Annotated in this window: 208 protein-coding genes, 3 tRNA genes, 1 pseudogene and 1 riboswitch (1 of these 213 only partly in view); of the genes and pseudogenes, 113 read left to right on the plus strand and 99 right to left on the minus strand. The window is 68.3% G+C overall.

Translation table 11 applies throughout. From position 1 onward, the window contains the following. The first annotated feature begins 482 nt into the window (after positions 1-482). The 3 genes from ACIBG5_RS09040 (at position 483) to ACIBG5_RS09050 (ending at position 3,360) form a co-directional block, all read left to right on the plus strand. Positions 483-941, plus strand: coding sequence for a hypothetical protein (locus ACIBG5_RS09040; protein ID WP_396390991.1), 459 nt, complete (start codon positions 483-485; stop codon positions 939-941). Between the two features lie 60 nt (positions 942-1,001). Beyond that, complete coding sequence (gene asnB, locus ACIBG5_RS09045) at positions 1,002-2,873, plus strand: asparagine synthase (glutamine-hydrolyzing) (RefSeq protein ID WP_396390992.1); 1,872 nt, start codon at positions 1,002-1,004, stop codon at positions 2,871-2,873. A 70-nt stretch (positions 2,874-2,943) separates the two neighbouring features. Further along, complete coding sequence (locus tag ACIBG5_RS09050; protein ID WP_396390993.1) at positions 2,944-3,360, plus strand: MarR family winged helix-turn-helix transcriptional regulator; 417 nt, start codon at positions 2,944-2,946, stop codon at positions 3,358-3,360. A gap of 14 nt (positions 3,361-3,374) precedes the next feature. On the opposite strand, the pseudogene ACIBG5_RS09055 reads toward ACIBG5_RS09050, so the two are convergent. Both ACIBG5_RS09055 and ACIBG5_RS09060 read right to left on the minus strand, forming a co-directional pair. Then, positions 3,375-6,965: pseudogene (locus ACIBG5_RS09055) on the minus strand (discoidin domain-containing protein). A gap of 211 nt (positions 6,966-7,176) precedes the next feature. Further along, the gene (locus tag ACIBG5_RS09060) at positions 7,177-7,614 is read right to left on the minus strand and encodes a pyridoxamine 5'-phosphate oxidase (protein ID WP_396390994.1); all 438 of its coding nucleotides are present in this window, start codon (positions 7,612-7,614) and stop codon (positions 7,177-7,179) included. 49 nt (positions 7,615-7,663) lie between these two features. Here ACIBG5_RS09060 and ACIBG5_RS09065 point away from each other — a divergent pair, with 49 nt between their 5' ends. Continuing rightward, the gene (locus tag ACIBG5_RS09065; RefSeq protein ID WP_396390995.1) at positions 7,664-8,320 is read left to right on the plus strand and encodes a winged helix-turn-helix transcriptional regulator; all 657 of its coding nucleotides are present in this window, start codon (positions 7,664-7,666) and stop codon (positions 8,318-8,320) included. 28 nt (positions 8,321-8,348) lie between these two features. On the opposite strand, the gene ACIBG5_RS09070 is transcribed toward ACIBG5_RS09065, so the two are convergent. From ACIBG5_RS09070 to pseB, 10 genes are all read right to left on the minus strand, one after another. Next, entirely contained in the window at positions 8,349-8,972 is a 624-nt protein-coding gene (locus ACIBG5_RS09070; RefSeq protein WP_396390996.1) for a class I SAM-dependent methyltransferase, read from the minus strand. A 63-nt stretch (positions 8,973-9,035) separates the two neighbouring features. Further along, positions 9,036-11,279 carry a hypothetical protein gene (locus ACIBG5_RS09075; protein WP_396390997.1) on the minus strand — a complete coding sequence of 748 codons (2,244 nt, stop codon included), beginning with the start codon at positions 11,277-11,279 and terminating at the stop codon, positions 9,036-9,038. A 355-nt stretch (positions 11,280-11,634) separates the two neighbouring features. Next, complete coding sequence (locus ACIBG5_RS09080; protein ID WP_396390998.1) at positions 11,635-13,287, minus strand: cation acetate symporter; 1,653 nt, start codon at positions 13,285-13,287, stop codon at positions 11,635-11,637. Further along, a complete protein-coding gene (locus ACIBG5_RS09085; RefSeq protein WP_360442670.1) occupies positions 13,284-13,625 on the minus strand; it encodes a DUF485 domain-containing protein in 342 nt (113 codons plus the stop codon). Before ACIBG5_RS09085 ends, ACIBG5_RS09080 begins: the two co-directional genes overlap by 4 nt. Positions 13,626-13,730: 105 nt before the next feature. Further along, positions 13,731-14,570: a class I SAM-dependent methyltransferase gene (locus ACIBG5_RS09090; protein WP_396390999.1), complete on the minus strand. Its 840-nt coding sequence runs from the start codon at positions 14,568-14,570 to the stop codon at positions 13,731-13,733. Between the two features lie 38 nt (positions 14,571-14,608). After that, positions 14,609-15,343 carry a cytidylyltransferase domain-containing protein gene (locus tag ACIBG5_RS09095; RefSeq protein ID WP_396391000.1) on the minus strand — a complete coding sequence of 245 codons (735 nt, stop codon included), beginning with the start codon at positions 15,341-15,343 and terminating at the stop codon, positions 14,609-14,611. Next, positions 15,334-16,146 (minus strand): hypothetical protein, encoded by an 813-nt coding sequence (locus ACIBG5_RS09100; RefSeq protein WP_396391002.1) that lies wholly within the window; start codon positions 16,144-16,146, stop codon positions 15,334-15,336. The genes ACIBG5_RS09095 and ACIBG5_RS09100 overlap by 10 nt, the downstream gene beginning before the upstream one ends. Next, positions 16,146-17,648 carry a hypothetical protein gene (locus ACIBG5_RS09105; protein WP_396391003.1) on the minus strand — a complete coding sequence of 501 codons (1,503 nt, stop codon included), beginning with the start codon at positions 17,646-17,648 and terminating at the stop codon, positions 16,146-16,148. Before ACIBG5_RS09105 ends, ACIBG5_RS09100 begins: the two co-directional genes overlap by 1 nt. A gap of 25 nt (positions 17,649-17,673) precedes the next feature. Next, positions 17,674-18,798 (minus strand): aminotransferase class I/II-fold pyridoxal phosphate-dependent enzyme, encoded by a 1,125-nt coding sequence (locus tag ACIBG5_RS09110; RefSeq protein WP_396391005.1) that lies wholly within the window; start codon positions 18,796-18,798, stop codon positions 17,674-17,676. Between the two features lie 12 nt (positions 18,799-18,810). Next, on the minus strand, positions 18,811-19,791 hold the full coding sequence (pseB, locus tag ACIBG5_RS09115; RefSeq protein WP_396391006.1) for a UDP-N-acetylglucosamine 4,6-dehydratase (inverting): 981 nt from the start codon (positions 19,789-19,791) through the stop codon (positions 18,811-18,813). A gap of 185 nt (positions 19,792-19,976) precedes the next feature. Between pseB and ACIBG5_RS09120 the strand changes: the two genes are divergently transcribed. After that, the gene (locus ACIBG5_RS09120) at positions 19,977-21,005 is read left to right on the plus strand and encodes a PseG/SpsG family protein (RefSeq protein WP_396391007.1); all 1,029 of its coding nucleotides are present in this window, start codon (positions 19,977-19,979) and stop codon (positions 21,003-21,005) included. 49 nt (positions 21,006-21,054) lie between these two features. Here ACIBG5_RS09120 and ACIBG5_RS09125 read toward each other — a convergent pair whose 3' ends face one another. Then, a complete protein-coding gene (locus tag ACIBG5_RS09125; RefSeq protein ID WP_396391008.1) occupies positions 21,055-22,113 on the minus strand; it encodes a putative sugar O-methyltransferase in 1,059 nt (352 codons plus the stop codon). Positions 22,114-22,321: 208 nt separating this feature from the next. Here ACIBG5_RS09125 and ACIBG5_RS09130 point away from each other — a divergent pair, with 208 nt between their 5' ends. Then, positions 22,322-23,317 carry a glycosyltransferase family 2 protein gene (locus ACIBG5_RS09130; protein WP_396391009.1) on the plus strand — a complete coding sequence of 332 codons (996 nt, stop codon included), beginning with the start codon at positions 22,322-22,324 and terminating at the stop codon, positions 23,315-23,317. A gap of 12 nt (positions 23,318-23,329) precedes the next feature. After that, positions 23,330-24,082, plus strand: a complete 753-nt coding sequence (locus ACIBG5_RS09135) for an N-acetyltransferase (RefSeq protein ID WP_396391010.1) — start codon at positions 23,330-23,332, stop codon at positions 24,080-24,082. Between the two features lie 56 nt (positions 24,083-24,138). Here ACIBG5_RS09135 and ACIBG5_RS09140 read toward each other — a convergent pair whose 3' ends face one another. After that, positions 24,139-24,882, minus strand: a complete 744-nt coding sequence (locus ACIBG5_RS09140; protein ID WP_396391011.1) for a class I SAM-dependent methyltransferase — start codon at positions 24,880-24,882, stop codon at positions 24,139-24,141. A gap of 256 nt (positions 24,883-25,138) precedes the next feature. Here ACIBG5_RS09140 and ACIBG5_RS09145 point away from each other — a divergent pair, with 256 nt between their 5' ends. Genes ACIBG5_RS09145 through ACIBG5_RS09160 form a run of 4 tightly spaced genes read left to right on the plus strand, consistent with a single transcriptional unit; the run spans position 25,139 to position 32,145 of the window. After that, on the plus strand, positions 25,139-27,421 hold the full coding sequence (locus tag ACIBG5_RS09145; RefSeq protein WP_396391012.1) for a glycosyltransferase: 2,283 nt from the start codon (positions 25,139-25,141) through the stop codon (positions 27,419-27,421). Next, complete coding sequence (locus ACIBG5_RS09150; protein ID WP_396391013.1) at positions 27,421-28,239, plus strand: hypothetical protein; 819 nt, start codon at positions 27,421-27,423, stop codon at positions 28,237-28,239. The genes ACIBG5_RS09145 and ACIBG5_RS09150 overlap by 1 nt, the downstream gene beginning before the upstream one ends. Then, positions 28,232-29,905 (plus strand): hypothetical protein, encoded by a 1,674-nt coding sequence (locus tag ACIBG5_RS09155; protein WP_396391014.1) that lies wholly within the window; start codon positions 28,232-28,234, stop codon positions 29,903-29,905. The genes ACIBG5_RS09150 and ACIBG5_RS09155 overlap by 8 nt, the downstream gene beginning before the upstream one ends. Continuing rightward, positions 29,896-32,145 (plus strand): glycosyltransferase, encoded by a 2,250-nt coding sequence (locus ACIBG5_RS09160; protein ID WP_396391015.1) that lies wholly within the window; start codon positions 29,896-29,898, stop codon positions 32,143-32,145. Before ACIBG5_RS09155 ends, ACIBG5_RS09160 begins: the two co-directional genes overlap by 10 nt. 4 nt (positions 32,146-32,149) lie before the next feature. Here the strand turns inward: ACIBG5_RS09160 and pseI are convergent, their stop codons facing one another. Both pseI and ACIBG5_RS09170 read right to left on the minus strand, forming a co-directional pair. After that, positions 32,150-33,199 (minus strand): pseudaminic acid synthase, encoded by a 1,050-nt coding sequence (gene pseI / locus ACIBG5_RS09165; protein WP_396391017.1) that lies wholly within the window; start codon positions 33,197-33,199, stop codon positions 32,150-32,152. Further along, positions 33,196-33,717, minus strand: a complete 522-nt coding sequence (locus ACIBG5_RS09170) for a GNAT family N-acetyltransferase (RefSeq protein ID WP_396391018.1) — start codon at positions 33,715-33,717, stop codon at positions 33,196-33,198. The genes pseI and ACIBG5_RS09170 overlap by 4 nt, the downstream gene beginning before the upstream one ends. A gap of 83 nt (positions 33,718-33,800) precedes the next feature. On the opposite strand from ACIBG5_RS09170, the gene ACIBG5_RS09175 reads away from it, so the two are divergent. Next, positions 33,801-35,369: a glycoside hydrolase family 10 protein gene (locus ACIBG5_RS09175; protein WP_396391019.1), complete on the plus strand. Its 1,569-nt coding sequence runs from the start codon at positions 33,801-33,803 to the stop codon at positions 35,367-35,369. Between the two features lie 3 nt (positions 35,370-35,372). Here the strand turns inward: ACIBG5_RS09175 and ACIBG5_RS09180 are convergent, their stop codons facing one another. Further along, positions 35,373-37,805 (minus strand): hypothetical protein, encoded by a 2,433-nt coding sequence (locus tag ACIBG5_RS09180; protein WP_396391020.1) that lies wholly within the window; start codon positions 37,803-37,805, stop codon positions 35,373-35,375. Positions 37,806-37,913: 108 nt separating this feature from the next. Here ACIBG5_RS09180 and ACIBG5_RS09185 point away from each other — a divergent pair, with 108 nt between their 5' ends. The 4 genes from ACIBG5_RS09185 to ACIBG5_RS09200 are packed head-to-tail and all read left to right on the plus strand — an operon-like array spanning position 37,914 to position 40,345. Continuing rightward, on the plus strand, positions 37,914-38,105 hold the full coding sequence (locus tag ACIBG5_RS09185; RefSeq protein ID WP_396391021.1) for a hypothetical protein: 192 nt from the start codon (positions 37,914-37,916) through the stop codon (positions 38,103-38,105). Between the two features lie 11 nt (positions 38,106-38,116). Beyond that, positions 38,117-38,368: an acyl carrier protein gene (locus ACIBG5_RS09190; protein WP_396391022.1), complete on the plus strand. Its 252-nt coding sequence runs from the start codon at positions 38,117-38,119 to the stop codon at positions 38,366-38,368. Continuing rightward, entirely contained in the window at positions 38,365-39,606 is a 1,242-nt protein-coding gene (locus ACIBG5_RS09195) for an AMP-binding protein (RefSeq protein WP_396391024.1), read from the plus strand. The genes ACIBG5_RS09190 and ACIBG5_RS09195 overlap by 4 nt, the downstream gene beginning before the upstream one ends. Continuing rightward, complete coding sequence (locus tag ACIBG5_RS09200) at positions 39,596-40,345, plus strand: SDR family NAD(P)-dependent oxidoreductase (RefSeq protein ID WP_396391025.1); 750 nt, start codon at positions 39,596-39,598, stop codon at positions 40,343-40,345. The genes ACIBG5_RS09195 and ACIBG5_RS09200 overlap by 11 nt, the downstream gene beginning before the upstream one ends. 48 nt (positions 40,346-40,393) lie before the next feature. On the opposite strand, the gene ACIBG5_RS09205 is transcribed toward ACIBG5_RS09200, so the two are convergent. Then, a complete protein-coding gene (locus tag ACIBG5_RS09205; RefSeq protein WP_396391026.1) occupies positions 40,394-41,788 on the minus strand; it encodes an FAD-binding oxidoreductase in 1,395 nt (464 codons plus the stop codon). A 177-nt stretch (positions 41,789-41,965) separates the two neighbouring features. On the opposite strand from ACIBG5_RS09205, the gene ACIBG5_RS09210 reads away from it, so the two are divergent. Both ACIBG5_RS09210 and ACIBG5_RS09215 read left to right on the plus strand, forming a co-directional pair. Then, positions 41,966-43,180 carry a DUF2786 domain-containing protein gene (locus ACIBG5_RS09210; RefSeq protein ID WP_396391027.1) on the plus strand — a complete coding sequence of 405 codons (1,215 nt, stop codon included), beginning with the start codon at positions 41,966-41,968 and terminating at the stop codon, positions 43,178-43,180. Between the two features lie 51 nt (positions 43,181-43,231). Next, entirely contained in the window at positions 43,232-43,402 is a 171-nt protein-coding gene (locus ACIBG5_RS09215) for a hypothetical protein (protein ID WP_396391028.1), read from the plus strand. Here the strand turns inward: ACIBG5_RS09215 and ACIBG5_RS09220 are convergent. Further along, positions 43,365-43,961, minus strand: coding sequence for a TetR/AcrR family transcriptional regulator (locus tag ACIBG5_RS09220; protein ID WP_396391029.1), 597 nt, complete (start codon positions 43,959-43,961; stop codon positions 43,365-43,367). The two genes, ACIBG5_RS09215 and ACIBG5_RS09220, sit on opposite strands and share 38 nt — an antisense overlap. Before the next feature lie 136 nt (positions 43,962-44,097). Between ACIBG5_RS09220 and ACIBG5_RS09225 the strand changes: the two genes are divergently transcribed. Beyond that, positions 44,098-45,585, plus strand: a complete 1,488-nt coding sequence (locus ACIBG5_RS09225; RefSeq protein WP_396391030.1) for an MFS transporter — start codon at positions 44,098-44,100, stop codon at positions 45,583-45,585. Here the strand turns inward: ACIBG5_RS09225 and ACIBG5_RS09230 are convergent, their stop codons facing one another. The 4 genes from ACIBG5_RS09230 to ACIBG5_RS09245 all read right to left on the minus strand — a co-directional run bounded on the left by ACIBG5_RS09230 (position 45,586) and on the right by ACIBG5_RS09245 (position 51,687). Further along, positions 45,586-46,563 (minus strand): GNAT family N-acetyltransferase, encoded by a 978-nt coding sequence (locus ACIBG5_RS09230; protein WP_396391031.1) that lies wholly within the window; start codon positions 46,561-46,563, stop codon positions 45,586-45,588. A 40-nt stretch (positions 46,564-46,603) separates the two neighbouring features. Further along, positions 46,604-47,632 (minus strand): alpha/beta hydrolase-fold protein, encoded by a 1,029-nt coding sequence (locus tag ACIBG5_RS09235; protein WP_396391032.1) that lies wholly within the window; start codon positions 47,630-47,632, stop codon positions 46,604-46,606. A gap of 18 nt (positions 47,633-47,650) precedes the next feature. Further along, positions 47,651-49,345 (minus strand): arginine--tRNA ligase, encoded by a 1,695-nt coding sequence (argS, locus tag ACIBG5_RS09240; RefSeq protein WP_396391033.1) that lies wholly within the window; start codon positions 49,343-49,345, stop codon positions 47,651-47,653. 125 nt (positions 49,346-49,470) lie between these two features. Next, entirely contained in the window at positions 49,471-51,687 is a 2,217-nt protein-coding gene (locus ACIBG5_RS09245; RefSeq protein ID WP_396391035.1) for a CDP-glycerol glycerophosphotransferase family protein, read from the minus strand. Positions 51,688-51,711: 24 nt separating this feature from the next. On the opposite strand from ACIBG5_RS09245, the gene ACIBG5_RS09250 reads away from it, so the two are divergent. After that, positions 51,712-52,491: a cell filamentation protein Fic gene (locus ACIBG5_RS09250; protein WP_396391036.1), complete on the plus strand. Its 780-nt coding sequence runs from the start codon at positions 51,712-51,714 to the stop codon at positions 52,489-52,491. A gap of 259 nt (positions 52,492-52,750) precedes the next feature. On the opposite strand, the gene ACIBG5_RS09255 is transcribed toward ACIBG5_RS09250, so the two are convergent. After that, positions 52,751-53,599, minus strand: coding sequence for an HAD family hydrolase (locus tag ACIBG5_RS09255; RefSeq protein WP_396392027.1), 849 nt, complete (start codon positions 53,597-53,599; stop codon positions 52,751-52,753). A 422-nt stretch (positions 53,600-54,021) separates the two neighbouring features. Between ACIBG5_RS09255 and ACIBG5_RS09260 the strand changes: the two genes are divergently transcribed. Together ACIBG5_RS09260 and ACIBG5_RS09265 are read left to right on the plus strand one after the other, a co-directional pair. Then, positions 54,022-55,710, plus strand: a complete 1,689-nt coding sequence (locus ACIBG5_RS09260) for a chitinase (protein WP_396391037.1) — start codon at positions 54,022-54,024, stop codon at positions 55,708-55,710. A 9-nt stretch (positions 55,711-55,719) separates the two neighbouring features. Then, positions 55,720-56,637 carry a helix-turn-helix domain-containing protein gene (locus tag ACIBG5_RS09265; RefSeq protein ID WP_396391038.1) on the plus strand — a complete coding sequence of 306 codons (918 nt, stop codon included), beginning with the start codon at positions 55,720-55,722 and terminating at the stop codon, positions 56,635-56,637. Here the strand turns inward: ACIBG5_RS09265 and ACIBG5_RS09270 are convergent. Together ACIBG5_RS09270 and ACIBG5_RS09275 are read right to left on the minus strand one after the other, a co-directional pair. Continuing rightward, complete coding sequence (locus ACIBG5_RS09270) at positions 56,634-57,083, minus strand: aminoacyl-tRNA deacylase (protein WP_396391039.1); 450 nt, start codon at positions 57,081-57,083, stop codon at positions 56,634-56,636. The two genes, ACIBG5_RS09265 and ACIBG5_RS09270, sit on opposite strands and share 4 nt — an antisense overlap. 4 nt (positions 57,084-57,087) lie before the next feature. After that, entirely contained in the window at positions 57,088-58,314 is a 1,227-nt protein-coding gene (locus ACIBG5_RS09275) for an MFS transporter (protein WP_396391040.1), read from the minus strand. A 71-nt stretch (positions 58,315-58,385) separates the two neighbouring features. On the opposite strand from ACIBG5_RS09275, the gene ACIBG5_RS09280 reads away from it, so the two are divergent. Together ACIBG5_RS09280 and ACIBG5_RS09285 are read left to right on the plus strand one after the other, a co-directional pair. Continuing rightward, a complete protein-coding gene (locus ACIBG5_RS09280) occupies positions 58,386-59,273 on the plus strand; it encodes a LysR family transcriptional regulator (RefSeq protein ID WP_396391041.1) in 888 nt (295 codons plus the stop codon). A 72-nt stretch (positions 59,274-59,345) separates the two neighbouring features. Continuing rightward, positions 59,346-60,101, plus strand: a complete 756-nt coding sequence (locus tag ACIBG5_RS09285; protein ID WP_396391042.1) for a hypothetical protein — start codon at positions 59,346-59,348, stop codon at positions 60,099-60,101. Positions 60,102-60,147: 46 nt separating this feature from the next. Here ACIBG5_RS09285 and ACIBG5_RS09290 read toward each other — a convergent pair whose 3' ends face one another. Further along, a complete protein-coding gene (locus tag ACIBG5_RS09290; RefSeq protein ID WP_396391043.1) occupies positions 60,148-61,689 on the minus strand; it encodes a cellulose binding domain-containing protein in 1,542 nt (513 codons plus the stop codon). 28 nt (positions 61,690-61,717) lie between these two features. Further along, positions 61,718-63,430 carry a glycosyl hydrolase family 18 protein gene (locus ACIBG5_RS09295; protein ID WP_396391044.1) on the minus strand — a complete coding sequence of 571 codons (1,713 nt, stop codon included), beginning with the start codon at positions 63,428-63,430 and terminating at the stop codon, positions 61,718-61,720. Between the two features lie 203 nt (positions 63,431-63,633). Here ACIBG5_RS09295 and ssd point away from each other — a divergent pair, with 203 nt between their 5' ends. The 8 genes from ssd to ACIBG5_RS09335 all read left to right on the plus strand — a co-directional run bounded on the left by ssd (position 63,634) and on the right by ACIBG5_RS09335 (position 69,472). Further along, positions 63,634-64,713 carry a septum site-determining protein Ssd gene (gene ssd / locus ACIBG5_RS09300; protein WP_396391045.1) on the plus strand — a complete coding sequence of 360 codons (1,080 nt, stop codon included), beginning with the start codon at positions 63,634-63,636 and terminating at the stop codon, positions 64,711-64,713. Further along, positions 64,710-65,867: a TadA family conjugal transfer-associated ATPase gene (locus ACIBG5_RS09305; RefSeq protein WP_396391047.1), complete on the plus strand. Its 1,158-nt coding sequence runs from the start codon at positions 64,710-64,712 to the stop codon at positions 65,865-65,867. Before ssd ends, ACIBG5_RS09305 begins: the two co-directional genes overlap by 4 nt. A gap of 43 nt (positions 65,868-65,910) precedes the next feature. After that, positions 65,911-66,696, plus strand: a complete 786-nt coding sequence (locus tag ACIBG5_RS09310; RefSeq protein WP_396391048.1) for a type II secretion system F family protein — start codon at positions 65,911-65,913, stop codon at positions 66,694-66,696. After that, positions 66,693-67,424, plus strand: coding sequence for a type II secretion system F family protein (locus ACIBG5_RS09315; protein ID WP_396391049.1), 732 nt, complete (start codon positions 66,693-66,695; stop codon positions 67,422-67,424). Before ACIBG5_RS09310 ends, ACIBG5_RS09315 begins: the two co-directional genes overlap by 4 nt. 105 nt (positions 67,425-67,529) lie before the next feature. Beyond that, positions 67,530-67,742, plus strand: coding sequence for a DUF4244 domain-containing protein (locus ACIBG5_RS09320; protein WP_131361499.1), 213 nt, complete (start codon positions 67,530-67,532; stop codon positions 67,740-67,742). A gap of 83 nt (positions 67,743-67,825) precedes the next feature. Further along, positions 67,826-68,188 carry a TadE family type IV pilus minor pilin gene (locus ACIBG5_RS09325; RefSeq protein WP_396391050.1) on the plus strand — a complete coding sequence of 121 codons (363 nt, stop codon included), beginning with the start codon at positions 67,826-67,828 and terminating at the stop codon, positions 68,186-68,188. A gap of 23 nt (positions 68,189-68,211) precedes the next feature. Next, positions 68,212-68,613, plus strand: a complete 402-nt coding sequence (locus tag ACIBG5_RS09330; RefSeq protein ID WP_396391051.1) for a flp pilus-assembly TadE/G-like family protein — start codon at positions 68,212-68,214, stop codon at positions 68,611-68,613. 238 nt (positions 68,614-68,851) lie between these two features. Continuing rightward, complete coding sequence (locus tag ACIBG5_RS09335) at positions 68,852-69,472, plus strand: response regulator (RefSeq protein ID WP_396391052.1); 621 nt, start codon at positions 68,852-68,854, stop codon at positions 69,470-69,472. 29 nt (positions 69,473-69,501) lie between these two features. On the opposite strand, the gene ACIBG5_RS09340 is transcribed toward ACIBG5_RS09335, so the two are convergent. From ACIBG5_RS09340 to ACIBG5_RS09385, 10 genes are all read right to left on the minus strand, one after another. After that, on the minus strand, positions 69,502-70,185 hold the full coding sequence (locus ACIBG5_RS09340; protein WP_396392028.1) for a VOC family protein: 684 nt from the start codon (positions 70,183-70,185) through the stop codon (positions 69,502-69,504). A 120-nt stretch (positions 70,186-70,305) separates the two neighbouring features. Then, the gene (locus ACIBG5_RS09345) at positions 70,306-70,704 is read right to left on the minus strand and encodes a hypothetical protein (RefSeq protein ID WP_396391053.1); all 399 of its coding nucleotides are present in this window, start codon (positions 70,702-70,704) and stop codon (positions 70,306-70,308) included. A gap of 51 nt (positions 70,705-70,755) precedes the next feature. Further along, positions 70,756-72,000 (minus strand): CehA/McbA family metallohydrolase, encoded by a 1,245-nt coding sequence (locus ACIBG5_RS09350; RefSeq protein ID WP_396391054.1) that lies wholly within the window; start codon positions 71,998-72,000, stop codon positions 70,756-70,758. Then, positions 72,000-73,121 carry an ABC transporter ATP-binding protein gene (locus ACIBG5_RS09355; protein WP_396391055.1) on the minus strand — a complete coding sequence of 374 codons (1,122 nt, stop codon included), beginning with the start codon at positions 73,119-73,121 and terminating at the stop codon, positions 72,000-72,002. The genes ACIBG5_RS09350 and ACIBG5_RS09355 overlap by 1 nt, the downstream gene beginning before the upstream one ends. After that, positions 73,121-73,942, minus strand: a complete 822-nt coding sequence (locus ACIBG5_RS09360) for a carbohydrate ABC transporter permease (protein WP_360442516.1) — start codon at positions 73,940-73,942, stop codon at positions 73,121-73,123. The genes ACIBG5_RS09355 and ACIBG5_RS09360 overlap by 1 nt, the downstream gene beginning before the upstream one ends. After that, positions 73,939-74,898, minus strand: coding sequence for a carbohydrate ABC transporter permease (locus tag ACIBG5_RS09365; RefSeq protein ID WP_396391056.1), 960 nt, complete (start codon positions 74,896-74,898; stop codon positions 73,939-73,941). Before ACIBG5_RS09365 ends, ACIBG5_RS09360 begins: the two co-directional genes overlap by 4 nt. Next, positions 74,898-76,325 (minus strand): extracellular solute-binding protein, encoded by a 1,428-nt coding sequence (locus ACIBG5_RS09370; RefSeq protein WP_396391057.1) that lies wholly within the window; start codon positions 76,323-76,325, stop codon positions 74,898-74,900. The genes ACIBG5_RS09365 and ACIBG5_RS09370 overlap by 1 nt, the downstream gene beginning before the upstream one ends. Positions 76,326-76,931: 606 nt before the next feature. After that, on the minus strand, positions 76,932-77,702 hold the full coding sequence (locus ACIBG5_RS09375) for a hypothetical protein (RefSeq protein ID WP_396391058.1): 771 nt from the start codon (positions 77,700-77,702) through the stop codon (positions 76,932-76,934). A gap of 413 nt (positions 77,703-78,115) precedes the next feature. Then, a complete protein-coding gene (locus ACIBG5_RS09380; RefSeq protein WP_396391059.1) occupies positions 78,116-78,613 on the minus strand; it encodes a hypothetical protein in 498 nt (165 codons plus the stop codon). Positions 78,614-78,649: 36 nt separating this feature from the next. Next, entirely contained in the window at positions 78,650-80,959 is a 2,310-nt protein-coding gene (locus ACIBG5_RS09385) for a DEAD/DEAH box helicase (protein WP_396391060.1), read from the minus strand. A gap of 191 nt (positions 80,960-81,150) precedes the next feature. Here ACIBG5_RS09385 and ACIBG5_RS09390 point away from each other — a divergent pair, with 191 nt between their 5' ends. The 8 genes from ACIBG5_RS09390 to ACIBG5_RS09425 all read left to right on the plus strand — a co-directional run bounded on the left by ACIBG5_RS09390 (position 81,151) and on the right by ACIBG5_RS09425 (position 90,536). Further along, positions 81,151-81,480 carry an STAS domain-containing protein gene (locus ACIBG5_RS09390; protein ID WP_393395096.1) on the plus strand — a complete coding sequence of 110 codons (330 nt, stop codon included), beginning with the start codon at positions 81,151-81,153 and terminating at the stop codon, positions 81,478-81,480. Between the two features lie 227 nt (positions 81,481-81,707). Then, complete coding sequence (locus ACIBG5_RS09395; protein WP_396391061.1) at positions 81,708-84,008, plus strand: sodium-translocating pyrophosphatase; 2,301 nt, start codon at positions 81,708-81,710, stop codon at positions 84,006-84,008. 132 nt (positions 84,009-84,140) lie between these two features. After that, positions 84,141-85,382 carry a DUF4142 domain-containing protein gene (locus tag ACIBG5_RS09400; RefSeq protein WP_396391062.1) on the plus strand — a complete coding sequence of 414 codons (1,242 nt, stop codon included), beginning with the start codon at positions 84,141-84,143 and terminating at the stop codon, positions 85,380-85,382. Between the two features lie 292 nt (positions 85,383-85,674). Continuing rightward, entirely contained in the window at positions 85,675-86,667 is a 993-nt protein-coding gene (locus ACIBG5_RS09405; protein WP_396391063.1) for an ABC transporter ATP-binding protein, read from the plus strand. Position 86,668: 1 nt separating this feature from the next. Further along, positions 86,669-87,433 (plus strand): ABC transporter permease, encoded by a 765-nt coding sequence (locus ACIBG5_RS09410; RefSeq protein WP_396391064.1) that lies wholly within the window; start codon positions 86,669-86,671, stop codon positions 87,431-87,433. 194 nt (positions 87,434-87,627) lie between these two features. After that, the gene (locus tag ACIBG5_RS09415) at positions 87,628-88,422 is read left to right on the plus strand and encodes a DUF2785 domain-containing protein (RefSeq protein ID WP_396391065.1); all 795 of its coding nucleotides are present in this window, start codon (positions 87,628-87,630) and stop codon (positions 88,420-88,422) included. Between the two features lie 373 nt (positions 88,423-88,795). Continuing rightward, positions 88,796-90,055 carry a cytochrome P450 gene (locus ACIBG5_RS09420; protein WP_396391066.1) on the plus strand — a complete coding sequence of 420 codons (1,260 nt, stop codon included), beginning with the start codon at positions 88,796-88,798 and terminating at the stop codon, positions 90,053-90,055. A gap of 1 nt (position 90,056) precedes the next feature. Then, positions 90,057-90,536: an NUDIX domain-containing protein gene (locus ACIBG5_RS09425; RefSeq protein ID WP_396391068.1), complete on the plus strand. Its 480-nt coding sequence runs from the start codon at positions 90,057-90,059 to the stop codon at positions 90,534-90,536. Positions 90,537-90,540: 4 nt separating this feature from the next. Here ACIBG5_RS09425 and ACIBG5_RS09430 read toward each other — a convergent pair whose 3' ends face one another. Next, complete coding sequence (locus tag ACIBG5_RS09430; RefSeq protein WP_396391069.1) at positions 90,541-91,380, minus strand: TIGR03619 family F420-dependent LLM class oxidoreductase; 840 nt, start codon at positions 91,378-91,380, stop codon at positions 90,541-90,543. Positions 91,381-91,758: 378 nt separating this feature from the next. Here ACIBG5_RS09430 and ACIBG5_RS09435 point away from each other — a divergent pair, with 378 nt between their 5' ends. Continuing rightward, positions 91,759-93,315, plus strand: coding sequence for a diguanylate cyclase (locus ACIBG5_RS09435; RefSeq protein ID WP_396391070.1), 1,557 nt, complete (start codon positions 91,759-91,761; stop codon positions 93,313-93,315). Between the two features lie 23 nt (positions 93,316-93,338). Continuing rightward, positions 93,339-94,904: a diguanylate cyclase gene (locus ACIBG5_RS09440; protein ID WP_396391071.1), complete on the plus strand. Its 1,566-nt coding sequence runs from the start codon at positions 93,339-93,341 to the stop codon at positions 94,902-94,904. On the opposite strand, the gene ACIBG5_RS09445 is transcribed toward ACIBG5_RS09440, so the two are convergent. Further along, positions 94,901-96,346, minus strand: a complete 1,446-nt coding sequence (locus ACIBG5_RS09445) for a methyltransferase (RefSeq protein WP_396391072.1) — start codon at positions 96,344-96,346, stop codon at positions 94,901-94,903. The genes ACIBG5_RS09440 and ACIBG5_RS09445 overlap by 4 nt on opposite strands. A 7-nt stretch (positions 96,347-96,353) precedes the next feature. Continuing rightward, positions 96,354-100,007, minus strand: coding sequence for an NPCBM/NEW2 domain-containing protein (locus ACIBG5_RS09450; protein WP_396391073.1), 3,654 nt, complete (start codon positions 100,005-100,007; stop codon positions 96,354-96,356). Between the two features lie 208 nt (positions 100,008-100,215). Between ACIBG5_RS09450 and ACIBG5_RS09455 the strand changes: the two genes are divergently transcribed. The 4 genes from ACIBG5_RS09455 (at position 100,216) to ACIBG5_RS09470 (ending at position 108,374) form a co-directional block, all read left to right on the plus strand. After that, complete coding sequence (locus ACIBG5_RS09455; RefSeq protein WP_396391074.1) at positions 100,216-101,496, plus strand: alpha/beta hydrolase; 1,281 nt, start codon at positions 100,216-100,218, stop codon at positions 101,494-101,496. A gap of 246 nt (positions 101,497-101,742) precedes the next feature. Beyond that, entirely contained in the window at positions 101,743-104,484 is a 2,742-nt protein-coding gene (gene topA / locus ACIBG5_RS09460; protein WP_396391075.1) for a type I DNA topoisomerase, read from the plus strand. A gap of 33 nt (positions 104,485-104,517) precedes the next feature. After that, entirely contained in the window at positions 104,518-104,949 is a 432-nt protein-coding gene (locus ACIBG5_RS09465) for a Fur family transcriptional regulator (protein ID WP_396391076.1), read from the plus strand. A 626-nt stretch (positions 104,950-105,575) separates the two neighbouring features. Next, a complete protein-coding gene (locus ACIBG5_RS09470; RefSeq protein WP_396391078.1) occupies positions 105,576-108,374 on the plus strand; it encodes a glycoside hydrolase family 2 TIM barrel-domain containing protein in 2,799 nt (932 codons plus the stop codon). 101 nt (positions 108,375-108,475) lie between these two features. Here ACIBG5_RS09470 and ACIBG5_RS09475 read toward each other — a convergent pair whose 3' ends face one another. Continuing rightward, positions 108,476-109,900, minus strand: coding sequence for a PLP-dependent aminotransferase family protein (locus ACIBG5_RS09475; RefSeq protein ID WP_396391079.1), 1,425 nt, complete (start codon positions 109,898-109,900; stop codon positions 108,476-108,478). 63 nt (positions 109,901-109,963) lie between these two features. On the opposite strand from ACIBG5_RS09475, the gene ACIBG5_RS09480 reads away from it, so the two are divergent. From ACIBG5_RS09480 to ACIBG5_RS09510, 7 genes are all read left to right on the plus strand, one after another. Then, positions 109,964-111,076 carry a pyridoxal phosphate-dependent aminotransferase gene (locus ACIBG5_RS09480; protein WP_396391080.1) on the plus strand — a complete coding sequence of 371 codons (1,113 nt, stop codon included), beginning with the start codon at positions 109,964-109,966 and terminating at the stop codon, positions 111,074-111,076. A gap of 9 nt (positions 111,077-111,085) precedes the next feature. After that, positions 111,086-113,071 carry a dTMP kinase gene (gene tmk, locus ACIBG5_RS09485; RefSeq protein WP_396391081.1) on the plus strand — a complete coding sequence of 662 codons (1,986 nt, stop codon included), beginning with the start codon at positions 111,086-111,088 and terminating at the stop codon, positions 113,069-113,071. Then, positions 113,068-114,270, plus strand: a complete 1,203-nt coding sequence (locus tag ACIBG5_RS09490) for a DNA polymerase III subunit delta' (protein ID WP_396391082.1) — start codon at positions 113,068-113,070, stop codon at positions 114,268-114,270. Before tmk ends, ACIBG5_RS09490 begins: the two co-directional genes overlap by 4 nt. 117 nt (positions 114,271-114,387) lie before the next feature. Further along, positions 114,388-115,056, plus strand: coding sequence for a DUF4190 domain-containing protein (locus ACIBG5_RS09495; RefSeq protein WP_396391083.1), 669 nt, complete (start codon positions 114,388-114,390; stop codon positions 115,054-115,056). A 27-nt stretch (positions 115,057-115,083) separates the two neighbouring features. Continuing rightward, complete coding sequence (locus tag ACIBG5_RS09500; RefSeq protein WP_396391084.1) at positions 115,084-116,079, plus strand: DUF4190 domain-containing protein; 996 nt, start codon at positions 115,084-115,086, stop codon at positions 116,077-116,079. Between the two features lie 70 nt (positions 116,080-116,149). Continuing rightward, entirely contained in the window at positions 116,150-117,190 is a 1,041-nt protein-coding gene (locus tag ACIBG5_RS09505) for a stage 0 sporulation family protein (RefSeq protein ID WP_396392029.1), read from the plus strand. Positions 117,191-117,198: 8 nt separating this feature from the next. Next, the gene (locus tag ACIBG5_RS09510; protein ID WP_396391085.1) at positions 117,199-118,725 is read left to right on the plus strand and encodes an alpha/beta hydrolase; all 1,527 of its coding nucleotides are present in this window, start codon (positions 117,199-117,201) and stop codon (positions 118,723-118,725) included. A gap of 2 nt (positions 118,726-118,727) precedes the next feature. Here ACIBG5_RS09510 and ACIBG5_RS09515 read toward each other — a convergent pair whose 3' ends face one another. Beyond that, positions 118,728-119,354 (minus strand): hypothetical protein, encoded by a 627-nt coding sequence (locus ACIBG5_RS09515; RefSeq protein ID WP_396391086.1) that lies wholly within the window; start codon positions 119,352-119,354, stop codon positions 118,728-118,730. 90 nt (positions 119,355-119,444) lie between these two features. On the opposite strand from ACIBG5_RS09515, the gene ACIBG5_RS09520 reads away from it, so the two are divergent. The 3 genes from ACIBG5_RS09520 (at position 119,445) to ACIBG5_RS09530 (ending at position 122,157) form a co-directional block, all read left to right on the plus strand. Continuing rightward, positions 119,445-119,795: a sterol carrier family protein gene (locus tag ACIBG5_RS09520; RefSeq protein ID WP_360442801.1), complete on the plus strand. Its 351-nt coding sequence runs from the start codon at positions 119,445-119,447 to the stop codon at positions 119,793-119,795. Between the two features lie 89 nt (positions 119,796-119,884). Beyond that, positions 119,885-121,171, plus strand: coding sequence for an MFS transporter (locus ACIBG5_RS09525; protein WP_396391087.1), 1,287 nt, complete (start codon positions 119,885-119,887; stop codon positions 121,169-121,171). A gap of 227 nt (positions 121,172-121,398) precedes the next feature. After that, entirely contained in the window at positions 121,399-122,157 is a 759-nt protein-coding gene (locus ACIBG5_RS09530) for a hypothetical protein (RefSeq protein WP_396391088.1), read from the plus strand. Positions 122,158-122,162: 5 nt separating this feature from the next. Here the strand turns inward: ACIBG5_RS09530 and ACIBG5_RS09535 are convergent, their stop codons facing one another. Next, positions 122,163-123,569, minus strand: coding sequence for a PLP-dependent aminotransferase family protein (locus ACIBG5_RS09535; protein WP_396391089.1), 1,407 nt, complete (start codon positions 123,567-123,569; stop codon positions 122,163-122,165). A 100-nt stretch (positions 123,570-123,669) separates the two neighbouring features. On the opposite strand from ACIBG5_RS09535, the gene ACIBG5_RS09540 reads away from it, so the two are divergent. From ACIBG5_RS09540 to ACIBG5_RS09550, 3 genes are read left to right on the plus strand one after another with little or no spacing between them, the layout of a single operon-like run. Next, the gene (locus tag ACIBG5_RS09540) at positions 123,670-124,470 is read left to right on the plus strand and encodes a methyltransferase domain-containing protein (protein WP_396391090.1); all 801 of its coding nucleotides are present in this window, start codon (positions 123,670-123,672) and stop codon (positions 124,468-124,470) included. Further along, on the plus strand, positions 124,467-124,610 hold the full coding sequence (locus ACIBG5_RS09545; protein WP_396391091.1) for a hypothetical protein: 144 nt from the start codon (positions 124,467-124,469) through the stop codon (positions 124,608-124,610). The genes ACIBG5_RS09540 and ACIBG5_RS09545 overlap by 4 nt, the downstream gene beginning before the upstream one ends. A gap of 31 nt (positions 124,611-124,641) precedes the next feature. Further along, positions 124,642-126,132: a CHAD domain-containing protein gene (locus tag ACIBG5_RS09550; protein WP_396391092.1), complete on the plus strand. Its 1,491-nt coding sequence runs from the start codon at positions 124,642-124,644 to the stop codon at positions 126,130-126,132. 115 nt (positions 126,133-126,247) lie between these two features. Here the strand turns inward: ACIBG5_RS09550 and ACIBG5_RS09555 are convergent, their stop codons facing one another. From ACIBG5_RS09555 to ACIBG5_RS09605, 11 genes are all read right to left on the minus strand, one after another. Beyond that, positions 126,248-127,879 (minus strand): cation acetate symporter, encoded by a 1,632-nt coding sequence (locus ACIBG5_RS09555; RefSeq protein WP_396392030.1) that lies wholly within the window; start codon positions 127,877-127,879, stop codon positions 126,248-126,250. A gap of 11 nt (positions 127,880-127,890) precedes the next feature. Continuing rightward, complete coding sequence (locus ACIBG5_RS09560; protein ID WP_396391093.1) at positions 127,891-128,232, minus strand: DUF485 domain-containing protein; 342 nt, start codon at positions 128,230-128,232, stop codon at positions 127,891-127,893. Positions 128,233-128,420: 188 nt separating this feature from the next. Beyond that, a complete protein-coding gene (locus ACIBG5_RS09565; RefSeq protein ID WP_396391094.1) occupies positions 128,421-129,956 on the minus strand; it encodes a cation acetate symporter in 1,536 nt (511 codons plus the stop codon). A gap of 15 nt (positions 129,957-129,971) precedes the next feature. Further along, positions 129,972-130,352 carry a hypothetical protein gene (locus ACIBG5_RS09570; RefSeq protein WP_396391095.1) on the minus strand — a complete coding sequence of 127 codons (381 nt, stop codon included), beginning with the start codon at positions 130,350-130,352 and terminating at the stop codon, positions 129,972-129,974. 1 nt (position 130,353) lies between these two features. Continuing rightward, the gene (locus ACIBG5_RS09575) at positions 130,354-131,103 is read right to left on the minus strand and encodes a LytR/AlgR family response regulator transcription factor (RefSeq protein ID WP_396391096.1); all 750 of its coding nucleotides are present in this window, start codon (positions 131,101-131,103) and stop codon (positions 130,354-130,356) included. Positions 131,104-131,176: 73 nt separating this feature from the next. After that, positions 131,177-131,368: a hypothetical protein gene (locus ACIBG5_RS09580; RefSeq protein ID WP_396391097.1), complete on the minus strand. Its 192-nt coding sequence runs from the start codon at positions 131,366-131,368 to the stop codon at positions 131,177-131,179. A gap of 101 nt (positions 131,369-131,469) precedes the next feature. Next, positions 131,470-132,684 carry a formaldehyde dehydrogenase, glutathione-independent gene (gene fdhA, locus ACIBG5_RS09585; RefSeq protein WP_396391098.1) on the minus strand — a complete coding sequence of 405 codons (1,215 nt, stop codon included), beginning with the start codon at positions 132,682-132,684 and terminating at the stop codon, positions 131,470-131,472. Positions 132,685-132,881: 197 nt separating this feature from the next. Further along, the gene (locus tag ACIBG5_RS09590) at positions 132,882-134,012 is read right to left on the minus strand and encodes a histidine kinase (protein ID WP_396391099.1); all 1,131 of its coding nucleotides are present in this window, start codon (positions 134,010-134,012) and stop codon (positions 132,882-132,884) included. Positions 134,013-134,029: 17 nt separating this feature from the next. Then, positions 134,030-134,767 carry a metallophosphoesterase family protein gene (locus ACIBG5_RS09595; RefSeq protein ID WP_396391100.1) on the minus strand — a complete coding sequence of 246 codons (738 nt, stop codon included), beginning with the start codon at positions 134,765-134,767 and terminating at the stop codon, positions 134,030-134,032. A gap of 55 nt (positions 134,768-134,822) precedes the next feature. After that, a complete protein-coding gene (locus ACIBG5_RS09600; RefSeq protein ID WP_396391101.1) occupies positions 134,823-135,989 on the minus strand; it encodes a hypothetical protein in 1,167 nt (388 codons plus the stop codon). A 31-nt stretch (positions 135,990-136,020) separates the two neighbouring features. Continuing rightward, the gene (locus ACIBG5_RS09605) at positions 136,021-137,160 is read right to left on the minus strand and encodes a hypothetical protein (protein ID WP_396391102.1); all 1,140 of its coding nucleotides are present in this window, start codon (positions 137,158-137,160) and stop codon (positions 136,021-136,023) included. A gap of 80 nt (positions 137,161-137,240) precedes the next feature. On the opposite strand from ACIBG5_RS09605, the gene ACIBG5_RS09610 reads away from it, so the two are divergent. Beyond that, the gene (locus tag ACIBG5_RS09610; RefSeq protein ID WP_396391103.1) at positions 137,241-138,653 is read left to right on the plus strand and encodes a serine/threonine-protein kinase; all 1,413 of its coding nucleotides are present in this window, start codon (positions 137,241-137,243) and stop codon (positions 138,651-138,653) included. Here the strand turns inward: ACIBG5_RS09610 and ACIBG5_RS09615 are convergent. Further along, positions 138,650-139,591 (minus strand): hypothetical protein, encoded by a 942-nt coding sequence (locus ACIBG5_RS09615; RefSeq protein ID WP_396391104.1) that lies wholly within the window; start codon positions 139,589-139,591, stop codon positions 138,650-138,652. The two genes, ACIBG5_RS09610 and ACIBG5_RS09615, sit on opposite strands and share 4 nt — an antisense overlap. Positions 139,592-139,722: 131 nt before the next feature. Here ACIBG5_RS09615 and ACIBG5_RS09620 point away from each other — a divergent pair, with 131 nt between their 5' ends. Genes ACIBG5_RS09620 through ACIBG5_RS09635 form a run of 4 tightly spaced genes read left to right on the plus strand, consistent with a single transcriptional unit; the run spans position 139,723 to position 143,894 of the window. Continuing rightward, entirely contained in the window at positions 139,723-141,057 is a 1,335-nt protein-coding gene (locus ACIBG5_RS09620) for a dipeptidase (RefSeq protein ID WP_396391105.1), read from the plus strand. Between the two features lie 43 nt (positions 141,058-141,100). Beyond that, positions 141,101-142,225, plus strand: a complete 1,125-nt coding sequence (locus ACIBG5_RS09625; protein WP_396391106.1) for an NAD(P) transhydrogenase subunit alpha — start codon at positions 141,101-141,103, stop codon at positions 142,223-142,225. After that, complete coding sequence (locus ACIBG5_RS09630) at positions 142,222-142,527, plus strand: NAD(P) transhydrogenase subunit alpha (RefSeq protein ID WP_131361547.1); 306 nt, start codon at positions 142,222-142,224, stop codon at positions 142,525-142,527. The genes ACIBG5_RS09625 and ACIBG5_RS09630 overlap by 4 nt, the downstream gene beginning before the upstream one ends. After that, a complete protein-coding gene (locus tag ACIBG5_RS09635; protein WP_396391107.1) occupies positions 142,524-143,894 on the plus strand; it encodes an NAD(P)(+) transhydrogenase (Re/Si-specific) subunit beta in 1,371 nt (456 codons plus the stop codon). The genes ACIBG5_RS09630 and ACIBG5_RS09635 overlap by 4 nt, the downstream gene beginning before the upstream one ends. A 10-nt stretch (positions 143,895-143,904) precedes the next feature. Here ACIBG5_RS09635 and ACIBG5_RS09640 read toward each other — a convergent pair whose 3' ends face one another. Further along, positions 143,905-144,888, minus strand: coding sequence for a LuxR C-terminal-related transcriptional regulator (locus tag ACIBG5_RS09640; RefSeq protein WP_396391108.1), 984 nt, complete (start codon positions 144,886-144,888; stop codon positions 143,905-143,907). A 320-nt stretch (positions 144,889-145,208) separates the two neighbouring features. Here ACIBG5_RS09640 and purF point away from each other — a divergent pair, with 320 nt between their 5' ends. Together purF and purM are read left to right on the plus strand one after the other, a co-directional pair. After that, complete coding sequence (gene purF / locus ACIBG5_RS09645; RefSeq protein WP_360442350.1) at positions 145,209-146,771, plus strand: amidophosphoribosyltransferase; 1,563 nt, start codon at positions 145,209-145,211, stop codon at positions 146,769-146,771. A 44-nt stretch (positions 146,772-146,815) separates the two neighbouring features. Next, positions 146,816-147,904, plus strand: a complete 1,089-nt coding sequence (gene purM / locus ACIBG5_RS09650) for a phosphoribosylformylglycinamidine cyclo-ligase (protein ID WP_396391109.1) — start codon at positions 146,816-146,818, stop codon at positions 147,902-147,904. A 176-nt stretch (positions 147,905-148,080) separates the two neighbouring features. On the opposite strand, the gene ACIBG5_RS09655 is transcribed toward purM, so the two are convergent. From ACIBG5_RS09655 to ACIBG5_RS09665, 3 genes are all read right to left on the minus strand, one after another. Further along, positions 148,081-148,266 carry a DUF3073 domain-containing protein gene (locus tag ACIBG5_RS09655; protein WP_393394111.1) on the minus strand — a complete coding sequence of 62 codons (186 nt, stop codon included), beginning with the start codon at positions 148,264-148,266 and terminating at the stop codon, positions 148,081-148,083. 205 nt (positions 148,267-148,471) lie between these two features. Continuing rightward, positions 148,472-149,278, minus strand: coding sequence for an ABC transporter permease (locus ACIBG5_RS09660; protein WP_396391110.1), 807 nt, complete (start codon positions 149,276-149,278; stop codon positions 148,472-148,474). 51 nt (positions 149,279-149,329) lie between these two features. Next, entirely contained in the window at positions 149,330-150,217 is an 888-nt protein-coding gene (locus tag ACIBG5_RS09665; protein WP_396391111.1) for an ABC transporter ATP-binding protein, read from the minus strand. Between the two features lie 143 nt (positions 150,218-150,360). On the opposite strand from ACIBG5_RS09665, the gene ACIBG5_RS09670 reads away from it, so the two are divergent. Together ACIBG5_RS09670 and ACIBG5_RS09675 are read left to right on the plus strand one after the other, a co-directional pair. After that, positions 150,361-151,551: a histidine kinase gene (locus tag ACIBG5_RS09670; RefSeq protein ID WP_396391112.1), complete on the plus strand. Its 1,191-nt coding sequence runs from the start codon at positions 150,361-150,363 to the stop codon at positions 151,549-151,551. Next, entirely contained in the window at positions 151,548-152,204 is a 657-nt protein-coding gene (locus ACIBG5_RS09675) for a response regulator (protein WP_393394099.1), read from the plus strand. Before ACIBG5_RS09670 ends, ACIBG5_RS09675 begins: the two co-directional genes overlap by 4 nt. A gap of 102 nt (positions 152,205-152,306) precedes the next feature. Here the strand turns inward: ACIBG5_RS09675 and ACIBG5_RS09680 are convergent, their stop codons facing one another. Both ACIBG5_RS09680 and ACIBG5_RS09685 read right to left on the minus strand, forming a co-directional pair. Then, positions 152,307-153,164, minus strand: a complete 858-nt coding sequence (locus tag ACIBG5_RS09680; RefSeq protein ID WP_396391113.1) for an NlpC/P60 family protein — start codon at positions 153,162-153,164, stop codon at positions 152,307-152,309. Continuing rightward, positions 153,164-153,355, minus strand: a riboswitch (cyclic di-AMP (ydaO/yuaA leader). It overlaps the preceding gene by 1 nt. Positions 153,356-153,627: 272 nt before the next feature. Next, on the minus strand, positions 153,628-154,590 hold the full coding sequence (locus ACIBG5_RS09685) for a threo-3-hydroxy-L-aspartate ammonia-lyase (RefSeq protein ID WP_396391114.1): 963 nt from the start codon (positions 154,588-154,590) through the stop codon (positions 153,628-153,630). A 94-nt stretch (positions 154,591-154,684) separates the two neighbouring features. Between ACIBG5_RS09685 and ACIBG5_RS09690 the strand changes: the two genes are divergently transcribed. Then, the gene (locus tag ACIBG5_RS09690) at positions 154,685-155,047 is read left to right on the plus strand and encodes a YciI family protein (protein WP_396391115.1); all 363 of its coding nucleotides are present in this window, start codon (positions 154,685-154,687) and stop codon (positions 155,045-155,047) included. Between the two features lie 62 nt (positions 155,048-155,109). Here ACIBG5_RS09690 and ACIBG5_RS09695 read toward each other — a convergent pair whose 3' ends face one another. The 3 genes from ACIBG5_RS09695 to ACIBG5_RS09705 are packed head-to-tail and all read right to left on the minus strand — an operon-like array spanning position 155,110 to position 156,615. Further along, entirely contained in the window at positions 155,110-155,295 is a 186-nt protein-coding gene (locus ACIBG5_RS09695; protein ID WP_396391116.1) for a YegP family protein, read from the minus strand. 54 nt (positions 155,296-155,349) lie between these two features. Continuing rightward, positions 155,350-155,943: a GNAT family N-acetyltransferase gene (locus ACIBG5_RS09700; RefSeq protein WP_396391117.1), complete on the minus strand. Its 594-nt coding sequence runs from the start codon at positions 155,941-155,943 to the stop codon at positions 155,350-155,352. Continuing rightward, complete coding sequence (locus ACIBG5_RS09705; protein ID WP_396391118.1) at positions 155,944-156,615, minus strand: TetR/AcrR family transcriptional regulator; 672 nt, start codon at positions 156,613-156,615, stop codon at positions 155,944-155,946. It lies immediately after the preceding gene. 91 nt (positions 156,616-156,706) lie between these two features. Between ACIBG5_RS09705 and ACIBG5_RS09710 the strand changes: the two genes are divergently transcribed. Beyond that, positions 156,707-158,131, plus strand: coding sequence for an MFS transporter (locus ACIBG5_RS09710; RefSeq protein WP_396391119.1), 1,425 nt, complete (start codon positions 156,707-156,709; stop codon positions 158,129-158,131). 79 nt (positions 158,132-158,210) lie between these two features. Here the strand turns inward: ACIBG5_RS09710 and ACIBG5_RS09715 are convergent, their stop codons facing one another. From ACIBG5_RS09715 to ACIBG5_RS09730, 4 genes are all read right to left on the minus strand, one after another. Continuing rightward, positions 158,211-159,431 (minus strand): hypothetical protein, encoded by a 1,221-nt coding sequence (locus ACIBG5_RS09715; RefSeq protein WP_396391121.1) that lies wholly within the window; start codon positions 159,429-159,431, stop codon positions 158,211-158,213. Then, complete coding sequence (locus ACIBG5_RS09720; protein ID WP_396391122.1) at positions 159,428-160,480, minus strand: hypothetical protein; 1,053 nt, start codon at positions 160,478-160,480, stop codon at positions 159,428-159,430. The genes ACIBG5_RS09715 and ACIBG5_RS09720 overlap by 4 nt, the downstream gene beginning before the upstream one ends. 112 nt (positions 160,481-160,592) lie before the next feature. Next, positions 160,593-161,135, minus strand: coding sequence for a GNAT family N-acetyltransferase (locus ACIBG5_RS09725; protein WP_396391123.1), 543 nt, complete (start codon positions 161,133-161,135; stop codon positions 160,593-160,595). A 139-nt stretch (positions 161,136-161,274) separates the two neighbouring features. Beyond that, positions 161,275-162,405, minus strand: coding sequence for a hypothetical protein (locus tag ACIBG5_RS09730; RefSeq protein WP_396391124.1), 1,131 nt, complete (start codon positions 162,403-162,405; stop codon positions 161,275-161,277). A gap of 476 nt (positions 162,406-162,881) precedes the next feature. Here ACIBG5_RS09730 and ACIBG5_RS09735 point away from each other — a divergent pair, with 476 nt between their 5' ends. The 3 genes from ACIBG5_RS09735 to ACIBG5_RS09745 all read left to right on the plus strand — a co-directional run bounded on the left by ACIBG5_RS09735 (position 162,882) and on the right by ACIBG5_RS09745 (position 165,833). After that, positions 162,882-163,652: a hypothetical protein gene (locus ACIBG5_RS09735; RefSeq protein WP_396391125.1), complete on the plus strand. Its 771-nt coding sequence runs from the start codon at positions 162,882-162,884 to the stop codon at positions 163,650-163,652. 148 nt (positions 163,653-163,800) lie between these two features. After that, entirely contained in the window at positions 163,801-165,237 is a 1,437-nt protein-coding gene (locus tag ACIBG5_RS09740) for a hypothetical protein (protein ID WP_396391126.1), read from the plus strand. 251 nt (positions 165,238-165,488) lie between these two features. Continuing rightward, positions 165,489-165,833 (plus strand): hypothetical protein, encoded by a 345-nt coding sequence (locus tag ACIBG5_RS09745; protein ID WP_396391127.1) that lies wholly within the window; start codon positions 165,489-165,491, stop codon positions 165,831-165,833. A 60-nt stretch (positions 165,834-165,893) separates the two neighbouring features. Here ACIBG5_RS09745 and ACIBG5_RS09750 read toward each other — a convergent pair whose 3' ends face one another. Beyond that, a complete protein-coding gene (locus ACIBG5_RS09750) occupies positions 165,894-166,619 on the minus strand; it encodes an SDR family NAD(P)-dependent oxidoreductase (RefSeq protein ID WP_396391128.1) in 726 nt (241 codons plus the stop codon). 123 nt (positions 166,620-166,742) lie between these two features. Between ACIBG5_RS09750 and ACIBG5_RS09755 the strand changes: the two genes are divergently transcribed. From ACIBG5_RS09755 to ACIBG5_RS09765, 3 genes are read left to right on the plus strand one after another with little or no spacing between them, the layout of a single operon-like run. Continuing rightward, positions 166,743-167,726, plus strand: coding sequence for a sigma-70 family RNA polymerase sigma factor (locus ACIBG5_RS09755; protein ID WP_396391129.1), 984 nt, complete (start codon positions 166,743-166,745; stop codon positions 167,724-167,726). Positions 167,727-167,731: 5 nt separating this feature from the next. Continuing rightward, complete coding sequence (locus tag ACIBG5_RS09760) at positions 167,732-168,391, plus strand: tyrosine-protein phosphatase (RefSeq protein ID WP_396391130.1); 660 nt, start codon at positions 167,732-167,734, stop codon at positions 168,389-168,391. Between the two features lie 9 nt (positions 168,392-168,400). Further along, the gene (locus tag ACIBG5_RS09765; protein ID WP_396391131.1) at positions 168,401-169,132 is read left to right on the plus strand and encodes a dienelactone hydrolase family protein; all 732 of its coding nucleotides are present in this window, start codon (positions 168,401-168,403) and stop codon (positions 169,130-169,132) included. Here the strand turns inward: ACIBG5_RS09765 and ACIBG5_RS09770 are convergent. Further along, the gene (locus ACIBG5_RS09770; protein WP_396391132.1) at positions 169,129-169,944 is read right to left on the minus strand and encodes a helix-turn-helix domain-containing protein; all 816 of its coding nucleotides are present in this window, start codon (positions 169,942-169,944) and stop codon (positions 169,129-169,131) included. The genes ACIBG5_RS09765 and ACIBG5_RS09770 overlap by 4 nt on opposite strands. 68 nt (positions 169,945-170,012) lie before the next feature. Between ACIBG5_RS09770 and ACIBG5_RS09775 the strand changes: the two genes are divergently transcribed. Both ACIBG5_RS09775 and ACIBG5_RS09780 read left to right on the plus strand, forming a co-directional pair. Continuing rightward, positions 170,013-170,441 carry a VOC family protein gene (locus ACIBG5_RS09775; RefSeq protein ID WP_396391133.1) on the plus strand — a complete coding sequence of 143 codons (429 nt, stop codon included), beginning with the start codon at positions 170,013-170,015 and terminating at the stop codon, positions 170,439-170,441. A gap of 663 nt (positions 170,442-171,104) precedes the next feature. Further along, positions 171,105-171,593, plus strand: coding sequence for a hypothetical protein (locus ACIBG5_RS09780; RefSeq protein ID WP_396391134.1), 489 nt, complete (start codon positions 171,105-171,107; stop codon positions 171,591-171,593). Positions 171,594-171,598: 5 nt separating this feature from the next. Here ACIBG5_RS09780 and ACIBG5_RS09785 read toward each other — a convergent pair whose 3' ends face one another. From ACIBG5_RS09785 to ACIBG5_RS09805, 5 genes are all read right to left on the minus strand, one after another. Beyond that, positions 171,599-172,297 carry a class I SAM-dependent methyltransferase gene (locus ACIBG5_RS09785; RefSeq protein ID WP_396392031.1) on the minus strand — a complete coding sequence of 233 codons (699 nt, stop codon included), beginning with the start codon at positions 172,295-172,297 and terminating at the stop codon, positions 171,599-171,601. A gap of 32 nt (positions 172,298-172,329) precedes the next feature. Then, positions 172,330-172,668 (minus strand): hypothetical protein, encoded by a 339-nt coding sequence (locus ACIBG5_RS09790; protein ID WP_396391135.1) that lies wholly within the window; start codon positions 172,666-172,668, stop codon positions 172,330-172,332. Between the two features lie 233 nt (positions 172,669-172,901). Further along, on the minus strand, positions 172,902-173,606 hold the full coding sequence (locus ACIBG5_RS09795) for a hypothetical protein (protein WP_396391136.1): 705 nt from the start codon (positions 173,604-173,606) through the stop codon (positions 172,902-172,904). A gap of 165 nt (positions 173,607-173,771) precedes the next feature. After that, the gene (locus ACIBG5_RS09800; RefSeq protein WP_396391137.1) at positions 173,772-174,203 is read right to left on the minus strand and encodes a hypothetical protein; all 432 of its coding nucleotides are present in this window, start codon (positions 174,201-174,203) and stop codon (positions 173,772-173,774) included. A 472-nt stretch (positions 174,204-174,675) separates the two neighbouring features. Further along, positions 174,676-175,185 carry a hypothetical protein gene (locus ACIBG5_RS09805; RefSeq protein ID WP_396391138.1) on the minus strand — a complete coding sequence of 170 codons (510 nt, stop codon included), beginning with the start codon at positions 175,183-175,185 and terminating at the stop codon, positions 174,676-174,678. A 528-nt stretch (positions 175,186-175,713) separates the two neighbouring features. On the opposite strand from ACIBG5_RS09805, the gene ACIBG5_RS09810 reads away from it, so the two are divergent. Continuing rightward, positions 175,714-176,229: a hypothetical protein gene (locus ACIBG5_RS09810; protein WP_396391139.1), complete on the plus strand. Its 516-nt coding sequence runs from the start codon at positions 175,714-175,716 to the stop codon at positions 176,227-176,229. A 109-nt stretch (positions 176,230-176,338) separates the two neighbouring features. Here the strand turns inward: ACIBG5_RS09810 and ACIBG5_RS09815 are convergent. The 4 genes from ACIBG5_RS09815 to ACIBG5_RS09830 all read right to left on the minus strand — a co-directional run bounded on the left by ACIBG5_RS09815 (position 176,339) and on the right by ACIBG5_RS09830 (position 178,019). Then, positions 176,339-176,414: transfer RNA gene (locus tag ACIBG5_RS09815), tRNA-Phe, on the minus strand. 48 nt (positions 176,415-176,462) lie between these two features. After that, positions 176,463-176,536, minus strand: a tRNA-Asp gene (locus tag ACIBG5_RS09820). Between the two features lie 60 nt (positions 176,537-176,596). Next, positions 176,597-176,669: transfer RNA gene (locus ACIBG5_RS09825), tRNA-Glu, on the minus strand. A gap of 168 nt (positions 176,670-176,837) precedes the next feature. Further along, entirely contained in the window at positions 176,838-178,019 is a 1,182-nt protein-coding gene (locus tag ACIBG5_RS09830) for a hypothetical protein (protein ID WP_396391140.1), read from the minus strand. 125 nt (positions 178,020-178,144) lie between these two features. Between ACIBG5_RS09830 and ACIBG5_RS09835 the strand changes: the two genes are divergently transcribed. Both ACIBG5_RS09835 and ACIBG5_RS09840 read left to right on the plus strand, forming a co-directional pair. Further along, positions 178,145-179,077: a hypothetical protein gene (locus ACIBG5_RS09835; protein WP_396391141.1), complete on the plus strand. Its 933-nt coding sequence runs from the start codon at positions 178,145-178,147 to the stop codon at positions 179,075-179,077. A 26-nt stretch (positions 179,078-179,103) separates the two neighbouring features. Then, positions 179,104-179,445 (plus strand): metallopeptidase family protein, encoded by a 342-nt coding sequence (locus tag ACIBG5_RS09840; protein ID WP_396392032.1) that lies wholly within the window; start codon positions 179,104-179,106, stop codon positions 179,443-179,445. 45 nt (positions 179,446-179,490) lie between these two features. Here ACIBG5_RS09840 and ACIBG5_RS09845 read toward each other — a convergent pair whose 3' ends face one another. Both ACIBG5_RS09845 and ACIBG5_RS09850 read right to left on the minus strand, forming a co-directional pair. Next, positions 179,491-180,222 carry a polyprenol monophosphomannose synthase gene (locus ACIBG5_RS09845; protein ID WP_131361578.1) on the minus strand — a complete coding sequence of 244 codons (732 nt, stop codon included), beginning with the start codon at positions 180,220-180,222 and terminating at the stop codon, positions 179,491-179,493. 108 nt (positions 180,223-180,330) lie between these two features. After that, a complete protein-coding gene (locus ACIBG5_RS09850; RefSeq protein ID WP_396391142.1) occupies positions 180,331-180,681 on the minus strand; it encodes an STAS domain-containing protein in 351 nt (116 codons plus the stop codon). A 311-nt stretch (positions 180,682-180,992) separates the two neighbouring features. Here ACIBG5_RS09850 and ACIBG5_RS09855 point away from each other — a divergent pair, with 311 nt between their 5' ends. The 3 genes from ACIBG5_RS09855 (at position 180,993) to ACIBG5_RS09865 (ending at position 182,812) form a co-directional block, all read left to right on the plus strand. Continuing rightward, complete coding sequence (locus tag ACIBG5_RS09855) at positions 180,993-181,736, plus strand: SDR family oxidoreductase (protein ID WP_396391143.1); 744 nt, start codon at positions 180,993-180,995, stop codon at positions 181,734-181,736. 20 nt (positions 181,737-181,756) lie between these two features. Beyond that, positions 181,757-182,485: a DNA alkylation repair protein gene (locus tag ACIBG5_RS09860; RefSeq protein ID WP_396391144.1), complete on the plus strand. Its 729-nt coding sequence runs from the start codon at positions 181,757-181,759 to the stop codon at positions 182,483-182,485. A gap of 84 nt (positions 182,486-182,569) precedes the next feature. Beyond that, complete coding sequence (locus ACIBG5_RS09865; protein ID WP_396391145.1) at positions 182,570-182,812, plus strand: hypothetical protein; 243 nt, start codon at positions 182,570-182,572, stop codon at positions 182,810-182,812. Between the two features lie 25 nt (positions 182,813-182,837). Here the strand turns inward: ACIBG5_RS09865 and ACIBG5_RS09870 are convergent, their stop codons facing one another. Continuing rightward, positions 182,838-184,307: a DHA2 family efflux MFS transporter permease subunit gene (locus ACIBG5_RS09870; protein ID WP_396391146.1), complete on the minus strand. Its 1,470-nt coding sequence runs from the start codon at positions 184,305-184,307 to the stop codon at positions 182,838-182,840. Positions 184,308-184,338: 31 nt separating this feature from the next. After that, positions 184,339-185,094: a hypothetical protein gene (locus ACIBG5_RS09875; protein ID WP_396391147.1), complete on the minus strand. Its 756-nt coding sequence runs from the start codon at positions 185,092-185,094 to the stop codon at positions 184,339-184,341. A 255-nt stretch (positions 185,095-185,349) separates the two neighbouring features. Here ACIBG5_RS09875 and ACIBG5_RS09880 point away from each other — a divergent pair, with 255 nt between their 5' ends. The 3 genes from ACIBG5_RS09880 to ACIBG5_RS09890 all read left to right on the plus strand — a co-directional run bounded on the left by ACIBG5_RS09880 (position 185,350) and on the right by ACIBG5_RS09890 (position 187,618). Then, positions 185,350-186,168 carry a DUF4397 domain-containing protein gene (locus ACIBG5_RS09880; RefSeq protein ID WP_396391148.1) on the plus strand — a complete coding sequence of 273 codons (819 nt, stop codon included), beginning with the start codon at positions 185,350-185,352 and terminating at the stop codon, positions 186,166-186,168. 29 nt (positions 186,169-186,197) lie between these two features. Continuing rightward, on the plus strand, positions 186,198-186,866 hold the full coding sequence (locus ACIBG5_RS09885; protein WP_396391149.1) for a sortase domain-bontaining protein: 669 nt from the start codon (positions 186,198-186,200) through the stop codon (positions 186,864-186,866). A gap of 134 nt (positions 186,867-187,000) precedes the next feature. Then, on the plus strand, positions 187,001-187,618 hold the full coding sequence (locus ACIBG5_RS09890) for an L-threonylcarbamoyladenylate synthase (protein ID WP_396391150.1): 618 nt from the start codon (positions 187,001-187,003) through the stop codon (positions 187,616-187,618). A 3-nt stretch (positions 187,619-187,621) separates the two neighbouring features. Here ACIBG5_RS09890 and ACIBG5_RS09895 read toward each other — a convergent pair whose 3' ends face one another. Next, complete coding sequence (locus tag ACIBG5_RS09895) at positions 187,622-188,299, minus strand: nitroreductase family protein (protein ID WP_396391151.1); 678 nt, start codon at positions 188,297-188,299, stop codon at positions 187,622-187,624. Positions 188,300-188,556: 257 nt separating this feature from the next. Between ACIBG5_RS09895 and ACIBG5_RS09900 the strand changes: the two genes are divergently transcribed. Continuing rightward, entirely contained in the window at positions 188,557-189,204 is a 648-nt protein-coding gene (locus tag ACIBG5_RS09900; RefSeq protein ID WP_396391152.1) for a nitroreductase family protein, read from the plus strand. Positions 189,205-189,224: 20 nt separating this feature from the next. Here the strand turns inward: ACIBG5_RS09900 and ACIBG5_RS09905 are convergent, their stop codons facing one another. Then, positions 189,225-189,719 carry a DNA polymerase ligase N-terminal domain-containing protein gene (locus ACIBG5_RS09905; RefSeq protein WP_396391153.1) on the minus strand — a complete coding sequence of 165 codons (495 nt, stop codon included), beginning with the start codon at positions 189,717-189,719 and terminating at the stop codon, positions 189,225-189,227. Further along, positions 189,716-190,537, minus strand: a complete 822-nt coding sequence (locus ACIBG5_RS09910) for a SigB/SigF/SigG family RNA polymerase sigma factor (RefSeq protein WP_396391154.1) — start codon at positions 190,535-190,537, stop codon at positions 189,716-189,718. The genes ACIBG5_RS09905 and ACIBG5_RS09910 overlap by 4 nt, the downstream gene beginning before the upstream one ends. 127 nt (positions 190,538-190,664) lie before the next feature. Here ACIBG5_RS09910 and ACIBG5_RS09915 point away from each other — a divergent pair, with 127 nt between their 5' ends. Then, positions 190,665-191,039 carry a glyoxalase superfamily protein gene (locus ACIBG5_RS09915; RefSeq protein WP_131511081.1) on the plus strand — a complete coding sequence of 125 codons (375 nt, stop codon included), beginning with the start codon at positions 190,665-190,667 and terminating at the stop codon, positions 191,037-191,039. A gap of 225 nt (positions 191,040-191,264) precedes the next feature. Then, entirely contained in the window at positions 191,265-191,441 is a 177-nt protein-coding gene (locus ACIBG5_RS09920) for a hypothetical protein (RefSeq protein WP_360455520.1), read from the plus strand. Between the two features lie 22 nt (positions 191,442-191,463). On the opposite strand, the gene ACIBG5_RS09925 is transcribed toward ACIBG5_RS09920, so the two are convergent. After that, a complete protein-coding gene (locus ACIBG5_RS09925; RefSeq protein WP_396391155.1) occupies positions 191,464-192,567 on the minus strand; it encodes a serine hydrolase domain-containing protein in 1,104 nt (367 codons plus the stop codon). Positions 192,568-192,647: 80 nt separating this feature from the next. Between ACIBG5_RS09925 and ACIBG5_RS09930 the strand changes: the two genes are divergently transcribed. From ACIBG5_RS09930 to ACIBG5_RS09945, 4 genes are all read left to right on the plus strand, one after another. Continuing rightward, a complete protein-coding gene (locus ACIBG5_RS09930; RefSeq protein ID WP_396391156.1) occupies positions 192,648-193,580 on the plus strand; it encodes a LysR family transcriptional regulator in 933 nt (310 codons plus the stop codon). 95 nt (positions 193,581-193,675) lie between these two features. Continuing rightward, positions 193,676-194,422: an SDR family oxidoreductase gene (locus ACIBG5_RS09935; RefSeq protein ID WP_360455529.1), complete on the plus strand. Its 747-nt coding sequence runs from the start codon at positions 193,676-193,678 to the stop codon at positions 194,420-194,422. Positions 194,423-194,450: 28 nt separating this feature from the next. Then, entirely contained in the window at positions 194,451-195,341 is an 891-nt protein-coding gene (locus tag ACIBG5_RS09940) for an SDR family oxidoreductase (RefSeq protein ID WP_396391157.1), read from the plus strand. After that, a complete protein-coding gene (locus ACIBG5_RS09945; RefSeq protein ID WP_396391158.1) occupies positions 195,338-196,261 on the plus strand; it encodes an amidohydrolase family protein in 924 nt (307 codons plus the stop codon). Before ACIBG5_RS09940 ends, ACIBG5_RS09945 begins: the two co-directional genes overlap by 4 nt. Here the strand turns inward: ACIBG5_RS09945 and ACIBG5_RS09950 are convergent. Then, entirely contained in the window at positions 196,224-197,135 is a 912-nt protein-coding gene (locus ACIBG5_RS09950; RefSeq protein WP_396391159.1) for a TIGR03564 family F420-dependent LLM class oxidoreductase, read from the minus strand. The two genes, ACIBG5_RS09945 and ACIBG5_RS09950, sit on opposite strands and share 38 nt — an antisense overlap. A gap of 88 nt (positions 197,136-197,223) precedes the next feature. Between ACIBG5_RS09950 and ACIBG5_RS09955 the strand changes: the two genes are divergently transcribed. The 9 genes from ACIBG5_RS09955 to ACIBG5_RS09995 all read left to right on the plus strand — a co-directional run bounded on the left by ACIBG5_RS09955 (position 197,224) and on the right by ACIBG5_RS09995 (position 208,684). Next, complete coding sequence (locus tag ACIBG5_RS09955) at positions 197,224-198,075, plus strand: LysR family transcriptional regulator (protein WP_396391160.1); 852 nt, start codon at positions 197,224-197,226, stop codon at positions 198,073-198,075. A gap of 312 nt (positions 198,076-198,387) precedes the next feature. Beyond that, positions 198,388-200,649, plus strand: coding sequence for an MFS transporter (locus ACIBG5_RS09960; protein ID WP_396391161.1), 2,262 nt, complete (start codon positions 198,388-198,390; stop codon positions 200,647-200,649). Positions 200,650-200,796: 147 nt separating this feature from the next. After that, a complete protein-coding gene (locus ACIBG5_RS09965; RefSeq protein WP_396391162.1) occupies positions 200,797-202,095 on the plus strand; it encodes an SWIM zinc finger family protein in 1,299 nt (432 codons plus the stop codon). Further along, complete coding sequence (locus ACIBG5_RS09970; RefSeq protein WP_396391163.1) at positions 202,092-203,495, plus strand: DUF5691 domain-containing protein; 1,404 nt, start codon at positions 202,092-202,094, stop codon at positions 203,493-203,495. Before ACIBG5_RS09965 ends, ACIBG5_RS09970 begins: the two co-directional genes overlap by 4 nt. After that, positions 203,492-204,574 carry an AAA family ATPase gene (locus ACIBG5_RS09975; protein ID WP_396391164.1) on the plus strand — a complete coding sequence of 361 codons (1,083 nt, stop codon included), beginning with the start codon at positions 203,492-203,494 and terminating at the stop codon, positions 204,572-204,574. The genes ACIBG5_RS09970 and ACIBG5_RS09975 overlap by 4 nt, the downstream gene beginning before the upstream one ends. Next, on the plus strand, positions 204,571-206,751 hold the full coding sequence (locus ACIBG5_RS09980) for a DUF5682 family protein (RefSeq protein WP_396391166.1): 2,181 nt from the start codon (positions 204,571-204,573) through the stop codon (positions 206,749-206,751). The genes ACIBG5_RS09975 and ACIBG5_RS09980 overlap by 4 nt, the downstream gene beginning before the upstream one ends. Next, positions 206,748-207,896 (plus strand): VWA domain-containing protein, encoded by a 1,149-nt coding sequence (locus tag ACIBG5_RS09985; protein WP_360455558.1) that lies wholly within the window; start codon positions 206,748-206,750, stop codon positions 207,894-207,896. Before ACIBG5_RS09980 ends, ACIBG5_RS09985 begins: the two co-directional genes overlap by 4 nt. 12 nt (positions 207,897-207,908) lie before the next feature. Next, positions 207,909-208,205, plus strand: coding sequence for an antibiotic biosynthesis monooxygenase (locus ACIBG5_RS09990; protein ID WP_360455561.1), 297 nt, complete (start codon positions 207,909-207,911; stop codon positions 208,203-208,205). Between the two features lie 41 nt (positions 208,206-208,246). Further along, the gene (locus ACIBG5_RS09995) at positions 208,247-208,684 is read left to right on the plus strand and encodes a GNAT family N-acetyltransferase (RefSeq protein WP_396391168.1); all 438 of its coding nucleotides are present in this window, start codon (positions 208,247-208,249) and stop codon (positions 208,682-208,684) included. Here ACIBG5_RS09995 and ACIBG5_RS10000 read toward each other — a convergent pair. Next, positions 208,673-209,017, minus strand: coding sequence for a YciI family protein (locus tag ACIBG5_RS10000; protein ID WP_131361628.1), 345 nt, complete (start codon positions 209,015-209,017; stop codon positions 208,673-208,675). The two genes, ACIBG5_RS09995 and ACIBG5_RS10000, sit on opposite strands and share 12 nt — an antisense overlap. After that, on the minus strand, positions 209,014-209,967 hold the full coding sequence (locus ACIBG5_RS10005) for an aldo/keto reductase (RefSeq protein ID WP_396391169.1): 954 nt from the start codon (positions 209,965-209,967) through the stop codon (positions 209,014-209,016). The genes ACIBG5_RS10000 and ACIBG5_RS10005 overlap by 4 nt, the downstream gene beginning before the upstream one ends. Before the next feature lie 74 nt (positions 209,968-210,041). Here ACIBG5_RS10005 and ACIBG5_RS10010 point away from each other — a divergent pair, with 74 nt between their 5' ends. Further along, positions 210,042-210,611, plus strand: a complete 570-nt coding sequence (locus tag ACIBG5_RS10010) for a TIGR03086 family metal-binding protein (protein ID WP_396391170.1) — start codon at positions 210,042-210,044, stop codon at positions 210,609-210,611. Here ACIBG5_RS10010 and ACIBG5_RS10015 read toward each other — a convergent pair. Together ACIBG5_RS10015 and ACIBG5_RS10020 are read right to left on the minus strand one after the other, a co-directional pair. Next, positions 210,582-211,748, minus strand: a complete 1,167-nt coding sequence (locus tag ACIBG5_RS10015; RefSeq protein ID WP_396392033.1) for a hypothetical protein — start codon at positions 211,746-211,748, stop codon at positions 210,582-210,584. The genes ACIBG5_RS10010 and ACIBG5_RS10015 overlap by 30 nt on opposite strands. Continuing rightward, a complete protein-coding gene (locus tag ACIBG5_RS10020; protein WP_396391171.1) occupies positions 211,732-212,793 on the minus strand; it encodes a glycosyltransferase family 2 protein in 1,062 nt (353 codons plus the stop codon). The genes ACIBG5_RS10015 and ACIBG5_RS10020 overlap by 17 nt, the downstream gene beginning before the upstream one ends. A 411-nt stretch (positions 212,794-213,204) precedes the next feature. Between ACIBG5_RS10020 and ACIBG5_RS10025 the strand changes: the two genes are divergently transcribed. Beyond that, complete coding sequence (locus tag ACIBG5_RS10025) at positions 213,205-213,768, plus strand: TetR/AcrR family transcriptional regulator (protein ID WP_396391172.1); 564 nt, start codon at positions 213,205-213,207, stop codon at positions 213,766-213,768. Continuing rightward, positions 213,765-214,622, plus strand: a complete 858-nt coding sequence (locus ACIBG5_RS10030; protein WP_396391173.1) for an LLM class F420-dependent oxidoreductase — start codon at positions 213,765-213,767, stop codon at positions 214,620-214,622. Before ACIBG5_RS10025 ends, ACIBG5_RS10030 begins: the two co-directional genes overlap by 4 nt. On the opposite strand, the gene ACIBG5_RS10035 is transcribed toward ACIBG5_RS10030, so the two are convergent. Continuing rightward, positions 214,615-215,628, minus strand: a complete 1,014-nt coding sequence (locus ACIBG5_RS10035) for a LacI family DNA-binding transcriptional regulator (RefSeq protein WP_396391174.1) — start codon at positions 215,626-215,628, stop codon at positions 214,615-214,617. The genes ACIBG5_RS10030 and ACIBG5_RS10035 overlap by 8 nt on opposite strands. Positions 215,629-215,763: 135 nt before the next feature. Here ACIBG5_RS10035 and ACIBG5_RS10040 point away from each other — a divergent pair, with 135 nt between their 5' ends. From ACIBG5_RS10040 to aceB, 6 genes are read left to right on the plus strand one after another with little or no spacing between them, the layout of a single operon-like run. Continuing rightward, on the plus strand, positions 215,764-217,068 hold the full coding sequence (locus ACIBG5_RS10040) for an ABC transporter substrate-binding protein (RefSeq protein ID WP_396391175.1): 1,305 nt from the start codon (positions 215,764-215,766) through the stop codon (positions 217,066-217,068). A gap of 35 nt (positions 217,069-217,103) precedes the next feature. Continuing rightward, positions 217,104-218,021 carry a carbohydrate ABC transporter permease gene (locus ACIBG5_RS10045; RefSeq protein ID WP_396391176.1) on the plus strand — a complete coding sequence of 306 codons (918 nt, stop codon included), beginning with the start codon at positions 217,104-217,106 and terminating at the stop codon, positions 218,019-218,021. Continuing rightward, on the plus strand, positions 218,018-218,833 hold the full coding sequence (locus ACIBG5_RS10050; RefSeq protein ID WP_396391177.1) for a carbohydrate ABC transporter permease: 816 nt from the start codon (positions 218,018-218,020) through the stop codon (positions 218,831-218,833). Before ACIBG5_RS10045 ends, ACIBG5_RS10050 begins: the two co-directional genes overlap by 4 nt. Continuing rightward, positions 218,830-220,293, plus strand: a complete 1,464-nt coding sequence (locus ACIBG5_RS10055; protein WP_396391178.1) for a hypothetical protein — start codon at positions 218,830-218,832, stop codon at positions 220,291-220,293. The genes ACIBG5_RS10050 and ACIBG5_RS10055 overlap by 4 nt, the downstream gene beginning before the upstream one ends. Beyond that, the gene (locus tag ACIBG5_RS10060) at positions 220,290-222,344 is read left to right on the plus strand and encodes an alpha-amylase family protein (protein ID WP_396391179.1); all 2,055 of its coding nucleotides are present in this window, start codon (positions 220,290-220,292) and stop codon (positions 222,342-222,344) included. Before ACIBG5_RS10055 ends, ACIBG5_RS10060 begins: the two co-directional genes overlap by 4 nt. A 4-nt stretch (positions 222,345-222,348) precedes the next feature. After that, positions 222,349-223,914, plus strand: a complete 1,566-nt coding sequence (gene aceB / locus ACIBG5_RS10065; protein ID WP_396391180.1) for a malate synthase A — start codon at positions 222,349-222,351, stop codon at positions 223,912-223,914. A 211-nt stretch (positions 223,915-224,125) separates the two neighbouring features. On the opposite strand, the gene ACIBG5_RS10070 is transcribed toward aceB, so the two are convergent. Further along, positions 224,126-224,500 (minus strand): cupin domain-containing protein, encoded by a 375-nt coding sequence (locus ACIBG5_RS10070; RefSeq protein ID WP_396391181.1) that lies wholly within the window; start codon positions 224,498-224,500, stop codon positions 224,126-224,128. 61 nt (positions 224,501-224,561) lie between these two features. On the opposite strand from ACIBG5_RS10070, the gene ACIBG5_RS10075 reads away from it, so the two are divergent. Then, on the plus strand, positions 224,562-224,786 hold the full coding sequence (locus ACIBG5_RS10075) for a hypothetical protein (RefSeq protein WP_396391182.1): 225 nt from the start codon (positions 224,562-224,564) through the stop codon (positions 224,784-224,786). A 55-nt stretch (positions 224,787-224,841) separates the two neighbouring features. Here the strand turns inward: ACIBG5_RS10075 and ACIBG5_RS10080 are convergent, their stop codons facing one another. From ACIBG5_RS10080 to ACIBG5_RS10095, 4 genes are all read right to left on the minus strand, one after another. Next, positions 224,842-225,498, minus strand: a complete 657-nt coding sequence (locus ACIBG5_RS10080) for a Rid family hydrolase (protein ID WP_396391183.1) — start codon at positions 225,496-225,498, stop codon at positions 224,842-224,844. After that, positions 225,495-227,078: a flavin monoamine oxidase family protein gene (locus ACIBG5_RS10085; protein ID WP_396391184.1), complete on the minus strand. Its 1,584-nt coding sequence runs from the start codon at positions 227,076-227,078 to the stop codon at positions 225,495-225,497. The genes ACIBG5_RS10080 and ACIBG5_RS10085 overlap by 4 nt, the downstream gene beginning before the upstream one ends. Before the next feature lie 115 nt (positions 227,079-227,193). Further along, positions 227,194-227,979, minus strand: a complete 786-nt coding sequence (locus ACIBG5_RS10090) for a S1 family peptidase (protein ID WP_396391185.1) — start codon at positions 227,977-227,979, stop codon at positions 227,194-227,196. 85 nt (positions 227,980-228,064) lie between these two features. After that, on the minus strand, positions 228,065-228,153 hold the final stretch of the coding sequence (locus ACIBG5_RS10095; RefSeq protein ID WP_396391186.1) for a zinc metalloprotease. It continues 856 nt past the right edge of the window; 89 of the gene's 945 nt are visible here — the last part of the coding sequence; its start codon lies off the right edge, out of view; the stop codon is at positions 228,065-228,067.

A 228,153-nucleotide genomic window follows, 5' to 3' on the forward strand; every position in this document is an offset into this window, starting at 1 on the left:
GCGTCGGCCGGGACCTCCTGCGATCCACCGCCGTCCTGCCCAGCCGGTCGAGCACGTACGTTTGCCGCTCGCGCCGCTCACCTGAGGCCGCCCGCGCCGCTCACCTGAGGCCGCCCGCGCCGCTCGCCCCCGTCGCAGCCGGCACGCGGACTGAGAGTCGCAGGTGCTGCCTGGTCGGTCAGTAGTTGCAGTTCCATTTCGTCGACCAGCACGGGCGCAAGCGACTCCATGCCGGCGACTCCCATGCCAGCGACTCCATGTCCTCGACGGCATGCCCCTTCGGCGAGCTTCTCGAGCAGCTCGGCCAGCTCAGGGTTCTCCTTCGTCAGTACGGCGACGAGGCCGCCCCGGCGGAGGAGACTCCGGTCGAGGAGCCCGCGAAGCCGCTCGGGTGCGAGCGTCGTCGGTCAGCGAGGAGTCCGCAGGCCGTGCCCGCGATCTCCAGGCGTCGCTTGCACCGGGATGCGCTTAGGCTGCCGGGCATGACTGCCGTCGTCGCGATCATTCATGCGGGACTCGCGGCGGCTTGGGTCGGGGGGATGGGTTACTCGTTGTTCGTGGTGCAGCCGAAGCTGAAGCGGTACTTCGGGCCCGATCAGGAGGGGCGGGAGACGCTGACCGCGGTGATTGCCTCGGGCAATCGATGGAAGGTGGTCGGGCTGATCGGGGCGATCGCGGTGACCGGCGTCGTACTGCTGCTGCTCGACCACGACCACGACCACGACCACGACCACTGGTGGATCCATGCGATCAAGGCCGTGCTGCTACTCGGTGCCAGTGGCATCTTCTGGTACGTCTCCTGGCGGCACTGGCCCCAGCGGGTTTTCGCGACCGCGGCAGAACTGCCCGCGCTGCAACGACGGCTCGTCGTCCTCGCGACCACGATGCTCGGGCTCACCGGACTCGCGTTCGCGCTCGGAGTACTCGCCGCGAACGTGTGAGAGATCAGTCACGGATCCGCCCGTTGTGATCACACATCGTCAGAAATACATTGGAATTGAATGTATCTCCTGGAGAGGAGCGCGACGACGATGTGTGGCATCACCGGATGGGTGGCCTACCGGCACGATCTGGGCATTGAGCACGACGTGATCGACGCGATGACGGAGACGATGTCGTGTCGCGGACCGGACGCACGAGGCACCTGGTACGCCGCGCACGTCGCCCTCGGGCACCGAAGACTGGCCGTCATCGACCTCCCGGGCGGTGAGCAGCCGATGACCACGCACCTCACCGCGGAAGGCCGCCAGGTCACCCTCGGCATGGTCTACAGCGGTGAGGTCTACAACTACACAGAACTGCGCGACGAGCTCCGCCGCCGCGGGCACCCGTTCAGCACCGACTCCGACACCGAGGTCGTCCTGCGTGCCTATGCCGAGTGGGGTACGGCGTTCGCCGAGCGGCTGAACGGGATGTACGCGCTGGCCATCTGGGACCCGCGGATCGAGACCCTGGTGATGGTCCGCGACCGGATGGGCATCAAGCCGTTCTTCTACTACCCGACCGCCGACGGCGTGCTGTTCGGCTCGGAGCCGAAGGCGATCCTGGCGAACCCCAACGTGACCCCCGCGGTCGAGATCGACGGGCTGCGCGAACTGCTCACGGTGTCGAAGACCCCTGGCGCCTCGCTGTGGGCCGGCATGTCCGAGGTCGAGCCGGGCACTGTCGTCACTGTCGACCGGGCCGGGATCCACGCCAACCACTACTGGCGGCTGCAGACCAAGGCACACACCGACGACCAGGACACGTCCGTCGCGCAGGTGCGTGAACTGCTCGACGACATCACCCGCCGCCAGTTGGTCGCCGACGTACCGCGCTGTGTACTGCTGTCCGGCGGACTCGACTCCAGCGCGATCACCGGGCTCGCGGCCGGTCAGCTGGCCGAGGACGGCCGCAAGGTCCGCAGTTTCGCGGTCGACTTCGCGGGCCACGCGGACAACTTCCGGCCGGACGATCTCCGGAGTACTCCGGACACGCCGTACGTGCATGACGTCGCGGACCTGGTCAAGTCGCAGCACTCCGACATCGTGCTGGACAACTCTGTGCTGACCGATCCGGAGATCCGGCGGAAGGTGATCCGGGCCAACGACGCGCCGTTCGGCGGGGACATCTTCAACTCGCTGTACCTGCTGTTCAAGGCGATCCGCGAGCAGTCCACGGTCGCACTGTCCGGCGAGTCGGCCGACGAAGTGTTCGGCGGCTACCTGTGGTTCCACGACCCGGCAGTGCGAGAGATACCGATCTTCCCGTGGATCGCGTACATGATGACGCGGCGCGGCGACGGGCCGGTGAGCGTACTGCGGCCCGAGCTGCGGAAGGCACTCAACCTCGGAGGGCACCTACGCGATCGGTACGCCGAGGCCGTCGCCGAGGTGGAACGGCTCGACGGGGAGTCCGACGACGAGTGGACGATGCGGAAGATCTGCTACCTGCACCTGACCCGGATGGTGCGGATCCTGCTCGATCGCAAGGACCGGATGAGTATGGCGGTCGGACTGGAGGTGCGGGTGCCGTTCTGCGACCACCGGCTGGTGGAGTACGTGTACAACACCCCGTGGTCGCTGAAGACTTTCGACGGCAAGGAGAAGAGCCTGCTCCGCGCCGCCACCCGGGACGTCCTGCCCGAGTCGGTCGCCGAACGCAAGAAGTCGCCGTACCCGCAGACCCAGGACCCGGCGTACGCCGACGCGCTGGCGGGTCAGGTGCGCGGTCTGCTGGCGGACAAACACGCTGTGTTCGATCTGGTCGACCGGAACGCTCTCGAGCCGTTCACGACGGCCGAGGCGGCAGCCCGGGGACGCCGGCATCTCGAGCAAACGTTGTCACTCGCGACCTGGCTGGACCTCTATCAACCTGACCTCCGTCTGACCTGACCGGACCGATCCTTAGGAGATCCTTATCTAGCTGTGCCACGATTGGCGCCTCTCGTCGGAGGTGATCGCAATGGCACAGGAGACCCTGCAGCTGCTGGTGAGCATGCACCGGATCGTGCGGCACCTGCGCCGGAGCAGGACGACGGCAGTCCTGCATCCGACGCAGTTCCTCGCGCTGATGCTGGTCGCCGATGAGCAACCCATCCGGATCGGTGAGATCGCGACCCGGGTGCCGTGCTCGCAGCCGACCGCGACCACCACGGTCGCCTCCCTCGAGGAGGCCGGGCTCGTCCGTCGCGAGCCCGACCCCGTCGACGGCCGCGCCACCGCCGTCGTCCTGACCGAAGCCGGCGCTGCCACCGTCGAGGCCTCCGGCCAGCAGGCGGCTGCCGAACTCGGCAACCTGCTTCACCGGCTGAACGAAGAAGACCAGGCGCTGGTCCTCAAAGCCGGCGAAGCCCTCGCTCGAATAGCCGACGACCTCTGACCCAACTCTTCGGGTCAGTTGCGGGTGAGGGTGAAGGTTGACGTGGTGTTGCGGATGTCCACTGCGTTGTCGGTGAGGGTCAGATTGGTGAAGGTCGCGGCGCCTCGGGCCGGGCCCTCGCCGGGTTCGGGGAGTTCGTTGGCCCAGATGCCGAAGCCGGATTTGGCGTCAAAGGCGTCGCCGGACTTGTGCGCGCCGGACACCGTGGTGTTGGTGAAGACCGTGTCCGCGACCGGGAACAACGGCGACCCGCCGACGTAGTCGGTCTGGAACATGATCCCGGAGTACGTCGGATCGACCACGTCCAGATCACTGACCCGGATTCCCTGGAAGATCTTCGTCGCCGAGTAGATCCACACCGCCGGGAACGTCTGGTTGCCCCAGAAATGCCCGCCGGACCGTACGACGCTGGCGTTCTCGAACCGCGTCGGCGGCGTCGCACCGAACCCGTTCATCGGGATGCCGAAGTCGAGCGAGCTGATCGTGATCCCCGGGTAGGTGAGCATGTCCGCCGCGTACAGGTTGCGGAAGACGTTGTTCGTCCCGCCGTACACCGCGAACCCGGCGGCCCGCCAGGTCAGCGACGCGGACAGGTTCTCGAAGACATTGTCCCGGACCTCACCACCACCGCTGTCGGTGGCGTTGAAGAGCGCGAAACTGTCGTCCCCGGTGGACCGGGCGTCGTTGTTGCTGACGGTGTTGCCCGCCGACCCGTTGGTCATGTTGATGCCGTCGGCAAAGGAATCCCGGATGCGCGAGTTCTTGATCACCGAGTTGTCGGTGTTCGCGCCTCAGTACAGGCACATCTGGTGTTCCGCCCAGATGTTGTCGATGGTCATGTCCGACGTACCGGCGAAGTTGAACACCTTGCCTGGTCCGTCGTTGCGGCTGTCGTAGTTCCCGAAGTACGAGAATCCGCTGAACGTCGACCCGTTCGCCGACGACTGCGCGTCGAAGCCGACGTCGGTGTTCGCCTGGCTCTGCGGCGCAACGAAGCGGGTGTACCAGGGACCGGCGCCGGAAACGCGAACAGCCTTGCCGTACACGGTGAATTTCGACGATGTCTGGTACTCACCCGGCGGCAGATAGACACCCTGCAGCGCGCTGTCCTGCCGCACCCGGTCGAGCGCGTTCTGCACGTCCTGCTGGGTGAACCCGTTTGGCGTCACGAACCCGGCGCCCGGGTTCGCCAGCGGTGCCACGGCCTCGGTGTCGACGAAGTCGATCGAGTACGTCGTACTGTTCGCCGGATCCTTCTGCAACCGGATCTTCGTCCCGGCCGGGAACGTCGAGTCCAGCATGACGTTCGCCTCGTCGTAGATGTGCCGCGCGGGACCCGAGCCTGGTGAGTTGTTCGGCGAGGCCTCGGCGCCGTACAGCCAGGAGTACTTCGAGGTCAGCGGCAACGTCTTGTGGAAGCTGCCGTTCACGTACACGTTGATCGACGAGGTGATGCCGCCACCACCGGCCGAGTCCGGGATGGAGAACCGGGTGACGAGCGTGTTCGTGCTGGCCCGGGTGGTGAACTCGACGTACGAACCGTTCGAGTTCAGCGTCACCGCGCGTCGCCCGGACGCCTCGCCGGCCAGGTCGCCGATGGTGCGGTTCGGCCCGATCACGGTGGCGCCGCCGCCGACCGAGGCATCCTCGGCCTCGAGGTGGTCGTACGGCATGTTCGCGCCGCGACCGACGAAGAACGGACGCTCGCTGGTGTTGTTGGTCCGCTTCACCGGCAGTTCGTTGGCGTCGTCGGCGAGTATGACGCGCACGGTGTATCGCCCGTTCGCGGCCGTCCAATTGCCTAGAGCAACAGCGGCGGTGGTCGCACCGGGAGCGATCGAGCCGTTGTAGCTGCCCGTCAGGGTGGCGACTACTGTGCTTCCGTTGCGCACGGTCAGCGTGATCCCGTGAGCGCCGGACGCGGAGGCGACGCTGCCCTGGTTCTTCAGCGCGACCGAGAAGGCGACGCTGTTACCCGCCGAGGGGTTACTTGGCGTCCAGTTCACCGCGGACGCGATCAGGTCCGAGCTGGCGACCGGAGTCACCACCAGCGGGCCGGAGGCGTTCGCGGTGTTGTTTCCGTCGTTCTGCTCGATGATCGCGTTCGACTCGTCGACCTTGGCGCTCAGTGCGTAGCTGCCGGCGTCGCGCGCCCCGATCGATGCGCTGACCGTTGTCGATGCTCCTGCTGCGAGTGCTCCTACAGCCGCCGTTCCCACCTTGCCGGAGCCGAGGTAGAAGTTCACGTCAGTCGCAGTGGAGCCCGCCGTACCAGTGTTGTTGACCGTCGCGCGGACAGCGACCTCATCGGTCTCGACCGGTGAGGTCGGCGTCCACGACACGTTCGACAGGGTGAGATCCGGATTCGGAGCAGGTACGCCCATCACCTGCAGTTCGGCGACCTGGCCGGCCGGGGCGCCGGTGTTCGCGGTGAAGTTCAGCTGTACGTCGGCCACTCGTGCGCTGACCGGGATCGTCACGCTGTTCCCGCTCGCCGGACTGAAGTTGTACGACGCGCTCGGCACGATCGTGGTGAACCCGGACGCGCTCTGCTCCCGCCCGAGGATCGAGAACGTCTGCGTCCGCGGTCCCCACGCCGAGTCCGGGTTGAGCCGGATCACGATCGAGCTGAGGTCGGCGTTCGACCCGAGTTCCGTGGTCAGCGTGGCCGGGTTGGCGTTGCCCTCCCAGTACGTCGTCACGTCGTCGTCGTTGGCGTTGGCCGGGACAAAGATGTGCACGTACCCGGAGGCGGTGATCGGCTTGCCGGCCGCAAGGTTGCTGCCCGGGCCCGAGCTGCCGTTCCGGGTCACGGTGTTGCTGTCCGGCGATTGGTTGCCCGCAGCATCCTTCGCGCGGACGAAGTAGGAGATCGTCGTACTGGCGGGCTGGTTGTCGGTGTACGTGAGCACAGTGCCGGCCACGCTGGTGCGCAGTTGGCCGTTGGCGTAGACGTCGTACCCGGTGACTCCGACGTTGTCGCTGGAGGCGTTCCAGCTGAGCCGGATCTGGCCGGCGCCGGGTTCGGTGAGGGCCAGGTTGCCCGGGGCGGTGGGAGCCTGGGTGTCACCGGTCGCCGGGCCGTAGACCTCGAGCTCGGACAGTTGCCCGGCCGGCCAACCGGTGTTCGCGGTGATCCGGATGCGGACGAAGCGGGTGGTCGCGGTGCCGTAGTCGATGGTCACCGTGTTGCTGGGCGGATTGAACGCGCGGACGGCCGACGCCGACAGGTCGCTGAAGTTCTGCCCGTCGGTGCTGCCTTGGACCGCGAGGGTTTGGTTGCGGGCGTCCCAGCCCGACGTCGGCAGCTTGAGCATGACCTGGTTGGTGGCGACGGACGAGCCGAGGTCGACCTGGACCCACTGCGGGAACGCGTTGTTCGCGCTCTCCCAGTAGGTGCCCTGGTTGCCGTCGGTCACGTTCGGCGCGACGTACGTCTGGGTGCTGCTGCTGGCCGACGCGGCCTTGCCGGCGGCGAGGTTGGGTCCGGCGAGTACGGCGGCAGCCGCGGTGCCGGCCGGGGTCGGGTGGACAAGTGGGGCGGCCGCGAGCGCGAGACTCGCGGCGAGCAAGGCGGTTGGCAGCCGCCACTTCGGGATTCGCATGGCCTCTCCTGGTGGGCGGGTGGTGAGGACGCAGGGGAGTAGCCGCGGCGCGAAGTCGGAAACTTGCTCTGGTTTTGCTCGTTTCTTGCGCAGCGCTGGCCCATTGTTACGGCATGGCTAGCCGAGCGTCAACGGTTCGTGACGCTTGGTGGATCGCCGTGCCCAGGAACCGCCGCCGCGTCTGCATGGCGGAGCGCTGTCCCGGCGCGGGTCAGGCCGAGTTGTCGGCGGAGAACCAGCGGGACGGGGTGAAGGTGAAGAGGGTGATCGTGCTGTCTGGGTTGTCGACCTCGCTGTGGGCGAACTGCTGCGCGGCCTCCTCCGGCATGTAGCGGCGGAGGATGGTCAGCATCTGCTCCACGGTCGGCCGGGTGACGGAGTCCAGCGTCGCCTCGACCGTGACGTACTTTGTCGGCCAGGTCTCCTCCTGCACCAGAAACGTGATCACGCCGGCGGCTTTGATCGCGTCGATCCGGGCAGGGGTCCGGCCCTGGGTCGCGGTGAACATGGTGAGTGCGCCGTCTGGTTCGTAGGCATAGAAGGTCGGCACCGTGGTCGGCGGCAGACCGTCGGTGCGGCCGACGCTCACCACCCCGATGTGCTGCCCGGCCAAGAACTCCTCGCGCTGCTGCCTGTTCATGATCGCCATGCAGCAAGCTTGCAAAAAGCAAGTAGACTCTGTCAAGTAGACTGAAGTCATGACGACGAAAACCTACGGGCAGTACTGCGGGGTGGCCCGGGCGCTCGAGCTCGTCGGGGAGCGCTGGGCGCTGCTGATCGTCCGGGACCTGCTGGTCGGCCCGAAGCGGTACACGGACCTGCGGGCGGGGCTGCCGAAGATCCCGACGAACGTGCTCGCCACCCGGCTGAAGGAGCTGGAGAGCGCGGGCCTGGTGGAGCGCCGGGTGCAGCCGCGGCCGTCGGGCGCGATCGTCTACGAGTTGACGCCGTACGGGCTGGAGCTGGACACGGTCGTACTGGCGCTCGGCCGGTGGGGAGCGCGATCGCTCGGCGAGTTGCGGCCGGGTGAGATCGCCACCGCGGACTCGCTGGTGATGGCGCTGCGATCGACGTACCACCCGTTGAAGCGGGGGATGGGCAAGCTCGCCTATGAACTGCGCTTCGGCGAGATCGTCATCCATGCGACGTGTTCGGGCTCGACGCTGACAGCGGAGCCTGGGTCTTTCTCCGAGCCGGTGCCGTCCAACCTGGTCGTGGTCGAGGCCCTCGCGCCGCTCACCCCGCTGCTGACCGGAGCGATCGACGGCGCGAAGGCCCTCGCTGAGGGGATCGTCGGCAAGCAGGCAACCGCCGCGGAGCTGGACGTCTTCGCGGCGACATTCAGGATCGAATGACAGCGCCGGCTCCTGGGGAGCCGGCCCTCTATTCGGCCCACGGTCGGCTCGGCGCAGTCATCCTCATCATCCAGTAGCTCGCTGGAACATGGGTGGCATCATCGATCACTTTGCCCTCGACCTGGCCGAAGGACTGCAGGGCGAGCTTCTCGAACGCCGGCGGCTCCCGGACGTATTCGCCGCGGTCGTTCGCCGACATCCACCGCGAGATCCGGCCCTGGTTCGGCTCGAAGCAGGTGTCGAGGCTGATCACCCGGCCGCCGGGGCCCAGCACGCTCGCGGCCAGGTTGAGCAGATGTGTGCACTGCTCGTCCGACAGGTGGTGCAGCAGCCCGAGCAGCAGCACCACATCGATCGGCGGCAGCGATCGGGCAGCGGTTTCGTCGAAGTTGCCGCAATGGAAACTGGCGTTCTCACCGCCGAAGTGCTCCTTGGCCCAGTCGATGTACGGCGCATCTGTGTCGAACCCGTGGTAGTTCAGCGGCTGGGGCAGACGCGGGAAGTAGTACGCGGGACCGCAGCCGATGTCCAGGACGGTTTCACCCGGCTGGATCTCCTCGATGCAGCGATATCGCAAGCGGTCGGCGCCGACGATGCGCTGCAGCAGGACGTAGGCGCGCACATGCTTGAGAAGGCCTTTCAGACCGTCCATGGGTATCTCCTCCTGAGGATTGATCATGCTTCAGCATCTCGACGCGTAAATCAACGAACTTGTTCAGTCCCTCAGTTCGTAGACGATGACTTGCCCTTGGGTAAACCTCCGGTCGGCGAGCTCGTCGAGAGTCCGCTCGGCGACCCTGCCCTTTCGCATGTCCGCGAAGATCCAGCGGACGCCGTAATCGCGGCGCAGGGTCTCCAGCACCTCAGGCGTTGGCGCCGTGAGTGCCTTCGTCGTCAGCTCCACCCGGTCGGGCCAGGGCGATGGCTGCAGGCTGTAGCCGACGTTCCGTTCGCCTTGGTTGGCCAGCGACTGCTGGGTGTAGGCCCAGCCCTCCATCAGCGTTCGGTGACCGCCGACACCGCTGACCAGGTAGCCACGCGCGTCGCAGACCGGACCTGGTCGTTGTCGCGACAGGCAGGCGGTGTTCGTCACGACCACGTCGTACCGTCCAGCGTTGCGATCCAGCCAGAGCGCGGCTTGGATCTCGTCCGTGGTGTACAACGGAACCGCCGGGACCGGGATCTGCCCGCCCTCCCCGGTGACCCCGTCCGCCGCGTTGCGCCAGTCCGACCAGGGCCGGCTGGGCAGGGCGAGGCCGACCGCGACGCACATCAGCAGGGCCAGGCCGAGGCCACGGACCTGGGGACGGACGGCGCGGAGGACAAGCCAGCCGAGCAGCCCGGCCACGAGTACCGCCGCAAGCCACAGCATCGGCTCGGTCACCGCCCGCGTGATCTCCGCCGGGGAGACAGGCCGGGAGTCGATGTTGCCGAACACCCGGATCGCCAGGGCGAGCGCCGCACCGGCCAGCAGGCCACCGGCGATGATCACCCGGCGGGCCACGCGGCGGTGTCCGGTGACCGCGCCGTGGACCACATATCCCGCGGCGACGCCGGCGAAGGGCAGCGCGCCGCCGAGGAAGTAGAACTCACCAAAACTCGGATGGTCGACGACCAGGAATCCGAGCAGCGAGGCGACGAGCGTGCCGACCAGCCACCACTGCACCGGATCGGTACGGGTCCGGCGCTGTACGAGACCAAGGAATGCCACGGCCACCACCGCCCGGCTCACCACCACGGCCACAAGGATCGCGATCGCCCAGGTCATCGTCTGCTGGTCGGCGTCACGAAGCCCTTCGATGATCCATCCACCCGGCGCCGGAGGGCCGGTGAGACCGGTCAGAGCGGTGTATCCCGGGAAAGCCCGCAAGGCCCCGAACAAGCGCAGCGGCGTACCTGCGGTGCTACCCGCGACAGTCAGCATCGACGCCACCAAAACACCCACCAGTGCGACGCCGAAGCCGACGGTCGGCCAGGGGATGCGTCTGTTCCGCACCAGCAGGAACAACGCCGCCAGGCCGGTCCCGCCGAGCAGTAGCGGCACAGCGGTGGGCTTGGAGCCGGCGGATACGCAGACGACCAGCATCACGATCACCCAGGACCGTCTCGGGGCACCGCGGTACAAGGCGCCGAGCACCAGCGCCGCAGCTCCGACGCTGACCGCCGTCCCGAAGGACTGCGACGGACTCAGGAAAACGAGTGGTGCGGACCCGACGCCGCCGACGTACTTCCAGACTGCGACCCGCTGGACGACCGTCGTCACCGCGACCGCGAACGGGGCGGTCCACCAGACACCGCTGACCTGGCGCGCGAGTGCGGCCACCGCGAGGACGAGCCCGATGATGATCGGGGCGAACCATAGCCTGAACAGCACGATCCGGGGGTCGATTCCGGTGATCTGTGCTGCCGACGCCAGGTGTGCGTCGGCGAACCAGTGGTACTGCATCGTCTCGCCCGCCACCTGCGGGATCTGCGGCGGGACGGAGCGGCCCAGCTCGTGCACGATCCCTAGGTGCCAGAGCATGTCCTGGTAGTAGTCGCCGCCGTTCTCGGGGACCGACGTGGCGCTGACCGTGGTGCCGTAGTACACCAGCAACGTCGCCGAGAGGAGCAGCGCCAGCGTGGCGCCCCAGGCGAGCGGCAGCCGCGGCGTGTCCTGCGCCCGCCAGCAGCGCCGCAACCGCGGTACCGCGGCGAAGACCACCAGCACCGCCGCGGGCCACACCACCAACCACTGCTGCATCCCAGCAGCCGTGAACAACGCCCACCCCGGCAACTCGTAGGAGAGCCCCACGACGATGCCGAGGCCCACGTCCTCCGGCCAGGTCCGCCGACCCGGCGCGAAAGCTCGCAGCAGCAACACTCCCGGAAGCACCACACAGCCCGAGAAGTAGGCCGAGTAGCGGAGGATGTCGCCGTCGGTCACCCCTGTGCCTGCAAGTACCCAGTACGCGGTCACCGCGGGGAGTAGCCAGACGAGTGCACTCAGAAACGGTGGCCGGGCAGACCTGCCAGACCGGACCGTCATCAAGACGGTCCCTTGGTGACAGGAATCAGGTCGGACATAGTAGTGGAGCCTAACCGTTGCTGAAAACCTTCGTCGCGGAATAGATCACAGGGCGGGGAACGTCTGGTTGCCAGCGGCATCCTTCGCGCGGACGAAGGACGGGACCGGTGCGCTGGCCGGCTGTCGTACCCGGTGACGCCGGCGTTGTCTCCACAGCCGGACAGCAGAACGGCGGCAGCCGCGGGCATCAGCCCGAGGAACCGCCGCCGGATCCGCATGCACGAACGCTGGACCCACCAGCGGGCGACTAGTGCTTGGACGGACCCTCCGCGCCGGCGCCGGTGAGGGAGCGGACGGAGAGCTCGTTGTAGCGGGCTTCGCTGGACCTGTCCTTGCCGAGGTAGGTGCCGAGTACGCCGAACAGGAAGCCCAGCGGGATCGACACGATGCCCGGGTTCGACAGCGGGAACCAGGAGAAGTCGGAGCCGGTGATCATCGAGGTCGGTGTACCGGACACGACCGGCGAGAAGATCACCAGGACGACCGCGGAGATCAGGCCGCCGTAGATGCTCCAGGCGGCGCCGGAGGTGTTGAACCGCCTCCAGAACAGGTTGAACAGCAGTGCCGGCAGGTTCGCGGACGCGGCGACGGCGAACGCGAGCGCGACCAGGAACGCGATGTTCAGCTTCTGCGCCGGGATAGCGAGCGCGATCGAGACCGCGCCGATCCCGACCGCCGCGAACCGGGCGACCCGCAGCTCGTCCTTCTCGCTGGGCTTGGTCTTGGCGATCACGTTCGCGTACAGGTCATGCGCGAACGACGACGCCGAGGTCAGGGTCAGGCCCGCGACCACCGCCAGGATGGTGGCGAACGCGACCGCCGCGATCAGCGCCAGCAGGATCGAGCCGCCGATCGAGCCGGCGCCACCTCCGACGGACTCGGCCAGCAGCGGCGAGGCCACGTTGCCCTTCGACTCCGCGACTGCCGAACCCTTGCCGGTGTCGAGCAGCGCGGCTGCACCGAAACCGAGCGCCAGCGTCATCAGGTAGAACGCACCGATCAGGCCGATCGCCCACTGCACCGACCGGCGTGCGGTCTGCGAGTCGGGCACGGTGTAGAAGCGGATCAGGATGTGCGGCAGACCGGCCGTACCGAGGACCAGCGCCAGGCCGAGGGACAGGAAGTCGATCTGCCCGACCAGGTCCTTGCCGTAGAGCAGCCCGGGCTGCAGGAACGCCTCGCCCTTGCCGGAATTGTCCGCGGCCGCGCCGAGCAGGTCGGACAGGTTGAAGTGGAACTTCACCAGCACCAGGAAGGTGATGAGCACCGTGCCGGCCATCAGCAGCACGGCCTTGACGATCTGCACCCAGGTGGTGCCCCGCATGCCGCCGATGGTCACGTAGATGATCATCAGCGCGCCGACCAGGATGATCACGGCCGCCTTCACGCCATCACCCTTCACGCCGAGCAGCAGTCCGACGAGCGAACCGGCGCCGACCATCTGGGCCAGCAGGTAGAAGATCGACACCACGATCGTCGAGGTCGCGGCTGCGGTCCGGACCGGCTTCTGCTTCATCCGGAACGCGAGCTGATCGGCCATCGTGAACCGCCCCGAGTTCCGCAGCAGTTCGGCGATGAGCAACAGCGCGACAAGCCACGCGACGAGGAACCCGATCGAGTAGAGGAAGCCGTCGTACCCGAACAGGGCGATCTGGCCGGAGATGCCGAGGAATGACGCCGCGGACATATAGTCGCCCGAGACGGCCAGTCCGTTCTGCGCGCCGCTGAACGATCGGCCGCCGGCGTAGTAGTCGGCCGCGGTCTTGTTCTGCCGGGACGCCCACCAGGTGATGTACAGCGTCACGGCGACGACCGCGGAGAACAGCGAGATGGTCAGGGCCCGGTTGCCCGGCTCGGCGTCGGCCAGCGGGATCAGGGCCGGGATGGTGAGGACGTTCACCGGCGGCGCTCCCTCTTGTACTTGGCGTTCAGCCCATGGGCCAGCGGGTCGAGCTTGCGGTTCGCGAACCGGCCGTACAGCGCGGCGATCACGAAGGTGGACACGAACTGCAGCAGGCCGAAGATCAAGGCCACATTGATGTGCCCCACCACCTGGTGGTCCATGAAGCCGCGGGCCCAGTTGCAGCAGGCGACGTACGCCAGGTACCAGGCCATGAACGCGATGGTCCACGGCACCACGAAATTCTTGTAGCGCGTTTTCAGCTTGGTGAAGTCGGCCGCCTCGTGCACCGCCTCATAGGCGCGGGCATCCCGCTCGCGCACCATTTCGTTGTCCATGAGTTTCCCTGTTCTCCAATGGCACAGCGCTGAACCCGAACACGTGCACGTTAGCCCCATGTCGCGGATTTGTGACCCACCGCAACCAAAACGTTTCGGGGAATGCTAGAGATGCGGGGCAACCGGGGCGTCGAGAGTACGGCGGTAGTTCGCCAGGTCGCTGGGCCGAGCCCGGTAGCAGTCGGTGAGGTAGGGCATCCGGAGCGGCTCCGGCGGTCGCGCAGTGTTGTCGTAGATGGCGTCGACCTGGTCCACTACGGCGTCGCGCCGGGACTCGGTCAGGACGGCGACCCGCGAGTGCGACAGGGCCAGTTGCCGAAGGCCCGCACGGTCCAGGTCCTGCCAGTGCCGGAACCGGGCCGTCTCCACCAGGGCGAACAGGTCCGACTGCAGCAGGATCGGCATCGGGTCGAACTGGTCGCCGCCGAAGTCGTCGCCCCTGATCGCGCGGTCGAACCGGCGCACCCAGGGAACCACCCGGTCGGCGTCGTTCCACAGCAGGCCGAGGACGCCGTTGGGCCGCAGCACCCGGGCGATCTCGGGCAGCGCCCGGGCGTGGTCGAACCAGTGGAACGCCTGGCCGACGACCACCGCGTCGACCGAGCCGTGTGCCAGCGGGATCGACTCGGCCGCGCCGACCATCGTGTCGATCCCGGGGCGCCGACGGCACACCGACAGCATCTCCTCGGACGGATCGACCGCGACCACGTCGTGCCCCAGCCCGGCCGCGACCGCGGCCAGCTTCCCGGTGCCGGCGCCGAGGTCGAGGACCTGCAGCCGGCCCGGGCCGAGGATCCAGGTCAGCGCCTCGGCGGGAAACGTCGGCCGGCCGGCGTCGTACGCGGTCGCCACGGCGCCGAAGGACTTGGCGCGGGCCGCGTTCGAGCCGGTCTCCGGCGTGTCCCGGCCGGTCGCCCGCTCCGGTGCTGGATCATCGGTGGTCATCACCGCAAATCATGCCGTAGCGGCGGGCTAGCGCGTTGTCACTCGCCGAGCTTCTTCTGTTCGATGTGCGCGTTGAGCGCGGCCAGCTCCGGATGCGCGTCCAGCACCGCGACCAGTTCGGCGCAGGTCAGCCGGTCCGCGCCGTATTCCTCGATCAGGATCTCGAGCAACTTCTGGTCGTCCGGGGTGTCCAGTGTCAGCCGGTACTGCGAACCTCCGCCGGACCAGGGCAGGTTCCGCAGCCGGATGTCGCCCGGCCGGTTCTGGTGCAGGTACGGCGTCACGTGCTCGCGGTCGGCCGGCAGCGTCGCCTGCTCGTCCGCGTCGAGCAGCCGCGCGGCGGAGAACACCTCGTAGTCCATTCCGCGCGGATGGGTCCTCTCCAGGCAGTTGGACAGGTAGAGGTTCTCGTCCTTCTCGGACCGCCAGCTGTCGACGCCCTCGGCAACGACCTGCGGATCGATCAGCGGGCAGTCGGAGGTGACCCGGACGATGCCGTCCAGCTGGTGCGCGCGGGTCGCCCCGGCGAACCGGCTCAGCACATCCTCCTCGCTACCCCGGAACACGGGGATGCCGGTCTGCTCGGCCAGGTGTACGACGGGATCGTCGTCGGGGTTCGTGGTCGTTGCCACGATCACCGGAAGCCCGGTCAGGCAGAGCCGGTCGAGGTGGTGCTGCAGGTAGGTCCGGCCGCCGGCGGTCCGCAGGACCTTCGCGGGGAGCCGGGTGCTGGTCGCCCGCACCTGGGTGATGATGCCGATCTTCAGTTCCACCGGAACAACTCCCTGATCTCGGCGGGGCAGGCGAGGTGGTCGACGCCCAGCTCGGTATCGGTGAACTCTCGCGCGACGTCGAGCGGCACGAACGGCTGGTCCATCTCCGGCCACAGCCGTTTGATCCTGGCCTGCCCGCCGAACGAGGGGTGCTCGTGCTCCAGCACCATCGGGTCACCGTACACCCCTGGCTGCATGCCGATCGAAGCGCCGTACAGGACCGCGGAGCTGAGCCGGTTGGAGGCGACCCGCCGGTGCTTGCGCAGCTCGGTCAGCTGCTTCACGAGGAAGTCGGCGTCGGTCCGCCGCCAGTGCAGGCCGCGATATCCGTGCGTGATCACCCGGAAGCCGGCGCTCTTGTAGACGTTGCGGATCGCGGGGTTCTCGTACTCGTTCCAGTACAGGCAGACCGTCACCGGCCCGGTCTCGTGCTCCTTGATCGAGGCAACGATACGGCCGTGGTCACCGAGCACGTTCTGGCCTTCCCAGCCGTGGAACGGGTAGAAGATGGTGCCTTCGGCATCTTCCGCCGGAGTGGCCAGCTCGGGATGCACCTGCAGCAGATACAGCCAGACGGAGCCGATCACCGAGTAGTTCCGCAGTCCCATCGACCAACCGCGCCGGCGGACGCTGTCCGACCAGACGTACAGCGGCATCCCCGGCGCGAACGTCGTGCCGTGGGCGAATCCGTCCAGGATGTTCCAGCCGTGCTGAAGGTATCCCCAGATGTACGGCGGTTTCTGGTATCCGGCGTACGACGCCATGACGTTCGCGTGCCCGTAGAAGTGATTCGCGTGGTGCATCAGCGTCCCCGGAGCTTCCGCGGCAGTCGCTGAACCCTCCGCACCGTCCGCCTCACGTGCCGGCGGACCACCCGCAGTGGGCCGGTCACGGTATGGCCTACGCGGTACGGCTTCGATTGGCGGATCCCGACGATCTGGCCATGGAACAGGTGCCCCCGTGCGCTGGCGGCAGCCAGCTCCTCCGAGAGGCGCGCGACGGTCACCAGCTGCTCGGCACTACCGAGTGGCCTGACCATCTCGCTGGGTGGCGAAAGCCACTTCGTCACCGTGATTCCCACCATCGAGGCGAGCCGTGCCGTCAACCCGTCGGGGTAGCCACCCGCAGACCACGGCTGCCTCGATCCGCCTTCCATCGAACGACGGACGAAGCGTGCCAGGTGCGCGACGACCAGTGCGTCGCCACGTACGGGCACGGGCTCACCGTCTTCGTCGACCTGAAAGACTCCGATGCCGGACTCGGAGAACACCCGGAACGACATGCCGTCGATAATCACGTTGTCCGGAGCGGCGATCTTCGCGGTGTCGTAGTGCTGTGCACGCAACCACGACACGTAATCGGGAACAACACGCCGCACCGCCGCCTGATCGTCGACCCGGAGAGCGGAGAGCAGGTACTCCTCCAGCAGGACACCCGAGCCACCCGGGACCGCATCGGCGGGGAGCACACCGGGCAGGTCGTGGGCGGCGGTGACGACGTACCAAGCCGGGGCCAGTTCGACGCTCAGGCCGGCCCGGACCGTGTCCTGCACGAAGCGATACGGGTCCATCAGGGCCGGACCGGCGTACCGGTCGGCCATGGCGCGGGCGGCCACCGCAGCCGGCAGCGGTCCACTGACGTCCGTGAGCGCGACCTCGGCGTCGACCAGCGACGGAAACACTGCGTACGTTCCCGCGATGTCGAGGCCGGCCTCCTCGAGGGCAGTGCGGAGCGGTTTCAGGCCGACGGGTGCGGCGTCGGTGAGATCGCACCCCCAGTCCTCGTCTCGTGGCAGCGCGGCGGTGATGTCGGGCTGGAGCAAGCGCTCGACGCCGAACTGGTTCTCGGCCCCGAGCAGCAGACGGCCTGAGGAAGCGAGCCGATCCTGTAGAGCGGCCAGAGCGTCCGCCCAGCTGAGCTTCGACGTGTCCGGACCGACGAGTCGGCCCAGTCCGTCGAGCGCGACCACCGCGTCGTACCCGGACGAGTTGCCGTACGCCGGGGTAAAGCGGTCCAGGGCGCCGCAGAAGACCTTGTTGTCGGCGAGCGGCCGGTCGATGACTGCGGCGATCTCCTCGGCGTCCGGGGCGGAACGCACGAGGACATCCACCGAGGCGACGCGTGCGGCGACGTCGGCGATCAGGTCCAAGGAGTGCGGACCGGCGAGCAGGACGGTGTCGCTGGGCTGAAGGGCGGCGGCGAAGAGTGCTGCGGCGGCTGGTCCGGCGGCAGCCGGGCGTGCGTCGACCGGGTGGAGGTCGGACCAGTTCAGCATCTCGGCGCCGATCAAAATCGATCGGATCACAGGGGTACCTTAAGCGTCATGGACGCTAGTCAACCAGCTTCGTGATCGTCTCGATCACCTGGTCGACCTCGGCGTCGGTGAGGTCGGGGAACAGCGGGAGGGAAAGCTCCTCGGCGTAGAACCGCTCCGCGTTCGGGCAGAGGCCGCGGCGGTAGCCCTGGTTCGCGAAGACCGGGTGCCAGTAGACGGGGATGTAGTTGACCTGTACGCCGATTCCGGCCGCGCGCATGCCCTCGAAGACCTCGCGTCGGCGCCCGCCGAGGACGCGGACCGGGTAAAGGTGCCAGATCGGGTCGACGCCGGTTCGCTGGACCGGGATCCGCAGTCCGTCGACGTCGCGAAGGGCCTCGTTGTAGCGGGCGGTGATCTCGGCCCGGCGACGCTTGAACATCGCGAGCCGCTTGAGCTGGGACAACCCCAGGGCGCTGCCGATGTCGGTGAGCCGGTAGTTCACGCCGTACTCGTGGACTTCCTGGTGCCAGGGGCCTTCGTCGGCGATCTCGAAGCGGTCCGGATCGCGGACGAGACCGATGAAGTGGAACTCGTGGGCCCGCCGGCCGATCGACGGGTCCTTGCAGATCACCGCGCCGCCTTCGCCGGTGGTCAGGTTCTTGGTGGGGAAGAAGGACAGCGTGGTCACATCGGCCAGGTCGCCGACCGGACGGCCGTCGGCGGTGCCGCCGATCGAGTGCGCCGCGTCCGCGAGGGTGCGGGCGCCGACGCGATCGGCCAGCGGCTGCAGGGACGCGTAGTCCGCGGCCTGGCCGGCGTAGTCGACCCCGGCGATGACCTTGGTCCGTTCACTGACCACTGACGAGACGGCGGCCGGATCGATCAGCGCGGTGTCCTCGTCGACGTCCGCGAACACCACCGTGGCGCCGAGCATCGCGGCACATGACGCGGTCGCGACGAACGTCATCGGCGTGGTGACGACCTCGTCACCCGGCCCCACCCCCAGGGCTGCGTACGCGATGTGCAGCGCCGCCGTGCCGGAGGTGCAGCTGACCGCGCGGTGCCCACCGGTCAGCTCCGAGACAGCCTGCTCGAAAGCAGCGACCGCCGGCCCTGTTGTCAGCCAGTCACCACGCAGTACGGCGGTGACCGCCTCGATGTCCTCGTCCGAGATGGACTGACGTCCGTACGGCAGCATTCAGCACCTCCTCTAGTCGCTCTCGAGGACCTTGCGGATCTCGTCGATCGTGTACCACTGGGTGTTGGTGTCCGAGGTGTAGTGGAAGCCGTCGGCCACTGGGATACTGTCGGTGGGTGCCTCGTAACCCCAGGTGGCGAGGTCTGGCTGGAGGACGTAGCGGTCACCGATCGCGAGGGCGCGGCGGCCTTCTTCCGGGCTGATCATCTCCTCGTGCAGTTTCTCGCCCGGGCGCAGGCCGACGTCGTGCATCTTCGCGCCGGGCGCGATCGCCTCGGCCAGGTCGGTGACCTTCATCGACGGGATCCGCGGTACGTACAGCTCGCCGCCTTGCATCAGGTCGAAGGAATCGACCACGAAGTCGACCGCCTGCGGCAGCGTGATCAGGAACCGGGTGCAGCGCAGGTCGGTGATCGGCAGCGACTGGCCGGCGGCGTGCAGTGCCTTGAACTTCGGGATGATCGAGCCTCGGCTGCCCATCACGTTGCCGTAGCGGACCACGCTGAACCGGGAGTCGTACGCCGCCGCGTAGTGGTTGCCGCTGATGAACAGCTTGTCCGCGGTCAGCTTGGTCGCGCCGTACAAGTTGATCGGGCTGGACGCCTTGTCGGTCGACAGTGCGACGACCTTCTTGACGCCGTTGTCGATGCTGGCCTCGATCACGTTCTGTGAGCCGACCACGTTGGTCTGAACGAACTCCCACGGGTTGTACTCGCCGCTGTCGACCTGCTTCAGCGCGGCGGCGTGCACGACGTAGTCGACCTTGTGCATGGCCCGGTGCAACCGGGGCCGGTCCCGGATGTCGCCGATGAAGAACCGCAGCCGGGGGTCGTCGGCGAACAGTTGCCGGACCTCCCACTGCTTCAGCTCGTCCCGGCTGAACACGATGATCCGGCGTGGGTTCAGCCGGCTGAGTGCGTGCCGCACGAAGGCCTTGCCAAACGACCCGGTGCCACCGGTGACGAGGATGTCGGAGCCGGTCAGGATGGACACGTCGGAGGGACCCTTCTGCGGAGACAATTCCGGACACTGCGGGGGTAGTGCAGTCCGAACAATAGCCGCCCCGGCCGCGGCAGCTTCAATCCAGATCGCAGTCCGGGGCGATCAGACCGTTCCACAAGTGCGAAGAATCACCCACCGGCCACCGGTGGAAACGGGTGAACAGATACGGTCGGGGCGTGGAGCGGGTCGGGATTCGGTGTGACGTGGGCCCGGAGCGCGGGGTCGGGCACGTGATGCGCTGCCTGGCGCTGGCGGAGGAGTTGCGGCGGCGCCAGGTCGACGTGGTGTTCGCCTGTGACGCGCACACCGTGCCGTGGGCGGCGGCGCAGATCGCGGCCCGTGGCATCGCGGTGCAGCCGGCTGTGTGGACGGCCGCCGAGCACGTCGACCTGTTCGCGCGGCTGGATCTGGACGCGGTGATCTTCGACTCCTACGACCTCGCCGGGCCGGTCTATCAGGCAGTGCGGGCGACCGGGATGCCGACGCTCGCCCTCGTCGACGGTGAGTTCCGTGGGGCCGAGGCGGACGTGCTGCTGGACCAGAACCTCGCGGCCGAGCTGGACCACCCGGAGCTGCCCCACGGTACGGTGCGCCTGGCCGGGCTGGACTACGTGCTGATCCGCGACGAGATCCTCGAGCAGCGCCCGGCCGCGGTGCCGACGGTCGGGCCGGCGGCGAACGCCGTACCGAAGGTGTTCGCGTTCTTCGGCGGCACCGATGCGTTCGGGGCGGGGCCGCACGTTGTCCGGGCACTCGCGGCGACCGGCGTACCGTTCCAGGCGACCGTGGTCGCGCCGGGTGGGGAGCTGGCCGCAAGGATCGCGGCGGTCCAGCTGGCACGGCTGCAGCGGGTCGACGTGATCGGGCCGACCGACCGGCTGGCGGCGGAGGTCCGCGCGGCCGACCTGACGATCAGTGCATCGGGTACGTCGATCTGGGAACTGCTGTGTCTCGGGGCGACGGCCGGGTTGGTGTGTGTCGTCGACAACCAGGTGGTGGGCTACGAGCGGGCGATCGGCACGGGTACGGCGGCCGGCATCGGCGTGCTGTCCGAGCTCGAGCGCGACCCGGGCGCCGCGGCAACGGTACTGAAACGGCTCCTCACCGACGCCGCCGAACGCGCCCGGCTGGCAGCCGCCGGCTGGCAGCTGATCGACGGCCAGGGCCGCCGGCGGGTCGCCGACGCTCTGCTCGACGCTGAATAGGGCCTCGGAGTACGGGTCTGGCCGACCCGCACTCCGAGAGCCGTTTGCGTCAGTTTCTCTTCAGGACGTTGAGTTGGCGGCCGCCGTGGACGAGCGGGTCGCCGTACTGGCCGATCAGGGTGTAGCCGCGCTTCTCGAAACCGTTGAGGATGTCCGCCGACGTGACCGGTTGGAGCGAGCCCCACTCGCCGGCCTTCTGAGCTTTCACGGTGCCCAGCTTGGAGTTCAGCGAGACGGCGTACTGGACGCCCTTGGCGCACACCTTGTCGATGTAGTTGTCGACCACCTCGGGTTCCATCTCCTGGAACGAGAACGAGTTGACGAACACGTCGAAGTCGCTCTGGACGTCCTCGAGCCGCCAGCTCGGGATCACCGCGGATCCCTTCACCTCGATCGGCCCGCTGCCGGCGATCGAGCCGTCGTACACCTGAACCCGGTCGCGGCCGAACAGTTCGCTCAGGTAGTACGACGAGACGGTGACCAGGGGCGGGATGTCGATGTCGACGTACCTGGCCTCGGGGTCGCGGGACATCACGATCTCGCCGAGGACGCCGAAACCGCCGCCGATCTCCAGGAAGCTCTTCGGCGGCGTGTCGACGTGGTTCGACAGGGCCGCCATCACGATCAGGTAGTTGAGGTACGGCCGCCCGAACTTCACGCCTTCGGTCAGGCTCAGCCCGTACGCTTGCGGAGGAGTACCGACCGGGCTCTCGCCGAAGTCGTTGAGGTTCGCCGGCCAGCGGTCCTGGTTCCAGCGGATGCCGGCGACGTCGTAGTCGCGGCGGGCCTCGAAGGCGCCGTTCAGCGCCGAGGTGACCCAGTTCTTGTTCGCTCTCGGGTTGGCCGTCAGCGCCGCCTCGTAGGCCACGCCGATCGAGGCGTTACTGAAGCCGTTGCCGTAGCGCGGATAGAACCACGCCCCGGAGGTCGGCCACGACTTGAACTTCTCCAGGCCCAGCGTGTCCATGTCGTGCAGGATCTTGTCGAGTCCGAAATCCCAGAAATTGGTCGGCCGGTAGATCGATGCACAGGTCTTGACTTCCGCGAGGGTCCGCTCGGTCAGCGCGGACCAATCCGTCGACTGCACCATACTGCGTCCATCCGTCATGGCCAGACGCTACCTGATGTGCACCCTGCCTGTCGGCCATCGAGAGCCCCCCGACCACTCTGAGCACCCTGCGCGCCGTAACCTCGGCCTAATGTGAAACCTGTCGGGTCACCAACGCGGAGGGTGTCACCAGAGCGCCCCGGCACGGTGATCCGCTGGTCCGGGGCAGGGGCGGTCTTCGAGTAATCTCCCGAACCGGAGGTCTCTTATGCGAACCGATCAGCCGGTGCTTTCCGTCGTCGTGCCGATGTACGACGAGGAGGACGTGCTGCCGATGTTCTTCGAGCGGATGCATCCGCTGCTGGATGGGCTTGGGGTTCCCTACGAGCTGGTCGTGGTGGATGACGGCAGCCGGGACGGGACTGCGACGCTGTTGCTGGAGGCGGCGAAGGACTGGCCGCAGTTACGGGTGGTACGGCTGCTGCGCAACAGCGGTCACCAGGCCGCGCAGTCGGCGGGGTTCCGGCGGGCGCGGGGTGAGTTCGTCGTCACGATCGACGCCGATCTGCAGGATCCGCCGGAGGTGATCGTGGAGTTCTTGTCGGCGGTGCGGGAGCAGGACGTCGATGTGGTGTACGGAGTGCGGTCGGACCGGTCGAGTGATTCGTGGGCGAAACGGACGACGGCGCGGATGTACTACCGGTTGATGTGCCGGCTGGTCGGCAAGGAGATCCCGTTCGATGCGGGCGATTTCCGGCTGGTGTCGCGGCGGGTGGTGGATGCGGTGAACGCGTTGCCGGAGGATGGCCGGGTGTTTCGGCTGGTGATTCCGTGGCTGGGGTTTCCGAGCGCTGAGGTGAAGTATGTGCGTGCGGAGCGCGCGGCGGGGGCGACGAAGTACACCGTGTCGAAGATGGTTCGGTTGGCGTTCGACGGTGTGACGGCGTTTTCGGCGGCGCCGCTGCGGTTGGCGACCTGGTTGGGGTTGCTGGGTGGGGCGATGTCGATGTTGTTCGTGGTTGCTGCGTTGGTCGTCAGGTTGACCGGGCGGAGTGTTCCGGGGTGGACGTCGACGGTGTTGGCGGTGAGCGTGATCGGTGCCATCCAGCTGTTGTGTCTGGGGCTGTTGGGGGAGTACGTCGCCCGCCTGTTCCAGTCGAGTCAGCGCCGGCCGCAGTTCCTGGTCGGCTACGACAGCCTCGAAGACCCCGGCCACCACACCGTCACCGAGTCAGTCGAGGCACCGGCCAAGGACATGCCCTAAGCTCCATCCCTGATGAGTTGGTACGACGCGCTCGAGGCCGGTGAGTTGGCTGTGCGGCCGTCCGTGGAGGCGGCGAAGCGGTTCGACGTCTCGGTCGACCGTATGTCGGTGTCCGCCTCGGCCGGTACGACGCTCGCCGAGGTGCTCGCGGCGGTGGAGAGGTCGACGGCCGATGTCATCGTGTTGCGCTACCCGGCACGGGAGACGACCTGGTTCGCCGCGCTGGCGAGCGGTCCGCGCCAGGCGCTGCTGGCCGACACCGTCGTGTACTGGTCGCTCGCGGTCGGCAAGGGACGGCGGCCCGCACCCCTGGCCGGATTCACCATCCGGATGGAGGAGTCAGCCGACGACGAGCTGGTGGACGACCTGGTCGCGGACATCTTCGGCGATTCCGGGAACCACTACTGCGCCAATCCAGTGTTCGACCGGTCCCGCGCGCTGGCCGGACGGCAGGACTGGGCCCGGCGGCGGATCGCAGACACCGGCGCGGTGGTGCTGCGTGGTCCCGACCGGCGGATGCTGGCGCTGGCCGCGCTCGACCAGCAGAGCTCCTGGACCGAGATCGAGTTGGCCGGCGTCGTACCGGCCGAGCAGGGCCGCGGCCGGTACGGTCATCTGCTCGCCGCGATCGAGGACGCCTGCACGACCAGGCGGCTAGTGGTCTCCGCGCAGGCACACCAGACGGGCATCCAGCGAGTTTGGACTCGCTATGGCTTCGAGCCGGTGCACAACATGCTCACGATCCACCTCGTTGCCGCTCCGTAGGGCCGTTGGGGAGCCTGGTAACCCCAGGTGGCGAGGTCTGGCTGCCGCGGAAAGCCTCAATCAGTACGTGTCTGGGCGATGTCCACGACCGGGTCCTGCCGGCGGGCACGGACCAGCACCGACACGCCGGGCAGCTTGCCGACAGGCAAGTACCGTTCAGCGGCGATGACCGCGGTGAGACCGAGGTTGACGAGCGGGGACAGGTCCTCCAGGTCACTGCCCGTGCTCCTCTTCCGCCGCCAGGCCGCCACCGGCCGGAGCAGAACGTTCCACGACCTGACCTCCTCGATCCGCAGGCCGGCCGAGGAGAGCAAGTTCAGCAGACCGTCCCGGTCGTATCGGCGGAAATGTCCGACGGCGGTGTCGTGCTCGCTCCACAGCTCCATGTCGCACGGTACGGCGACCAAGGCGGTGCCACCGGGCCGAAGGACCCGGGCGATCTCGCGGACCGCGGACTTGTCGTCCTCGATGTGCTCCAGCACGTCGTACGCGACGACGAGGTTCATCGCCTCGTCGGCCATGGGCAGCGCGACCGCGTCGCCGCGGATCACCGGGAGGCCGCGCCCGCGCGCGACCCCCGCTCCCTCCTCGCCGTACTCCAGCGCCGTGGCGTCCCATCCCCGGTCACGCAGCACCCTGGTGTTCCCGCCGCCGGCTGCGCCGATGTCGAGCGCCCGGCCCGGCTTCTCGCCGGTCCGCACGAGCGCGTCGAGTGACCGAGCGAGCACTCTGCGTCGCTCGCGGTACCACCAGTGCTTGTGCTCGAGTGCGGCGAGCTTACGGATTTCCGCTGCCTCCATAGCCAAAGCTTGGGGTCTGACGAGGGTCAACGCCAGCGCTTTGACCAACACGTGAACGTGTCGGCCCCGCCGGATGGCCGTCAGCGAGTACTCGACCGGGCGTGTCGACACCGCTATACCACACCCGCATCGAGCGGGTCTGGGCCCGCTACGGATTCGAGCCCGTGCATAACCTTCTGACCGTTCACCTCGTTGCCGCTACGTAGACAGTGCTTTGGGGGGCACACCCAGCTGCAGCGAGGGGAGTTTTGCCGGAGTGACGCCGCGGTTGAGCGTGGTGGTGCCGTTCTACAACGTCGGTGAGTACATCGGCGCTTGCCTGGACTCCATCGCCCGGCAGACCTGGGCCGATTTCGAGGCGATCCTGGTCGACGACGGGTCGCCGGACGACAGCGCGGTGATCGCGAAGGAATTCTGTTCTCGTGACCCCCGGTTCCGCCTCGTCCAGCAGGACAACGCCGGCCCCGGGCCGGCCCGGGACACCGGCATCGGGTTGTCGTCCGGCGAGTATCTGGCGTTCGTCGACGGCGATGACCTGGTCTCCCGGCACGGCTTCGAGGCGCTGATCCGGACGCTGGACCGGACCGGGTCGGACCTTGCCGGCGGCAACGCCCGGCGGTTCAGCAACAGCTTCGGTGTCCGGCCGTCGTGGCTCCACCGGCAGCCCTACGCCCGCGCGCGGTACGCCACCCACGTGTCCGAGGTGCCTGATCTGGTGCTGGACCGGATGCTCTGGAACAAGATCTACCGGCGATCCTTCTGGACCGAGAACGGGTACCGCTTCCCGCCGATCCGGTACGAGGACTACCCCGTCGCCCTGAAGGCGCACCTGGACGCGGTCACCGTGGACACGATCACCGCTCCGGTCTACTACTGGCGAGAGCGCGAGTCCGGCGAGTCGATCACCCAGCAGAAGTTCCAGCTCGGCAACATCCGCGACCGGGTGTTCTCAGCGGGTCTGGTGATGGACCTGGTCGAGGACAGCCTGCCGGTGATCCGCCGCCGGGTGCACGCGCACCTCGCCCAGATCGACCTGGTCACCCTGATGTCCGCGTTCGGCACTGTGCCTGCCGACGAGGAGCAACACCTGGTCGAGCTCTCGCGGGAGTTGCTCGACCGGCTCGACAACGAGGTTCTGGCGACCACCCACCGGTACGACCGGATCCAGCACGCGGCGCTCCGGTCGGGTGATGTCGAACTGCTTCGGCGGCTCGCGCTGTTCCGCAACGACGGCGGGCTTCGCGGCGGTGCGCGGACAGTGCCGCGTCCGCGGCGGCCATGGCTGCTCGACTACAGATACCCGGGCCTGCGCGAGGCCGCCGTACCGCAGGAGCTCTACTGGGTGCCGGACACTGAGCTGACCCTCGCGACGAGTGTGCGTGAGGTGGCCTGGGTCGACGGGAAACTGTCGGTCAGAGGCACCGCGGAGATCCGGCATCTGGAGACCCCACCCTCCTCGAGCCTGCAGATCTCGCTGGTCATCGACGACGTCCCGCACCGGCTCGAGGTACGCCGGTACGATGCGCCGGACCTGCACGGCGACACGACGAGGGTCGGGTTCGAGGTACTGCTGGACCGCGAACTGCTCGCCGAGTGCACGGGCGGCCCGGCGCATTTCGACGTACGGATGAAGTCCGGGCGGCGGGTCTGGCGGGACGTGCTCCGTGGGCAGGGACCGGGAAGTCCTGGCTGGCCGCCCGGTGCGTGGATCGACGAGACGAGCTGGATCCAGCCCGGGCCGGGCAAGAACGGATCCTTCTCCGTCCGGCGGCTGACGGATCCCTGCCGGTTGACGGCGGTCGAGCGGGAGCCGGGTGCGCTGGTGTTGCGCGGCCGGTCGTCGTTCGACGAGCCGTCGCTGTTCGTCACCCGGCCGGTGGTGGGCGGCGAGGAAGAGGTTCCGATGGAGGTCGACGGGCGTGATTTCACTGCCCGGCTGGCGATCGAGGACCTTCTGGCGCAGACGAATCCGGACGACCCGTTCGGCCAGCGGACGACGCGTGTACTCAGGCTCCGTGGTCCCGAGCAAGAGCAGAGGGTCTTGCTGTGGACCGCCGGGGAATCCGCGGTCTCGTACGCCGAGCGCGGCCGGGTGGTGACGCTGACGCGGTCCACCGGTGGATACGTGAACCTGCACGAGTCCCCGATCCGGACGGTGGCCACGCATGCCGTTGCTGTCGGCGACATGTTGGTGGTGCGCGGGTGTGATGGTGGTGACGTCGGTTTCAGCTGGCGGCGGTATATGGCCGACTCCGACGATCACCTGGACGTCGCGTGCCGCCGTACCTTGTCCGATGACGGCTGGGAGGCGGCCGCCGACCTGGACGCGTTGGTCCCGGCGGTCGCGGTGAAGGTGTCGGTAGACCCGTTGGCATCGCTGGCCGACTGGATCCTGTTCGCGACGAAGCCTGACGGCTCGACGCACGCCGTGCAGTGCGAGCCCTTCCTGTGCAGCCGGTTGCCGTTGACGATCTCCCGCGGTGCGCACGTTCTCGCCGTACGCCCGCATGCCGGCACTCTGCACGTGGAGGTGCGCTGATGCATCATCACAATCACTACTACGGTCAGACGCACATCCTGGCTCGCTACGCGGGCCTGGACTTCGACCACCCGCCGCGGCTGCGTGGATATCTGCAGCACGGCTGGAACATCGGCTGTGGCTGGAACCCGGTGCACGAGTTCTACGACGGCGCCTGGCGGTTCACCTGGAGCGACGCACCGCGGCGGCGTGGGCACGCGCTCGGCCGGCGGCACTACCACAGCATCGGCGCGCCGTTCCTGTACCTGCAGGAGTTGGAGCAGGCCGAGCCGGTCGAGCGCGAGGGCACGCTGTGGTTCCTCTTCCACGGTTGGGAGGGCGGCAAGATCCACGGCGACCATCAGCGGCTGATCGACGAGATCCGCGAGACCGAGCCCGGCCCGGTCACCTTCAGCCTCTACTACACCGAGTACGACCGTCCCGAAGTCCGCGCGTACTACGAGGACGCGGGCTTCCGGGTGGTGTCGTTCGGGCGGCGCGGGTTCTCCTACGAGGGCACCGAGCGGCGCTTCCTGTTCAAGCAACTGGACGAGCTGCGGCGGCACAAGCGGGTCGCCGCCAACCGGTTGTCGACGGCAATCTTCTACGGCGTCGCGGCCGGCTGCGAACCGGCGGTGTACGGCGACCCGATGGAGATGGAAGGCGAGAATCCCTTGTTCGGTGGGCAGAGCCGGATCGAGCGGCTGTGGCCGGAGATGCTCGGCAAGTCGATCGACCTGGAAGCCGCTCGGGCGACGACCGACCTGGAGCTGGGCAAGCCCTGGATGATGCCGCCCGCCGAGTTGCGGATGCTGTTCGATTGGAGAGAGCGTGTCTGACCTGCAGGTGGTCCTCGGTGAGATGCAGCCGTGGACCGACAGCACCGACCACCGTCCGGCCCTGGCCGCTCTGCTGGCCGACGCGCTTCCGAGCGATCGCCGTACGCTGATCGTCGGCCCGCACTCGCGCCCGCTGATCTCGGCCGTCCTCGACCGTGCTGCCGATACGACGGTTCTCGTCCGGTCCGTGGCGGACGCCGAGGGGTTGGCCGCGGAGTTCGGCGAGCGTCTGCAGGTCGTGGCCGGCGCTCTCGACGGTCTGCAGGCTGAGCCGTTCCAGGTGGTCGTTGCCGCTGACGGCCTCGACCGGGTGCTGGGCTACGACAGCGCCGACCTTAGCTGGACCGAGCGGCTCCAGGCTCTGGCGAAACTCGCTGCTCCCGACGCGGTGGTCGTGCTCGCTCTCGAGAACGAGTTCTCCCTGCTGAACCTGCTCGACAGCCGTCCGGCCGACCAGCGCCACGGTGACGACGAGTGGCGTCCGCTGCACGACGACCCGACCCGCCCGGTGTCGGTCGATCAGCTCGCGTCCGCCTTGCCCTGGACCGCACAGCTGTACGCCGATTTCGGCTCGCGGACGTTCGTGGCAGCCGACGTCGCCGCAGCTGCGCGGCCGGGGGAGCTGCCCACGCGGTTGGCCGTGGATGCCCTGGAGGCGGCCGATGTCCCGGTGCTCTCGCCGATCGCCGACGGCGTCGACTCGGCTGCCCGGGCCGGTCTGCTGTCCGCCATTCCCACCGGCTGGATCGCGATCTGCGGCATGCACGCCGAGCACGACCTCTACGCCCGGACCGGCCCGTCCGTCCTCACCGCAGACAAGACCCCGACCGGCTGGCAAACCTCGATCGCCGGTGGAGGCTCACCTGTTGATGGACTCCGCTTCGACCCTGCGGTCGTGCCTTCCACGGTGCCGGATGGTACGTCGGTGGAGTCCGTCCTGATCCGTTTGGCTGCGGCTGAAGACGTGCCGGCCTTCCGCAAGCTGGCCGCGTGTCTCGGAGAGTGGGCCGCAGGCTCGCCGGTCGTCCTTCGGTGGGACGACGTGGTGGTCGACGGGGAGACCTTTGCTCATGGGGTTTCGCCGTGGGTGACTGAGGAGCCGACGGACAGCGCGGACCTGCTGGCGGCTGCCTGGTATCGGTTCCACGAGCGGTTGATCGGTCAGCACCGACGTCACCCGTGGCCGCCGTGGATGGTGGGCGACGATCTCGTGTCGACCTGGATGAGCATGTCCGGGGTCGAGCTGCCGGAGCCGGTGCAGGCGACCTCACCCGACACCCCACCGGCGTCGGCCGGACACGTTGCTCGCGGCAAGGAGTTGGCGGCCGCGCTGGCCGGCGTACTCGAGACTCGTGCGCATGCCGCTGCCGACGTACGCACCGCGTTGGCGGATGCTGAGCGAGCGCGGCAGGAGCTGTTCGAGCTGAGGGGGCACGTCTTCGGTCTCGAGCGCACGCTCGGGTTCCGCAACAAGGCGATGAAGACACGGGAGAACCGCATCCGCGAACTCCGTACCCAGCTGCAGAAGGTGACCGCGGACAACAATCGCATTCGCGGATCCCGCACGTACGCGCTGTCCCGGGTGGTGTTCCACGCCGCGCAGATCCGGAAGCCGCGGGTGGTGGCGCGCAAGGTCGCTCGACGCGTGCGAAAGCGATGGCCGTGAAACCGCGGTTGAGCGTGGTAGTGCCGTTCTACAACGTCGGTGAGTACATCGGCGAGTGTCTGGACTCGATCGCCCGGCAGACCTGGGCCGACTTCGAGGCGATCCTGGTCGACGACGGCTCCTTCGACGACAGCACCGTGGTGGCGAAGGAGTTCTGCACCCGGGACTCCCGGTTCCGGCTGGTCCAGCAGGACAACGCCGGGCTCGGGCCCGCGCGCAACACCGGGGCCGACCACGCCACCGGCGAGTACGTCGCCTTCGTCGACAGCGACGACCTGGTTACGCGGCACGGGTTCGGACTGCTGGTCCGGACGCTGGACCGCACCGGCTCGGACTTCGCCGGCGGCAACGCGCGGCGGTTCAACAACAGCTACGGCGTCCGGCCGTCGTACCTCCAACGGCAGTGCTTCACCCGCGACCGCCTCGCCACCCACGTGTCGGAGACGCCCGAGCTCGTGCTGGACCGGATGGTCTGGAACAAGGTCTACCGGCGATCGTTCTGGAACGAGTACGGCTACCGCTTCCCGGCGATCCGCTACGAGGACTATCCGGTGACGCTGAAGGCGCACCTCGACGCGGTCACCGTCGACACTCTCGCGGCTCCGGTGTACTTCTGGCGTGAGCGCGAGTCGGGTGACTCGATCACCCAGCAGAAGTTCCAGCTCGGCAACATCCGTGACCGGGTCGTCTCGGCGGGGATGGTGATGGACCTGGCCGATCGCGCGCTGCCGTCGATCCGCCGGCGGGTGCACGCGCACTTCACCCAGATCGACCTGCTCGCGGTGCTGTCGGCCTTCGGTACTGTGCCCGCGGACGAGGAGCAGCAGCTTCTCGGGCTCACCCATCAACTGCTCGATCGGCTCGACCAGTCGGCGCTCGACGAAGCACCACGCTTCGACCGGTTGCAATACGCGGCGCTCCGGGCCGGCGATGTCGAGCTGCTCCGGCGGCTTGCGCAGTACCGCAGCGACGGCGGACCGGTCGGTGACGTGCGTGCGGTACGTCGCTCGCGGAGCTGGCAGCTCGACTACCCGGGCGCGCGTGAGGCCGCCGTACCGCAAGAGCTGTATCAGGCGTCGGACGAGGATCTGACGTTGGCGACGACTGTGCGCGAGGTGGCTTGGGTCGATGGCAGGTTGTCGGTCAAGGGGACGGCCGAGATCCGGCATCTGGCGACCAGGCGATCCTCGAGCCTCCGGATCGCGCTCGTCATCGCCGGGAAGTCGTATCCCCTGCGGGTACGGCGGTATCCAACGACGGACCTGCATGGCGACACGGCGTTGGTCGGGTTCGAGGTCCGGCTGGGTCGTGAGCTGCTCGCCAAGTGCACGGCTGGTCCGGCGCACTTCGACGTACGGATGAGGTCAGGTCGTGTTCGGCGGCGGGACACCTTACGCGGGCAAAGGCCGGGCAGCCCGGGGTGGCCGCCAGGGGCGTGGATCGACGACACGAACTGGATTCAGCCAGGTCCCGGCCGGGACGATGCGTTCGCTGTCCGGCGGCTGTCGGATCCGTGCCGGTTGACGTCGGTCGAGCAGACACCGGATGCGTTGGTGCTGCACGGACGGTCGTCGTTCGACCAGCCGTCGTTGTTCGTCACCCGGTCGGTGGCGGGCGGCGAGGAAGAGGTCCCGCTGGAGGTCGAGGGGCGCGACTTCACCGCGCGGTTGCCGATCCGGCCGATCATCGAGGAGACGAATCCGGACGACCCCTTCACTCAGCGGACGACGCGGGCGTTCCGGCTGCGGAGCCGCGAGGGTGAGGAACAGGTGCTGTTGTGGACGGCCGGAGACCGTCTGGTTTCGCGAGCCGAGGGCGGCCGAGCGGTGATGCTGACGCGCTCCACCGGTGGGTACGTGAACCTGCACGAGTCGCCGATCCGTACGACGGCGACCTCTGCTGTTGCTGCAGGCAACATGCTGATGGTGCGCGGCCCCGACTGGGGTGACGTCGAGTTCGCCTGGCGGCGCTACCTGCCCGACTCCGACGACCATGTCGATGTGGCCTGCCGCCAGACCATCTCGGACGACGGCTGGGCGGCGGTCGTGGACCTCGATGCGCTGATTCCGGCCCAGTCGGCGCAGGACTGGATCCTGTTCGCGACAAAGCCGGACGGTTCCTCCCACGCCGTGCAGTGCGAGCCCTTCCTGTCCAGCCGGCTACCGCTGACGATCTCGCGCGGCGCGAACGTGCTCGCCGTACGACCACATGCGGGCACGTTGCACGTCGAGGTGCGCTAGCCGGTCAGAGCAGGTCCCAGGTCAGGGGAGTGCCGGCCTTGGCGTCGGTACGGAAGGGGCGGCCCTCGACCTGGGTGAAGGCGTCAGGGGCGAGGCCGCCGGCGGGGCGGACGGAGCGGACGTTCTCCGGGCCGACCACATCGCCGACCTTGACGTCCTGGGTGACGTGGAGGGAGCGGCGGAAGCGGAGAACGTTCTGCTCGGCCTGCTTCGGGCCGATGACCGGCTCGCCGAGCGCGAGCTGGGCGACGCGGGTGCCCTCGACGAGCGACTCGAGCTCGCCCGGCTCCAGGGAGAACGCGGAGTCGACGCCGCCGTCGATGCGCTTGAGGGTGACGTGCTTCTCGATCACGGTGGCACCGAGGGCGACCGCGGCGATGGATGCGCCGATCCCCATGGTGTGGTCCGAGAGGCCGACCTGTACGCCGAGGGCGTCGCGGAGCACCGGGATCGCGCGGAGGTTGGACTGCTCGGGCGGTGCTGGGTAGCTCGCCGTACACGACAGGACGATGATCTGCTCGTTGCCGGTGGAGCGGGCAGCGCGGACAGCCGCGTCGATGTCGGTCAGCGTCGCGGAGCCGGTGGAGATGATGATCGGCTTGCCGGTCTCCGCCATGCCGCGGACCAGCGGGAGGTCGCCGATCTCGTTCGAGGCGACCTTGTACGCCGGGACCTTCAGCCCCTCCAGGAAGTCGATCGCGGTCCGGTCGAACGCCGAGGAGAACGCGACCAGCCCGAGCGACGCGGCGAGGTCGAACAGCGGCCCGTGCCACTCCCACGGCGTGTGCGCCTCGTGGTACAGGTCGTACAGCCGCGCGTCGCTCCACAACTCGTGCTCGGCCGGCAGCCGGAAGGCCGGCAGGTCGACATCGAGCGTCATCGTGTCCGCGGTGTAGGTCTGCAGCTTCAGCGCCTGCGCACCCGACTCCGCGATCGCCCGGACGATGTCCTTCGCCCGCTCGAGATCGCCGTTGTGGTTCCCGGACATCTCTGCGATGACGAACGGCTGGTGGTCCGGCCCGACCGGCACGCCGCCGATCTCGATCGTGGTCACTGTTTGTTCCCCTGACTGCGGTCGTTTCTTCGGTCCTGCTTGCGCAGGCTGATCGGAATCACTGTGACCTCTCGGCCGTCGGCGTACCGCTGCTCCGGCGTCCCCTCGGTGAAGCGGAACCGCCGGTTCATCTGCCGCACCACCGTATTGTGCTCCAGCACCTCGCCGGTAAGCACATCGAGGCCGAGGTCGTCGAACGCGTACGACGCCGCATCGCGCATCACCTCGATCCAGGCCGGCAGGGTCTCACCCCGCTCGGCCAGGCCGTCGGCGTCGAGGAAGAACCCCCAGGCGGCAGTGGATCCTTCGATGTCGAAGAAGTTCACCACACCGGCCGTCGTACCGGCGCGCTCGTAGATCAGCACCCGGCGCGTCGCGTCCCCCGACGCCTTCGCCCACCACGCAGCGTGCTCGTCCGCACTGATCTCGTGGGACGTGATGCTGACGTCGCGATTGGCCTGCTGATTACGCAACCGCCGGATTGTGTCGACATCGTGTTCCGTGGCTCTGCGCAGCATGTACCCAACCTAGCGTCTTCTCTCCAGCCGCTCGATGTGTAAACATCTTTCGAGTTCATCGCTACAGATGGTCGGAGAGTGACATGAGAGTCTGGCGAGTCATGGGCGTCCTCGGAGTGACGGCAGGTCTGTTGGTGAGCGGCTTGTCCGGTACGGCGTCCGCCGCGCCGGCACCTGCGGACGACGCGCGCTGCGCGCCGAACGCGAAGACACCGCTCCGGCAGTTCCGTGCATCCTGGGTGGCCTCGGTGGTGAACATCGACTGGCCGTCCAGGACCGGGCTGTCCGCGGCGCAGCAGCAGGCCGAGCTGATCGGCTGGCTGGACGACGCGGTCCGTCAGCGCCACAACGCCGTCATCCTCCAGGTGCGTCCGACCGCGGACGCGTTCTGGCCGTCCAAGGTCGAGCCCTGGTCGCAATACCTGACCGGCCGGCAGGGCGGCAACCCCGGCTACGACCCGCTCGCGTTCGCCGTCGCCGAGGCGCACAAGCGCAACCTCGAGCTGCATGCCTGGTTCAACCCGTACCGGCTCTCGATGGGCACGGACATCAACACCCTCGTCCCCGAGCACCCCGCGCGGCAGCACCCGGACTGGGTCGTCACGTACGGCGGGAAGCTGTACTACAACCCCGGCATCCCGGCGGCCCGCAAGCTGGTCGAGGACGCGATCATGGACGCGGTGTCGAACTACGACATCGACGGCGTGCACTTCGACGACTACTTCTACCCGTACCCGGTGGCCGGGCAGGTCTTCGACGACGCGGCAACGTACGCCGAGTACGGAGCCGGCTTCCCGACGCTGGCCGACTGGCGGCGGAACAACATCGACCTGCTCATCCAGGAGCTCGGCGACCGGATCAAGGCCGCCAAGCCGTGGGTGAAGTTCGGCATCTCGCCCTTCGCGGTCTGGCGCAACAAGGCAACGGACCCGGAGGGTTCCGACACCACCGCCGGCGTGCAGACGTACGACGACCTGGCCGCAGACACCCGGAAGTGGGTCCGCGAGGAGTGGATCGACTACATCGTCCCGCAGGTCTACTGGGCCGGTGGGTTCGCCGCGGCCGACTACAACAAGATCGTCCCGTGGTGGGCCGACCAGGTGCGTGGCACCGACGTCCACCTCTACATCGGTGAGGCGACGTACAAGGTCGGTACGTCGACCCAGTCGCCGGACTGGATGGACCCGGTCGAGCTGAGCGACCACCTGGCGTTCGACAGCACGATCCCCGAGGTGAAGGGCAACATCTACTTCTCCGCGAAGGACGTCCGCGCTGATCGCCTCGGTGCGACCACACTGGTGAACAACACCTGGTACACCCGGCCGGCGCTCATCCCGGCCATGCCCTCACTGGACTCGCGTGCGCCCCTGCCAGTCCACGCTGTCCAGGCCACTCGTACCGACGACGGTATGCAGCTCACGTGGCGCCGTACGTCGTCTGACACCACGTCGTACGCCGTCTACCGTCGTGAGCTCACCGGTGGCGACCACTGCCCCGACAACGACGCGCGCAACCTGATCGCCACGATCCGATCGACGGAGTCCTACCTGGACACCACAGCTGCACCGGGCAAGGCGTACATCTACACGGTGACCGCACTGGACCGGCTCTCCAACCAGAGCGTGGCGATCCCAGCTGTGATCCTGCGCTGACGCTCAGGGGCTCGGGAATCCCGGCGTAGTGGTGATCTGCGTCGGGACCGGGCCGGTGGGGAACGTCGGCGTGACGCTCTCGGTCGGAGGGCCGCCGGTCGGGAGGCTGCCGGTCGGCAAGCCAGGGGACGTTGGGAAGCCGGGTGTGCCGGTCGGGAAGCCCGGCGTCTGCGACGGGGTGCCCGTGGGTGATGGGCTCTGGGACGGGAACGGGTTCGCCGGCGGCGGTGGGTAGAGCTGGTAGACGCGGACCGAGCCGTACTGGAAGCGGAGCTCGGTCAGGCGGTCCAGGTCCTTCGGCGGTGCGCTGACGCGTTCGTCCAGCAGCAGCCACTGCACGCCGTACTTGGTTCGCAGCGTCTCCAGCTTGTCGCGCGTGGGGTCGGTGAACACCTCGTCGTTGAGCCGGAGCGTCTCCTCGTCCCAGTACTTGCTCTGTACGCCGTCCGGGTACGTGTCGTCCACTCTGGTCTGGTACGCCCAGCCCTGTACGAGCACCCGGCGTTCGGCGTACCCGGAGATCCAGTAGGAGCCGGTGAGGCAGTGCGAGGCGCGGGCGCGGTGGCAGTGCAGGTTGGTGGCGATCAGGTCGTCCGACCCCGAGTTCCGCCGGATGAACCGTGCCGCGTCGATCCCGCCCGGTGCGATCGACTCGTACTCCGTCAGCGGTGGGGTGGCGAACTTCCGCAACGACACCACTGTCGGCGACACCGTCGTCCCCAGCAGTACTGCGACGGCGATGAGAGCCCAGGTACGCCGTGAGCCGCGCAGGACGAGCCCGAAGACGCCGATGCCGATCGCTGCGATCACCAGTGCGACCACCGGGCCCTGCCCGAAGCAGTTGGCCGACGTACACGTGTCGTCCGACCGGTAGCGACCCCAGTAGATCGCGGCGACCCCGATCAGGAGTGCGACGGCCGCGATGGCGAACTGGCGGCGCTCCAGCGAAGCGAGACCCCAGGTGGCCAGCAGAACGCCGTAGATGAAGCCGGTGCGCACGAAGAAGAGCTGAGTCAGGCCGTCGTCGGACAGCACCGCGGCAGCCACGAGCGCGGCAAGGAAGCCGGCGACGAGGAACACCGGCATCGGATCGCGATGCACGCGTCGCCTGATCAACAGCGCGCCAACAGCCGGCATGACCCAGCCGAGCACGACCACGGCGCCGATCACCGCGACTGCGGACCCGCCACCCATGCGGTCGGCCAACTGGTCGAACGTCGTACCCGGCTTGAAGACCACGCTGGACGGTGCGCCGCCCAGTACGACGAAGAAGGTCAGCACGTACGCCGCCGCAACGCTCACGCCGAGCACCAGCGCGCGGAGGTTGAGACGCCCGGCGCGGACAGTCAGATAGATCCACGCTGCAGCCAGTCCGGCGGCGTAGATCGGCAGTGTGGTCGCCTTCGTGAGTGCAAGGGCCGCGATGAGCACACCGGCCGTGACGAACAGCCGGAACAACTGCCCTCGCGTCTGGCCCGGCTTGCGGCGCAGAAGCAGGGTGGTGACCGCGATGAGCGGCAGCAACAGCACTGTGGAGAACGCCTGCGGCGGATTGGTCAGTTGACCGAGCGAGAACGGACTCTCGGTGAGGACACGGTCAGACACGGCCCACGGCCAAGCAGTGAGGTCCCCGGCGACCACGGTCAGCCCAGCTGCGATCGGCGCGGCGACAGCGCGGCCGGTGAGCAGCATGCCGACGGCTGCTGCACCCAGCACGGTCAAGAGGATCCAGGCGAACGGCGCGATCCGGTGCGTCAGAACGTCGAGAGGGATGTTCGTGAGCCAATGCGACGACGCGAGGTGGTCGTACGCGGCCCAGTGGTTGGTCACCCACCTGCCATCGGCGTACGGGATCTTCGGTGGGAAGTGGTGCGTCAGTTCAGCGGCGAGTGCGAGGTTGTGCGGCGCGTCCGAGTTCGGCCGCAGGGCACTCGGGCCGTTCAACGGGATGAGCTGCGATCCGACGCGGACGAACCACGCGGCCGCCACGCCGACAACCACCATCACGCCGGCCGTCGCCCACCACGGCGTCGGCCGCTCGGGCAGCTCGCGGCGCGGCAGCGCCCGATACATCCCGAAGGCGAGCGCCGGCATCACCAGCGCCGCGAACGGCATCCGGAACACCATCCCGATCGGGTAGAGCAGCGCCTCGACGGCCAGTCCGAAGGCCGTCCCCAGGACGACGTCGGTCGTGAACCAGCCGGTCCCGCCGGTGAGCCGCCGCCAGAACATCGTGCCCGGTACGACGATGACGACCAGGAGATACCCGAGATACGCGCCCGGCATCCAGGGCGGATGCTCCTGCAACGCCACGAACCACGCCAGCGGCAGCACCGGCAGACTCACCATCGCCGCGACCTGCGCACCACGTACCCGAGCCGCACGTCGACTCCGGCCGGCGGACATGCGCTTCGCCCGCCGGCCTGGTGTGATCACCGGTGAAGTCTATGAGTCGCCGGAGTCGCACTCGCAGGAGGAGAGCCGTTTACCGCCTCGAAGATCCCCGTTACACTCGGTAACCGCCCAGGTCGAACGGGAGGTCCGATGCTCGCCCTCCACATCGCTGGTCTGCCGGTCGAGGAGATCCTGCTCGCCGCCGTCGCGGCCGCGTCACCGCTGATCGCCTTGATCGGCTGGGAAATCTCGAGCCGGGTCAGACGACTGAAATCCCTGGTCCGGCGTCGCGCCGTCACCCCGCCCCCGGAGCCCCCGCGAGCCGGCGAGCGCACAAGCTAGGCTTTGGCCTCATGAGTTCGATAGCGCGTGGCAGGGTCAGGGAGTTGATGGGTGAGGTGATGACGGCGCAGGGAAAGAACTTGCCGGCCGACGACACCGCCGATCTGCGAGAGATCGGGTTCCGGTCGCTGGACTTCTCCGAGTTGGCCCTCCGGGTCGAGGACGAGCTGGAGGACGAGCTGAACTTCGATGCCCCCGGGCTGCGCCGGATCACCACTGTCGGCGATGTGCTGGACTTCATCGAGCAACTTCAGTCGGCGTGACCGCGCCGCGCCGAACCACCGCTCTCATCGGTGACGACAACACAGTGGTCGTCGCCGGGAAGAGCCTGACTTGGCGGACCTTGCACAAGCTCCCGCAGTTGCCCTCACCGGCGGCCGTCCTGGTCGACAACGGCGCGGACGCGCTGGCGGCAGTGCGCCACCACGCGGTCCACGGCACGGAGCTCCTGGTCGCCACCTCGTCGCGCGTCGACAACCGGATGCGCGAGGAGCTGGGCGAGTCCGGGTTCGCGATCGTTCTGCCCACTGGGGAAGTGACCCCGGCGAAGCTGAAGCGCGTCGAGGAGTCCGGCCGCGCCTGGCTGCTCACCTCCGGCTCGACCGGCCGTCCGAAGCGCATCGGTCATACCCTGGAGACCCTGACCACAGTCACCGGCGACCAGCCGCCGCGCACCTGGCTCCTGCCGTACTCGCCCGGCACGTACGCGTGGTGGCAGGTCGTCACGCTCTCGCTGACCCACGCCGACCAGGGCGTGGTCGCCATCGAGCCGGACGAGCTGGAGGACTGGCCGTCGATCGCCGCCACCCACGGTGTCACCGCGGCCTCCGGTACGCCGACGTTCTGGCGCCAAGCGATCTACCGTGACGCCGACGCGTTGGCCGCCGTACCGCTGGAGCAGATCACGCTCGGGGGTGAGCCGGTCGACCAGGCGATTCTCGACCAGCTGCGAGAGATCTTCCCGAAGGCCCGGATCTCCTGGATCTACGCGTCCTCCGAGGTCGGTGCGTCGATCGTGGTGCACGACGGCAAGGCCGGCTTCCCGCGCGAGTGGCTGGACCGCAAGCCCGACCCGGACCGCCCGATCCTCTCGACGGACGGCGACGAACTCGTCATCCGGTCGCCGCATCATGGCGCGGGTCTGGTCGGTGCGGTGCACACCGGCGACCGGATCGAGTACTCCGGCGACCGGGTGCTGATCACCGGCCGGTTGGACAGCGATGAGATCAACGTCGGCGGGTCGAAGGTGTCGGCCGGCGTCGTCCGCAACGTGCTGATGGGCCACCCCGGTGTCTCGTGGGCCCGCGTGTTCGCGCGCAAGGCACCTCTGGTCGGCCGGATGGTGGCCGCCGAGGTGGTGCGGAACCCGACGCTGGGTCCGCTCACCCACAATGACCTTGTCCAGTGGTGCTCGAGCCGCCTGCCGGACTACGGCGTACCGCGGCGGATCACCTTCCTCGACGAGATTCCGCAGAAGGAGACACTCAAGAGTGAAGTCTGAATCGAGCGGGGTCCCGCCCGCGTCCGTCGTACTGGTCTCGGGCGGATCCCGCGGCCTCGGGCTGGCGATCGTCACCGATCTGCTCGCCGCCGGGCTGAAGGTCGCCGCCTTCGCCCGGACCGTGACCCCAGAGCTGACCGCACTCGGCGAGAAATACCCGGACCACCTGCACTACGGCTCCGTCGACATCAACGACGCCGCGGCCGGACAGGCGTTCGTGCGGGCGGTGGAGACGGCGCTCGGACCGATCGACGGTCTGGTCAACAACGCCGCCATCGGCCAGGACTCGCTGCACGTCCACACCTCGGCCGACCAGGTCGCCGAGATCATCAGGACGAACCTGACCTCGCCGCTGATCCTCACCCGCTTCGTGCTGCGCCGCATGCTCGCGAAGGGCTTGAAGGGCCGGATCGTCAACGTCACCTCGATCTGTGCGCAGCGCGGCTACCCGGGCCTGGTCGCGTACTCCGCCACCAAGGGCGGCATGGACGCCGCCACCCGCTCGCTCGCCCGCGAACTCGGCGGACGCGTCCTGGCGAACGCGGTTGCGCCCGGCTTCTTCGCCTCGGAGATGTCCGCGGTCCTGGGCCAGACCCAGCTCGACCAGATCGTCCGCCGCACCCCCACCGGGCACCTGACCGAGCCCGACGAGGTCGTCCCGGTGGTCCGCATGCTCCTGCTCGACCAGACCAACATCAACGGCCAGGTCCTGGTCGTCGACGGCGCCGCCTCCATCTAGGACGAGTCCCGGGTACGCCGAGCGTCGTCGGCGTACCCGGACCGTCGGTCAGGCCGGCTTGATGTTCTGGTTGCGGTGGAACACGTTGTCCGGGTCGTACTTCGCCTTGATCTGCGCGAGCCGGTCGTACTTGTTGTCGCCGTACGACGCGCGCAGCCGGTCCTCGTCCGGGTCGGTCATCCCGTTCACGTAGCCGCCGATGCTGCTCGCATGGGGCTCCATCGCGTCCCACAGGCCGCGGACCCAGGCCCGCTCCGCGTCGAACATCGACGGCTCCGGGCAGATCGCGATCGAGAAGACCGCGTACCGCTCGGTCCGTCCGCCGCCGAAAGCGGTGGCGTCGTCATCGGCCTCGAGGTAGGCACCGTCGAGGTGGTAGAAGAGCACGACCGACATCGGCGAGGTCTTCCGGGGCACCTGTTCGGTGATCGCGTCGATCGCGCCGTCGGTCAGTGCGTCGAGGTAGATGCCCTTCTCGTAGTTGTAGCGGCCCCAGTCGTTCGCCTCGTCCAGCATCTGCTGCAACGCGACGTACGGCATCGGTGACGCGAACTCGAACAGCGGCGGCAGCGCGGTGCGGATGCGCTCGAGTGCCTCGGCGTGCTGCTGCGGGGAGCCGAAGCCGACCACGACCAGCGCGTAGCCGGGCTTGAAGTGGTGCTCCGGCGGGACGAACGGCGCGGGCGGCGCGTTCAGGCAGGCGATCACCACGTTGAGGTCGCGCGGCAGGCTCGGGATGACGTCGCGCGCCATCCGCAGCGCCTCGGGACCCTGGTCCAGGCCGAAGAAGATCATGCCCAGTTGCACCATCGGCCCGGCCTCGTGCAGCCGGAACTCGAACTCGGTGACCACGCCGAAGTTGCCGCCGCCACCGCGGATCGCCCAGAACAGGTCCGGGTTCTCGTCCTCGGCCGCCCGCAGGAGGCCGCCGTCCGCGGTGACGATCCGCACGGATTCCAGGTTGTCGATGCTGAGGCCGTGCTTGCGGGTCAGCCAGCCCATGCCGCCACCGAGCGTCAGCCCACCGACACCGGTGTGGCTGATCATGCCGGCCGGGACCGCCAGGCCGTGCGCCTGTGTCGCCGCGTCGAGGTCACTCAGCAGCGCTCCGCCGCCGACGCGGACGCGGCGCGCCTCCGGATCGACCGTGATCTGGTTCATCCGGCTCAGGTCGATCATCAGTCCGTCGTCGACCGACGACGCTCCGGACATGCTGTGTGAACCGCCCCGGACGGCGATCTCCAGGTCGTTGGCGACGGCGAACCGGACCGCGGCCTGGACGTCCTCGGCGGTCCGTACCTGGGCGATCACGGCGGGACGCCGGTCGTGCTGCGCGTTCCAGAGCCGCCGCGCGTCGTCGTACCCGTCCTCGTCCGGGGCCAGCACGGCCCCCTCCAGTGCAGCGCGTAGTTCGTCGAATCCAGCTTCCGCAAGCTGAGTCATTGCGTTTCCTCCCCGATGTGCTGCTGCCAGGCTAGGTGCCTGATCCCCCTGCGACAGCGTCCTTTTGGGCAGATCTTCGCTCGCTGTCTTCAGCTAGGCTTCAGAAACGCCGGGTTTTCCACAAGGGATCGCGGTCCCGTTTGGGCGGGAACTTCGCCGGGTGTCAGACTCGACCGCGTGAGTGACGACGAGATCCTGCGATTGTTGCCGATCGCTGCCGCCGTCGTTGCCCTGCGCGACGATCGCGCCGACGCCGAGCTGGCCCGCCTCGGTGCGTACGACGAACGCGACCAGGCGCAGGTCGATCGTTGCCTGCAGCGGTTTCTGACCGGTCTGCTCCGGACGACGTGGGAGCGCGGCTGGTCACCGGCCGATGTCGTCCAGCATGGCCGACGGCAGCTGGACGCGGGAGTCGAGCCGCTGCTCCTGGCCACCATCTCCGCCGAACACCAGGCCTACAAGCCCGCCACGATCGATCCGGGCTGGCTCGACCAGCTCACGGATCTCGGTGTCTCGCCACCGTTCACAGGCCTCGACCTGACTGCCTGGGCCGCCGAGGTCCGCGTCGGCCGCTACCTCACCCTCCACCACGCCCTGTCCCTCGCAGGCTTCCTCCAGACTCTCCCGATCCTCGCCCGCCTCTACCCCCTGCCCGGTACGCCGGTACGTCGCGGCGAACATCACGTCGTACCGGTGAACGGCAAGGTGCTGGCGCGGATCCGGGGTCTGCTCGCGAAGGCGGAGGCGACGGAGTTCCCGGACGAGGCGGAGGCGTTGTCCGGCAAGGCGCAGGAACTGATGGCGAAGTTCTCGCTCGACAGTGCCTTGGTGGAGGCGGATCCGGCGGTGGAGATCCCGGACGACTCGGCCGGCCGGCGACTGTGGGTCGACACGCCGTACGTGTCGGCCAAGGCACAGCTGGTCGGTGCCGTCGCGTCGGCGAACCGTTGTCGCACCGTGGTGATCGACGAGCTGGCCGTGGTCACCATCGTCGGTGCCGACCTGGATCTGCAGCTGACCGAGATCCTCAGCACTTCCCTGCTGGTGCAGGCGAATCGGGCGATGCTTGCTGCAGGCAAACACTTCGGCAGGCGCGGTGAATCCCGGACCCGGTCGTTTCGGCAGTCGTTCCTGATGGCCTACGCACAGCGGATCGGGGAGCGGTTGCAGGCGGCCGCGGCGGCGACCCAGGCCGCCGTACCAGAAGCCGACGCGGGGCGCCTGCTGCCTGTGCTGACGAGGCGAGAGGAACAGGTGGACGCGCTGTTCAGCAAGCTGTTCCCGAACACGACCACTCGGCGGACCCGGATCACCAACGGCGCCGGCTGGGAGGCGGGTCTGACCGCGGCCGACCAGGCCCAGCTCGAGGCCCGCCGACAGGTACGGCGGTGAGGGCAGACGAAACCACGATCCCCGGTCCCGCACACGGTCTACAACTTCCTGGTGAACGAGTATTGGTCGCCGGAGCGGATCACGGTCGACTTGTTCGACCCCGAGCTCGCGATCGACTGGCCGTTCTCGCGCGAGCAGCTGAGCTGGACCGAGCGCGACGCGGGCAATCCGACGCTGGCCGAGGTCAGGACGCTGACTGCGGCCGGGAGTCAGCCGGCCTGAGGCCGCACAGCACGATGTCGAGCAGCCGCTGGGCCTGCTCGGGCTCCATGTCGCGGCTCATGTTGATCCCGCCGACCAGACGCATGATGTCCGTCAGGTCGAGCTCGGGCCGCACCTCGCCGGACGCCTTCGCCTTGTCCAGCAGCAGCTGACCAGCCTCCCTGACGTTGACCTTGCAGGTCTGGAAGAACTCCGAATCCTTGCCCAAGGCAACCGTGAGCTCACCGGCCAGGGACTTCTTGGAGACGGCGTAGCCGACGAAGCTGCGGAGCCAGGCGGCCAGCGCCTCGAACGGCTCGAGTTTCTCGGCGAAGCCGTACGCCCGGTCGCAGACCGACTGGATCTCGTCCACGTAGACCGCCTCGAGCAGCGCGGTCCGGTTCGGGAACCGGCGGTAGAGCGTGCCGATGCCGACGCCGGCCCGGCGGGCGATCTCCTCCAGCGAGGTGTCGGCGCCGTTCTCGGTGAACGCCTCGCGGGCGGCAGTGACGAGCAGGTCGTAGTTCCGGGCCGCGTCCGCGCGGGTCGGCCGCATGGACGGCAGCTGTGGCGTGCCCATCGGACCTCCTCACGGTCGGCAGCGATCGAAGTTCCCGAAGAATATCGCTTGCAAAGCGGAGGGTGCCTCCGTATCGTATCCGGAGGAGCGCTCCGCTTTCTGTCTCAACTGTAGCCCCTCCGGGGTAAGGAGCAATATGTCGGCAACAGCCGCGGCGCCGTCCGGCGCCACCCCAGGCACGCCCGCGCGGCGGCCGGGGGTCGTTCTCGCGGTCATCCTGATCACCCAGTTGATGGTGATCCTCGACGGCACCGTGGTGAACATCGCGATGCCCAAGATCCAGCACGCGCTCGACTTCAGCCCGTCCAGCCTGTCCTGGGTGCAGAACGCCTACGCGCTCGCGTTCGGCGGTCTGCTCCTGCTCGGTGCCCGGGCCGGGGACCTGCTCGGTCGCCGCCGGGTGTTCGTCACCGGCGTCAGTGTCTTCACTCTTGCCTCGCTGCTCGGCGGTCTCGCGCCGAATGCGGAACTACTGCTCGCCGCCCGCGTCCTGCAGGGCATCGGCGGTGCCATCGCCGCACCAGCCGCGCTGACTCTGCTCATGCTCACCTATCGCGAAGGTCCCGAGCGGCTGAAGGCGCTCGGGTACTACAGCCTGGTGTCGTCCGGCGGCGGCAGCGTCGGTCTGGTCCTCGGCGGAATGCTGACCGACTGGGCGTCCTGGCGCTGGGGTCTGTTCATCAATGTGCCGATCGGCATCGGCCTGGTCATCGCGGCGCGGCGGGTGCTGACCGAGACCGCGCCGGAGACCGGCCGGTTCGATGTGGCCGGTGCGCTCACCTCGACGCTCGGCATCACCTCGCTCGTGTTCGGCTTCATCCGGGTCGCCGACGTCGGCTGGACGTCGGCCGAGGTCCTGGGTGCGTTCGCGGTCGGCGTGGTGCTCCTGGTCACGTTCGTCCTGGTCGAGCGCCGGGTCAGCCACCCGATCGTTCCGCTGCGTCTGTTCCGGTCGGCCAACCGGTCGGCGTCGTACGTGACCATGCTGCTGGTGGTCGGCACGATGTTCGGGATGTTCTTCTTCCTGACGCAGTACCTGCAGGGTGTGCTCGCGCTCAGCCCGCTGGCAGCCGGTCTCGCCTTCCTGCCGCTGACCGGTCTGCTGTTCACGGCGTCCCGAGTGGTGCCGCGATTGGTCGCCCGGATCGACGGCGCCAAGCTGATGCTGACGGGGTCCACGCTGGTCGCGCTGGGCACGGTGTGGCTGACGCAGCTGGACGCGAACAGCACCTACCTCGCCGACGTGGTCGGTCCGATGCTGTTGTTCGGCATGGGCGCCGGGATGATCTTCATCCCGCTGGTCAGCCGGGCCATCTCGGGCGTCGCGCCGGAGGACTCGGGTGCCGCCTCCGGCATGCTGAACGTGGTCCAGCAGGTCGGCGGTGCGCTCGGCCTCGGCATCCTGGTCACCATCTTCGGTACGGCGAGCCGCAACTCCACCTCGACCATCCCGCGCGAGGTGCTCACCGACGGTGTGCACGCGGCCTTCATCGGATCCCTGGTGTACGCCGTCCTGAGCCTGACGATGATCGTGGTCAGTGTCCGCCCCTGGAACTGGTTCCGGCGCCGGCCGGAGCCGATCGAGGCGACTCCAGACCCGGTCGTCGTGGACTCACACGTCTGATCAGAGCGGCAGACGGTAGGTGATCCACTTGCTGTGAATCGCGAAACCGAGGCCTTCGTACAGACCGAGCGCTCCGGTGGGGTTGTCGGCGTCGACGCCGAGACCTGCCCGCTGGAAGCCGGCCTGTACGGCCTCGGTCAGCACCTTCGCCAGCGCGGCCCGGGCCAGCCCGCGGCCACGGTAGGCCCGCAGGGTCCCGACCTGGCCGATGTACAGCTCCTTGATCCCGGTGGCCTCGGTGTCGGCGACCCACTCGTAGCCGAGCACGTACGCCGCGATCGTGTCACCGTCCAGGACGACGTACGACTGTCCTCGGCGGAAGGCGCGGGACCCGGTGACCCAGTTCTTCCAGCTCTCCGGGTCCCGCGGGGTCGAACCCCAGTGGTCACGGAAGGCCTCGTTGTGGGTCACCCGCACGTCCTCGTCCATCGCCGGGTCGAACTGCGCGAGCCGCAGTCCATCGGCGAGCGTGGCCTCGGGCACTGCGGCATCCAGCGGGCGTTTCATGTCGAAGAAGTAGCGGCACTCCTCGAAGCCGAAGGTCCGCAGCAGCCGGTCCGCGCCGGCGTTCGTGCTGATCGTCGCGGTGTTGATCTCACTGGTCGTGTCCGGGTGCTTCTCGGTGTGGACCTCGCCCGCGCGCTGGATCAGCCACCGCAACAGCGCCGTACCGAGTCCCTGCCGGCGCCACTGCGGATGGACGGTGCCCTCGGTCCGGATCCGGGCGACGTCCACCACCGAGCTCGGGGCGTACACCTTGCCGTACCCGATCATCCGCCCGTCGGCCCACAGGCCGACGGTGTCGCGGGAGGTGTCCAGCTGCGCGTCCTCCAGCTCCTCGATCAGGTCGTCGGCGTCGTAGTTCTCGCCCTCCTGATCGACCTTCTCCCGCGCGGCGAGCAGCTCGGCCCACGCTTCCGCGTCGCCCTTGTCGATCGGGCGCGCGTCCATCCCCTCCGGCCAGGTCAAAGTCCCCATGGCCCGAAGGTACGGGGTGGCTCCGGCCGGAGCACGCGAATTACCGCAGTTGTTCGCAGAGCCACCGCACCGCGAGCGGGTAGCGGTACTCGATGCCGCCGTGGGTCCCTTCGAACAGCTCGAAGTGGACACGCTCCTCGGGTACGCCGGCCTGCTGCACCTCCCGGTGGAACGCGGTGGCGCCGAAGTCGAGGTAGAACTCGTCCTGCTGACCCGCATCGATCCAGACCGCTCGCAGTGAGCGCAGCGCGTCGGCGTACTGCGGTTGGCGAGCCATCTCGACCGGGTCGTGGGACAGCCAGCGCTCCCAGACCTCCGGGATGATCCTGCCCAGGTCGTCGTACGGCAGCAGGACGGTGCCGTCGGGTTCAGCCGAGTATGCCGAGGAGTAGCCGTACATCTCGAGCACGTGCAGGTCCTCGTTCGAGGTCCGGCCGGCGCGGCTCGCGAACGACTCGAAGAACTTCTCGTAGCTGCCGTCGTACTTGTCGCGCAGCGTCCGTGCCCGGGCGGGGAACTCCGGCGTGTAGCAGACGCCGAAGGCCGCGTCCCCGGCGTGCGTCGCCAGGGCGCCGAACACGTCCGGCCGCAGCATCGGAGTCACCATCGCGGTGTAGCCGCCGCTCGACTTGCCGGTGATGGCGCGGTGGTCGCGGTCGGCGATGGTCCGGTACTTCGCGTCGACCCAGGGCACGATCTCCTCGCACAGGTACGAGTGGTACTGCCCGGTGCCGGGGGAGTCGAGGCACTGGCTGCCGCCGTACCGCGTCCAGCTGTCCACGAACACGACGATCGCCGGCGGTACGTCGCCCGGCGCGAACAGCGCGTCGAGCAACTCCGGGAACGGCTGCCGGAACGGCGTCCGGTTGAACCACATCCCGATGTGCCCGGTGTATCCCATCGTCACGTAGATCGCCGGGTAGCGGCGGTCCGAGTCGTCGTACCCCGGCGGCAGGTAGACGAGCACCGGCCGCTCGTGCGGATCACCCAGCGGGTTCCCGCGCAGCAAGGCGCTGTCGTACGTCGTCTGCTCGAACCGGCCGGCGAGATCCGCGGACCACGGCAACATGGGCAACCTCCGGGAGAGTCACATCGCATCTGGGGCCGTGATACCGAGCAGGCCGAGTCCATCCTGCAACACTTTCCGGGTCGCTGTGCAGAGTGCGATCCGGCTGGCTCTGGTCGCGCCCTCGCTGGTCAGCACGGGGCACAGTTCGTAGAAGACGGACAGTGCGGCGGCGACCTCGTAGAGGTAGGTGCAGAGCCGGTGTGGTTGGAGTGTCTCCGCGACCTGGGCGACCGTGCCGGCGAAACCGGTCAGCAGCAGTGCGAGTCTCACCTCGGCCGGGTCCTTGAGGTCGGTCACCTCGCCGTCGGATCCGCCGGCCTTGGCGAGCAGCCGGGTCAGCCGGGCATGCGCGTACTGGAGGTACGGCCCGGTGTTGCCGGTCATCGCGACCATCCGGTCGAGGTCGAACACGTAGTCGTTGCCCCGATCGCTGGACAGGTCGGCATACTTGACCGCGCCGATGCCGACCGCGCGTGCGGTCGTCTGCCGGTCGACTCCGTCGCGACCCTCCAGCAGCGAATCGGCCCGCGCCACCGCCTCGTTGAGCAAGGCGGTCAACTTCACCGTGCCGCCTGCCCTTGTTTTGAAGGGTTTTCCGTTCGGTCCGAGGACCGTTCCGAAGCTGACGTGCTCGGCGGTTGTTGTCGGCGGCAACCAGTCGGCCGTCCTGGCGAGGGTGAAGATCTGGTCGAAGTGCAAGGACTGCCGGTGGTCGACGACGTACACGATCCGAGTGGCGTGCAGTGTGCTCACCCGGTGCCGGACGGCGGCGAGATCGGTCGCGCTGTAGCCGAAGCCGCCGTCGGACTTCCGCACGATCACCGGCAGTGGCTGACCGTCCCGGCCGAGGAACCCGGGCAGGAACGCGCACAACGCACCCTCGGACTCGGTCAGCAGACCGAGCGCGGACAGCTCGTCCACGATCGGCTGCAGATCGTCGTTGTAGGCGCTCTCGCCGACCACGTCGTCCCGGGTCAGGGCGGATCCGAGCAGCGCGTACACCTGCTCGAAGTCATCCAGCGAAACGTCGACCATCCGCCGCCAGATCGCCCGCGTCTCCGGATCACCCGACTGCAGCGCCACAACCCTCAGTCTGGACCGGTCCGCGAAGGGGCCGTCGGCATCGAAATGCTTCCGGCTCCGCTCGTACAACAGCTGCAAGCCCTGCAGATCAAGGGATTCAGGGTCCAGCTCCTCGTCCTTGAGCTGCTCGATCATCATCCCGTACTGCGTGCCCCAGTCGCCGACGTGGTTCTGCCGGATCACCTCGTAGCCGACGTACCGCAGTACGTTGCAGAGCGCGTCACCGATCACCGTCGACCGCAGGTGGCCGACGTGCATCTGCTTCGCGACGTTGGGCTGTGAGTAGTCGACGACGACCCGCTCGCCGCGCGGCCCGAACGTCAGCGGCTCGTTGACCGCCGCGGCCAACGTCTCGGCCCGCAAGGTCAGGTTGACGAAGCCGGGTCCGGCGATCTGCGGCGGCTCACACAGGTCGCCGACCTGTAGCTCGGCGACCAGGCGTGTGGCGATCTCCCGCGGCGGCCGGCCGAGGGCGTTCGCCAGCCGGAGCGCGAGGTTGGTCTGGTAGTGGCCGAACTCGGGTCTGGTCGCCGACCGCAGTTCGGGATCGAGTTCGCCGTACGACGGACCGAAGGCGGCCGCGGCGGCAGTGGACAGTCTGGTGGCCAGGACAGGCAGAACAGCGGACATGAAAGGTCCTTCAGAGGGAGACGCACTGGAACAGGGCTGAGGTGTTCAGACAGCGCGTCGTCGTCGCAGGCTGAAGCGGGGGCGCAGGGCGCTCACAGACTTCAGGCTGATCGACATGTCAGCCATTATGCATGAACGTGCGGCGAGGCTGCCGGAGAGCGGTCGTTCAGCGGCACGATCGCCGGTACGTCGGTCTCGCCGAGGAAGACCCGGCGTACGACTCGCTCCGCCGCCCGGCCGTCGTCGTACTCGCAGAACTTCTCCCGGAACAGCTGCCGGTGCTTGGAGGCCTCGGCCGCCGCGAATGCGCCGGTCTGCAGGATCGTCAGCAGCTCCTCCGGTGACCGTGCGACCAGCCCGGGCGGGAACTCGGTGATGTCGAAGTAGGTGCCGCGCCGGCGGTCGTAGAAACGCTGATCCTCGGCGAGCAGGACGACCGGGCGGTCCAGGTTCGCGTAGTCGAAGGTGATGGAGGAGTAGTCCGAGACGAGGACGTCGGCGGCCAGCATCAGGTCCTCGACCCGCGGGTGCCGGGACGCATCGACCACCTTGCCGGAGTGGACCTCCGGCGTCGTCGACAACGAGTAGTGCGTCCGCACCAGCACCCGGCCGTGCTCGCCGACTGCTCCGGCGAGCCGGTCCAGGTCGAGGTGGACGCCGGTGCCACCCAGGTCGACCACACCGGTCGGTGTCCGGATCGAGTCGATGCCGTCGCGGAACGTCGGCGCGTAGAGCACGACGAGGTGCGAGTCGTCGAAGCCGAACGACGCCCGGATCGCGCGGACCTCGTCGACGCTCGTGGTGAGCAGACGGTCGTTCCGCGGGTAGCCGTACTCGAGCTCCTCGAAGTACGCCGGGTAGGTCCGCTCCCAGATCTCCGACGAATACCGGTTCGAGGACAGGTTGAAGTCCCAGCGGTCGACCTGGCGCATCAGCTCGTCGAGGTCGAGGTCCTTCGCCGCCTGCGGGAAGTGCCGCAGGTCGGTGCCCATCGTCTTCAGCGGCGTACCGTGCTGGGTCTGCAGGTGGATCTGCCCGTCCCGCTTCTCCAGCTCCTTCGGCCAGTTCATGTTGCTGATGAAGTACGTCGCCCGGTCCAGCAGCTTGCCGTACGCCGGTGAGCCCGCGACGACGTACTCGACACCCTCCGGGACGGCGCCCACGTGGTCGGAGTCGACGACCCAGACACCGCGCAGATGCGGCGCCAATTCGGCCGCCTTCTCGTAGATCGCCCGCGGGTTGCAGGCGTATTGCTTGAACCAGTAGGCGGTGTAGGCGGCCAGGTTCGGGTCCAGCTTGGCCCGGTGCAACAGCTTGCCGACGGTCTTGCGCGGGCTCGACACCTGCAGCACCTTCGCGCTCAGCTTGAGCGTGGAGTACGTCGCGTAGTCGTCGTGGATCAGCAGCCAGCGTTTGAAGCCTCGTCCGGTGCGGTCGGAGGTGTACCCATCGGGCTTCCACCGCTTCGCGAACGCATGCGCGGCGTGGAAGAAGTCGGCCCGGTCGTCCGGATCGATCCGCTCCGGCTTGGCCAGTACGGCGAGGACGTGGTCCAGCGACCGGTCGAAGGCGAACCGCCGCCAGCCGGCCAGCTCCGGGTCGGACTGGATGAACGCGTGCACCCGGTCGTACTGGCGGAAGATGTCCCACTGCCTGCGGCCGCCGGTGGCGTGGATGTTGCCGCCGGTCCGGTGCTGCCGGTAGTGCACGACGACCCGGTCCAGGGTGGCGATCCGCTCGGCGGTCAGCATCGTCGAGTAGGTCCACGGCGCGTCCTCGTAGAAGCCGTCCGTGAACGCGAACCCGTGCCGGCTGAGGAAGTCGCGCCGGCAGGCCTTGTTCCAGACCACCTCGAGGAAGGTGAGGAAGATCGGCCGCTCGGCCGCGGTGAACACCCCGGCGCCCTCGCGGGCGAACGCGTCGTGCCGCCGGTTGCCGACCACCCGGCCGTCCCAGAAGATCCGCTCGTAGTCGAACAGCATGATGTCCGGCCGGTTGGTGTCATCGATCCGGCCGGCGATCGCCTCGAGTGAGCCGGGCAGGTACAGGTCGTCAGCGTCCAGGAACAGCACGTACTCGCCGCGGCACTCCTTCAGCCCGGCGTTCCGGGCCAGGCCCAAACCGACGTTCTCGTCCAGGTGCAGCGCCCGCACCCGCGGATCGGCGGCGGCATACTCCGCCAGGATCCGGCCGGAGCCGTCCCGATCGGCGTCGTCGACCCCGATGATCTCGAAGTCGGTGAACGACTGGCCCAGCACCGAGTCCAGGCACGGTCGCAGCCACGCCCGGGAGGCATGGCAGGGGACCACGATGCTGAACTTGGGGACGGTGCCGAGCGCCATGCCACGTCATCCTAGGGTGCAGGTATGAGTGTTGATGTGTTCGAGCCACTGGCTGGGCTGGAGGGGGTCGGGTCGGCGGCCCGGGCGGCCCGGGACGCGGTCGACGTGCTGCTGCGGGACCGCGGTCTGCGCAAGGTCGGCTCGGACATGACCGCCGAAGCCCTGCTGCGTGGCGCCCACGCGTCCGCTGCGCTGGCCGGCAGCCCGGCGACGCTCGACGAGGTACGGCGTGGTGCCGCCGACGGACTGGCCACCGGGGCGGTGCGGATGACCGGCGAGTTGATGGCGCTCGCGCCACGGGTGGACGCCGCGCCGGTGCAGGTCTGGACCAGACTGCACCAGTTGGCGGCCGCGGACCTCGGACCGGACGAGCAGCTGGGCCATCTGCGAACCACCCGCGAGCCACTGCCCGACGACATCCCGGGCCTGCCGCCGGCGCCGCCCGCGGACGAGATGTGGGAGCGGCTGAGCGCTCTGGCACAGAACCTGACCCGCCCGACCAAGGCGCCCGGCCTGGTCGTCGCGGGCATCGTGCATGCGGAACTGGCCGTCCTGCGCCCGTTCCCCACCGCGAACGGACTCGTCGCCCGGGCCGCCGAACGCTGCCTGTTGGTTGCCCGGGGCATCGACCCGGTCGGGGTCACGGTGCCGGAGCTTGGTCACTACGAGTTGGCCGGATCGTATGGATCGGGCCTCAGTGACTACGCAGCGCAAGGATTGACCGGGGTTCGTGACTGGTTATTGCGGACCTGCGAAGTCCTGACACTCGGTGCCGAATGGTCCCCGCTGGTCCGGTCCCGGTAACGTGCGAACGGCGCTCTCTGATGAGAACGCCGTCGCTGGCACGCCATCCTGGTTACCATGCGTGCACCTGTTTGCCGCCACAGGACTAGGCCTGGGTCGCGCTGCCCGGTTGGGATGGGCTGGTCGCCGCGTGGGTGCCTGGCTGCCGTGCAATCTCTACCGGACCCGAAGGTCCTTTGTGATTCCTTTGTACTCCTGAAAACCCTTCCTGTGAAGGGGAAGCCCGGTCTTCATGCAGTTGAGAACAATGAAGGAACCTTCAGCTTTCCGGACCGCCGCCGGGGCCGTCCGAGGCCGGCCGGGACCGCCGGCGGGAGGCCAGCAGGAACGCCCCGGCCGCCAGTCCGGCGACCAGGCCGGCCGCCATCGCGGGACGTCGTACCTCACGCAAACGTGACCGTTCGGCCAGACCGACGGGCACCTTGAAGTCGAGGACCGGCCAGTCACGCTCGGCAGCGAGCCGCCGCAACGCCTTGTCCGGGTTGACCGCGTGCGGGTGACCGACCGTGGCCAGCATCGGCTCGTCGGTGATGGAATCCGAATAGGCGAAGGAGTTCTCGAGGTCGTAGCCCTCGGCCACGGCCAGCGCCCGGATCGCGGTCGCCTTGTTCGGGCCGTAGGCGTACTCCGCGATCTCGCCGGTGTACTTGCCATTGGCAACTACCATCCGGGTGGCGATCACCTTGTCCGCGCCGAGCATCGCGCCGATCGGCTCGACCACCTCGACACCCGACGACGACACGATCACCACGTCCCGGCCGGCCGCGTGATGGGCCTCGATCAGCTCCACCGCCTCGTCGTGGATCATCGGCGTGACGATGTGGTGGAGGGTGTCGGCGACGATCGCCTGCACCGTCCGGACGTCCCACCCGGTGCACATCGCGGAGATGTATTCCCGCATCCGCTCCATCTGATCGTGGTCCGCGCCGCCGAGCAGGTAGACGAACTGAGCGTAGGCGCTGCGCAGGACCGTCCGCCGGTTGATCAGCCCGCCGGCATAGAAGGGCCGCGAGAACGCGAGCGTGCTCGAACGGGCGATTATGGTCTTGTCCAGATCGAAGAAGGCGGCGGACCGGGCGGTCCCGAGGGGCTCCATGAGGTCGAGCATAGGCATCGGAGAGAAACGCCGAGGGGCCCGGGCTTTTGCGTCGGCCGGTCTCCCGTTAGACTATTGATCAGTGTGACAGTGACACTGGCTTGGGAGGCCTGATCGGCACTCCTGGGCGCTCGGTCCACACGTGCTCGATCGCAACCGAATCGAGATGTGTGAGATCCGATCTTGGGGGGTAGATACCCCCTGACAGTGGCAGACTGTCGCCTCCTGATCGGCCCCCGGCTCCTCCCCCCGAGCCCGTGGCCGAAGACGGCCCCCGGTCACCCCCCCGCCGGGGGCCGTCGCCTTTCTACCGGCGGATTTCCGCAACGGTGATGTCAAGAATCTGTACATTCTTCACTTTCTGGCAGCGTGAGAGCGCGTTCACTTTATGCAGGGTCTTGACAATGTAGTTACGCAGTCACAGTTTGTAAGCCATGAACCTGCCTGCACACCGCCCCCAGGCCGCGATCATTCCCGTCCTGCTCACGCTGCTCCTCGCCCTCGCGGGCCTGGTCCTGGTCCCCTCGACCGGGACGGCCGCCACCAACCTCGTCACCAACGGATCCTTCGAAACCGGCACCACCTCCGGGTGGTCCTGCCCGGCCGGCACGGTCTCCGGCTCGGCCCGCACCGGTAGCTACGCGCTCCAGGCCACCCCGAGCGGATCCGACATCGCTCGTTGCTCCCAATCGATACCGGTACAGCCCAATACGGCGTACACCTTGTCCGCTTGGGTGAACGGATCGAACGTCTATCTGGGCGTCGACGGTGGACCCAGCACCTGGACCACCAGCAGTACCTGGAGCCAGCTGACCGTTCCCTTCACCACCGGCGCCTCAGCCACGTCCGTGACGATCTATCTGCATGGTTGGTACGGCCTCCCGGCGTACCAGGTGGATGACGTCGTACTGGACGGTCCCGGCGGGACCGCGGACACCACGCCACCGTCGACTCCCGGTGGACTCACGGTCGGCAGCCCGACCTCGAGTTCGCTGCAGCTCAACTGGTCCGCCGCGTCGGACGCGAACGGCGTCGACCACTACGACGTGGTGCGTGGGACGTCGGCCGCACAGAACGTCGGCGCCGTGACCAACTGGACCGCGACCAGTCTGAGCCCGAGTACGACGTACAGCTTCAAGGTGCGGGCGTGTGACCCGAGCGGCAACTGCTCGCCGTACGGCGCCACCGTCTCCGGCACGACGTCCAGCGGTCCGACGAACCCACCGGCCGGCAGTCTGCCGAAGCACATCCTCACCGGGTACTGGCAGAACTTCAACAACGGTGCGACGGTGCAGCACATCTCCGACGTACCGGCGGCGTACGACCTGATCGCGGTGGCGTTCGCCGACGCGGACGCCTCCCGGCCGGGTGCCATCACCTTCAACCTGGACTCCGCCGGGCTCGGTGGCTACACCGTCGCTCAGTTCAAGGCGGACATCGCCGCGAAGAAGGCGGCCGGGAAGAAGGTCATCCTGTCGGTCGGTGGCCAGAACGGCACCATCTCGGTCGGCGACTCCACTGCCGCGAACAACTTCGCCGGCAGTGCGCTCGCCGTCCTGCAGGAGTACGGGTTCGACGGGATCGACATCGACCTGGAGAACGGCGTCAACGCGCAGTACATGGGCCAAGCGCTGCGCAGCCTGCAGAGCCAGTTCGGCAGCGGTCTGGTGATCGCGATGGCACCGCAGACGATCGACATGCAGAGTACGTCGTTCGAGTACTTCAAGCTCGCGCTGGCGATCAAGGACATCCTGACCGTGGTCAACGTGCAGTACTACAACTCCGGCTCGATGAACGGCTGCGACGGTCAGGTGTACTCGCAGGGCACGGTCGACTTCATCACCGCGCAGGCCTGCATCATGCTGCAGGGCGGACTCCGGCCCGACCAGGTCGGCCTCGGCCTGCCGGCGTCGTCCCGTGCGGCCGGAAGTGGGTACGTCTCGCCGACGATCGTCAACAATGCACTGGACTGCCTGACCAAGGGCACCAACTGCGGCAACTTCAAGCCCAGCACCACGTGGCCGGCGCTGCGTGGCGCGATGACCTGGTCGACCAACTGGGACGCGCTGAACGGCAACGCGTTCGCCAACCAGGTCGGATCCCACGTCCATTCACTGCCCTGACGCGCGGTCATGCACAGCTACCGACCCGCTCCGGTGCTGGAGGCGCTCGGTGTCTGCTCGGAGGACGAGCAGCTCTACCGGGCGCTGCTGGCCCGGCCGGAGTGCACCACCATCGATCTGTCCCACGACACCGGCTGGGCGGCCACCCGCGTCGGCCGGCATCTGCGGTCCCTGCTGTCTCTCGGCTTGGCCTCCCGCACGCCGGGGCGTCCTGCGCGCTATGTCCCGGCGGTGCCGGAGGCCGCGGTCGAGTTGCTGGCGCTCCGGAAGCAGGCCGCGATCGTCGAGGCCCGCATGGGTGCCTCGGTGCTGACCGCGGAGTTCCGGGCGCGGCATGTCGCGTTCACGGTGGTCCGCGGAGCGGAGGCGATCGCTCAGCGGTTCTACCAGGCGCAGCAGTGTGCGCAGGTCGAAGTACTGGTGCTGGATCGGCCGCCGTACGCGGTGGTTCCGATCGAGCCACGGCGGGCGCATGGTGTGTCGTACCGGACGATCTACGACATGGCGTCGCTGTCGGAGCCGACTGACGTAGTGGCTGCCCGCTCTGCGGGTTGCCGGATCTTGCGCGACGTACCGCTGAAGCTGGTCGTGGTGGACCGCCGTACTGGGCTGCTGCCGACGAGTCCGGATGTGGTGGTCGAACTCGGGCCTTCGAGTCTGCTGGACGGGCTGCTGCGGTTGTTCGAGCTGCTGTGGAAGCAGGCGAGTCCCTTGGCTCCCTCTGCCGCGGAGGGTCCGCTCAGCTTCGAGGATCAGCAGTTGCTGTCGCTGGCAGCGGCCGGACTGACAGACCAGGCCATCGCCCGGCGGCTCGGTGTGGCGCAGCGGACGGTGGAGCGCCGCATGCAGCGGATCCTCAAGTCGCTGGACGCCACTACCCGTTTCCAGGCCGGCCTCCGGGCGGGCCAGCGCGGGCTACTTGTCTAGTCGGTCACATCGGCGACGGTGGCGTTGAGGACCTTGGCCAGGTCCTCGGCGTTCACCGTCAGACCCACGCCGTGGTCGCCGCCGCCGATGGAGATGGTGCCGGTGATCCGCTCGTCGGCGATCACCGGCCAGGCATGGGTGCTGCCGAGCGGGGTGATGGTGCCGCGGACGTAGCCGGTCACGTCGAACGCGGTGTCCTTGTCCGGCATCGAGATGCGGTTGACGCCGAGCAGCGCCCGGAGCTTGGGCCAGGCGATCTCCCGGTCGCCGGGGACCAGCACGAACCGGTAGTCGTCGTCTGCCAGCCGCACCACGATCGTCTTGATCAGCCGGGCCGGCTCGATGCCGCGTGCGGCCGCGGCCTCCTCCAGCGAGTTGACTCGTCCGTGCCGGGTCACCTCGTAGCTGAGGCCCAGCTGATCGGCTGCATCGGTCGCTTTGGTCACCTGGCTAGTTTGGCACCTTGCTCGGAACGCCCTTGAGGACGATCGACAGCACCAGTGCCACCAGGAACAGTGCCCCGGCCTCCAGCGCGACTCCACTCCAGCCCGCGCTGCTCCACGCCGTACCTGCGAGACCGCCGAAGACGGACGAGCCCAGGTAGAAGGAGAAGAGGTACAGGCTGGCTGCCTGTCCGGTGCCGCCGCCGCCGGCGTGCGCCCGGACTGCGACCCATCCACCGGCGACACCGTGGACCGCGAAGAAGCCTGCGGTCATCACTGCGAGCCCCAGGATGATGAGTGGGAGCGGCGCGGCCAGAGTGATCGCGACTCCGGCCAGCGTGATCAAGCAGCCGACCGGTACGACGACGCGACGCCCGTACCGGTCTGCAAGCGATCCTGCCGTCGCCGAGCCGACCGAGCCGAGCAGATAGACGCAGAAGACCAGCCCGGCCATCCCCGAGCTCAGGAGGTACGGCGCTTCGGACAGCCTGAAGACGGCACCGTTGTAGACGGCGACGAACGCGCCCACCGCGGTAGCCGCAATCCCGTACAGGGCCAGCAACGCCGGATCACGCAGTACTCGACCGGTCTGTTTCAGGAGCTGTCGTGGACTTGCCGGGCTTGGGTGGAAGTTCTGTGACGACGGCAGCAGGAGCCAGACCAGCGCAGCACACAGGACGCCGACCAAGGCGATGCCAGCGGTCGCGACCCGCCAGCCGCCGAGGTCGTCGAGGCCTCCCGCGATCAGACGACCCGTCATACCGCCTACCGCCGTACCCGCGATGTAGAGGCCGCTGGCGCGGGCGTGACTGGAGGAGTGCACTTCTTCTCTGAGGTAGGCCATCGCGACGGCGGGCAGCCCGGCCATGGCGACGCCCTGCAGGCCGCGTAGGGCGAGCAGTGTGTGCCAGGTCGGTGCGACTGCGGTGAGTACGGCGAAGCCGGAGGTGGCTGCTACCGACCAGCGCATCAGAGTGGTACGCCCGACCACCTCGGAGGCAGGGCCTGCGATGAGCAGAGCGATCCCGAGTCCGAGAGTGGCGAGGGACACGGTGAAGGCGCTCTGGCTGGGGGAGACGTGGAACGCGTCGACCAGTTCGGGCAGCAGCGGCTGGGTGCTGTAGAGCAGTGCGAAGGTCGCCAGACCGGCTGCGAAGAGTGCGATGGAGAGTTTGCGGTACTCGCGGTCTCCGGGGCGGTAGCCGGGTTCGGTCAGCTGCGGGGCGACGTGCATGTCTTCGACGGTCGCACAGCTTGTACCATACGTAAAATGTCGATCCCAACAGCTACCGATACGCTTTTGGTATGAACATCGAGGACCTGCGGTGGTTCGCCGTACTCGCGAAGACCGAGCATCTGACCGAGGCGGCCGCGGCGCTGGGCACCAGCCAGCCGAATCTGTCCCGGTCGTTGCGGCGCGTCGAGAGTGCGTTCGGGGTCCAGCTCTTCGAGCGCGAGCATCGCGGCGTCCGGCTGAACCCGTACGGCCGGCTCGTCCTCGAGGCTGCCCAGGCCGGTACGGCGGCGGTCGACTCGGCCCGGCGGCGGATCGACGCACTGATCGATCCGGAGTCGGGGATGGTCCGCCTCGGGTTCCTGCACTCGGTCGCGACCAGCCTGGTGCCGGACCTGCTGAAGGCGTTCCGTGAGGTGGCGCCGAGCGTCCGGTTCGCGCTGCGGCAGGAGCCGTCCCACGACATCGTCCAGGACCTCGTCAGCGGTGAGGCCGAGATCGGCATCATCGCGCCACGGCCGGACCCGGAGGTGTTCGGCTGGCACCTGATGGAGCAGCAGCGGCTGTGCCTGCAGGTCCCGCCCGGGCACCCGTTCGCGTCGCGGCGCCGGGTGGAGCTGGCGGCGGCGGCCGACGAGCCGTTCATCGGGCTGCGACCGGGGTTCGGCTTCCGGAGGATCAGCGAGGAGCTGTGCCGGGCGGCCGGGTTCACGCCGCAGCTGGCCTTCGAGGCGACCGACCTGGCCACCATCGACGGTCTGGTCGGTGCCGGCCTCGGAGTGGCCGTCCTGCCGGCCGGTGCGGTCCGTGGCAGCGACAGCGGTGCCGTGTCGGTGCCACTGGCCGGTGTTCAGGCCCGGCGGGAGATCGGTATGGCGTGGCGGCTGCGGACACAGCTCACACCGGCCGCCGAGCGGTTCCGTACGTTCGTCCGTTCCCGGCCCGCGACGTCCACCTGACTTTCGTAGCGTCCGTCCCATTTCTGCGGTGTCGACTTGCAGAGAGAGGGCTCTCCCCCGCACAGTTTCTCCGTGAGGAAGCGTCTCAGTTCGTTCAGGCCGAGTCGGCGGCTGCTGTTCGCAGCGAGTACGGCGGCCGCGGCGTCGACTGTCGCATCGGCCGCGACGGCGACTGCCACGAGCGCCGAGGCCAGCGCGACCGGTGTCTACGGCTCGGGAGTGCTGGGCACGTGGGAGCGGCAGGCATACGCGATCTCCACCGAGGCGCAGGTCCGCAGGGCGCAGGAAACCGACGGCGTCTTCATGTTCGGCGACAGCATCGCCCTCCAGGACGCTCGGTCGCTGGCGAAGCAGCTGACGCTGGTCGGCATCAACATCGCGGCCAACAACTGGGCCGGCCGCCCGGTCACTCCGGCCGTCGATGCGCTGAACACCTGGGCCCAGGACTACGGCCTGCCGCACCGCATCCTGATGTCGGCCGGCTCCAACGACATCTTCACGCCGCCCGCGGTGGCCGCGCAGATCGAGCGGACGATGCAGATCGTCGGCGAGGACCGCACGGTCTTCTGGGTGAACATCCAGGCGGCCCGCACGCTGTACGGTCCGGCCATCCAGGTCGCCGACCAGCGCAACAGCGCCTGGATCAACCTGCAGCTGGCCGAGGCACAGCGCCGGCACGACAACCTCCGTATCATCCAGTGGGCCGAGCATCTGGCCGCGAAGCCCGAGCGTCTGCAGCTGTACCTGCGTGACGGCCTGCACCCCTCGGTCCCGCGCGGCCAGAACGCCCGCAACGCCCTCATAGTCAAGGCGCTCAAGTCCGGCTGAGCGGCGTACGAGGTGCCTGCCCCGTACGCCGCCGTACCGCTGCCGGTCAGAAGCCCGCGGTGATCCGGGTGAACTCCCAGTCGGGCTGTGCGATGCCGCTGCAGTTCGAGACCACGCCGCCGCCGGCGCAGCCGCGGTCACGGTTCACCGACCAGAACGCCAGCCGGCCGAGCCCGTTGCTCTTGGCCCAGTTGGTGATGTTCTGCCAGGTCGCCGTGGTGGTCATCTCCTGCTGGTCGGACAGACCGTTCATGCCGGAGATGCCCTGGTGGGCGTAGGCGTCGGCGGTGCTCCAGCCGAAGGTCGCCTTCAGCTTGTTGTTCAGGCCCTGTGACGCGGCCACCGTGTCGTTGTAGATGTTGGCGCTGCCGAAGTCGAACGGCATCAGCGTGAAGATGTCGATGTTCGCGCCGAGCGCCGCGGACCGCTCGATCAGCCGGTTGCCGTAGTAGTTCGGGCCGGTGGTCGAGGTTCCGAAGGTCAGGATCGTCTGGATCCCGGGGTTGTTCTGCTTGACGATCTTCAGCGCGGTCAGGATCCGGTCCTGGACGGCCTCGTTCTCGAACTCGTCGGAGTTCTCGATGTCGATGTCGATCGCCTTCAGGTTGTAGGCGCTGATGACCTGCTGGTACGCGCCGGCCAGTGCCTCCGGGGTGCTGCAGTTCGGGCCGAGCTTGTTGCCGCTCCAGCCGCCGATCGACGGCACGATGTCGCCACCGGCGGCCCGGATCTGCGCGATCGCGTTCGCGTCGGCGCCGCCTTGCAGCGGCCGGTTTCCGTCCCAGGCCGGGTTGCAGCCGCCGGACGAGAGGATGAAGGCCATCGTGAACCACTTGATGCCGGTGGCATTCATCACGGTCGCCGGGTTGGGCGGGTCGCCCCAGCCCATGTAGAGGTACGGCGCGGCCCGGCGGGTACCGGTGTTGCCGCCACCGGTGGAGGTCTGCACGGAGATCGCCGTGCTCTTCGGACCCTCGCCCGCACTGTTGGAAGCGCTGACCTGATAGCTGTACGTCGTGTTGGCCGCCAGACCGGAGTCCGTGTACGACGTACCGGTCGGGCTGCCGACCTTCGTGCCGTTGCGGTAGACGCTGTAGCTGGTTGCACCGCTGGGCGCCGACCACGTCAGGCTGACCGACGAGGAGGTCGCCGTACCGGAGAGGCCGGTCGGTGCACCGGGGGCGGTGCCGCCACCGCCGCCACTGCAGGAGCCACCGTTCAGCCGGCAGGCGGCCAGACCGGGGAAGTTGCCCGGGCTGCCGTTGAAGCCGAAGGTGACCGTCGCGCCCGGGGCGAGCGGTGCGGCCCAGCTGGGCGGGGTGAAGGTGTGCGTCTGGCCGCTGCTGCTCCTGGTCGCGTCCCACGAGCTCGAGATCGTGTAGCCAGACGGGAAGTCGAGTGCGACCGACCAGGTGCTCAGTGAGCTGGTGGTGCCGTTGGTGACGGTCACCTTGCCTTCGAACCCGCTGCCCCAGTCGGACACCTTGGTGAAGGCTGCGGTGACTCCTGCGGCGTTCGCCGCCTGTGCTGTCAGCAGTGCGATGACCACTGCGGTGATGGCTGCTATCGCCAGAGTGATGCGTTTCATGATGCTCCGATCAGTGGGCGGTTCGTGATCAGACCCGGCCCCAGAGTGCGGGGACGTTCGGCGGCTCCCAGCCGGTCAGGGAGGTGTGGCCCTGGATGCACTTGTAGGTGACGCCGTTGTAGGTCACCAGCGCACCGGTCGCGTACGTCGTGTTCGGCGCCCACGGGGTTGCCGTGGGCGGCGTCGTCGGCGGTGTGGTCGGCGGTGTGGTGGGAGGTGTCGTCGGCGGTGTGGTGGGCGGCGTGGTCGGCGGTGTCGTGGGCGGGCCGCTGCAGCCGGGGGTGTCGGCGTTGACCGCGTTGATCACGTTGTTGAAGAGCGTGACGTTCGGGTCGAGTGCTTCGAGGGAGTACATCATCGCGCCGGCCAGACCGTTGCAGTGCTGATAGTCCGCCTTGGCCTTGATCGACTGGGCGTTGTCGCCGGTCCAGAAGGTCCCGTCGCGGTAGAACCACGACGACTTGGTGGCGTCGTCGAAGTACGTGGCCGAGGGGTCGTCGACGAAGCCGGTGAGCTCCTTGTAGAACGAGACGCCCGGCACGTTGCCGCTCAGCGCGTGTCCGTCGGCCGGTGCGGTAGCGGTCTGGTACTTGCCGTTGGCTGTGCTCGGAACACCCTTCCATCCTCTGTAGTAGAAGGGATATCCGATCGTCAGCTTGTTCGCCGGGAACCCGCCGGGGATGCCGTACGCCGGGTCGCCGGTGGTCCACGCCTTCACGGCACCGTCCACGGAGTACTTGCTCGAGCCCGGTGGGATCGGGTTGCTCGGGTCGTCCGGCGCCTGGTAGAGCGGGTCCTGGAAGTTCGTCGGCCCGGTGGCCTCCCAGCCGCCGTGCATGTCGTACGACATCACGTTGTTGTAGTCGAGGTACTGCCCGATCTTGTTCGTCTCGATCGTGGCGATCTTGTCCTGCCCGGCCGGGGTGGCGGCGGTCAGGTAGTAACGCTTGCCGGTCTGGTTGCCGTAGGCATCGAGCTGTGCGCGCAGCTCGGCCAGCAGCAGGGTGAAGTTCTGCTTGTCCGCGGCACTGAAGTGGTTGCCGACGTGGCCGTTCGGCGAGCCCGGGTACTCCCAGTCGATGTCGATGCCGTCGAAGATGCCGGCCGCCGTACCGGGACCGCCGAAGCCGTCGAGCACCGGCAGGTCGCCCTTGAGGAACATGTTCACGCAGGAGCTGACGAACGCCTTGCGCTTGGCGTCGGTGGAGGCCGCATCGGAGAAGTACTTCGAGTACGTCCAGCCGCCGATGGAGATCAGGATCTTCAGGTTGGGGAACTGCGTCTTGAGCTTCTTCAGTTGGTTGAAGTTGCCCTGGATCGGCTGGTTCCAGACGTCGCCGACGCCGTCAACGCTGATGTCCGCGCCGTACGACTTGCCGAAGTCGGCGAATGCGTCCCCGGCACCATCGCCGGCGTTCGGGTTGTTCTCGTCCTGCGAGGCGGCCTTGTTGGCCATGAAGCAGGTGTGGTCGGTCGGGTGGACGTTGGCGAAGGCGTAGTTCAGGAAGTCCAACTTGCCGGCGACGCCGGTGGTGACCAGGTTCTTCGGGTAGAACGCGTTGGCGTAGATACCCCACTGGGTGAAGTACGCCGTCTTCACGCCGCCGCTGGTAGCTGCGGGGGCGAGCGGCGCGGCTGTGGCGCGGGGTGCTTCGGCGCTCGCCAGGGAGACGCCGGCGGCAGCGATCAGGGCAGTGGTGGCGACAGTGGCCGTGGCGGCGAGCAAGCGTAATCGACTCATGGGCAGGTCCTCCGGAGCTGGGACGGAAGCGGTCCGGTGAAATTTAGTTAAAGACGCTTCGAAAGGAACGGTAACCGGTCGCGACGCGTTGGTCGCTGCCTCGCCGTGGCGGATTCCCGCTGCTGGCGGGAAGCCGACAAGCCTTTGTCCACAGGGATCCGGTTGGTTGTCCGGAGCGGGTCCGGGAACGGCATGTTCTAGGCATGGACACAACTGCGATTCCCACATCGGTGCTCATGGCAACTACCAACGAGGTGCTCCTCGACGACCTGCTCCGGCTGGCGGCGGCCGCGTCGATCACGCCGATGGTCGAGCACGAGCTGCATGGGCTGCGGCGCAGCTGGCACTCCTGCCCGATGGTCGTCGTCGGTCGGGACCTGGCCGAGTTGCTGGCGACCAGACAGCCGGATCATCGACCGGGTGTTGTTGTCGTGGGTTCGGCGCTGGACGGCGACGAGCTGTACCGGTGCGCCTTCGACATCGGTGCGGATGCCGTGTTTCGCCTACCGGCCGAGGAGCCCGCGCTCGCCGGCAAGCTCGCGGACACCCTGGACGGTGGCGTGCGGACGGCGCTCACGCTCGCTTTCGTCGGCGGGTGTGGTGGGGCGGGTGCGACAACGCTCGCGTCGGCGGTCGCGGTCTTCGGGAATCGGCGTGGGTTCCGCACCATGTTGATCGACGGCGATCCGCTCGGCGGCGGGATCGAGCTTGCCCTGGGCATCGAGCGTGACGACGGCGACCGTTGGCCGAAGCTGCTCAACGCGTCGGGCCGGATCAGTGCGGCTGCCCTGCGTTCTGCGTTGCCGACCGTCGACGGTCTGGCGGTGCTGTCCTGGGACCAATCCGATGTCACGGTGCTGCCGCCGGAGACGATGAGTTCGGTGTTGGGTGCCGCGCAGCGCAGCAGCGATCTGGTCGTGGTCGATCTGCCGCGACGTGCGGATCCGGCAGTTGAGGAGGGTTTCATCCGTGCCGCCGCCACGTTGCTGGTCGTTCCACGCGACGTCCGGTCCGTCGCCGCGGCCAAGCGCCTGGTGGGTCCGCTACGGGCCGTGGCCGGTGACCTTCGCGTCGTCACCCGCGAATCACGAGTGAACGGTCTCGGTGCCACTGACGTCGCCTCGCACCTGTCTTTGCCATTGGCAACGAACCTCGGAAGGGAGCGTGATCTCGCGGCAGCCATGGACCAGGGCCGCTTCGATCCTCGGCCCCGAGGTCCGCTGGCCCGCGCGGCCACCGCGCTACTCGACCTCTTCGGTCTCCTCGAGGCGGCCGCGGCATGAACGTGTCCCGAGAGGTTCTCGACCGGGTCCGTGGCAGCCTGGCGATCACGGGTGCCGAGCCGACTCCCTCCCAGGTGGCGGCCGCGCTCCGCGCGGATGGCAGGGTCTGCGGCGATTCGATGGTCCTCGCCGTCGTCGAGGCGCTCCGCCGGGACGCGTTGGGAGCCGGTCCACTCGACACCCTGCTGTCCGAGCCAGGCATCACCGACATCCTCGTGAACGGCCCCGACGAGGTGTACATCGATCGCGGCTCCGGCCTCGAGCGCGTCCTGGTGCGAACCGGCGACGAGCCCGCCGTCCGCCGCCTCGCGACCCGCCTGGCGGCTGCCGCAGGACGTCGACTCGACGACGCCACGCCGTACGTCGACGTACGCCTCGCCGACGGCACTCGCTTCCACGCCGTGCTCTCACCGGTTGCAGCTCCAGGCACGTGCCTCTCGCTCCGCGTCCCAGCCCGCCACGTCTTCACCCTCGACGACCTGGTCACCGCGCGCGCCCTACCTCCAGCCGGTACGGCGATCCTGCGCGATCTGCTCGAAGCCCGGGTGGCGTTCCTCATCAGCGGCGGCACCGGGACGGGAAAGACGACACTGCTCAACTCCCTGTTGTCATTGGTGAATCCGTCGGAGCGATTGGTGTTGGTCGAGGACGCGAGCGAACTGCGTCCGGATCATCCACATGTCGTGCGCTTGGAGGCTCGTCCACCGAACGTCGAGGGCAGTGGCGAGATCTCACTGCGCGACCTGGTGCGGCAAGCTCTGCGGATGCGGCCCGACCGCTTGGTCGTCGGAGAGGTCCGAGGCTCCGAAGTGGTGGACCTGCTCACTGCCTTGAACACTGGCCACGAAGGCGGATGCGGCACGATCCACGCGAACTCCGCGTCCGACGTTCCCGCGCGTCTGGAAGCGCTCGGTGCCTTGGCCGGCCTGACCCGGGACGCCGTACACAGCCAGGTCGCGTCGGCCCTGCACGCCGTCATCCACCTGACCCGAGGAACGGACGGGGTACGCCGCATCGCTGAGATCCGAACCTTCGACCGCCTCCCCAGCGGCCACGTCGTCACCCGCCCAGCCGTCGAGTTCCTCCCCACCGGCACCATCAACGTCCTCCCACCAGCCCATCACTTCACCAACCTGCTAGCCGGCGCAGCATGAACCCGACGACGCCTTGCCCCACCACGGTCCCCGTGGGTGCAGCATGAACCCCGCCTTCATGGCAGGTGCCCTGGCGTTCCTCGTGGTGGTGCTGGTTCTGCCGATCCGAGGCCGCGGCCTGCATCGCCTGACTGCACGAATCCCCAACCGTTCCGATGCCCTCACCCGCCGCTGGCTGGCCGGTCCCATCGCCGTCACGATCGCTGTCGTCCTCGGACCGCAGATCCTCGTATCGGTGATCGCCATCGGCGTGGTCGCCGCACTCGTCGTCGTACAACGCGCACAGCACAAACATCGGGTCGCCACGGCTGCCCGGCGTGCACAGATCATCGAGGCACTCGACGTACTGGCCGCCGAACTGACCGCGGGCCGCCCACCGATCGACGCTCTCGAGGGCGCAGCAACCATCAGCCCCGACCTCCAGATTGCCCACGCCGCAGCCCGACTAGGCGGCGACGTCCCCGGCGCACTCGAGCTAGCTGCCGAAGCTCCGGGCGCCGGAGGCCTCCGCGCCCTGGCCGCCGCCTGGCGCGTGGCCGAGGAATCCGGCGCGGCCTTCGCCTCACTCACCGAGCGACTCTCGGACTCGCTCCGCGCCGACGAGACCATCCACCGGCAGACCGCGGCCAGCCTCGCCGGCGCACACTCGACCGCCCGCATCCTGGCCGCCCTTCCTGTGTTCGGAATCGCCTTGGGTTACTCACTCGGCGCGAGACCCCTGACCTTCCTCACCGCCACACCCGCAGGCTGGGTCTGCCTAGCCGGAGGCCTAGCCCTCACCACCCTCGGCCTCAACTGGACCACCCACCTAGCAAAGGTCCCAACATGACGACCGCCCTGTCCTCGGGGCCTGCGATAGCTGCAGTTGCCGGCGCCCTCGCGGCCTACCTCCTCGTCCCAGCCCGCTCGAATCTTCGCCGCCTGACCCCGCGCTCCCGACGTCCCCGCGGCCCAACCCCACGCACTCACCGGCTTGCTGCCATCGTCGCCGCGATCGGCGCCATCGTCCTGATCGGCCTCCCATGGGGCGTACTACTTGCAGCGCTCGCGTACTACGGCGTACCTCGGGCCTTGTCCCGCCTCGAACCAGCCGATTCCAAACAACGAGCAGCGCAGATCGGCCGCGACCTACCACTCGCCGTCGACCTACTAGCCGCCTGCCTCCGCGCCGGCCGCCCACCTCAACAGGCACTCGGTGTCGTCGCCACCGCCGTCCGCGGCCCTCTCGCCGAGCTCTTCACCAAAGTGGCCCACCACCTGGCGCTAGGCGCAGACCCAGCCGATGCCTGGGCGCATCTACGCACCGAGCCAGCCTGTGCCTCCGTCGCCCGAGCCATCGACCGCTCGATCCGCTCCGGCGCACCCCTGTCGAAGACTCTCGAGCATCTTGCCGACGACACTCGTCAGTCCCATCAGCACGCCGCGGACCAACGAGCCCGTGCCGCCGAGTCACGCTCCGCTCTGCCGCTCGGACTCTGTTTCCTACCGGCCTTCATCCTGCTGTCGATCGTCCCCACGATCGCCGACGCGTTGATCCCCTACCTGCTCCAGCCCTAGGCGTCATCCACAGCCTGAAACTCCTGTGAAAAAAGGGCATTCGACGACTGCATGTTGTCAGTGAGCGATCCGGACGAGCCGAATCGCAGACCCGGGAGGTATCACATGTCCAAGGCACTGGTGGCCGTTCGCCACCGTCTCCGCACCCGCTCCGAACGCGGCGCCGCAACCGCCGAGTACGCGGTCAGTGTCGTCGCGGCTTGCGGGTTCGGCGGCATCCTCGTCGCGCTGCTGAAGTCCGACGTGATGATGAACGCCCTCAAGGCCCTGATCAACTACGCGCTCAAGCTCGCCGGCGTCGAGGGCGTCCAGCTCTGACCTGAAGGCTCGACCATCCGGTGGCCGGTCGCGGTCACCCAGTCACCGCGACCGGCCACCGCCACCCATCGAAGGAGTACTGGATGCCATCTCGCAGAACACAACGCGGCGCGATCACCGCCGAACTGGCGATCGCTCTACCGGTCCTTCTCACCCTGCTCCTCCTGGGCATCTGGGCCATCGGCCTCGTCATCCTCAACATCCAATGCATCGACGCAGCCCGGGACACTGCCCGCGCCGCCGCCCGAGGCGACCCCTTCGACCAGGCGCAGGCGATCGGCCGGCGTACTGCCCCCGGCGCCACGATCACCATCACCCGCACCGGCAAAGACATCCACGTCACCGTCACCGCCGCTCCCCGCCACAAACCCCCACTCCTCACCCACCTCGTCTCCACCGAACTATCAGCCGAAGCCACCCTCCAATCCGAGGCAGCCACCCCATGACGAACCGCGCCTGCCGTCACCCCATGTCGCCCAACGAGCGAGGCTCTGCCACCGTCCTCTCCCTTCTGGCTGCGCTGCTCCTCCTCACAGCCCTGACCGTCGCCACCCTTTGGTCGTCGATCTCCACGGCCCGCCACAAACTCTCAGCCGCAGCCGACCTCACTGCGTTGAGCGCCGCCCAGGCTCTCACCGCCACCACCCGATCCGCAGCCACCCCGCCGACTGCCGACAACGACACAACGCCGGATCCGGCCGGTGCTGCTCCCTGCGAGATCGCCGACCGAATAGCCACCCTCCACAGAGTCCACCTCACGTCCTGCCACCCCACCCCCACCGCGGTAACCATCACCGTCACCCTCCAACTCCACCTCCCACCCTTCGCCCACCCCAGCCTCACCACCACAGCCCGAGCCGGCCCCCTGTGAGCGTCTCGTGGACCCCATCCATGCAAGTAGGTCTCACTCGAGTCGACTGACCCGGCAGCCTTCGGGGCGTCCCGCACGTGCGGGGTTCTGAAGCGGTCGCGATCTGGTCGCAATCTGGTAGAGATGCCGCGTTGATGTGGACGAGGCGTGGGAGCGGACTCCATGATCTGGACCGAAGACCTGCCCATCCTCCCGGACGCACTTCCCCGGCGCCCGGACGGTTACCCCGGAGGCCCGTTTGCCCGACCGCATCCGGCTGTTGCTGGTCGACGACCAGATCCTCAGCCGAGGCGTCCTCAGAACCGGTCTGGAGCGCGAGCGCGATCTGGAGATCGTTGCCGAGCTCAACAGATCGGACGACGTCGTGGGCGCCGCGAAACGTCACCGCGCGAACGTTGCCCTGCTCGACGCGGCCGGCCCGGGCCACGACAGCATTACCGTCACCACCAGACTGCGGACGTCGATCCCGGAGTGCCGGGTCGTCATGCTCACGACGTACGGCCGCCCGATCCACCTCCGGCGTGGTCTCGACGCGGGAGCCAAGGGGTTCGCGCTGAAGGGGAGCCCGGCGCCGCAGTTGGCCGACGCGGTACGACGCGTGCACCTCGGCCTCCGCGTGGTCGACGCCAACCTGGCAGCCGAGACCCTCATGTACTCCGAGACTCCGCTGAGCGACGACGAGACCGACACCTTGCGGGCTGCCCGCGACGGCGGCTCGATCGCGCTGATGGCGCGCAAGCTCGAGGTCTCCGAACGCGTGGTCCGCACCCGACTCTGGTCGGCCATCGGGAAGACCGGAGCCCGTACCCGCTCCGACGCGATCCACATCGCCGACAGCAACGGCTGGCTCCTCGACTGACGCCGGCCCCGGGCGTCCGGGTGGTGGGGCTACAGGCAGAAGGGGTGGGCTGCCGGGTCGGCGTAGACGTGATGGTGTGGGCCGGGTTTGAGTTCGATGGCGCCGAGGCTGTCGGCGAGTGCGCGGGCGGATTGCAGGCTGGGTTCGTCGGCGGCGGGAACGCGGAGGTCCAGGTGGACCTGTTGCGGGTAGGCAGGGTCGGGCCAGCGGGGTGCGGGGAACTGGGCGTGCTGGAAGGCGAGAGCTGGTAGGCGTCCGTCGGTCCGGGTGATGACGACTCGTTCGGAGGTGTTCAGCTCGCGGTTCGGCATGTCGAGGAGGTCGGCGTAGAAGTCGGCGAGCGCGCGCGGGCTGAAGCAGTCGATGACCACACGAGCGATCTGACCGCTACGGCCGGTTGGGGATTCGGCGGTGCTGCGGTAGAGGCAGAAGGGGTGGCCGGCAGGGTCGGCGTACGTGCGGAAGGTGTCTTTGTCTTGGAGTTTGGAGGCACCGAGTTGTACAACGCGTTGCTCGGCGGCGTCGAGGTCGTCGACGGTGATGTCGAGGTGCATTTGTTGTGGGTAGTTCGGGTCAGGCCAGCGGGGTGGCTGGTAGTCGATCGGGCCGTCGCCGAACCCTAGGCGGAGACCGTCCGGGTCGTCGTCGGCGATCACGAACCAGTCCTCGCGGACGATCCGCAGGCCCAGGAGGTTCGCGTAGAACTCGGCCAGTGGTCGGGCGCCGCGTTCGTAGGACTCTTCGGTGTTGCCGGGACAGGCGAAGACGACGTCAGGAGCTCGATGGTCACGGGGTTCGTCATGGCGGTCCCTCCCCGGGAGCGGTTGGTTAGGTCAGGGCTGCTCGAGTTGGTCCAGGAGCCAGCGGGGGCCGGTGGTGGTGGCGCCGGTGGGTTCGAGGCGGTCGCGGAGGCCCCGGTCCGCGGTGACCACGGTGACATGGGCGTCGGTGATGGCGGCGGTGGTGGTGACGATCGTGTCGTCGCCGGAGCCAGGGGCCAGGACGATGCGGAGGTCCGCGGTGTCGGGAGCGTCGGGGCCGGACGTGGCGGAGCGCGCTGCGCCTTCCAGGATGACGACGATCTCGGTGTCTTCGAGGCGTTCCTGGAGGGCGGTGAGCTGACGCAGCAGTCGGCGAGCGGCGCCTGGCCGATCGCGCCACCACCCGTCAGGACGCGAGCCGACCACGTTCGCCGCGTCCACCACGATCACCTGATGCACACCAGTCACCATCAGGTCAGTCTGCCTCGTCCCCGGTTCGCCGCACCTGAAGCCGGGCGTGGGTCAGGTGCAGGTGGAGAGGAATTGGCCGGTGTGGGTGATCAGGGTGTGTGGGCCGGGGGCAGCGGGGAGGCGGTGCTGGGCGGACTGGACAGGGTGGCGGGTGCCATCGGGGGTGATGACGAGGGTGTTGGGGGCGTCCAGGGCGATGAGTTCGTCGTCAGCGCGGACCAGGATTGGAGCGGTGTAGGACGTGGAGATGGCGGTGCGGCCGGCGGACAGGGCTTCCAGGGTGGCGTCTCGGAGTTCGGCGGGGCTTTCGGCGGAGGCGTCCACGGCTAGCCAGGTGGTGGGGGTGCCGGGTGGGGTGAGGGACGTCGGGTTGTGCCAGTCGCTGCCGCCGATGGGGATGGTGTCGAGGCCCCACGCCTGCCACCAGGCGATCGGTCCACCCCAGTGGTGGTCGAGCCACGAGGAGTGCCAGATCTCGGCGAGCCGTGGATGTTCCGGGAGCGGGTGACGCCACGAGCAGTCGCCGCCGAGCGGGTGGTTGATCGACAGCAACCCACCGCGCCGGGCAACCTCGGTCACCCACGTCGCGGCCGGCTGCCGGAAGTCGATCGCCCCGATCTCACCGAAGGCGTTCGCATGACCGGTGTCGGTCGTCACCTCCTGCCCGGGGATCAGCCCGATACCGAACCGATCGCTCAGTCCAGGCAGCTCGAGGTGATGCGCGACCGTGTTGTGATCGGTGACCGCCAGCACGTCCAGCCCGGCCGCGACACCCAGAGCAGCGAGGTTCGCGACCGGAGTGGACCCGTCCGAGTGCAGCGAATGCGCATGGAAGTCCCCAGCGATCCACTTCAACCCAGCAGACGCGGGCAACGTCCGGCGTGGCGGCCGAGCTGGTACGGCGACAGCCGCGGTGGCGTCGGCGTACTCCGTCAGACCAGGCACCGACGACACCGGACCGGTCACAGCCTCGACAACAAGCTCGACACCCTCGACCGGCACACGGTGCAGCCCAAGAACGATCCACCAAGTCCCCGGCTCGAGCTCACCGGCCACATACCCGGGCGTCGCCGCGTCCGGCGTGATCGCAAAGGTCTGACGCGCACCGCCGGACCACCCGCGCCACCCGCCGGAACCCTCACAACCGATGTCGATGACCGCACCCTCGACGGGCGGGATCGTGAGCGTGACCAGCAGACCAGGGCAGTCCGCCGGGATGTCGACCGGCAGCGAATGCCAGACCGATTCCGCCCGATCGTCGAGAGTCCAGGTACGGCGGTACGTCGTGACTGCCATCAGGCAACCGTGGCCGGTTGACGAGCGAGCAGGTCACCGGACTCCCGGTCGTACAGCAGTACCCGCGATGCCGGTGCGGTGAGGACGACCGTCGTACCCGGCTCCGGCTCGTTCTCCTCCGGCACGGTGACGCCGATCAGCGTGCCGTCGCAGTCGACGCTGACCAGCGACTGGGTGCCGAGGTTCTCCGCCACCACGACCTGGCCGCGCAGCACCGGTCCGGAGACGTCGCGGCTGGCGAGGGTCAGGTACTCCGGCCGGACGCCGACCGTCACCTCAGCGCCGGCGGGCGCCGAGAAAGTGGCCGCAGACAACGATCCGCCGGCCACCGAGACCACCCCGACCTCATCGACATAGGTCTCCGAACCCGAGGTCGACGAGACAGTGCCGGGCAGAAGGTTCATCGGCGTCGAGCCGATGAAGTTCGCCACGAACGTGTTCGCCGGCCGCGCGAAGACCTCACGCGGGCTGCCCAGCTGGCGGAGCTTGCCGGACTCCATCACCGCGATGCGATCAGCCAGGGCCAAGGCCTCCGCCTGGTCGTGGGTGACGAAGACCGTGGTGATGCCGAGATCACGCTGCAGCTTCTTCAGGAACGTCCGAGCCTCCAACCGCAGCCGAGCGTCCAGGTTGGACAGCGGCTCGTCGAGCAGCAGGACCTTGCCCCGGGACGCGATCGCGCGCGCCAGCGCGACGCGCTGCTGCTGACCACCGGACAGCTGCGCCGGCTTGCGTTCCAGCAGTCCGTCCAGCGACAGCTCGCCCGCGGTCCGCTCCGCCGTCTCCGCGCGAGTCGCAGCCGAGACCCGCCGTACCTTCAGCGGATAGGTGATGTTCTCCGACACACTCATGTGCGGGAACAGGGCGTAGTCCTGGAACACCATCGCGACCCCGCGCTTGCCCGGTTCGGTCCGGGTCACGTCGGCCGCATCGATCCGGACCGTGCCCTCGGTCGCGGGTTCCAGGCCGGCGATCGTGCGCAGCAGCGTGGTCTTGCCGCACCCGGACGGCCCGAGCAGGGCGAAGAACTCGCCGTCGGCCACATGCAGGTCCAACCCGTCGACGGCGCGTACGCCGTTGGGGTAGACGGTTGCCAGGCCTTCGATGTCGATGCCCGCCATCAGCTCTTGATCCCTCCGTGGAAGCGGAACCCGTACCGCGAGTTCACCAGCAGGTACAGCACGACGACCGGGATCGAGAACAGCAGCGAGAAGACCGGCAGCACCTGCAGGTTCACGCTGCCGCCTTCGTCGGTGAGGGTCTGCATCAGCACCGCACCGGGTTGCTTCTCGATCGACCGGATGAGCAGGAAGGGCACCAGGAAGTTGCCCCAGGAGTTCACGAACGCCCAGACCATGATGGTGGCCAGGCCGGGCCGCGCCACCGGGAGTACGACGTCGCGCAGGATCTGGCCGGTGGACGCGCCGAAGACCCGGGCCGACTCCTCGTACGACTTCGGCACCGCGTCGACGAAGTCCTTCAGGATGAAGATTGCCGCCGGCAACAGGCCACCGGTCATCACCAGCGCGACCCCGAACCGGGAGTCGATCAGCCCGAGCTGGAACATCATCACGAAGATCGGCACCATCGCCGCCGTCCCGGTGACCACCGACGACAGCAGCAACAACCCGTAGAGCAAGGCGTCGCGGCCCGGAATGCGGACCCGCGACAAGGCGTATGACGCCAACGCGGCGAAGGCGGTGACCGCCACTGCGGTGGTTACGCAGATCAGCAGCGAGTTGACCATCGAGTGCATCGCGTACGGATGCTCGAGCGTCTTGCGGACGTTGTCAAGCGTCCAGTCCGGCCAGTGCACGCCGAGGCCGGGGTTCTTGTCGAACGGCGCGGACGCGATCCACAGCATCGGCACCGCGAAGAACAGCGTGATCGCGCAGATCAGTACGTAGAAGCCGATCCGGCGAAGGACGAAGGACGGGGTCACGAGCGCCTCCTCAGCAGCCGGAGGTAGATCAGCGAGACCAGCAGGTTCGCGATCAGCAGCAGGAACGAGATGGCCGAGGAGTACCCGAGCTCACCGCCCTGCAGCGCCACGTTGTAGATGTACACCGGCACCGTCTCGGACTCGTGGTTCGGCCCGCCCTTGGTGAGCAGGAACGGCGAGAAGTCGTTCGCCGTCCACAGCGAGATCAGCAAGGTGTTCGTCAGCACGTGCCCGCGGATGTGCGGGAACACGACGTCCCGCAGCGTCTGCCAGCCCGACGCACCGACCATCCGGGCCGACTCCAGTTGCGACGGCGGCACGGCCTGCAGTGCGGAGGAGTAGAGCATCATCGAGAACGCGGTACCGCGCCAGGTGTTGAAGAACACCAGGCAGGCCATCGGGTAGTCGATCAGCCACGCGGTCCCCGGCGTACCGAGGATGTTGTTGAGTGTGCCGCCGTCGCGGTCGAAGAACGCGACCCACAGGTACGCGACCACCGTCGACGGCAGGATCCACGCCAGCAGTACGAACGCCTCGACGGTACGCCGGACCGCCGGGCGGGTCCGCCGCATCACCCAGGCGAGGGTGAAGCCGAGGATGTTCTGGCCGATGATCGCGGAGCCGAGGACGAACAGCAGCGTCAGCCACAACGCGTTGTGGAACAGGGCGTCGTTGAGCGCCGTGGTGTAGTTGGACAGGCCGACCATCGACGGCGAGACCGCCTCGACACCGGTCAGCCGGTAGTTGGTCAGGCCGATGTAGATGGTCCAGATGGCCGGGAAGACCAGGAACGCACCGATCAGCAGCAGGGCGGGCGCGACGAAGCCGAGGGCCCGGCCGACGCCGAGCCCTGCGACATCGCGTGCCGGTCCCCGCACACCGGTCCGGCCGCCCCCATCGGCCGGGCCACGTCCCTGGACCGGGTCTGCCGGTGCAGGTGCGGAGGCCGTCGTCATCAGTTACCGGCGACCTTGTCCTTGCCGCCGGCCGCTGTCTCGACCGCCTTCTGGTAGGCCTTCGCGGCCGCGTCGGTACTCTTCCCGCCGATGACGTCCGCCGTCGCCTGCTGCAGCGCGGCCGAGATCTTCGGGTACTCCGCCAGGCCCGGACGGAACTGCGTGATCGGCAGCACCTTGGTGGCGACGAAGTTCAGCATCGGGTCGCCGGCCAGCACCTCGGCGTTGACGTCGCTGCGCTGGGTGATCTTGGCGGCGCCGTCCAGCGATGCCTTCACCATCTCGGCGGAGTTCCAGAACTGCATGAGCTCCCAGGCCTGCTGCGGGAACTTGGTGTTCGGGTTGATCACGGTCGCGCCGCCACCCGACATCGAGACGAAGTCCTGGCCCTTGACGCCGCCGCCCGGCCTGGCGGCCGGAATCAGCGCGTAGCCGACGGCGGAGTCGCGGTCTGCCATCTTGGCCACGCCCTCCTTGGGCTCCACCACGCTGCGCCAGAAGTAGTCGCTCTCCAGCAGGATGCCGACCTTGTTCGCGGCGAACTCGGCGAACGACTTGTCCCGGCCTTTCGCCTCGCGCTGCAGCACCGGGTCACCGAGACCCGTGCTGTAGATCTGGTGGTAGAAGTCCAGCACCTGGCGCGTCTGCGGGACGTCACCGAGCCACTTGCCGTCGGTGTTGACGGTCGCGCCGGTGCCGACCAGCAGCGGCAGTACGCCCTGCATGGTGGTCGCCTCGCCCATCGCCGTACCGCCGTTGATCTGGATCGGCGTGACGCCGGACAGCTTCTTCAGCGCCTGGCCGGCGGTGATGATGTCGTCCCACGACTTCGGCTGCCAGTCGGCCGGCAGCCCGGCCTGCTGGAACAGCTTCTTGTTGAAGAACAGCACCCGGCCGTCGGTCCCGCCGGGGACGCCGTACCGCTTGCCGTTGTAGCTGCCGAGCTGCTGCACGGTCTCGGGGATCTGCTTCCAGCCGTCCCAGTCGTCCACCTTGCTCGCATCGCCGACGGTGTCGGTGAGCGGCTTGATGTAGCCGGCCTGGGCGAACTCGCCGACCCAGATGCCGTCGATCTGGAACAGATCCGGACCGGATTTGTTCGACAGGTCGAGCGACAGCTTCTGCTTGTAGACCTCGTCGTCGGAACCGTCACCCTGGAACTTGACGGTGACGTCGACGCCCTTGCCCTTCTGCTCGGCGACGAACTTCGGGATCAGCACGTCCTCGATGAACGTTGCCCCGGCGCTGCTCTTGCCGCCCTTGATCGAGTTCGACCCGATGGTCAGCTCGACTTTCTTGGCATCGGCGTTGCGGTTCGTGTCCTGGTCACCGCTGTCGGATGCGGACGAGCCGAGGCAGCCGGTCAGCAGCAGGGTTGCGGCGACGCCGAGGAGGGCGGGCGCGGAGAACCGCGGGAGAGATCGCATCAAAGCTCCTAGCGAGATCGGTACTGCGGAGTGCCGGTCAAACATTGGCACTCGTCGGCGACTTTGTGAAGACTTTTTCCCAACTCGGAGGAGAACGTTGACAGGGGCTGTAGGCAACCAGTTGCGAACTGTCAAGTCGGGATCCCGCGGGAAGCGTTGCGAAAGGGTTAAAGGATGCTCAAGGTTGCGTGGCAACCAGTAGTGGACTAGATACAGAACGTGACAGTGAGCGGTACGGTCTTGCCGATCGGTTCAGCGGATCGGAGGTGAAAGACATGGGGCTGCTTTCTTGCCTTCTGGACGACCTGCTCAGTCATTGCCACCACTGGTGCCATTACCACTGTTGGTGGTGACACCGGCCGGCTGGTGACGGCCGCGGAGGAGGTGGGTCGACGGTGACGACGACGCAGGGCTCCCGCTGACGCGCAAGCAGCGGGCAACCCGAGGTCACTCCCCGAGCACCGGATCCCACGACCGACGAGGTTCACCAGACACTGCACTGCCGAACAACCGAATGGCGTCGATCACGAAGGAGTGAGAAAGCAACCGGCCCCGACATCGTCGGGGCCGGTTGTCCTCTGTCTGGCTGAGGATCCTCCTTGCGGATCAGCGCTGTGCCAGCTGCATCATCTGCTTCGGCAGCACTGTCATCTGAGCCGGGATCGGTGTCGTCGGCCGCACCAGCTCGAGCAGGCTGGACGCGGCCTTCGCGATCGGCAGCGGCAGGGCCAGGCCCAGGGACGCCAGCAGCGCGTTCACGAGTGCCAGTACCGCACCCAGGATGTCCAGGCCCGGCAGCGGCAACGCGCTCCAGCCCTGGACCGGTGTGCCGGCCGTGGACATGCTGCCGGTCGGTTGTGCCTGCTTGGCCTTCCCCTTGCCGAGCAGGGATGTCAGGGCGAGACCGCTGGCGGTGTTCACGAACGTGCCCGCGCTCTCGTCGTAGGTCCATTTCTGTCCGTCGCCGTCACGGCAGGGCAGCACCAGCAATGGTGCCGAGGCCGGCACCTTGGCCAGGTCCGCACCGCTGTCCAGGCAGGCGCCGGTCTTGGCAAGGGCGCCACCGACGCTCTTGCTCATCGCGACCTGCAACTGGCCGGACTCGGTGTAGATCCACTCCTGGGTCTTGCCCTCCTTGCCCGGTGCACACGCCATCATGACCGCCATCGGGACCTTGGCGGCCGCGACGAAGGTGAGGCAGTACCGCGTGTCGGCGCGGGTGGCGATCTGTTTGGCCACCCCGACCTCGACGCCCGGGACCGCGGCCGATCCGCCCGTCGACGGGTTCGCCGCCTGGGCCGGGACCGCGGTGGCCAGTGCGACGCTGACCGCGAGCACGGCCACGCCGGTACGGCTCAACAACTTACGGATGATCAAGACAACCTCCAGAGGTCGTGCCATCTCGCGGCGTCAGGTCGTCGGGACCCCGTGGCGCGAGCCGGTCCGGTTCCGGGAACCGCGACAAACACCCTTTGCGCGGAGGGCGAGCTGCGGGTCGATCCCCCGTGAGGAGGCGTGTGGCCCGGAAGGCCGACTGTGACTCAACGCGACGTTGACGCCACAACCAGTAATGCACAGGTGGGTCCGGGGTGGTTATGGCGAAGCCGCGAAACTTGATGCCAATGGCAACTAACTGCCAGGCAAAAGTCGTTGCGCAAGGCACCGAAATCCGGCCGCAGGGCCGTCGTGCCACCGCTGAGCGGAGGCTGTGCGCCGATCGAGACATTACCGTACGCCGGGGGAACTCCGGTGGCGCAACGCGTTAGTTGATGCCGTGGGCAACAGAGTGGTCAATGGGGCTGCTTGGTGTCTGTGGGATCCTCGGCGACGTGCCGCTCGGTCGCTAGCCGCTCGTCGGCGGCAGGCTCGCGCTCAGGAACGGCGCGCTCAGCGTCGGCGCGATCGGGCTCGGCGCGCTCAGGAACGGCGCGCGCAGGGTCGGCGCGATCGGGCACGGTGCTGTCAGACTCGGTGGGATCGGGCGCCGCCGTGACCTCGGGCGCGGTGTCGGTCGTGGTGACCGCCGCCGGTTCGGTGGCCGCAGCCTGTGCGCGGAGCTCGCGCATCTCCTTGCGCCGCCGGTAGCCGCGGGCAAGTCCCTTCTTCGTCAGCCACAGCCCGAGGGCAAGCGCCACCCCGGTCAGCGCGCCGAGCAGGAACACGGTCGGCACCGAGACGCCGAAGTCGATGCCGAACACCTCCATCGTGGTGGAGGCGGTCGAGGTCACCGAGACACCCAGACCGAACAGCACAGCCAGGACGATCAGGACGATTCCGAGGACGGCCATCGCATGCTGCCTCTCCGCCAGCGCCAGGCTGGCTCTTCAGGCCTCACTGCTGAGTAGTGCGGTGAGCAGCGCCACCGCGCCGCTCTTGTCGAGTGGGTTGTTCTGGTTCCCACATTTGGGCGACTGTACGCACGACGGACACCCATCCATGCACTCACAGTGTGCAATCGCATCACGTGTCGCCGTCAACCATTCGCGCGCCGCGGCGTAGCCGTGTTCCGCGAAGCCGGCGCCGCCCGGGTGGCCGTCGTACACGAAGACGGTAAGGCGGCCGGTGTCGGCGTGCCGGGCGGTGGAGACGCCGCCGATGTCCCAGCGGTCGCAGGTGGCGAACAGTGGGAGCAGTCCGATCGACGCGTGCTCGGCCGCATGGGCCGCACCAGGTACGTCGTACAGCCCGAGTGCCTCGACCGCGGAGTCCGGCATGGTCCACCAGACGGCCTTGGTCCGCAGCGTGCGCTCGGGCAGGTCGAGGGGCTGCTCGTCGAGTACGTCGCCGGTCGCGATCAGCTTGCGCTGGTACGAGACCACTTGGCTGGTCACTTGGACCCAACCGCGCGACAGCTCCGCCGTACCCCAGGTGCTGGTCTCCTCGGTCGCCAGGATGCTGATCTCGGTCACGTCCCGGGCGAACGTGGTGTAGTCCGGCGAGGCCGACTCGACCACGGCGGCGTGACCCTCGAGGTCCAGTGTCCGGACCAGGTACGACTCGCCCGCATGCACGTAGACCGCACCCTCGTGGACCGAGGCGTGGGCCGAGCCGCCGTCGACTGTGCCGAGCAGCCGCCCGGTCTGGTCCTCGACGATCTGCACTGTCTTGCCGCCGGCCGACCGGATGTCGATGGCGTCCACGGCGCGCTCCCGCCGCGTCCAGAACCATCCATGCGGTCGCTCACGCAGCAGCCCTTGGCGGACCAACTGCTGGATCACGGAGGGCGTCGTACTGCCGAAGATGTGGTAGTCCGCATCCGTCAGCGGCAGCTCCTGCGCGGCCGCGCACAGCTGTGGGCCGAGGACATACGGGTTCTCCGGGTTGAAGACAGTCGCTTCCACGGGCCGGCCGAAGATCGCGTTCGGGTGCCGGACCAGATAGGTGTCCAGCGGGTCGTCACGCGCCACCAGCAGCGCCAAGGCATCCCCGCCGGCTCGACCCGCCCGTCCGGCCTGCTGCCACAGCGATGCGCGCGTGCCAGGCCAACCGGACAGCAGTACGGCGTCCAGTCCGGCGATGTCGATGCCTAGCTCCAGAGCGTTGGTCGCCGCGACACCGGTGAGCTCGCCGCTTTGCAACATGCCTTCGAGCCGGCGCCGCTCCTCCGGCAGATAGCCCGCCCGGTACGCAGACACCTGGTCCATCAGCGAGGGGTGAACCTCGGCGAGGTTCTCGCGGGCTGTCATCGCCACTGTCTCGGCCCCACGCCTCGACCGCACGAACGCCACAGTCCGCACCCCGGTCACGACCAGATCGGTCAGGATGTCGGCCACCTCGGCCGTCGCGGAACGTCGTACCGGCGCGCCGTTCTCACCGCGCACCGAGGTCAGTGGCGGCTCCCACAGACCGAAGGAGATGCCGCCGCGGGGTGATCCGTCTTCCACCACCTCCACCATCGGCAGACCGGTCAGCCGCTCACCGGACACCGCCGGCTCGGCCACCGTCGCCGACGCACAGATGAAGATCGGATGGGCGCCGTACTGCGCACACACCCGTCGCAGCCGACGCAGTACGCCGGCCACATGCGCTCCGAAGACGCCGCGATAGTGATGACACTCGTCCACCACGACGTACTGCAGGCAGCCCAGGAAGCGGGCCCAGCGCTGATGGTTCGGCAGGACCGACCGGTGCAGCATGTCCGGATTGCTGAGCACGTACGTCGCGTGGTCGCGAGCCCAGTCGCGTTCGGAGCGTTCGGAGTCGCCGTCCAACGTTGTCGGCCGCAGACCGGGCACCGTGTACGACGACACCGCGCGAAGCTGGTCGTGCGCCAATGCCTTGGTCGGGGAGAGGTAGAGAACAGACGCCACCCGTCGATGCGGTGAGGCGGCCTGGGCGATGCTCAAGGTGGCCAAGGCAGGCAGCAAGTAGCCGAGCGATTTCCCCGAGGCAGTCCCGGTCGCGACAACGACATGCCGTCCCGAGTACGCCGCTTCGGCGGTCGCGACCTGATGAGTCCAAGGCTCTGTGATGCCGGCGTCCGCGAGTTGCGCGAGCACCTCGGCCGGTGCCCAGCGCGGCCAGTCACAGGTTTGCCCCAGTCGCGGCGGGACGGTCTCGACATGCGTGAGCCGGTCGTCCCGGCCTGCTGCCAGACGCTTCAGTACAGCCGCCGCCTCACCACCTCCGCGCATACCGCGAGCGTAGTGCCGGCCACGGACAGCACGCGCCGGAGTGCACAGGGCGTGTGCACGCGCCGGATGCACGCCTCATTTTGCGGACGAAGATCGACTTCGGTGGGACGAGATGAAAGAGTTTTCGGCAACGGTCCTACTCACGGTCCGTACATGGTTGAATGCAGCAGTTCACGGGATCGGAGGCCGAAGTGGATCTGTCGCTGACCGCGCGCGCCGAGGGCGGGCGCACCGTCATCGAGGTGGCGGGGGAGATCGACGTCTACACCGCACCGAAGCTCCGCGAGAAGATCGCAGCGCTCGTCGACGAAGGCGACTACCACCTGGTGGTCGACCTGGAACGCGTGGACTTCCTGGACTCCACCGGTCTCGGCGTCCTCGTCGGTGGACTGAAACGGGTGCGCACCCACGACGGATCCCTGTCCCTGGTCTGTACCCAGGAACGGCTGCTGAAGATCTTCCGGATCACCGGCCTGACCAAGGTGTTCGACATCCATCCGGACGTCGCCTCGGCGATCTGACGAGATGACGACGAAGTGAAAACGTGTCCCCTTCAACACGAAGAGTGAGGTACCTGCTCGCATCCTCGGGTATGGCGTAGACCACCCTGTCGTCAGGTCTGGTCGGATACCCGTTAGAGTGACCCACCGCGCCAAGTCTCTTTGGTGCTGTGCCGTATTTTCCCAACCCTTCGGTTGCGGCAGACGGGGGCCGTCAAGCCCTGAGGGGTTGCCTACAAGGAGGACGGATGTCCGCGCTGCTTGCACAAGCGGTGGATCTTTCGTCGAGCAACACCACACTGGTGATCGTCGTCGGAGTGATCGCGATCCTCGCGGTCGCCATTGCGATGGTCTTCCGGGGCCAGGTGCTTGCCGCGAACGATGGCACCGAGAACATGAAGACGATCGCCGCGGCGGTCCAGGAAGGCGCATCCGCCTACCTGAACCGGCAGTTCCGAACGCTGGGCGTCTTCGCCATCGTCGCGTTCCTGCTGCTGTTCCTGCTGCCCGCGCACAGTGACGGCGACAACGAGACCACGCTGAAGATCTTCCGCTCCGTCTTCTTCCTGATCGGTGCGGGCTTCTCCGCGCTGATCGGCTACCTGGGCATGTGGCTCGCGACGCGCGCCAACGTCCGGGTCGCCGCCGCGGCCCGCGACGAAGGCCGCGACCCCGCGATGCGAGTCGCGTTCCGCACCGGTGGAACCGTCGGTATGGCGACCGTCGGCTTCGGCCTGTTCGGCGCCTCGCTGGTCGTGCTGCTGTTCAAGGGTGACGCCCCGACCGTGCTTGAGGGCTTCGGTTTCGGTGCCGCCATGCTCGCCATGTTCATGCGTGTCGGCGGCGGTATCTTCACCAAGGCCGCCGACGTCGGCGCCGACCTGGTCGGCAAGGTCGAGCAGAACATCCCCGAGGACGACCCCCGCAACGCGGCGACCATCGCCGACAACGTGGGCGACAACGTCGGTGACTGCGCCGGTATGGCGGCCGACCTGTTCGAGTCGTACGCCGTGATGCTGGTGGCCTCGCTGATCCTGGGCAAGGCCGCGTTCGGCGAGCAGGGCCTGATCTTCCCGCTGATCGTGCCGGCCATCGGCGCCCTCACCGCGGTCCTCGGTGTCTTCCTGACCCGTCCGCGCACCGGTGAGAACGGCCTGCGGACGATCAACCGGGCGTTCTACATCTCCGCGATCGTGTCCGGTGTGCTCTGCGCGGTGGCGGCGTTCGTCTACCTGCCGAGCAGCTTCAAGGACCTGACCGGCGCCACCGACGTGATCGCCGCGCACGACGGCGACCCGCGGCTGATCGCCACTGTCTCGGTGATCATCGGCATCGTGCTGGCGGCCGTCATCCTGGCCCTGACCGGTTACTACACCGGCACCGAGGACAAGCCGGTCAAGGACGTCGGCAAGACCTCGCTGACCGGCGCCGCGACCGTGATCCTGTCCGGTATCTCGGTCGGCTTCGAGTCCGCCGTCTACACCGCCGTGGTGATCGCGGCGGCCGTGTACGGCGCGTTCCTGGTCGGCGGCGCCGGTGTGGTCGGGCTGTTCGCGATCGCTCTGGCCGGTTGTGGTCTGCTCACCACCGTCGGCGTCATCGTCGCGATGGACACCTTCGGCCCGGTCTCCGACAACGCGCAGGGCATCGCCGAGATGTCCGGTGAGGTGGACGGCGAGGCGGCCCAGATCCTGACCGAGCTGGACGCCGTCGGCAACACCACCAAGGCCATCACCAAGGGCATCGCGATCGCCACCGCCGTACTGGCCGCGACCGCGCTGTTCGGCTCCTACACCGACTCGATCCGGTCCTCGCTGGGCGCGAACTACGCCAAGTTCGAGGCTGAGGCGCTGGTCTTCAACCCGGGCACCCTGGTCGGCCTGATCCTCGGTGCGGCCGTGGTGTTCATGTTCTCCGGCCTCGCGATCAACGCCGTCGGCCGCGCCGCCGGTGCGGTCGTCTACGAGGTACGTCGGCAGTTCCGCGACATCCCCGGGATCATGGACGGCACGGGCAAGCCGGAGTACGGCAAGGTCGTCGACATCTGCACCCGCGACTCGCTGCGGGAGCTGGCCACTCCTGGTCTGCTCGCGCTGCTCGCGCCGATCGCCGTCGGCTTCGGCCTCGGTGCCGCGTCCCTGGCCGGCTACCTGGCCGGTGCGATCGGTGCCGGCACCCTGATGGCGGTCTTCCTGGCCAACTCCGGTGGTGCCTGGGACAACGCCAAGAAGCTGGTCGAGGACGGCAACCACGGCGGCAAGGGTTCGCCCGCGCACGAGGCCACCGTCATCGGTGACACCGTCGGTGACCCGTTCAAGGACACCGCCGGCCCGGCCATCAACCCGCTGATCAAGGTGATGAACCTGGTCTCCCTGCTGATCGCTCCGGCGGTCGTCGGGCTGTCGGCGATCGGCGACGACACGAACAGGCCGCTGCGGATCGGTATCGCCCTGGCCGCGGTGGTTATCCTGGCGGCCGCCGTGTTCGTCTCCAAGCGCCGTGAGTCGGTCATTTCCGACACCCCGGCCGAGGTGAACGCCGCCGCCTGAACGCGGTAAACCGCAGAAACGGCCCACCGGTTTTCCGGTGGGCCGTTTTCGCATGGCTGGACCAAGACCGTCCGTCCCTTTTACTGTCGTTGTAACGACGAACTGCGCTATGCCGAGCGTAGGGAGGTAGCCGTGCCTCGACGACCGGCCACGAGCTCTGCTGCCCCCCGACGGGCGCTCGCCCGTGTCTCGGCGCTGCTGCTTCTCGTTGTGGCGGGAGTGCTCGCCACAGCGCAGCCGGCGGGCGCGACGGCGCAGCAACCGGATGCCGACTATCTCAACGCCGCCCACCAGCTCGATCTGACGATCATCCAGGCCTCCCACTCGGGGACGATCCATGGCCAGACCTCGTGCCTGAAAAGCGTCGCTGCCCAGGAGGAACGTGATCATCGCAGGCTCGCCGCGCAGCAGCTCGAGGTCGCCAATCAATTCGGCATCGGGCTGGTGACGCTGCCTACGGCGGCACAGCGTGAGCAGCTCGCCGCGCTTGCGGCCAAAGCCGGGACCTCTGGGTACGACGCCGCCTGGGTGGCGTTGCAGCGGCAGCTGCACCAGCAGTACCTGGCACTGGTCGAGGGCGAGCTGCCGAAGAGCGCCTCGCCTGCCGTCGAGTCAGTGGCCAACGGCGCCAAGCCGGTCATCGAGATGCACCTGCGGACGCTGTCGGGTCCCTGCAAGGACGAGACCGGGCCCCCGGTCGTGTCGACTGGTGAGGGCGGCCAGGTCGCCGATGCCGAGCGGACTCGGTCCCGGGCGGCGATCCTGCTGCTCGGCGTCGGCGTACTGCTCCTTCTCGTCGGCAGGCCGGTCCCGGTCCGGCGACGTCTGCTCGGAGTCGTAGCGGTCGGCTCCGCGCTGGTCATGGTGTTCGGAAGGCCAGGTGACAGCGGGCAGGTCCCGGACGCGAGTGCGTCGGCTGTGGACCGCGAGGCTGCCGTTCCGCCGGTGCGACTGAAGCTGCCAGGAGTTCTGGAGGCATCGGTGCTGCCGGTGGCGACCGCCGGCGACGGGCGGCTGCAGATGCCGGCGTCGGCGGCCGACGTGGGCTGGTGGGCGGCGGGTGCGGCGCCGGGCTCGGCCGGCGGGACGGTGCTGCTGGCCGGCCACGTGGACACGGCTCGCGGTCGCGGAGTGTTCGCCGCGCTCTCGGGGGTGCCGGTGGGCGCGAGGGTTGCGGTGACGGCCGGGGGCGGAGATGTGCACTGGTACCGCATCGTGGCGCGCCGGACCTACCGGCAGGAAGCGTTGCCCGCAGACCTGTTCCACGGTTCGGTGAAGCCCCGGCTGGCGCTGGTGACCTGCACCGGCTCGTACAACCACGCAACGCACCGCTACAGCAGCAATCTCGTGCTCTACGGTGTTCCGGTGGACTGAGCCGCGGCCGTCCTTTTGGTAGTCACTTCCATCTACTCCCAACCGAAGTACGGCCGGTCGTCGACTTTCGGCTGATGCGGGCGGGTGGCCGAGTGGGGGATCGTCGGGGTCGTGGTCAGGGCTTTAACCGATGGTCGCCTGGCCCGGGCGGACGGCAGAATCAACCCACGGGTGGACACACCGGATCCGCCCCGGGTCCGATGTTCTGCACCGGTCCGACCTCGATACTGAACTCAATGCGAGACAACCCGCCCGACCGGGAACACTGGCGCCACCGAACGAGGAGTAGGCGATGATCGAGGCAAAGGGCCTCACCAAGCGATACGGTGCAACTGTTGCCGTTGACAACCTGTCTTTCGAGGTGAAACCCGGCAAGGTGACCGGCTTCCTCGGCCCGAACGGGGCCGGCAAGTCGACCACGATGCGGATGATCCTCGGCCTGGACACCCCGACCTCCGGCGACGTCCGGATCGACGGGCAGCGCTACCGTGACCTGCACCAGCCGCTGACCAAGGTCGGCGCGCTGCTGGACGCCAAGTGGGTGCACCCCAACCGGTCGGCCCGGTCGCACCTGGCCTGGATGGCCGCGTCCAACAAGCTGCCGCAAGGCAGTGTCGACAAGGTGCTGGAGATGGTCGGCCTGACCGCGGTCGCGAACAAGCGGGCCGGCGCCTACTCGCTGGGTATGTCGCAGCGGCTCGGCATCGCCGGTGCGCTGCTCGGTGACCCGGAGGTGCTGCTGTTCGACGAGCCGGTCAACGGCCTCGACCCGGAGGGCATCGTCTGGATCCGCACCTTCATGCACCGGCTGGCCGACGAGGGCCGGACCGTGCTGGTGTCCAGCCACCTGCTGTCCGAGATGGCGCTGACCGCCGAGGAACTGATCGTCATCGGCCGCGGCCGGCTGATCGCCCAGAGCACCACCCAGGAGTTCGTCGACCGCGCCAGCGGTACGACGGTCAAGGTCCGGACTCCGCAACTCGACCAGCTGGCCGGTGTGCTGCAACAGCAGCAGATGGTCACCCGGATCGAGGACGTCGACGACCAGGGCAAGGTCCTGTTCGTCGAGGGCGATCTGACCACCGACCAGGTCGGTGAGGCAGCCGCCGCGCACGGCATCGTGCTGCACGAACTGACCCTGCAGCGCGGCTCGCTGGAGCAGGCGTTCATGCAGATGACCGGGGATTCGGTCGAATACCACGCGCACGACGAGATCGCTGCGGTGACCGCGCTGGACGCGCCGGCCGCCACCGAGGTGGCCGCGGGTCCGAAGGAGGACAACTGACATGTCGGTGATCACAGTCGAGCGGATCAAGCTCTTCTCCACCCGCTCGCCGTGGTGGTGCATGGTCATCGCGGCCTTCCTGACCGTCGGTTTCGCCGCACTCACCACCGGCTTCCTGAACGCCACGGACGAGCCGCAGGCGACGATCTTCATCACCCAGCCGGGCGCGCAGCTCAGCCAGATGGTGATGATGGTGATGGCCGCCCTCGCGGTCACCACCGAGTACCGCTTCGGCACCATCCGGACCAGCTTCCAGGCGGTTCCGCAGCGCGCGACGCTGCTGCTCGGCAAGACCGCGGTCGTGGCCTTCCTGGCCGGGATCGTCGGCCTGATCGCGTCGTTCGGTGCCTGGGGCATCGGCAGCCTGTTCGCCGGCAACGCGGACCTGGCCATCAACACCGGGGCCGAGTGGCGGCTGCTGGCCGGCCAGGGCCTGATCTTCGCGCTGTCCGCGGTGATCGCCGTGGCGGTCGGCATCCTGATCCGGCAGAGCGCCGGTGCGATCGCGATCCTGATCCTCTGGCCGTTGCTGGTGGAGAACCTGGTCACCCTGATCCCCAAGGTCGGCGACGACCTGGCCAAGTGGGCGCCGTTCGCGAACGGCAGTTCGTTCCTGAACCAGGGCCAGGACTTCGGGCTGGCCGGCGCGGGTGCCGGCGGCAGCGACTTCGCCCTCGGTCCCTGGTGGGCCCTGCTGTACTTCGCCGGCTGGGCGGCGGCGCTGATGGTGATCGCTCTGTTCACGGCGAGCAAGCGCGACGCCTGATCGCGATGACGACGATCCCGGCCGTGGTTGAGGGGCCCTGGCCGGGATCGTGAAGCCCGGCCGGGCTGAGGGGTCCTGGCCGCGCTGAGGCCCGTGGAACATGACGTTCCACGGGCCGACCCTTGTTCGGGGCGGTCGCCGTACCACCGCGTAGGGGTGGCGGGCGCGGCGGGAAAGCGTCTAGCCTGCCGCGCATGACCGATTGGGCGCAGGTGCGCGCCGATGATTTCTCCGTCCCGACCGATCGTCCGCTCACCGAGCTCGTCGCCGAGTTGTCCGCGCTGCTGCGCTCCCCGGACCCGGTGCTGCGCGACTCCCAGGCGTACTCGATCCTCGCCACCTGGATCGGCCGCGGCGTATTGTCGGCCGACCAGCTGCGCGCCCTCGGAGACGAGATGGTCGCGCGGTTCGCGGACTCCGAGACGCAGACCCGCACGTTCGCGCCGCTGATCCTGGACTGCATCGTCACCGCAGGTGTCTTCGAGCCGAGCTGGGTGCCGCCGTTCGAACGCTGGTACGTCGCCGAGGAGGACCTGCGCGGGTACGACGCCAAACTCGGCTGGCTGCACGCGATCGCGCACGGCTCCGACCTGCTGGGCGCCCTCGGGCTGCATCCGGCCGTCGAACCGGTGCAGATGCTCCGGTTGGGCATAGGCCGCATTCTGACGCCGACACAGCACGTCCTGCGGGACATGGAGGACGACCGCCTCGGCTACGCCCTGGCGACCACCCTGACCCGCTCAGACCTCACCGAGACCGATGCCACCGGCTGGCTCGACCCCGCCGTCCGTATCCTCGCCAACCCGCCGAGCGAGGGCATTACGCCGGAGGTCACCAACACCATCCGCACGCTGCGGGCCCTCTACCTGCTGGTCGACCATGGCGTTCGTGTGCCGGCTTCCGGCCCGGTGACGCAGATCCCGCACCGCGACCTCGTGAAGGCGAAGATCACCGACGTCGTCCGGATGGTGACGCCGTACTACCTGTGAGCTTCTGGCGTACGGGTGTTGACTTGGTCACATCCAAACATTGTTGACGAAGGATGAGACCCGCATCCGACTTTCGGCTGAGATTTCCCTGAAGTGTCCCCGAGGTACGGCGTGCCGCGGTCCAGGGCGATGTACAGGTGGTTTCCGGTAGAAGCAGAGATCTCGTTCATGACAAGGTCTGTGCTGGTATTGCCGTGGTCCCCTCCCATGGTGGTGCCAACGCCACTATCGCAGTAGTGCCAACACCATCAGATCTGCTCCTTGGCAACGCTAGTTTTTAGGTGACGAAAGCCGTCGGGGGCAAGCGGTTCAGAGAGGGCGCGTGGAAGTCATGGTTGCGACATACCTGAAGAGATGGGTCGGCAGCCGGATCTTGAACAGAACCACCCGCAAGGGTGGTCTCGACCTGTCGAAGATGCGGATGTTCCCCAGCCAGGTCTCGATGCCGCTGCGCCGTCACGGCGTGAACCCGGTGCCGGAGCTGGCCAAGGTGCGCGAGGCCGAGCCCGTGCACAAGCTGGCGCATCTGTTCGGGCTCAACGTCTGGGTGGTGAGCGGGCACGCGGAGGCGAAGGCCGTGCTCGCCGACTCGACGAACTTCAGCAACGACATCCGGCCGCTGGTCGGCTCGGACCCGAACAAGCCGTCGGAGGGGATCGGGGGGCTCGGGTTCACCGACCCGCCGGACCACACCCGGCTGCGGAAGCTGCTGACACCGGAGTTCACCAAGCGGCGGCTGGCGCGGCTGGAGCCGGCGATCGAGAAGATCGTCCAGGACCAGCTGGACCTGATGGAGGCCAAGGGCCCGGTCGCCGACATCGTGTCGGACTTCGCCTTCAACGTGCCGTTCCTGCTGATCGCCGACCTGCTCGGTGTCGAGGAGTCGGACCGCGATCGCTTCCGGGCGCTCGGGCCGGCGCGGTTCGACCTGTCCGGTGGTGGGATCGGGGTGTTCGGTTCGGCCAGCGAGTCCCGCGACTTCCTGTTCGAGATCGTCCGCAAGCAGCGCAAGAACCCGGGCGACGGGCTGATCGGGTCGATCATCCGCGAGCAGGGTGACGACATCGACGACGTCGAGCTCGGTGGGCTCGCCGACGGCGTGTTCCTGGGTGGGTACGAGACGTCCGCGAGCATGCTCGCGCTCGGCACGCTGGTGCTGATGCGCAACCCGGAGAACTTCGAGCGGATCCGCAACGAGCCGGGTGCGGTCGACGCGATCGTCGAGGAGTTGTTGCGGTATCTGACCGTCGTCCAGGTGGCGTTCCCGCGGTTCGCGCGGCAGGACCAGGAGCTGTTCGGTCAGCAGGTGAAGAAGGGTGACCTGGTCGCGGTGTCGCTGTCGGGGGCCGACCGCGACAAGGAGGTGTTCGGGCCGGACGCGGAGGAGTTCTGGCCACGTCGTGCACCGGCGGCGCACCTCGCCTTCGGCCACGGCATGCACCGCTGCGTCGGCGCCGAGCTGGCTCGGATGGAACTCCGGGCCGCGTTCTCCGCGCTGGCTCACCGCTTCCCCGACCTGTCGCTGGCCATCCCCGAGGAACAGCTCCGTTTCCGCGACTTCTCCATCGTCTACGGCGTCGAGACCCTCCCCGTCCAGCTCCACGCCGCAGAGCCCGAGCAGGTAGCCGGCTGACGTGCAGTCCACCGAGCAGTACGCCGCTGGGTTGCCGCGGAAGCGGATGGCGGCGGGGGTGTTGTTCCGGGGTGCGGACGATCGCGTTCTGCTGGTGGAGCCGTCGTACAAGCCGAACTGGGAGCTGCCCGGGGGTGTGGTCGAGGCGAACGAGGCGCCGTGGGTCGCGGCGGCCCGGGAGCTGAGGGAGGAGCTCGGGGCGGAGCGGCCGATCGGGCGGTTGCTGCTGGTCGACCACGTGCACGCGTACGACGGCCGTCTCGAAGGCATGGTCTTCGTCTTCGACGGCGGTGTCGTGACGGAGGCCGACCTGGCCGCGTTCACGTTCCCCGACGGGGAGATCCTGTCCGTGGGCCTCTACTCCCTGACCGACGTACGCGCGCGCGTCAAGCCGCTGTTGGCCGATCGCCTCACCGCCGCTCTCGACGCCGTCCACGAGGGCACAACGGCCCTCTGCGAACACGGCGTACGCGTCGGCTGAGCCCTCAGCTCGGGGTCAGGGCGAAACGTTCGGCGAAGGCGGAGAGCTGGTCGCGTTGCTCGGATGGGTCCGGGCTCGACGTGCCGACCACCAGACGGGTGACTCCCTGGGCGGCGTACGCCTCGAGGGAGGCAGGGGTCAGCTCGATCGAGCCCCAGCGGGTGTAGTCGAGCCTACGGTCGCCTGCCGTGGTCTGAGCCAGGTTCCACTGGGCCACGCGTTCGTCGCCCATCAGCGCGCCGCCGGCGAAGTACCCGTCACCACGCAGTCCCGCCCGCCGGGCCGCGGCGCGGCTCGACCCGCCGACGTGGATCGGCAGTGGGGACAGGGGTTTCGGAAAGCTGTAGACGTTCTTGAACTCGAAGAACTCACCGGAGTAGCTGGCCCCGTCCGCCTCGTCGGACCAGAGCAGCCGCAGTACGTCGATCGCCTCGTCGGCGCGGCGACCGCGGGTGCTGAAATCCACGCCCGCCGCGACTGCCTCACTCGGCAGAACACCGACGCCTACGGTGAGCAGTCGCATCCGCCCTTTCGAGAGCACGTCGATCGTCGCCAGCCGCTTCGCCAGCATCACCGGGCGGTAGTACGGCAGCAGCAACACCCCGGTCCCCAGCAGGATCCGCTCGGTCGCCGCGGCGACGTACGTGAGCAGGTCGAGCGGAGCGCCGTACGGCAGTGTCATCGGCAGCTCGACCCCGCCGAACGTGTCACCAGTGGTCAGCGCCACCCGCTCGGGCACGTAGATCCCTTCGAACCCACACGCCTCCGCGTGCTGCGCGAACGCCGCCAGGTGGTCCGGATCCACCCCGAACATGGGCGTGCTGTAGCTGACCGCGAACTTCATCCCGTTCCCTTCCGTCTTGGGGGCAGCACCTTAGAACATTGCCCCCAAGGTCAAGGCAACTTACCCGCCGAAGAGGCTGTCCACGACACCGTTCGCGCCGCCGAAGGTGTGGTGAACCGGGTTGTTGAAGGTGTGGGGGACTTTGCCAAGGCTCTGGATCCCTCTTGATGCTCGAACCAATCGCAGAGTTACGACCCTTCTGGTTTTGGTGAACTTTTGGGTCCGGAATGGCGGTGGGTAGCTTTGGGATGGCACTAGGTGGTCGTTGGCCGGATCGGGTCGTGACAGAGGTGGGGGTGGGTGGTCACAATGGGCGGTCCGGCCCGAGGTGCGGGTGAGGATCAGGGGAGGCCGCCGGCGGGTATGGGGAGTGGCGAGATGGCGACGGGCGACGTACTGACCGCCCGGATCGCCGCCGCAATGACATCGGCTCAGTCCGGTGGGCATGCGAGCGCGGCTGCCGAGATCGAGCTGATCCGGGCCGAGCTGGGCGGCGTGCCGAGCTACCAGCTTGCCGCGGCGGAGTACGTGCGTGGAGTCACGGCGCACCACGCGAGCGACGCCGACGAGGCGCTCAAGGCCGTTGACGCCTGTGTCGCGGTCGCGAAGGCAATCGACGAACCGGGCTGGGAAGCGAACGCTCTGGCGATCCGCATCATCAACCTCGCCCGCAGCGGCCGAGGTGGAGACACGGTCAACGACCTCGTCGCCGCCGAGCATGCGCTGAGCCGCACGAAGGATCCCGGCCTGACCGCCTGGGCACACACCGGCCTCGGCTACGCGTACGACGTACTGCGCCTCTTCGAGCTGTGCATCCCGCACTACGAACAAGCGGCCCGCGCGGACGCGGACGTGTTCGAGCTGGCCGAGTCGGAGGCGATCGACCGGCTGAATCTCGCCGAGACCTATCTCCGCTGGGCGCATGAGCTCGAGCGCCTGGGCGATCCGTCGTACGTCGGGGAGATTCGCGAGCGGCTCGCATCGGCGGCGTACTGGGCGCGTGAAGGTGAGCGGGTGATCGTCGACGACGAGAGCCAGGAGTTCTGGCGGTTGAGCGCGCGGCTGTGGCTGGCCGGCGCGGCGACCGACCACGATCCGGACTCGGCGGTCGTCGAACTGACGGGGTGCCGCGACGAGATCAGCAAACTGGGTGAGACCGAGCGGCTCGCGATCGCCGGCGCGTATCTGGCCAGGGCTCTGCACGCACAGGGCAAGTCCGAAGAGGCGAAGGCGGCGGCCGATCGGGCCGCGGACGACCTGATTCCCTTGGCGGATCCGGCCACGCACGTGCTGGTTCTGCAGACCCGGTCGGAGATCGCGGCCGCGACCGGTGAGCCGGGAGCCGTTGCAGGCTTGGAGTATGCGCGCTCGGTGGCCCGCGGTTGGTGGAAGGAGCGGCAGCGCGCTCTGACCGCCGTACGGCATGCGCTTGCCGCGCGCGACCTTTCGGCGCGGCACGACGCCGAGTGGCACGCGGCGCGGCAGGATCCCCTGACCGGCGTGGGGAATCGGCGCGCGCTCGACGAGCGGTTGACCGCGGCGCGTGATTCGGGGCGGGCTGTGACCGTGCTCGCCATCGATGTGGACAACCTGAAGGTGGTCAACGACACCTTCGGGCACGCCTGCGGGGACGAATTGCTGCAGGTTGTGGCAAACCTGCTGGTAGAACAGGCGCGAGCAACCGATGCCGTGGTTCGATCGGGTGGCGACGAGTTCGTCGTGGTGCTCGATCAGCCGGACGCCAAGGGCGGTGCGCTGCTGGCACTGCGAATCCGGACCGCGATCAGGGCGATCGCGGCGGCGACGGACAAGCCGTGGCTGCGGCGGCTCGGTTTGAGCATCGGGTACGCCGCGACGGCGGAAGGTGTTGCGGTGGATCAGCTGATCGCGACGGCGGATCGGCGGCTGTACGGCGACAAACGTCGTCAGCGGTGAGGCAGGCACTCAGGGGAGGTTTCTTGCGCGAGACGTCGGGGGTGACGGCGCGGATCGCGGCGGCGATGACCCGGGCCCAGTCGGGGAATCCGGCCGAGGCGGCGACCGAGATCAACCGGTTGCTGGACGAACTCGGGCCGGAGCCCACGCACGAGCGTGCCGCGGCCGAGTACGTGCGGGCCGTCGCGGCGCACCACGGCGCCGACGCGATGGAGGCCCTGGACGCGGTCGAGGCTTGTATCCGGGTCGCGCGGGCTATCGACGAGCCGGGCTGGGAGGCGAACGCGATCGCGATCCGGATCGTCACGCTGATCCGGACCGGCGAGGGTGGCGACTCGGTGGCGGACCTGGTCGCGGCGGAGAATGCGCTGTCCCGGACCCGCGACCTCGGCCTGGCCGGCTGGGCGCACACCGGCCTCGGCTACGCCTACGACCTGCTTCGCCTGTACGAGCTGTGCATCCCGCACTTCGAACTCGCCGCCGAGGGCGACCACGACCCTCTCGGGCTGGCCGAGGCTCCGGCGATCAATCGGCTCAACCTGGCCGAGTCCAACCTCCGCTGGGCGCACGAGCTCGAGCGGCTCGGCGACACGTCGTACGGCGAGGAGATCGCCGAACGCCGGCGGGAGGCGCGCCGGTGGGCCGGTGAGGCGATCCAGGTGATCGTCCGCGCCGACCTGCTCGGGTACTGGCCGATCGCCGGGCGGATGTGGCTGGCCGCCGGCAACGACGACAGCGAGGCGGCCGAAGCCACGGTGATCCTGAAGGACTGCCGGGACCAACTGGCGAAGCTGGGCGACCTGGAGCTGGCCGCCATCGCGGGTGCCTATCTGGCCAAGGCGTACGCCGTCATGGGTCAACTCGACGATGCGATGGAGGCCGCGGACCGGGCCGGCACGGATCTCCCACCGACCTCGGATCCGCCGGTGGAGGCGTTGATCCGGCACACCGCCGTACAGATCGTTGCCGAGTCAGGCGACGCGGGAGCCGTGACAGGCCTGCAGTACGCGCGGGCGATCACCAGGGGCTGGTGGGCGGAGCGGCTGCGCGGCCTGTACGCCGTACGGACCGCACTGGCCAACCATGAGCTGTCGATCAGGCACGATGCGGAGTGGCGTGCGGCGCGCGAGGATCCGCTGACCGGTGTGGGCAATCGGCGGGCGCTGGACGAACGGATGTCGGTGGCCCACGACGCGGCGCGGTCGGTCGCGGTGATCGCCATCGACGTCGACAACCTGAAGGTCATCAACGACAGCTACGGGCACGCCTGCGGCGACGCCGTACTGCGCCGCGTCGGCCAGCTCCTCACCGAGCAGTGCCGGGCCGAGGACGTGGTCGCACGGGCCGGCGGCGACGAGTTCGTGGTGGTGCTGGACAACCCGGACGAGCGCGGCGCACGGGAGCTGGTGGAGCGGATCAAGTCCACGGCCGAGAGGGTCGCGGCGAGCGCGATCGAACCGTGGTTCACGATGCTGCGGCTGAGCATCGGCCAGGCCAGCAGCACCGACGGCGTCGCGGTCGCCGAACTGCTGACCGAGGCGGACCGGCGGATGTACGCCGAGAAACGCCGCCGCCGGAGACAGGTCTAGTAGTCCAGGAACCCTTCGACGACCAGGCGACGAATCTGCGGCAGATAGTCCTGCAGAACCTCCACCGCCGGACGGTCCAACAGGTCGGCCAGGGCAGCGAGGATCTGCCCCGCACTCAGGTCGCCATCACACGCACCGACGAAGCCGGCCATCACGGTGTCGACCTGCTCCGCCCGCCGCATCCCTCGCTGGCGCCGCAGCACGATGGCCGCCGGATCCTCCGCGCCTGGTCGTCCGGTCGTCTCCTGGATCACGTCGTCCGCGACGACCAGATGCAGCCCGGTCAGGTCGGCCGGCATTCCCTCCGCCCGCTCGAACCGCCGCAGTACGTGTGGACCGATCGGCTGCTCGATCTCGTACGGCCACTCCTCGGCGTCGAGCGTCCCTGCCACGTTGTGCAAGGTGATCCAGCCCATGCCGATCGCTTCCACCGCCTGTGCGTCCAGCCAGCGCATCCAGGCGTCGTACTGAGCGGTGTACGACGGTGTGCCGGGGACACCGGCGTCGCGGAGCCAGAGTTCGACGTACTCGGAGGGGTCGAGCCGCTCGCGCTGCACCGCCCAGGCGGACCGATCGCCTGTCCACGCGGCGATCCGGTCACGCCAGTCCTCGCCGCGGACGTACGTCCAGTTGGCGAGCAGCTGGCACCAGCCGTCGTCGGACAGGTGGTTCGGCGCCTGCCGTACCAGTTGCTCGACGAGCGTGTCGCCGGCGAATCCGGCCTCGCGGTACGTCAGCTGATCGTCGCCCGGCGGTGAGATCACGTACGGCGGGTTGCTCACGATCAGGTCGAAGCGCTCGCCCCGCACCGGTTCGAACAGACTGCCTTCGCGGACGTCGAGCTCGATCCGGTTCAGCGCGGCCGTCCACCGGGCCAGCCGGAGCGCGCGCGGGTTCACGTCGGTCGCGACGAGCTGGTCGACCCGGTTGGACAGATGCAGTGACTGGATCCCGCTGCCGGTGCCGATGTCGAGAGCCCGTTCGGCCTTGATCGGCACGGTCAGGTTGACCAGGCTGAGGCTGGCCGACGAGATCCCGAGAGCGTAGTCGCTGCGCATCGGCTCACGACGCCCGTCGAGGCCGGGCGTCAGGTCCGCGATCACCCACCACTGCCGGTCGTCCTCGGCGTACGGCCTGATGTCGAGGAGGGCCCGGGCGGAGCCGCCGTCGATCGTGATGATGCCGAGAGCAACCAAATCCACGCCCGGAAAAGCCTGCAGGACAAGAGTTTCCGGTACGTCGCGTTGCAGCAGGAACAATCTGATGGTCGTGTCCAGGGCGTCGCCGGACGAGGTGCGCCGGCCCGCGAGAGTGGTCTCGTTGCGGGCCAGCGCACCGTTCGCCTGAGGACCCAGCCGGGCGGCCACTCCCTCAACCGTGTACCCGGCTTGTGTGAACGCCTCACGCAGTGCGTCCACGTCGGTCCCCGTCAGTTCGTTCATCCAGCCATTATGGGTTGCAGCTCAGCTTGGCCTCCGCCCAGTCGGCGTGATCGCTGGTGACGCCGTCGCCGCCGTCGGTGACCTGAAGGGTCAAGGTCTGGCCGCCGGTCACGTCCACCGAGACGTTCGCGGTCGGCGACGTACCGGTGAGCAGGTCCGAGGTGTACTTCGCGGTCCCGTCGACGAGGACCTTGAAGCTGACCTTGCCGCGGTCCTCCATCTCGTCGTCGACCCCGGCCTTGGCGGTGAAGGTCGTGCAGTTGGCGCCCATCCGGACACTCACCGACGACGCCGCGTGAGTGCCGAGCCCTTTCGCGTACTGCACGCCGTCGAGGGTGATCGGACCGCCGTCGCCGGCGCCGTCCTCGCCGTTGCTGTGGTCCCGTTCCACCGGACCCCAGCCGTTCGTCGAGTCGAGGAACTCCAGGTCGCTCACCCACTGCTCACCGGTCGGTGCCGGAGGCAACGGTTTGTCGGCGATCGTGGCGGCGAAGAACCCGAGCCCGCCGCCGGGCAGCTTGATCGCCTTCACCGTCTTGCCAGGATCGAGCGGTACGGCGGTGTAGAAGACCCGGTAGTCCGTCGTGGTGTTGGCGAGACCCGCCGGGGTGTAGCGACCCTTCACCGACACTGCCAGCTTGGCGCCACCGGTGGCTGGGTCCTGACAGCACCAGTTCGGGAGCTGGAACGTGCCTTGGGACTCCGTCCCGTCGGTGTAGATGATCGTCACCGAGCCGCGGGCGTTGAGACTCGCGCCTGCGCCCAGGAGGGCGAGATGCGAACCGGTGCCGGAGACAAGGATCGGAGCGGGCTGGTTCTTCACCAGGTTGGGCGTTCCGGGTGCTCCGGTCGGCCAGGTGAACTCGGCATCCTGGACGGTCACCGTCGCGCCAGGTGTGTAGCCGGCGGCCGCGAGTGCCTCGCCGTTGTAGCTGTTGCCGGATCCGTCGAAGTTGCCTTGGGCGTAAGTCGTCGCGTCGCTGATGCCGACAACATTCGCCGCTTGGGACAACGATGCATAAGGCAACTGAGCTGTCGCGACCGCAGTGTTCGTGTAGCTCTCGCCCTGCGCAACATAAGACGCGGCCAGCTCGAGCGTGAAGCTCGCCGGTTTCACCTCGGCGCCGGGAGTGACCTGCAGTTTGGTCGTGACGGTTTGCCCGGGCTGGACGGTGTCGAACACCTTCTGCCCGGCGACGGTCCAACCGGCCGGCGGCTCGAGCGCAAGGTTCACGTTGCGCATGGTTGTCGGGCTGCCGTTGCGGAAGGTGGCAGTCACCTCGGTGGCCTGGCCCGGAGCGTTCCACAGCGAGGGCGTGGTGAGCTCTGGCGTGCCGAAGGTGTTCGCCACATCCGGACCACCGACAGAAGACGTCTCGCTGAGTTGGATCACCGCGGTCCGTGCGGTGGAGATCGGCGCGGTCTGTACCCGGACCACTCCGTTCTCGTAGGTCCAACTGGCCTTGCGGCCGTCCACGGTGACCTCGCGCGGCGCGGTGCCGGTGTGGACTGTCAGCTCATACGGACGGGTTGCGGGCTTGCCGGCGTACGTCCCGACACTCGTGCCGATCTTCACTGTCACGTCGCCGCGGGACTGATTCGGTGCGTCGACCGTGAAGGTCTGGGTGGCGGAGTTCTGCGAACGAGTGACGCGGTCGTCCTCATAGAGGCTGAACGACGACTTCCCCTGCGGGTAGATGTCCAGAGTGAGCCGGTCCCCGAAGCCCTGCTCGGCCGCGGAGTTGATGCCCTGCTTCCACATCGGTACGACGGCACCCGCCTTCACGAACAGCGGCAACGTGTCGAGCGCGGCGTGGTAGCCGTTGACGGTCGTCGGACCCTGGTAGACCCGGCCGGTCCAGTAGTCGATCCACTGGCCCTTCGGCAGGTAGATGCGGCTCTTCACCTCGTCAGCACCCCACATCGGCGCGACCAGGAAGTCCTGACCGGCGAGGAACTCGTACTTCGTGGTGTCGTCCCACGTCTTCGGGTCGTTCGGGTACTCCAGCACCAGCGACCGGTTCAGTGGTGCGCCGGTGCGGTGCGCCTCGGCGGCGTACGTGTAGAAGTACGGCAGCAGGCGCTCGCGGAGCTTGAGGTACTTGCGGTTGATCGAGGTGTACGGCTCGCCGTACGCCCACGGCTGCTTAATCGCCGGGGTGGCCCAGCCGGACATGGTCATGAACGCCGGGTTGAACACCTTCCACTGCATGTCGCGCACATACGAAGTAGCCGAGCCGCCGAAGATGCCGTCCACGTCGCCGGCGCTGTAGGCGATGCCGGAGTTGCCGGAGCCGGTGATGGCGGAGATCTGCCACTTGATGGCGTCCAGCGAACCGCTGTGGTCACCGGTCCACTGCACCGCGCACCGCTGCGCACCGGCCCAGCCCTCCACCATCCAGGCGAAGCCGCGGGCGTTGCTGTACTGCTCGATGCCGTCGTGTGCGGTGTCGCAGGCACTCAGCGCGTGCCGGTAGCCCGGACCGACCCAGGCGACGTCCAGCTTGCGCACCCGCACTCCGGCCTCGCCGACCTCGTCCGCCTGCCGGTCCAGCGACGACTGCGTCCACAGACCCATCTGGATGTCGCGGTCGCGCAGCGCGTCACCGGTCTGCTTGAGCGCGGGGATCTCCCGCTTGCCCCACCAGGTGCCGTCGACCTGCTCGGAGTCGGTGTCGTCGGAGTAGCCGCAGCCGTAGTCGTCGTTGACGAGCATCCAGCCACCGGGCATGTCCTCGTCCTTGAACCGCTGCGCGACCTTGACCGCATCCAGCGTGGTCACCTTGTCCGGGTGCACCTTCCAGTCGTTGCTGGGATCGGGGTCCGTCCCGTAGTGACCGCGGTTGTAGCAGTCCGAGTCGCCGTACTCGAGTCCGTAGATCGGCGGCATGAACGGGCGGCCGGTGAGTTCGGTGTAGCGGTCCAGTGAGGTCTTGAGGTCGCCGATGAAGTAGTACGCGTCGAACCGCTTCTCGTCGTGCTTGGTGACGACGGGATCGGTGAAGCTGTAGCTACCGGGGCTGAACGTGTTCCGGAGTACGCCGTACCCCGCCGTACTCATGTAGTACGGCGAAGCGTTCGGGTTGCCGCCGTCCTCCCAGTTGAAGTCGCGGGTGATGGCGATGGTCTGGTCGCGGTGCGAGAAGCGTCCGTTCTGCATACCACCGCCGAAGAACTGCTCGCTCGGTCCGCGGCCCAGCGACTGGGTGGTGGACGTGTCGTTCCAGGACAGCGGAGCCGTCTCGGCCCAGACCAGTTGGCCGTTGCCGCGGTAGACGCTGAACTTGAGTGGATGCTTCTGCGCGCGGACCTCGACCTTGCCGCTCGTGAGCGAGTAGTACGAGCCGCGGTCCCGCCAGGACGTGTGCGGCGTGCCGTAATCGGTCTTGGTGACGATCGTCGACGCGGGCTCGCTCGGGTCGGTGGGCGGCGTACCGGCCGGGTCGGTGAAGTTCCCGTCGGGCGCCAGCCAGAGCCGGAACACGTCGTCCTTCAGGAAGACGACCCGGACCTTCGCGGCACCGGCCGTCAGTGTGTACGTCGCCTGGTCGGCGGTGAAGCCGGTGACGTCACCGAGCGCGGTGCTGTCGGCCCGCGCTGGAGCGGCCGTGTGCACAAGAGCGCCGGCGATGAGAGCCAAGGCGACTAATGAACGTTTCATGCGGGCGGAGATGTTCACGACTGCCTCACTTCACGCATCTATGAACAAGAGTGCGCTTATTGAAGCTCACCCATCGGCGGTTGTCATCAGCTCGCCGTCATGAAGTTGAGACGAGGTCGCTATCACGGGGTGAAATGCGGTCGTGACGATGAGTCGCATGGCGAACAGGCGTCCCATCCGCACCACCAGTCACACAGTCACCAGGTCTGTGACGCGACGCGGTGTGCTGACGGCAGGGCTGGCCGCAGGCTTGGCGATGGCCGCTCCCGGCGTCGCCCGAGCCGTTCGGTTCGACCCGGAGCACGATGACCCCGACTTCCACCCGGTGACCTTCGAGCTACCGGCGCCGACCGGGCGCAAGGCGCTCGGGACGACGGCCGTCCATCTGATCGACCAGTCCCGGCCGGACCCGAGCATGCCGAGCGGCCGGCGGGAGCTGATGATCAGCATCTGGTACCCGGCCTCGGTGGTCGGCTCGGCGCCGTTCGCGAAGTACATGCCGGCCCGGACCGCCAAGGAGGTGGACAACACCTGGACCGGTGAGTACGGCCTCGCGCTGCCATCCGGCTCGTTCGACTTCGCCGGTACCGAGACGCACTCCCGCATCGACGCGCCGATGCAGCCGATGCGGCATCCCGTCGTACTGTTCTCTCCCGGCTACCAGTACAGCCGTTTCGTCAACACCGCACAGGTCGAGGAGCTGGCCAGCCGCGGGTGCGTCGTGGTGACGATGGACCACACCCACGAGACTCCGGTCGAGTTCCCGGGTGGGCGGTTCCTGCCCGGTGTGCCGGCGTCCCAGTTGCCGGATCCGGTCTTCACCCGGAGGGCGGTCGAGACCCGCACGGCCGACGCGCGGTTCGTGCTGGACCAGCTGGAGCTGATCGCCGCCGGGCAGAATCCCGGTGCCGAGGGCAACGACCTCCCGCCGGGGACGGCGGTCGGGCTCGACCTGCGCCGGGTCGGCATGTTCGGGTTCTCGCTCGGCGGCTACGCGACCGCGAACACGCTGCTCGAGGACCGCCGGATCTCAGCCGGCCTGGACCTGGACGGCACCTTGCAGGACGACCCCGCGAAGGGGCCGCTCGGCGAGGTCGCGCGCAAGGGTCTGGACCGGCCGTTCCTGCTGTTCGGATCGGACACCACCCAGCGGACCGATCCGGACCAGGAGAACTACGACAAGTCCTGGGCCGGCTTCTGGGAGGCCCAGCGCGGCTGGAAGCTGAACCTCAGGCTGGCCGGCGCCAAGCAGAAGGCGTTCACCGACTACCAGTTCGTCTTCGACCAGTTGTTCCGTTCGATCTACGGCGACGACCCGATCATCACGTCGGTGATGACGGCCCTCGTCGGCAAAGCCGACCCCGCGCGCAGCGTGCTCGCGCAGCGCGAGTACCTCGTGGCATTCTTCGACCAGACCCTGCGCCGGCGGCCCGGGCTGCTGCTGCGCGGCGACTCCCCGAAATACCCGGAGATCCGTTTCGCCCGCTGAGACGGCGTACCCTCGGGACAACATCGGGGGTCGGAGGTGGCCGCGCCGCGACGCGCGACGACTGTGGGTGGTTCGCCACTTTCTGAAACCCTGGGAGGCGGACCGGGGGTGGCAGCGGTTACCGTGCGTTGAGAAATGTGTTGCCGTCGGCCGTACCCTGTCCTCGGACGGGGTCGGTCTGTGCCCGGGGAACAGACGTCCGGTCATGGACGTTGCCGCAGGACGAGAGCGAGAGCAAGGAGCGCAGTGGCAGGGGCAGCAGGGACGAAGACATCGGCGGGCAGCCGCCTGGTGATCGTCGAGTCGCCGAAGAAGGCGCGGATGATCGCCGGCTTCCTGGGGTCCGGATACGTGGTGGAGTCGAGCTTCGGCCACATTCGCGACCTGCCGAGCGGGGCGGACGAGATCCCGGCGAAGTACAAGGGCCTGCCCTGGGCGCGGCTCGGCGTCAATGTCGAGGACCACTTCGACCCGCTGTACGTCGTACCGGCGGACAAGCGGGCCCAGATCCGCAAGCTGAAGGATCTGCTCAAGGGCGCCGACGAACTCTTCCTGGCCACCGATGAGGACCGCGAGGGCGAGGCGATCGCCTGGCACCTGCTGGAGGAGCTGAAGCCGCGGGTCCCGGTGAAGCGGATGGTCTTCCACGAGATCACGCCGAAGGCGATCCAGGACGCGGTCGGCAACGCCCGCGACATCGACGAGGCGCTGGTCGACGCGCAGGAGGCGCGCCGGATCCTCGACCGGCTGTACGGCTACGAGGTCTCGCCGGTGCTGTGGAAGAAGGTCATGCCGAAGCTGTCGGCGGGCCGCGTGCAGTCCGTCGCGATCCGGATGGTGGTCGACCGGGAGCGGGAGCGGATCGCGTTCCGCAGCGCGTCGTACTGGGACCTGGACGCCACTCTCGACGCGGGTGAGGGTCGCTCGCCACGGCAGTTCCCGACCCGGCTGATCTCGGTGGACAGCCGACGGGTCGCCCAAGGGCGCGACTTCAGCTCGATCGGCGAGCTGAAGAGCCAGAACACGGTCCACCTGAACGAGGCGACCGCGACCGCACTGGCCGGCGCGCTGCGCGACTCGCAGTTCTCCGTCCGGTCGATCGAGTCCAAGCCGTACACCCGCAAGCCGTACGCGCCGTTCCGGACCACCACGCTGCAGCAGGAGGCCGGCCGCAAGCTCGGCATGTCCGCCTCGCAGACCATGCAGATCGCCCAGCGGCTGTACGAGAACGGCAACATCACCTATATGCGTACGGACAGCGTCACGCTGTCCGACACCGCGATCACCGCGGCCCGGGCCCAGGTCCGGGAGCTGTACGGCGCGTCGTACCTGCCGGACAAGCCGCGCGTCTACACCTCCAAGGTGAAGAACGCGCAGGAGGCGCACGAGGCGATCCGGCCGGCCGGTGAGGTCTTCCAGACCCCGGCGCAGACCGGTCTGTCCGGTGCGGAGTACCGGCTGTACGAGCTGATCTGGATGCGCACCATCGCGTCCCAGATGAAGGACGCCGAGGGCCGCAGCGTCTCGATCCGGATCGACGCGACCGCGTCGACCGGTGAGAAGTGCGAGTTCACCTCGTCCGGCCGGGTGATCACCTTCCACGGCTTCCTGAAGGCGTACGTCGAGGGCGCGGACGACCCGTCCGCCGGGACGGACGACCAGGAGACCCGGCTGCCCGACGTGACCGAGGGCGACGTACTGCCCGCGGTCGAGGTGCTCGCCTCCGGGCACGAGACCAAGCCGCCGGCCCGCTACACCGAGGCCACGCTGATCCGGGAGATGGAAGAGCGCGAGATCGGCCGCCCGTCGACGTACGCGACCATCCTCGGCACGAACGTGGCCCGCGGGTACATCTACAAGAAGGGCCAGGCGCTGGTGCCGGCCTGGCTGGCGTTCGCGGTCGTGCGGCTGCTGGAGGAGCACTTCACCCGGCTGGTCGACTACACGTTCACCGCGTCGATGGAGGACATCCTCGACGAGGTCGCGGCCGGCAACCTGCAGCGCGAGGGCGTGCTCGGCCGGTTCTACTTCGGTCACGACGATGTCGAGGGCCTGCAGTCGATGGTCAGCGACCTGGGCGACATCGACGCCCGGGAGATGTCGACGTTCCCGGTCGGCGGCGACGACTCCGGGATCGTGCTCCGGGTCGGTCGCTACGGGCCGTACGTCGAGGACAAGGACGAGCGGCGCGCCAATGTGCCGGAGGACCTGCCGCCGGACGAGCTGACCGTGGGGAAGGCCCAGGAGCTGCTCAGCCAGCCGTCGGGGGTCGAGCACGAGCTGGGGAACGCGCCCGACACCGGGCTGAAGGTGGTGGCGAAGGCCGGGCGGTTCGGGCCGTACGTGACCGAGGTGCTGCCCGAGGACGCGCCGAAGAGCGCCAAGCCGCGGACCGGTTCGCTGCTGAAGTCGATGACGCTGGAGAGCATCGACCTCGGCGACGCGATGAAGCTGCTGTCGCTGCCGCGGGTGGTCGGCAAGGATCCGGACAGCGGCGACGAGATCACCGCGCAGAACGGGCGCTACGGGCCGTACCTGAAGAAGGGGACGGACTCGCGGTCGCTGTCGTCCGAGGAGCAGATGTTCGACATCACCCTCGAGGAAGCTCTTCGTATTTATGCCGAGCCGAAGCAACGTGGCCGTAGGGCCGCGGCGCCGCCGCTGAAGGAGCTGGGCGAGGACCCGGAGTCGGGCAAGCCGGTGGTGGTCAAGGAGGGCCGCTTCGGTCCGTACGTGACCGACGGCGAGACCAACGCGACCCTGCGCAAGGACGACGCTGTCGAGACGATCTCGCTGCTGCGCGCGGCCGAGCTGCTCGCCGACAAGCGGGCCCGTGGACCGGTGAAGAAGACGGCCCGGAAGTCGCCGGCGAAGAAGACCGCGGCGAAGAAGACGGCGGCCAAGAAGACCACGGCCAAGAAGACGACCACCAAGAAGGCCGCCGCGAAGAAGACGGCGACCAAGAAGACGGCGGCGAAGAAGTCCTAGTGTCGCTGACGGGAGACTGGTGAGGAGGCCGATGTGACGAGTGCTGTCGAGGTCACCGCGCAGCGGCTGCGGGACCGTGGCGAGCGCGTCACACCGGCGCGGCTGGCGGTCGTCGAGGTGCTCGCCGGCACGGAGGAGCACCTCAGCGCCGAGCAGATCGGCGAGCGGGCGGAGGAGCTGCGGCCGGGGATCCACCGCGCCACCGTCTACCGGGCTCTGGACGCGCTCGGCGAGTTCGGCCTCGTCACACATGTCCACCTCGGCCGCGCGGGGACGACGTACCACCTGGCCGGGGATCTCGCGCCTCGTCACCTGCACCTGCGCTGCTCCGAGTGCGGCACCGTGTACGACGCTCCCGGCGACATCCTCGAGGCCGCCCGGAAGAAGGTCCAGCGCGAGCTCGGCTTCCAGCTGGCCCCCGAGCAGGTAGCCCTCGTCGGCATCTGCATGGACTGCCAGGCCTGACCGCACCCGCACCCGCGCCCCCCGCCTCCCGCCTCCCGAGCGCCCGAGCGCCCCGGCCCAGCCCCGCGGTGCGCGTCCTCGACCCCGCGCCGCCGGCCCCGCGTCTCATGGGCTGACCCATCAGAGTGTGGGTTGACCCACGGCATGCGGCTGGCCAACCCCCTGTCTCATGGGTCAGCCCATCAGATCCCGCTTGCGGCTCCCCGACGTCCCGTTTGATGGGTCCGCCCATCAGAGCGGGGGTTTACCCACGGCATGCGGCTGGCCAACCCCCTGTCTCATGGGTCAGCCCATCAGATCCCGCTTGCGGCTCGCCGACGTCCCGTTTGATGGGTCCGCCCATCAGAGCGGGGGTTGACCCACGGCATGCGGCTGGCCAACCCCCTGTCTCATGGGTCAGCCCATCAGATCCCGCTCGCGGCTCGCCGACGTCCCGTTTGATGGGTCCGCCCATCAGAGCGGGGGTTGACCCACGGCCTGCGGCTGGCCAACCCATCGTCTGAGGGGTCAACCCACGAGACGGGGGACGGGTTGGGCTGGGAGGGGTGGGGTGGGGTGGGGTGGGGTTGTCCATATCTGTTCATCGGTGTGGATTCGTGAACAAGGTTGGCTTAGGGTCGGTGGGTGTGACGGATGACCTGAGCTATGTCGAGGACTTTGCCCCCGGTGCGGGCGTACTTCCCCCGCGGGCCTGGCTGGACGACGACGCGGAGCGGATCCCGCTCAGCGGGGACTGGAGCTTTCGGCTGTCCCCGAGCGTGGCCGACGCCCCCGACGACCTGAAGGACCCGGACACCACCGGGTGGGACACCATCGCGGTCCCCGGGCATTGGCAGCTCAGCGGGTACGGCGCCCCCGCGTACACGAACGTGGTCTATCCGTTCCCGCTCGAGCCGCCGTACGTGCCGACGGACAACCCGACCGGTGACTACGTCCGGACCGTGACGATCCCGGCGGACTGGTCCGGTGCGCGGGTCGTGCTGCGGTTCGAGGGCGTCGACTCGAGGTTCGCCGTCCATGTCAACGGCTCGATGGTCGGCTGGTCCTCGGGTTCGCGGCTGCCGTCGGAGTTCGATCTGACGGAGTTGGTTGCTCCGGGCAAGGAAGCGCGGATCGCCGTCCGTGTGCACCAATGGTCGGCCGGCAGCTATGTCGAGGACCAGGACATGTGGTGGCTGTCCGGGATCTTCCGCGAGGTGAATCTGCTCGCGCTCAAGCCGTCCGCTCCCACCGACGTCTTCGTGAAGGCCGCCTACGACCATCTCGACAGCGCGGGCACGCTGCTGGTGGAGTCCGACGTACCTGGCACGGTGAGCGTGCCTTCGTTGGGGCTGGAGCTTGCGACCGGGGAGCATGTCCGGATCGAGAAGGTCGAGCCGTGGAGCGCCGAGGTGCCGCGGTTGTACGACGGTGTGCTGCGGACCGAAGGTGGTGAGGTTCGGCTGCGGATCGGGTTCCGTACGGTCGCGATCGTCGACGGCGTACTCGAGGTCAACGGCAACCGGGTGCTGTTCAACGGCGTCAACCGGCATGAGTTCCACCCCGATCGCGGTCGCGCGCTGACCGAGCAGGACATGCTGGACGACGTACTGCTGATGAAGCGGGCCGGGATCAACGCGGTCCGGACCAGCCACTACCCGCCGCACCCGCACTTCCTGTCGCTGTGTGACTCCTACGGCCTGTACGTGATCGACGAGTGCGATCTGGAGACGCACGGGTTCGGGTACGAGCCGGAGCCGCCGAAGCTGCCGAACCCGGTGATGGACGTGCGGTTCCGCGAGGACCTGGTGGCGCGGATGGCGCGCACAGTGCACCGGGACAAGAACCACCCGTCGATCATCATCTGGTCGCTCGGCAACGAGTGCGGGATGGGCGAGAACCTCCGCGCGATGTATGACCTGGCGAAGGAGATCGACCCGTCGCGGCCGGTGCACTACGAGCGCGACACCGAGGCGGAGTTCGTCGACATCTACTCGCGGATGTACACCTCGCCGGAGGGGTGTGCGGAGATCGGGGCGGACACCTCGCTGTACCGGAATCTGCCGTTCATCCTGTGCGAGTACGGGCACGCGATGGGCAACGGGCCGGGTGGGTTGCTCGACTACCGCGAGGTGTTCGACAAGTACCCGCGCTGCCAGGGCGGCTTCATCTGGGAGTGGATCGACCACGGCATCCGGACCACCATCGACGGGCGCGAGGTCTCCGCGTACGGCGGTGACTTCGGCGAGACGATCCACGACGGGAACTTCGTCTGCGACGGACTGCTGTTCCCTGACCGGACGCCGTCGCCGGGCATGCTCGAATACGTGAAGGTGATCGAGCCGCTGCGCATCGTTGCCGATGGCAACGGTGGGGTGTCGGTGACGAGCCGGTACGAGGTGCTGGACACGAGCCACCTGACGTTCCGGATGGTGCTGGAGGTCGCGGGTGAGCGGGTCGGAGAAGGCACGCTGCCGGTTCCGGTGCTCGCGCCCGGTGAGACCGCGACGCTCGTGCTGCCGCCGGGCGTGCACAAGCGGGTCGACGGGGGTGAGTCCGAGATCTGGGTGACCGTCACGGCTGAGCTCACCGAGGCCACTTCCTGGGCGGAGGCCGGTCACCGGATCGCCTGGGGTCAGCTCCGGATGGACGAGCCGGCCGGAGAGCCGGCCCGCCCAGCGGGGGTGTCGGCTACCAATGTGGTGGCTGGCGTCGGCGGGATCTCCTTCGGCGACGTGCGGGACGCTCGGCTGGATGTTTGGCGGGCGCCGATCGACAACGACGCGAACCCGGGGGTTGCGGACGCGTGGCGTGAGCAGGGGCTGCATCGGGTGCAGCACCGGATCGTGTCGCAGGGCGAACGTGATGGTGCCTGGGAGGTCGTCACCCGGACCGCGCCGCCTCAGCTGCAGTGGGGTCTCGTCAGCACCTGGCGCTGGACCGCTGTCGACGGTGCGGTCGTTCTCGAGCTGAACGTCGTACCTGAAGGTCAGTTCCCGGAGGTGCTGCCGCGGCTCGGCATCACGTTCGAGCTGCCGAAGGTGGAGCGGGTCGAGTGGTTCGGCACCGGCCCGAACGAGGCGTACGTCGACACCCGCGAGGCGGCGGCGGTCGGCAGGTACTCGGCCACGGTCGCCGAACTGCAGACGCCGTACGTCCGTCCCCAGGAGAACGGCCACCGCATCGACACCCGCTGGGCCACCCTCGACGGCCTCCGGATCGAAGCGCTCGGCCCCCTCTTCGGCCTCACCGTCCGCGACTGGACCACCCAGGCCCTCGAGACCGCCAAACACACAGCAGACCTGACCCCCGGCGACACCACGTACGTAACCCTCGACATCGCCCAAACCGGCGTAGGCACAGCCGCCTGCGGCCCAGCCCTCCCAGACCGAGACAAACTCAAACCCGCCCCCGCCACCCTCACCCTCCGCTTCACGACCGCGTAGGCGGACCGGCAGGCCATCACGACTGGGCGAACCCGAGCGGCTCCCGCCTGTGGGTCTCGAGGACTCCGCGATTGTGATGGCCTGGCGATCCGCAGAACCCTTCAGATGGCGATGGCCGGCCGGGGGTGGACTCGGTTGGCCGGTGGGTTGTAGGTCTGCCAGGCGGTGGCTAGGCGGGCTACTGCTTCGGTTAGTTCATCTGGGCGGGCTCGGAAGTGGAGGCGGAGGTAGGGGTCGGCGGCGCCGGTCACGTCCAGGCCGGCGCCGGGGAGGATGGCCAGGCCCTGGCGGAGAGCGGATTGGGCGAAGGAGTTGCCGTCGCCGTGGGGGAGGCGGGCCCAGAGGGTTTGGCCGCCGCGGACGGGTGGGACGTGCCAGGTCGGGAGGTGTTCGGCCAGGAGGGCGTGCAGGTGGTCGTGGCGGGTCTCCAGCTCCCGCGCCAGGCCCAGGTCGTCGAGCTGCGTGACCAGGTGTGCGGCGGCCAGCTGGGTGGGGACGTTGCCGCCGAGGTCGTGGACTGCGCGGACGCGGGCCAGGCGCGTGATGAGCGGAGCAGGTGCGCGGACCCAGCCGATGCGTAGCCCGCCCCAGATGCTCTTGCTCAGTGAGCCGACCGAGATCACCGCATCGCTGTACGCCGCCAATGGCTTCAATCGCGGCTCACCAGGGAAGCCGAGATCCGCCGGCACCTCGTCCTCGATCAGAGGTACGTCCGCCGCCGCAGCCGCCCGCGCCAACCGCTGCCGGGCCAGCGGAGACAGCACCGTCCCCGTCGGGTTGTGGTACGTCGGGATCACATAAGCCAACGCCGGACGCCGTTCCCGCACCGCGGCCTCGAAGCCCTCCAGACCAACCGGCAGCCCACGCAGCACCGCCGCCCCCTCCCGGAACGCCTCCAGTGCACCCGGGTACGTCGGAGCCTCGACCAGGACCTGATCCCCAGGAGACAGCAGCGTGTGCGCCAGCAACGAGAGCGCCTGCTGACCACCGTTCGACACCAGGATCTGCTCCGGCGTCGTCGGTACGCCGTACTCCGCATAACGCCGAGCGATCGCCTCCCGCAGGACCGGTACGCCGTACGGGTAGTAGCCGATGTCGCCGCTGATCTTCCCGAGTTCCGGAACGATCCGCGCGTACGCCTCCGCTACCTGCGGCGGCGGATCCTCCGGCGCGGCACAGATCGCGAGCAGTACGCCGTCGTCGTGCGACTCCAGCGAGTCCAGGAAGATCGGGTCCACCGGCGCGTCCTCGACCGCGGCCCCAGACGGGACTCCAGCCACCCGCGTCCCACTGCCCTGGCGCCGAGTGATCCGCCCTTCGGAGCGCAGCAGCTCGTAGGCGGCCACCACCGTCGTACGCCCGACGGCCAGCGCTCCAGCCAGCGCCCGGTCCGGCGGCAGCAGTGCGCCCGCAGGCAGCTCACCGTCGTCGATCAGCCGGCGCATCCTGGCCGCGAGCAGCACGTACAGCGGGCCGCGGCCCGACGACCAGCGTCCCAAATGCTCACTCAGCTCGATTGGTCTCATCTGCAAACCAATTGTGCCGGATTGGCTCTGGGGTCGCCAGGGCCGGTCCCGGACGATGGCGGCATGGCCACCTTCCCGCGCAACGACATCGTGTCCCTGACCGACGAAGAGTCCCGCCATGAGCTCGGCGAGAGCTACGGACCCGACCTCCGGCTCTCGGACCTGCTCACCCCCGAGCTGGGCGACCTGGAGCTGAGCTACGGCACCGCCGCCGGCGACCTCCGGCTCCGGACCGCGATCGCCGACGCGCACGGCGTACGTCCCGATCAGGTGGTCGTCACGGTCGGCGGGATGCACGCGATCTTCCTGCTCGCCTATCTGCTCGCGGATCATGGTGGCGAGGTCGTCACGACCGCACCGCTGTTCCCGCTGACCCGCAACGCCTACGAATCCGTGGGTGCCGATGTCCGCGTGATCCCGCTGACCTTCGACGACGGCTACCGAGTGACCGCTGACGCAGTCCGCGAACGCCTTACCCCGCAGACGAAACTCGTCAGTCTGACGACACCGCAGAACCCGTCCGGGGTCGCCGTACCGCTGGAGACCCTGCGCGAGATCGTCGCCGCCATGAGCGAGATCTGCCCCGACGCATATCTGATGGTCGACGAGACCTACCGCACCGCGACGTACGGCGATGATCCGGTGGCGGAGACCGCGATCCACCTCGGCGCGAACGTGGTGACGGTTGCGTCGCTGTCGAAGTGCCACGGCGCGGCCGGGTTGCGGATCGGGTGGATTGTCAGCACCGACGCGGATCTCGTCGATCAGCTGGTGACCGCGAAGTTCAACACGGTGGTGTCCGCGTCCCCGGTGACCGAGGCGTTGGCCGTCCGGGTGTTCGAGCTCGAGGACGAGATCCTCGCCGTACGGCGCCCGTGGCTGGCCGAAGGAGTCGCCAGCACGGAGGAGTGGGTGGGGGCGCACAGCGACCTGATCGAGTGGGTCCGGCCGGACGCCGGGGCGTTGTGCACGATCCGGCTCAAGCCGCAGGTCGACCTCGATCGATTCCGGGCCGCGGCCGCTGAGCTCGGCGTACGGCTCGCCGACGGCGACTGGTTCGGCGACGAGCCGCGGGTGTTCCGCCTGGGCTTCGGATTCCCGCCGCCGGTGGAGCTGAAGGCCGCCCTCGACGCCTTGGCGACGGCACTGCACGAGGCTGTCGATGCCGACGACTAGGCTTTGGGTGTGCCGGAGGTATACGACCCGCTGACCGATCCCGCACCGGCGCATGACGTGCGCGCGGTGTTGCGGATCCGGGCGTTCCGGCGGCTGTGGATCGCCTTCGGGCTCTCCAGCCTCGGTGACTGGATCGGCCTGCTGGCGCTGACCGCGATGGCGAAGGCGTTCGCCGGTGACGACTACCAGGCGGCGAACTTCGCGATCGGCGGCGTGCTGTTCCTGCGCGTGCTGCCCGCACTGGTGATGGGACCGGTGGCCGGCTGGATCGCGGACCGGCTGGACCGGCGCTGGACGATGATCATCGGCGATCTGGTCCGGGCCGCGTTCTTCGTCAGCATCCCGATCGTCGGCACGCTCACCTGGGTGTTGGTGGCAACGGTGCTGATCGAGATCGTGAGTCTGATCTGGGGCCCGGCCAAGGACGCCAGCGTGCCCAACCTGGTGCCCCGGCACCGGCTCGAGGCAGCCAATCAGATCAGCCTGATCACGACGTACGGGACCGCTCTTCCGGCCGCCGTCATCTTCACCGCGATCACCCTCGTCTTCCGCTGGTCCGGCGACTTCGCCGTCGACCTGGCCGTGTACGTGAACGCCGCGACCTTTGTGATCTCGGCCCTCGCGATCGTCTCGGTCTCGGAGATCGGTCGCGCGGTGCACGAGCACGAGGACCACCCGACGCTGTGGCGGACCATGATCGAAGGCTGGTCCTACGTCACCGGTACGCCGGTGGTCCGCGGGCTGGTGGTCGGCATCTCCGGGGCGTTCGCCGCCGGTGCGGTGGTCATCGGCCTCGGCCGCACGTACGTCGAGGACCTCGGCGCCGGCGACCCCGGGTACGGCGTGCTCTTCGGTGCTGTCTTCGGCGGTCTCGCCCTCGGCATGGGGTTCGGACCGCGGCTGTTCTCCGGTCTGTCCCGGCGCCGGCTGTTCGCGGCCGGGCTGGTCGGGTCCGGGATCTGCCTGACCGGATTGGCTCTGATCCAGCAGATCGAGATCGCCACCATGATCGCGATCCTGCTCGGGTTCTGCGCCGGTGCGTCCTGGGTCTCCGGCTACACGCTGCTCGGTCTCGAGGTGCCCGACGCGGTTCGCGGTCGCACCTTCGCCTTCGTGCAGTCCGCCGTACGCACGGTGCTGGCGGTGACGCTGGCGATCGCGCCGTTCGCCGCCGGTGCGATCGGCCGGCACACGTACTCGATCGGCGGCAAGTCGGTCACCTACAACGGTGCCTCGATGACGATGCTGATCGCGGCGATCGTGGCCGGGGTGATCGGCCTGATCGCGTGGCGGCAGATGGACGACCGCCCGGGCGTCCCGTTCTGGCGTGACCTCCGGCGCAGCTTCGGCAAGACCCCCGGCGTCTACCCGACGACCGGCCTGTTCATCGCGCTCGAAGGCGGTGAGGGCGCCGGGAAGTCGACCCAGTCCGCGCTGCTGGTGGAGTGGCTCAAGGAGCACGGTCAGCAGGTTCTGCTCACCCGCGAGCCCGGCGCGACCGACCTCGGCAAGACATTGCGGCAGATCGTGCTGGACCCGGCCACTGGCGACATCTCGCACCGGGCCGAGGCGCTCATCTACGCCGCCGACAAGGCCGAGCACGTGGACTCGGTGATCAAGCCCGCGCTCAAGGCCGGCGCGGTCGTCATCACCGACCGGTACGTCGACTCCGCGCTGGCCTACCAGGGATCCGGGCGCGATCTGGACCTGTCCGACGTGGAGCGGGTCAACCGCTGGGCGACCGACGACCTGCGGCCGAACCTGACCATACTGCTCGACCTGCCACCGCGGAGCGGGCTCGGCCGGTTCGCCGAACGGGACCGGATCGAGGCCCAGTCGCACGACTTCCACGAGCGGGTCCGCAACGCGTTCCTCGAGCTCGCGGCCGCGGAGCCGCAGCACTACCTCATCCTCGACGCCACCCAGGACCGCGAGGACATCGCGAAGCAGATCAGAGCCAGACTCCAGCCGATGCTCCCGAAGGTGGACCTATGAGTGTGTGGGACGACCTCGTCGGGCAGGAGCCGGCGATCGCCGTACTCAGGAAGGCTGTGGCCGGGGCCGAGGCCGGCATGCGCGGGGAGACCGGCGCGGCGGTGGCCGGGATGACGCATGCCTGGCTGATCACCGGGCCGCCCGGATCCGGCCGATCGAACGCCGGGCGTGCGTTCGCGGCCGCCCTGCAGTGTGCGAACCAGGGCTGTGGCGAGTGCAACCAGTGCCGTACGGCGCTCAGCGGTGCGCACCCCGATGTGTCGCTGATCCGCACCGAGCTGCTGTCGATCCGGGTCAGCGAGATCCGCGAACTCGTCCGCCGGGCCGCGATGAGTCCGACCCAGGGCCGCTGGCAGGTGATGGTGGTCGAGGACGCGGACCGGCTGACCGAGCAGGCCGCGGACGCGTTGCTGAAGAGCATCGAGGAGCCCGCGCCACGGACGGTCTGGGTGCTGTGCGCACCGACCGTGGAGGACGTCGTACCGACGATCCGGTCGCGGTGCCGGCTGCTGGTGCTGCGGACGCCTCCGGTGGCCGCGGTGGCGGACATGCTGACGACCAAGCTCGGGGTGGATGCGGAGCTCGCCGGGTTCGCGGCGCGGGCCGCGCAGGGGCACATCGGCCGGGCCCGCGCGTTGGCGCGGGACGAGCAGGTGCGGGAGCGCCGTACGAAGGTGCTCGAGGTCCCGTTCGCGCTGCGGGACATCGGGGCCTGCCTGAAGTCGGCGCAGCAACTGGTCGACGCGGCCAAGGAAGAGTCCAAGGCGAGCGCCGAGAGGGTCGACGAGAAGGAGCGGACCGAGCTCGAGCAGGCGCTCGGCGTCGGCACGAAGGGCGCTCGGCCACGCGAGGCGGGCGCCGCGATCAAGGAGCTCGAGGAGCAGCAGAAGGCTCGCGCGAAGCGCTGGGAACGCGACGTGCTCGACCGGTCACTGGTCGACCTGATCGCGCTCTACCGGGACGTGCTGGTGGTGCAGACCCGGGCCGGCGCCGAGCTGATCAACGCCGAGCTCAGTCGCCCGATCGAGCAGCTGGCAGGCCGGACCACACCGGAGCAGACGCTGCGACGGATCGATGCCCTGTCGGGCTGCCGGGAGGCGATCGTGACGAACGTCGCTCCCCTGATGGCGCTGGAAGCGGTCATGATCGCGCTGTTCGAGGGCTCGGCCAGCCCGTTCGTAAGACTGGCGTCCGACTAGCGGGCAGTCGTGGCGTCCGGTTAGCGGGCGGCCGATGTAACACCGAGACCGGCGAGTCCGATGACTGGGTGTCCGGGCAAAACAGAACGCTCGGCAGTTTTGCCTGAACGGACCAACATGACCCAGCCGCCCTCTCCGATCCAGCCTGCGCGGCCGTCGCTGCCGTCAGCAGAGTCCTGGCTGGAGGGCGTCCCGACGCCGGCCCAGCAACGGCAGGACCGATACGCCGTCGCGGCCTTTGTGACCAGCCTGCCCGGCCTGGTGCCGGTGGCGCTGGTCCTGGCCGTGATCGCGCTGCGCCGGATCAAACGAACCGGCGCGCGCGGCAAGGGCCTCGCGTACGGCGCGCTGGCGATCACGCTCTGCTGGGTGATCGCTACCAGCGTCGCCGTCGGCCTCAACCTGTACGGCGAACGGAAGGCGGGCATCGGCCGCACGGTGGGCATCGCGGAGGTGCGCGTGGAGCAGTGCTTCGACGCGGACCTGGAGGCGGAGACCCTGCGGCTGGTGCGGATCCAGGACTGTGCGATCTCGCACACCGGCGAGGCGTACGCCAAGGTTCGGGCGAACCTGGCCGGCCTGTCCGCGGAGGAGACCCAGACGGTCGCGACGCAGCAGTGCGCGACGGCGTTCAAGACGTTCATCGGGAAGCCGTACGAGCAGTCCGAGCTGGACATGTACTACGTGGTGCTGGAAGATCGCGCTGTTGCTGACGGCAACGTCCTGTGCCTGGTCGGGATGCCGGGGACCCGGTTGACCGGTAGCATGCGCGAGTCGCAGCGGTAGCTGTCGCGGCGGATTGCTGGGGGAAGCGTGAGCCAACCACCGTACGGTCCGGAGCCGGACCGGCCACAGGACACGCCGAGGTCGTTCCCGACCTACGGCCGTGCCGGACGACCGCCTGCCCAGCAGCCGGGCCCCGGCCAGCGGCCGGGTGCTCAGCAGCCGGGCGCCGCGCCTTGGGTGGCACCGGGGCAACCGCAGTCACTGCCCGGGCAACCGGCGTACGGGCAGCAGCCTTATGGCCAGCAGCCCTATGGGCAGCCGGCGCCGTATGGTCAACCACAGCAGGGGTACGGGCAACCGCCGTACGGACCGCCTGGGTATGGGCAGCCGGGGTATGGGCAGTTTCCGCCGGCCTACGGGTACGGGTATCCGGGGGCGGCGACGAACGCCACCAACTCGCTCGCGACCGCGGCTCTGGTGACCGGTCTGGGCAGCATCGTGTTCTCGATCGCGGCTCCGGTGGCGGTCGGTCTCGGCATCGCGGCCCTCGTGCAGATCAAGAAGCGCCGGCAGAGTGGTACCGGGCTGGCGATCACCGGCATCGTCGTCGGCGGCCTGATCACGATCTTCTGGGTGGGCTTGATCGTGGTGATGATCGCGGTCGGTTCGGACCGGGACGACGACTACTACGGTGCGCCCCAGCCCACCACGTCGTCGTACACCCCGACGACTACGTACGTAGAGGATCTGCTCGTCGGCGAGTGCTTCGACGACGGCAGCGACGAGGGCGAGGCGCTGCGCCAGCCCTGCTCGGAGGAGCACGACGGAGAGATCGTCGCTGACGTCACCCTCGCGGACGGCCCGTACCCCGGCGACAAGGGTGTGGAGACGGCCGCGAAGAGCAGTTGCGCAACGGAGTTCGCCAAGTACGTGGGCAAGAGCGCGGCCACCTCAGAGCTCGACATGTCCTACTGGACACCCGACGAAGGCCTCTGGAACGACAACGACCGCCTGGTCATCTGCGCCGCGTACGCCCCCGCGGGCGACACCCTCAGAGGCACAGTCAAAGGCACCAAGCGCTGACACCCAGCCCACGCGGGTCCTGGGAGATCACTGCGCTAAGGGCTTGGCCAGTACTCTGGCTGGCGTGGGCATGGTGATGGCGGTGTCGTTCGAGCGCTACGGGCGGCTGTACTACCTGGACCCCGGCCCGCATCGTCCGCGCGTCGGGGACAAGGTCTTGGTGCCGACCGACGACGGTCCGGAGGTGGCTGAGTGCGTCTGGGCGCCGCAGTACGTGACGGAGGAGATCGGCGGGCTGCCGCTGTGTGACGGCATTGCCACCGCCGATGACCTGGATCGGGACGAGGCGAACCGGGTGCGCCGCGCCGATGCGCGGGTGATCGCGAAGCGGCTGATTCGCGAGCACGGGCTGCCGATGAAGGTGGTCGGCATCGACTTCGTCGACCGGCGGCCGGATGTGGACCAGCTGGTCATCGTGTACTTCTCCGCGCCGCACCGGGTCGACTTCCGCGAGCTCGTACGGGATCTGGCCCGCGGGCTCCGGGCCAGGATCGAGCTGCGTCAGGTCGGTGCCCGCGACGAGGCCCGGCTGCAGGGCGGGATCGGGCCGTGCGGGCGGGACTTGTGCTGTGCGACGTTCCTGAAGGACTTCGAGCCGGTCAGCGTGCGGATGGCGAAGGACCAGGACCTGCCGCTGAACCCGCTGAAGATCTCCGGCGCCTGCGGGCGGCTGATGTGCTGCCTGAAGTACGAGCACCCGCTCTACCAGGAGTTCAACGCGAAGGCGCCGTCCGTCGGTACGCCGGTGGAGACCCCCGCGGGTGATGGAGTGGTGGTCGGACACAACGTGCCGAGCGACACCGTGGTCGTCCGGCTGGCCGCATCAGGCCGGCGCTGTGCGTGCAGCCGCGCGGACGTGTGTTCACCCCGTCAGCAGTACGAAGCCTCCAGTACGACGACGCCCGACGCGCCACTGCCCGAGGGCCTGGCGGACGTCGTACCGGACGAGCCGGAGGCCGTGCCGACCCCCACGCCGGAGACCATGGCAGAGCACTCAGCCGCGGAGGACGCCGCGGCCACCGTGGAGGAGACCACGGAGCAGCGGCGCCGCCGCAAGCCCCGGCGCCGCCGGCGCCTGCACCACGAGGACGAGGGAGACGCCCCGCAGTGAAATTCCGCATGACTACCGTGTTGCTGGCAGCCGTTGCGGTACTGGCGAGTGGATGTGGGGTGGCGAGCCGGGCCCAGGATGGGGAGAGCGGCGGGACGGCCGGCTCGAGTCCCGGTCAGCCGAAGGGGCCGGCCGGGCCGATCCCGGCGGGGCTGGAGAAGTTCTACCAGCAGCAGCCGGACTGGGAGCGCTGCGGTTCCAACCAGCAGTGCGCGACCATCACCGTACCGCTCGACTACTCGAAGCCGGCCGGTCAGACGATCGAGCTGCGGGCGCGGAAGGTGCTCGCCCGGGATCGTGGCGGGAAGATCGGGACGCTGTTCATCAACCCCGGCGGGCCGGGTGGGTCGGGGCTGGAGTTCGCCGCCTCGGCCGGGTTCGTGCTCGGGCAGCCGTTGCTGCGGAAGTTCGACGTGATCGGCTGGGATCCGCGCGGCGTGGGCGAGTCGACCCCGGTGAAGTGCCTGGACACCGAGCAGCTGGACAAGTTCATCGCGGCCGACGGCAGCCCGGACGACGACGCCGAGATCAACGAGCTGAACAACGAGGCGAAGACCCTCGCGAACGGCTGTGAGCAGCGCTCCGGCGAGCTGCTGCCGCACGTGTCGACCAAGGATGCCGCCCGCGACATCGACGTACTGCGGGGCATCGTCGGCGATCCCCAGCTCTACTACCTCGGCATGTCGTACGGCACCTACCTGGGCGCGACGTACGCCGAACTGTTCCCGAAGAACGTCGGCCGGCTCGTGCTCGACGGCGCGGTCGACCCGTCGAAGACGTCGGAGCAGAACAACATCGCCCAGGCGAAGGGCTTCGACACCGCGCTGGACGCGTTCGCGGAGGACTGCGCGCAGCGGTCCTGCCGGCTCGGCAGCACCAAGGCGGAAGTGCTCGCGAAGGTCGACAAGCTGATCAACGACAGCGACGCGAATCCGCTGCCGGGGGACGGGAAACGCCAGGTCACGCAGGCCCTGGTGGTGCTCGGGGTGATCTACCCGCTGTACCTGAAGGACTTCTGGCCGCGCCTCGAGGATGCGGTCCTGGACGGCCTCGACGGCAAGGGCGCGCGCCTGCTGGCTCTCGCCGACGAGTACACCGGCCGCAAGCCGTCCGGGTACGAGAACAACCAGAACGAGGTCATTTACGCGGTCAACTGCCTGGACCGACCGGACATCACTTCGGTCGCGCAGGCCAAGGCCGAGGAGCCGGAGTACCAGGCCGCCTCACCCCGGTTCGGGTCGTTCCTGTTGTGGGGCTCGGTGGCGTGCGCGAACTGGCCGGTGAAGCCCGAGGACAAGCCGCATCCGATCAAGGCGGCCGGGGCCAAGCCGATCGTGGTCGTCGGCACGACCCGCGACCCGGCCACGCCGTACGCGTGGGCCGTCGGCCTGGCGCACCAGCTGGAAAGCGGTGTCCTGGTCACTCGGGACGGTGACGGGCACACCGGTTACAAGGCTGGGAACGAGTGCGTCGACAACGCGGTGGAGACCTACCTGCTGCAGGGCACGGCCCCGACCGCCGACATCAAGTGCTGACGTCAGTTCGGGCGGTTGTCGCCGCTTGAGGACGGCAGCTGGAGGGACTGGGTGGCGCGCTCGAGTACGGCGCGCAGGCCGGCCTCGTCCTGCGGGCGGCCGCCGACGGTGATCTCGATCGCGGAGCTCTCGCCGCCATCGGTGGAGACGAAGCGCGACAGCCCCATCCGTGGGCCGCGGTTCTGGTCGACGTAGGTGTAGATCAGCGTGCCGTCGGCGCGGCTGACCACGTCCAGATCCTGCTCGTCGATGCTCCTCGCGCGGTTGTCCACCAGCTTGTCCGGCGACGACTCGCTGCCGCGCGTGTCGAAGCGGATCTGCCAGACGCCGGCCGGATCCATGAAGCGCGGGCGGGTGCCGGCCTGGCTGCTCTTCCAGCCGGCCGGGACCTCGGCCGAGACGGGCGCCTTCTCGGTGCCGAACGTCTGCTCGGTGTAGCGCAGGGAGTCGGCCTGCAGCCCGTCGGAACGGGTCGTGGTGCCAGGGGTGGGCCGGCTGTTCACGATCTCGGCGGGCTTGTCGTCCGCCAGCGGGTTCCCGTTGATCGCCAGCACGCTGCCGAACACAGCAACGCCGACGGTCATTCCCGCCAGCGTCATCAGCAGCGCCTGGTGCCTGGGCGTGAGCATCCCGACCTCGCTTCCCGATTCTCGAGCCTGATTATCGACCACACAGGGGGCGACCCCACAAATCGGCGCGTACGCTGGCACGTCGTGAACATGCTCGGCCCCCCACAGGATCAGGCTTTTCAGCAAGCACTCCAACGGTACGTCGCCGGTACGGCGGAGCGCACCGACCTGAAGCTGCTGACCAAGCAACTGCTGAAACGCCTGGTCGCGAAGGCCCCCGGTCACGCCGTCGAGGTCCGGGTCCCGCCGTACGGCGCGGTGCAGTGCATCGAAGGCCCTCGGCATACGCGAGGCACCCCCGGCGCGGTGGTCGAGCTCCCGCCGGAGCTCTGGATCGACCTTGCCCTCGGCCGCACCACCTGGATCGAGGCCCGCGCCACCGGCAAACTCCGGGCCAGCGGTGAACGCACCGACCTGACGGCGTACCTCCCGCTGGCCTGAAGCGCGATCGACGCCAACGGCAACCAGTCGATCCCGAGGGATGGATAAAGCTTTTCGCCGGAGCCGCGGTCCGATGTCACTATGTGCCGGTGGCGTCAAGTGTCCGTGAGCGACTGGGCCGGCTGCGCGTCGATCTGACGCCCTGGCGGGGCTCTCGCGATTTCCGCATCCTGGTGGTCTCGGGCTCGGTCTTCTTCCTCGGCGGCATGGTCGGGTACGTCGCCCTGCCCTACCAGCTGTACCAGATCACCGGCTCCAACTTCGCCGTCGGTGCGATGGGTCTGGTGACGATCGCGCCACTCGTCGTCTTCGGCCTGTACGGCGGCGCGCTCGCGGACCACGTGGATCGCCGCAAGCTGCTGATCGGTACCGGGGTCGCACAGGTCCTCATCTGCGCGACCCTGCTCGGCAACACCCTCCTCGCCAGCCCGCGAGTGTGGCTCATCTACGTCTGTGGTGCCCTGAACGCGATCGCGTCGTCGCTGCAGCGCCCCAGCCGCGAAGCACTGCTCCCGCGGGTGGTCAAGCATGCTGAGATCCCGGCCGCGGTCGCGCTGAGCTCTTTGACCATGCAGATCGGGCAGCTCGCCGGGCCGGCGCTGGGCGGCGTACTGGTCGGGTCGGTCGGCGTGACCTGGGCGTTCGCGGTCGAGCTCACCGGGTTGATCGTCGCCACCGGGCTCTACCTCCGCCTGGGTTCGTACAAGACGAGTGAGCACAGCACGCCGCCGAGCCTGGGCGCGATCGGCGGCGGGATCGTTTACGCGTTCCGCCGCAAGGACCTGCTCGCCACCTACCTGGTCGACATGGTCGGCATGTTCCTGGCGATGCCGATCGTGCTGTTCCCGGCGTTCGCCACCGAGATCCTCCAGCAGCCGAAACTGCTCGGTCTCCTGTACAGCGCCGAAGCGATCGGGGCGATGATCGCCAGCCTCACCAGCGGCTGGGCGAAGCACGTCCACCATCAGGGCCGGGCCGTCGTCCTCGCGACCATGACCTGGGGTGCCGCGGTCGGTGTCGCGGGCCTGGCACCGAACATCTGGTTCGCGATCGCCTTCTTCGCCGTGGCCGGCGCCGCGGACATGGTGTCGGTACTGTTCCGGTCGGTGATCTGGAACCAGACCATCCCGGACGAGATGCGCGGTCGGCTGGCCGGGATCGAGATGCTCGGCTATTCGCTCGGCCCACTCGGCGGCCAGGCGCGCTCCGGCCTCGTCGCCGACCTCACCGGCGTTCGGACCGCGATCGTCAGCGGCGGCATCCTCTGTGTCGCCGGCGTGATCGGAACCGCGGTCTGGCTGCGCGAGTTCTGGCAGTACGACTCCCGCACCGACGAACACGCGGTCCGCGAAAGAGAGCTGCGCACAGCGGGTTAGGCTCGGTCATCATGCGTATCCGCCGTGTTGTGATCGCCGGGCTGACCACGGCCGCCCTTGCGGGTTGCGGCGGACCGGGTCAGGAGACGGCGCCGAACGTGCCGCCGCTGGTCTCGGTCAGCACGACACCCACCGAGACGCCCTCGGAGACGCCGTCGGCCACCCCGAGTGGTCCGGCCACATCCAAGGTTGCGGACACGCTGTGCGTGCGAATGGATCAAACGCTCGTGCAATCGACGTTGGCGGTCCCGGTGGTGCAGATCCAGCCCAAGGCGATCCCGGCCGAGTTCGGCCTGCCGACGTACGACGTCTGCCAGCTCGGCCTGAGCTCCAGCCCGAGCGGCCCGGTCCTGCGGGTCGGGATTTCGGTGCTCCCGGCAACAAAGGCGACGCTGACCGCGACGCAGCGCGCGTACGCCGCGACCAAACGGCAGCCGGCCAAGCCGGCGGCCGTCGGCGAGGGCGGGTTCGGGACCAACACCTTCGTGGTGTTCCTGCTCGACGGACGGCTGTACAAGGTCAGCGGTCCGTCGGCGACGCTGGCGAAGTACGTCCTCCTCGGCCAGGACGCGGCCCGGCAGGCGCCGGGACTGCCTGAGGCGCCGCCGCTGATCACCCGCCCGGACTGCGAGCGCGGTACGTCGGCCGCGGAGAAGGTGCTCGGCGCGCCCGCGATGATCCGGCGCGACGGCGAAACCACCCTCGGCGATCTCGTCTGCGGCTGGGTGAACCCGACCAGCGTGCTCTCGACGTCAGTACGGCGTACTCCGAAGGCAGAGGCCCTGATGGCGCCGATCCGCAAGGCCGCGACCTCGCAGTCGCTCCCGCTCGGCGACGAGGGGTACGTCGACACCGCCACCGGCCGCACCACCATCCGGGTCGGCGACGACAAACTGGTCGACCTGGTCCCGCTCCCCGCCCGGGCGGTCGACCCCGACCTGATGACGAAGTTCGCCCTCGCCATGTCCCCGCTCTACACCCGCTGAGTCGTCTAGCTTGCCGTGACCTCGGCGATGGTGCTGATGGCCTCGGTGATTTCGGTAGGGGTGCGGGCGGCGTAGCCGAGGACGAGGCCGGGGGCGTGGGGGAGTTGGCAGTGCCAGGAGAGCGGGTGGGTCTTGATGCCCTTCTGGAGTGCCCGGGCGGCCAGGTCGACGTCGTTCAGGGTGTCGTCGAAAGTGATGGTGAGGTGCAGGCCGGCCGCGGCGCCGTGGACCGTGGCGGTGGGCAAGTAGTTGCTGATGGCATCGACCATCGCGTCGCGGCGGGTCCGGTGGCGACGGCGGAGGAAGCGGAGCTGGCGTTCGAGCTCGCCGGACTCCATCAGCTGCGCGAGCGTGAGCTGCGGGAGCGCGGCGTTGCCGAGGTCGGCCAGGCGCTTCATGCCGATCAGCGCGTCCTTGTACTGCGGTGGCGGCAGCATCCATCCGATCCGCAGCGACGGCGCGAGCAGTTTCGACACGCTGCCCGCGTAGATCACCTGATCGGCCAGCATCGCGCGCAGCGCCGGAACCGGTGGACGGTCGTACCGGTGCTCGGCGTCGTAGTCGTCTTCGATGATCAGCCCACCCTCAGCCGCCCACTGGATCAGCTCCCGTCGCCGCTCACCTTCCAGTACGACGCCCGTCGGGAAATGGTGCGCCGGAGTCGCCATCACCGCTCGGGCGCCCGACTCGCGCAGCAGGTCGACCTGCAGTCCGCCGGCGTCCACCGGGATCGGGGGCGTATGCATCCCCCAGTTCTGCAGATGCTGCCGGGATCCGAGCGACCCCGGATCCTCCACCGCGATCTCGTCGATCCCGCGGTCCTTCAGCACCTGCGCAACCAGCCCGATCGCCTGCGAGACCCCCGCGACGACGATCAGGTCATCCGGATCCGCCGCGATCCCCCGGTTGCGGGCCAGCCAGTTCGCGACCGCGCGACGGAGCGCGGGCGTACCGGACGGATCGCCGTACCCGAACTCGGACGACTCGAGGTCGCTGAGCACCGCCCGCTCGGCCCGCAGCCAGGCGGCCCGCGGAAAGGCCGCGAGATCAGGTACGCCGGGCGTGAGGTCGATCCGAGCCGGAGCCGCCCGCAAACTGTCGAACACATCCAGGCCGGGCTCCGGTACGACGGTTGGTGGCGTGATCCGGCCCGCTGCAACGCCCGGCTCGGCGACGACCGGAACCGCGACGACCACAGTGCCGGCGCGGCCGCGGCCGGCGACGTGGCCGTCCTCGGTCAGGCGCTGGTAGGCCTCAGTCACCACACCGCGGGAGAGGCGGAGTTCGGTGGCGAGGAGGCGCGTGGAGGGGAGCCGGCTGCCGATCGGGAGGCGGCCGTCGGAGATCGCGGCGCGGAGGCTCTCGGTGAGCCAGTCCGACAACCCGCCGGGCGGCGCGTCGGCAGGGTTCAACTGCAAGAAGTCCGTACCGGTGTTGACCAGTCCTTTGGACCTACCACTTTGGCTCGGATTGGACCTGTTCACTGGACCATTGTGGCGGCACGTTGGAAGTATGGGAACTGACTACGTGCACGGCTACACCCCGGCCGAGACCCGCCGGCTGACCGACCAGGCGCAGACGCTCGCCGACCTCCTGCACGGCGGTACGACGTACCCGCCTGGGAGCCGGGTCCTCGAAGCGGGCTGCGGCGTCGGCGCGCAGACCGTCCAGCTGGTCACCCGGAGCCCGGGCATCGACCTCGTCTCGGTCGACATCTCCGAAGAGTCACTCGCCCGGGCCAAGGCCCGCGTCGCCGCCGTCGCCCCTGAGGCGAGCGTCGACTTCCGCCACGCCGACCTCCGGGACCTTCCGGAGCAGGAGTTCGACCACGTCTTCGTCTGCTTCGTCCTCGAACACCTCGCGGACCCCCACGCCGCCCTGGTCGCCCTGCGCCGCCTGGTCAAACCCGGCGGCACGATCACCGCGATCGAGGGCGACCACCAGTCGGCGTTCTTCCACCCTCGCAGTACGGCGGCACAAGCGGTCATCGACTGCCTCGTCGACCTCCAGGCCGAGGCCGGCGGCGATTCGCTCATCGGCCGGCGGCTGCAGCCGCTCCTCAAGGACGCCGGGTACGCCGACGTCCGGGCGCACCCGTGCACGGTGTACGCCGACGAGACGCTGCCGCACCTGGTCGACGGCTTCACCCGGAAGACGTTCATCGCGATGGTCGAGTCGGTCCGGGAGCGGGCCCTCGCCGCCGGGATGCGAACGCCGGCCGAGTGGGCGCAGGGCATCCGCGACCTGGAGAAGTCCGCGGAGTCCGGCGGGACCTTCCACTACACGTTCTTCAAGGCGGTGGGCGGAACATGATCGCTCTGCTGATTCTCGTCGTACTGATCTGCTGGGGACTCAACCGCAACAAGCGGCGGCAGCTTCGGACCACCTCACCCAACGGCGTACCGGACCGGGATCTGGAGCGACTGGTCGCCGACCTGCGCGCGCTCGGCTGACCAATTCATGAACGCCTGGTAAACAAGAGGTATGGCGCCGACTGAACAGCTCGAGATCGAGACCAAGTACGACGTCGACGACGGCGTGGGTCTGCCCGCGTTGCACGAGCTGCCTGGAGTCGCGAGTGTGGCGCAGCCCGTGGAGCTGGACCTCGAGGCGGTGTACTACGACACCGAGGCGCTGGACCTCGCCGCGAACAAGGTGACGCTGAGACGGCGGACCGGCGGCGAGGACGACGGCTGGCACATCAAGTTCCCGAAGGCCTCGGGCGAACGGCTGGAGATCCACCACCCGCTCGGACGGTCGGTGCGCAACGTCCCGATCGCGCTGGTCCGCACCGTGCGGGTGCACGTCCGCGACCACAAGCTGATCCCCGTCGTCACGCTGCAGACCCACCGGGTCGTGCACAGGCTGCTGGACGCCGACGGCAACGTCCTCGCGGAGCTGGCCGACGACCACGTCACCGCGACGGTCGAGGGCGCCGAGCCGGAGAGCTGGCGGGAGTGGGAGGTCGAACTTGTCGCCGGCGAGCGTGAACTCCTGGAAGCTGTTGACCCGGTACTGCGGTCGGCCGGAGCCGAGCCCGCTGCCGGACCGAGCAAACTCGCGCGGGCGCTCGGCGACCGTGTGCCCAGCCCGGCCGGCTGGGAGCTGCCGACGAAGCCGCGGACGGCGGACCTCTTCCGTGCGTACGCCGGTGAGCAGGTGCAGGCGATCCGGGACCGCGATCCGCAGGTACGCCGTGATGTCCCGGACTCGATCCACAAGTTCCGGGTGGCGACGCGACGGCTGCGGTCCGCGCTGGCGACGTACCGGCCGGTGGTGGACCGCGAGGTGAGTGACGAGATCCGGGCCGAGCTGAAGTGGCTGGCCGGGGAGCTTGGTGTCGCCCGGGACGCCGAGGTGCAGCGTGAGCACTTCGCCGCGGAAGTGGCGGAGCAGCCCGTCGAGCTGGTGATGGGCCGGGTCGGCGGCCGGATCGACGATTATCTGCACGGGGTGTACAAGGAGGGCCGGGCGGGCGCCCTGGCCGCGCTGGAGAGCGAGCGGTACTTCCAGTTGCTGGACACGCTCGACGAGCTGATCGCGAAGCCGCCGCTGACCGGCGACGACCGGAAGGCGGCCAAGCAGATCCGCGACGTGCTGCACCACGACTGGAAGCGGATGCGGAAGGCGGTCCGCCGCGCGCAGGACGCGGAGAGCTCGGCCGAGCAGGACCACGAGCTGCACGAGGTCCGCAAGGCAGCCAAGCGGCTGCGGTACGCCGCGGAGTCCGCCGTACCCGTGCTCGGGGACGAAGCGTCGGACCTCGCGGTTCGGAGCGAAGAGGTCCAGGAGATCCTCGGCGAGCACCAGGACAGCGTCGTCTCCCGGGAACTGCTCCGTCAGCTCGCGATCCAGGTCCACCTCGACGGCGGCAACGCCTTCACCTTCGGCCGCCTGCACGCCGCCGAAGAACTCCGCGGCATCCGCTCCCGCGACACCTTCCTGACCCTCTGGCCCACCCTCAAGCTGTCCTGACAACGCGAGACGGACCCGGCCAGGGGTACCGGGCCCGTCTCGAGGGGCGGTGGTGGGGCTGCCAGGCAGGATCGCGTACGCTCCGCAGAGCCTGCCTGACAGGTCTGGAATCACCTCAGTGCTGGACCGCCTTCTCGGCGCCCGCGCCGGTGAGGGAGCGGACCTCCATCTCGGCGAACTTGTCGGTGTCGACCGGCTCCTTGCTGGTGACCGTGCCGAGCCAGCCGAGCAGGAAGGCCAGCGGGATCGAGACGATGCCGGGGTTGTCCAGCGGGAACCAGTGGAAGTCGATGCTGGTGTCGGTGATCATCGACAGGCTCTGGCCGGTCTTCGCGTCGACCTTGCCGGAGACGACCGGGCTGAACGCGATCAGGATGATCGCCGAGCCCAGGCCGCCGTAGATGCTCCAGAGCGCCCCGCGGGTGTTGAACCGGCGCCAGAACAGCGAGTACAGGATCGTCGGCAGGTTCGCGCTGGCCGCGACCGCGAACGCCAGCGCCACCAGGAAGGCGATGTTCTGGCCGTTGGCGAAGATGCCGCCGATGATCGCGACGATGCCGATCACGACCGCGGTGTACCGGGCCACCCGGACCTCACCGTCGCCGCTGATCTGGCCCTTCTTGATGATCGAGCCGTAGATGTCGTGGGCGAACGACGTACTCGCGGTGATCGTCAGGCCGGCCACGACCGCCAGAATCGTGGCGAAGGCGACCGCGGAGATGACGCCGAGGAGCAGCTCACCGCCGAGCTCGAACGCCAGCAGTGGTGCGGCCGAGTTCGCCTTGCCGGGCGCGGCCTTGATCGCGTCCGGGCCGACGATCGCGGCAGCGCCGTACCCGAGCACCAGCGTGAACAGGTAGAAGATGCCGATGATCCAGATCGCCCAGCTGACGCTGCGCCGGGCCTCCTTGGAGTTCGGCACCGTGTAGAACCGCATCAGGACGTGCGGCAGGCCGGCGGTGCCGAGCACCAGTGCCAGTGCCAGTGAGATGAAGTCCAGCTTGCTGATCCCCGTTGCGCCGTACTGCAGACCCGGGTTGAGCAGCTTCTCGCCGGCCGCCGGGCTGTTGTCGACGGCTGCACCGAGCAGACCGGACAGGTTGAACGAGTACTTCGCCAGCACCCACAGCGTCATGACGCCCGCGCCGATCACCAGCAGGACGGCCTTGATGATCTGCACCCAGGTGGTGCCCTTCATGCCGCCGACCAGGACGTAGGTGATCATGATCGCGCCGACCACCGCGATGACGATGCTCTGGCCGGTGCGGCCGGAGACACCGAGCAGCAGGGCGACCAGACCGCCGGCGCCGGCCATCTGCGCCAGCAGGTAGAAGAAGCAGACGCCGAGCGTCGAGATCGCGGCCGCCATCCGGACCGGCCGCTGCTTGAGCCGGAAGGACAGTACGTCGGCCATCGTGAACCGGCCGGTGTTCCGGAGCAGCTCGGCGACCAGCAGCAGGGCCACCAGCCACGCCACCAGGAAGCCGATCGAGTACAGGAAGCCGTCGTACCCGTTCAGGGCGATCGCGCCCGCGATGCCGAGGAACGACGCGGCGGACAGGTAGTCGCCGGCGATCGCGATGCCGTTCTGCGGGCCCGTGAAGGACCGGCCGCCGGCGTAGAAGTCGGCCGCGGTCCGGTTGTTCCTCGACGCCCGCAGCACGATCGCGAGGGTGGCCAGCACGAACAGCCCGAAGATGATGATGTTGACGGTCGGGTTGCCGATTTCGGTTGCCATGGGCAACATCGCCTGCGCGGTCACGTCGGCTCTCCCTCGATCTGGTGGCGCATCCGCTCGGCTTCCGGGTCGATCCGCCGGTCGGCCCAGCGGACGTAGATCATCGTGATCGCGAACGTCGACACGAACTGACCGAGGCCGAACAACAGGGCCACGTTGATGTTGCCGCCGACCTTGTGTGACATGAACCCGGGTGCGTAGGCGGCGAGCAGGACATACAGGAAGTACCAGACCAGGAACAGTGCGGTCATCGGGAACACGAAGCGCCGGAACCGGCGACGCAGTTCGGAGAAGTCCGGCGAGAGCTGGACCTCCCGGTACGTCGTCAGGTCCGGGTCACCCGCGGATCGCGTATCGGACATCGCGGGACCTCCAGACGGTGATCAGGCCGGGCGGATGGGCCAGGCAGGGGCTGCTGCTGGTCCGTACTGTGGCCGCGGTCACTGTCGCCCGACAGTACCCACACGCATCGAGCGCTCAGCGGACCACACCAGTCGCCCGGTGGATCACTCCGCTGCGGCGAGCGGTAGGAATCCCACGACGAGCGGTCTCAGCGAAACGGCAGTCCGCGGTCGACGTCGACGGCTTCGGGGGTGTGGAGGCGGACCATGCTGCGGGCGGCGCCGGCGGGGATCCTGTCGGGGGTCAGCTTCGACACCACGATCACGGTGATGAACGCGAGCGGCATCGTCCACGCGGCCGGCTGACCGACCAGTGCCTTCGGCCAGCCGCCGTCGGGGCCGCCGATCACGTTGATCAACGCGGCGGCACTCGCGGCGACTCCACCGACGACCAGCCCGGCCGCGGCACCGGTTGTGGTCATCCGCCGCCACCAGATCCCCAGCACCAGCAGGGGACAGAACGTCGACGCGGCGACTGCGAACGCAAGGCCTACGGTGTCGGCCAAACTCAGCGAGCCGGTCACCAGAAACGCCAAGTAGGGAACGGTCATCGAGAGCACCGCGGCGATCCGGAAGCTGTTCACCGCCACGTAGTCGCCGCCCGTCCACCGATGCAGCCGGCTCCGGAACAGATCCTGGTCGATGACCCCGGCGATCGCGACCGTCAATCCCGACGACGTCGAAAGGAACGCGGCGAATGCCCCGGCCGCGACCAGCGCACCGAGCAGATCTCCTGCTGTGCCAGGGAGAATCCGGTTCGGGAGCTCGAGTACGACGGTGTCCGCGCCCTCACTCACCAGGTCGGGCGCGAACGTCCGGCCGAGGACGGCGTACATCGGTGGGAACAGGTAGAAGAGTCCGAGCAGTGCCAGCACGACGACCGTCGTACGGCGGGCCGCCCGGCCGTCCGGGTTCGTGTAGAAGCGAACGAGGACGTGCGGCAGGCCCATCGTTCCGAAACAAAGGGCCAGGAGCAACGAATACGTCGCGTACAGCGGGTGGTCCCGGCCGCCCGCGCGGGACAGGGGTTCGGACCACTCGGCGGCCGCGCCCTGCAGCGACTGCAGTACGCCGGCCGAGTGGTCGCCGGAGCGCCACGCGATCAGGATGACGAAGATCGGCGCGGCCAGCGCGGTGAGTTTCAGCCAGTACTGGAAGGCCTGGACGAAGGTGATCGAGCGCATGCCACCGGCGGCGACGTTGAAGACCACGATCACCGCGACGACCGCAGCGCCGACGTCGGGAGGCGCGCCCGTGACGGTCTGCACGGTCAGCCCGGCGCCGTGCAACTGGGGCAGCAGATACAGCGTGCCGATGCCGACGACCAGACCCGAGCAGATCCGGCGGACCACAGCCGACTCGAACCGGGTCTCGGCGAAGTCGGGCAACGTGTAGGCACCGCTTCGCCGCAGCGGTGCCGCGACCAGGACCAGCAGCATCAGATAGCCGACGGTGTAGCCGACCGAGAACCAGAGCATGTCCGCGCCGTTGACCAGCACGAGACCGGCAACACCGAGGAACGACGCGGCGGACAGGTACTCACCGCTGATCGCGGACGCGTTCCAGCGTGGCGTGACCGCACGGCTGGCGACGTAGAAGTCGCTGGTGGTCCGGGAGATTCGCAGCCCGAACAGGCCGATCCCGATCGTTGCCAAGACCACCAATCCGATAGCAGTCAGACTCATCGCCGGTGACATGAGCTACTGCCGTCCGACGAACTCGGTGAACTCGGCCTCGATCCGTTCGGCGTTGCGGACGTACAGGCGGGCGGCGATGTACACGACCGGGTAGACCACGATGCCGAGGATGACCCAGGGCAGCGGCAGGCCGAGGACCGACAGCGTGCGGGTCGCGGGCACGAGAGCGAACAGCAGCGGGATGCCGCCGAGGATGACCACGGCGCCGGCGATCACCGCGAGGGTGAGCCGGAGCTGGGACTGGATCAGCGAGTGCATGTAGATCTCGCCGAGCCGGGTCTGCTCGTCGATCTCACGCGTCCCGGTCGGGATGACGGGCCGCCGGGTGGCAGTTCTGCGCGGGCTGGTGACCCGAACCCGTCTCGGATTGTCCGGCGTACTCATGTCAGCCGCGCAGAGAGGTCGAGCGGACCAGGAGGTCTCGGAGCTCGCGGGTGTGGCGGCGGCTGACCGGGAGCCAGTCGTCGCCGACCCGGACCGCGCACCGGCCGCCGTCGACGCGCATCTCGTCCACATGTGCGAGGGCGACCAGCGTGCTGCGGTGGATGCGGGTGAACCCGGCGTCGCCCCAGCGTTCCTCGAGCGTGCTCAGCGGGATCCGGACCAGGTGCGAGTTCTGGCCGGTGTGTAGCCGGGCGTAGTCGCCCTGCGCCTCGACGTACCGGACCGTCGAGCGCTGGACGAACCGGGTCACGCCGGCGAGCTCGACCGGGATGACCTCGTCGTCTGTCTCCTCGGCCGACTGCAGCGCGGAAGGCGGACCCGCGGTGACGACCCGGCGGACCGCCTCGGCCAGGCGCTCGGCCCGGACCGGTTTCATCACGTAGTCGGTGGCCTCGAGCTCGAAGGCCTCCACCGCGTGTTCGTCGTACGCCGTGACGAAGACGATCTGCGGGCGTGGCGGGCGGAACTTCGAGATGACGCTGGCCAGGTCGATGCCGTCCAGCCCGGGCATCTTGATGTCGCAGAACACCACGTCCAGGTCGGCCGCCTGCAGGATCTTCAGCGCGTCCGGCCCGTTCGACGCGGTCCGGATCTCCCCGATCCGGTCGTCCCGTTGGAGCAGATACACGAGTTCAGCCAGCGCAGGCTCCTCGTCGTCCGCGACCAGCGCGCGCAGGGGAGTCTCGGCCATGGCTTCACAGTAGTGCCAGGGCATCCGGAATTGGAGCCGCCAGCTGGGCCACCGCGGCCGACAGTTGGCCTCCTCAGGACAGCATGTGGGGCGCGTGGTCGGGCTGGTGTTCCCAGCGGAGGCGGCTCGAGCCGAAGCCGGCCGCGTGGACGCCGTCGTGGCCGCTCGGCCGCCGGCAGTAGTAGTGCGGCGAATACAGATCGCGGCACGAGTCCCGGTACGCCGTGTAGGCGAACTCGAGGTCCAGTCGCTCGTCACTGCTCATGAAAGTCGCTCTCGTCGAACCTGGCCTTCACTTCGCAGTATGACTCGGCCGGTGCCGACGACGGGAGCCGGACCCTGCGCCCGGCTCCCGTCGATCCCTCCTTACTTGATCAGCCCGTGGGGGTCGAGCACGTACTTTCGTGCCGCGCCCTTGTCGAAATCGGCGTACCCCTGCGGTGCCTGGTCCAGCGGAATGACCGTGGCATTCACGTTCTTCGCGATCTGCGTACGGTCGTGCAGGATCGCCTGCATGAGCTGGCGGTTGTACCGCATGACCGGACACTGGCCGGTCGTGAACGCCAACGATTTCGCCCAGCCGAGACCCAGACGGATCGACAGCGAGCCGGTCTTCGCGGCCTCGTCGCTCGCACCGGGATCACCGGTGACGTAGAGGCCGGGGATACCGACCGCACCTCCGGCACGAGTGACGTCCATGACCGTGTTCAGCACCGTGGCCGGGCGCTCGGACCGGGCGTCGTTGCCGTGGCCATGGGCCTCGAACCCGACGGCGTCGATCGCGCTGTCGACCTCCGGTACGCCGAGGATCCGCTCGATCTGGTCCTTCGGATCACCCTCGGACACATCGATCGTCTCGCAGCCGAAACTGCGAGCCTGCTCCAGCCGTTCCTTCTGCAGGTCGGCGACGATGACAACGGCCGCGCCGAGCAGGAACGCCGAGGTGGCCGCGGCCAGGCCGACCGGCCCCGCGCCGGCGACGTAGACGGTCGAACCTGTCCCGACACCCGCTGTGACAGCGCCGTGATAGCCGGTCGGGAAGATGTCCGACAGCATGGCCAGGTCGCGGATCTTCTCGAGCGCCCGGTCCTTGTCGGGGAACTTCAGCAGGTTCCAGTCGGCGTACGGCACCAGCGCGTACTCCGCCTGGCCGCCGACCCAGCCGCCCATGTCGACGTACCCGTACGCGGACCCGGGTCGATCCGGGTTCACGTTCAGGCAGACGCCGGTCTTGCCCTCCTTACAGTTGACGCACCGCCCGCAGGCGATGTTGAACGGGACGGACACCAGGTCGCCGACCTTGATGAACTCGACGTCACGGCCGACCTCGGCCACCTCACCGGTGATCTCGTGGCCGAGAGCGAGTCCCGACGGTGCCGTGGTCCGGCCGCGAACCATGTGCTGGTCGCTGCCGCAGATGTTGCTGGCCACCACCTTGAGGATCGCCCCGTGTGGAATCTGCCGCCCCACGTTCGCGGGGTTGACTCCTGGACCGTCCTTGAGCTCCAGACTCGGGTAGTCGATCGTCTCGACCGCCACGTCGCCTGGTCCCTTGTAAATCACTGCCCTGTTGCCTGGCACGAGTAGTGCTCCTCTCCATCCGGGCTCGACCAGCCCATCGGCACTCTTCGTGGGCCGCGATCGCTTCGTGCGCGATCCAGCCGTCGCCTGCCCCGTCCAGGCGAATCCACTCCGTGTAGACGCTTGCGCAGAACGCGCATTCCCAACGCCGTAAGGGGATTGCAATCGACGCTAGTCCGCGCCCCTACTACCGTCAACTACGGCGTGGCGTGTACTCCTGAGGAGTATTTGGGTACTCGGAAGGTGACCTTGGTGCCGGCGTCGACCGCGGTTTCGACGACCAGGCCGTACGCGTCGCCGTACACCTGCCGGAGCCGGGCGTCGACGTTGCCGAGGCCGACCGAGTCGCTGCCGGACTCGCCGGACAGCGCGGCCCGGATCACCTCCGGGTCGCTGCCGGAGCCGTCGTCCTCGACGCTGATCTCGGCCTCGTTGATCCGGTCCCGGGCGCGGATCGTGATGTGCCCGACACCGGTAGTGCCCTCCAAGCCATGGCGTACGGCGTTCTCCACCAGCGGCTGGACGACCAGGAACGGGATGACCACCGGCAGTACCTCAGGCGCGATCTGCAGTGACACCTTGAGCCGGTCGCCGAACCGGGCCTGCTCCAGCACCAGATAGCGCTCCACGTTGCGCAACTCGTCGGCCAGCGTGGTGAACTCGCCGCCGCGCCGGAGTGCATAGCGGGAGAAGTCGGCGAACTCCAGCAGCAGCTCCCGCGCCCGGCCCGGGTCGGTCCGGACGAACGACGCGATCGCGGCCAGCGCGTTGTAGATGAAGTGTGGGCTGATCTGTGCCCGCAGTGCACGCAGCTCCGCCTCGATCGCGCGGGTGCGTTCCTTGTTGAGGTCGGCCAGCTCCACCTGGCCGGACACCCAGCGGGCGACCTCCTCGGTGGCCCGGACCAGCGCTGCCGACGAGCGGATGCTGTAGGCGACCAGTACGGCGACCACTCGCTCCTCGGTGACGATCGGCGCGACCACCGCAGTACGGATCGGGCATTGCGGGTCGCTGCAGGCCACGTCATGCGCTCCGAGCACCGCCGTACGTCCGGAGCGGAGTGTGGGAGCCGCGAGAGCCTTCGCATCGCCGCGGTGGTTGCTCTCGTACGGTCCACCGACTCCGTCCCACGCCAGTACGCCGGAGGAGTCGCAGATCGCGATGGCCGCCGTACCGAGGAGGTCTCTGAGGTGGCGGCTCGCCTTCCCGGCCGCCGCGGGCGTCAGACCCTCGCGCAGGTGGGGAGAGGCCAGCGAGGCGGTATGCAGGGTCGCATACGTCGCCTTGTCAGCCGGAGTCCCGAAATGCTTCCGCCGCCGTGCGAACACGTGTCGACGGTAGCCGGTCAACCCTCCGCGCGGGGTCTGAACGCGTCCAGGGCCTCGGTGTCGGAGTAGTTGGTCAGGAGGTACTCCTCCACCCACTCCTGCCGGCCGGGGTACGTCGACTCCGTGGTGATGCGCTCCGCGGCCTTGACGGCGTCGAGGGGTGCGCGGCGGAGCTGTACGCCGCCCGGAGTCAGCAACGCCCAGCTCGGGCCAGGAGCGCCGTACGGCATGCCGACGCTGCCGGCGTTGATCACCAGTCGCCGGTCCACCTGCCTGGCGAACGGCATGTGGGTGTGGCCGCACACAACCGTCCGCACGTCCTCAGGCAGCCCGGTGAAGACCTCGGCCCACCGGGAGATCGGGCTGTCGACCAGCACCATCTCCTCGTCGTCCCGTGGCGTCGCGTGGCAGAACAGCGCGTCCCCGATCGTCACAGTGGTGGGCAAGGGCGCCAGCAACTCCACCTGGTCCGGCCGCAACTTCTGTGCTGCCCACGGACTCACCGCATCCGGCGGTTCGCCCGTGCACGCGGCCCGGGCCATCTCCACCAGCTCCCGGTCGGCGTTCCCCCGCACCCACACCACCCGGTCGCCCAGTGACGTCAGCAGATCCAGAGTCTCGACCGGCTGCGGCCCACTGGCGATGTCCCCGGCCAGCACGATCGCATCGGCCGACCGTACGTCGTCCTCCGCCAGCACCGCCTCCAGAGCAGGCAACACCCCGTGCACGTCAGCCAGCACCGCTATACGTTCCATGCGGCCAGTCTGCCGCCAAACCCCTTACCCCCCAGGGATATCTGCTCTCGGCAGATCAGCTGCCGATCCGCAGATTGCCCTTGGCCAGTGGAGTTGCCTGCTCACAGGCGCCGGTGACGGTCGAGCAACGGATGATCGAGGCCGCGCTGTCCGGGCCGTCGTCGGCGAGCAGGAGCAGGTGCTGGTCGTCCTCGGCGACCGACTGTCGGAACGTCCCGGCCCACTCGTGCAGCAACGCGCCGGTCTTCGCATCCAGGGCTGATGCGATGCCATCGGCGTACCCGTCCCGGTAGAAGGGTGCTCCGATCGCGGTGCGGCCGTCCCGGGTGAAGCCCACGACCTGGTACTCGCAGGTGCGCCAGAGGCGCGTGCCACCCTCCACGGTGACGACGTTGGTGCAGCTGCTGTAGTCGGTGATGTTGATCAGTGAGGCGGCCACCGAGCCGTCCGCGGACAGCGCGGTCGGTTTCGGGATCGACTTGACCACAGTGGCCTTCGACGCACCCGGGACCCATTCGTACAGGTTCCAGGCGAGGGCGCCCTCGGCGGTCTCGGCCCGGAAGTAGACCTTGCCGTTGACGTAGCCGAGCGGGAACGCGTCCCAGACGTCCGGCACCGTGATCTTCTGGACCGATTCCTGCTCCGCATAGACCACGGCACCCGGAAGTGCCGCGCTCTGCTCGGACCGGCGAGTGGCGACGTACGCGGCGGCCAGGCCGTCCTCGGTGGTCACGATCCCGGTGACGTCGGGGGTGGTTCGCAGGACCGTCCCGCTGCTGTCGATCGTCAGCATCTCCGTGTCGGTGCCCTTGCTGACGACGGCCAGCACGGACTGGTTCAGGCGGGCGACGTCCCCGATGTCGCCCGTACCCGGGATCTTCACCTCCTGGCCGGGGCCGCCCTGGACGGTGCGGCCGGACAGGTAGGTGACCTGCGGGCCGCGTCCCTTCGGCAGCTCGGCCAGGTTGACCTTCGACTTCACCGGACCGCTCTTGGCCGGCGGTTTGGGAGTGGTGAGCGGCGTGCCCGATGGAGTCACCGACGGCGTGGCGGTGGGCGTCGCAGTCGGCTCGGCCGGGGGAGACGGGGAGCCGCTGAGTGGGGCGGCGTCGGCTTCCGCGACCTGAGGCCCTTGTCGGTAGGCGAGGCCTGCGCCGATGGCGACCGCGGCGACCGCGATCGACGCGACCAGGGCCACGAGGCGGCCGTTCTTGTTCCGCATCACGGCGCTCCTAACACGATGGACCCTGCTCTCATGATCCGAGCAACAGGGGTTCCGGGGACAAGGGTGTGGCCAGCTCGCACTGGCCGGTGCTGATCGCGCAGCGCACCACAGCGGAGCGGGACTGTGGTTCCTGCTGGTCGTGCCATTGCAGGAGGACATGGTCGTCGTCCTCCGCGACCGCGGCGCGCAGGGACGGCGCGGTCCATTGCCGGAGCAGCTTGCCGGTCTTCCCATCCAGGACCGCGGTGCGCTTCTCGCCGTACGGCTCACCAGTGCCGGGCGGCAGGCCGACGACGTACGCGTTGCCCGGGCTGAACCGGTCGAGCCGGTACTCGCAGGTCCGCCAGCGCTGCAGTTGGCTGGCCACGTCCATGACGGCCGAGCACTGGCCGCTGTCGGTGAAGACGGTCATCCCGGCCGCCAGACGGCCGTCGGCCGTCATCGAGACGGGTGACGTGACCTTGGGCAGCTCGCGGACCGTCATCTTCTCGGTGTCCCAGCGGTACAGGTCCCAGGAGTCACCCGGCTTCGTGCCGCCGTGGAAGTACACGGCATGACCGACCACCGCCAGGACTGCGACATCGGTGAGCTTCGGTTGTCGCAGTACGTCGGCCGGCCCGGTGGTGTGCTCCTGGAAGTACAACGTGCCGCCGGACTGGTGGTCGGAGAACCGGCCACCCGAGGCGAAGGCGACATACTTGCCGTCGGCACTGGTCACCAGGGAGTCGACGCTCCGGATCTCGTTCACGACCTTGCCGGTGTAGTCCTGCACCATCAGGAAGCTGCTGGTCGCGGTCGGGACCTGCACGGTCATGGTGGTGTCCCACAGCCGCGCCACGGCGATGATCTCGTTCGTACCGGGCACGCGGACCGGACTGCCGACTCCACCCAGGACCGTGCGGCCGCGGATGTACGTCAGCTGCGGACTCCTGCCGGTCGGGAGGTTCGTCGCGTCGATGATCCCGTTGGTGGCGCTCTTCACTGCGACGGGGGCGGTCCTCGCAGCGACGGGGGCGGTCTTCGCAGCGACGGATGCGGACAAGGGTGCGGCAGCAGCGCCGGTCTGGTCCTGTGGTCCGCGCATGGTGGCCAGCAGCCCGCCGCCCAGGACAGCAACCACCGCGATCGCGGCCGGCACCGCCACCAGCGACCGATTCCAGCTCGGCACCCGTCCCGTATCCATCCCCGTTGTGACGCATCAAGGCGTCCGTTTGTTCGCTCCGCCGAGCGATCGAGCATAATGCGTGCATGGACCAGCCAGCGCGGATCGGCCGGTACGCCCTGGTCCGCCGGGTCGGTGCCGGTGGTTTCGCGACGGTTTGGCTGGCCCGGGACGAGCAGCTGGACGCCGAGGTGGCGGTCAAGATCCTGTCCGACCTGTGGGTCGACGACGAGGACGTCCGCCGACGGTTCCTGGCCGAGGGACGCTTTCTGCGCAAGGTCGACTCGCGGTACGTCGTCGGGGTGCACGACATCGGTGAGGCCGAGGACGGACGACCGTACATGGTCCTCACCTACGCCGACGGCGGGACGCTCGCGGACCGGATCAAGGCCGGTTCGCTCGAGCTCGGCGAAGCGGTCCGCGTCATCACCGAGGTCGGCAAGGGCCTCAAGCACCTGCACACGCGCGGCGTTCTGCATCGCGACGTGAAGCCGGCCAACGTGCTGTTCCGCACCGAGCCGGATGGTGACCGCGCGATGCTCGGCGACCTCGGTCTGGGTAAAGCGGTTCAGGACGTGTCCCAGCTGACCATGCCCGGCGGCACTCCGGCGTACGTCGCGCCCGAGCAGGTGCGCGGCGAGCGGCTGGACCACCGGGCGGACCTCTACTCGCTCGGAGCGGTCGCGTACGCCGCCTTCACCGGCCAAGCGCCGCATGGTGTGGCGAGCCTCGGTGCGGTGATGCAGATCGAGTCACCGCCGCCGTCGATGACGACACTGCGCGCGGACGTCTCGGACGCGATCGACGTCGTCGTACGTCGTGCACTCGAGCCGGACCGGGACAAGCGGTGGCCGGATCTGGACAGCTTCCTCAACGCGTTGCGGGAGGCCCACGCCACCGGCAAGGTCCCGGTCGGACTGGTGCCGGCGGCCGAGATGCCGACGCCTGTGCCCAAGACGGCCGGTGGGGTCGACCAGGAGACCGCTCTGGTCAGTGCCAACGAGCCGACCGTCGCGGTTCCCCCGAAGCGGTCCGGCCGGTCCCGGGTGATCGCGACAGTGCTGGCCGTCGTACTGGCAGTCGGCGGCGGGTACGGCGGCTATCGGTACGTCTTGAGTCGCCCGGTGAAGGTGGAAGCCAACGGACTGTCGGTGGAGGTCCCGCGCGAGTGGTCCCAGAAGGCGCAGGCAGACACGCAGTTGCTGGTCGCCACCGAGACCGCCGCATGGCAGACGGATACGAGCGTCGAGGGTGTCTACCTCGGTCTGGTGGCCTCGTCGACGCTGCCCACGAGCGCGACGGCGCCCGAGGGCTGTACGTCGCTGACTCCGGAAACCTCTGACACGACCGCAACCTTCCGGTACAGCTGCAACAACGTGCCGACCGTTGTGGAGCAGTACCGGAAGGTGAGCGAGTCGACTCTGCTCCGCGTCCAGGTCCGTGAGGACAACCCGAAGAAGCGTCAGGCAGTGCTGGACTCCGCGGAGTACAAGCCTTAGGGGACCAGGGACGTCAAAGACGAGATCGAGGCCTTGTGCAGCCGGGGAATGACGTTGAGGGTGGCTGGGTCCGAGGCGTAGAGGTATGAGCCGGACTCGTAGACCAGGTACGCCGTTCCGTTGTACTCGGTGATGCCCTCGGTCATGCTCGGGGCCCGGAAGCAACTGAGTGCGGCGGCGTCCAGATCCTTCTGGCCGCGCTTCACGACGTACAGGTTGCTGCGGTTCCCACGCCCGTACGACGTGCTGTAGATGAAGTGGTTGGCGGTGACCGTCAGGCCCTGCGTCTTGGTCGGCACCTCCCACGCGCCGGCCACTGTGGTCAACGTTCCGTCGTCGGCGATCTTGTACTCGTACATGGTCCCGCGGCCGGTCTCGTTGAACGTCCCGGAGAACAGCGAGTCCCCGTAGCTGCCGATGAACGACGCGCCGGCCACGTCCCGCGCGGTCCCCACCTGCGCGAGGTACGGCGTACCCGCTGCCTTCAGGGCGTCCCGCAGCGAGGTCAGGCTGTACTTGCGGATGCTGCTGCCGGCGCCGGACACGAACGCCCAGCCCTTGCTGACGGTGATGCCGCCGACGTGCGACTCGGCGATCGCGACCACGCCGACGGTCGATCCGGTGGCCGGGTCGATGCCGTAGATCTGCGAGTCGGCGCCGGCGCGGTACGAGCCGACCAGCAGCAGGTTCTTGCCGGAGCCGTCCCAGTTGTACCAAGTGCCCGCGCCCTGTGGGGTGTAGGTGCTCAGGTTGGGGATGCTCGCGCTGTTGCTGAACCGGGCGTCGTACTTCTTCGACGCGGACGGGCCGTCGTAGAAGGTCGCGCCGCCGGTGGTGGCGGTGTCGCAGGTGATCGCTGCACTGGCGGGCAGCGCGGCGGTCAGTGCGGCCGCGGACGTGACGACGGCGGTCAGGATGGCGAGGGGGCGACGGGCCATGAGTGAAGTCCTCTTCGGTCGGGCGGAAACCTACGAGAGTCTTAGCGTATGACGACAATCAGTAACATGGCCAGTAACGACCACAGCATTCCGGGCGGCGAGGTCGGGAACGGACGCCGTACGGTAGGCGCATGACCGATCTGTCCGCGGCGATCGACCGCGTTCTGCCCAGTGTCCGTGCCGACCTCGAGGACCTCATCCGGATCCCGTCGGTCAGCTACGAACCCGCCCGCGCGGCCGACGTCCAACGCTCCGCCGAGGCGACCGCGGCGCTGTTCGAGGCCGAGGGGTTCACGGTGAAGATCGTCCGGGCCGGCGACGGCGCGCCCGCGGTGATCGCGAAGAAGGCCGCGCCGGCCGGCAAGCCGACCGTGCTGCTGTACGCGCACCATGACGTCCAGCCGACCGGGCCGGTCGAGCAGTGGACCTCGGACCCGTTCGTGCCGACCGAGCGCGGCGACCGGCTGTACGGCCGGGGTGCCGCCGACGACAAGGCCGGCATCGCCGCGCACCTGGCCGCTGTACGGGCCTTCGGCAACGATCTGCCGGTGGGTGTGACCGTGTTCGTCGAGGGCGAGGAGGAGATCGGCTCGCCGACCCTGCTGCAGTTGCTGGACGACTACTCCGAGGAGCTCGCCGCCGACGCGATCGTGATCGCCGACTCGGGCAACTGGGACGTCGGCCGGCCGGCGCTGACCGTGTCGCTGCGCGGCCTGGTCGAGGCGTACGTCGAGGTGCGGACGCTCGATCACGCGGTCCACTCGGGGTTGTTCGGTGGGCCGATCCCGGACGCACTGTCGACGCTGTGCCGCCTGCTCGCCACCCTGCACGACGACAAGGGTGACGTCGCGGTGGACGGGCTGCACGCTTCGCGGGCGGCGGATGTGGACTATCCCGAAGCGCGGCTGCGCGCCGAGTCGAGTGTGCTGGATTCCGTCCGGCTGACCGGCTCGGGTTCGCTTGTCGACCGCCTGTGGACACGGCCGTCGATCGCCGTACTGGGCATCGACGCGCCGTCCGTGGCGGAGGCCAGCAACACCCTGGTGCCGGTCGCGCGGGCCAAGGTGAGCCTGCGGGTCGCGCCGGGCGACGACGCGATCAAGGCGAGCGCGGCGCTGAAGGCACACCTCGAGAACCACGCGCCCTGGGGTGCGCAGGTCACCGTCACCGAGGGACAGAACGGCCAGCCCTGCAGCGTGAACGCGCGCGGCGCCGGGTACGAAGCGGCCCGGTCCGCATTCCAGACCGCGTGGGGTGTCGAGCCGATCGACATGGGCATGGGCGGGTCGATCCCGTTCATCGCGGAGTTCCAGCAGACCTTCCCGGAGGCCTCGATCCTGGTCACCGGCGTGGAGGATCCGGACACCCGCGCCCACGGCATCGACGAGGGCCTGCACCTCGCCGAGTTCACCAAGGTCTGCCTGGCCGAAGCCCTTCTCCTTCAGAACTTGGCGAACCAAGCGTGACCGGGCTTTCCGGCGACCCAGTGTTTGGCATAGGTTTCGGCGAGTGAAGATCGCAGTCGTACGGGAGACCAGACCGGCGGAGCGCCGGGTCGCGCTGGTGCCGGAACAAGTCGCGAAACTCATCGAGCTCGGCTACGAGGTGGCGGTCGAGCCGGCCGCCGGCGAACGGGCCCTGTACTCCGACGACCAGTACCGCGATGCCGGTGCCGAGGTCGCCTGGGGCGCCGACCACGCGGCCACCATCGTGACGTCGGTCCAGCCGTTGGAGCGGGAACGCCTGCAGCGGCTGCACGCCGGTACGGCGCTGATGTCGTTCCTGCCGACGAATCCACCGGATGTGGTCCGCACCGCAACCACGGCGAAGCTCACCGCGTTCGCGATGGAGCTCGTCCCGCGGATCTCGCGCGCCCAGTCGATGGACGCGCTGTCCTCCCAGGCGCTGGTCGCCGGGTACCGCGCCGCGATCGTGGCGGCCGAGCGGCTGCCGCGATTCTTCCCGCTGAGCATGACCGCGGCGGGCACCGTGCCGCCGGCCCAGGTCCTGGTCCTCGGCGCCGGCGTCGCCGGCCTGCAGGCCATCGCGACCGCCAAGCGGCTCGGCGCCGTCGTCAGGGCGTACGACGTCCGGACCGCGGCCGCCGAGGAGATCGCCTCGATGGGCGCGCAGCCGATCGAGCTCGAGCTCGGCACCCTGGACGGCCCCGGTGGGTACGCCCGCGAGATGACGCCGGAACGGGCCCAGCTCCAGCGTGAGCTGCTGACCCCGTTCGTCGCCGCCGCGGACGCGCTGATCACGACCGCCGCCGTACCCGGGCGGACCGCGCCGATCCTGGTGTCGCGAGCGATGGTCGAGCAGATGAAGCCCGGCTCCGTCGTCGTCGACCTGGCCTCCGAGCAGGGCGGCAATGTCGAGGGCTCGGTGGCCGGCACCGAGCTCACCATCGGCAACGCGCTGGTCTGGGGCGGCGCGAACGTCGCCAGCCAGATGGCCGGACCGGCCAGCCGGCTCTACGGTCAGAACATCGCGAACCTGATCCGCCTGATGACCCGGAACGCCTCGTTCGATCCGGACTTCAACGACGAGATCGTCCGCGGCTGCTGCGTCACCCACGACGGCAGCGTGCTCCACGAGCCGACCCGCGAGCTCCTGAAAGGACAGTCCCTGTGACCGAGTCCATCGCGCTGCTGACGATCTTCGTCCTTGCGGCGTTCGTCGGGGTCGAGGTGATCAGCAAGGTCTCCTCGACCCTGCACACCCCGCTGATGTCCGGCGCGAACGCCATCCACGGCGTCATCCTGGTCGGCGCCATCATCGTCACCGGGCAGGCCGACTCCGCGATCGTGGTGGTCGTCGGGCTCCTGGCCGTCGTACTCGCGACCGTCAACATGGTCGGCGGATTCGTGGTCACCGACCGGATGCTGCAGATGTTCAAAGGCCCGGGGGCACGCAAGAAGGAGCTGCGCAAGTGATCCCCACCTGGGCCCAGATCGGTTACCTGGTCGCCGCGGTCTGCTTCATCATCGCGCTGAAGGCGCTGTCGTCGCCCCGCAGTGCCCGGGCCGGCAACCTGCTCGGTGCCGCCGGCGCGGTGCTCGCCGTCATCATCACCTTCGTCGCCTACAAGCCCGATCACCTGACGCCGATCCTGATCGCGCTGGCGGCCGGCACGGTCGTCGGTGTGGTCGGATCGCGCCGGGTGCAGATGACGCACATGCCGCAGCTCGTTGCCCTCTTCAACGGTGTCGGCGGTGGCGCGGCCGCGCTGGTCGCGTTGATCGAGCTCGGCGAGGTCAGCGCCGACGCGACGGTGGCCGCGATCGCGACCGCGTTCACCATCCTGGTCGGTGCGGTCAGCTTCTCCGGCTCGATCGTGACGTTCGCCAAACTACAGGAACTGATGACCACCCGGCCGGTGACGTTCCCCGGTCTGCCGGTGCTCTTCATCGCTTCGATCATCGGCGGGATCGCGCTGGCCGGCTGGCTCGTCTCCGATCCGCGCGTGTGGGTCGGCGTACTGCTCTGCCTGGTCGGTCTTGCGGTCGGCGTGATGCTGGTGCTGCCCGTGGGCGGTGCCGACGTACCGATCGTCATCTCGCTGCTGAACGCCTTCACCGGCCTCACCGTGGCCGCGGGCGGTTACGTGCTCGGCAACACCCTGCTGCTGGTGGCCGGCACGCTCGTCGGCGCCGCCGGTACGTTGCTGACCAAGCTGATGGCGGACGCGATGGGCCGATCCGTCTTCAACATCCTCTTCGGTGCCGTCCGCGGTGGTTCGACTCTGGGTGGCGGTGCGCCGTCCGAGCGGCCGGTCATCTCCGGCGGCGCGGAAGACGTCGCCATCCTGCTCGGGTACGCGAACAAGGTCATCATCGTGCCCGGGTACGGGCTGGCCGTGGCGCAGGCGCAGCACACGCTGCGCGACCTGGTCGACGAGCTGCAGAGCCGCGGCGTGAAGGTCGACTACGCGATCCACCCGGTGGCCGGCCGGATGCCCGGCCACATGAACGTGCTGCTGGCCGAGGCCCAGGTGCCGTACGACCAGTTGCGCGAGATGGACGACATCAACGGCGACTTCAAGTCGACGGACGTCGTCCTGGTGGTCGGCGCCAACGACGTCGTCAACCCCGCCGCGCGGAACACGCCCAGCGCCCCGATCTACGGGATGCCGATCCTGAACGCCGACGAGGCGCAGCGGGTGATCTTCCTCAAGCGCTCCATGCGTCCGGGATTCGCCGGCATCGAGAACGAGCTCCTCTACGACCCCCGGACGACCCTGCTGTTCGGCGACGCCCGCGAATCCCTCACCAAGCTTCTGGCCGCACTGAAGAGCGTCTGACCGGAGGCGGTCAGACCCAGCCGCGCTTCGCTGCCGCCACACCCAGCTCGAAGCGGCTGGCGGCATTGAGGCGCTCCGACAGGGTCGCGGTGATTCGCCGGGCCGTCCGCAACGAGATGCCCAGCAGACGCGCGACCTGTTCGTCCTTCGCGCCGCCCGCGAGCAGCCGCAGTACTTCGGCCTCGTGGGGCGTCAGGGGCGCGTTGTCCTCCCGGTCGTCCGCGTCGAAGAGCTCGGTGGCCCGGGCCCAGTAGGAGTCGAACAAGGCGAGCGCGACCGAGACCACGGCGGGGCTGCGGTGGATGACCGCGCCGACGGTCGGGTTCTCCGGGTCCATCGGCATGACCGCGATCTCCTGGTCGAAGATCAGCAGCCGCAGCGGCAGCGTGGGCGTCGCCCGGATCTCGCCGCCGAGCTGGTGCATGGCCGCGGCGTAGTCCAGTGCCTGCTTGGACGAGGTGATGCTCTGGAGATAGACGGTCCGCATCCGTAGCCCGCGCTCGAGCAACGGAACATCCGGCGACTTGTCGAACGGGTGGGTGACGTCGTCGATGTGCGCGGGCACCAGGCCCCACAGCGCGTCCTTGGCCTTCAGGCCCAGCTCTTCGATCCGCCGGGAGGCGTTCGCCCGGCCGTTGAGCACTTCGACGTCCCCACTGCTGCGCGCGGTCAGGAGCTCGTTGTACTGCTCGGCCAGCACCTCGGCCGAGGCTTCGGCTTCCTTGAGCTCGCCGAGCATCTTGTTCAACTCGGTCCGGCGGCGCTCGGCCAGGCCGGTCAGGCCAACCCGCGGGTGCACCGCGTGCTCACCGTCGGGGTTCGTCCAGGTCGGGACGAGCAGCTCCAGCCTGCGGAGCTTCTCCATCAGCTCGTGAACCTCGGTCACCGGCCTTTTTACTAGCGCGGCAATGTTCTCGGGCGTACTGTCTGGGTGGCTGAGAAGGGCGTGATAAACCGCGAAGGTGGCTTCATCAACACCCAGCGGCTCGAGCACGTCCTCCTCCTTCTCAGTCTTGTCGGAACCGACCATATACAGAGCGCGTCGACACAGAGCACTCCTCAGCCGGTTCCGGCTCATTTTCGAAGGGACAGATGTGTGATCAGGAAATTGCTCATTGTAGTTGGTGTGGCCGCGGTGCTGACATTGGGCGGCGCCCCACTCACCGCGTCGGCGGCCGGAGGCAGTGAACCGGGCTGTATCCCGGTGCTCTGCTGGTGACCGTAGCTTTCCACTGAGTAGTCGTACGACGGGCTCCCTGTGCCCGGCCATCGGATCGGGCCAGGGCACCCCGTGACGTCCCGTAGACTGACGCCGTGGCTCGTGGCGATGGTCGGCTAACCCATGACCTTGACCCGCAGGACCTGGGACCGCAGGACGCGTGTGGCGTCTTCGGGGTCTGGGCACCCGGGGAAGAGGTTGCCAAACTCACCTACTTCGGGCTCTACGCCTTGCAGCATCGAGGGCAGGAGTCGGCTGGCATCGCAGTCAGCAACGGAAGCCAGATTCTGGTCTACAAGGACATGGGTCTGGTCAGTCAGGCGTTCGACGAGGCGACCCTCGCGTCGCTGCGCGGACACATCGCGATCGGCCACTGCCGGTACTCGACGACCGGGTCCAGTGTCTGGGCCAACGCGCAGCCGACGTTCCGGTCGACCGCGACCGGGTCGATCGCGCTCGGGCACAACGGGAACCTGACCAACACCGGTGAGCTGGCCGAGAGCCTGAACGGCGGCGGCGACCTCGATCTCGGTCTGGACGCCGACGTCGAGCACGCCAAGGCGAACGCGAAGCACGGCGCCTCCTCCGACACCGACATCCTCACCTCGATGCTCGCCGGGTACCCGGACCTGACCATCGAGCAGGCGGCCGCGAAGGTGCTGCCGAAGGTCAAGGGCGCCTACAGCCTGATCTTCATGGACGAGAACACCCTGTACGCCGCTCGCGACCCGCAGGGCATCCGCCCGCTGGTGCTGGGCCGGCTGGAGCGCGGCTGGGTGATCGCCAGCGAGACCGCTGCCCTCGACATCGTCGGCGCCTCGTTCATCCGAGAGGTGGAGCCGGGCGAGATCGTCGCGGTCGACGCCGACGGCCTGCGCTCGACCCGGTTCGCCGAGCCGGACCCGAAGGGCTGCCTGTTCGAGTTCGTCTACCTGGCCCGCCCGGACACCCAGATCTCCGGCCGGCGGATCTACTCCACCCGCGTCGAGATCGGCCGCCGGCTGGCCGGCGAGCACCCGGCCGACGCCGACCTGGTCATCGCCACCCCCGAGTCCGGGACGCCCGGCGCGATCGGGTACGCCGAAGCGTCCGGCATCCCGTACGGATCGGGCCTGGTCAAGAACGCGTACGTCGGCCGCACGTTCATCCAGCCCAGCCAGACGATCCGCCAACTGGGGATCCGGCTGAAGCTGAACCCGCTGCGCGAGGTGATCGAGGGCAAGCGGCTGGTCGTGGTCGACGACACGATCGTGCGCGGCAACACCCAGCGCGCGGTGATCCGGATGCTGCGCGAGGCCGGCGCGAAGGAGATCCACGTCCGGATCACGGCGCCGCCGGTCAAGTGGCCGTGCTTCTACGGCATCGACTTCGCCAGCCGCGCCGAACTGATCGCGAACGGGCTGAACACCGAGGAGATCTGCCGCTCGCTCGGCGCCGACTCGCTCGGCTACATCAGCCTGGACGGCCTGATCGCGGCGACCACAGTGCCGAAGGACAAGCTCTGCCGTGCGTGCTTCGACGGGGTCTACCCGGTCGCGCTGCCGGATCCGGAGCAGCTCGGCAAGCACCTGCTGGAGCTGCCGGTGTCCACCGACGTCGACGGCCTGGCCACGGTCTCCGGTGGCGCCGGTGCCGCCGACGCCCTGAGCCGTCCGTAGCCAGATCAGCCCGGCGTACGTCGTACCGCCGGAGTATCGAGGAGATGAACGTGAGCGAAGGCGCGAGCTACGCCGCTGCCGGAGTCGACATCGAGGCCGGTGACCGGGCCGTCGAGCTGATGAAGGAATGGGTGGCGAAGGCGACCCGCCCGGAGGTGGTCGGCGGGCTCGGCGGGTTCGCCGGGCTGTTCGACGCGACCGCGCTCACGTCGTACCGGCGGCCGCTGCTGGCGACCTCGACGGACGGGATCGGGACGAAGGTCGCGATCGCGCAGAAGCTGGACAAGCACGACACGATCGGGTTCGACCTGGTCGGGATGGTCGTCGACGACCTGGTCGTCTGCGGCGCCGAGCCGCTGTTCATGACCGACTACATCTGCACCGGCAAGGTGGTCCCGGAGACGATCGCGCAGATCGTGAAGGGCATCGCCGAGGCGTGCGTGGAGGCCGGTACGGCGCTCGTCGGCGGGGAGACCGCCGAACACCCGGGCCTGCTCGAGCCGGACGAGTACGACGTGGCCGGTGCGTCGACCGGTGTGGTCGAGGCCGACGAGGTGCTCGGTGCGGAGCGAGTCCGCGCGGGCGACGTCGTCGTGGCGATGGCCTCCTCCGGCCTGCACTCGAACGGGTACTCCCTGGTCCGCCACGTCTTCTTCAACCGCGCCCGCTGGACGCTCGACCGGGTCGTGCCGGAGCTGGGTATGACGCTGGGCGAGGTGCTGCTGACTCCGACCCGGGTGTACGCGAAGCACTGCCTGGAGCTGATCGCGGAGCTGAACGGCGACGTCGAGGGTGACGCCAAGCCGCTGCACGCGATGTCGCACATCACCGGCGGTGGGTTCGCGGCGAACCTGGCCCGGGTCATCCCCGAGGCCCTCTCGGTCCGCATCGACCGGTCGACCTGGGCGCCGGCGCCGATCTTCGGCCTGGTCGGGCTGCTCGGCGACGTCGCTCTGCCCGAACTGGAGAAGACGTTGAACATGGGTGCCGGCATGGTCGCCGTACTCGACCCGTCGTCCGCTGACGCCGCGATCGCCGAGCTGGCGTCCCGCGACATCCCGGCCTGGGTCTGCGGTGAGGTCACCGCGACGCCCGGTGGCACGGTCGCCCTGGAAGGCACCTACGCCAAGTAAGGACCCGCGCAGGTAGCTCTCAGGCCGTGCCGACCCAGGCGCCGCCCGCTCGAGCAACCGATTTCTGGGTAGGCTCGACCGCTCCGGGTGGTGCTGGTGTGGTGGAACACGTCGGGCGCACGGTCAGCCTGCTCAGCACCCGAGGGCACTGAGCAGGTCAGCCGAGCTGTCGTTGCTTACCGACGGGGGTGGTATTCGTCGGCGTCGTATTCGTCGCCGTCGTTGTCGCCGTTCGCAGAACGGTCGCCACCCTGGTCACCGGACAGCTCTTTCTTGAGCTGGTCCAAGTCGGTGTCCCAGGTGCGGTACTTCAGGTCGCGAGCGACCTTCGTCTGCTTGGCCTTTGCACGGCCGCGCCCCATAGCGTCGACCCCCTCGCACAAGTCAACCGGGTACGCAGCGTGGCGCCCACGGATCAGTCGTCAGTAATCGTGCTTCTAGGTTACCCGGACCCGGGGATCGACACACGCACGACCCCCTGGCTGAACCGCCGAAGAGGTCCGATCACCCCGTCGGTGGGGTGCGCCGGTCCCCTCAAACCGGCCCACCCCACCGCGTCCGACCCCGCTACTTGACCTCGCGACGTGAGCTTGCCCACAGTCCGACGATGGTTGGGACAACGATCCAGACCGCGATCGAGGTCAGTGTCTCGGGCACCATGCCGTGCAGGTCGCGGTCCGCGATCCGGCCGAAGGCGCCGAACACGTCCAGCCAGTTCGCGTTGTCCTTGAACAGGGCCGGGCCGGCCAGCGACCAGGCGGTCGGGGCGATGAAGTAGACCAGAATCGCGACCGCGGTCTGGGCGATCACCGCACCGAAGGCGGCAGCCATCACCACGTTGAGCGCGCTGGTCAGGTACGCGCCGGCCAGTGCTCCGCCGAGCCCGGCGTACGACGAGCCGTCGCCGCCGACCGCGCCACCGAGCGCTGTACCCGCCAGCGCCAGCAGGTTGGTCACGGTCAGCACCACGATGCTGATGATGATCGCGGACACGAATTTGGCGATCTGCACCCGAACCCTCCGGGGCGACAGCGTGAAGGTGGTCAGCGCTGTGCGCTGGGTCCATTCGCTCGTCATCGCCATCACGCCGATGACCGGCAGCAACAGCATCACGCTGGTGGAGGCCGCACTGAGGAATCCGTCGACGGTGGCTGGGCCCTGCGGCAGGTGGGTCAGTTGCCAGCCGATCGCGATGACGGCCAGCGCCAGGATCGCGCCGATCAGCAACTTGCCGCTGCGGGTGTCCACGGACTTGCGCAGTTCGATGCCGACGAGTTTCAGGAAGGACTGCCCGCGGACGGGCGGAAGACTGGTCGTCGCCTCGGCCCGGTGCTTCGCCGGGGTGGTGGGCGCGACGTCGGTCACGGTGGTCATGGCTATGAGCTCCAAACTCGGTGCTTGATACTGCTCGTTCAGGAGAAGTGGTCAGGCCGCTTCGGCGGCCGGAGTGGTGAGCTGGAAGAACAGGTCCTCCAGGCCGGCGCCGTCGCTCTGGCGCAGTTCGAGCAGGATCTGGCCTGCGGCCGCGGCGGCGCGGCCGACCTGCTCGGCGGTGGCGTCGACGCGCAGCGCGCCGTCGTGCAGCGGCTCCAGCCGCAGACCGGCCGCGGTCAGGGCCTCGTTCAGGCCGATCGGGTCGAGGCCGCGGACGAGCGTGCCGCTGCCGGACAGCAGTTCTTCCAGCGAGCCGTTGGCGACGATCCGGCCGCCGCCGATCACGACCAGCCGGTCGACGGTCGCCTGGACCTCGCCCAGCAGGTGGCTGGACAGGATCACCGTGCCGCCGCGGGACGCGAAGTCCTGGAGCAGTCCACGCATCCACCGGATGCCCTCCGGATCCATCCCGTTGGCCGGCTCGTCCAGGATCAGTACGGCGGGATCGCCCAGCAGCGCACTCGCGATACCGAGCCGCTGCCGCATGCCCAGCGAGTACTGCCCGACCCGGCGCTTGGCGGCGTGACTGAGGCCGACGGCCTCGAGCATCTCGTCCACGCGCGTCTTCGGCACCCCGAGCAGGCTGGCGTTGAGCAGGAGCGTCTCCCGTCCACTCCGGCCCGCGTGCTGCGCGGCGGCGTCCAGCATGACGCCGACGACCCGGCCCGGGTTCGGCAGGTCGGCGTACTTCTTGCCGTTGATGGTCGCGGTGCCTGACGAGGGCGGCGTGAGGCCGGTCAGCATCCGGAGTGTGGTGGACTTGCCGGCGCCGTTCGGGCCGAGGAAGCCGGTGATGCTTCCCGGCTGGACGGTGAAGGACACGTCCTGGACGGCAGTGGTGCTGCCGTACCGCTTGGTCAGGTTCTCGACGGTGATCATGACGTCGAGTCAACCGTCACCGGCCCCCTCGGCACATCGGACGACAGGCTCGACCAACCCCCTACGAAAGTCTCTCGGGGACATCCCCGACCCCCACCTGATGGGGGACGAGACGGCGTACTCCGGGCAACTACGCTGACAGAATGCGACGGTTGCGCCGGTGGTACGCCTGGTGGGTCAGGCATGCCCCGCGCCTGCGCGACTTCCTGTACGTCGGCTTCAGCCTGCTCACGATCGCCCTTCAGGCGGCCTCCGGTGACGGCGGCTGGGACCTCAAGGACTGGTACGTCCTGGGCGCCGGCGTGGTGGCGTCGGCCGCGCTGTTCTGGCGCCGGCGGTTCCCGGCCGTCGTGACCGCGATCGGCGTGCTCGCGATGCTGACGGCGGGTCTCGTCGTCCCGATGGGTCTCGCCTTGCTGACCCTGGCGATCCGCCGCCGCGACCTCGTTCTCGCGATCCTCGGACTGGCCGGGTACGCCGCTTACGTCCTCAACATGTGGAGTGAGGGCGGCGGGTTCTGGGTGTCGGTCTTCAGCGGACCGTTCCTGATCGGAAGCTGGATCGCGGCCGGCGCCTACATCGGCGCCCGCCGGGATCTGATGGTGTCGCTGCGCGATCGTGCCGAGCGCGCCGAGGCGGAGCGCGAGTTGCGCAGTGAGCAGGCGCGGCTGGGCGAGCGGGCCCGAATCGCCCAGGAGATGCACGACGTGCTGGCGCACAAGGTGTCGCTGATCGCCCTGCACGCCGGCGGCCTCGAGGTGAACCCGGCCGTCGGCCCGGACAAGGTCGAGGGGTCGGCCCGGTTGATCCGGGAGACCGCGCGGCAGGCGATGGAGGATCTCCGCGAGGTTCTCGGCGTACTGCGCTCCGACGTCAGCGTCGACGGGGCCGACCTGACTCCGGTGCCGCGGGCCGCGGACCTGGAGCGCCTCGTGATGGCGTCGCGGGATGCGGGCGTGAGTGTGGCGGGCGAGTTCACGCTGCCGGACGACGTACCGGTGTCGATCGGGCGGACGGTCTACCGCGTGGTCCAGGAGTCGCTGACCAACGTGCACAAGCACGCCCGGGGTGCGTCCACCGAGGTCCTCGTGTACGGCGACCGCGGCGACGGCGTGACGGTGAGGGTGACGAACGTGCGGCCGGTGGCTGCTGGTTCACTGCTCCCGGGCGCCGGTGCCGGACTGGTTGGGCTGCGTGAGCGGGTCCAGCTGGCCGGTGGGCGGCTGTCGACGGGACCGACGCCCGAAGGCGGCTGGCGGGTCGAGGGCTGGCTGCCCTGGCCGGACAACCGGGAGAGTGCCGAGCCTGTGCATGTGGACGAAGGGGAACGATGACGCGGCTGCTGATCGTGGACGACGAGGCGCTGGTCCGAGCCGGACTGAAGATGATCCTGGAGTCGGACGACGAGCTCGAGGTGGTCGCCGAGGCCGAGGACGGTGCCGACGCCGCGCGGATGGTGAAGGAGCACCGGCCGGACGTCGTACTGATGGACATCCGGATGCCGCGGCTGGACGGGCTGGCCGCCACCCGCGAGGTCCAGGCGTTGCCGGATCCGCCGAAGATCGTCGTCCTGACGACATTCGACCTGGACGACTATGTGTTCCGGGCGCTGCAGGCCGGGGCGAGCGGGTTCCTGCTGAAGGACACTCCGCCGCGCGAGCTGGTGCAGGCGATCAAGGTGGTGGCGGCCGGGGACGCGATGCTGTCGCCGGCGGTGACCCGGCGGCTGATCGGGCACTTCGCCGCCGACCCCCGGGCGGACCGCCGGCGGGCGGCGAAGGAGCGGATCGCCAAGCTGACCGATCGCGAGCGCGAGGTGCTGGTCGAGGTCGGCCGCGGCCTGCAGAACTCCGACATCGGCAGGACGCTGTTCATGAGCGAGGCGACGGTCAAGGCACACGTGTCGCGGGCGCTGGTGAAGCTGGACGCCACCAACCGGGTCCAGGTCGCGATCCTCGCCTATGAGGCCGGTCTGCTGGACGGATAGAGAAACCGGCCCAGGCCGTCGGAGGGGTGGGGGGAACGACGGCCCGGACCGGTTCCGGGGTCAGCGGCGCCCGTGGGGGGAGGAGACGCTGACGGGTCGGACTCAGACGCGGCCGAAGGCCACCTTGCTGGTCCAGATCTTCGCCTTCGCGACCGGGCGGCCCGGCCTCGAGGCGTGCCACAGCATGTTTCTGCCGGCGTAGATGCCGACGTGGTACACGCGGCCGCCACTGCTCTTGAAGAAGACGAGGTCACCCGGCTTCGCGGACTTGCGGCTGATGTGCTTTGTCGCCCTGTACTGCGCTCGCGACGTACGCGGCAGCTTCTTGCCGGCCTTCTTGTAGACGTAGCCGGTGTAGCCGGAGCAGTCGAAGCCGCGCGGGGTCGTGCCGCCGTAGCGGTACGGCCTGCCCTTCAGCTTCGCGGCCTCCCTGAGCACCCTGGCCCGGAAGGTCGACGCGGCGGGCTTGCCGTACGGACCGTAGAGGATCCCGCGCTTCGCGGCCCAGGTGAGCCGGCCCCAGGTCTTCGGATCCGTGTACCCGGTCGCGCGAATGCCCCAGGAGCGCTGGAACTTGATCAGCACCCGGTAGGTGCTGGTGCCGAAGTAGCCGTCCGGCCCGAGGTGCAGGGCACGCTGCACGTACGAGACCGTCTTGCCCTTGTCCCCGCGCCGGAGGTACGGGTGGCTGTTGATCGGTGCGTTGCCGCGGATCTGGGCCGGGGTCAGGGCGGTGGTGGCCGCCGAAGCGGGCGCCGGGCTGGTGGTGACGCTGATCGCGGCTCCACCGCCGACAGCAAGGCCAACCGACAGGACTGCGGCAGCCGCCCCCCGGGGTGCGCCGGACTTGGTGTTCTTGCGGTGTTTGGCGACGGTCCGGCCGATCGGCCGGACGGTACTGGCCTCGCTGGGCTGGCTGACGGCGCGCCAAAGCGACGTCCGCCGGGCAGTGACGGGCATGGTTGTCTCCCGACGCCTGTGAAGTTAGCTGTCGGGTTCGGGCTGGGATTCATCGCCCGGTCCGCTCCCGCGGACTTCACCCCAGGGTTCCGACCACTCACGGTCGAGACCCAACCTCCTGGGTCCCCCACCTCTGCCATGGTTCTTCGAGGGGAGCACATGTGCCTGGCAGAGCTCGGCGTTCACACATGTGCGGTCCGTGTTGTTTACCGAACCGCCGACGACTGTATAACAGAACGATCACGACGCAAACCCTCAGATCCACAGGGACCCTCTGGAAAGGCCCTCAACGGCTCCCTGACGGATCAGGGAGTTGGGGTGAACACAAGGTGTCCTGAGCGTGTCTGAGCGAGGCTCAGACGGCGAATCAGCGGCTCGGTGTGACTCCAGTCACATTTCATTTGTGGCTCTCTGTGACAACGGGCACAACGAGTGCGCAGGGCAGCCTAAGGTGCCTGAGAATTCAGCTATTTCCGAGCAGCTCGCGGAACCGGTCCAGCCCCACGTTCCCGCCGGACAGCACCACCCCGACGCGCTCCGGCAGACCCTGGATCCGCCCGGCCAGCAGTGCCGCCAGCGCGCTGGCCCCGCTCGGCTCCAGAACGATCTTCAGTCGCTCGAACGCGAACGCCATCGCGGCCACGATCTCGTCGTCACTGACCAGTTCGAAGCTGTCCACCAGCCGCCGGTTCACCGCGAACGTCAGCTCGCCGGGTGACGAGATCGCCTGCCCGTCCGCGATCGTCCGCGGTACGTCGATCTCCACCCGCTCGCCCGCGGCCAACGACCGGGCGTGGTCGTCGCCGGCCTCCGGCTCGACGCCGATCATCCGGATTCCCGGCGACAGCAGCGTCGCCGCGGTCGCGCAGCCGGCCATCAACCCACCGCCGCCGACCGGGACCAGGAGCGCGCCGAGCCGGCCGACCTCCTCGATCAGCTCGAGCGCAACCGTCCCCTGCCCCGCCATCACGTCGTAGTGGTCGTACGGCGGAATCAGCGTGAGCCCACGTTCGGTGGCCAACTCCTTGGCCAGGGCGGCCCGGTCCTGCGTGTACCGGTCGTACGTGACGACCTCAGCGCCGTACCCACGGGTGGCCGCGAGCTTCGTCGGGGGAGCGTCCTCGGGCATCAGGATCACCGCGACCGTCCCCGCGATCCGGGCCGCGAGGGCAACGGCCTGCGCATGATTCCCCGACGAGTACGCCGCCACGCCGTGCTGGAGCTGGTCGGCGGACAACCGGCTCACCGCGTTGTAGGCGCCGCGGAACTTGAACGCGCCGATCCGCTGGAAGTTCTCCGCCTTGAGGAAGACGTGGGCTCCGACCCGCTCGTCCAGAGTCCTCGAGGTGAGGACCGGCGTACGGTGGGCGACCCCGGCGATGCGCTCGGCGGCGGCCCGGACATCTGTGAGACTCAGCTCGGCCATGGGGCGAGGCTATCGCGATGTCAAGATCGCCCGGGCGGCTCCGTACTCATCGTCGAGAGGCCCCCGCACCGGGGGCTGTGGTGAAGGAGAGATCGTGAAGTACCTACTGATCATGAACATCAACCCCGACGTTCTCGCCGCGCTGAGTGAGGAGGAGCAGCAGGCGATCGGCGCCGGTCACCAGAAGGTGATGGCGACCATGAAGGAGTCGGGCGAGTTCCACAGCACCGTTGCGCTGGCCGAGCCGGCCAAGTCCACGGTGGTCAAGGTCCGCGACGGCGTACCGGCGGTGACGGACGGGCCGTTCGTGGAGGCGAAGGAGTTCCTCGGCGGCTACTACCTGATCGACGTGGCGTCGGCGGAGCGGGCCCAGGAGCTGGCGGCGATGATCCCGGACGCCGCGATCGAGGGCCTCGGTATCGAGATCCGGCCGGTGGTCTTCGAGGAAGGTCTCTGACCGTTGCCGACAGCAAAGGGGTTCTCCACAGGTTGTGGAGAACCCCTTGTTTTCTGTGGGTTTCAGTCCGTCTGGTCGTCGATCTTCGCCTCGGGGGCGCTCTTCTGGATCGACTCGATCCCGTTCAGCGCCGCGGCCTTGCTCGAGTAGCTCTCGCTGCTGGTCGCGATCACCTCGCCGTTGCCGGCCTTCAGCCGGAACCGGAACTCGCCCGACTTGTCCTTGTAGAGCTCGAACTTCCCCGCCATCGGTCTACCTCCGTGAGGATTGTTGTCACTGTCCGTGTCGGGAGCGTAGCGCCGTCAGCCCGCCGGAACCTCGCGCACCACGCCGGGCGGGCCGGACCAGCCCGGCCACGGACCGGGCGACGGGCCGTCGCCGTCCGGGCGCTCCTCTTCGACTGTCTTGTACGGCTTCAGCCCGCGCGCCTGGTAGTTGGCCAGCGCGGCCGGACCGTCGAGCGTGTTCGTGTTCACCCAGACGCGGGTGATCGGATCGACGCTCTCGTGCCGCTCGTGCAAGGTCCACGCGTTCCGCAGACCGACCGTCAGCAGGTGGCCGCCGAGCCCACGGCCGATGAATCCGGGCAGCAGTCCGAAGTTCTCGATCTCGACCTCGCTGCCGGCCCCGCGCATCGCGACGTACCCGGCCGGAATGCCGCCGGCCCACGGGACGTAGGTCTCGAAACCGGAGCGGCTCAGCCAGTCGACCCACTGGTCCCAGTTCCAGCCGAGCTTGCCGAACCAGTGCCAGTGGCCGCCGACGGCGGTGTAAAGGTACCGCCCGAACTCCGGTGAGACCTCCTCGACCCGGCGGATCTCCACCGGCTGCTTGCGGGCCGGAACCAGCTCGTCCGGGCTGTGCTGCTGCAGGTAGGTGATGACGCTGAGTGCCAACTACTGCTCCTTCTTCAGTACGCCGCAGATGCCCGCGACCACGAGTTCGATCCCCAGGGCGTAGTAGCGGTCGGTGGAGGTCGGGCAGATCAGGGTGTCCGCGGCAGCCGTGATCAGCGGGTACTTCCGCGGCGACAGGCCAGCCAGGGCGGCACGCTTCATCCGTAGGGAATCCTCGCGCGCGACCGGGTCAGTCACCTCGCGGGTGATCGGGTCCGTGGTCACCAGGGAGATCAGCGAGCAGACGGACTGCCGGCCGACCTCGGCCGCGTCGTCGATCGAGAATCCGCCCTCGGTGAGCAGTTCCATGATCCGCTCGGACATCGCCAGTCCCGCCTCGGACACCAGGATCCGGGTCAGCGTGAGGTCCGCCAGCTTCGGGTGCGCACGGAGCGCCGTCACGAACTCCGTCAGCGCCTCGGTCAGCTGCTCGTCCCAGCGCGCGTTCGTCGGCTCCGGCACTACGACGTCCGCGAGCAGCCGGTCGCCGAGGGCGGCCAGCAGATCGTCCTTGTCCTTGAAGTGCCGGTACAGCGCCATTGGCGTGACGCTGTGCTGGGTCGCCAGACGGCGGAGGGTGACCGAGGCCGGTCCCTCCACGTCCGCGAGGGCCAGTGCGCTGTCGACGACCTTGTCCGGATCCAGGCGGCGAACGGGTTCTTTGGCAATCACGTTGACAAGTTTACACCGTAGACCTACCGTCTACGGAGTACGCATACAGCGTATACATACAACGTAGACTCTCGTTCTGAGTGAGGTAGGCATGCGACGCAGTCCCTGGGCCACCCTGGCGGTGCTGGCCCTAGCGCAGTTCATCGTGGTGCTCGACGTGACGATCGTGAACGTCGCGCTGCCGCACATCCAGGCGGACCTGAACTTCTCCGCCGACTCCCTGCAGTGGGTGATCAACGCCTACACCCTGCTCTTCGGCGGCTTCCTGCTGCTCGGCGGGCGGATGGCCGACCTGCTCGGGCCGCGCCGGGTGTTCGTCGCGGGCCTGCTGCTGTTCGGTGTCACCTCGCTGGTGGCCGGATTGTCCAACTCACCCGAGTTCCTGATCGGTGCGCGCGCCGTACAGGGTCTCGGTGGTGCACTGTTGTCGCCGGCGGCGCTGGCGATCCTGACCATGACGTTCGCGCACGGGCGGGAGCGGAACATCGCGATGGGCGTGTGGGGCGGTCTTGCCGGTCTCGGTGGAACGCTCGGCGTCGTGGCCGGCGGTCTGCTGGTCGACTCGCTCAGCTGGCAGTGGGTGTTCTTCGTCAACGTGCCGATCGTGCTCGCTCTGGTCGCACTCATTCCGTCGTTCGTCCCCGACGTACGGCACCACTCCGGACGGCGTACGTTCGACACGCTTGGCGCAGTGCTCGGTACGGCGGGCCTGATGGCGATCGTGTACGGCGTGGTGCGGTCGGAGCCTGCTGGTTGGGGTTCGTTCGAGGTGGTCGGCGTACTGGTCGCCGGAGTGGCGCTGCTGATCTCCTTCGTGGTGGTGGAACGACGGTCTGCTGCTCCGCTGGTGCCGCTGCGGCTGTTCCGGTCGCGTGCGTTGAGTGTCTCGAGCGCATCGCTTGCTCTGAACGGTGCTGGGTTCCTGTCGATGTTCTTCCTGACTGCTATCTACTTGCAGCAGGTCCGTGGAGACAGTGCGCTCGACGCCGGCGTGCACTTCCTGCCCATGGGTGGTGCGGCGATCCTCGGGGCGGTCCTGGCTTCGCAGCTCGTGCAGCGCGTTGGAACGCGTACGGTGCAGCTGGCCGGCGCAGTACTGAGCGTGGGCGGTCTGCTGCTTCTCTCGCAGGCCGATGCGTCCGGCAGCTACACCTCCCAGTTGCTCCCCGGGTTCATCATCTTCGGCTTCGGCATCATCGGGGTCGGCGTACCTGGTCAGATCACCGCTGTCTCCGAAGTACAGCCGCAGGAGGCAGGCGCTGCGTCCGGTGTGGTCAACGCGATGTACCAGGTCGGTGGTGCACTGGGTCTGGCCATCGTCACGACCTTGTCCATCACCCACACCACCAACGAGCTGACCCACGGCGCCACTCAGCAACACGCCTTGCAAGCCGGCTTCGAACGCGGCCTTTTGGTAGCCGCCGCCTTCGCCGTAGCCAACGTCCTCCTCACCCTCGCATCCCCCCAACTCCAACCCACCTCAGAACAACTAACCGAAGCCACCGCCGCCGCCTGACCCACCCAACAACCCCGGCCGCCTGCGCGGCCGGGGTTGCCTCATGAGCCCCAGGAGGCGGGCCCGCGTATCGGCGTCGTCATCCCGCGCCGAGGTCCCGCCCCAGCCTGAACCGCCTCCTGCGTCTCCTTGGCTTCGTACCGAACCCGCACGACGTCCAAGTCGGCAGCCCGAGTTCGGCCAGTGCATCGGGTTCGCTGTGAACGTGGATATCGCTCCGGAGCGTCCGCTGCCACCTGATCTCGTCCTCCTGCCACCGGTTGATGAACTCCACACACAGGTCAGCTGAGATGCTCGCTGCTCTCTTCTCGGCGGTCTGCAGTGAACGCTGTGCGTCCAGCACGTCCAGGTATCCGGCCGGACTGGCGCTGAGCTGCTCGCGGAGAAGTGCGCCGAGGGTCTCATCGATCATGGCCCGCCGAATCTCGGTGAAGTCCGTCCAGTACCGCGGTCGCGTGGCGGCTGCCAACTGCTCTTCGAAGGTCGAGCCAGGCATGCTGTCGAAGATCGCGTAGAGCCCCTCCGCCAGCAGGTCGCCGAACTCTTGTTCGTCCGCGCGGGTCGGATCCGCGAAGGGCAGGTACTCCGCTTGCTGTACCTCACCGACCTTCGGCAAGGACCGGGCGGCGGCGTGACGTGCGAAGAAGAACCAGTCCTCGTTGTAGATGTCGGCGAAGAAGGACAGCCTGGGGTCGCGCAAGTTGACACCCAGCGTCGCGCCACTGACGAACACATCCTGTTTGAACCCGACGAGGCGTCGCGCATGACAGACCACCGAGTTGTCGGGGAAGTACCGGGAGATCATGGACGCCACCGGGTGCCGATCGAGCTGGCCGGTCATCCGCGCGACAGCTGGGTGCGCGATGCGGCTGATGTCGTCGTCGACGAACATGATCTTGCTCCAGCCGCGCATCAGCGCGAGCAACAAGCCGAGGTTTCGCTTGACGCTCAGGTCGCTGGACCTGCTGGCAGAAGCTTGCTTGAACTCCGCTCCCGACGTCCCCGGGAGATCGAAAGGCAAGCTGTAGTTCTCGGGCACCTCGACCACGAGCGCGCGGGCTCCGAACGTCTTCTCCACACGTTGTGCGACCTGTGCGAGCTGAGCTTGCTGGCTGCACAGGATGACCAGCGGTATCGAGAGTGAAGCGGAGAGGGTGATGATGTCCTGCAAGCCTGACGCCGGTCGTGCGGTCGGCACCACGATGGCGTCCAGTCGAGTGCGCGATCGCGGCACGCGACCCGCCTGCTCATCGCGAAGCAGTGACGCGTGAGACGGCCCGTGGTTGAACTGGCGGCTCACCCGTCCGGCTCCTCTGGACACCACTCGAAGAGCCGGTTCTGCGGGATCTCGAGATCGGGACTGACGGTTGTGCCGTTGACCACCGGGACTCGCAGGAGCAGCGCACAGGATCCGCCGGGGAACCGGTGCGCGAGGTACGCCTCGTTTCGCTCGCGGACCGCGTCATCAGTCAGGGTGCGGACGGCGCCCAGCACGCCGCGACTGTAGACACCGTTGCAGATCGTGATGGTCCGGCTGTGGTTGAACGGATTGCGCAGCCGAACGAGGAGTGCCACGTCCTCGACCAGTTCTCGCGGTTGGCTGTCGCCCGAGGCGTCCCACAACGGCCGATACTCCGCCCCGTCGCGTGATCGGAAGATCTCGCCGTCGTTCAGGTCGGGGACTGTCACTTGCTCGATGGGGAGTTCGTCCAGCACGCGCATCAGCCGGCTGGTGACGCTGTTGAACCCGATGCCCCCGAGCAGAATCAGATGGTCGGACAGGTCGTCTGCGCGGATCTCGGTGGGCAGACGGTGCTGTACGGGAAGCTCTGGGTTCGAAGCGCGTACGTGGCCCCACATCTCGATCAGCGCGTCGAGGTCGGCATACCTGTACAACCGCGTGTGGTTCGCGTCGTCCTCCTCCGCCAGCGGCGAACGAAGGTCGACTGGCAGCTCCGGACAGATCAGCGTGATGCGGCCGGATTCGAAGTCGAAGGTGTACGGCCCATCGACCGGCGGATCGAGTTGGTGGCGAACCGCGTCACGCAGGCCGAGCAGTTCACGATGAAGCGTCTGGAAGCGTTCCCGCTCGTCCGCACTCAACTCATGCTCACGGCGTACTCGCGCAGACGTGTCGTCAGTTCTGGAGAAGAGCAGGGCGTACGCGCGTAGCCGTTCCTCCGGAGGCAGTTTGGGGTTGGACTGCGACTCCCACGAGCTGATCGTCGCAACCGCGACACGCGAGTCGGTGCTGAGCGCGCGCGCCAGCTCGGACTGGGTCAATCGCTGGGATTCCCGCAGGTCCCGAAGTCTCCTGGCAAGTCGCACGGCATCGGGCGAAGGGGCCAAGATGCACTCCTGGGAGATCTCTCGTCATGCCAGCCATTCGCGCCGCCGCGCGGAAACGACGCTGAGCGCTCGGTCACCTAAAATTATGCCCTAGTTCACCAAACGCTGAAAGCTACTCCGAGTTCGCAGGCGATCCGACGACCTTGATGTGCTTCAAGAACTCTTGTTCGTGCCTGCGGCGGCCGTTCGACTTGATCTCCTGTGTGTCCAGCGGTCCGGTGTAACCCAGTCGTAAATAGAAATCTCGAGCCGAGTGATTTTCGGTGAAGACCCAGAGTCGCAGCTCTTGTGCTCCCTTGGTCGCCGCCGTATTCTCCACCGCCCAGACCAGGGTCTCACCCACTCCTCGGCGGCGCATGTCCGCAGCGACCCAGAGAGCCTCGAGATGCAGGTCGTCGTGCGAGCGAGCGTTGCAGTTCAGTTTTACAAGACCGACTTGTCTCGCATCGAACGTCGCCATGAGCCAAACGCTTAGATCAAGCTCCTGACGCCACTGCTTCTCGCTGTAGTTCCGCTCGGCGGAGATGTCACCGAAGAATGATTCAGGAGAATCTGCCAGCGCCTGCAGTCGCAATTCTCTAAGGGTTCGCCAGTCGTCCGGGGTCAAGTGGCAGACAGAAATCTGCGATCGGCCAACCTCTCGAAATTCTCGCACCGTAGATCCTTTGTATGTCGACGCTTCCTGGTCGGATGAAGCGGCGCCGCAGGCAAGCAACTGTTTGTCTGGACTCTTGATCACGACGCAGCCGCAGGCCAGCTGTACGGACAGCCCAAGGTCGTGTCGCGGCCGAGGCTCACTCGCCGGCCCCCTCGTCCGGCGACCACTCGAAGAGACGGTTGCTGTGCGTCTGCAGGTCAGGCGCCAGCGCACCGCCGTTCTTCGTCATCTCAACCCGCATGAGCATCGCGAACGATCCGCTCGGGAACCGGTTTGCGATGTACGCCTCGTTACGATCGCGAACCCTGGAGTTCGTGAGCGCGCGGACCGCCCCCAGCACTCCGCGGCTGTAAACACCGCTGCAGATGGTGACGGTGCCTTGGTCCGTGTAGGGATTGCGCAATCGGGCGAGGAGCGCGACGTCCTCGACCAGTTCGCGGCGGCGGCCGTCACGCCATACGTCTTCGGCCTGATCTGCTGCGATTCGCCCCGCGTCAACGGTCTTCGGGCCGTCGTTCTCGACCTCCATCCACTCGGGACGGAACTCTCGACCGCCCCGCGCGCCCAGTCTGAAGATCTCGCCATTCTCCAGGTCCGGGGCGACAACCTGCCGAATGGGGAGATCCGCCAGCTTTCTCTGGAGACGAGCAGCGACCCGGTTCCAACCGATGCCGCCGAGCACGATCAGATGACCGTTCAGATGGCTGTCTCCGACCTTGGCTGAGGACACATGCTCCACCGGCAGTTCGGGATTGGAGGCACGGATGTGGCCCCAAAGCTCGATCAACGCATCGAGGTCTGCGTAGCGGTACGCCCAGGCGTAGTTCGGATTCTCCTCCTTGGCCAGCGGAGAGCGGGCACTCTCCGGCACCTCGGGGCAGACGATCGTGATCGGGCCGCTCTCGAAGGTCCAGATGGAGCCGCTGGACGATGACGCGACCACGCCGCGAACCGCGTCGCGAAGGTCGATGAGCTCCTGGTGCAGCGCGTTGAACTGCTCGCGTTCGGCAGGGGTCAGATCCTGCTCGCGGGGCAGATGTGGAGTGCCGTCCGCCTGGGTCTGTGAGAAGAACAGGGCATAGGAACGCAACCGTTCCTTGGGTGGCAGCTTGGGGTTGGTCAACGACTCCCACGAGCTGATCGTCGGCACAGCTACCCGCGCGTTCTTGCTGAGTGCTTCCGACAAGGTCGCCTGAGTCAGGCCGCGAGATTCGCGCAGATCCCGCAGGCGTCTAGCGAGTCGCTCCGCCTCTGCTGAGGGCGCCACAGGTCACTCCCGAATGGTCAGCCGGCGAGGTAGCCAGCATCCGATCACCATACTGTCTACTCCTCTACCAGGCCACAACCGAAGCTCGGTAGAAGGAGAGTTGCTGACTACCTCCCGTTGGCGCCGTGGTCGAGTCTGATCACTAATCGTATCGCCGCGCGACTCTACTGTGACGGCGCGCGATATTGCAAGCGAGAATCGAGTCCGTGTTCTATCTTTATACCTAAGTACACCTGAAGACAGGTGAAGCCACGCGGTACAGAAGGAGAGATGCACTGCGACCCAGCCCGCGCGATGTTTGTTGATCGAAGCAGGTGCCCCATGAGCAGAACCATCGCCGCAGCACAGATGCTCACCGTGACGCCTTCGCCCTTCGTGGGCGTTCGGCCCCACCTCGTTTCATCACAGCGAGGAAGCTTCGTCATCCAGGACCACGGCGCAACGGGGCGCGTAGGTCACGACGTACCTTCACGGCCATGAACGCCGCTCCAGGCGAGATCGCCGCGATCAACGAACTGGAGCTCGGCAACTGGCGCACCGCCTGGCGCATCCTCGCCGCCGGCGGGTTGACGGACGCGTACATCGGCGCCGATCTGAGGACGATCGCTCGAGCGATGTCGTACCGGGCGGCTGGTGACTTCGGCCTGGCCTGGTCGACACTCGGCATGGCGGCAGCGAGCGTCCATCGCCGTCAGCCGGGCGTCCCTGTCGCATCGTCGCAAGGGACCGATATCGTCCGGTTCGCGCTGCCGCCGGACCCAGGTCCGCGGGCGGGAGCGGCGTACCGGACGGTTCGGCTGATCTGGCGCGAGCAGGGCGAATTGCACCAGCTACGTCGTCAAGCGGCCGAGCGCCCGATCGGCATGACCCAGGACAGGCACATCCTTCTGCTGGCCTTCGTCGAGTACCTGTGCTGGGTCGAGTGTGATCGAGAGAGCTGGCTGCAAGAGGTCACCACGGACGACGAGAGCGCGTCGGTGGAGGCACGAATCCACGAGTTCCGCGAACGCCGGCGGGAAGGCTTCCTCCGGAGTGCCACCGAGCTGCGGCGCCTGGACCGCCCGACGGCAGGGGGGATGACTCGGGCGGTCTGGGATCGCATCGACCAGTACTACGGGCTGCGCCGGTTGGCGACACACGAACTGGGGCGACGTCCAGCACCGCCATGGGTCGACTCGGTCGTCCCGGAAGGGACCCCGGCACGGAAGGGTGCCGCAGTCGCGTGGACGATGGCTCAGCCTGCTTGATCGGCGCAGCCCTTTGCGTGGCCTTTACCTGTTGATCGATGGGCCATAACCTTTGGGGAACCGTGTTCCATCGCATGGTCGGCCTTCAGATCGTTGAGATCGTCAACGATCGGACGACCGGTCGGCAGCGCGAGGAGGGGTCGAGACGATGATCGCGATCCTCACCGCGCCCGGGATCTGTACCTCCGAGCCCGAGATTCGCGTGGCTGGGTCGAAGCCTGCCGATCTCTTCAGAACGACTGACCTCGGATCCGGCATCGGCGTCGAGATCGACCTGTCGGAACCGGGACGCTGGCGTTCCGTCACCGTGCACCGCTGGGAGCAGGCCGACCTGGTTCTGCTGCGAGCGGTCATCGGACCGGACGCCGTACAAGATCTCGAGCGCTGGCGCGACGAGCGGAACGCCGCAGGCTCCCGACGGCTCGAAGCCGAGCTGTCTGTCGACTTCACCCCCGCCCGGCCCTGGCTCAGAGCCGCGGTCATCGATGCGCTGGACTGGTGGCTTCAGCTCCCGCTCGATCAGGCGTTGCTCGACGCTGAGCGGGCAGTCGTCCACGCCCGGGCCGCAAGATCGCTGCCCGCGGGCGTACTCCGTCGGGATGTCGCGGACCGCGCTCTCGTGCTCGCGCGGCGTTCTGCGGGCGGGTTCGTCGACTACCTGGACGGCCTGACGGGGTCCGCAGAATCGTTGCCTCGAGCCCTGTTCTCCGGGCTGTCCCGCCTCGTGAACGGATATGCGGCGCTCGGTCGGCGGGTCATCGACGGCCCGGACGACGACCTGGACTCCGTGGCTGCTGCGTGGCTGAGGCTCAGGGCGGTTGTTCCTGTTGCCGCAACCTTCAGGCTTCCCGATCACTCCGTGACCTATCAGCTGAGTGACCGGCCGCTGCTCAACACCACACCGCTGAGGAGCTCGGTCGACCCGCGCCAACTGCGCGCGCGCATCGTCGATACAGACGTGCGGGCCCAGGAGATCCGCATGGTCAGGTCAGGTGAAAGCTCCGTTCGCGTGATCGTGCCTGCCTTCGGTGCGCGTCAGCAGCCGGCGCTTCTGGCGGATCGCCTGATGGTCCGACTGGTCGACAGCAGATCGGGCGCGGCCCAAGAACCGGTGCTCCTGACCTTGAGGTCGGGCCGCGAAGCCGAGCGGTTCGGTGCGGCGACTCCGGTGTTCACCGAGATGGTTCCGCTGCGCGGTGCATCGCCTGAGTATCTGCGCGCGGATGTGTTCGACCCCGACAGCCACGCTTCGCCGGCACGAAGCGACACCGACGACGCGTTGCTCCGCCAGCGCCGAGGGCAGTTCGTCCTGGGTGAATGGCGCCGCGCCGTGGCCGAGTCGCGCCTGTCCAGGGGTGCGAAGGTACGGCGGCGCCGTCTGACTCGGTTGCTCGACGTACTGACGCAGACGGGTCCTGACGCCGGGCAACCGGCGTTCTTCGGAGGTCCGACGCCGGCGGAGATTGCTCAGCTGATCGACCACCCAGGCGCGCGGTCGGAGACCAGGCACCCGTGGTTCGCGTCCACTGAAGGAGCCGGCGAACTACTCGTCGCCGAGCTCGCAGCGGTGCACGCGAACCGCTGATCAGGGTGGGCTTTCGGCTCGGCGATGCCGTCGCGGCATCGTTGGTGGCTTTGCAGATCAGGGGTACGGCGTACTTGGGGTCAAGAGCGCGGCCGTGAACGGGCACAGGCCTCGCTCCGTTGACCCAGGAGCACCCCATGGCCCTGACCAGAGCGAGCAGTCTGAACAGAAGGCGGGGTCCGGCGCTGGTCCGTCCGGGCGGCGCCACCGACGTCCAAAGGCCGGATGGCCTGATACAGCTGGGGACGCGAATGGCTTCCCGACCGTCGACCTCGCTCTGGTTCGTGATGGCCGCCGACCTGGCAACGGTGGTCTGGATGTACACATTCGGTTCCTGGTTGGACCACACCTCGAAGTTCACTGCCACAGCGACGCTGGGCGGCCATCACATCCTCGTCCTGGTGCTGGCCGCCCTCGCCTTCGCAACACTCGCAACCCTCGCCCTGATGACCGACGGCTTCACCAACACGACCCCACGCCTGTCCCTGGCCAAGAACCTGGCCTGCATTCTCTCCGTCGTAGCACTGACCGGCCTGGTAGCACTCATCCTCGCCAGCCTCCTCAGCCGAGTCCTCTTCGGCCGCCTACGCCCTTGAATTCTGCCGCCCGTACTCCTACTTCGCCTTGATCTCGCAGATGCGGGGTTGTGGTCGTCGTCAGTGGGATGTTGCGAGGAGGGCGGCGTTCTGGCGTTCGAGTGCTTTGACCGAACCGGCGGTCCAACCCGGCTCGAGAGCTGCAGACAACGGGTCGGGGAAGATCTCCTCCTCGCCGGCTGCCACGCCGTCGAAGATCGCTCGTGCGACCGACTCCGGAGTCGCCTTCGGTATGTCGAGGTCGCGGGACATCTCCGTGTCCACCGGCCCGGCCAGTACGGCGTACACGCGGACACCGCTCGGGGACAGCAATGCGCGGAGGGATTGGGTGAGCGAGAACGCCGCGGCCTTGGAGATCGAGTACGCCGGGCTGACGGGCACCGACGCAAGGGCCGCCGCCGACAACACGTTCACGACGGCACCACGCGATCGCGTCAACTGAGGCAGGAACGCCTGGGTGGTGGCGTGCGTGCCGAAGAGGTTGACCGCCAGGTGCCGCTCGAGGATCGCGCGATCCCCGAGGTCGTCGTACTGCAACAGGCCGGCGTTGTTGATCAGGACGTCGAGCGAGTCGACGCTCTTCGCCGCGAGCTCGATCTGGACGTCGTCGGTGACGTCCAGACTCAGCGTGGTGACGCGTTCGTCCGGGTGATCGAGCGGCCGGCGCGTACCGGCGTACACGCGGGATGCGCCGCGCCGCAGCGCCTCCTCGACCAGGGCCTGTCCGATGCCTCGATTGGCGCCGGTGATCAGGACGGACCGGTTCGCGATGGGGTCTTCCGACATGGTGTCTCTCTCCTTCGGATGGGCTTGCTGAGGAGATAGACAGGGCGGGCGCGCGAAACTGGGCGCTGCGGGAGCGACCAGTTCTGTCCATGGCCGGTGTCAGTATCGGTGTGGAGGTGACGAATGGACTCATTGTTGCAGCGCGCGCGGGCGGGTGACCGGGACGCGTTCGCGGAGTTGGTGGAGCCGCATCGCCGGGAGCTGCAGGTGCATTGCTACCGCATGCTCGGATCGTTGCAGGACGCCGAGGACGCGCTGCAGGAAACGTTGCTCTCGGCATGGATCGGGCTGGACGGGTTCGAAGGGCGGTCGTCGGTCCGGACCTGGCTGTACCGGATCGCGACCAACCGTTGCCTGAACGTACTGCGATCGTCGTCACGCCGACCGGTGGCCGCGACACCGTTCCCGGTCACGCCACCACCGGAGCCGTCGCGGATGGGTGAGGTCCCGTGGCTGCAGCCGTATCCCGACCTGCTGCTCGACGGTCTGCCTGACGACGACCCTGGCCCCGAGGCTCGCTACGAGTCCCGCGAGGCGATCTCGCTGGCGTTCGTGACCGCCGTGCAACTGCTGCCTCCGAACCAGCGCGCGGTGCTGCTGCTGCGCGACGTACTCGGGTATCGGGCTCGCGAAGCCGCTGAGATCCTCGGCCTGACCGAACCCGCCGTGAACAGTGCACTCAAACGAGCCCGTACGACGATGGACGCTCAGTCAACCGGCAGGCCGACGCGCGGGCCCGAGGATCGTGACCTGGTCGAGCGCTTCGTCGCCGCCTTCACCGCACAGGACGTCGACGCACTCCTCGCCCTGATGACCGACGACGTCTGGGTCCGGATGCCACCGCTCCCGTTCGAGTACGGCGGCACCGAAGCCGTCCACCGCTTCTTCACCGTCCTCGCCGGACACCGACGCGAGATCGCGAAGATGGTCCCGGTCGGCGCGAACGGCCAACCAGCCTGGGGCGAGTACATCCGCGACCCCGTCACCGGCGTCCTCCACATCGTCGGCGTACTCGTCATCGGCATCACCGGATCCCACATCCACGAACTAACCCACTTCGAAACAACCCTCGCGCCGTACTTCGGCCTGCCCCGGACCCTGGACTGACACCCGTGCTGAACTGGCCGAACTGCACCAACGCACGAGACCTCGGCGGGCTGCCCTTGACCGACGGCGGCCGGATCCGCACCGGCGCACTCGCCCGCAGCGACAACCTCGATCAGCTCACCGACGCCGGCATCGCCGCCGTGCGTGCAGCAGGTGTGAGTCGCATCGTCGACCTGCGCAGTGTCTGGGAGTGCGAGACGTACCCATCGCCGTTCACCCACGACGACCGCTGGCTCAACGTCCCCCTCACCGATCCCGCCGACCCGGACGTCTCTACGTCGGACCTGTTCGAGCAATACCGGATCCTGATTGACGACTACCCCGACCGCTTCGCCTCCGCGATCACGGCGATCGCCGACGCCCCATCCGGCGGCGTCGTACTCACCTGTCACGCCGGCAAGGACCGCACCGGCCTCGTCACCGCCCTCACGCTTGCCCTGATCGGCGTACCTCGCGACGCCATCGCCGCCGACTACGCCATCACCAACCTCACCAAACCCCGCCCCGGCTTCGCCCTCCCCACCACCGAAACCATCCTCCACCTCCTCGACCACCTGGACACCGAGTACGGCGGCCCGCGCCGCTACGTCAACCAATCCGGCATGACCACCACCCACCTGGCGTCCTTGACCACCCGCCTCAGTCAGGTGGACCGGCAGGGCTAAGGTGCGGAGATGGGGTCCGAGACGATCGACATCACCATGTCCGACGGCGTCGCTGACGCCTACCTCGCGCGACCCTCCGGCGACGGGGCTCATCCGGGCGTGCTGTTCGTGATGGATGCGTACGGCGTGCGGCCGCAGATCGAGCGGATGGCGGACCGGATCGCCGAGCACGGGTACGTCGTACTCGCACCGAACGTCTTCTACCGCTCCGGCAGGTCACCCGTGGTCCCGCTGGACGAGATCAGCGATCCGGGACTGTTCGCGCGCCTCCGGCCGATGTTCAACGAACTGACGCCTGAGCGGATCGTCAGCGACGGCCGCGTCTACCTGGACACCTTGGAGCGCGTCGCGCCCGGCCCGGTCGCGATCACCGGCTACTGCATGGGTGGGCGGGTCGGCTGGCGGATCGCCGCGGCGTACCCCGATGGCGTCGCCGCGCTCGCCGGATTTCACGTCGGCGGCCTGGTCGCCGATGGCGACGACAGCCCACACCTGACCGCCGGCAACCTCAGGGCCGAGGTCTACCTGGGCTTCGCAGACAACGACCGCAGCGCCACTCCCGAGCAGATCGCCGAACTCGACCGCACCCTCACCGACGCCGGCGTCCCGCACCGCGCCGAGGTCTACCCGGGAGCCGCCCACGGCTACACCATGGCCGACACCCCGGCGTACAACGAACCCGCCGCCGAACGCCACTACACCGAACTCTTCGCCCTACTCGATCGCACGCTGACGCCCTAGCCGAAGCGGTGCTGATACTCAGCCGGTGTCATCCCGAGGCTCCTCTGGAAGTGCCGATGCAGATGGCTCTGATCAGCGAACCCCGTAGCTTCGGCGGCTTCGGCGATGGACATGCCCGCCTCGAGCAGACGACGGGCCGCTCGGATCCGGTGAGCAAGCTGCAACGCATGAGGTGGAAGCCCAGTACGTTGCCTGAAGAGCCGAATGAGCCGGAACTTCCCGGTCCCCGCGACCCCGGCAAGCTCGTCCAGCCCGACGTTCCGCTCAGGCTGATCAGCGAGGTACTCGAAGGCTCGCTGCAGCGCCCGCCCGTCGTGCGCGGTGATCGGTGGGCGCGCCGAGCGGATGGATGAGGTTCGGTCGATGAGAAGGCGGAGCCACTCGACCAGCCGCTCGTCCTGCTCGAGCCGTGAACTCGGCGCCTCGAGCGTGGCATGCAACCGCAGGAACCCGGCAGCCAACTCGGGATCACTCAACACCGGCTCCGGGAACAGTACGTCGGCCAACGGATCAGCCTCCGCATCCTCAGCCAGCGCCGCCAGATCAGCCACCTCGATGACCATCAACCGCGCATCCCACGGCCGGCACTCGTCGACCGACCGCCCCGAGTGCGCGTACGACGGATCCCAGGCAACCAACTGCCCCGGCCGCACCACCCGCTTCTCCCGCCCCCGCCATGACCGCATCGGCTCGCCACCGACGACGCCGAACACGTACTCACCCCGCGGATCCACCGCGTACCGAGTGGTCCGCCCCGCCATCAGCAGCACCCGTCCTTCACCCGGCGCCCGCCACATCCGAACCTGCTCCACCTCGCCATGCTAGGCGCCTGCAAGAACGTTCAAGACACCATCGACAGTGGCGACCTAGGTTGCTCGACATGTCGATCACCCCACACATCGTCGTGCAGAACGCCGACCGAGCTGCGGCCTTCTACCGCGATGCCTTCAACGCCGAAGAACTGGAACGAATCCCCACCCCCGACGGCCGACTCATGTCTGTCCAACTCCGCATCGGCGACTCTCTACTCCACCTCGCCGACGAGTTCCCCGAAATGAACGTGCTGGCCCCGCCGACCATCGGCGGCACCGCCGTAGTCCTGGCCCTCGACGTGGCAGACGCCGAATCGGCCCTGGCCCAAGCTCTGACCGCCGGCGCCGAGATCCGGCATCCCCTCCAGGAAACCTTCTGGGGCACCCGCCACGCACAACTGACCGACCCCTTCGGTCACCTCTGGAACATCGACCAGCACCTGCACGACGTACCCCACGAAGAAGTAGTAGCCGCCACAGCCCGAGCCTTCTCCTGACCTAACTGAAGGTCTTCTTGTAGAACGTGGCCGAGTCTTCGTAGCCCAAGGCAACATAGAAGTCCCCCGCCCGCCGGCTGGCGAGCGCAAGGTAGGCAGCGCCTCGACCCAGGTGACAGGTCCGTTGGCGAGCAAGGTCGTATGACTGTTGCCTAGCAGGTACCCGACGACACCCCGGCCAGGCACCTCTGCAACCAGCAGGAGTGTCTGCGCCGCGATCAGAAGCCTCGCAAAGGACTCGTCGAACGCCGCACGCTCAGGCACGAACGAGGTCGCAAACTCCCGCGCAAGCCCCCAGGCCTTGCCCCGATCGCCCGCCCCAGCACCCCGAACAACCACCCGATGATCAGCCATGGGGCACAGTTTGCCATCCATATGCAGCAAGCATTTGATCATTACCGCAGTTGGGTATTTGAGCGACCACTCAAGGTCGCCATTGTGACGCTCATCAAAAATGCCTGCGGACCACCTCGGTGTAGCAGTATTATGGGATCAGGCGAAACATTAATCCGCGGTGCGAGTCTTCGGCCGGCGGACACGAAGTGGCCGTGCCTCGGGCCACCGAGCCTCAGCGAAGGCCCTGTGCCTGTAGCGCGACCTGGCACCAGCTGCCGGTCGTCGCGGATCGCGGCCGACCGGCCCGGGGGAAGGCAGGGGTGCAGGATGTCCGATGATCCTGCAGTGCGCGCGGAGTTGCGCGCTCGAATCGAAACAAGGCGGGCGGGTATCACCGCCTTTCTGCACCAGGTCCGTCCACGCCGCAATCGACTGACCAATATCAGCATCGTCAGCAGCGCGCTGGCGGCGGTTTTGGTGGCAGGTCCGGCCGTCGGCGGCCTGGCATTCACGAACAGCGTAAAAGAAGAACTGTCGATCGCCACCGCTGCGGGCGTTTGGAGACCGCTCTGCGTGGCCGCATTGATCGTCTCTTTGGTGTCGGTGATTTCCGCCAACCTGAGCAAGTCGCAGGATCTCGCCGCACGCGTCACGGCCGCGGAGGTCTGCAGCACGGAGCTCGAGGGGGTGGCGACATCCCTCCAGTTCGGCCACCTCTCCGTGGAAGAGGCGGCCGAGCAGTACCACCAGTCCGTCAGCAAGATCCCCTTCGTCGAGGACCTGTCGGACAAACCGCGTTCATTCGAGCAGACCTGAGCGACTCAGCCTGCTTCGAGAACGAAGAAGAGGAAGCTCAGGAACCTTGACCGGTCCCCGATGTTTGGCGGTAGCAGCTCGCGCGGAGCCTCGGGGGAGAAGGGCGGCTCAGCGATAACGGAGATGCGGAAGCCCGCCTCGGTGAATGCGTCCGTCATCGCGTGCAACGGCCGGTGCCAGAACGTCAGTACTGCGTCCTGGCCGTTGAAGCTGAACTCCTCCGCGTGCTCGGCGACCTCGAAGTAGTCGGCGTTCGGCTTGAGGATCTTGTAGATGATGGGGTGGTTCACCGACAGGATGAGGCGGCCGCCTGGCTTCAGAACGCGCCGCAGCTCAGCCAGAGGCGGCGTCCAATCCTTGAGGTAGTGCAGTACGAGCGAAGCGACGACGTCATCGAACGCACCGTTGTCGAAGGGGAGTGGCTGGCCGAGGTCGGCCACGTGCAGGTCAGCATCGTCACCCAGTCGCTGCCGCGCCAACTCGATCATCGCGGGGCTGCCGTCGAACCCGGTCACGATGGCACCCTTGGCTCGCAGGGCCGCAGACAAGGGCCCAGAACCGCACCCAGCATCGAGAATCCGGCGACCCTTGACGTCGCCCGCCAACTCGACCATCGCCGGCTGCTCGTAGTACCTGTTCAGGAGGCTGGAGTCGTTCTCCGCCGAATAGCTCTCAGCAAACCCGTCATAGTGATCGGCCTTCACCAAGTCCTCACTCTCATTAGGGTCTCCCTGCGCTAGGCCACCTTGGCAATCTTGCATTCAATGCCCGCCGGTCCGATGGGAGCTTGCGCTGGGGTGGTTCCTCCGAAGGTGGTCGTGCCGCGAACCTCGAAGGTCTGACCGCCGATCCTTTGGTGTGAGGCTGCATCCAAGACGTCGACGGTCACCGAGTAGCTCGTCGCGTCGCCTGAAATCATGCCGCTGATCGTTACGGTGCCCTGCGATCCGACGGTGTTCACCTGGCAATCGACGTTGGTCTTGTAGCTCTTCGGAGTACTGCGTCCTGGCACACCGATCAAATAGAGCACGGTGAAGACGACCAGCAACGCCAGCACTCCGAACGCGAAGATCATGCGAGTCTTCCGCCGAGGCCCCCGAGGCGATCCATAGTCATCGTTGGCCATGGTCCACTCGCTGGTCGGCATCCCTAGTCCCCGCAACCCTGATCGATCCTGGCGCAATAAGCGGCCGTCAGCATACATCTCGGTATGTGACCTCGCTCCGGCGGCCGAAGGTGCCGCCCGCAACCGTTCCGCGTCGCGCGCAGATGCCAGGTTGTGGACGCGGGCCGGCCTGTGTACGCCCGTCAGCTGCTGGCGGGGTTCGGGGGCGTGCCGGCCGCCTTCGGAGCCGGTGCACCCTGCGCCGGCGGTGTCCGCCGCGCCGCGCGCAGCACGCCGATGACGGCGCCGATGAGCCACAGCGCGACGGCCACGGACGCGATGCCCCCGCTCCAGAAGCCGGACAGGCACAGCACGACAACCGCGTAGGACGCCCAGGTCGCCCACGTCGGCAGGGCACCCGCCTGCTGGGCGATCCGTGTCGTGACGGCGACCAGTACACCGCAGCCGATCAGCCCGGTGAGCGCGAGGACCTGCCCCGCCATGCCGAGCGCGCGGACGGTGTTCGGATCCGCGGTGAACTCGTCCGACCACGCCGCGAACGCGCTCCCCACATCGAGTGAGACACCGGTGATCATGAGCCCGCCGAACAGTGCCGCAGCCGGCACGACCGCGTGCGCGAGCGGGTCGCCGCCGGACAGTCGGTCGAGTACTCGTCGCACACCGGTGGCGAACCAGAGCAGCAGGGCGACCCCCGCGGCGAGCACGGGCATCCCGACCCCGGCGGCGGCCTGCCGCGCGTCGTCATTGAGCCTCTCGAGGATGGCGGCGTCCGACATGCTTGGGTTGTCGACACCGACCAGGTACCCCAGCGCCACCCCGACAACGAGCAGCACAATCGAAGCGGCACCCGCCCACCCCGCACGCCGAAGTGCCCGTGACTCGTCCATACCGCCTCCCCACGGCCGCGCCCACGGATGAAGTGGTGCACGCACCAAGATCCGCCCCGCGGCGCGAAGTACCCCAATCCGAGTGTGCAGCCGCACCGAGCCACCAGCAAGACACCGGTCGCCATCATGATCCAGGAACTCCCCGGGCCATCGGGCGAGCATCGTTCAGGTGCAGGGACCCGTCCGGAACTCGGCGAGTGGGATGGTCAGTCCGCCGTCGGCTCGATCTCCGGGATCGGCTTCCAGTCCTCTGCCTACGTGGACCTGGCCGAACTGCAATTTCTTCAACCCAGCCAGCGTAAATGTCGCGTAGCCGGTTCGTGGTGATCCTGTGTTGCTCCAGGCGTGGAGAGAGTATTCGGTGTCAGCTCGGAGAGGCTTGCGTTCGCCCTGGAGTCGCCAGCCGCTGCCAGACAGTGGAAATTGCACGAATCCTGACGCCGATGGGCTGACGACCCAGGTCGCCACTGGGGTGACGATCGGCGACTGATCCGGATCCACAGAAGGGGTCTCGCTGTAGATCGTGACACCGTCGACGTGCTCGCAGATCTGCATCACCGCGACAGGTCGCCCTGCTGCGTCGACCGTCAGGCCCATGAATCCGTTGACCGGAGGCTCGCAGGCGACCAGGAGGCTAGCAGCACAGAACAACAGGGCAGCCGTGAATGCGCGCCCACCCCTCGATGCCATGTCGGCACGCTAGCGAACTGCATTCAGAAGTGATCGGGGCCGTTAGGACCTTGGCGTGGGACTGTTATGCCGCCGCTACTTCCGAACGGTTCAGATCGTCCAGGCCGCACGGACTCGGAGGGAACTGATCCGGCTCAGTTCGACTGAGCCTCACGTTCGGATTGGCTGTCTCGTTGCTATGCGAGGCATGGTGGCGAACTGCGACGTCCGATGGTGCTGGTTGTTGCTGTACCGATCGCTGTACCTTCGGCACGTGCCGGGTCGCTGCCGGCGACGATGTGGATCTCATCCAGGTGACCGTTCGGGTGCTGGCCGACGTCCTGCAAGCACGTGCACTCCTCAAGTGACTAGTGCACAAGGTGCTGCTGTGGCTTGATGCTCAGCCGTCGGTCGCGGCCAGCCAGCGCCTCCAACTTGCGACGCTAACCGGCGTGCTTTGATCGTCAAGTACTGCGCTGACGTATCCGGCTCGCAGCCGCACGAGCGAATCGGTCGACGCGGCCGCGTCCGCGAGCAGGTTCCGGAGTTCAGGACTGTCGAGGCGTCGCGCCAAAGCCGCGTACCAGCGGTCCTCACACCAGTGCTCGCGATTGACCGCGGCCATTACAAGGTCGATCAAGGCCTCCCCCCAGCCCAATGGGCCGGCCTTGATGAAGCCGCGCAGAATCCTCTCTTTCTGCTCCCATGGCGACCAGGGCGCCGCGGTTCGCCACTCGTCCTGAAAGCCGACTTCCCACTGGAGGAACAGGACTGCATACGGCACTGACTCTGCCGCTGCGTCGTCGAGCTCCTGATAACGCGCTCGGCCGAACTCCGCGGCAACGCTGTAGAGGGTTTGAGCGATGGCGTTGCTCTGCATGGCCTCCGCCTGGTCGTACTCAGCGGTCAACTTCGGTGAGTGCGAGAAGTCGGAGCTGCGGCCGTTTTGGTACCAGAGGGTGTTCGACCACCGGAGCCCGGCGGACCACGTAGCTATGAGCTCGCCCTGCCGGTCCAACGCCGCCCGCCGACGCGCAGGATCCGGATCAGTCAGGTCGAACAACCATCTATGACTATCTGACGGCACCGGCTGCATGCCTGCAGCCTGCCAGAACCTCGCGCGGCCAACGGAACTGGTCGCCACCTACCTGAGTTGCTGTGCTGGCGCCACCGGCCTCTGCGGGAGAACCACAGATGAGGGGTGGTCAGGAGCGGTCTCGACCCGCCGACCTTTTGCTATTCAGCTCGCCGGACTGGTGCGCGGGATCCCAAAGCGTGTTGTCTGACGTGGCCACACATCCCGCTGGGAGGGTGAATGACGCCAGGTGCTGCCGTACGGCCTGCCCGCTAACTCATCGGTACGTCCGATTGGAGCTGCGGGGACGCTGCTCAACACTGGATGGATGTCGGAGCAGGTTCTCGCCGCGGAGATGGACGAGTGGCCCAGCAGTCAATGGAGGCTGTGGATCACAACGCTGACCAAAAGGCATCCGCACCTGCCGAGACCAACTGGTGGTTGCGAGTGCGAATCATGCCCCAGAGCCGTGCCTATAACCGCACGTTGGCAGACGATATTCGCCGCGAGTGGGCGATGGTGTTCTTGTTGCTTGTCGAGGGCAGCGAGAGGTTCGCCGGCCTTGACCGATGGGAGGCAGCCACGGACGCCGCGAGCATGCGAGCGCTGCTGATCAATGAGCTTGGGCCGCTGCCTGGCGACGAGACCTGGGATCCGGCGGCACTGGTCCGCAGCGTTCTCGCAACAACGACTCCGCATCCACAAGCTGCCAGTGAGTTGGCTCGTCGATGGAGAGCGCTACCTCGCGAGGAGATGCTGCTGCTCCGGCGTCACAAGAACCTGCTCGCACCGCTGACAATGATGATTGACCAGGTACCCGCCGGATCAGACCGAGACGTCGCCCGAGCATGGCTGGCGGTACGAGCGAGCCTGCCCTGACGTCGATGTGCTCGGACAGCGTGATCACGCTCACCTTGCCACCTGTGGCCGGCGTGGGGGTCGATTGCGCGGGGAAAGAAAAATCCCTCCCCGGTGGCGGAGAGGGTGGTGGTGGTCAGGGGCGGTCTCGAACCGCCGACCTTCCGCTTTTCAGGCGGACGCTCTACCAGCTGAGCTACCTGACCGGGGAGAAAGTAAGCGGCGGTGTGTGAACACCGCCGCCTTCTCCTGGGCGACCCAGACGGGACTCGAACCCGCGACCTCCGCCGTGACAGGGCGGCACGCTAACCAACTGCGCCACTGGGCCAGATTGACTCGACGATCCTACAGCATCTCCGAGGTGGTTCTGACACCGGCCTTTCGGCCGTATCCCCAACGGGATTCGAACCCGCGTTACCGCCTTGAAAGGGCAGCGTCCTAGGCCACTAGACGATGGGGACTCGGACCCGCGGGAGCCGAAGCTCCAGGGACAGCCGTAAGCATAGAGGGTTTGTCCCCGCGCTCCAAAACGAGTTCCGGAGTGGGGCGCCGTACGCCGGGGAGGAGGTGGGCGTACGGCGCCCTGGCCGGGGAGAGCCGGCCTACTCAGCTGATCGCGCGGCCCGGGGTCAGGGGGTCGCGTCAGGGGCGATCAGCGTCGGGTACTGCGCTGCGAACAGGTCGTAGAAGCTGCGGGACGGCAGGATGTGACCCTGTGGACGGGCTGAGTCGGCGACGCCGTACGCCCAGAGGGCCGAGCGCATCCGCTGGTTCGGTGTGCCGTGGTGGCCGGCGGCGGTGAAGCCGCAGTCGCCCAGCTGGTAGAACATCTGGCCGAACGACTGGACCCGCTTCCAGTTCATCGAGGCACCGCTGGCATGGGTAAGGAAGTACGCACTGAACGCGTCCGCCATCAGCTCGGCCCAGCGCGACGCCTCGGGGCCCGGCAGGTCGTCCCGCATCAGGCCGTCGGCGTACTGGACGTGGTGACCGAACTCGTGCGCCAGGATCGCCTGCGGCGCCACATCGCCGAGTCCGACCCGGGCGAAGCCCTCCATCACGCCGTCGCCGAACGCGATCCGCTTCGGAGCGATGCCGTACCCGGGGAAGTTCTCACCACCTGAAGCCGCGTACGCGTTGAACGTGAAGATCGGCAGATCGCCGTACCCCAGGGTCGCACTGTTGAGCTCATGGGCGACCAGGTCGGCGGACACGCGGGACTGCTCCGCGTTGAAGCCGTAGACGGCGGTGAAGACCCGGTAGTTCACCTCCGGGTCGAGCATGGAGCGGCCGTGGGCAGGCACAAGCTCGATATCGCTGGACGGGATGTCCCAGAAGCGGCCCAGGTCCTTGATCGTGCGGTTGACCTGGTTGGTGAACTCACCCTGGGCGCCGTAGGTGAACGGACCGGTCTGCGGCAGGTACGCCGCGTCGATGAGCGACATCTGGAACAGCAGGACGTGGAGTACGGCGAGGATCTGCTCGAACGTCCAGGTCGACGTGTCGGGCATGACCGCGCTCACCACGGCCGGGGTTTCGGTGGAGCACTCGTACTGGGTCGGGTCGATGGCCGCGATCAGCGCGTCCCGGACCGGGTCGTCCGGCAGACCGAGCTGCGCGCGTACGGCGTCCGCCCGCGCCCGCATTGCCGGCAGATTGTCGACGATCTGCTGGATCTCCGGGGACAGTTGCTGCGGTACGGCGCTCTGGACCGCAACGCCGGCCGGGGCCGCCGAGGCGGCGGGGGTGGCCGCTAGCCCGAGCGAGAGGCCGACAGCTGCGACTGCCGACCAGACCATGCTCTTTCTCATCAGGGATCTCCTAGAGGACGGGGACGAGCGGCATCAGTATTGGCAGCGTGTAGCGGCCACTACGAGACCTCGTGCTGTCAGAAACCGGCATGGCGAGAACCTGTCGCCTGCTGATACACAGAGACATGGAGCCGCTCCAAGCACTGGGTCTCTCGGCCGCGGCCGAGGTGCTGCTGCTCGACCTGCTGCTGAACCCGGAGGCGATCCAGCAGCTTCACCCGGACGAGTGCCTGGACGAGCTGATCGGGCTCGGCCTGGTCGAACGGACCGACGACGGTCTGGTGGTCCGTCCGCCGCGGCTGGCTATGGACGCGCTCGCGGAGCGGCACACCAAGCAGGCCGCCCTGGCCCACGAGAGCGCCGATTTCCTCACCGAGCTGTGGAAGTCGGCTGCCGGCCGCCAGGACTACTTGGAGATCCTGCCGACGTACGCCGCCGCGCAGGCCGTACTGAACTCGGTCCAGTCGGACGCGCACAGCCAGGTCCGGGCCATGACGATGGGCAACCTGGCGGCCCGCGAGATCCGGATCGTCGAGGGCATGTTCGACGCGCTCGAGCGAGGCGTCAGGTACGAGGTCATCTACGGAGCCCACGTCCTCCAGGACGCCAACGCGTTGCACATGGTGCGGTCGTGCATCGAGGCCGGGGAGCACGCTCGGGTGTTCCCCCGCGTACCGCTGAACATCACTGTCGTCGACGACCGGTGGGCACTCGTCGGTGCTCGGTCGGAGGTCGAGCGTGGGCCGGAGTTCGTCGCGATGGTGGTCCACGACTCCCCGTTGCTCGCCGGGCTCGCACGGGTCTTCGATGCGCTGTGGCGGATCTCCGTACCGATCACCAGCGCGACCGACCTGAACGACGTGACCGCCGGACCGGACCTGGAGTCGAAGCGACTGCTGACCTATCTCAGCGCAGGCCTGACGGACGAGTCGATCGCTCGGGAGTTCGGCGTCAGTGAGCGCACTGTCGCGCGCCGGATCGGCCGGCTGCAGGAGGCGCTCGGCGCGCAGACCAGGTTCCAGCTCGGCGTCCAGGCGTCCCGTCAGGGCTGGCTCTGACTCACTACGCTGGCAGCGTGATCGAGATGAGCCGGGCGGACTTCGAGGTGCTGGTGTCCGAGGCGCTGGACGAGGTGCCGCCGGAGCTGGCGGCGTTGATCGACAACGTCGCGATCTTCGTCGAGGACGAGCCGCCGGCCGGGGATCCGGCGCTGCTCGGGATCTACGAGGGCATCCCGCTGACCGAGCGCGGGCACTACTACGGCGGCGTACTGCCGGACCGGATCACGATCTACCGCAACTCGACGCTGGCGATCTGCGACAGCGTGGACGACGTCGTCGACGAGGTGAACATCACCGTGGTGCACGAGATCGCGCACCACTTCGGCATCGACGACGCCCGCCTGCACGACCTCGGCTACGGATGAGCCAAGCGGAAGAACCCAAGCGGATGAGCCCAAGCGCAAGTACCGTCAGGAAGACCGCTTGAACAGCAGCTTCCAAGGCATCAGCGCGGACTCCAGCTGCACCTTGAGACTCATCTTCGAAGCACCCGCGGTCCGCTCCTCGAACCGGATCGGTACCTCGGCGATGTGCAGCCCGCGACGGACCGTGCGGTAGTTCATCTCGACCTGGAACGAGTACCCGTTGCTCTGGATGGTGGTGACGTCGATCCAGCGGAGCGTGTCCGCCTTCCAGGCCTTGAAGCCGGCGGTCGCGTCCTTCACCCCGAGCCGCAGGATCGCGTTCACGTAGAAGTTCGCCCAGGCTGACAGCGCCCGGCGGTGCCAACCCCACTCCGCCGCGGCCGAACCACCCTCGACGTACCGCGACCCGATCACCACGCCGGCGTCCGTCGTCCGCAGCGTCTCGACCATGATCGGGACCACCGAGGCCGGGTGGGACAGATCGGCGTCCATCTGGATGACGATGTCGGCGCCGTCGTCCAGGGCGCGGCTGATGCCGGCGATGTAGGCGCGGCCGAGTCCGTTCTTCTCGGTCCGGTGCAGCACCGAGACCTGCTCCGGCGACGCCTTCGCCAGTTCGTCGGCGACGTCGCCGGTACCGTCCGGGGAGTTGTCGTCGACGACCAGCATCTGCAGGCCGGGCAGGTTCAGGTCGGACAGCAGCCCGGCCAGCACGGGCAGGTTCTCCCGCTCGTTGTAGGTCGGCACCACGACCACGATCTTCGCTAGCTCACCCATGACATTCCTTCTTCGGAGACACCGGACGCTACCGTATCGGGCGGTCGAGCCGGTGACACGTCACCTGCCGAAGAACGAGTGTCGGCCAGGCCTGGCAGCCGTGGCGGATCAGAGCTCCGCCAGGGCCTCCTCGACCGTGGAGTAGATGCGGAACTGACCGCCGAGGCCGGTGACTGCGAGCGGGCGGTCGACCGGACGGCCGACGCCGACGAGGGCCAGCGTGATGTTGTGCTGACCGGCCAGGTTGCGGGCCTCGACCAGGTTGCCGAGGCCGGCGGAGCTGCAGAACGTGACGGCGGACACGTCGATCAGAACCAGTCGGGCCGGCGGTGCGACCGCGGCCCGGATCGACTCGGAGGCGAAGTCGGCGGTCGCGATGTCGATCTCACCCGACATCCGGACCAGCAGAACGCCGGCTTCCAGCTCCACGGTCGCAGCGTCGAAAGTCGTTCTGATCATCTCGCCGTCCCGCGGCTCTGGGTGGCTTGTCACGCCGGTCTCTCCCCCGGGTAGCGCCACGAACGCCGGTCGGTCCTGGCGGGATGGAACTGCCCTGCCCTCACCGTATGCCCCAACGGCTTAACGTCACAACGGGTCTGACGCGGATGACCTCGGAGCGTGACCTTGACCGGATGTAAGCGCTGCCAGCACTTAGGCGTGCCTGTCCGAAGCGTCAAGCCGTGCGGCGATGCGAGCAGTCCGCGCGACGAAGCCGACAGGCCCCAAGCCGGTGGTAAACAGGGAGGAAACAGACGACTGAAGGAGTGGACATGGGCGTACTCGACGGCAAGGCGGCTCTGGTCACCGGCGGCTCGCGCGGGATCGGAGCGGCGATCGTCCGGCGGCTGGCCGCCGACGGTGCCGTGGTGACGTTCACCTATACCAGCAGCGAGGCCGCGGCCGCGGATGTGGTCGCGGAGGTGAAGGCGGCCGGCGGCGAGGCGATTGCGGTCCAGGCCGATCAGGCCGACCTCGGTGCGGTCGACGAGCTGTTCGAGCGGGCGGCCGAGCCGACCGGCACCCTCGACATCTTCGTGTGCAACGCGGCGCAGGCGAAGGTGCAACGGATCGCGGACGTGACCGAGGCTGACTACGACGAGACGTTCGCGACCAATCTCAAAGGTCCGTACTTCGCGATCCAGCGGGCCGGCCAGGTGCTCCCCGACGGCGGCCGGATCATCGCCCTGTCCACGCTGAACACCGCGGTCCCCGGTCCGGGCATCTCCCTGTACGCCGGCAGCAAGGCGGCGCTGGAGTTGTTCGTCAGGGTCGCCGCCCGTGAGTACGGCGCCCGCCGGATCACCGTCAACGCGGTGTCGCCGGGTGCGACCGACACCGACATGTTCCACCGGGAGAACCCGCCTGAGGCCAAAGACCGTCTCGTCGGGATCACCGCGCTGGGCCGGATCGGCGAGCCGGCCGAAGTCGCCGACGTGGTCGCCTTCCTGGCCGGCCCCGACAGCCGCTGGATGACCGGCCAGAACCTCCGTGCCACCGGCGGCCTCCTCATTTGAGCACCAAGGACCTACTCGACTTGAGTACCAAGGACCTACTCGCCGACATCGACGCCGCGGCTGATCCTGCAGTGGCGGAGGTGCTGTCGCGGTACTTCCAGTTGCAGCCCGGCGGGTACGGCCACGGCGACCAGATGGTCGGGGTGAAGCTGTCGACGATCCGCGGACTGCTCAAGCCCTACCTCCGCGCCGGCCTCCCGCTGCCCGAGCTCGAGCAGGCGCTGACCAGCCCGGTCCACGAGCACCGGCTGGCGATCCTTTGCCTGCTGGCCGATCGGGCCGCCCGTGCTCTCACACCGCGTACGGCGGACTCCGCGGAAGTCACCGCGATCCACGACCTGTACCTGCGCAGTACGGCGTACATCAACAACTGGGATCTGGTCGACTGCAGTGCGGCGGACATCGTCGGCGGGTACCTGTCCGACAAGCCGCGGGACGAGCTGCACACCCTGGTCCGATCGCCGTCGTTGTGGGAGCGACGGATCGCGCTGGTCGCGACCCAATGGTTCATCAGACGCGGGGACAGTGCGGACATCTACGCGCTCGCGCCGCAGGTGCTCGACGATCCGCAGGACCTGATCCACAAGGCCTCCGGCTGGATGCTGCGGGAAGCCGGCAAACGGGTCTCGGAGGACGAGTTGCTCGCGTTCCTGGACGAGCATGCGGCGGCGATGCCGCGGACCATGCTCAGCTATGCGACCGAGCACTTCGCCCCCGACGTCCGCCGGTACTACCGAGCCTTGCGCTGACGTTTCAGTGCAGGTCGAAAGGCCTGCCGGAGGTGGCGACGTGGTCCTACCCTGAGCCCAAGTTCTGGGTGGACATCTTTGCGAATGCCCCGGTACAGCACCCCTGGTGGCACGCAGACCGGCACCCTGAACAAGGGCACCAACTATGTGTTCTGCCGGGTCTGGGGCCCGGAGGTCCGCGTGGGTACGGCGTTCAATCACTGGTGGCTGAAGACGGACCTGGATGTCGGCCCGGCGAACCAGTGGGTGTCGGCGTACTACCTGTCCCGCTGGGGCAACGACGAGGCCAAGGACAACTCCGGCCGCGACATCCCCGCCTGCGCCTGACAGCTAATTGCCGCTGGCAACAGCCTCAGCCCTCGCGGGTCTGGGCGTACGGCGGGGCTTCGACCGCGCAGTGCCGGTGGTGGTGCAGGTGGATCCGCTGCGCGGTCCGGTCGCCGATCGTGAACCAGGCCACCACGCTGCCGGAGGCGGTCAGTAGCGCTGAGATCCACACAGCCCGGTCGAACCCCTCCTGGAAGGCGGCCGGGTCGCGGTAGACGTCGCCGGTGATCCCGGCCGCCATCGGGATCGCGGCGACCGCCATCAGTTGCGCCGACCGGGCGACCGCGTTGTTCACGCCGGACGCGATCCCGGCGTGGTGGTCCTCGACCGACGACAGTACGGTCGCGGTCAGCGGCGCGACCGTCGCGACCAGGCCGAACCCGAGCACGATGACGGCCGGCAATACCGCTTCGACGTACGACGAACCCGGCTCGATCCGCAGCATCAGCAGCAAACCCACCGCCATCAATGCCGGCCCGATGGTCATCGGGAGCCTGGCGCCGATCCGCTCCGAGAGCGCACCGGACTGTCCGGACAGTGCGAGCATCAGGAGGGTCATCGGCAACAGCGCGGCTCCGGCCCAGATGGCGTCGTACCCGAGTGCGGTCTGGAGATAGACGACGAGCAGGAACGTCACCGTGCCGAACCCGCCGTACACGACGACCGTGACCAGGTTGGCGCCGGTGAACTGTCTGTTCTTGAAGATGCCGGTTGGCAGCATCGGGTGCGAACTGCGGCGTTCGACCTCGACGAACGCGACGAAGGCGAGCACTCCGATCACCAGCGAGGTCAGGACGAACGGGTCGCCGAAGCCGTCCTCGCCGGCCTGGATCAGGCCGAAGGTCAGGCCGGCCAGACCGATCGTCGCCACCCCCGCACCGGCCAGGTCGAGCTTCCCGGCCGCCGTCTCGTCGCGTGTCTCGGGGACGTGCCGCAGTGTGACCAGGACGGTGACGAGTGCGATCGGCACGTTGATCACGAAGATCAGCCGCCAGGACACGCTGTCGACCAGGCCGCCGCCGACGAACGGGCCGACTGCCGCGGCCACCGACGTCAGGCCGGACCAGGTGCCGACGGCCCTGCTGCGGTCGGAGTGCTGGAATGTGGTCTGCAGGATCGCCAGGCTGCCCGGGGTGAGCAGCGCGCCGCCGACGCCCTGCAGGACGCGGCCGGCGATCAGCACCTCGAGGTTCGGCGCGACCGCACAGATCACCGAGGCGAGCGCGAACCAGATCACCCCGGTGATGAACATCCGTCGCCGGCCGAGCCGGTCGCCGAGCGAACCGCTGAGCAGGATCAGCGACGCGAGCAGCAGCATGTAGCCGTTGATGATCCACTGCAGCCCGCTCATCTCGGCGTTCAGGTCCTCGGCCATCGCCGGCAGCGCGACGTTCACCACCGTTCCGTCCAGGAACGCCATACCGGATCCGAGGGCCGTCGCCGCAAGCACCCACCGAGCCCGGGCGGTGCCGAAAGCGATCCGCTCATCCGTCATGAGCTCAGCGTAGGCCAGGCGTGGCCCCGGCTCAGTTGGGCAGATCCAGTTGCAGTACGACGAGCGCCTTGTTGGCCGGGATGCCGGGCAGGATGCCGAGTGTGGGCGGATCGCCGACGGCACATCGGGTCTCGGTCAGCAGCGGGCAAACGGCGTTCAGCAGTCCCTGGGTGACGGTGAGATTGGTCGGCAGGGTGCCGTCGGCTCCCGCGGTGAGAGGCCGGATCGCCGCGCCGGCCCGGCGGGACACGGACGGTGTGCGCTGCACGAACGAGCCCGACAGCCGGTAGCTCAGCTGGAGCTTGGTCGCGGCAACGGTCAGCGGAAGGTCCATGGGTGCGGCGAGACTGGTCTGCTCGATCGGCACCTGCTCGCCGTCGGCGACGACCTGCAGGTTCGTCGCCCGCGGTTCCGTTCTGGCCATCATCCCGGGCAAGTGCTCACCGGAGTCCGGCAGTTGCAACTGGACGATGTCTGTGGCCTCAGGCAACATCACGTCCTCGGTGATGTCGAACGACCCGTCGTTACGCGGTACGGCGGTCAGCCGGATGCCTGGCTTGGTCACTCCAGGACCGGGACTCACCGGCACGCCTTCGGCCGGGCTGACGCTGACGGAGCCGGTCAGCCCGGGACTGGGGGCGACCGGTGTGCCGCTGGTGCCTGAACATGCGGCGGTCGCGCCGAGCCCGAGCGTCAGCGCGACCGCAACAAGTCCCCGTCTTCCTGGGTGCCGTCGACGGAGGTCCTCCACCCCCGATGCCTCGCTCGGGAGGAACTCCTGGCCCACCGCCGGTGCTCTGTTCGGAGAACTCCGTCCTGACATCAGTCATCGCCCCCCAGATCGGATCCGGGACGCTTCCTCTGGCGCCGGATCGGACTTGCGCTTACGATACGCCGAAATTAGTGGGGTGCGGCAATTAGTGCCGTATTTTTCAGGCGCACTTCGAGGGGGTTCGGAATGCAGGAACAGAGCGTGTCCGGAAAATTCCGGGCAGTATCCCAAGGGGCATTTTCGAGAATTCGGGGTCCGGTAATTCGAAGGGTGATTCCGTTACTGCTGGCGGTGACGGTCGCGGCCGCGCCGGCAGTACTGACAGCACCCGCCGACGCCGCCGCGGGGGGCAACCTGTACGTCGTCCAGGGGCTGCCGGGGAAGTCGCTGGACATCAGCATCGACGGCAAGCCGGTCGCCGGCGGGGTGGCGACCGCGAAGCTGGTGGGGCCGTTCGGTGTTGCCGCAGGCAAGCGGATGGTCACCGCCAAGCAAGGCGGAAAGCTGGTCATCCAGCGTGAGGTGACGGTCGGCTCGGGTGCCAGCCTGGACGTTGTCATCCACCAGCCGGTGTCGCCGACGGGTGCGCCGCTGATCACGACGTACGCGAACAATCTGGACGCGGTGCCGGCGGACAAGGGTGGGCTGCGGGTCGCGCACGATGCGGCCGTCGGCCCGGCCGACATCCGGGTGAACGGCAAGGTGGCGTTCGCCAACGTGGCCAACGGGGAATCGCTCGAAGCGGTCGTTCCGGCGGCGACGTACAAGGTCGACATCGTGCCGGCCGGGGCGAGTTCACCTGTTGTTCTCGGTCCGATGGATCTGCCGATCAAGGCCGGATATCTGACCCGTGTATTCGCGGTCGGTGCGCCGACGCAGAAGACGATGACAGTGGCAGCCGGGACGATCAAACTCCCGAGCACGGGATCCGGAAAGCCGGGTCTGGTGAACACCGGGACCGGCGGACAGGCAGCAGGGCTTGACCAGGCGCAGAGCTCTGCCGCTGACGAGTCCGGTCTCTGGGTCGTGGCACTGCTGGTCGGTCTGCTGGCTGCTGTGGTGACGGTCCGGAAGGTGGTCCGCCGCTGAAGAGGCTTCTGCCCGGACTGCTGCTGTTGATGTTCTGCGTGGGCCTGGAGGGGTGCTCCGCGCAGGCCGACGGTGCATCGCCGGGCCCCGGATCGGACGGCGGCGCGTCGACGCCGTCGTCCCTCCCGGGCGTTCCCGGGTTCTCGACGGTGATCACACCGACGATCCCGACTCCTTCCGGTCCGGACGGCGCGGCCTCCGCGCCGCCGGCCCGGATCGGCACGCCCGCACCGAGTCAACGGATCCGGTTCGTCCCGACCCAGGTCGTGCTGCCGGGTGGTGCGCAGGCTCCGGTGCTGCCCGCCAGCACGGTTTCCGGGCAGTTGATGGTGCCCGAAGGGGCACGAAATGTCGGCTGGTGGGACGGCGGTGCCGAGGCCGGAGACCCGTTCGGCTCTGTAGTCGTGGCCGGCCACGACTACACCAAGACCGAGGGCCTCGGCTTCTTCTCCCGGCTGCGGCACATCCAGCCGGGTGAGACCGTCGTACTCCGCGGTGCCGGCCACACGGCGTCGTACCGGGTCGGCTCGATCGTGTCGGTGCCGAAGAACGCGCTCGCGACCAAGAGCGGCGCGTTCGACCAGAAGGTCGACCACCGTTTGGTCCTCATCACCTGCACCGGTCCGTACAACGCCTCTCGCGGTGGGTACGCCGACAACCTGGTCGTCACGGCCACCGCGATCGGCCTGGCCAAGTAGCTGCTCGGCTGCGGGTCGTTGCCAACGGCAAGGTAATCCCAGGCGTCTTCGACCCTGATGGTCGTCGAGCCTGCCCTTCAGCCGGCTGCGGTCGACGGTTGCCTGCTTGCGCTTCAGCGCTAGGCTCGGCGGTCATGGCCAGGTATTTCGACGTACATCCGGAGAATCCTCAGCGGCGGGCGGTCGGTCAGGTGGTGGACCTCGTCCGTGAGGGCGGGCTGATCGCATACCCGACGGACTCCTGCTTCGCGCTCGGTTGCCAGCTGGGGAACCGGGACGGGATCGACCGGATCCGGGCCATCAGGCACCTCGACGACAAGCACCACTTCACCCTGGTCTGCCAGGACTTCGCCCAGCTCGGGCAGTTCGTGCACATCAGCAACGCGGTCTTCCGGTCGATCAAGGCGGCGACCCCGGGCAGCTACACGTTCATCCTGCCGGCCACCAAGGAGGTGCCGCGCCGGCTGCTGCACCCGAAGAAGAAGACCGTCGGCGTACGCATCCCCGACCACGTCGTGGCGCAGGCCCTGGTCACCGAGCTCGGTGAACCGCTCGTCTCCAGCACCCTGCTGCTCCCCGACCATAAGGAGCCGATGACGCAGGGGTGGGAGATCAAAGAAGAGCTGGATCACCAAGTGGACGCCGTCGTCGACGGCGAAGCCGGCACCGAACCCACCACGGTCATCGACTTCTCCGAAGACTTCCCCGAAATAGTCCGCGTCGGCGCCGGAGACCCCAAGCTCTTCGAGTAGGCGCTACCACTGGTTCCAGTGCAGGACCTGGTCGCGGGGGACGCGCTTGGCCGGACGGAAGTCGGTGCCGAGCGTGAATGCGAGCGGGATGAACGCGGCCAGCATCACCTTGTCGTACGGGACGCCGAGGATCTCGGCGAGCTCACGTTCGAGCGGTGCCTGCGCGGTTGTCCAGACCGTCCCGAGACCGCGCTCGCGGGCGGCGAGCATGAAGCTCCAGACGGCAGGCAGGATCGATCCCCAGACCCCGGACTGCACGTCGACCGACGCCCGGTCGGTGCGTCCCTCGACGGCCGGGATGACGAAGGCCGGCACCCGATGGATGTTGTCCACCAGGTAGCGCAGGCTGTCGAAGACCCGCTCGGTCGAGGCTGCGTGGTAGTTCATCCGCGACACGTCGCGGTCGGTCAGCGGGTGGCCGCTCGCCAGTGGCAGTGCACGCCGGAACACGTCGGCCACGGCCTGCCGCTGGGCCGCCTCGGTGACGACCAGGAAGTGCCAGCGTTGCCGGTTGCGGCCGGTCGGGGCCTGGGTGGCGAGATCGACGCACTCCTCGATCAGCTCGCGCGGCACGGGACGGGTGAGATCGAGGCGTCTGCGCACCGCACGCGTCGTGGACAGCACCTCGTCGGCCGACAGGTTCAGTGACATCAGGACATGACCCTTCCGGTAGAAGATCATCCGTTTCAGGATTATCTGCAAGCATAGTACCGTCCGAGTCTTGCGAGCGGGAAATGGCCGGCCCACGACAACCACCTCCACGTCCGCTTCTGCGAGAAGGTCCACCCCAACTCCCTCTACACCTGCTGACCCTCGGTGTACCTAAGGACAGGTAGTAGTCCTGTGAAGGCGGGTCCGCCGCCGCTGCCCAGGCGGGGGATCGGATGTATGCATACCTCTACGTCCTGTTCTTCGGTACGGCATGCAGACTGTGGGGCATGACGCAGACATTGGACCTCTCGCCCGACGAGTTGCTCACCACCACCCGGACGGTGCGCAAGCGGCTGGATCTGGAGAAGCCGGTTCCGGCCGAGTTGATCCGGGAGTGCATCGAGGTCGCGTTGCAGGCGCCGTCGGGGAGTAATCGGCAGACCTGGCACTGGCTGGTGATCACGGACGCCGAGAAGCGGGCGGCGATCGGGGAGTACTACCGGCTCGCGGTCGAGAAGTACCTGGCCGGCTCCGGGGCCGCCGGGAAGTTGTACGCCGACGACCCGGTCCGCGGGCCGATCCAGCGCAGGATCGGGGATGGCGTGGCCTATCTGGGTGAGCGGATGGGGCAGGTCCCTGTCCTCGTCATCCCGTGTCTGGAGGCGAAGAACCTGCCGGCGGGCAACCAGGCCGGGTTGTGGGGCTCGATCCTGCCCTCTGCGTGGAGCTACTGCCTGGCCGCACGCGCCCGCGGACTCGGTACGGCGTGGACCACCCTGCACCTGAACTACGAGCAAGAGGTCGGCGAACTGCTCGGACTGCCGGAGGACATCCGCCAGTCGGCACTGATCCCGACCGCATACACGATCGGCACCAACTTCAAGCCCGCGCCCCGGCAGCCGCTCGACGGCATCCTGCACGCCGACACCTGGTAGCACGTTGCTAAGGGCAACGGTCAGGAGGCGGCCATCTCCTCGATGGTCAGACCACTGAGAACCGACCGTGGCTCGGTGACCGTCAGATCGACCGCGGGATCGGCCGCGGCGTCGCGGACCTTCACCAGCAACCAGTCCCCACCGGTGCGGGTGAAGGCCCAAGCGCCGTTGAGTTTCACGCCGTGCAGTTGAACCTTGAAATGACCGCGTTCGATCGCCTGGGCCGGGTCCACCACCTGGTGCCGCTCGTCGCGGGTCAGGTTGGTGTAGATCCCGGCGTCCCAGACGATCACGGCGCCACTGCCGTACTGCGCGTCGGCATGCACGCCTTCGTAGGAGGCGTACTCGAGGTCGTGGTCGGTGGTGAAGACGGCGAGCCGCTTCACCACCGGATCCAGTGACGGCCCACGCGGGACCGCCCATGACTTGAGCACGCCGTCCACCTCGAGCCGGACGTCGTAGTGCAGCCGCCGGGCGTCGTGCAGCTGCACCACGAAGATCGGCCTGTTCGTCAAGCGGCGGCTGCCGCAGGCGGCTCGATCCGGTCGCGCAGCCGGTCGAGGATGCCGCGGAGCAACCGGGACACCTGCATCTGGCTCACTCCGATCTCGGCACCGATGTCCGCCTGGGTGTGACCCTCGACGAACCGTAGTTCCAAAATCTTACGCTCGCGCGGCGCGAGCGCGCTCAGCACCGGCTCGAGTACGGCGACCGCCTCGGTCCGCTCGAACGCGGTGTCGTCGGAGTCGGCGATCGTGTCGGCCAGGTTCGCGGCCGAGTCGTCGTCGACCGGGCGGTCCAGGGACAGCACCGAGAAGCAGCCGTCAGCGGCGATGGCGTCCTCGATCTCGTTGACCTGGGCCCCTATTTCGTCGGCCAGCTCCTGATGGGTCGGCTCGCGGTGCAGTTCCTGCACCAGCCGCGGCCGGACCGAGGCGATGGAACCTTGCAGTTCCTGCAGGCGGCGCGGGATCCGGACCGTCCAGGAGCAGTCCCGGAAGTACCGTTTCACCTCGCCCCGGATGGTCGGTACGGCGTACGCCAGGAACGGCGTGTCGGCGTCCGGGTTGTAGCTGCGGGCGGCCTTGACCAGGCCCAGGTACGCGACCTGGTCGAGATCGTCGGCCTCCACGCCGCGCCCGCGGAACCGCGAGGCGATGCTGTGCGCGATACCGAGGTGGAGTTCGATCGCTTGATCGAGGAGGGCCTGCCGGAGATTCTCGTCCGTGCTGGCGGCTCGCCGGCTCAGCAGGGACCTGGTTTCGCTGTCTCGGCGCTGCTTCCGATCGGTGCGGCGCGGCTCGGCGGTGGTGCTGGCAACAACGGTGTTCATGATGTCTGACCTCGCGACTCTGAGTCACGGCGCGGCACATGGTCTGGACCGCGGTCAGGAACTTCTGCTCACATTCCTACCCCACCGACCCTGGGTTATGCATCCTGACAGGCAGTAGGTTGCCGCCATGGACTGGAAGCTCGAGCTGGTGTCGGTCCCGGTGTCGGACGTCGACCGGGCCAAGGCGTTCTACACGGACAAGGTCGGCTTCGTCGCCGATCACGACCATCAGGTCAGCGAGGAACTGAGATTCGTTCAGCTCACGCCGCCCGGGTCGGCCTGCTCGATCGCGATCGGTAGCGGCATGGGCCAGGCCGAGCCCGGCTCCGTGCGCGGGCTGCAGATCGTGGTGTCCGACGCCGACGCGGCCCGCGCCGAGCTGGCGGGTCGCGGGGTGGACGTGTCGGACGTCCAGGAGATGCCGTGGGGCCGGTTCGTCTTCTTCAGCGACCCGGACGGAAACACTTGGGCACTGCAGCAGATCGTCGGTCGCGCCGACTAGTTTTTACAGCTCGCGCCGACTGGTGGTTCGGGGTTCCGGATCAATCCGAATTACCGCTAACGGTGGGTCATCTGTCGGTTGTAGGGTGGCCTTTGGCTGAGCAATCAGCCCCCCAGATGATGGTTGTGTGTCCTTGCGAGGGCGACGATGACCGGTCTTCAGCATCACCCCACAGCAGTACGACGCCACCCCACCGCTTCCGCCCCTGTCCAGAAGTCAGGTGCCATGCCAGTAGCCACTTCCCCGGCCCGGCCCGTGGCTGTCCAGGTCCGCATCGGCGGTCGCTGGATCGCCGGCCAGGAGCTGGGCCGCCGGACCGGAGCGGCCGGGGCTGACGAGGTCCTCGTCAGCCACCACGGCCACTTGGTCTGGGTCGACCAGCAGTCGGTCCGCGGGTCCTGAAAGCCCTTACCCAGCAGGGATTTCAGGAGAGAGATTTCGCAACCAGGTTGCCGATCTCGATCGCGGGCGCCGACTGCGCCGGGTCGAACAAGGTCCTGGTCAACGCGAACGCCACGCCTGAGCGCGTATCGGCCCAGGCGACGCTGCCACCCATGCCCGGCATCCCGAACGACGTCGGGCTCTCCTCCGCTGTCGAACCGAGCCGGCCGATCGGGTAGCCCAGCGCCCACGTCGCCGGATTCCCGAGCAGTTCGTCCTTCGCGACCAGAGCCGGACCGGTGATCTCCGCGACCGCCTCCGGCCGGACCAGCCGAACACCGTCGACCTCACCGATCAGAGCGGCGTACAGCTTGGCGATGCCGCGGGCGGTCAGGACGCCGCTGGACGGGGTCTCGGCGGCGAGGTGCTCAGGCATGTTGACGTGTGCGGCGCGGGGCATGACGGCGGGTGGAGTGACTCTCGCGAACATCCCGGCCAGCATGGCGAAGGTCTCCTCGGCACCGTCCGGCTCGATGAGCGTGGCGACGCGGTGCTGCTGGTCGAGCGGTACGCCGAAGTACACCTCGTCCGCGATCCCGAGCGGTTCGGCGATCTCCCGCAGTACGTCGGAAATCGTGCGACCCGTTGCGCGACGGACGATCTCGCCGACGAGATAGCCAAAGGTCTCGGCGTGGTACGTCGTCTTGGTGCCCGGCTCCCACCACGGCTCGGCAGCGGCGAGGTACGACGTCAGCTTCGTCCAGTCGGCTAGGTCCGCGAGGGTGGTGTCCGGCGGCAGGGCGGGCAGGCCGACCGAGTGGGTCAGTACATGCCGCAACGTCGCCTTCTCCTTGCCGTGCGCTGCGAACTCGGGCCAGATGTCCGCGATCGGAGAGTCGTACGCGAGAACGCCACGATCGACCAGCACGTTGGCGACAGTGGCGGACGCGCCCTTGCCGGTCGAGGCACTGAAGAACAGCGTGTCAGCGGTGACCGGGCGCCGAGTCGCGGGGGCGGAGACACCCGCGACGGCATCGACGACCAGTTCGCCGTTCTGGTACGCCGCCACCTGCAGTCCGATCTCGGTCTCGGCCAGCTCGTCGACCCGCTGCTGCACCTGCTCCTGAAGATTCGTCACGTTGCCCATCCTGTCTCCTTCGGTGTTCCGTCACTGCCAGGTCGGAGCGGGCCCCGCGTTCTTGACGTGCGGTACGGCAGACTTCGGCTGTGGAGTTGCGGCAGCTGGAGTACTTCGTGGCGGTGGCGCACGAGCGCAGTTTCACGCTGGCCGCTCGGCGGTTGCATGTGGTGCAGAGCGCGGTGAGTGCCGCGATCGCCGCGCTGGAACGCGATCTCAGGGTCACGCTGTTCGAGCGGAGCGCCCAGCGGGTGGTCCTGACGGAGGCGGGTACGGCGTTCCTGCCGGAAGCGCTGGCGGTGATGGACGCGGTCCAGGGCGCGCGTGACGTCGTCGACGAACTCGGTGCGGGCATGCGCGGGTCCGTTCGGGTCGGTTTGCTGCCGGGTCTCGGGCTGGTCGACCTGCCCGCCGCGGCCGGGGAGTTCCGCCGGAGGTACCCGAACGTCGAGCTCCAGTTGCGGGTCGACGCCGAAGGATCGGCCGGCGTGATCGTCGCGCTGCGGAACGGCGACATCGACGTGGGGTTCCTCGGGATCGCAGCCGGCAGCGTGCCGCGCGAGCTGACCGCCTGGGAGTTGCTCCGGGTCCCGCAGGTGCTCGCGGTCCCGGTCGGGCACCGGCTCGCGCGCCGGCGTTCGGTGACACTGGCCGACCTCGCGGACGAGGCGTTCGTCGACTTCCCGCCCGGGTTCGGGACCCGGACGATGATCGACCAGACCTTCGAGGCGGCCGGGATCGGACGGCACGTGGTGGTCGAGGCACTCGGCATCGAGAACGGCGTCGAGTTCGTCCGGCACGGCGTCGGCCTCGGCATCCTGCCCGGGTACGCGGTGGCGGATCAGAAGGGGATCCGGGTCGTGGCGATCACCGGCGAATCGTTCCAGTGGTCGCTCTACATGGCCACGCTGAAGAAGCGGAAACCGACCGCCGCGCTGCGGGCCCTCCTCGGTCTGGTCAGCACCCATCTCCGGCATCCGTCGGGCACCGAACCGGGTGCCGATGTACATCAACAGAATTGATTCACCCATCGACTTGAGTCGTTGGACTTGATCCATCCGACGGCGCACGATCTAGGTGTCAGCAAGACCAGGCACCGAGATCGAGGAGCAGGACGATGACCGAGAACACCACCACCGAGCGGGTCGCCATCGTGACCGGCGGATCCAGTGGCATCGGCCGCGAGGCGGCGGCCCGGCTGGGCCGCGACGGCTACGCGGTGGTGATCGTGTACAGCGGCAACCAAGCGGCGGGCGAAGAGGCCGTCAAGGAGGTCGAGCAGGCCGGCGGCCGGGGCATCGCGGTCCAGGCCGACGTCGCCGACGAGACCGCGGTGGCCGCGCTGTTCGACCGGACCGAGCAGGAGTTCGGCGGGGTCGACGTGGTCGTGCACGCGGCCGGGATCATGCCGCTGTCGCCACTGGCCGACCTCGACCTGGACGTGTTCGACCGGGTCGTGCGGACCAACCTTCGCGGCACCATCGTGGTCGACCAGCAGGCCGTCCGGCGGGTACGCAACGGCGGCGCGATCGTGAACATCTCCAGCTCGCTGACCAAGCTGGCCCGGCCCGGCTACTCCGCCTACTCCGCCACCAAGGGCGGCGTCGAGGCCATCACCCTGATCCTGGCCCGCGAACTGCGCGGCCGTGACATCACCGTCAACACCGTCGCCCCCGGTCCGACCGCGACCCCGCTGTTCTTCGAGGGCAAGCCGCAGGAACTGATCGACCGGATCGCCGCCGAGCCGCCGCTGGAGCGCCTGGGTGAGCCGACCGACATCGCCGAGATCATCGCCTTCCTGGCCGGTCCGGCCCGCTGGATCAACGGCCAGGTCATCTACGCCAACGGCGGCTCGGCCGCGTAAACCCCCTGATTTCGAAAGGAAAACCGTCATGAGCAAGACAGTCCTGATCAGTGGCGCGTCGAGCGGCTTCGGTGCACTCACCGCCCGTGCCCTCGCCGACGCCGGCCACATCGTGTACGCCGGAATGCGCGACCTCAACGGCCGGAACGCGGCGGCCGCCTCCGACGCCAAGCAGTACGCGACCGAGCACAACGTCGACCTCCGTCCCGTCGAGCTGGACATCAGCACGGACGAGTCGAGCCGCCAGGCCGTGAACACCGTGGTGAGCGAGACCGGTCGACTCGACGTACTCGTGCACAATGCCGGTCACATGGTCACCGGCCCGGCCGAAGCGTTCACGCCGGAGCAGTTGGCCGACCTGTACGACACCAACGTGGTCGGCACGCAGCGACTCAACCGCGCTGCACTCCCGCAGATGCGCGGGCAGCAGGACGGGCTGATGGTGTGGGTTGGTAGTTCGAGCACGCGCGGTGGGACCCCGCCGTACCTGGCTCCGTACTTCGCGGCGAAGGCGGCGATGGACGCGCTGGCGCAGAGCTACGCGCTGGAGGTCGCGCGCTTCGGGATCGAGACCACGATCGTCGTACCGGGCGCCTTCACCCACGGGACCAACCACTTCGCCCACAGCGGCAAGCCGGCCGACACCGACATCGTGTCTGCGTACGAGACGAAGTACGCCGGTCTGATGGAGCAGGTCAGCCAGAAGCTGGCCGAGCTCGAGCCGGCCTGGGCCGATGTCGCCGAGGTGGCCAAGGAGATCGTCACCGTGGTGGGCACCGAGAAGGGCCGGCGGCCGTTCCGGGTGCACATCGACCCGTCCGACGACGGTGCCACGGTGGTGAACGGGGTCGCCGACCGGGTCCGCGCCGAACTGCTCCGGCGGATCGGCCTGGACGACCTCCTCCACCCGGTGGCATGAGGGGCCTGATCGACGTCCACTCGCACTTCCTGCGGCCGGAGTACGTGGCAGCAGCGGAACGCGCCGGGCATCTCCGTCCAGACGGGATGCCCGGCTGGCCGGAGTGGAGCGTCCGCAAGCAGCTCGGCCTGATGGACCGCAACGAGATCGCGACCGCTCTGCTGTCCGTGTCGTCGCCGGGGGTGCACTTCGGCGACGACTTCCGGGCGCAGGTGCTGGCCCGGCGGATGAACGAGGCCGCGGCCGAGCTGGGCCGCGACCACCCGGGACGGTTCGGCTCCTTCGCCAGCCTGCCGCTGCCGGATGTCGATGGTGCCCTGGTCGAACTGGATTACGCGTACGACGTCCTGCACGCGGACGGCGTCGTACTGATGAGCAACGCCGGCGGTCAGTATCCGGGTGAGCCGTCGTGGGAGCCGTTGTGGCATGCGTTGAACGACAGGTCGGCGCTGGTGTTGCTGCACCCGACCTCGCCGCCGCAGTGGCGACAGGTCGCCCTGGACCGCCCGCGGCCGATGATCGAGTTCGTCTTCGACAGCGCCCGGGCGGTCACCGACCTCGCTCTCACCGGGGTGTTCGCCCGGTACCCCGACATCCGCTTCATCGTCTCGCCCGCCGGTGCTCTCCCGATGATCGCCGAACGCCTCGATCTCTTCCAGTCAACGTTCACACCCCCGTCCGGCGGTCTGCCCAGCGTCGCCTCCCAGCTGCAAACCCTCTGGTATGACTCCACCGGCGCGTCTGCACCCGACAGCCCCGACCGTCTCGTCTTCGGTAGTGGCTACTGCTTCACTCCGACGGACGCGGTCTCCCGCCACCTCGCCGGCCTCGACGTCGCCGTACCCGGCTGGCGGGAGCACGCGAAGACCAACGCGTCCGAACTCATTTCAGCCCGCGCGCATAATCGTGTGCGAACTTGATCGTCCGTTCCCGCTCCTCATCGGTGCCGACCGGGCAGAGCAGGAACTCGGTCGCTCCGGCCTCCGCGAACCGCTCGATTTCCTTCGCGACGGCCGACTCGTCGCCCAGTACGGCGGTGTCCTCCGGCCCCGCCTTGCCGCCGCGATCCAGAACTGCTCTGTAGGCGGGCATGTCGCCGGCCGGCCCGAACCGGGCCCGGATCCACTCGCGGGTCGCGTCCGGATCGTCGGTCAACGCGACGCACGCGCCGGCGATGATCTGCGGCCGCGGGCGACCCGCAGCCGTCGCGGCCTGGTCGATCGTCGGCCGGATGAAGCTCTCGATCACCTCCGGTCCGACCCAACTGGTCGTCGTACCGGCGGTCAGCTCACCCGCGATCTTCAGCATCCGCGGGCCCAGCGCGGCCAGGATCAGCTCAGGCGCCTCAGTCCCCGGGATCTCGATGTGCCCGCGGGCGGTGAGCTTCTCGCCCTCGTACGCGACCGGCTCGCCGGACAGCAGTGGCCCGAGGGCTTCGACGTACTCGCGCATGTAGCGGGCCGGCTGCTCCATCGACAGCCCGAACATGCCCTCGATGATCTGCGGATGACTCGACCCGATCCCGAGCGTCAGCCGGTTGCCGATCACCGCCTGCACGCTGAGTGCCTGCGCTGCCAGCGCGAGCGGGTGCCGGGGATAGACCGGCACGATGCCGACCGCGAACTGGATGGTCGAGGTGAACGGCGCCGCCCCGGCGATCAGCGTGAGTGCGTCCCATCCGAGCCGCTGGCTGAACCAGATCCGGTCGATGCCGTGCTCCTCAGCGGCCTTCGCGGCCGCGCCCACCTCGTCGATGCGCAGGTTCTCTTCGTCGATCCACAGTCCGAGTCTCATGTCCATCAGTCAACGAGCCCGGGGAGCGGTGACCAAGCCCCGATTACGCTGGGCAGCGATAACGACTCGTGATCGCTGGAGGTCCCCGATGGAGCTACGGCAGCTGCGGTACTTCGTCACCGTCGCCGAGGAACTCCACTTCGGCAAGGCCGCCGAGCGGCTCAACATCGTCCAGCCCGCGGTCAGTCAGCAGGTGGCCCGGCTGGAACGCGAACTCGGCCTGAAGCTGCTCGACCGGTCCTCCCGCCACGTCCGGCTGACCGGTGACGGCGAGCGGATGCTGCGCGAGGCACGGACGATCCTCGCAGCCGCCGACCGCGCCACCGAGGTCGCGGCGGAGCTGGTTTCCGGACAGAGCGGCGTACTGCGCATCGGGACCGCGCAGGGACTGCGGGATCGGCTCGAGCGTGGGTTGGCCGTGCTGCGGTCGGACAGTCCGGGAATCGAGATCAAGCTCAGCTCGGGCTCGGCCGCGGATCACCTCGAGGCGCTGCGCGCGGGTGAGCTCGACGTCGCGTTCGTCCGCGGTGAGGTGGCTGCCGCCGATCTCCAGGTGGTCGAGCTCTGGCGGGATCCGCTGTCCGTCCTGGTGCCATCGGCGTACCGGGCTGACGGCGGCGTGAAGCTCATCGACCTGGCGGGTCTGCCCTTGCGGTTGCCGGCCGATCCTTGGCTGCTCGAGCGGATGGTCGGCGCCTGCCGGGAGGCCGGGTTCGAACCGCTGGCGGGTCGTCCGGTGGACAACCTGGAGGACACGGTCGTCGAGATGTCGACCGGTGCGCCGGCCTGGACCGTGGTTTACGGCACGTCCTGTGAACCGGCCGAGGGTGCGTTGTGGATGGGGCCGTTCGCGCCGACGCTGTCCGCGCCGGGCAACCTCGTGCTCGCGGTGGGCGATGTGCCGGTCTGCCTGGATGTGCTGGTGAGGGCCTTCGGTTGACAACCCCGGCGGGCCCTGACAGCACCGCCGGGGTGACGGTTGATCTCTCAACAGCCCGGATCGTATGCGGAATCCCCTGTCCCGAGGAGTGGTCGTCTCAGGAAAAGACGCGTGCGAATGATGGCGCCCGGTGACCGGTCGCTGACGGAGCGGGCTTATCGTTGGTTCTTGCAACCATAACCAGGCCTGGGTGAGGACCCGGTGTCCCGACGTGCGCAGGTACGCCGGGACACGTGCCGGCCGTTTCCGCCCCGGAGCAGCGCTGACCCGCTGCCCCGGCCCCGAAGCGACCCCGCGTACGAACGGAACCCGATGTCTGCCACCCGGACCGAGGCCATCGACTCGGCGACGGCCCATCCTGCCGCCTCCGAGCAACCCCCAGCCCGCTACCGCTCGATGTACGCCGAGGACCGCCCGGCGCCGTCCAGCCCACCACCGGCCGCCGCCATCACGGATCCGGGGCTGACGCACCGCGAGATCCTCGAGATCCTGGCCGGCCTGCTCGCGGCCCTGTTCACCGCGGTGCTCAGCTCGACCATCGTCAGCAACGCACTGCCGACGATCATCGCGGACCTGCACGGCACGCAGACGCAGTACACCTGGGTCGTCACCGCCAGCCTGCTCGCGATGACCGTGTCGACGCCGGTCTGGGGCAAGCTGTCCGACCTGATGAGCAAGAAGATGCTCGTCCAGCTCGCGATCATCCTGTTCGTGGCCGGATCCGCGCTGGCCGGCGCCGCCCACAACGTCCCGTTCCTGATCGGTGCACGGGTCCTGCAGGGTCTGGCGATGGGCGGTCTGATGGCGCTCGCGCAGGCGATCGTCGGTGCGGCGATCCCGCCGCGCAGCCGCGGCCGGTACTCCGGCTACATGGGTGCCGTGATGGCGGTCGCCACCGTGTCCGGGCCGTTGGTCGGTGGCGTCATCGTCGACACCTCGTGGCTCGGCTGGCGCTGGTGCTTCTACGTCTGCGTGCCGCTCGCCGTAGTTTCGTTGATCGTGCTGCAGCGGTACCTGCACCTGCCATTGGTCAAGCGCACGGTGAAGCTGGACTACTTCGGCGCGATCCTGATCGCGGGCGCGGCCAGCCTGCCGCTGATCTGGGTGTCGTTCGCGGGCGAGCACTTCCCGTGGTGGTCCTGGCAGACCGGCGCCTACCTGGGCGGTACGGCGCTGCTCGCCATCCTGGCCGTGATCGTCGAGACCCACGCGCGCGAGCCGCTCGTCCCGGTGCAGGTGGTCCGCGAACGGACCACCGCGCTGGCGATCCTGGCCAGCCTCGCGGTCGGCATTGCGATGTTCGGCAGCGCGGTGTTCCTCGGGCAGTACTTCCAGATCGCCCGCGGCTACAGCCCGACCGAGGCCGGGTTGCTGACGATCCCCATGATGTTCGGCTCGTTCCTCGGATCGGTCGGGTCCGGGCAGCTGATCACCCGGTTCGGCAAGTGGAAGCGGTACCTCGTGATCGGTGGCTTGTTCCTCACCGCGGGGCTCGCGGTGCTTGGGACGATCGACCACGCGTCGCCGTACTGGTACGGCGGCTGCGGCATGCTGTCGATGGGCATCGGCATGGGCATGATGATGCAGAACCTGGTGCTCGCCGTACAGAACACCGTCGACGTCAGCCAGGTCGGTGCGTCGAGTGCCACCGTCACGTTCTTCCGCAGCCTCGGCGGTGCTGTCGGTGTCTCGGTGCTCGGGGCGGTGCTGGCGACCCAGGTCACCGATCTGATCGCCGAGAACCTGCGCGCCCTCGGGCCTGAGGCGGCCGCGGCAGTGCAGAGCGGGGGCGGCGGGAGTGTGCTCGACGTCAACTCCCTGCCGGCGCCCGTCGCCGAGATCGTGCGGCACGCGTACGGCGATGCGACCGGGAAGATCTTCGTGATCGCGGCGTGCTCGGCGGTCGTCAGTCTGCTCGCCGTGCTGTTCATCCGCGAGGTGCCGCTGCGGCGGACGGTCGGGATAATCGACGAGGGTGAGGAGCCCGCCGGCACGACAGCTGAGGTGCCGGATGATCCGGCGGAGCGGGCGGCTGTGGTCGCGCTCGATGTGATCACCTCGGCCGAGCGGACCGCTCGCGAGCGTGAGCGCGAGGCCAACGAACGCGTCCAGGCCGCTTCCACGGTGATCCGTCAGATGCGGACCGACGTCGCCGACCTCTTCACCCGGGTCGACCAGCAGATCGCTGCCCTGGAGGACGCCCTCCCCGACGTGGTTCCCCAACCGGCTGCCGCCATTCTCGACTCCCAGCGACCGGCGGGAGAGTTGGTCGACGAACTGCGGCGTTACGAACTGAGCGTCCTCAGCGCGAGCCAGCGCACTGCCGACCACCTCCGTGAAACCGCCAAGACCGAAGCTGACCAACTCCTGGCCGAGGCCCGAGCGGAGGAGCAAGAGGTCCGGGCCCGGATCGCCGAACTGGAAGCCGTCGAACAACGCCTCCTCGGCACCATCCGCGATGGCCTCTCCAACACTCCACCACCCCCGCCGGCGCCTCACCCCGCAGGCAACGGCTACCCCAGTGAGACGTCCGGAAGCGCCAGGCGTTCGGGTGAACGTAACGACAGGAGGTAGTGGCCTCCAGCCGGCGATGTGGGTGCAGCTCAGGCGGCGCAGCGGCTCGCCGAGCCGACTACCTCCTGTCCTTAGGGCACACCACCCCCGGTTGATGTCGGGTGCGGATGGCATGCTTCCGGGAGAAGCCTGGGAGCGAGGAGTGCCGTGGGGCCGTGGGACGTGGAGCAGGTGCTGGGACTGGCGCCTGATTCTGCGTCCGCGAAGGCTGGGCAGTCGCAGGCTCGGCCGGAGAAGTGGTCCGGGACCGGGGCGTCCGACCGGGCTGTGTGGGGACTGTGCCAGGGGAGCGGCAAGACGCCGTACCAGACCACGGTTGATCCGAGCGGGCCGGCGTACAAGTGCTCGTGTCCTAGCCGGAAGTTTCCGTGCAAGCATGCGCTCGGGTTGCTTTTGCTGTGGGCGACCGGGGCGGTCCAGGGCGGTGACGAGCCGGAGTGGGTCAGCTCGTGGGTGGATCAGCGAGCGGCCAGGGCCGAGCGGCCGGAGCGTAAGCCGGGTGAGGTCGCCGACCCCTTGGCTGCGCAACAGCGTGCCTCGAGACGGGCTGACCGGGTGTCGGCCGGCATGGCCGAGCTGTCGAGTTGGCTGGATGACCAGGTCCGGCAGGGGCTGGGCGGATTCGACCAACGTGCGTACACCGAGCTGAGCAGACTCGCCGCGCGCATGGTGGACGCGCAGGCGCCAGGAGTCGCAGGAGCGGTACGGCGAGCCGCCGGGGTCGTCGGCCGTGGTCACGGCTGGCCGGGTGAGCTGCTCGAGGAGCTGTCTCTCATCCACCTGGTCGTCTCGGCCCACGGCCGCCTCGCCGACCTCCCACCGTCGCTGGCCGACACCGTGCAGTCGCGGATCGGCTGGACCGTCGAGACGGCCCGCGTGCTGGTCGAAGGAGAGAAGGTCGAGGACGACTGGCTCGTGCTCGGCCGCGTGGTCGAGCCCGACGACCGGCTCACGGTCCGCCGCGTCTGGTTGCGTGGGGCAACGACTGGACGACTCGGTCTGATCCTGACGTTCGCCGCCGCTGGTCGCCCGCTCGACCCGCTGCCGGCGCGACCGGGCGAATATGTCCCCGGCGCCCTGTCCTTCTACCCCGGCGCCCTCCCGATGCGCGCCCTGCTCACCCAGACCGCGCCACGCCTGCCCGCACCGAAGCCGACGGGATTCACGGCCCGCCAGGCCTTGGCGTCGTACGTCGAATCCGTCGCTGCCGACCCGTGGAACGAACGCTGGCCGCTGGTCCTGCAGGACGTGCGTCCTGCCCAGTACGGCGAGGGATGGGCGCTGGTGGACGACGCGGGGGACGGACTGGAGATCTTGCCCGGTGTGGATCCTTGGAAGCTGCTGGCGGTGTCGGCCGGCGATCCGGTCACCGTCGCCGGCGAGTGGAACCGCGCGGGATTCCGGCCGATGACCTGCTGGCACGGCGATCGGCCGGTGATCCTGTGAAGGGCTGGGACGGGCTGGTCAGCTCGGCGTTGCTCGGTACGGACCGGCGGCCGGTGCACTTCGAGGAGTTGCCGGAGCACATCCAGGAACGGCTGGGCGACGGTGGACTGCTCGACGCGGCCGCGCTCGCGACCGTCTACAAACGCGCCGGTCGCAAACCTCTGCAGGAGCTCGAACCGTTGCCTGCGGCACCAGGTGAGGATCGGCCGTTGCCGAGGCCGGTCGCGATCCGGCGGCTGGCCGCGATGCTGGGTGGATTCCAGACGACCGCGCTCGGCGAATGGCTGCGTGCCGCCGACGTCCGTGGGTGGGGCGTGCCGCCGGAGCACCTTCCGGCGTTGGCCGACTATGCCCGCAACAGAGCGGAGTACCGGCCGCTCGTGATCGCCGCTGCAGGTCGGCGGGCCGCGTGGCTGGCGGATCTGAATCCGGAGTGGCGCTTCCTGCACGCAGCAGTTGTCGAGAGCAACGATCCGGAGCTGTGGACGCATGGCAACGCGATTCAGCGCCGTAGCTGGCTGCGCGGCCTGCGGCAGCACGATCCGCACGCGGCACGGGAGGCGCTGAGCGAGGTCTGGCCGACCGAGTCCGCCGCGACTCGCGCTGACTTCCTCGGTCTGCTCGCGGAGGGATTGTCCGAGCAGGACGAGGACTTCCTCGAGGCCGCGCTCGACGACCGGTCCAAGGAGGTACGTCGGGCTGCGGACCGTCTCCTCGCGCGAGTTCCGGGCTCGAAGTACGGCGAACGCATGGCCGAGCGGATGTGGTCACACCTGACCGTCAGCCAGGGTGTGATCGCGGTCGACCTGCCGCGGCGGCTGAGCGCCTCGATGGAGCGCGACGGGATCACCTCGCAGAACCCCGAGGGAGTCGGCAAGCGCGCGTGGTGGTTCCTGCAGATCGTCGCCAACACCCCCTTGTCCGTCATGGATCTCAGCTGGTTGCAGACGCCGGTGGAGGGCTGTTCGCCTGAGGTGCTGCAGGCTGCCTGGACGGAAGCCGCGATCCGGGAGGGTTCGGCCGAATGGGCCCGGAGTTTGTTGCAATCCGAGGCATCGACCGGCAGCCGGAGTCCGGCGGAGTTGCTGCGGTTGCTGCCGCCGGATGAGTGGGCGCGGGCCGTGGAGGCGCTCCGCACCACCGTGGATGTCGCCGAACTGGTGGGCGGGCTGCCGGTGCCGTGGCCGTCGTCGCTCGCGACCATGATCCTGGACCAACTGGCGAAGGTGGGCACCGCGCGGGCGTGGGCCCGGTTGGCGAGCATCACGGCCCGCGCCGCGCCGGCCGACGTACTGAATCATCCGATCACCCGGGAGCCGACCGGCGAGGAAGACACCTGGCGCCGACGGCTGGTGGAGACCCTGATCTTCCGACGTGAGATGTACGAGGAGCTGTCATGACCACTGAAGTACTGCGGCCGCACGCGGAAGAGGAGTACGCCGACGAGCTCGTCGCACTGGCAGCCGCGGACGATCGCGCCCGCCCGCCGGCCTGGCGGCTGTCGCCGGCGGCGGTGGTCACCTACCTGCTCGGCGGACGCGCGGGTGACATGGAGATCTCACCGAAGTACGTCGGTCCGCGCCGGCTGATCGAGGTCGCGGTGGCCACGCTCGCCACGGACCGTGCGCTGCTGCTGCTCGGCGTACCGGGGACGGCGAAGACGTGGGTCAGCGAGCACCTCGCCGCGGCCATCAGCGGAGACTCGACCCTGCTCGTGCAGGGGACGGCGGGTACGGCGGAGGAGTCGATCCGCTACGGCTGGAACTACGCGCAGTTGATTGCCCAGGGCCCCAGCGAGGCGGCGCTGGTGCCCAGTCCGGTGCAGCGGGCGATGACCGAGGCGAAGATCGCCCGGATCGAGGAGCTGACCCGGATGCCGTCCGACGTCCAGGACGCGCTGATCACGATCCTGTCCGAGAAGACGCTGCCGGTGTCCGAGCTGGGCACGGAAGTCCAGGCCCGCAAGGGTTTCAACGTGATCGCCACCGCCAACGATCGGGACAAGGGCGTCAACGAACTGTCCAGCGCGTTGCGGCGCCGCTTCAACACCGTCGTACTCCCGCTGCCGGACTCCGCCGAGGACGAGGTGGAGATCGTCTCCCGCCGGGTCGCCCAACTCGGTACGGCGCTGGAGTTGCCGCAGCCGGACGACGCACTGGACGAGATCCGCCGGGTGGTGACGATCTTCCGCGAACTGCGGTCAGGCCGGACCGAGGACGGCAGGACCGCGGTCAAGTCCCCGTCGGCCACCCTGTCCACCGCGGAGGCGATCAGCGTCGTCACCGGTGGTCTTGCGCTGGCCGCGCACTTCGGGGACGGCGTACTGCGTCCGACCGACGTGGCCGGCGGCATCCTCGGAGCCGTCATCAAGGACCCGTCGGCCGACCGCGTCGTCTGGTCGGAGTACCTCGAGACCGTCGTGCGAGAGCGGGATGACTGGGCCCCGTTCTACCGAGCCTGCCGAGAGATCAACGGATGACCGTTCACCTGCTCGGGATTCGGCATCACGGGCCGGGATCGGCGCGGGCGGTGGCAACCGCTCTCGGCGAGATCCAGCCGGATGTGGTGCTGATCGAGGGGCCGCCGGAGGCCGACAAGGTGGTCGAGCTGGCCGCATCGGAGGAGATGGAGCCGCCGGTCGCGCTGCTGGCGTATGCGGTCGACGACTCGACCCGGGCGGCGTTCTGGCCGTTCGCGGTCTTCAGTCCCGAGTGGCAGGCGATCAAGTACGCGCTGGATGCGGGTGTGCCGGTGCGGTTCTGCGACCTGCCCGCCGCGCAGCAGTTCGCGTCGTCCGGTGGTGAGGGTCGGCGGGCGATGTCGATCGATCCGCTGGCCACGTTGGCGAACGCGGGTGGGTACGACGATCCCGAGCGCTGGTGGGACGACGTGATCGAATCTCGGCGTGAGGGGGCCGAGCCGTTCACGGTGATCGCGGACGCGATGCGCGAGTTGCGGCACGGTGAGGAGGCGACCGGCCGGGAGGCACAGCGCGAGGCGTACATGCGGACCGTGCTGCGCAAGGCCCTGCGCGAGGGGCATGAACGGATCGCCGTCGTCTGCGGCGCCTGGCACGTGCCCGCGCTCGGGATTCCGTTGCCTCCGGCAACGCACGACCAGCGAATCCTGAAGGGTCTGCCGAAGCGGAAGGTCGCGTGCACCTGGGTGCCGTGGACGCATGGCCGGTTGGCGGCGGCGAGCGGATACGGCGCCGGTATCACCTCACCCGGTTGGTACCACCACCTGTTCACCGCGCCTGACCAGATCACCTCCCGCTGGCTGTCGAAGGTCGCTCGCGTACTGCGGGACGAGGACCTCCCTGTCTCCAGTGCCCACGTGATCGAGGCTGTCCGGCTCGCTGACACCCTGGCAGCCTTGCGAGGACGTCCGCTGGCCGGGTTGAGCGAGGTCACCGAGGCGACACGGGCAGTCCTGTGCGGTGGGAACGACCTACTGCTTGATCTGGTCACGCGGGAAGCCGTGGTCGGTGAGTTGCTGGGGTCGGTGCCGGGGGAGACGCCGCAGGCGCCGGTGGCGGCGGACCTTGCCGCGCAGGCGCGGCGGTTGCGGATGAAGCGGGACGCGACCGAGCGGGTGATCGAGCTCGACCTGCGGAAGCCGAACGATCTGGACAAGTCGCGACTGCTGCACCGCTTGCGGATTCTCGGCGTGCACTGGGGTGTTCCGGCGACCGATGAGCGGCGCGCGCAGGGCACGTTCCGCGAGATGTGGCGGTTGACCTGGGATCCCGGGCTCGAGGTCGAGCTGGTCGCAGCGGGTGCGCACGGCACGACGGTGGTCGGTGCCGCGACCACCGTGATGCTGCGCGTGGCCGGCGATGCGTCGACGCTGGCCGATGTCACCGCGGCCTTGGAGAAGTCCCTGCTGGCCGACCTCGAGGACGCGCTTCCCGAGTTGCTGCGCGGAGTCGACACTCGCGCGGCGGCCGACTCCGATGTCGGACACCTGATGGCCGCGTTGCCCGCGCTGGCACGTTCTTCGCGGTACGGCGACGTCCGCGGGACTGACACGGCCGGGTTGGCCTCTGTCGCGGGGCGGATGGTGTCGCGGATCTGCGCCGGGCTCGGGCGGACCGTTCATGGTCTTGATCCCGATGCGGCTGCTGCCGTGCAGGAGTTGATCGACGGTGTTCAGGACGCAACCGCCTTGCTGGCCGAGGATGTGCGGTCGGAGTGGCTGAACACCTTGGACGGGTTGAGCGACCGGACCTCGGTGCCGCCGCTGATCCGTGGGCGGCTGACTCGGCTGATGCTGGACACGTCGCGGCTGCCGGATCAAGAGGTCGCGTTGCGGCTGGGGCGGGCGCTGTCCCCGGGTACGCCGACCGCCGGTGCGGCCGGGTACGTCGAGGGATTCCTCGCGGGTGGCGGCCTGCTGCTGGTGCACGACGAACGGTTGCTGGCGTTGGTGGATGCGTGGCTGAGCGCGATCCCGGACGACGCGTTCGTCGAGGTGCTGCCACTGCTTCGCCGTACCTTCGGGACCTTCGCGTCGCCGGAGCGGCGGTCGATCGGGACGCGGGCGCGGGCCCTGGCCGACCCGGCCGCGCTGGTTGTTGCTGACGACAACGATCTGGACACCGAGCTGGCCGCGTCCGTGCTGCCCGTCGTCGCGCAGTTGCTGGGGGTCTCATGAGCGACGAGAGAATGCGTCGCTGGCGGCTCGTGCTGGGCAGTGACGCGGAGCCGGAGACGGGTACGACGCTGTCCACGCAGGACCGGTCCGTCGATGCGGCGCTCGCCGCGCTGTACGACGCGGAGCCCGGAGAGCAGGGGCCTGGACGGTCGGCCGGGCTCGGTTCGTCGGCGCCGCGGGTCGCGCGCTGGCTGGGGGACATCCGGCAGTACTTCCCGAGCACCGTCGTACAGGTCATGCAGCGGGACGCGGTCGAGCGGCTCGGCATCACCCGGATGTTGATGGAGCCCGAACTGCTCGGGGCAGTTGAGCCGGACGTGCACCTGGTCAGCACGTTGCTGGCGCTCAACGAGGTGATGCCGGAGGAGACCAAGCAGACCGCGCGCGAGGTCGTCGGCCGGGTGGTCGCCGAGTTGGAGGCGCGCTTGGCCGAGCGCACCCGGGCCGCGGTCACCGGTGCCCTGGATCGGGCCGGGCGGACCGGCCGGCCGCGGCATTCGGACATCGACTGGGACCGGACCATCCGCGCGAACCTCAAGCATTTCTCGCCGGCGCTCGGCACGATCGTGCCGGACCGGCTGGTCGGGTACGCGCGACGCAACCACAGCGTCCAGCGCGACATCGTCCTCGCGATCGACCAGTCGGGCTCGATGGCGGAGTCGGTGGTGTACGCGTCGCTGTTCGGCGCGGTGCTCGGGTCGATCCGCACGCTGCGGACCAGCCTCGTCGTCTTCGACACCGCCGTGGTCGACCTGACCGATCAGCTCGAGGATCCGGTCGACGTACTGTTCGGGACCCAGCTCGGCGGCGGGACGGACATCAACCGCGCGCTCGCCTACTGCGAGGAGCTGGTCACCAAACCGGCCGAGACCGTGCTGGTGCTGATCTCGGACCTGTACGAGGGCGGCGTCCGCGAGGAGATGCTCCGTCGCGCCCGCACGCTGACCGAGTCTGGTGTCCAGGTGATCGCCCTGCTGGCGTTGGCCGACTCCGGTACGCCGTCGTACGACCCGGAGAACGCGGCCGCGCTGACCGCCCTTGGCATCCCGACCTTCGCCTGCACCCCGGACCGCTTCCCTGACCTGATGGCCGCAGCCATCCGCCACGAAGACATCACCACGTGGGCCGCCACCAACCTGTCCTGAAAGGAACGCTCTATGACGACTGTCGAGCTGACCCGCTTCCGGGTGCTGCCCGAGAAGACCGCGGAACTGCTCGCCGCCCGCGCCGACATGCTGACGGACTTCACCTCCGATCGCGCCGGGTTCCTCGGCGCCCGCCTCGTGCAGCTCCCGGACAACGAGTGGCTCGACATCGTCGAGTGGGCGAGCCCGGAGGACTTCGCCGCGTCGCGTGACAAGGGCGGGAACCTTCCCGGCATCGCCCGGTTCTTCGCCGCGATCGACTCGCTGGTCACCGCCGAGGAGGGCACGCTCGCCGTCGACGAGCCGTAATCCGCCTGACAGTGGGCGGAGCGGGTGCGACCGTGGGCGGTATGGAGATCACGGAGATTCCGCCTGATGAGTACGACCGGGCGGCGGAGTTGTGGGAAGCGTCGGTGCGGGCGACGCATGACTTCGTCACCGAGGCGGATCTGGACGTGTTCCGGCCGTTGGTACGTGCGTCGTTCGGAGAGATCACCCAGCTGGCCGGTCTTCGCGCCGACGACGGGTTGCTGATCGGCTTCATCGGCGTCGCAGAAGGGAACGTCGAGATGCTGTTCCTGGACCCGGCGTACCGAGGGCAGGGCGGCGGGAGTCTGCTGCTCGCGCACGCCTTCCGTGAGTTCGCCGCTAGCGCGGTCGACGTGAACGAGCAGAACCCGCGGGCCGTCGGGTTCTACGAGCATCACGGCTTCCGAACGGCGTCCCGGAGCGAGACCGACACGACGAACAAGCCGTACCCGATCCTGCACATGAAGCTAGCCAGCTAGTTCGAGGATGTCGATCGGCGTGTTCGGGTCGGCCTCGGCGAAGCGGAGGGCCCACTGGACGGCCTCCTGCTTGGAGTCGACGCGGATGATCGAGACCCCGGCGACGAGCTCCTTGGTCTCGGTGAACGGTCCGTCCATGACGCGCGGCTCGCCGGGGCGAGGGAACGTCACCCGGGCACCGCGGGCGCTCGGCATCAGCCCCTCGGCGACGAGCAGTACGCCGGCCTGGCGCATCTCCTCGAGAACCGCGTCCGCCCGGGCCAGCATCTCCGGGTCCGGTGGGTTCCCGGCCTCGAGATTGTCGTTGGTCTTGTGAAGCAGCATGTACCTCATACGGCAGACCTTAGTGCCGTCCAGAACGCCGGCGGGATCTCGTGGTCCATCCACCCGGCGACCTCGGTGATCTCCCGCGGGCTCCGCGCTCCGACCACGACCGCAGGTACGGCGGGATGCGTGAGTGGGAACTGGACCGCAGCGGCCAGCAGCGGTACGTCGTACTCACGGCACAGCTCCCGGAGCCAAGCGATCCGCTCCAGCAACGCAGGTGGCACTCGGGCGTACCCGTGTGGTGCGCCGTCAGCGGTGTCAGCCAGTACGCCGCCCTGGAACACGCCGGCCGCGAGCACACTCACGCCGTACTTCTCGCAGAGCGGTAGTAGCTCGTCGGCTCCGGACTGGTCGAGCAGCGTGTACCGCCCTGCCAGCAGGATGCAATCGGGTCCGTCCGCGCCCGTCTCGCTGAGGAACCGGGCCGCGACGTCCGCGTGGTTCACACCGAGCGAGATCGCGCGGATCGTGCCGCGCCCACGCAGCTCGGCCAGCGCCCGCAGCGCCTCGGTCGACGCGGTCAGGTAGTCGAGGTCGGGGTCGTGGATGTGCAGGACGTCGATCCGGTCGATGCCCATCCGCTTCAGACTCGCCTCGAACGACCGCATCACCGCGCCGTACGAATAGTCGAGCCGTGGACCGAGGCCCGGCGGCGGGTCCGCCCAGATCGGCTGGATGTCCGGCCCGCCGGGCTCGATCAGCCGGCCCACCTTGCTGCAGAGCACGAAGTCGTCCCGCGGCCGCCCGCGCAGCGCGAGCCCGGCCCGCTGCTCCGAGACGCCGTAGCCGTACACAGGTGCGGTGTCGAAGAGCCGGACACCGAGCTGCCAGGCACAGTCGATGGTCGCGATCGCCTGCGACTCCGGAACCGCGGCGAACATCCCGCCGATGGAGGCCAGCCCCAGCCCCAGCCTGCTCACCGTCAGCCCCGTCCGCCCCAGCTCCACACTCCGCATGCCGAAGACCCTAGGAGCGACCGCCGACAGAACCGGGTCTTCCCCGCGGCCGGTCCGCACGGCACCATGCGGATATGGGTGAGATCGCGGAGCGGTACCGGCGGCGCGCCGAGGCGTTCGAGCGGAAGGTCGCGGCGGTACGACCGGAACAGTGGGACAACCCGTCGCCGTGCGAGCTCTGGACGGCCAAGGACGTGGTCGACCACATCGTCACGATGCACGGGGTGATGCTGATACCGGTCGCCCGCAAGCTCGAGCCGTCCGACGACCCGTTGACAGCGTTCCAGGAGGCGCGGGCGGCGATCGAGGACGTGCTGGAGGACCCGGTGCTCGCGCTGACCGAGACCGACAGCCCGAGCGGACGGATGACCGCGGAGCGGCACGTCGACGAGGTGGTCTCCGACGACCTGGTCCTGCACGGCTGGGACCTGGCCCGGGCCACCGGTCAGGACGAGACGATGGATCCCGTCGATGTGGAGCGGATCTGGGCCAGTACGGCGGCCATCCCGGCCGAGGTGATGGAGCAGTTCCGTACGCCCGGCGCGTTCGGGGAGGGGATCGAGGTGTTCGGTCCGGAGGTCCAGGTCTCTGTGGACGCGCCGCTCCAGGACCGTCTACTGGGTCTGATCGGCCGTCAGCCGTAGCAGGTCGCTCGGGGCGTAGTAGACCTCTGGCGTGGCGCACAGCGGCGCGCTGAGGAGCTGTCTGGGGTGCGACATGAGCAGTGCGTGTCCTTGCGCGACAGCCGGCTCGAGATACTCGTGCCCCGGCAGGTCGGCCACGGCAGTCCGGCAGCCGAGCGCCATACCCTCGAACAGCGCCGTCGTCGACACGCCGACCTGGTACGTCGCGGAGGCCAGCAGGTCCAAGGTGCTCCCGCCGGTCGACAACTGCACGCCGGCCGGGACGGTGTAGTCCGACGCGTGCTCACTGGGGTGCGGCCGGAACAGCACCTCCAGCTCCGGATGCTCCTTCGCGACGGACTCGGCCACATGCAGCAGCTCGGCACCGACCGTGCCCTGCGACAGGAACACGACCCGGTGCGGATTCTTCTCCGTCGCACGCGGCAGGTACGACGTTCCGACGACCTCCGTCCTCATGCCGGCCGGGAGGTCGGCGACGGTGGTCCAGTACGACCCGAAGCACCAGAGCTCGTCCGGCTGATCGGCGACCACCGGCCGGCCGGGATAGCTGTAGCCGAGGTGGAACGGGCTGATCGCGCCGTGCTGCAGCTCGACCACCCGGATTCCGAGATCCCGCGCGGCGCCGACGATGTGCTGGTGGAAGTAGCCGACCACGACGTACACGGTCTTGATCCGGTGCCGCCGCAGCAGGGCGCGGTAGAGGGCCCGCAGTCGCAGATGTTTGGGCACCTCGCGGGCCACGAGAGCGCCGATCGGAACTGAGATGCCTGTCAGGTCGCGGAGCGCTTCGCTGATTCCGCGGTCGTCGGCGGATCGCCCGTGCAGCGCTCCCGCCGCGGAGGTGAAGAAGTCGAGGTTCCGGCTGCCGGGCAGGGGTGTTCCGTTGATGCCGGAGTCCAGGATCAGCGCCGACGGGCCGAGCGCTGCTCGCAGTTCCTCGGTGTAGATCTCGACACCGTTCGGTTTCCGCGGGTGCGGTACGACGAGCGAGTCGTAGTGGCCGACGAACGGGCTGCGCGTGACCAGTCCGGTGACGTGCCTGCCGACGAGGCGTGCCTTGTCGTACGACGAGCGCCGTACCGGATGAGGTGCTCCGTGGATGCCGCTGCGGCGGGTCAGCTCATGGAAGACACGCATCCGGATGATCGGCCACGGGTGCGCGCTCTTGATCCGCCACTCGAGCAGACTCAGATCCCGCTCCACCTGCCAGATCGCCCGGCACAGGCCCGCCACCGTCGGGCCCACGCCCGGCGCCGTGCCGTTCCCGGTACTCGTCATGGTTGATCCCCACTATGCCCGCGAGACTGCCGACCCCTGAGAAGAACCGGCGGACCGCCTTCAGCAGGTGCGTCCTCCGGCCGAGCAGGAGCCCGGCGAGGGCGAACCCGACCGCCGAGATCACCCGGGCCGAAGCATAGGCCAGCACCAGCCCATAGCTGATCGCACCCGGCCGGATCAGCAACCGGCTGATCGTGTCGCCGCTGCCGGACCGGAACGCACGGCGTACCAGCCAGCTCAGAGTGGTCCGGCCGGCGGGCACCTCCTCGGAGATCACCGCCTCCTCGCACCAGACGATGCGGAAGCCTGCCCGGTGCACCCGGAGGAAGAAATGCAAGTCGCTGGAGCCGCTGTAGCGGAACGCGGGATGGAAGCCGGGCGTCACCGTGTGGTAGACCCGCTGGCTGACCAGCGTGTTGTTCGTGTACGCCTTCCGCAATTCCTCACCGGTCGCGTGCCGGCCTGTCGAGTCGTGTACGTCGCTGAAGTTGTTCCACGCCGGTGCGCCGTCCGGGAGGTTGCCCTTGACCGGACCGGTGACCACGTCGGCGCCAGTGGCCTCCCAGGCGCGCAGGAGCGACGCCAGCCACCCCGGCGGCGCGACCTCGTCGTCGTCCACGAAGATCAGCGCGTCGTCGTTCCAGCACAACTCCACCGACCGCTCGCGCGCGAACGGGATCCCCGGCTCTGGCTCCACCACCGACTCGATCGGGTACGGCGTCCCCTCGCCGAACTCCTCGAGCACCCGGGCCGCCGACCCGTCGGCGTCGTTGTCGACCACCACGATCCGGATCCCGTAGTCGGATTCCTCCGGAAGTTCCTGGGCCTGCAGGCTGGTCAGCAGCGCATGCAACAGAGCGGGTCGCCTGAAGGTGATAACCGCAATGGCGACGCTGGTGCTCATGGCGCCTGAGACTATCGGTCCACACCAACCCACCACCATCCAGTCGGCGTGTGAAGTACCCCCCAGACTCACTCAGCTCAGCCGCAAAGGACACCGCTGCGCGGCGGCAGCGCGCATCGGCCGCCTCCGGCGGCTCCCGCGAACCGGTGTCACGGAGAGTGTGATCGGCGCGAGCACCGCGGCCCTGTTCTACTCGTCCTTGCGCTCCACCAGTCACAGAATCAGCCAAACGTATGACTGTGTCACCACTACGGTGTGTACGCATGGCTTGGTCCTGGGTGCGTCGAGTCGTGGATCGGTGTTGCGGAAAGTCGGGTTCGAGGGCTCAAATCCACGACTCGCGCGACGTCGGTGCTCTCGCCGATCGCGTTTGACCGTCAACCCACCTGTACCTGGAGGTACAGTTTTGGGGTGGAGACGGTGGAGCGGTTGATTCGCAGTACTCAGGAGCTGTTGTGGGAGCGGGGGTATGTGGGGACCAGTCCCAAGGCGATTCAGCGGGCGGCTGATGCGGGGCAGGGGAGTATGTATCACCACTTCACCGGGAAGGCTCAGCTGGCGCGCGCGGCGATCGAGCGGTCGGGGGCTGAGCTGCGGGAAGCCGCCGAGGACCAGTTCAGCGGCAGCGGTACGGCGACCGAGCGGATCACTGGGTACCTGGAGCGGGATCGGGAGGTACTGCGGGGGTGCCGGATCGGGCGGTTGACCTCGGATCCGGACGTGATGGCCGACCCTGAGTTGCGCGCACCGATCGACGAGACGTTCACCTGGCTGCGCGCCCGGCTCGCCGAGGTTGTTGCTGAGGGCAAGCGCAACGGCGAGTACCCTGGCTCACTGGACCCCGAGCAGACGGCGGCTACCATCGCCGCCGTACTGCAGGGTGGTTATGTGCTGGCCCGGGCGGCGGGTTCCGTGGAGCCGTTCGAGCTGGCGGTGAAGGGTTTGATCAACCTGTTGCCGGAGGGTACGAAGTGAAGATCGGTGCGGTGTTCCCTCAGCTCGAGATCGGTGCGGACCCGACGGTGGTGCGCGACTGGGTGACGACGGTGGAGCGGGCCGGGTACAGCCACGTGCTCGCCTACGACCATGTGCTCGGCGCGGATCCGGCGAACAGGCCGGGCTGGACCGGCTACACCGACAAGTCCTTGTTCCATGAGGTTTTCGTGCTGTTCGGGTACTTCGCGGCGATCACCACCGAGCTCGAGCTCGTCGTCGGCGTACTGGTGCTCCCGCAACGCCAGACCGCGTTGGCCGCGAAGCAGGCGGCCGAGGTGGACGTCTTGAGCGGCGGCCGGTTGCGGCTCGGCGTCGGCATCGGCTGGAACCAGGTCGAGTACCAAGCCCTCGGTGTGCCGTTCAAGCAGCGCGGCGCCCTGCTCGAGGAGCAGGTCGACGTACTGCGCAAGCTGTGGTCCGAGCCCGTCATCTCGTACGACGGGAAGTTCCACCAGATCGTGGAAGCGGGGCTCAACCCGCTGCCGCGCCGGCAGATCCCGATCTGGTTCGGCGGCGGTGCGGACGCCGTACTGCGTCGTACTGGGCGGATCGGTGACGGGTGGATGCCGCAAGGCCCGCCTGACGACACAGCGCGGGCGCAGTTGGAGACGATCCGGACAGCGGCTGTGGAGGCAGGTCGTGATCCCGCGCAGATCGGCTTCGAGGCCAGGCTCACGCTCGGCAACGTGCCCGAGCAGGACTGGCGGACGTACGTCGACAGTTGGCGTGAGCTCGGGGCGACCCACCTGACCGTCAACACGATGAACATGGGCCTGTCGAAGCCCGAGGACCACGCCGAGGTCCTGCGCGACGTCCTGCCGAGACTCAGCTAGCCCAGGGCGTGTTCGCGGTCGAGCCGCGGATCACCAGTGGGCACGGCAGGCTGACGATCTCGGTCGGCCGGTCCGGGTCGGCGATGCGGCTGCGGAGCAGGTCGATGCCGGTTTGGACGATCGCATGCACCGGCTGCTCGACCGAGGTCAGGTCGAACGACTCCCAGGCGGCGAGTTCGGTGTTGTCGAAGCCGATCAGCCAGACGTCGTCGGGCACCTTGGCGCCGACCGCCCGCGCGCCGTCCAGGATGCCGAACGCGAGCAGGTCGGTGACGGTGTAGATCGCGGTCGGCGGCCTCCGCTTCGACAGCAGTTGTCGCGCGGCCGCGTGACCGTCCGCATGCGGAACCCCGACCGAGACGACGTTGCTGGGCTTGATCTTGACTCCCGCGTCGGTGAGCGCGGCGCGGAAGCCGAGGTCGCGATCCCGCGACGTGTTCCCGGTGTGGGTCAGGGTGACCAGACCGATGTCGGTGTGGCCGGCCTCGACCAGGTACCGGCCGGCGTCGTACGCGCCCTGCCAGTTGTCGCCGACCACTTGGTCACAGTCGAGGCCGTCGATGCCGCGATGCAGCAGCACGGTCGGTGTCCCCGAGGCGAGTGCCATCGTGTGCAGCTTCGAGTCGTACGTCGCCGACGTGAGCAGGAAGCCGTCGACCAGGCGCTGGTGCAGGACGTCGGCGATCGTCTCCTCGGGGTCGTGCTCGATGTTCCACAAGATCATGTGCAGCCCGACCGAGCTGAGCACCCGGCCGATCTCGTCCAGCAGCTCGGCGTGGAACGGGCTGGTCACCCGGGTCATGAAGACGCCGATGGTGTCGGTCCGCCCGGTCTTCATCGCGCGGGCCAACGCGTTCGGCGTGTAGTTCGCGTCCTTCAGCACCTGCAGCACCCGGGCCCTGGTCTCCGGGTTGACCTTCGGATTGTTGGTCAGCACCCGTGAAACCGTCGCCTGGGACACCCCCGCCAGCCGGGCCAGATCCCTGCTCGTCGGTGGTCTCGCCATGACTCCGCCTCCCCTCGTAGTCCAAATGCTGAACCCTACTCAAGAGTGTCGCCCCTCGCCGTTGACCTCTGGTTCAGCACTGTGTATACGTATTCAATTGTATACGTATTCATCCCTAGTGGATGGGAGATTCCGGTGCAGACACAACTCTCCAACCTGAGCCGCCGCAGGTTTCTCGCCGGACTGACGGGACTCGCTGCCGGTGGGGTACTCGCCGGCTGTGGTGGCAACGGCAACGCAGGTGGTGGTGGAGGCAAGAACGGCCTGACCTTCCTGAACTGGGAGCAGGTCAAGGGCAATCCGCTCGAGCAGGCCATCCAGGCCTTCGAGAAGGAGTCGGGGACCAAGGTCACCATCCAGCCCGCGGTGACCACGGAGTACGACACCAAGATGCGCACCCTGATCGCGGGTGGCAGCCCGCCGGACGTGATGCGGATCAACGACGACTTCGTCCGCGGCTTCTCCACCCAGGGAGCGCTGCTGGACCTGAACCCGTACATCGAGAAGGACAAACTCGACACGTCGGCGTTCGCCAAGGAGACGTACGAGTTCCCGAAGCAGCCGGACGGTTCGCACACCGCCTGGGTGCTCGGCTACGAACCCCGGCTGATCTTCTACAACGCCGATCTCTTCAAGCAGGCCGGCGTACCGCTGCCGCCGACGACCTGGTCGCCGGACGGCTGGACCTGGGCCGATTTCGCCGACCGGGCGAAGAAACTCACCGACCCGGCCAAGAAGCAGTACGGCGCTCTGGTCTATCTGGACACCGGCTACGAGCAGACGTTCACGGTCAACCACGGCAGCCAGACCGGCATCTTCTCCCCCGACGGGACGAAGTTCACCCTGCCGGACGCCAAGGAGGTCGAAGCGTTGCAGTGGGCAACGGATCTGACCTGCAAGGACAAGGTGCAGCCGCCGTGGTCCGCGCTGCAGCAGGACAACGCGGAGACGCAGATGTTCGCGCAGGGCAAGCTCGCGATGATGTTCGCGACCTTCGGCACCGTGCCGTACCTGCGGACCACGGTCAAGGACTTCACCTGGGATGTCGCCGCACCGCCGGCCGACGTCGAGCAGAAGACCGAGTCCAGCGTGATCGTGTTCTGCATCCCGAAGAAGGCGAAGAACCCGGACCAGGCGTGGGAGCTGCTCAAGTACCTGGCCGGTGAGGAAGGCGGGAAGACCTTGCTGCAGGGCGGCGCCTTCACGCCGATCAACAACAAGGCCGCGGCCCAACTGGCGCCGAACGGGAAGATGCCCGCGCACATCGGGCTGTTCGCCGAGGCGGCCAAGCATCTGACCGCGACCAACCAGACCAAGAACACGCTCGGCGCCCGCGAACTGTACCGGCCCGCGCTGGATCAGGCCTACAACTGTGAGAAGCCGGTCGGCGACGTGCTGAGTCAGATCAAACCACAGGTGGAGAACGCCTTGAAGGGTTGATGTCGATGGCAACGACAACACCAACAAGGACCCCGGTGGCCGAGGCCCCGATACCGAATCATCAGCCCGAGATCCGCCGGGCCCGCCGGAAGGCGAACCTGGTCGGGTGGTTGTTCATCAGTCCGATCGTGGTCGGAGTGGTGGCCTTCCAGTTCTTCCCGATCCTGGTCTCGATCGGGGCCTCGCTGACCGACTGGAACGGCATCTCGGCGCCGAAGTTCGTCGGGTTCCGCAACTTCACCGAGCTGTTCGGCAACGACCCGCTGTTCATCCAGACGTTCAAGAACACGATCTACTTCACGCTGGCGAGCATTCCGCTCACGATCGGGATCGGCCTGGTGCTGGCACTGCTGTGTGCCCGGCCGATCCGCGGCGTCGCGTTCTTCCGGACGGCGTACTTCGCGCCGTACGTGACGAACGTCGTGGCGATCGGGTTCGTCTGGTTCTGGTTCTTCCAGCCGGACAACGGCGTGGTGAACGGGCTGCTCGACCAGATCGGCATCCCCGGGCCACAGTGGTTGTCGAGCTCCACCTGGGCGATGCCGGCGGTGATCATGGTCAGCGTCTGGCAAGGCATCGGGTACCCGATGATCATCCTGCTCGCGGGGCTGCAGGGTCTGCCGGCGGAGTACTTCGAATCCGCGAAGATCGACGGCGCCGGAGCGTTCCAGCGGCTGCGGTTCATCACGCTGCCGCTGCTGACGCCGCACTTCCTGTTCCTGCTGATCACGCAGTTCATCACGTCGTTCCAGGTGTTCGGCCTGATCTACGTGATGACCAAGGGCGGGCCCGGCCACGCCACCAGCGTCTACATCTTCAACATCTACCAGAACGCGTTCGGCTTCGGGAAGGTCGGCTACGCCTCCGCGATGGCGTGGATCCTCTTCGCGGTGATCGCGGCCGTCACGTTCCTGCAGTGGAAGTTCCAGAAGAGGTGGGTGTTCTACTCATGAGACTGGTGAGCAAGACCTCGCAGTACGTCGTGATGTCGCTGTTCGCGGTGATCTTCCTGGCGCCGTTGGTCTGGATGGTCAGCGCGTCGCTGCGGCCGGAGGCGAAGGTGCTGTCGGTGCCGCCGCAGTTCCTGCCCACCGACGCGCAGTGGGACAACTACCGGCAGGTCTTCGAGCTGATCCCGGTGTTCCTCTGGAACAGCGTGAAGCTGGCCGGGCTGAACGTGGTCGGCATCCTGATCGTCGCGTCGATGGCGGGCTACGCGTTCGCGCGGTTGCGGTTCGCCGGCCGGGACGCGGCGTTCATGGTGCTGCTGGCCACCTCGATCATCCCGGGCATCGCCTACCTGATCCCGCAGTACATCGTGTTCCGCCAGATCGGCTGGGTGGACACGCAGTACCCGCTGTGGGTGCCGAAGGTGCTCACACCGGTGTTCGCGACGTTCCTGATGCGGCAGTCCTTCCTGACCATCCCGCAGGAACTCGAGGACGCGGGCAAGATCGACGGGGCGTCCGCGTTCGGCATCTACTGGCGGATCATGCTGCCGCAGACCAAGCCGGCGCTGGCCGCGATCGGGGTGTTCACCTTCCTCGAGTCGTGGAACGACCTGTTCGGTCCGCTGATCTACATCAATTCCGAGAACCTGCAGACGCTGCCGGTGGCGCTGGCCCAGTTCCAGGGCGAGTACTTCACCCAGATCAGTCTGCTGATGTGCGGGGCGACCGTCTCGGTGGTCCCCGTCATCGTCGTCTTCCTCTTTGCGCAGCGCTATTTCATCCAGGGCATCACGATGACAGGAATGAAGGGGTGAGCACCGTGCCGGAGCGGCTCGTTGCCATGCAGATCGGAGCGGTTTCGTTCGTCGACGAAGGCGTCGACCAGACACTCGACATCCTGGCCGACCGGGGCGCGGTCAACGCGCTGTTCCTGGCCACACCGACCTGGACCCGGGGCACCGGCGGGCGCCAGATCCCCGGGCACCCGATTCCCGACCACGGCGTCTCCGAGTACGACCTCGGCTGGGTCGGCGGCAACTACGCGACGCCGCATCCGCAGTACTACGCCAACACCGCGCTCGGCTCGGTCGGCCGGGCTCCCGAGCATCCCGAGCTCGACCTGCTCGGCGAGGTCATCCCGAAGGCCCGTGAGCGCGGGATCAAGTCGTTCGCCTGGATGGAGGAGAGCGGTGGCGCCCGCGAACTGCGGACCTACCCGAACTTCGCCAAGGTGCTTGAGGTGGACGCATGGGGCCGTCCGGGCCGCCGGCCATGCTTCAACAACCCCGACTACCGCAACTGGCACCTCGGGTTCGTCGAGGACTACGTGCAGAGCTACGAGCTCGACGGTCTGGCCTGGTGCTCGGAGCGGCCCGGCCCGCTGAACATGCTGATGCAGGGCACCGTCGAGGTGGCCGAGATCGGCTGCTTCTGCCGGCACTGCCAGCAGATCGCCCGCGACCGCGGGATCGATGTCGACCGCGCGATGCGCGGCTACCGCGAGCTGGTCGAGTGGAACCAGCGGGTCGGTGCCGGCGAGCGTCCGGTCGACGGCGCGTTCGTCACGTTCTGGCGGATCCTGCTGAACTTCCCCGAAGTGCTGTCCTGGCAGAACTTGTGGACCGAGAGCCAGCGGCAGCTGTACCGCGACATCTACGGCGTCGCCAAGGCGATCTCGCCCGAGGTACAGGTCGGGTGGCACGTCTACCACAACATCTCGTTCAGCCCGTTCTACCGGGCCGACCAGGACTACGCCGAGATGGCCAAGTTCTCCGACTTCATCAAGGTCGTCATCTACAACAACTGCGCGGGCCCGCGGTTCTTCACCTGGGTGAAGAGCATCTGCGGCTCGCTGTTCGCCGACGCCGAGCCCGAGGACGTCTATCCGTTGATGATGAAGCTGCTGCAACTCGACGAGGGTGCGTACGAGAAGCTGCCGCAGACAGGCTTCACCGCGGACTATGTACGGCGCGAGACCGAGCGGGCCGTCGCCGGAGTCGGTGGCCAGAGCAAGATCTACCCGGGCATCGACATCGACATCCCGGTCGGCGTCGCCAAGCAGCGCGGGCTGGAGAAGCCGCGTGACGTCGGCACCAAGATCAACTGGGACGACAACGAGGGTGAGCTGACCGCCTGCACCCGCGAGTCCGTGCGGGACGCGACCCTGGCCGCGTTCGAGGGAGGCGCGGAGGGCGTCGTACTGAGTCGCAAGTACTCCGAGATGCTGCTGGAGAACGTGTCCGGCGCCGGCGACGCGATCCGGAGTCTCAAGTGACGGTGCCTTGGTACCAGCGCACGTTGCGCTGGGCGCAGACCAACCTGACCGAGAAGGACCCGGCCCGGTACGACGCCGACTGGTGGCGCGAGCACTGGCGTCGTACCCGGGTGCAGGGCGTGATCGTCAACGCGGGCGGGATCGTCGCGTACTACCCGAGCAAGTTCGAGCTGCAGCACCGGGCCGAGTTCCTCGGCGATCGCGACCTGTACGGCGAGATCGTCGAGCTGGCCAAGGAGGACGGGCTGACCGTGCTGGCCCGGATGGACTCCAACCGGGCCCACCAGCCCTTGTACGACGCCCATCCGGACTGGTTCGCGGTCGATGCCGACGGCAACCCCCACCGCGCCGGGAAGCTGTACGTCGCCTGCGTCACCGGCCCGTACTACCGGGAGTTCCTCACCGGGATCCTCGAGGAGATCATCGAACGGACCGCGCCGGACGGCATCACCGACAACAGCTGGAGCGGTCTCGGCCGGGACACGATCTGCTACTGCCCGAACTGCCGGAACAGCTTCGGCCAGGACCTCCCCACCGGCGTGGACTGGGCCGACCCGGTCTACCGGCAGTGGATCCGGTGGAGTTACGACCGGCGGCTGGCGGTGTGGGACCTGAACAACGAGGTGACCCGCCGGGCCGGCGGTCCGGACTGCCTGTGGATCGGCATGAACGGCGGCGAGGTCGTTGCCCAGAGCAAGCGACTGCGGGACGACGTGGAGATCTGCAAGCGCGCCTCGATCTTCATGCTCGACTCGCAATGGCGGCACGACGAGTCCGGCTTCCAGGCCAACTCCGACAGCGGCAAGCGGCTGCACGGCCTGCTCGGCTGGGACACGCTGATCCCGGAGAGCACCGCCATGTACGACGCGGGCACGCCGACGTTCCGGCTCGGGAGCAAGCCCGCGCCGGAGGCCCGGATGTGGGCGGTCGAGGGATTCGCCGGCGGCATCCAGCCGTGGTGGCACCACATCGGTTCGGTGCACGAGGACCGGCGGCAGTACGCGACCGCCGAGCCGCTGTTCCGCTGGCACGAGGAGAACGATCGGTACCTGGTGAACCGCGAACCGGTCGCCACGGTCGGGCTGCTGTGGAGTCAGCGGAGCGTGGACTTCCACGGCAAGGCCGATCCGGAGACCACCAGCTGGTTGCCGTACCGCGGCTGGGTCGACGCACTGGTCCGGGCGCGGATCCCGTACCTGCCGGTGCACGAGGCCGACCAGCGGTTCGCGGTGATCGTCGTACCGAATGTCGGGGTGCTGACCGACGAGCAGTGCGTGGCGCTGCGCGAGTACGTCGATGGTGGCGGGCGGCTCGTGGTCACCGGTGAGTCGAGCCTGTACGACGAGTGGGGCGATCGGCGCGACGACTTCGCCCTGGCCGACCTGCTCGGCGTCCATCACGAGGGCAAGACGCTCGAGGCAGGCAAGGTCGACTGGGAGACGTACGCCGCACACACGTACCTGCGGATCGAGGACCGGGTGATCGCGGACGGCTTCGACGACACCGACGTACTGCCGTTCGGCGGGCAGTTGGAGGTGGTCGCGGCGTCCGGAGCGGCGGTGACGTACGTGCCGCCGTTCCCGATCTATCCGCCGGAGAAGTCGTGGATGTCGGAGCCGCGGACCGACGTACCCGTGGTGGTGCTCGGCGAGCAGACGGCGTACCTGGCGGCGGATCTCGACCGGATGTACGCGCAGTACCACCACCCGGACCACGGTCGGTTGCTGGCGAATCTGGTCCGGTGGGCCGCCCGGGACGACATCCCACTGCAGGTGGAGGGAGCCGGCGTACTCGACTGCCAGGTCTATCGGCAGGACGGTGCACTCGTGCTGCACCTGGTCAATCTCGATCAGGGCGGCGCGTGGCGTGGGCGGCTGGAGGAGCTCACGCCGGCCGGGCCGTTCACCCTCCGGATCCGGGGGACCGGCGACCACGCCCGCTTCCTGGTCGCGGGCGGGGAGGCGGAGGTGAAGACCGAGGACGGCTGGATTACGGTCGAGGTGGCGAGGATCGCCGATCACGAGGTCGTGGTTGTGACTGAGAGGGAGTGAGTTCGTGGCAGTCGAGGTCATCGGTGCACGGCGCGCGCGGTACGACGAGATCCTGACCGAGCGGGCGCTCGGCCTGATCGAGCGGTTGCACCGCGAGTACGACGGGCGGCGGCGCGAGCTGCTCGACCGTCGCCGGGAGCGGGTCGCCGAGATCGCCGCCGGCGGATCGCTGGGATTCCTGGCGGAGACCAAGGACATCCGGGACGACCCGGACTGGCGGGTCGCCGCGGCCGCGCCGGGGCTGGTCGACCGGCGGGTGGAGATCACCGGGCCGACCGACCGGAAGATGACGATCAACGCCCTGAACTCGGGCGCCAAGGTCTGGCTGGCCGACCAGGAGGACGCGAACACGCCGACCTGGGACAACGTGGTCGGCGGCCAGCTGAACCTGCTCGACGCGATCACCCGCACGATCGACTTCAGCACCGATGCCAAGAGCTACGCCCTGAAGCCGGACGACGAACTGGCCACCATCGTCGTCCGGCCGCGGGGCTGGCACCTGCCGGAGAAGCACCTCCTGGTCGACGGCGAGCGGACGTCGGGGGCGCTGGTGGACTTCGCGCTCTACCTCGCCGCCTCCGGGCAGCTGCAGATCGATCGCGGGCAGGGACCGTACTTCTACCTGCCGAAGATGGAGTCGCACCTGGAGGCGCGGCTCTGGAACGACGTGTTCGTGACAGCGCAGGAGGAGCTCGGCATCCCGCGCGGAACGATCCGGGCCACCGTGCTGATCGAGACGTACCCGGCCGCGTTCGAGATGGAGGAGATCCTCTACGAGCTGCGCGAGCACTCGGCCGGTCTGAACGCGGGGCGCTGGGACTACATGTTCAGCGTGATCAAGACGCACCGGACCCGGGGCTCCGACTTCCAGTTGCCGGACCGCAACAGCGTCACGATGACGGTCCCGTTCATGCGGGCCTACACCGAGCTGCTGGTGCGGACCTGTCACAAGCGCGGCGCGCACGCGATCGGCGGGATGGCGGCGTTCATCCCGAGCAAGGACCCGGCGGTGAACGAGCAGGCGTTCGCGAAGGTCGAGGCGGACAAGACGCGCGAGGCCGGCGACGGGTTCGACGGCTCGTGGGTCGCGCACCCCGGGATGGTCGAGACCTGCCGGTCCGTCTTCGACTCGGTGCTCGGCTCGTCGCCGAACCAGCTGGGCAAGCTCCGCGAGGACGTCCAGGTGACGGCCGAACAGTTACTCGACGTCGCGTCGACGCCCGGTGAGGTGACCGAGGCCGGGCTGAGGAACAACATCAGCGTCGCGATCCAGTACCTGGCCGCGTGGCTGGAAGGGACCGGCGCGGTCGGGATCTTCAACCTGATGGAGGACGCGGCGACGGCCGAGATCTCCCGGTCCCAGATCTGGCAGTGGCGACTCAACGGCGTCGTACTCGACACCGGGGAGATCGTCACGACCGAGTTGGTCGAGCGGATCGCCGACGAGGAGATCCTGAAACTCGACCAGTACCTGCGCTACCAGTCCGCGCGAGCGTTGTTCCTGGAGGTCGCCAACTCCGAGGACTACGTCGACTTCCTGACCATCCCCGCCTACGAGCGCTTCGACTGAGCCGCCGAGATGGGTTCACCCATCAAAGTGTGGGTTGGCCAACCGCAGGCGATGGGCTAACCCACACTCTCGTGGGTCAACCCAGGAGACGGTGGGCTCCGGGGCGGCGGGAGTGATGGGTTTGGGGAGTGCAGCTCATCGGATCCAGCGGATCCAGCGGGCTGCACTCCCCAAACGCACACATTCAGCGCACGATCGGCGCGCTGCCGGGCTAGCTGCGCTCGGGTGGGTCGACGTTGACGGTGGGGATGCCGCCGCCTGCCCGGGCGATGATCGCGAGGGAGGGCTCGCTGGTCGGGTTGCTCTCGCGGTGCACGGTGAAGGCCGGCACGTGGATGAAGTCCCCGGCGACGGCGTCCAGGTACTCGTCGCTGCCCTCGAACTCCATCCGCAGGACGCCGGAGACGATGTACAGGCTGCTCTCGTTCTTGTCGTGGTGATGCCAGCCGGAGATCGCGCCGGGATCCGTGACGACCTTCCCGGCCCAGAGGATCGGCAGCTCGAAAGCCCGCATCCGCAGCATGCCCGAGGTCGGATCGGCGGCCACCAACTCCCCGGCACGAACGACCCGAATCGGCTGACCCATGGCACCAGTCTGCCTCCGCCGGAGCTGATCCCGCCACCTGGTCAGCGCGTAAGGTGCGAGGATGGCGAGCGTTGTGTTGCGGGTCCGGCTGACGAGCGGCGACCACCTCGATGTCACCTACGAGGAGTCTGCGGCGGCCGATGAAGACGAAGTTGCCGAGCACGCTGTCGTGGCCCTCACGGCCGACGGCGGCATGCTTCGGTGCAGACACGGCGACCGGCTTCTCGTGCTGTACGCGCGGGGAGTCGCCGCGATCGAGATCGCGCCGCGGGGTGCGGTCCTGTAACCGCTGAGTGCGCCCGGATGCCCTGGCGCCGGCTCGCCAGGGCATCCGGATCCGTTCAGCGGTTGGCGGGGTAGGCGGCGTCGACTTCGACCTCGACGAGCCAGCCGGTCACCGGGAGGTTCTCGATCTCCAGGGCGAAGCGGGAGGGGCGGGACTTGTTGACCACGAACGGCTTGGCGGGTGGCGCCGTACCAAGTGGGACCGGGACGTACTGACCGGTGGTGAGGTCGGTGTTGGCGAAGTACTGGCGGTAGGCGCGGTTCCAGCCGGCGAAGTCGGCGGTGGTGGCGCCGGCGGGGTTCTGCAGGAAGACGCGCATCGTGTAGACGTCCGCGTACGACAGACCCGCCGCCTGGAGGTTCTCGCCGATGCGGCGAAGCACGTTGATGCCCTGGGCCTCGGTGATGGTGACGCCGGCGGGCAGCGCGCCGCCAGGGAAGACGATGGTGTCGACGTACGACGCTTCGGACCCGGCGGGAGCGTCCGTGTTCAGGGCCGTCGGGCCGATGCCGCTGGTCTTGTAGACGGGAGTGTTGGCCCCGATGCCGACACCGGTGGCGATCATCGGGTTGGACTGGCCGGCCGGGAGAGCGGGCACGACGGTGCCGGCCTTCGGCGGCTTCGGTTTGTCCCACCAGCCCGCGGCGGTGGACGCTCCGGCGGTGAAGGTCACGACGACGGCGACCAGGCCGGCGATCAGGCGGGTCTTCATCGGCCCGCCGCCACGCGGTCGTGCAGGGCGGTCACGGTCGCGCGGGCGGAGACGATCGCACCGTGCTGCCAGGCGATGGTGTGGGACAGATGGTCGCCGGCGAAGTAGATGTTGCCGGTGGCATCGAGGAGCCGGGCGTAGATCCCGTCGGTCTGGGACGGCCAGCTGACCCAGGACGCCTCGGAGTACTTCGTGCCCATCCAGTTCACCGAGAACGCCGCCTTGACGTCCTTGGTGTACACGTCTCCGTGGATCTTGGCGCCCTGCATCAGGGCGCGTTCGAGCCGGGCGGCCGGCGTCAGAGCGCCGTACGCGGTGGCGTTGGCGCCGGTGTTGTAGTAGCCGATGACCGTGCCGCGCTCGCCGTGGAAGCCCGTCGACGGGTACCAGGTGTTGACGGTGTCGAGGCTGCTGTTGGTGATACCGCCGTAGATCTTGTGGTCCTCCTCCCACCAGCGGCGGCCGTACTCGATGCCGAGCTTGCCCGCGTTCGTCGGCCGGGCGTACTTCAGGGCCTCGAGGATCGGCGCCGGCAGGTTGGACGGGACCTTCGCTGCCAGGTGCGGCGGCAGCGTGCAGATGGCGTAGTCCGCGGTGAGCACCCGGCTCCGCGTTCCGCTCTTGTAGGTGACCTCGACGCCGGCTCCGGTGTTGCTCAGTCCGGTCACCTCGGCGCCGTACTGGATCTTGTCCTTGCCGATCGCCTTCTCGAACGCGTACGGGATCCGGTCCATCCCGCCGACCGGCTGGAACATCATCATCGCCTGGTCCCAGCCGAACTCGAACGAGAAATAGTTGCCGACCCCACTGGCGAAGACATCGCTCAACGGGTACGGCGCGGCCGTCGTACCGCCCTCCAGGCCTGCGCCCGGCTCGACCTCGTAGCCGCGACGGCCGTCGGTGCCGGTGTAGGCGAAGCCGGCCGCCTTGTTCCCGATCGCGCCGAAGCTGCTGAGGAATCCGATCAGCGCCTGCTTGTCGGTCGCCGTCAGCAGGCTGTCGAGTGCGCCCTGGTCGGTTGCCGTGGCGAGCAGTTCGGAGACGTAGCCGTACACGTCGGCCTTGGCGGTGCGGTGCCGGATCGCCTTGCCGGAAAGGGCTGTTGAGCCTTCGCGGTACAGGTACGCGTCGGCGTTCTGGTTGACGAACGGCTCGATCGCGACGCCGAGCTCACGGCAGTACTCGAGCGTCAGGTGGTGCTGTGGGAGGCGGCCCGGCCCGGCGTTCATGTACTGGCCGGGGGAGAACGTCGCCCGCTGGGTGTTGCCGGCCAGATCGGTCTCCGTGGTGCCGCCGCGGACCGTCCAGTTGCGGCCGCCCGGCCGGTTGCGGGCTTCCAGCAGCGTGACCTTGTAGCCGGCCTTGAGCAGTTCGTACGCCGAGGTCAGGCCGGCGATCCCGGCACCGAGAACGACGATGTGCTTGGTGCCGCGGCCGTTCAGCTCGACTCGCGACGGAGCGGCGTACGCGGGGGTCTCGGCGACGCTCGTGAGGCCGAGCGCCGACATCGTGGAGTACAGGACACCGGCCCCACCGGTGATACCGACCTGCTGCAGGAATTGACGTCTGGTTTGCGCCATGCCTTCTCCTCACTGGGCAACGGGGGTAGCTGACCAGAAAGGTAAGGACCTGATGTTTTCGCTCTGTGTCCGGGCGGTGACGAGCTGAGATCGATACTGACAGGTATGTTTCGGGTTAACGAACCTGTTGGAGCTGCGGCCGTAGTGCCTTCACGACCGGCGCGATCTCGGCGTACACCCCCGGGTAGTTGGGTTCGGCGCAGCCGCTGCCCCAGGAGACGAGAGCGAGCAGGCGGCCGTTGAGGACCAACGGTCCGCCGGAGTCGCCCTGGCAGGCGTCGCCGGTGCCGTCGAGGTAGCCGGCGCAGACGTTCGACGCGGCTGCATAGCCGCCGGCGACGTACTCCTTGTTCGCCAGGCAGACGTCGTCGCCCAGGTCGGGCACGGCCAGCTTCTGCAGGGCGTCTTCGGGTCCGGTCCCCGCGGTGTCGCCCCAGCCGTAGACGGTCGGTACGACGCCGCGCCGATCGGCCTTCGGGTTCGTCTCGAGTCGCATCATCGGAACGCCGGTGAACGGCGTGGCCAGGGTCAGGACGGCGAAGTCGTTGCGGTTGGTCTTCGCGCTGTAGTTCGGATGGATCCACACCTTGCTGATCCCGGACACCCGGCCGACAGTGTCGTCCCGCAGATCGGCCCGACCCTGGATCGCCGTGTACGTCGTCACCGCCCTGCCCATGCAATGCGCGGCGGTGAGCACCTTGTCCGGCCGCACCAGCACCCCACTGCAATAACGTCCGGTCGGCCGCGCGGACGCCGTGTTGGTCAGCGCCACCGCCCACGGAGCCTCGCTGACACTCGCCAGCGTGCCTCCGACGATCAGCTTCTTCCCTGTCGACGCCGACACCGCTCCCGCGGACACCACCACGAGAATCATCGCCAGCACAGCAGCCCGTCTCAGCATGCCGACGAACTTACTCCAGGTAAGCATGTGACAGCGGAAGGTGGCCACCCCGGCCACGCATGCCGGGGTGGCCACGTCAGTGAGTTCAGGCTCGGTAGGCGGTCCACATGTTGCTCATGCGGGTGCTCTGGTTCGGCGTGAACTGGTTGTAGCAGGAGTCGTAGGAGTAATCCA

This window comes from Kribbella sp. NPDC050241 (assembly GCF_044459685.1).
Lineage (GTDB): Bacteria > Actinomycetota > Actinomycetes > Propionibacteriales > Kribbellaceae > Kribbella.

What these genes read in the sequence shown, in the direction of transcription:
- ACIBG5_RS09040 (WP_396390991.1), top strand. Translation starts at nt 483, where the DNA reads ATGACTGCCGTCGTCGCGATCATTCATGCGGGACTCGCGGCGGCTTGG.
- asnB (WP_396390992.1), top strand. Translation starts at nt 1,002, where the DNA reads ATGTATCTCCTGGAGAGGAGCGCGACGACGATGTGTGGCATCACCGGA.
- ACIBG5_RS09050 (WP_396390993.1), top strand. Translation starts at nt 2,944, where the DNA reads ATGGCACAGGAGACCCTGCAGCTGCTGGTGAGCATGCACCGGATCGTG.
- ACIBG5_RS09060 (WP_396390994.1), bottom strand. Translation starts at nt 7,614, where the DNA reads ATGGCGATCATGAACAGGCAGCAGCGCGAGGAGTTCTTGGCCGGGCAG.
- ACIBG5_RS09065 (WP_396390995.1), top strand. Translation starts at nt 7,664, where the DNA reads ATGACGACGAAAACCTACGGGCAGTACTGCGGGGTGGCCCGGGCGCTC.
- ACIBG5_RS09070 (WP_396390996.1), bottom strand. Translation starts at nt 8,972, where the DNA reads ATGGACGGTCTGAAAGGCCTTCTCAAGCATGTGCGCGCCTACGTCCTG.
- ACIBG5_RS09085 (WP_360442670.1), bottom strand. Translation starts at nt 13,625, where the DNA reads ATGGACAACGAAATGGTGCGCGAGCGGGATGCCCGCGCCTATGAGGCG.
- ACIBG5_RS09090 (WP_396390999.1), bottom strand. Translation starts at nt 14,570, where the DNA reads ATGACCACCGATGATCCAGCACCGGAGCGGGCGACCGGCCGGGACACG.
- ACIBG5_RS09100 (WP_396391002.1), bottom strand. Translation starts at nt 16,146, where the DNA reads ATGCACCACGCGAATCACTTCTACGGGCACGCGAACGTCATGGCGTCG.
- ACIBG5_RS09110 (WP_396391005.1), bottom strand. Translation starts at nt 18,798, where the DNA reads ATGCTGCCGTACGGACGTCAGTCCATCTCGGACGAGGACATCGAGGCG.
- ACIBG5_RS09125 (WP_396391008.1), bottom strand. Translation starts at nt 22,113, where the DNA reads ATGACGGATGGACGCAGTATGGTGCAGTCGACGGATTGGTCCGCGCTG.
- ACIBG5_RS09130 (WP_396391009.1), top strand. Translation starts at nt 22,322, where the DNA reads ATGCGAACCGATCAGCCGGTGCTTTCCGTCGTCGTGCCGATGTACGAC.
- ACIBG5_RS09135 (WP_396391010.1), top strand. Translation starts at nt 23,330, where the DNA reads ATGAGTTGGTACGACGCGCTCGAGGCCGGTGAGTTGGCTGTGCGGCCG.
- ACIBG5_RS09140 (WP_396391011.1), bottom strand. Translation starts at nt 24,882, where the DNA reads ATGGAGGCAGCGGAAATCCGTAAGCTCGCCGCACTCGAGCACAAGCAC.
- ACIBG5_RS09150 (WP_396391013.1), top strand. Translation starts at nt 27,421, where the DNA reads ATGCATCATCACAATCACTACTACGGTCAGACGCACATCCTGGCTCGC.
- ACIBG5_RS09160 (WP_396391015.1), top strand. Translation starts at nt 29,896, where the DNA reads ATGGCCGTGAAACCGCGGTTGAGCGTGGTAGTGCCGTTCTACAACGTC.
- ACIBG5_RS09170 (WP_396391018.1), bottom strand. Translation starts at nt 33,717, where the DNA reads ATGCTGCGCAGAGCCACGGAACACGATGTCGACACAATCCGGCGGTTG.
- ACIBG5_RS09175 (WP_396391019.1), top strand. Translation starts at nt 33,801, where the DNA reads ATGAGAGTCTGGCGAGTCATGGGCGTCCTCGGAGTGACGGCAGGTCTG.
- ACIBG5_RS09185 (WP_396391021.1), top strand. Translation starts at nt 37,914, where the DNA reads ATGCTCGCCCTCCACATCGCTGGTCTGCCGGTCGAGGAGATCCTGCTC.
- ACIBG5_RS09190 (WP_396391022.1), top strand. Translation starts at nt 38,117, where the DNA reads ATGAGTTCGATAGCGCGTGGCAGGGTCAGGGAGTTGATGGGTGAGGTG.
- ACIBG5_RS09205 (WP_396391026.1), bottom strand. Translation starts at nt 41,788, where the DNA reads ATGACTCAGCTTGCGGAAGCTGGATTCGACGAACTACGCGCTGCACTG.
- ACIBG5_RS09220 (WP_396391029.1), bottom strand. Translation starts at nt 43,961, where the DNA reads ATGGGCACGCCACAGCTGCCGTCCATGCGGCCGACCCGCGCGGACGCG.
- ACIBG5_RS09225 (WP_396391030.1), top strand. Translation starts at nt 44,098, where the DNA reads ATGTCGGCAACAGCCGCGGCGCCGTCCGGCGCCACCCCAGGCACGCCC.
- ACIBG5_RS09230 (WP_396391031.1), bottom strand. Translation starts at nt 46,563, where the DNA reads ATGGGGACTTTGACCTGGCCGGAGGGGATGGACGCGCGCCCGATCGAC.
- ACIBG5_RS09235 (WP_396391032.1), bottom strand. Translation starts at nt 47,632, where the DNA reads ATGTTGCCGTGGTCCGCGGATCTCGCCGGCCGGTTCGAGCAGACGACG.
- argS (WP_396391033.1), bottom strand. Translation starts at nt 49,345, where the DNA reads ATGTCCGCTGTTCTGCCTGTCCTGGCCACCAGACTGTCCACTGCCGCC.
- ACIBG5_RS09245 (WP_396391035.1), bottom strand. Translation starts at nt 51,687, where the DNA reads ATGGCGCTCGGCACCGTCCCCAAGTTCAGCATCGTGGTCCCCTGCCAT.
- ACIBG5_RS09250 (WP_396391036.1), top strand. Translation starts at nt 51,712, where the DNA reads ATGAGTGTTGATGTGTTCGAGCCACTGGCTGGGCTGGAGGGGGTCGGG.
- ACIBG5_RS09255 (WP_396392027.1), bottom strand. Translation starts at nt 53,599, where the DNA reads ATGCTCGACCTCATGGAGCCCCTCGGGACCGCCCGGTCCGCCGCCTTC.
- ACIBG5_RS09260 (WP_396391037.1), top strand. Translation starts at nt 54,022, where the DNA reads ATGAACCTGCCTGCACACCGCCCCCAGGCCGCGATCATTCCCGTCCTG.
- ACIBG5_RS09265 (WP_396391038.1), top strand. Translation starts at nt 55,720, where the DNA reads ATGCACAGCTACCGACCCGCTCCGGTGCTGGAGGCGCTCGGTGTCTGC.
- ACIBG5_RS09275 (WP_396391040.1), bottom strand. Translation starts at nt 58,314, where the DNA reads ATGCACGTCGCCCCGCAGCTGACCGAACCCGGCTACCGCCCCGGAGAC.
- ACIBG5_RS09280 (WP_396391041.1), top strand. Translation starts at nt 58,386, where the DNA reads ATGAACATCGAGGACCTGCGGTGGTTCGCCGTACTCGCGAAGACCGAG.
- ACIBG5_RS09290 (WP_396391043.1), bottom strand. Translation starts at nt 61,689, where the DNA reads ATGAAACGCATCACTCTGGCGATAGCAGCCATCACCGCAGTGGTCATC.
- ACIBG5_RS09295 (WP_396391044.1), bottom strand. Translation starts at nt 63,430, where the DNA reads ATGAGTCGATTACGCTTGCTCGCCGCCACGGCCACTGTCGCCACCACT.
- ssd (WP_396391045.1), top strand. Translation starts at nt 63,634, where the DNA reads ATGGACACAACTGCGATTCCCACATCGGTGCTCATGGCAACTACCAAC.
- ACIBG5_RS09305 (WP_396391047.1), top strand. Translation starts at nt 64,710, where the DNA reads ATGAACGTGTCCCGAGAGGTTCTCGACCGGGTCCGTGGCAGCCTGGCG.
- ACIBG5_RS09310 (WP_396391048.1), top strand. Translation starts at nt 65,911, where the DNA reads ATGAACCCCGCCTTCATGGCAGGTGCCCTGGCGTTCCTCGTGGTGGTG.
- ACIBG5_RS09315 (WP_396391049.1), top strand. Translation starts at nt 66,693, where the DNA reads ATGACGACCGCCCTGTCCTCGGGGCCTGCGATAGCTGCAGTTGCCGGC.
- ACIBG5_RS09320 (WP_131361499.1), top strand. Translation starts at nt 67,530, where the DNA reads ATGTCCAAGGCACTGGTGGCCGTTCGCCACCGTCTCCGCACCCGCTCC.
- ACIBG5_RS09325 (WP_396391050.1), top strand. Translation starts at nt 67,826, where the DNA reads ATGCCATCTCGCAGAACACAACGCGGCGCGATCACCGCCGAACTGGCG.
- ACIBG5_RS09330 (WP_396391051.1), top strand. Translation starts at nt 68,212, where the DNA reads ATGTCGCCCAACGAGCGAGGCTCTGCCACCGTCCTCTCCCTTCTGGCT.
- ACIBG5_RS09345 (WP_396391053.1), bottom strand. Translation starts at nt 70,704, where the DNA reads ATGGTGACTGGTGTGCATCAGGTGATCGTGGTGGACGCGGCGAACGTG.
- ACIBG5_RS09350 (WP_396391054.1), bottom strand. Translation starts at nt 72,000, where the DNA reads ATGGCAGTCACGACGTACCGCCGTACCTGGACTCTCGACGATCGGGCG.
- ACIBG5_RS09355 (WP_396391055.1), bottom strand. Translation starts at nt 73,121, where the DNA reads ATGGCGGGCATCGACATCGAAGGCCTGGCAACCGTCTACCCCAACGGC.
- ACIBG5_RS09365 (WP_396391056.1), bottom strand. Translation starts at nt 74,898, where the DNA reads ATGACGACGGCCTCCGCACCTGCACCGGCAGACCCGGTCCAGGGACGT.
- ACIBG5_RS09370 (WP_396391057.1), bottom strand. Translation starts at nt 76,325, where the DNA reads ATGCGATCTCTCCCGCGGTTCTCCGCGCCCGCCCTCCTCGGCGTCGCC.
- ACIBG5_RS09380 (WP_396391059.1), bottom strand. Translation starts at nt 78,613, where the DNA reads ATGGCCGTCCTCGGAATCGTCCTGATCGTCCTGGCTGTGCTGTTCGGT.
- ACIBG5_RS09385 (WP_396391060.1), bottom strand. Translation starts at nt 80,959, where the DNA reads ATGCGCGGAGGTGGTGAGGCGGCGGCTGTACTGAAGCGTCTGGCAGCA.
- ACIBG5_RS09395 (WP_396391061.1), top strand. Translation starts at nt 81,708, where the DNA reads ATGTCCGCGCTGCTTGCACAAGCGGTGGATCTTTCGTCGAGCAACACC.
- ACIBG5_RS09405 (WP_396391063.1), top strand. Translation starts at nt 85,675, where the DNA reads ATGATCGAGGCAAAGGGCCTCACCAAGCGATACGGTGCAACTGTTGCC.
- ACIBG5_RS09410 (WP_396391064.1), top strand. Translation starts at nt 86,669, where the DNA reads ATGTCGGTGATCACAGTCGAGCGGATCAAGCTCTTCTCCACCCGCTCG.
- ACIBG5_RS09415 (WP_396391065.1), top strand. Translation starts at nt 87,628, where the DNA reads ATGACCGATTGGGCGCAGGTGCGCGCCGATGATTTCTCCGTCCCGACC.
- ACIBG5_RS09430 (WP_396391069.1), bottom strand. Translation starts at nt 91,380, where the DNA reads ATGAAGTTCGCGGTCAGCTACAGCACGCCCATGTTCGGGGTGGATCCG.
- ACIBG5_RS09435 (WP_396391070.1), top strand. Translation starts at nt 91,759, where the DNA reads ATGGCGACGGGCGACGTACTGACCGCCCGGATCGCCGCCGCAATGACA.
- ACIBG5_RS09445 (WP_396391072.1), bottom strand. Translation starts at nt 96,346, where the DNA reads ATGAACGAACTGACGGGGACCGACGTGGACGCACTGCGTGAGGCGTTC.
- ACIBG5_RS09450 (WP_396391073.1), bottom strand. Translation starts at nt 100,007, where the DNA reads ATGAAACGTTCATTAGTCGCCTTGGCTCTCATCGCCGGCGCTCTTGTG.
- ACIBG5_RS09475 (WP_396391079.1), bottom strand. Translation starts at nt 109,900, where the DNA reads ATGAGACCAATCGAGCTGAGTGAGCATTTGGGACGCTGGTCGTCGGGC.
- ACIBG5_RS09480 (WP_396391080.1), top strand. Translation starts at nt 109,964, where the DNA reads ATGGCCACCTTCCCGCGCAACGACATCGTGTCCCTGACCGACGAAGAG.
- ACIBG5_RS09490 (WP_396391082.1), top strand. Translation starts at nt 113,068, where the DNA reads ATGAGTGTGTGGGACGACCTCGTCGGGCAGGAGCCGGCGATCGCCGTA.
- ACIBG5_RS09495 (WP_396391083.1), top strand. Translation starts at nt 114,388, where the DNA reads ATGACCCAGCCGCCCTCTCCGATCCAGCCTGCGCGGCCGTCGCTGCCG.
- ACIBG5_RS09505 (WP_396392029.1), top strand. Translation starts at nt 116,150, where the DNA reads ATGGTGATGGCGGTGTCGTTCGAGCGCTACGGGCGGCTGTACTACCTG.
- ACIBG5_RS09510 (WP_396391085.1), top strand. Translation starts at nt 117,199, where the DNA reads ATGACTACCGTGTTGCTGGCAGCCGTTGCGGTACTGGCGAGTGGATGT.
- ACIBG5_RS09515 (WP_396391086.1), bottom strand. Translation starts at nt 119,354, where the DNA reads ATGCTCACGCCCAGGCACCAGGCGCTGCTGATGACGCTGGCGGGAATG.
- ACIBG5_RS09520 (WP_360442801.1), top strand. Translation starts at nt 119,445, where the DNA reads ATGCTCGGCCCCCCACAGGATCAGGCTTTTCAGCAAGCACTCCAACGG.
- ACIBG5_RS09540 (WP_396391090.1), top strand. Translation starts at nt 123,670, where the DNA reads ATGGGAACTGACTACGTGCACGGCTACACCCCGGCCGAGACCCGCCGG.
- ACIBG5_RS09545 (WP_396391091.1), top strand. Translation starts at nt 124,467, where the DNA reads ATGATCGCTCTGCTGATTCTCGTCGTACTGATCTGCTGGGGACTCAAC.
- ACIBG5_RS09550 (WP_396391092.1), top strand. Translation starts at nt 124,642, where the DNA reads ATGGCGCCGACTGAACAGCTCGAGATCGAGACCAAGTACGACGTCGAC.
- ACIBG5_RS09555 (WP_396392030.1), bottom strand. Translation starts at nt 127,879, where the DNA reads ATGTTGCCCATGGCAACCGAAATCGGCAACCCGACCGTCAACATCATC.
- ACIBG5_RS09560 (WP_396391093.1), bottom strand. Translation starts at nt 128,232, where the DNA reads ATGTCCGATACGCGATCCGCGGGTGACCCGGACCTGACGACGTACCGG.
- ACIBG5_RS09565 (WP_396391094.1), bottom strand. Translation starts at nt 129,956, where the DNA reads ATGAGTCTGACTGCTATCGGATTGGTGGTCTTGGCAACGATCGGGATC.
- ACIBG5_RS09570 (WP_396391095.1), bottom strand. Translation starts at nt 130,352, where the DNA reads ATGAGTACGCCGGACAATCCGAGACGGGTTCGGGTCACCAGCCCGCGC.
- ACIBG5_RS09575 (WP_396391096.1), bottom strand. Translation starts at nt 131,103, where the DNA reads ATGGCCGAGACTCCCCTGCGCGCGCTGGTCGCGGACGACGAGGAGCCT.
- ACIBG5_RS09580 (WP_396391097.1), bottom strand. Translation starts at nt 131,368, where the DNA reads ATGAGCAGTGACGAGCGACTGGACCTCGAGTTCGCCTACACGGCGTAC.
- ACIBG5_RS09595 (WP_396391100.1), bottom strand. Translation starts at nt 134,767, where the DNA reads ATGGAACGTATAGCGGTGCTGGCTGACGTGCACGGGGTGTTGCCTGCT.
- ACIBG5_RS09600 (WP_396391101.1), bottom strand. Translation starts at nt 135,989, where the DNA reads ATGCGGAACAAGAACGGCCGCCTCGTGGCCCTGGTCGCGTCGATCGCG.
- ACIBG5_RS09610 (WP_396391103.1), top strand. Translation starts at nt 137,241, where the DNA reads ATGGACCAGCCAGCGCGGATCGGCCGGTACGCCCTGGTCCGCCGGGTC.
- ACIBG5_RS09615 (WP_396391104.1), bottom strand. Translation starts at nt 139,591, where the DNA reads ATGGCCCGTCGCCCCCTCGCCATCCTGACCGCCGTCGTCACGTCCGCG.
- ACIBG5_RS09620 (WP_396391105.1), top strand. Translation starts at nt 139,723, where the DNA reads ATGACCGATCTGTCCGCGGCGATCGACCGCGTTCTGCCCAGTGTCCGT.
- purM (WP_396391109.1), top strand. Translation starts at nt 146,816, where the DNA reads ATGAACGTGAGCGAAGGCGCGAGCTACGCCGCTGCCGGAGTCGACATC.
- ACIBG5_RS09655 (WP_393394111.1), bottom strand. Translation starts at nt 148,266, where the DNA reads ATGGGGCGCGGCCGTGCAAAGGCCAAGCAGACGAAGGTCGCTCGCGAC.
- ACIBG5_RS09660 (WP_396391110.1), bottom strand. Translation starts at nt 149,278, where the DNA reads ATGACCACCGTGACCGACGTCGCGCCCACCACCCCGGCGAAGCACCGG.
- ACIBG5_RS09665 (WP_396391111.1), bottom strand. Translation starts at nt 150,217, where the DNA reads ATGATCACCGTCGAGAACCTGACCAAGCGGTACGGCAGCACCACTGCC.
- ACIBG5_RS09670 (WP_396391112.1), top strand. Translation starts at nt 150,361, where the DNA reads ATGCGACGGTTGCGCCGGTGGTACGCCTGGTGGGTCAGGCATGCCCCG.
- ACIBG5_RS09675 (WP_393394099.1), top strand. Translation starts at nt 151,548, where the DNA reads ATGACGCGGCTGCTGATCGTGGACGACGAGGCGCTGGTCCGAGCCGGA.
- ACIBG5_RS09680 (WP_396391113.1), bottom strand. Translation starts at nt 153,164, where the DNA reads ATGCCCGTCACTGCCCGGCGGACGTCGCTTTGGCGCGCCGTCAGCCAG.
- ACIBG5_RS09685 (WP_396391114.1), bottom strand. Translation starts at nt 154,590, where the DNA reads ATGGCCGAGCTGAGTCTCACAGATGTCCGGGCCGCCGCCGAGCGCATC.
- ACIBG5_RS09695 (WP_396391116.1), bottom strand. Translation starts at nt 155,295, where the DNA reads ATGGCGGGGAAGTTCGAGCTCTACAAGGACAAGTCGGGCGAGTTCCGG.
- ACIBG5_RS09710 (WP_396391119.1), top strand. Translation starts at nt 156,707, where the DNA reads ATGCGACGCAGTCCCTGGGCCACCCTGGCGGTGCTGGCCCTAGCGCAG.
- ACIBG5_RS09735 (WP_396391125.1), top strand. Translation starts at nt 162,882, where the DNA reads ATGAACGCCGCTCCAGGCGAGATCGCCGCGATCAACGAACTGGAGCTC.
- ACIBG5_RS09740 (WP_396391126.1), top strand. Translation starts at nt 163,801, where the DNA reads ATGATCGCGATCCTCACCGCGCCCGGGATCTGTACCTCCGAGCCCGAG.
- ACIBG5_RS09745 (WP_396391127.1), top strand. Translation starts at nt 165,489, where the DNA reads ATGGCTTCCCGACCGTCGACCTCGCTCTGGTTCGTGATGGCCGCCGAC.
- ACIBG5_RS09750 (WP_396391128.1), bottom strand. Translation starts at nt 166,619, where the DNA reads ATGTCGGAAGACCCCATCGCGAACCGGTCCGTCCTGATCACCGGCGCC.
- ACIBG5_RS09755 (WP_396391129.1), top strand. Translation starts at nt 166,743, where the DNA reads ATGGACTCATTGTTGCAGCGCGCGCGGGCGGGTGACCGGGACGCGTTC.
- ACIBG5_RS09765 (WP_396391131.1), top strand. Translation starts at nt 168,401, where the DNA reads ATGGGGTCCGAGACGATCGACATCACCATGTCCGACGGCGTCGCTGAC.
- ACIBG5_RS09775 (WP_396391133.1), top strand. Translation starts at nt 170,013, where the DNA reads ATGTCGATCACCCCACACATCGTCGTGCAGAACGCCGACCGAGCTGCG.
- ACIBG5_RS09780 (WP_396391134.1), top strand. Translation starts at nt 171,105, where the DNA reads ATGTCCGATGATCCTGCAGTGCGCGCGGAGTTGCGCGCTCGAATCGAA.
- ACIBG5_RS09790 (WP_396391135.1), bottom strand. Translation starts at nt 172,668, where the DNA reads ATGATCTTCGCGTTCGGAGTGCTGGCGTTGCTGGTCGTCTTCACCGTG.
- ACIBG5_RS09795 (WP_396391136.1), bottom strand. Translation starts at nt 173,606, where the DNA reads ATGGACGAGTCACGGGCACTTCGGCGTGCGGGGTGGGCGGGTGCCGCT.
- ACIBG5_RS09800 (WP_396391137.1), bottom strand. Translation starts at nt 174,203, where the DNA reads ATGGGCCTGACGGTCGACGCAGCAGGGCGACCTGTCGCGGTGATGCAG.
- ACIBG5_RS09830 (WP_396391140.1), bottom strand. Translation starts at nt 178,019, where the DNA reads ATGAGAAAGAGCATGGTCTGGTCGGCAGTCGCAGCTGTCGGCCTCTCG.
- ACIBG5_RS09835 (WP_396391141.1), top strand. Translation starts at nt 178,145, where the DNA reads ATGGAGCCGCTCCAAGCACTGGGTCTCTCGGCCGCGGCCGAGGTGCTG.
- ACIBG5_RS09840 (WP_396392032.1), top strand. Translation starts at nt 179,104, where the DNA reads ATGAGCCGGGCGGACTTCGAGGTGCTGGTGTCCGAGGCGCTGGACGAG.
- ACIBG5_RS09845 (WP_131361578.1), bottom strand. Translation starts at nt 180,222, where the DNA reads ATGGGTGAGCTAGCGAAGATCGTGGTCGTGGTGCCGACCTACAACGAG.
- ACIBG5_RS09850 (WP_396391142.1), bottom strand. Translation starts at nt 180,681, where the DNA reads ATGATCAGAACGACTTTCGACGCTGCGACCGTGGAGCTGGAAGCCGGC.
- ACIBG5_RS09855 (WP_396391143.1), top strand. Translation starts at nt 180,993, where the DNA reads ATGGGCGTACTCGACGGCAAGGCGGCTCTGGTCACCGGCGGCTCGCGC.
- ACIBG5_RS09865 (WP_396391145.1), top strand. Translation starts at nt 182,570, where the DNA reads ATGCCCCGGTACAGCACCCCTGGTGGCACGCAGACCGGCACCCTGAAC.
- ACIBG5_RS09870 (WP_396391146.1), bottom strand. Translation starts at nt 184,307, where the DNA reads ATGACGGATGAGCGGATCGCTTTCGGCACCGCCCGGGCTCGGTGGGTG.
- ACIBG5_RS09885 (WP_396391149.1), top strand. Translation starts at nt 186,198, where the DNA reads ATGTTCTGCGTGGGCCTGGAGGGGTGCTCCGCGCAGGCCGACGGTGCA.
- ACIBG5_RS09890 (WP_396391150.1), top strand. Translation starts at nt 187,001, where the DNA reads ATGGCCAGGTATTTCGACGTACATCCGGAGAATCCTCAGCGGCGGGCG.
- ACIBG5_RS09895 (WP_396391151.1), bottom strand. Translation starts at nt 188,299, where the DNA reads ATGATCTTCTACCGGAAGGGTCATGTCCTGATGTCACTGAACCTGTCG.
- ACIBG5_RS09900 (WP_396391152.1), top strand. Translation starts at nt 188,557, where the DNA reads ATGACGCAGACATTGGACCTCTCGCCCGACGAGTTGCTCACCACCACC.
- ACIBG5_RS09910 (WP_396391154.1), bottom strand. Translation starts at nt 190,537, where the DNA reads ATGAACACCGTTGTTGCCAGCACCACCGCCGAGCCGCGCCGCACCGAT.
- ACIBG5_RS09915 (WP_131511081.1), top strand. Translation starts at nt 190,665, where the DNA reads ATGGACTGGAAGCTCGAGCTGGTGTCGGTCCCGGTGTCGGACGTCGAC.
- ACIBG5_RS09920 (WP_360455520.1), top strand. Translation starts at nt 191,265, where the DNA reads ATGCCAGTAGCCACTTCCCCGGCCCGGCCCGTGGCTGTCCAGGTCCGC.
- ACIBG5_RS09925 (WP_396391155.1), bottom strand. Translation starts at nt 192,567, where the DNA reads ATGGGCAACGTGACGAATCTTCAGGAGCAGGTGCAGCAGCGGGTCGAC.
- ACIBG5_RS09935 (WP_360455529.1), top strand. Translation starts at nt 193,676, where the DNA reads ATGACCGAGAACACCACCACCGAGCGGGTCGCCATCGTGACCGGCGGA.
- ACIBG5_RS09940 (WP_396391157.1), top strand. Translation starts at nt 194,451, where the DNA reads ATGAGCAAGACAGTCCTGATCAGTGGCGCGTCGAGCGGCTTCGGTGCA.
- ACIBG5_RS09945 (WP_396391158.1), top strand. Translation starts at nt 195,338, where the DNA reads ATGAGGGGCCTGATCGACGTCCACTCGCACTTCCTGCGGCCGGAGTAC.
- ACIBG5_RS09950 (WP_396391159.1), bottom strand. Translation starts at nt 197,135, where the DNA reads ATGAGACTCGGACTGTGGATCGACGAAGAGAACCTGCGCATCGACGAG.
- ACIBG5_RS09955 (WP_396391160.1), top strand. Translation starts at nt 197,224, where the DNA reads ATGGAGCTACGGCAGCTGCGGTACTTCGTCACCGTCGCCGAGGAACTC.
- ACIBG5_RS09960 (WP_396391161.1), top strand. Translation starts at nt 198,388, where the DNA reads ATGTCTGCCACCCGGACCGAGGCCATCGACTCGGCGACGGCCCATCCT.
- ACIBG5_RS09975 (WP_396391164.1), top strand. Translation starts at nt 203,492, where the DNA reads ATGACCACTGAAGTACTGCGGCCGCACGCGGAAGAGGAGTACGCCGAC.
- ACIBG5_RS09980 (WP_396391166.1), top strand. Translation starts at nt 204,571, where the DNA reads ATGACCGTTCACCTGCTCGGGATTCGGCATCACGGGCCGGGATCGGCG.
- ACIBG5_RS09985 (WP_360455558.1), top strand. Translation starts at nt 206,748, where the DNA reads ATGAGCGACGAGAGAATGCGTCGCTGGCGGCTCGTGCTGGGCAGTGAC.
- ACIBG5_RS09990 (WP_360455561.1), top strand. Translation starts at nt 207,909, where the DNA reads ATGACGACTGTCGAGCTGACCCGCTTCCGGGTGCTGCCCGAGAAGACC.
- ACIBG5_RS09995 (WP_396391168.1), top strand. Translation starts at nt 208,247, where the DNA reads ATGGAGATCACGGAGATTCCGCCTGATGAGTACGACCGGGCGGCGGAG.
- ACIBG5_RS10000 (WP_131361628.1), bottom strand. Translation starts at nt 209,017, where the DNA reads ATGAGGTACATGCTGCTTCACAAGACCAACGACAATCTCGAGGCCGGG.
- ACIBG5_RS10005 (WP_396391169.1), bottom strand. Translation starts at nt 209,967, where the DNA reads ATGCGGAGTGTGGAGCTGGGGCGGACGGGGCTGACGGTGAGCAGGCTG.
- ACIBG5_RS10010 (WP_396391170.1), top strand. Translation starts at nt 210,042, where the DNA reads ATGGGTGAGATCGCGGAGCGGTACCGGCGGCGCGCCGAGGCGTTCGAG.
- ACIBG5_RS10015 (WP_396392033.1), bottom strand. Translation starts at nt 211,748, where the DNA reads ATGCGTGTCTTCCATGAGCTGACCCGCCGCAGCGGCATCCACGGAGCA.
- ACIBG5_RS10020 (WP_396391171.1), bottom strand. Translation starts at nt 212,793, where the DNA reads ATGAGCACCAGCGTCGCCATTGCGGTTATCACCTTCAGGCGACCCGCT.
- ACIBG5_RS10035 (WP_396391174.1), bottom strand. Translation starts at nt 215,628, where the DNA reads ATGGCGAGACCACCGACGAGCAGGGATCTGGCCCGGCTGGCGGGGGTG.
- ACIBG5_RS10050 (WP_396391177.1), top strand. Translation starts at nt 218,018, where the DNA reads ATGAGACTGGTGAGCAAGACCTCGCAGTACGTCGTGATGTCGCTGTTC.
- ACIBG5_RS10070 (WP_396391181.1), bottom strand. Translation starts at nt 224,500, where the DNA reads ATGGGTCAGCCGATTCGGGTCGTTCGTGCCGGGGAGTTGGTGGCCGCC.
- ACIBG5_RS10075 (WP_396391182.1), top strand. Translation starts at nt 224,562, where the DNA reads ATGGCGAGCGTTGTGTTGCGGGTCCGGCTGACGAGCGGCGACCACCTC.
- ACIBG5_RS10080 (WP_396391183.1), bottom strand. Translation starts at nt 225,498, where the DNA reads ATGAAGACCCGCCTGATCGCCGGCCTGGTCGCCGTCGTCGTGACCTTC.
- ACIBG5_RS10085 (WP_396391184.1), bottom strand. Translation starts at nt 227,078, where the DNA reads ATGGCGCAAACCAGACGTCAATTCCTGCAGCAGGTCGGTATCACCGGT.
- ACIBG5_RS10090 (WP_396391185.1), bottom strand. Translation starts at nt 227,979, where the DNA reads ATGCTGAGACGGGCTGCTGTGCTGGCGATGATTCTCGTGGTGGTGTCC.